This is a genomic window from Nonomuraea sp. NPDC050383 (assembly GCF_044459125.1).
Lineage (GTDB): Bacteria > Actinomycetota > Actinomycetes > Streptosporangiales > Streptosporangiaceae > Nonomuraea.
On record NZ_JBITIP010000003.1, the window covers coordinates 165909 to 391329 of the forward strand.

Below are 225421 nucleotides of genomic sequence, written 5' to 3' on the forward strand. Positions count from 1 at the left end.
GAGCCGGGTCGCGACCTGCGGCGCGGCGCGACGCTCGCGGCCGTGATCGGCGGCACGGGGCTGGCGTTCTACCTCGCCGTGTACGCCGCCGGGGTCAACCTCACGGTGGTCGCCGGGGCCCTGCCCGACGAGTGGTGGCGGGTGCCGGTGCTGGTGCTCGCCGCCGCGCAGAACGGCGTGCTGGAGGAGGTGCTGGTCGCCGGCTACCTGCTGCACCGGCTGGCGCAGGCCGGCCACGGCCCCTGGCGGTCGCTGGTGATCTCGTCGCTGCTGCGCGGCTCGTACCACCTGTACCAGGGGTTCGGCGGGTTCGTCGGCAACGTGGTGATGGGGCTGGTGTTCGGCCGCCTCTACCAGCGGTGGGGCCGGGCGATGCCGCTGGTCGTGGCGCACACGCTGATCGACACCGTGGCCTTCGTCGGGTACGCGCTGCTGCACGGCAAGGTGAGCTGGCTGCCCTGACCCCGCCTGTCATCCCGCGCCCGGACGCGGGATCACAGGCGGGTCGATGCTGCGTCAGAGGCCGTAGCGGCTCTTCAGGTGCCGCCACCAGTCGCGCAGCATCCACGCGTCGAACTCGGTGATCGAGGTGGCGCTGCCCGCGTTCATGATGAAGCAGCACTGCCCCGTGGGCGTCCAGTCGTAGAAGTCGTCCAGGCCGAACGAGTGCCCCATCTCGTGCAGCAGGATGTGGATGTTGTCGGCGTTGAGGTTGCTCATGAAGTACTCGCTGCCGATGCGCTGACCCCAGTCGCCGCCCGCGCCGCCGCCGAAACCGGCGGTGAGCCACAGCGACATGTCGTAGTGGTGCGACGCGCCGCCCGGGCAGTTGGGGTAACTGCCGCTCTGGTTGAAGAACCGGCCGCACGGCTCGGCGCACTGCGGCGCGTTCTCGCGGATGTTGTTGACGTAGACGTCCACCGAGTTGTCGCTCCACTGCAGCTGCGCCCGGTCACGTACCGCCCAGCCGACGACCTTCACCGGCACCGTGCCGTACGGCCAGCCGTTGTGCCCGGCCATCACGTCCATCCACTTCTTGAACTGACGGGCCAGCGCGGCATGGATCTGGTCCCGCTGCGCGGCCGTCACCGTGGCCGTGGAGTCCCAGCGGACGCAGTAGTTGATGGAGCCCTTGTTGGCCATCACCTGGTCCCAGCCGTAGTTACGGAAGCCGTACAGGTCGTTGTACGTGCTCTCCTGGTGCTGCCAGACCTCGTTGAGCGGCGTGACCAGGTTGGCCGGCGGGTTCCAGGCGCTGGGGGTGCCGCCGCCCGACGGGTCGTTGGCGTATGCCTTGACCTCCAGCAGCCCGACGGAGCCCTGGCCGCTCTGCAGCACCACGCGCAGCCGGGTGGTGCTGACCTGGCCGAAGGTGACCTTGTTGTAGGCGTCCGTCCGGACGGGGTAGCCGCTCGCGTTCGGGACGTCGGCGTAGGCGCCGCCGGTCCAGTACTGGAGCTTCCAGGAGGCGGGGACGCGCACGCCGCCGCCGTCGTCGAAGAAGTAGATCTCGGCCGCCCGGAGGGTCTGCGACCCGCTCCAGGTCAGCTCGGCCCACTGGGAGCCGGTGTTGGGCCAGGTGCCCCAGCGGCGGTTGACCGTGTCGTTGGAGCGGGGCGGGTCGATGCCGTCGTTGAGCGCGGCCACGCTCTCCCAGGACGAGGTGTACGACGCGCTCGGGGTGGCGGACGTGGCGAGGTTCGTCTCCGCGTACGCGGCCTCGACCGGTAGGAGGAAGGCACTCACCAGCAGGAGCGGTAAGAGGGCCAGGCGTTTCATCGCGCCTCCAGGGTGGGGGGTTGGGTGTCGCCGGATGTGGGGCCGCCCGGCACGCGCCGCCGTGCGGGGCGGCCCGTGCCGGGCGGGGTGTCACGTGGCCATGTCAGCCGCGGGCATGGCTCACGGTCCGAACGCCTTGACCTCAAGGAGGCCGACCGAGCTGGAGCCGTTGCCGGTGAGCAGCACCCGCAGCCTGGTGGTGCCCGTGGCGGTGAACGTGACGGTGTTGTAGGCGTTCTTGGTCAGCGTGTACGCGCTCGCGCCGGGCACGTCCGCGTACGCGCTGCCGTTCCAGTACTGCAGCTTCCACGACGCCGGCATGTCGATGCCGTCGTCGTCGTCGAAGAAGTACACCTGCGCCTTGTTCAGGGTCTTCGCCGACGACCACGTCAGGTCCACCCACTGCTGCCCGGTCTCCGGCCAGCAGCCCCAGCGGGGGTTGACGGTGTCGTTGGAGGAGGGCGGGTCCACGCCGTCGTTCACGGCGTTGACGTTCTCCCACGACGAGGTGTACGAGGCCGTCGGGGTCGCCGAGGCGGCCAGGTTGCCCGCGGGCGGCTCCTGTGTGCCGCCCCGATTGAACACCTTGATCTCGGTCAGGCCCGTCTTCGCGCCGGAGGCGTTGGTGGCGAGCACCCGCACCCGCTGGGCGTTGACCGCGCCGAACTTCACCACGTTGTAGTTGGCCTGCGGCGTCGCCGGGCTCTTGGCCTGGCTCGGCACGCTGACCCACGCGCTGCCGTTGTAGTACTGGATGTCGTACGCCGACGGCGCCCGGTAGGTGGTGCTGGCGGGGCGGCTGTCCTTGAAGTACAGGCGCACCTCGTTGAAGGTACGGGCCGCGCCGAAGTTCAGCTCGTACCAGTCCTGGCTGTTGGGCGAGCCGCCCGCGCCCCAGAACGGCTCGTTGATCGGGTAGCCGTCGACGGCGCCCGCGACCGTGCTGCCCGAGCCCGTGTAGGAGGCGCTCGCGGTGGCGCCGGTGGCCAGGTTGGTCAGGTCGGCCGTCAGGTCCACACCCGCCTTGGCCAGCATGTCCACCATGCGGGCGCCGGTCTGCGTCACCTGCGTGGGCGACTGCAGACCAGCCACCGCCACGTGGTAGGCGACGGTGCCGCTGGTGGTCACGTCACCGGTGGCCGGGTCCCAGGTGAAGGGCACCAGCGAGTTGACCGTCGCGGCGCGGTTGCCGTTGACGTAGATCGAGTAGCCCTCCGGCACGCCCGGGTAGCGCACGACGCCGTCGGACGGGTCGTCCCAGACGATGGTCAGGTCGGCGTTGCGGTAGCGCAGGTTGTTGACGGTGAAGTGGGACCAGCCGATGTTGATGGGCGAGAGCTCCACCTTGGCGTCGTTGCGCGGCCGCAGGCCGGCCACGTCCTCGATCACGGTCCAGTTGCTGCTGCCGAGGATGTTGTGGTGGATCCACGACCGGTACGTGATCGCGGAGCCGTTCCAGTCGGCCCAGAACTCGTTGGCGTCCGGCCACTGGGTGTTGCCGTTGACGTACTGCGCCCAGGCGTTCCAGTAGAGCAGCTTCTTGTAGTCGTTGGCCGTCATCCACGAGTTGGGATAGTTGCGCAGCACCGACGAGTACAGCCTGAACTGCACGGTCGAGTTGATGGTGGAGAAGTTGTTCGACCCCGGCTGGCCGGCGTCGGCCGCGGCCTTCTTGTCCACCTGGTTCGCCGTGTAGAAGGGGAAGATCGGGTACTGGGCCGGGTCGTCGTACAGGCGCAGCGCCTGCTTGTACGTGGCGGTGTTGGGGATCGCGCCGACCGCGAACGGGTAGTAGTTGTTGATCTCCTTCCACGGCACCCATTCGTTGGTCGACTTCAGCCGGTGCTCGAAGAGCTGCCGGTTCGGGTTCCACAGCACGTTGACGATGGCGTTCTGGATCTGCGTGGCCAGGGTCCGCATCTCGGTGGCCTTGGCGGTGTTGCCGATCGCCTCGTACGCCTGGGCCGCGGCCAGCGCGCCGCTGTACTGGTAGGCCGACTCGGCCCGGTCCATGTTGCCGCTCTTCCAGTGGAAGGAGACGGCGTCGGCGTCGTTGCCGGTCAGGGCGCCCCAGTCGTACTCGATGAGCTTGTTGTTGTCGTGGTCGTAGTAGGCGAGCTGTCCCTTGACGTCGCCTTCGGCGTAGCGCGCCAGGTTGGCCGCGATGGCGGGCTGGCCGCCGTGGATCTGGTAGCTGCGCCACGCCGCCTCGGCGATGTACTGGGTGTAGCTGTTGGACCAGTTCTCGGGGTCGCCCGGGTTGTCGACGAAGCGGCCGTTCTTCGACACCTGGCCGACGCTGAGCCAGTCGCCGTAGGAGTACTTCGGGTCGCGCAGGTACTTGAGGTCGTCGATGTGCATCGGCTGGGTGAGCGCGATCGCGTTGTTGTAGCCGAGCACGCCCTCGGTCGAGGTGGGGAACTGGAACGTCTGCCCCGGAATGTCGGCGTCGAGGTTGTTGAAGCGCATCAGCCACCAGCGGTAGTAGATGTTCTTCTTGATGGCCGGCTCCGGCACGTCGATGTAGGGCACGTTCTGCGCCCACCACCGGCTGTAGGCCCGCACGTGGGTGGCGAAGGCCGTGGCGTTCGAGTAACCGGCGTACGCGTCGTACTCGGTGCGCGACTCGGGGATCTCGTTGGTGACGAAGCCCATGACCAGCTTGGCGGTCACGGTGGCGCCGGCCGCGACGGTCACGGATCGGTTCAGGCCGCCGCTGGAGACGGTGAACCCGTCACCGGTGAGCCTGGGGTAGATCGTGGTCAGGTTGTTCTTGGCGTTGACCTGCCCGGTCAGCTCGCTGCCGCTGCCGGACGTGGCGTACGGCGAGGTGGCCCGGAGTTGGAGGGTGGCCGAGCCGGAGCCGTTGTTCGTGATCGACAGGTTGGTCACGGCGACGTTGTTCTCGGTGATGAACTTCGTCTGGTTGACCGTGATCGAGCCGCTGGTGTGGACGCTCTTCCAGTGGCTCGGCGCCTGCCAGCGGGAGTTGACCTGCTCGGTGAAGGTGCCCGGGGTGATGGCGACGGTGTAGGCGTTGTTGTCGCTGATGCTCTCCCAGTACGCGACCTGGCCGGCGAAGCCGAGCGTGCCCGGCGTGTGGGTCTTCATGAACAGGGCCCGGCCGCGCGACATCAGCCAGGTGCCGGCCGGGTCGTTGCCGGGCCGGGCGAGCAGCCGGTCCATCCAGAAGTCGGTGCCGGAGCTCTCGGCGTCGTAGATGGACTGCATCATGTTGCCCGGCGTGTACGAGACCGGCGCCGCCGGTACGGCCGGGCCGCTGAAGGTGGGGAACCCGATGGTCTGCGCCGCCCGGGCCGGGGCCCCGGCCACGAGCACGCCCGCGACGAGCAGCAGGGCGGTCAGGCCCCGCCGTACGACGCGCCTCATCACAGAGCCGTTCATCACAGGGCCATCCATTCCAGGACGCCGGTCGAGTAGCCGGACTTCGAGGTGATGCTCAGCCGCAGCCGCGTCGTCGAGACGGCGGGGAAGGACGTCACGTTGTAGGTGTTGGCGGCCGTCCCGCAGGCCGACTGTCCCGGTACGTCCACGTACGCGGTGCCGTTCCAGTACTGCACCTTGCAGGAGGCGGGCAGGTCGATGCCGAGGTCGTCGTCGAACCAGTAGGTCGCGATCTTGCTGATCGACTGGGCGCTGTTCCAGCGGTACTCCAGCCACTCGGTGCCCTGGTGGTCCCAGTTGCCGTAGGCGCCGTGGCTGTGGTCGGCCGAGCCGGTGGGCACGTACCCGTCGTTGACGGCGCCGAGGGTCTCCCACGAGGAGACGTACGAGGTGGACGGCGTCGCGCTCAGGGCCAGGTTGGTGCCGGTCGGCGGGCCGCCGGGACCGCCGCCGGGCCCGGTCGTCTGGACGACCTTCTGCATGGTGCCGTCGGCGTTCCAGTAGAGCTTGTCGAGCGTCACCGAGCGGCGGAAGTTGCCGCCGCCCGGGCTGCTCGCGTTGTGGTAGACCATGTACCACTGGCCCTTGAACTCGATGATCGCCGGGTGGTTCGTGGTCGAGGTGACCTGGTCGAGCACCACCCCGCGATGGGTCCACGGGCCGAGCGGGCTGCTCGCGGTGGCGTAGCGGATGCAGGCGTAGCCGGAGGCGGCGCAGCCGGAGTCGTTGGCCGCGTAGGCGAGGTAGTAGGTGCCGTTGCGCTTGAACATCCAGGGCGCCTCCCAGAAGTTCGAGACGCCCTGCGGGGTGATGACCGAGCCGTCCAGATTGATCATGTCGGGCTTGAGCTTGGCGGCGCGCAGGCCGTAGTAGGAGCCCCAGTAGATGTAGGACTGGCCGTCGTCGTCGGTGAAGACGGTGGGGTCGATGTTGAGCGGCGAGGAGTTGGGGGTGCTGTCGCTGATCAGCGGGCCGCCCTTGGCGTCGTGGAACGGGCCGAGGGGGCTGTCGCCGACGGCGACGCCGATGTCCATCCAGCCGGCGCCGTTGCCGTTGACGGGGGCGTACCAGTAGTACTTGCCGCCCTTCGGCTCGACCTCGCCGGCCCACGCGTCGGCGCCGGCCCAGGGGAAGTCCGAAAGTTTCAGCTTGGCGCCCTGGTCGGTCCAGGTGGTCGCGTCCCCGGAGGTGAACACGTGCCAGTCGCGCATGACGAAGTTCGTGCCGCCCGTGGGGGCCTCGTCGTGGCCGGTGTAGAGGTACATGGTGTCGCCGACCACCAGGGCGGCCGGGTCTGCGGTGTAGATGGAGGTGGTGATGGGTGCGGCGGCGGGGGCGGGTGCCGCGGATGCGACGACCAGCCCCAGCGCGGCCACCGCGCCGAGGATCGTGGTTCGCAGGCGTCTCATGCAGGGCTCCTGGGGGGTAGAACCTAGCCTTTGCTTGGTTAGCGCTAACATTTCTGAGCGATGCATAGGGGATCTTGTCGCGATACAGGTGATCAACGCGCTGGGGCGCGGCGCCCTGAGTGTTTGCGATATCAAAAGCGCCGTCAAGACCCAAAATGATCGCCCAGCTCACAGCGCGAGAACCGGGTAGTGCGGTCGAACCGCGGGCGGGAGCACCAGCGGCGCCCGCGTCGGCGGAAAGAGGCACTCAACCGCGGTTGGGGTCAAGCGGCACGTCAGAGCAGGCGTCTCTGCACGACGTCGGCGATGACCGCGTTCACGACCTTTCCCACCGCCTCGGGGTCCGGCGGACCCTGTTCCCGGTCGGCGAACAGCATGTGCGCGCTCCCGACCAGGCAGAGCGCGAGCGCGTCCACGTCGGCGTCCGCGGCGATGCGCCCCATCTCGCACTCGTCTCCCAGGTAGGCGCCGATCACACCGGCGGCCTGCGTCAGCACCGGGACACCGGGCACGGGCCGGACCTGGCGCAACCGGGCGCGCAGTTCGTCCCGGAAGATGATGAGACTGACGACCGACACGGTGACCGGGTCGAACAGCCGGATCAGCGCCGCAGTGAGGTGGGCGGCGACGGTGCCGGTCCCGGCCGAGCCGCGCAGGTCCGCGGCCAGGCCGTCGAGCCGGGCGATGCGTTCCTGCACCAGCTCGACCAGGAAGTCGTCGAAGTCCTCGAAGTGCCGATGGAGGACGCCTTTGGCGACGCCCGCCTCCTCCGTGACGGCTCGGCTGGTCAGCCCGTTCGCCCCGTCCCGGAACAGGACGCGCTCGGCGGCGGCGAACAACTGCTGCCGCACGTCTCGGAGGGCCACTCCCGTCGGCATCGCCCGTTCTCCCCTACATCCGACCTTGGCTCTACGCGAAACGCTATCCGGTTGTCGAGTGGGCAGTCGCCCACTATGGTGGGCGCATGCCCACTATGCCGCAGGAGCCCTCCCTGCCTTCGAAGCAGTCATCCCATCAGGCCAGGCAGATGGCCGAATCGTTCGGGACCGACACCGAACGCTACGACCGGGCCCGGCCCCCCTATCCCGACGCCCTCGTGCGACGGATCATCGCCGCCAGTCCCGGTCCCGACATCGCCGACGTCGGCTGCGGCACCGGCATCGAAGCCCGCCAGTTCCAGGCGGCCGGCTGCAAGGTGCTGGGCATCGAGCCGGACGCGCGGATGGCCGAGTTCGCCCGCCGGACCGGGGTCGAGGTCGAGGTCGCGACGTTCGAGGACTGGGATGCCGCCGGGCGCACGTTCGACGCGGTCGTCGCCGGGCAGTCCTGGCACTGGGTGGACCCGCTCGCGGGCGTGGCCAAGGCGGCTCAGGTGCTGCGCCCCGGCGGCCTGCTGGCGGTGTTCGCCCACGCGTACGACCCTCCGGCCCCGATCGCGGAGGCGTTCGCCGCCGTACTGCGGCAGGTGGTGCCCGACTCGCCGTTCAGCGCAGGCCCGCCGAGACCGGGCCAGGAGATCTACCGGCAGATGTTCGCCACGTTCGCCGACGGCATCCGGCAGGCCGCCGCGTTCGGCGAGCCGGAGCAGTGGCGATTCGACTGGGAGCGGCACTACACACGCCACGAATGGCTCGACCTGCTGCCCACCACCGGCGGACTCACCCGGCTCCCACCGGACAAGCTGGCCGAGGTGCTGGAGGCCGTCGGAGCCGCCGTGGACGCGGCCGGAGGCGGCTTCACCATGCAGTACACGACGATGGCGGTCACCGCGTCCCGGAACGCCTGAGCCTCCCCGCCGTCGATGGGCGCGGACCTGGAAGAGTGCGCAGAGCGGTGGCGGATGACAGGAGGCTCCCGGCAAGACCTCGTCGTCCGACGAGAGAAACTCCGGCGCGGCCGCGAACCAACGAACGTGCGGTGGCATCCAACAGGAGCACGGCGTCGGAAGGGACTCATGTGATCATCTGGTTGGGCGACACCTCGGGGGCAGGCGACCGCATGACGCAGGACGCCTCGCGGCCGTGAGCGTCTCCCAGGCATGGTGACCCGCAAACGCGCCGCGCGCTCCACGCGGCGCATCGACGTGACCCGCCTTCCCGAGGACGTCGTGGCGCTCATCGACGCCCTCGAGCCTGGCGAGGACCTGGTCCTCACGCGTGACGGGGCGTCGATCGCGACGATCTCCAGCACCATCGACGTGGTCCAGGGCGCCATCGTCGATCGCGACGCGCCGGACGAGGCCGACGACGAGGCACCGATCGACTACGAGAGTGTGACAGTCGTGGCCACCGCGATGGAGCTGTCCACCGCGGCTCGGGTCGCGCTCTCCACCCAGCTCGGGGCCGACTACGTGGTGCTCGACATGCACGCGGCTCCCGCGACGACCGATGTGCTGCTGATACCTCCAGGCAGCCCGCAGTTGATCGCAGCGCTCCGATCGATGTTCCCGAAAGCTCGCGTCATCGTCACCGAGATCGAGGACCACGAACTCGGAGTTCAGTACTACGGCCCGGTCCGACGGCTGCTCAACGCCGGCGCTGATGGTTATCTACCACCGGCGACCCTCCCGCTCCTGGCCAGGCAGCTCGACTACACCCTGAATCAGGGGCGGGAGATCGCCGGCGGGGCCGCGACACCACTGCAGATCGCACCGACCGTGGAGCCGTCGGATCCAGCCGACGAATGACCCCGCGCCTCTTCGGTCTCATGGGGAGGTGCGCGCCGTTCCGCACTCCCGGTTCGGACGGCATGCTCAGGCGCGGGACCCGGAGTCGATCCTGTCGAGGACGGTGTGGTCGAGGCTGTGCCGGGCGCCGTCGCGGAAGGCGGCGGTGAAGTCCCGGTCCCCGAGCGCCCGGCGGGCCTGGTCCGCGCAGCGCTCGTGCCAGACGGCGTGGTACCAGAGCCGGGTCGGCGAGGAGTCCACCGCCTGCCACAGCGCGTGCGCGGCACCCAGCACCCAGGCGGCTCGCGCGTGGTCGCCGCCCGCCCCGGCGATCCACGCCAGCACCTCCAGGCACTGGGTCAGGCACCACCGGTCGTTGATGCGCGCCGTGAACGCGGCGGACTCCCGCACCAGCGACTCGGCGCGATCCTGGTCGCCCAGGCTCCAGGCGGCGATGCCCAGGGAGAGCTGGGCGTAGCCGCGGGACACGGCCGCCCGCCGCTCCTCGCACAGCGCCAGCAGCTCCTCCCCGTGCGCGGCGGCCCGTGCCGAGTCGTGGACCGAGCCGTAGGTGGCCGCGAAGTAGAGGTCGAGCGCCACTCCGGCCACGTCGTCCACGGCGCGGTGCAGGACGAGCGACTCCTCCAGCAGCTCCAGCCCGCGCCGTACGTCTCCGGCGACGTACGCGGCGAGCCCCGAGATGCGGATGACGTACGGCAGGAGCCGCTCGTCCCCGGTGCTCAGCGCGAACGCGTGGCTCTCCTCCAGCCGGGGCATGGCCCCGGCCACGTCGCCCTGGCGGAGGGCCAGCATGCTGTCGACCCACAGCGCCGTGGCGCGGGAGTGGCTGGGGGCGGACGCGAGGTCCAGGCCGCGCTCCAGCCAGTACCGCCCCTCGGTCAGCGAGCCCGTGGGCAGGCTGAACGACCACATCGTCGAGGCCGTCTCCAGGCCCACGACGGCCGTGTCCGGCTCGCCCAGGCACAGCTCCAGGGCGGCGCGCACGTTGGGCTGCTCGCGCTGGAGCAGCAGGTAGCGGTCGAGCTGCTCGGGGACGAGCTCGTCGACCCGGTGGCCGCTCACCAGGTCGCGGTAGTGGTCGATGTAGCGCAGCCGCAGCGCCCGCCTCTCTTCCGGCTGGAGCCACTCGCCACCGTAGCCCCGGATGCACTCCAGCATCCGGTACCGCGTCCCACCCTCGGCGTACTCGCTGACCAGGACGGACTTGTCCACCAGCCCCGCGATCAGGTCGAACACCTCGGCGCAGGCGATGCCGTCGCCCGCGCAGACCGCCTCGGCGGTGTCCAGGTCGACGCTGCCGGGGAACATCGACAGCCGGGCCCAGAGCCGCTGCTCCGGCGGCGAGCACAGCCGGTAGCTCCAGTCCATGGTCGCGCGGAGCGTGCGGTGGCGCGGGAGCGTGACGGCGCTCCCCGCGACGGGGACCTCCAGGAAGTCGTCCAGCTCCCGCATCAGCCCGTCGAGCCGCAGCGTGCGCAGCCGCACGGCGGCCAGCTCGATGGCCAGCGGGATGCCTTCGAGGCGCTGGGCGAGCCGCGCCACGGTGGCCGCGTTACGCGCGTCCACGGCGAACCCCGGCTGCACGCTGGCGGCACGGTCCGTGAAGAGCCGCACCGAGTCGTGGCGGGCGATCTCCCGGGCCGGGCTGCCGGGGTCGGGCACGGGCAGCGACGGCACCGCGAGGACCTGCTCGCCGTACACGCCGAGGATCTGCCGGCTGGTCACCAGCACCCGCATGCGGGGCGCGCCGCGCAGGATCCGGTCCACCAGGCGGGCGCAGTCGGGCAGCAGGTGCTCGCAGTTGTCGAGGATGAGCAGCATGCGCTTGTCCGACAGGTAGTCCACCAGCAGCGCCGTGGGGTCGGGCCCCTGGTCGCGCAGCCCCAGGGCGGCGGCGACGGTCGGCCCCAGCAGGTCGCCGGTCTCCAGGGTGCCGAGCTCGACCACCAGGACGCCGTCCTTGTACGCGGCGCGCAGGCTCTCGCAGATCCGCCGCGCCAGCCGGGTCTTGCCCACCCCGCCCGTGCCGGTCAGCGTCAGGAGCCGGGCCCTGACCAGGATCCTGCGCGCGGCGGCCAGCTCGCTCCTGCGGCCGACGAAGCTCGACACCTCCTTGACGGGGCCTGGCCGGGCATGGTCGCCGTCCGTGAACGGTCTCATGACGCACCTCCTGACCACGGCTCGTCCACGGGCAGGTCCTGCCGGCCGATCCAGGCCGCGATCTGCACGCGCGAGCTGAAGCCGAGCTTGCTGAGGATCTTCTCGACGTGTCCCTCGGCCGTACGCTGGGCGATCACCAGGGAGGCCGCTATCGCCTTGTTGCTCATGCCCCGGGCGACGAGCCGGGCGATCTCCATCTCGCGCCTGGTCAGCGGCGAGGATTCGCGCGGGCGCTCGCCGGTGCTCCTGTCGGCCCGCAGCGCGTACGCGATCACCTGGGCGGGGGTCATCGTGGCTCCCTTGCGGAAGGCCGTCTCGAACCTGCGGTCGCCGATGGCCGCCCGCGCCGCCTGCTCGCACGCGTCGTGGTAGTCGGACAGGTGACCGAACAGCGGCCCGCCGAACGCCCGCCGCATCTCCTCCAGCGCGCCGAGCAGCGTCGCGGCCCGCCGCCCGTCGCCCTCTCCGGCCGCCATCCAGGCCAGGGCCTCGGCGCACAGCGCGATGCCCAGAGGGTCCTTGAACGGCTCCTTGAGCCTGATGGCCTCGCGCTCCATCTCCACCGCGCGCCGCGTGTCGCCCTGCTTCCACACCTCTATCCCGTACGTCCACAGGGTGTAGGAGCGGAACCAGCGCTCCCGGCGCGTCTCGCACAGGCGCAGGCACTCCTCGAAGCTGTCCACCGCCTCGTCGGCGCGGCCCAGCAGCGACCGGGCCGTCCCGAGGTAGATGAGCGAGTTGGCCACGAGCATCTGGTCACCGGTGGCCCGGCCGCATTCCAGCGCCTCACCGAGCAGGTCCAGCGCCTCGGGCAGCTCGCTCTGGAGGACCGCCGCGAGTCCCCCGACGTAGGCGGCGGCTCCCGTGATCCCGTCGTCGCCGAGCTCGCGGTTCAGCTCGCGGCATTCGGCCAGCAGGCCGACAGCCACGCCGAAGTCGCTCTGCAGCACCGCGAGCCGCGCGTCGAGGCACAGCGCCCGTGCGCGCGCCCGCACCGGGGCGGCGTCGACGGCGAGCAGCCGGTCGAGCCAGCCGCGCCCCTCGCGCGGCGAGTCGGCGGCGATCCAGTAGTAGCGCAGCGCGGCGGCCAGGGTCATGCCCGCCTCGGCCTCCCCCGGCGTGGACACGCAGTAGTCCAGCGCGGAGCGGACGTTGTCGTGCTCCAGGCGCATGAGCCGGTACCAGGTCACCTGGTCGGGGCCGAACCACGCCTGGTGCATCCGCGTCGCGAGGTCGTGGTACCAGACGCGGTGCCGGCGTCGCAGCTCCCCCTCCTCGCCGGACTCGCGCAGCCGGTCGCGGCCGTACTGGCGGATCGTCTCCATCAGCCGGAAGCGCACCATGGAGCCGTGCTCCTCGCGCAGCAGGATGGACTTCTCCACCAGGCCGATGACCACGTCGACGATCTCCTCGGCGGCGATGCCGTCACCGGCGCAGACGTACTCCGCGGCCTCCAGATCCAGGCTGCCGGAGAAGACCGACAGGCGCGCCCACAGCAGCCTCTCCTGCTCGGTGCACAGGGCGTGGCTCCAGTCGATGAGCGCCCTCAGCGTCTGCTGCCGCGGCAGCCGCGCCCGCGAGCCCGTCGTGAGCAGCCCGAAGCGGTCCTCCAGCCGGGAGAGGAGCTGCTCGGCGGAGATGACGCGCAGCCGCACGGCCGCCAGCTCGATGGCCAGCGGGATTCCGTCCAGGCCCCGGCAGATGCGGGTGACGGTCTCCCGGTTCGCGTCGGTGATCTCGAAGTCGGGCACGACGGCCCGGGCGCGCTCGGCGAACAGCCGCATCGCGTCGGACCGCTCGGGCGGCTCCCCGCCGGGCCGCTGCCCGTTCATCCCGGGCACCGGCAGCGCCGGGACCACCATGGTCTGCTCGCCGGGGGCGCCGAGCGCCTGCCTGCTGGTGGCGAGGATGCGCAGGCCGGGCGCGGCGCGTACGAGTGTGGCGGCGAGCACCGCGCACTCGTGCAGCAGGTGCTCGCAGTTGTCCAGGACCATGAGGATCTGACGGTCGCGCAGATGGTCGGCCAGGACGTCCATCGGCTCCCGGGAGGAGTGGTCCACGATCCGCAGGTTCTCGATCACCGCCTGGACCAGCACCTCGGAGCTCTCCAGCGCGGCCAGCTCGACCAGGCACACACCGTCGCGGAACGCGCGCCGCACCTCGGCGGCGACCCGCAGGGCCAGCCGGCTCTTGCCGACCCCGCCCACGCCGGCGAGGGTCACCAGCCTGGAGCCGGCCAGCAGACGCTTGACCTCGGCGATGTCCTGCCGGCGGCCCACGAAGCTGGTCAACTCGGCCGGCAACCCGCCGGCGGTCCAGCCGTCCGTTCCCCGTGACGTCATGACTGCTCCACAATCCGGCGGCGGGGTCCCCTTCCTCGTCACCGGCCGACAGAACTCAGCGTACGCCCATCCCCCTACCCCATCCGGCGAGATCGTCGCAGGTCAGAGCCGTCGCGAGAATCGGGTTCGCGTGTGGATCTTGCATGTGGGCGAGGCGTTGGTACCGTCATGGTCAGGAGCGGTCAGGAGCGGTCAGGATCACCGGTCACCCGGGGGGACACATGACGGACACCTCGATGATGCCGCTGCACATGCGTCGGGACGGGTTCGACCCCATCCCCGAGCTGGGCGCGCTGCGCGACGACGAGGGCGTCAGGCGGGTCACCACGCCGTTCGGCGTCGAGGCGTGGCTGGTCACCCGCCACGCCGACGTGCGCGCGGTCCTGGGCGACGCCGAGCGCTTCCCGCTGTCCCAGCTCGGCCTGGCCCGGCTGCCCGGCGCGCCGCCGGTCAGCGACGAGGAGCTGGCCGTCCTGCGGGCGGGCAACCTGCTCGCCCACGACCCTCCGGAGCACACGCGGCTGCGGCGGCTCCTGACGCCCGAGTTCACGCTCCGCCGGATGCGCCGCCTGGAGCCACGCGTGACGAGCATCGTCGAGGAGCATCTGGACGCGATGGAGAAGGCCGGACCGCCGGCCGACCTGGTGCAGGCGTTCGCGCTGCCGATCCCGTCACTGGTGATCTGCGAGCTGCTGGGCGTCCCCTACGCCGACCGGGAGGGCTTCCAGCACCGCACCAGCCGGATGCTGGACGTGTCGGTGCCCATCGAGAAGCGCATCGAGCTCCAGCTGGAGTCACGCGCCTACATGTCCGAGCTGGTCGCGCGGATCATGGCCGACCCCGGCGAGGAGCTGCTGGGCATGCTGGTGCGCGAGCACGGCGGCGAGGTGACGGCGGCCGAGCTGACCGGCATCGGCAGCCTGCTGCTGTTCGCCGGCCATGAGACGACCTCCAACATGCTCTCCCTCGGCACGCTGGCGCTGCTGCGCCACCCGGACCAGCTCCGCATGCTGCGCGAGGACCCCGAGCGGGCCGACGCCGCGGTGGAGGAGCTGCTGCGCTGGCTCAGCATCGTCCACTCCGGCACCAGCAAGGTGGCGGCCGTGGACACCGAGATCGCCGGCCACGCGATCCGGGCCGGGGAGATGGTGATCTGCGCGCTGCCGACCGCCAACCGCGATCCGGAGCTGCTGCCCGACCCGGACGCGCTGGACATCACGCGCGGGGCGCCCGGCCACGTGGCCTTCGGCCACGGCGTCCACCACTGCCTGGGCGCGCCGCTGGCCCGCATGGAGATGCGGATCGCGTTCCCGGCGCTGCTGCGCCGGTTCCCCGGCCTGCGCCTGGCCGAGCCGGGGCCCGCCTTCCGCTCCTTCCACGTCGTGTACGGGCTGACCTCGCTGCCCGTCGCCTGGTGACACGGGCGCACGGGGGCGCTACGGCTCGGTGACCTCGGCGACGTCCACCCGGTGGTGCTGGTCGCGCAGCCGCTGGATCGCCTCGGCGGGGGCGCGGGAGTCGACCACGATGACGTCGAACGCCTCCAGCGGGGCCACCCGGTGCAGGGCCACCCGGTCGAGCTTGGTGTGGTCCACCGCGAGGACGCAGCGCGTGCCGGAGGCCAGCATGGCCCGCTTGACCAGCACGATCTCCTGCTCCTGGTGGAAGGCGTGCCGGTCGGACACGGCCGAGGTGGAGACCACGACCGTGTCGGTGTTCATCGCCTCGACCGCGTCGACGCAGGCCACCCCGAGGAACGAGTCGTGCGTCGGGTAGTACTCGCCGCCGAGCGCCATCAGCCGGATGCCGGGCACGGGCGCCAGCAGCCGGATGGCCTCCAGGAAGTTGGTCACCACGGTGAGCGGGGTGACCTCGCTCAGGTGCCGGGCGACGGCCAGCGCGGTCGTGGAGTCGTCGAACATGACGGAGCTGCCCGGCTCGATCAGTCCCACGACATGCCTGGCGATCGCCTCCTTCTCCGCGGTCTGGGCGGTCTTGCGGTAGGCGATGTTGCTCTCGAACACGCTGGTCGCCTGGGCGCTGGCCCCGCCACGGAACTTGCGCACCATGCCCTGGGTCTCCAGCACGTCCAGGTCACGGTGGACGGTCATCACGCTCACCTCGAAGGTCTCGGCGAGCTCCGCCATCGAGACCGAGCCCTGGCGCATGACATGCTCGGCCATCGCCTGGCGTCTGCTGGCCCCGCTGGCCGCGCGTGGACGCGACTTCACCTGCTGCGCTCCCATGCCTCGATGCCCATGTCTGTTTGTTACGGCGACTCAATCTCTCACACCCTTGACACCTCGGGGAGTGCCTCATAGTCTCCACGCAACATCACAAGTTCACACGTTTTAGCGTTAGATTTAACGCCACCCCCCGATGCCGCCCGTAACCGCAGCGCATCAACGACCCTCCCAATTAAAACGTTCGCATGCCACCCCACCCCCCGCCGCGTGGGAGTTGTACGGAGGAGACCCCATGACCGACCTACGCGAAGCCCGCATGAGCCGCGCCCAGTTCTTCCGCATGATGGGCGGGCTCGCAGCGGCCGCCGCGGCCACCGCCTGCTCCACCAAGCCGGAGGCCACCACCGCGCAGGGCGGCCGGCCCGCCGCCACCCAGCTCAGGTTCGTCGGCGTCGCCGACCAGAAGGCGCCCATGGACGAGCTGGTCGCCGCCTACAAGCAGGCCAAGCCCAGCGTCTCCCTGTCCACCTCCTTCGCGCCGACCGACCAGGTGCAGACCTCGGTCCGTACGCAGCTCGGCGCCGGCAACGCCCCCGACCTGCACGTCGTCTACCCGGGCAACGGCAGCGCCATGTCGATGAGCCAGATCGCCAAGGCCGGCCTGCTCGCCGACCTGTCCGACCAGGCGTGGACCCAGACCATCCCGACCGGGTTCAAGCCGGCTTTCCAGATGGACGGCAAGACCTACATGTACTCGGCCGGCTCCTCGGTCATCGGCGCCGTCTACAACAAGAAGGCGTTCGCGAAGGCCGGCATCGAGGCGCCGCCCACCACGTGGACCGAGTTCCTCTCCGTGTGCGACAAGCTGAAGAAGGCCGGGATCACCCCGATCGCGCTCGGCGCCCAGACGCCGTGGGTCACCCAGCTCATCACGTACGCGCTGGTGCCCTCCACCGTGTACGCCAAGGACCCCACCTTCGACGACAAGCAGCTCGCCGGGCAGGCCAGCTTCGCCCAGTCGGGCTGGCGCGACGCCATGGAGATGTACCTGGAGCTGCAGAAGCGCGGCTTCTTCAACGACAACCCCAACGGCACCACGTTCGAGCAGCAGACCTCGATGGTGGCCACCGGCAAGGCGGCCATGGCCATCCAGGTCTCCGCCGTGCTGCCCGACTTCCGCAAGGCCGCCGCCTCGCCCGACGACCTGTCGATGTTCCCCGTGCCGGGCGCCGACTCCGCCGACCAGGTGTGGATCCCCGCCGGCGTGGTGGTCGGCCTGGGCGCCGCCGCCAAGGGCAAGAACGCGGCCGAGGCCAAGGCGTTCATCGACTTCCTCGGCAAGCAGGAGAGCATCAACCGCTGGGCCAAGGCCATCTCCGCCATCCCGCTCACCCAGGACGCCAGCTCCACCATCGACCCGGCCGTGCAGTCGTTCCTGCCGTTCACCAAGGACCGCGCGGTGCCGTTCATGGACCAGCGCTGGCCGAACGCCGAGGTGCAGCCCGTGCACTTCGCGGTCGTCCAGGAGCTGCTGGCCGGCAAGACGAAGATCGACGACGCCCTCAAGAAGATGGACGAGGCGTACGCCAAGTGACCACGGACGTCGCCCGGAGCCTCCCCTCCACGGCCCGCCGGCCGTGGGGGAGGTTCAGCTCGCTCACCCCTTCGTGGATCTTCGCCCTGCCGGCCCTGCTCGTGTACGCCGCCGTCGTGCTGTACCCGAGCCTGGCCGGCATGTTCTACGCCTTCACCGACTGGAGCGGCATCGGCGAGGAGAAGTCCTTCGTCGGGCTGGCCAACCTGACGGCCATGTTCCACGACGACCAGGCCATGGGCTCGATCGGCAACACGCTGCTGCTGACCGTGACCATCGTCGCGGTGCAGAACGGCGTGGGGCTGCTCCTCGCGCTCGGCGTGCACGTCAAGCTGAAGAGCCGTGCCGTCCTGCGGGTGGTGTTCTTCGCCCCCGTCGTGGTCAGCCCGGTCATGGTGGCCTTCCTGTGGAAGTACATCTACAACCCGGATCCGACGGCGGGCCTCAACGGCCTGCTCGGCACCCACATCGACTGGCTCGGCAACCCGTCGCTGGCGCTGTGGTCCATCGCCGGCACCGTGGTGTGGCAGTACGCCGGCTACTCGATGGTCATCTTCCTGGCGGGGCTGGAGGGGATCCCGCCGGAGCTGCACGAGGCGGCGATGATCGACGGCGCGGGGACGTGGCAGCGCTTCCGCTACGTCACCTGGCCGCTGCTGGCGCCGTCGCTGACCATCAACCTGATGCTGTCGACGATCGGCGGGCTCAAGCTGTTCGACCAGGTCTTCGCGGCCACGAACGGCGGCCCCGGCTACGCCACCGAGACGCTCTCGACGGTCCTGTACAAGCAGGCGTTCGTCTTCGGCAAGTTCGGCTACAGCACGGCGATCGCGCTGGTGCTGGCGCTGTTCGTGGCGGCCGTGTCGATGGTGCAGCTCTACTATCTCCGCAACCGTGAGGTGGCCCAGTGAAGCGGACGTTCCTCCTGGAGATCGTCATGGTCGCGGTGGCCGTGGCGTTCCTCTTCCCGGTGTACGCGCTGATCACGCTGTCGCTGAAGGACCCGGCGCAGATCTCGCACACCCCGCTGTCGCTGCCCTCGCCGCCCACGCTGGACAACTTCGGCAAGGCGTGGACCGCCGCCGCGCTCGGCCCGTCGCTGGTCAACAGCACGGTGATCACCGTGGTCAGCCTCGTCGCGCTGGTGGCGCTCGGCTCGTTCGCGGCCTACTACCTGGCCCGCGCCAAGAGCCGGATGGGCTACGGCTTGTACGTGCTGTTCCTGCTCGGCATCGTGCTGCCGTTCCAGCTCGGCATGATCCCGCTCTACCAGCTCGTGACCGACCTCGGGCTGATCGGCTCCCACACCGGGATGATCATCTTCTACACGGGGATCCAGCTCCCGTTCACCGTGTTCCTCTACACGGGCTTCATCCGGGCTCTGCCGCGCGACTACGCCCACGCCGCCCAGATCGACGGCGCATCCCACTTCACCGCCTTCACCAAGGTGGTCTTCCCGCTGCTGCGGCCCATCACGGGCACAGTGCTGATCCTCAACGCCGTGTTCATCTGGAACGACTTCTTCACCCCGCTGCTGTACCTGGGCGGGTCGGGATTCGAGACGATCCCGGTGAGCGTCTTCGCCTTCGTCGGCCAGTACGTCTCCGACCACGGCCTGGTCTTCGCCGGCCTGGTGCTCGGGGCGCTGCCGATCGTCGTCGCGTTCCTGCTGCTCCAGCGGTACGTCATCAAGGGCTTCGCCAGCGGCCTCAAGGGATGAGCGGACCCGCCCCCGGGCGGGCCCGCCCCGGCTTCCCACCGGCGGTGACCAGCGCATAACCTGAAGTGAAGGCCCGGGTGATACCCGGTGGCCCGGGCCGGCGGGGCATGCATGATGCTGGCGATGAACGAGTCCAGGCGGCAGCAGTACGTCAGGCTGCCCGCCGAGGTGACCAGCTTCGTAGGGCGTCGGCACGAGGTGGCCGAGGTCAAGCGACTCCTGTCCACGTCACGGACCGTCACGCTCACCGGGGTGGGCGGCGTCGGCAAGACCCGGCTCGCCCTGCGGGTCGGGCTCGACGTGGCCCGCGACTTCCGCGGCGGCGTGTGGTTCGTGGAGCTGGGCTCCCTGGAGAACCCCGACCTGCTGGCGCAGGTCGTGGTCGAGGCGCTGGAGATCCGCCGCCAGAGCGCCGATCCCCCGCTGCGGATTCTCGCCGACCACCTGCGCGACAAGCACGCGCTGATCATCCTGGACAACTGCGAGCACCTGGTCCGCGCGTGCGCCGTCCTCGCCGAGGAGCTGCTGCGCGCCGCGCCCCGGCTGCACATCCTGGCCACCAGCCGCGAGGCGATGGGCTTCGCGGGTGAGCGGATCATGCCGGTCCCGACGCTGTCCGTGCCGGACGCCGACGGGTCGGAGCTGTCCATCGAGTCGCTGGCGCGCTCCGACGCCGTGCGCCTGTTCACCGAGCGGGCCATGGCCGTCCTGCCGTCGTTCGCCCTCACCGAGGACAACCGCGACGTCGTCCTGCAGATCTGCCACCGGCTCGACGGCCTGCCGCTCGGCATCGAGCTGGCCGCCGTCCGGCTGCGCGCCCTGTCGGTGCGGCAGCTCCTCGACCGGCTGGACGACCGGTTCCGGCTGCTCACCGCCGGGTCGCCGGCCGAGGCGCCGCGCCACCAGACGCTGCGCGCCCTCATCGACTGGAGCTACGCGCTGTGCTCGGAGAAGGAGCGGCTGCTGTGGGCGCGCGCGTCGGTCTTCGCGGGCGGCCTCGACCTGGAGGGCGCCGAGGCGGTCTGCTCCGGCGCCGGCATCGACCGCGAGGAGGTGCTGGACCTCGTGTGCGGGCTGGTCGCCAAGTCGATCCTGATCAGGGAGGAGAACGGCTCGCGGGTCCGCTACCGGCTGCTGGAGATCATCCGCCAGTACGGCCTCGAACGGCTCGCCGCCCAGGGAGAGGACGCCGAGCTGCAGCGGCGGCACCGCGCCTACTACCGGGAGCTCGCCGCCCAGGCACGGGCGGAGCTGTTCGGGCCGTCGCAGGTCTCGTGGTTCACCCGGCTGCGCCACGAGCACGCCAACCTGCACGCCGCGCTCCAAGGCTGCCTCGACAACGCCGAGGAGGCCGGGGCCTGCCTGGAGATGGCCGCCGACCTCCTCTACCACTGGATCACCGGCTACTACCTGGGCGAGGGCCGCCGCTGGCTGGACCGCGCGCTCGCCGCCGGCGCCGGGAGCCCCGAGACGCGGGCGCGGGCGCTGTGGGCCGGAAGCTGGCTGGCCATCATCCAGGCCGACGTCCCGGCCGCCGCGGCGCTGCTGAAGGAGAGCCAGACGCTGGGCGAGCGGCTGGAGCTGGAGGGCGTGCTCGCCTACGTCTCGCTGTACTCCGGGATGATCGCCATGTACGAGGGCGACACGGACACGGCCATCGAGCTCTACGAGCAGGCCCTGGCCCGGCACCGCGCCACGGGTGACCCGGTGGGCACCACGCTGGCCCTCATCCGGCTCTCCCTGGCGCACTCCTTCCGCGGCGACTCCGCGCGTGCCATCGCGATGGGCGACGAGTGCCTCGCCCTGGCCGACGCGCACGGGGAGGGCTGGCACAAGGCGTACATGATGATGGCGCTCGGCGTGGACGTGTGGCGGCAGGGCGACCCGCGGCGGGCCTTCGAGCTGGAGACGCAGAGCCTGACCTTCAACCGCGCGGTCGGCGACCCGCTCGGCGCCGGGGTGAACCTGGAGGTGCTGGCCTGGATCGCCGCCACCGAGCAGAACCACGAGCGGGCGGCGCGGCTGCTGGGCGCCCTACGGGCGGTGTGGGAGGCGATCGGCGCGCCGCTGTCCGGCTACGGGCACCTGGCCCGCTACCACGACGACTGCGAGCGCCTCGCCCGGGAGGCGCTCGGCCGGTCCGCCTTCGAGGCGGCCTTCGAGGAGGGCGCCCGGCTGTCGTACGACGACGCGCTCGACTACGCGCTCCAGAGGGACGAACGCGTCGGCGAGCCCACCGGCGGCGGCGAGCGCCCCGCCTCCAAGGGAGGGTCCGCACCCCTCACCCGGAGGGAGATGGAGATCGCCCGGCTCGTCACCCGGGGCCTGTCCAACAAGGAGATCGCCTCGGCTTTGGTGATCTCGCAGCGCACCGCGGAAAGTCACATCGAGCACATCATGAGCAAGCTCGGTTTCCGCTCGCGGGCCCAGGTGGCGGTCTGGATGAACGAGCACGACGGCGGTTCGGGCTGAGGCGTCCCCCACGGCGCTCATCCGCGGGGCGGCGCGCCCGGTCAGTACGGCAGGCGGCGTCCGGATGGAGTCCGCAGGTCGGGGCCGGGGTCTCCGGTGCTCGGCTTCTTGGACTTGCGGATCTGGATCCTGCGCACGGGATACCTGTTCCTTTCGCGCTCCGCCGCCTGAGGCGGCCGTTCCACGCGCCGCCTCAGGCGGCCGTTCCACAGCACACGGGGCCCGTGGAGATGCTCCGGCCGTCCGGCAGCAGCTCCCCCGTGTCCTCGAAGATCACCACGCCGTTGCAGAGGAGGCCCCATCCCTGCTCGGGATGGAAGGCGACCAGGCGGGCCGCGTCGTGACTCGGGTCGTCCGCCGGTGGACACGGCGGCTGATGCTGGCACATGGCTCGTACCTCTCTCCTTCGGTTGAGCCCATGTCTAAGCACTCAGCTTGCCCGGCGAACGGCAACAGAGCCACGGGATAAATCCCTATTTCGGTACCTAGACGCCAGTACCTACGTAGTCAGGTCAGGAAACGGTCGAGCGGGAGGCACCGCGCGGTCAGGCGGGCGGAGCCTCGCGGACGACGCGCACCTCCCCCGCGGGGACCGTGAGCGCGCCGTCCACCGGCAGGCCACCGGGGAGCATGACGCCGGTGGCCGGCACCGTCGCGCCGGCCTCCGTGTGGTTGATGGCGAACAGGTACGACCGGCCGTCCGGGTGCGCCCGCCGTACGAGCTCGACACCCGGATGGGACGTGGTGCCGACCCCGGCGTCCGCGCAGACCTCGGCCACCACGCGGCCCAGCAGGTCGCCGTCGGGCAGCGTGGTCAGGTAGTGGGCCGTGCCGTCGCCCCACGCGTTGCGGGTCCAGGCGGGCTCCCCGCTGGTGTGGACGTCGAGGACCTTCGCGGTGGTGGCGTGCGCGAGCTCGCTCCACACCGTGCCGGCGCCTCCGCCCGCGAGCGTCACCGACTCGCCGGCGGCGAGCGGGAAGAACTCCTCGACCGTCACCCCGAGCAGGTCGCGGAACGCCCCCGGGTAGCCGCCCAGCCGCACCCGGTCGTGCTCGTCCACGATCCCGCTGTACGGGCCGACGAGGACGGTGCCGCCGGCCGCCACGAACCGCTCGATGTTCGCCGCGCCCCGGTCGCTGATCAGGTAGAGGGCGGGCACGACGAGCAGTTTGTACGCGGACAGGTCGCCCTCCGGGTGGGCGACGTCGCAGGTGACGCCGGCCTTCCAGAGCGCGCCGTACCACTGGCGGATCACCTCGACCGGGTCGTGGTCGGCGGTCGGCTGGGCCGGGTGGTCCTCCGCCCAGACGCTGGCGTAGTCGAGCAGGACGGCGGCGTCGGCGGTGACCGTGCTGCCTTCCACCTCGGCCAGGTCCTTGAGCAGCGCGCCGAGGGCGGTCACCTCGCGCCAGATCTTCGTGTCGGTGCCCGTGTGCGGGACCATCCCCGAGTGCCACTTCTCGGCGCCGGCCCGGGAGGCCCGCCACTGGAAGAACATGATCGCGTCCGCTCCCCTGGCGAGGTGCTGGACGGAGTTGCGCAGCATCTCGCCGGGCCGCTTGGCGCGGTTGTATCCCTGCCAGTTGACGCCGCTGGTGGAGTGCTCCATGAGCAGCCACGGGCGGCCGCCGCTCAGCGAGCGGGCGAAGTCGGCGGAGAACGCGAGGTGGATGTGGGGGTCCTCGCCGATGAGGTAGTGGTCCGTGGCGACGGGGTCCACCTCGGGGGCGAACGACCAGTAGTCCATCTCCCAGTGCATCCCGGCCATGAGGTTGGTGGTGGCGGGGACGCCGGGGGTGATGCCGGCGAGCAGGTCGCGCTCGGCCCGGAAGAGGTCGAGCAGCGCGTCGGAGCTGAACCGGCGGAAGTCGAGCTGCTGGCCCGGGTTGGTGAACGTGGGGGTCGCCCGGGGCGGCAGGATCTGCTCCCAGTCGCTGTAGCGCTGCGACCAGAAGGCGGTGCCCCAGGCGTCGTTGAGCGCGTCGAGGGTGCCGTAGCGCCCGCGCAGCCAGACGCGGAAGGCGGCGGCGGAGGCGTCGCAGTGGCAGCGGGCGTTGTGGCAGCCGTACTCGTTGTGGATGTGCCACATGGCCAGCGCCGGGTGGTCGCGGTAGCGCCGGGCCACCTGCTCGGCGATGCGCAGCGCCCGCTCCTTGTAGATCGGCGAGCTGGGGCAGAAGCCCTGCCTGCTGCCGTGGTACAGCCTGCGGCCGTCGGCGTCGACGGGCAGCGCCTCGGGATAGGTGTGGCCGAACCACGGGGGCGGGGCGGCCGTCGGGGTGGCCAGGCACGCCTGCACGCCGTTGGCGTGGAGCAGGTCCATGACCTTGTCGAGCAGGCCGAAGTCGAACCTGCCCTCCTCCGGCTCCAGGAACGCCCACGAGAAGATGCCGACGCTGACCCGGTTCACCCCGGCCTCGCGCATGAGGGCGACGTCCTCGGCCCAGGTCTCCTCGGGCCACTGCTCGGGGTTCCAGTCGCCGCCGTAGATGATCACAGGGGGGCTCCTCGCGGGGACGGCGTTCGGGGACGCGTGGCCGCGCCAGGGTGTATTAAAACGTTCTTCTTCGTCCGGGACAAGGGCGGTCCGCGCGTTGACATCGCCTCAATTGACCGATCGTTCCAGTAAGGGCTAGGGTTCGAGCATGGCCAGGAGCAAGGAGTTCGATCCCAGCGCGGCGCTCGACGCGGCACTGGAGCTGTTCTGGGAGCGGGGCTACGAGGGCACCTCGATGGCCGACCTGGTCGAGCGGCTGGGCATCGGCCGGGCCAGCCTGTACGCGACGTTCGGCGGCAAGCACGAGCTCTACATGAAGGCGCTCCAGCGCTACCTGGACGCGCAGAGCCCGTCGCCCGTCGAGCTGCTGTCCCAGCCCGGCCCGGCACTGCCGGCCGTCCGGCAGCTGGTCGAGATGTACGCCCGGCAGTCCTCCAGCGACGAGGGCAAACGCGGCTGCATGATCGTCAACGCGGCGGCCGAGCTGATGCCGCGCGACGAGGAGGTGTCCCGGTTCGTCGACCGCAACTGGGAGGGCCTGGAGACGGCCCTGACCTCGGCGCTCATCCGGGCCAGGGCGCAGGGCGAGCTCGCCCCGGACCGGGACCCGCGGGCGCTGGCCAGGTTCCTCATGGTGCTGCTGCAGGGGATGCGTGTCATGGGCAAGGCGTCGGCCGATCCGGCGCGGATGCGCGACGCGGCGGCCCACGCCCTCAGTCTGCTCTGAAGCCTCCCCTCTGGAAGACGAGGAAGACCTTGCCATGCCTTCTATCTGGAACGAACGGTCTAGTTCGGTTGGTCCGGCGTTCATCGTGCTCGCCGGCTCTCAAGTCGTCCTCATCGCGTCGATCACGCTCCTCGTCGTCCCGCTCCCGTCCATCCAGCGTGAGCTCGGCCTGGATCCGGCCGACCTGGCGCTGCTCAACTCGGCCTACGGGCTGTCGTTCAGCGGCCTGCTCCTGCTCGGGGGAAGGCTTGGCGACCTGTACGGGCACCGCCGCGCCTTCCTGACCGGCGTGGCCGTGTTCGGGGTCGCCTCGGCCGCGGCCGCGCTGGCGCCCGGGCACCTCGTCCTGCTCCTGGCGCGGTTCGCCCAGGGCGTGGGGGCCGCGATCACGGCTCCGGCGGCCATGGCGCTGGTCCGGCAGGTGGTGCCGGAGGAGCGCCGGCCACGGGCGATGGCCGTGTGGGGGACGCTGTCGGTGACCGGCGCGACGGCGGGCAGCCTGCTGTCCGGTGTGATCGCCGCCCTGGCGTCATGGCGATGGGCCTTCGCCATCCCGATCGCGGCCTCGGCCGCCGTCGTGGCCGCCGCCCGGCTGCTCCCGGACCGGGCCGCCGGCGAGACCTCCGGCCGGGCGCCGCGGCTCGACGTGCCCGGAGCGGTCCTGGCGACCGCGGGCATGGTGACGCTGAGCTTCGGACTGCTGTACGCCGCGCCGATCGTGGCGGGCGCCGGCGGGCTGCTGCTGGCGGCGTTCGCCGCCGTGGAGCTCCGCGCGGCCGAACCGCTGCTCCCCCTGGGCTTCCTGGCCTCGCCCCGCCGGTCCGCGGCGCTGGTCGCCGTCCTCGTCACGGCCGCCGCCAGCGCGACCACCACGTTCTTCCTGACGCTCTGGCTCCAGCAGGTACGCGGCCTGACACCGCTGCAGACCAGCGCCGCGTTCGCCCCGTACCTGCTGGTGCTCGCCATGGGGCCGGTGTCGGGACGGCTCATCGGGCGCCTCGGCGCCCGCGCGGTGACCGTGTGCGGGCTCGGACTCGGGGCGCTCTCCATGGGGCTGCTCAGCCTGATCGAGCCGGGCACCCCGTACGCCGGAGTGGTGCTCGCCGGGCTGCTGCTCTTCCCGGTCGCCTCCGGGCTGGCGCTGTCGGGGGCGACCGTGACGGCGCTCGACGGCGTGCCCGCCCGCCAGGACGGGCTCGGGGCCGGGCTGGTCAACACCGCGATGGAGGTGGGGCCGACCGTCGGGCTGGCGGCGCTGGCGGCCCTCGCCGCGGCACGCACCGGCCCGCATCGGGATCCGGCCGCCGTCACCCACGGATACGGCTTCGCGCTGGCCGCCACCGCACTGCTCTTCATCCTGACCGCGGCGCTGACCGGCTTCGCCGGCCGCAGCCCGCGCGACGAGAACACCCACAACCGAGAGGATCGTCATGAGGTTCGCAGATAAGGTCGCGCTCGTCACCGGCGGCGGCTCCGGCATCGGCCGGGCCACCGCGCTCGCCTTCGCCCGCGAGGGAGCACGCGTCGTGGTCGCCGGCCGGAGCAGGGAGCCGCTGGAGCAGACCGTGAAGCTGGCCGAGGAGGCCGGCGGCCGGGCCGCCGCGATCACGGCCGACGTGACCCGCGCCGCGGACGTGCAGCGGCTGGTGGCCGGGGCCGTCGCGACGTACGGGTCGCTGGACGTCGCCGTCAACAACGCCGGGGTCTTCACGGCGGGGCAGGCAGCCGAGATCGACGAGGACGACTGGGCCTTCACCTTCGCGGTCAACACCACGGGCGTCATGCTGTCCATGAAGTACGAGATCGCCCACATGCTCACGGCCGGCGGCGGGGTCATCGTCAACATCGCCTCGCAGATCGGCGCCCACCAGCGCATCCCCGGCCTGGGGGCGTACGGGGCGAGCAAGGCGGCCGTGGCCGCGCTGACGCGCACGGCGGCCCTGGAGTACATCCGGCAGGGAATCCGGATCAACGTCGTCAGCCCGGGAGCGCACGACACGACGATGTCGATGCGCCCGGGTGAGACGGAGGCGGACCGCGCGGAGCGGATGCGCGACTCGCTCCCCGCCGGACGGGTCGGCACCCTGGAGGAGGCGGCGGGCGCGATCCTCTGGATCGCCTCGCCGGAGGCCGGCTTCGCGGTCGGCCACGACCTGGTGGTGGACGGCGGCGCCGCCCTCTGACGCGGCCGTGAGGGCGGGTTTGGCCGGTGGAGCTGCGGACAGGTGCCGCGGATGATCGAAGGATTCCGTGACGACGAGGTGCGGCTCGACGGCGAGGTGTCCGTCTTCTTCCGGCACGCGGGCCAGGGACCGCCCGTGGTGCTGCTGCACGGCCATCCCCGCACCTCCGCCACGTGGCACCGCGTCGCCCCTCGCCTGGTCGGGGCGGGGTTCACGGTCGTCTGCCCCGACCTGCGCGGCTACGGCCGCTCCCTCGGCCCCGCCCCCACGCCCGGCCATGCCGGCCACTCCAAGCGCGCCATGGCCGGCGACGTGGCCGCCCTGATGCGGCACCTGGGCCACGAACGGTTCGCGGTGGCGGGGCACGACCGGGGCGGCTGCGTCGCCTTCCGGCTCGCCCTCGACCACCCCGCGGCGGTCACGCGCGTGGCGCTGCTCGACTGCGTACCGATCACCGAGCACCTGTCCCGCATGACGGCGAGGTTCGCCGCCCTCTACTGGCACTGGTTCTTCTTCGCCCAGCCCGGCATCCCCGAACGCGTCATCAACGTCGACCCCGACGCCTGGTACGACGGCGACCCCGATGCCATGGGACACGCCAACCACGCGGAGTTCCGCCGGGCCACCCGCGACCCCCGCGTCGTGCGGGGCATGCTGGAGGACTACCGCGCCGGCCTGACCGTCGACCGGCGTCACGAGGAGGCCGACCGGGCCGCCGGCGCCCGGCTGCGCTGCCCCGCCCTGGTCCTGTGGTCCGTCCGCGACGACCTGGAGGACCTCTACGGCGACCCGCTCGCCCTGTGGCGTGGCTGGGCGGGCGACCTGCGCGGCCACGGCGTCGACTCCGGCCACCACATGGCCGAGGAGGCCCCCGCCGAGCTGGCCGCCGCCCTCACCGCGTTTCTCAAGGGCTGAGCCCGGGGGCTCCTGGGACGGGAGAGGCCAAGGTGACGATCTTGATTAAGGCGGATAAATCGTCATATAGAGCATTAATGCATCCGCTGCGCGGGTGTGTCGGTTAGCGGGGCCTAGCCGCGGAGATGGCGTTCTTGATAAACATTTCCGCGCACCCGCGGGCGCTTTCCTGAACCGGCCATCCATTAAGGGCGATAGTGAGCGAACCGATCCAGCCGTCCCTCCTGGGAACGCACTCTGTTCGCCCCCCGTCAATGCTCTCCCGGCGGGAGAACCCGGTTGCTGGCCGATGATTTCTTCCTCATCGTGTGGGACACGACGGGCACCGGCAAGCCGCGCCTCTACCTCCAGGGGCTGACATTGGGCCTGGCCGGAGCCCTGCTCGGGGAGCTGGTGCTGGAGAACCGGGTCACGGTGCGCGGCGCGCGGCTCCAGCTTCTCGACCGCCTGCCGCTCCGCGAACGCGTCGCCGACGGCATCCTCGCCGATATCGCGAATTCGCCCCAGCACACCGATGTGCGTACCTGGCTGGCGTACCTCGCGCAGCGTTCCCTCCCCGACGTGACCGGCCGGCTGCTGGGTATCGGGCTGCTGGAATGCGTGACTCCTAAAGTGTTGAAACACAAACAGAATCGGTATTTCGCCACGGAGTTCGGGCCGGCCGTCTGGCCGTCCACCCGGCTGCGCCTCTCACTGGTCCGCCGCCGGCCGCTGAATCCGTACGACATGCTGCTGGCCGCACTCGTGGACGCCTGCGGCATGACCGACACCGTCGTCGAGGACACCGGCCACCGGCCCGAAGCGCACCGCCACATGGCCGCCGTCCTCGCGGCCATGCCGCAGCCCCTGAGCGACCTCAGCCGCCACGTCAGCGCGGCCGTCGGCGACGCCGTCCTCACCTACCGCACCTGACCCCCCGCTGAACCCCCCAGAGAGGTATCGGATGCCCGTCGCCCCCTCGACCACCCGCCCGGACCCCATCGCCGGCGCCCTGGCCGCCGACCGGCTCGGCGCCCCGTCCGTCGTGTACTTCGTGCTGTCGGCCGCCGCTCCGCTGACCGTGGTCGCCGGCGTGGTCACCACCGCCTACGCCGTCACCGGCATCACCGGCCTGCCCGTCGCCTTCCTCGCCGTGGGCGCCGTGCTCGCCGTCTTCGCCGTCGGGTACGTCGCCATGGCCCGGCACATGGCCAACGCCGGAGCCTTCTACACCTACATCAGCCGGGGCCTCGGCCGTCCGGCCGGCATCGCCGCGGCCTGGGTCGCGCTGATCGCGTACAACGCGCTCCAGGTGGGCCTGTACGGGGCGTTCGGCGCGGCGGCCACCCCCCTCGTCGAGCGGTGGACGGGCGTCTCACCGCCCTGGTGGGTGCTGTCGCTGGTGGCGTGGGCGCTGGTCGCGGTCCTCGGGGTGATGCGGATCGACATCAACGGCCGGCTGCTCGCCGTCCTGCTCACCGCCGAGATCGCGGTGATCCTGCTGTTCGACGTGGCCGACCTCGCCGGGCCGGCCCCGGCCGGGCTCTCGCTGGAGACCCTGTCGCCGGGCGCGCTGTTCGTGCCCGGGGTGGGCGCGCTGCTGATCACGGCCACGCTGGGCTTCGTCGGGTTCGAGTCGGCCGTGGTCTTCTCCGAGGAGAGCCGCGATCCCCGCCGGACGGTGCCGACCGCCACGTACACCTCGGTCGCCGTCATCGCCGGCATCTACGCCCTGTCCGCCTGGGCGATGACGGTCGCCACCGGCCCTTCGGCCATCGTCGCGGTCGCCCGCCGCGACGGCGCGGAGACGATCTTCACCATCGCCGCGACACACCTCGGCGCCACCGTGGTGGACCTCGCCCGGGTGCTCTTCGTCACCAGCCTGTTCGCGGCGATGATCTCCTTCCACAACACCACGGCCCGTTACTTCTTCGCCCTCGGCCGCGAGCGCGTGCTGCCCGCCGTGTTCGGCCGCACCCGGCCGCGCACCGGGGCGCCCAAGGCCGGCTCGATCGCGCAGAGCACGCTGGGCTTCCTCGTGATCGTCGGGTACGCGGCACTGGGCCTGGACCCGCTGGTCCAGCTCTTCTTCTACGGCGGCTCCTTCGGCGGCTTCGGGGTGCTCCTCCTGGTCTTCGCCACCTCCGTCGCCGTCATCGCCTTCTTCTCCCGGCAGCCGAGCGGCGAGGACGTCTGGCGCCGGCTGGTCGCGCCCGTCCCGGCCGCCGCGGCGCTGGCCGTCATGGTGTACCTGGCGGTCACCAACTTCTCGACGGTCCTCGGCGTGCCGGACGGCGACCCGCTGGCCTGGATCCTGCCCGGCGTGTACGCGGGCGCGGCCGTGGTGGGCCTGCTGTGGGCCCTGGTGCTGCGCAGCGGACAGCCGGCCGTCTACTCCCGGGTCGGGCTGGGAGCCAAGGCCGCGACCCTCCACGACATCGCCCGCTGATCCGCGAGGAGACCCCTGCCATGCCCGCACGACCCTGGTCCCGCGTCATCCGCCGCGCCGGCGCCGCCGACGTGCCGCGCGTCGCGGAGCTGATCGCGACGGCGTTCGCCCCTCTCGACGCCGTGGCGTACCTCGTGCCCGAGCCCGCCGGCCGGCACGAGATCATGACCGCCGACTTCCTGATCCTCGTCGAGCACGCCGCCCGGCACGGCCGGATCGACGTGATCGACGACGCGCCGGCCGCCGCCGTCTGGTTCCCGCGCACGGGCCCGGTGCCCGAGCCGCCCGGGTACGAGCGCCGGCTGGCGGAGGCCACCGGGCCGTGGCTGCCCCGGTTCCGGCTGCTGGACTCGCTGTTCGACAAGCACCACCCGGACGAGCCGCACCACCACCTGGCGTTCCTGGCGGTCCATCCGTCACGGCAGGGCCAGGGGCTCGGCACCGCCCTGCTGCGCCACCACCACGCCGAGCTCGGCGGGCTGCCCGCGTACCTGGAGGCGAGCAGCCCGCGCAGCCGCGCCCTCTACCTGCGGCACGGGTACCGGCCACGCGAGCCGTTCGCGCTGCCGGACGGCTCGACGTTCTGGCCGATGTGGCGCCCCGGCGACCCGCCGGCGGCGGCCTGACGGACGCGCGGGGAACGCGAGCCGTCACACGGGGGACACCTCGTGCGCCCGGTTTAATGCCGCCGCAATGCCACGGATCGTGGCCGCGTAACAGCCGGTGGTGAGACTGGCGGCCATGAGCGATGCACCGAAGGCGATCCACCCGCGTCCCGAACCCGGCCGCCGGCACCACGCGCGCTCCTGGCGGCGGGAGGCCGTCGAGGTCGCCGTGCTGTTCCTGGCGGTCGGCCTGGCCCACCTGCTCGCCACGCTCCTGGGGCACACCGACCCTGGGCCGGTCGTGCTGGTCGGGCTCGGCGCCGCGCTGGTCCTCGGCTCGGCCATCCACAGAAGACTCCACGGCGGCCCGCCCTCCGGAGGCGGGCGCCCGGGGACCGGCGGAAGGGGCGGAGGGCGGCCCGGCGGCGGAGGGCGGCCTGTCACACCGCCTCCGGGCGGCGCCGGGACGACCATGACGCTGTGGCGGGTCCGGATGCGCGTGGTCGAGCGGCCCGGCCGCCTCGCGGAGGTCGCGGGCGCGTTCGGCCGCCTGGGCTGCAACATCCTTTCCCTGCACATCGCCCCCACGGGCAGCAGCGCCATCACGCCGGCGGGCTGCGACGCCCTGGACGAGTTCGTCGTCGAGGCGCCCACGGGCCTGGAGCCGGACGCCGTGCGGGCCGCGCTGTCGGGGGCCGGCGGCCTGGACGTGCTGGTCGTGCCCGCCCAGGTCAAGGACCTGACCGACCCGGGCATCCAGGGCCTGCTGCTGGCCCGCCGCGTCCACGACGACCCCGAGCAGCTCCCCCAGGCGATGGGCGAGCTGCTGCGCGCGCCCGACGTCGAGTGGCGCCGTCCGGGTGAGACCGTGGACGAGGACGGCGAGCTGAACAGCACGATGGTGATCTCCGTCCACCCGGAGCGCGCCCTGCTGCTGCGGCGTCCCGGCCTGCCGTTCACGCCGACGGAGGCGGCCCGCGCCGCCGCGCTGGCCGCCGCCGCCCGCGACGCCCGCTACAGCCGCGCATGAGGCGCCGAGCCGGCTGAAAGTTTCATCGCGCGTTGCCGGGCTCCGGGCGCCGTGTTTCAATGCCTGCACACGGGTGCTGCCGGGCGGGGCGGGTCGTGGACGGATTCCCCTTTCGCTCGAACAAGGGACTCCTCCATGAGACCGATCCGGTCGGCGGCCCTGGTGGCCGCGATGGCCGTGGCCCTGGTGACGAGCCTGCTGGTGGCGTTGTCGCCGCAGCAGGCACAGGCCCACGGCGTCACGATGTTCCCCGGCGCGCGCACGTTCCTGTGCTGGCAGGACGGCCTGCGCGACAACGGGCAGATCATCCCCTACAACCCGGCCTGCGCGGCGGCGGTCGCGCAGAGCGGCTCGACCCCGCTCTACAACTGGTTCGCGGTGCTGCGCTCCGACGGCGCCGGCCGCACGACGGGGTTCATCCCCGACGGCCAGCTCTGCAGCGGCGGCACGGGCGGCCCGTACGACTTCACCGCCTACAACGCGGTCCGCTCCGACTGGCCCGTCACCCACCTGACCTCGGGCGCGACCATCCAGATCCGGCACAGCAACTGGGCGGCGCACCCCGGCTCGTTCGTCTACTACATCACCAAGAACGGCTGGAACCCCGACGGACCGCTCAAGTGGTCCGACTTGGAGTCGTTCGGCAGCGCCGCCAACCCGCCGCAGTCCGGCGGGACGGGCGCGCTCAACTACTACTACTGGAACGTCCAGCTCCCGTCGGGCAAGAGCGGCCGGCACATCCTGTACATCCACTGGATCCGCTCCGACAGCCAGGAGAACTTCTACAGCTGCTCCGACGTGGTCTTCGACGGCGGCAACGGCGAGGTCACCGGCGTCGGCCCGAACGGCCAGTCGCCCGGCACGACCCCGACCGTCACCCCCACGGCCACCCCGACCGTGACCCCGACCTCCTCCGGAAGTTGCTCCGCCACCTGGCGCACCATCGCCACGCCGGGCTGGGCGGGCCACTTCCAGGGCGAGGTGACCGTGCGCAACCCGGGCTCCACGCCGCTGAACGGCTGGACGGTCCGGTGGGCGTACAGCGGAGGCCAGGGCTTCGACGGATCACCGTGGAACGGCGTGCTCTCCTCGCAGCCGCCCAACGTGACGGTCAAGAACGCGCCCCACAACGCGCAGCTCGCGGCGAACGCCAGCACCACGTTCGGGTTCAACGCGACCGGCACCGCCCCCGACCCGGCTCCCGCGCTGACGTGCACGAGCCCCTAGGCGACGACCGGCCCGGGGCGGGGACCGTGACCCTGTCCCGGCGGAAGGGGGTCGTGGCGGCGATCGCCGCGGCCCTCCTCCTGCTGGCCGGGGTGGCCGTGGTTCTGGGCGTGCAGCAGGCTGACCGGCACGACCTGGAGCGGCGGCTCGCTGCCCGGGTGACGGCCCTGCTCGAACAGGCGACACCCGCCGAGCACCACGAGCACGGCCACGACTTCGGTGAGAACGCCGGTCGGGTGGTGTGCGCGGTGGAGCCGTTCGGCTTCGACCCGCCGGCCGCCCGGACGGTGGCCGAGGTGCGGTGGGTCTACGCCCGGCACATGTGCGCGATCACCGGTGCGGGCACGAACTGGGCCATGTCGGTCCGCGCCTCGGGCCCGATCGCGGTACGGCTGGGTGACGCGCCATGGGTCAGGGTCCCCGAGCCGGGCCCGGGCTATCCGGACCGGGTCAGGGAGATCATCCCTGAGCGCTGGCACGAGGAGGCGTTCGAGGAGTTCGCGGACGAGGGGGTGATCGACGCGGCGCGCGACCGGTTCGAGCGGGAGACCGCTCGCTGACCACGGGCCGGCTGATCACGGGCTCGCTGACCACGGGCTCGCTGACCACGGGGCGGGTCATGACGTGGAGAACGCGGCCGGCGGAGAGGGGGGAAGTCTCAAGGCCGGCCGCGTCCCTGCCATCCGGGCGGGATGGTGTCATGGAACGGTCACACGGTTCAACGGGACGGCCTCACCTCCTGGCTTCGACGGGAGCGCGGTATGGGCGCCGGGTACGGAGCCGATATGGGAGCGCTCCCAAGCAGGATTGTGGGAGCCGGCGGCCAGATGTCAACGAAAAGCGGCCACGAACGGCGAGACTTCCCGCCCCACCTGGATCTGTCCGTGAAACTTTCACGGAGGTCGGCGAAGCTCCCGGAATGGGTCATGACGCGCGTGACGCGCGCCGCCCGGGGTAGGCGGCGGCGTAGTCGAGAGGAGACCGTCATGCCCGACAGCTCGCGCCGGCCGGAGACGATGGAGGAGACGGACGTCATCGATCTGCTGCTGGCCCAGCACGCCATGATCAGGGACATGTTCGACGAGGTCGAGGCGGCGGGCCCGCAGAAGCGGGGCGAGGCCTTCACCCGCCTGGTGCGCCTCCTCGCCGTGCACGAGACGGCCGAGGAGGAGATCGTCCACCCGTACGCCCGCAAGGTCATCGACGGGGGCGAGGGCGTCGTGGACGAGCGGCTGGCCGAGGAGCGCGAGGCCAAGGAGCTGCTCCAGCAGATGGACAAGGACGGGCCCGACGCCCCCGACTTCCTGGAGAGGCTCGCGGTGCTGCGCGCCGCCGTCACCGCGCACGCCCGCAGCGAGGAGCGCTACGAGTTCGCCAAGCTGCGGGCCGAGACCAGCCCCGCCGAGCGCCGCGCGATGTCCGCCGGGGTCAAGGCCGCCGAGGCGATGGCGCCCACCCATCCGCATCCGGGCGTCGAGTCGGTCACCAAGAACATCCTGGTCGGGACGCCCACCGCGATGATGGACCGCATCCGCGACGTCATCCGGCAGGCGAAGAAATGACCTTCCCGCCCGGTACGCGCGCCCCGGCCCGCGGTGCGGCTCCCGGGGCGAGCGGGGCCGAGACCGGGCCCGTGGTGCTCGGGGCCGGCGCCGTCCCCGACCGGGGCACGGCGGCACTGGCCCGGGCGCACGGGCTGTTCAACGTGGTGGGCGGGCTCTGGCCGCTGCTGCACATGCCGAGCTTCGAGCGGGTCTTCGGCCCGAAGACCGACCGCTGGCTGGTCCGTACGGTGGCCGGGCTGCTGGTCGGCGTCGGCTGGACCCAGCTCCGGGGCGCCTCGACCGTGGCGGGGGCCGAGCAGGCGCGCCGCGTCGGCCGGGCCACGGCTGCCACGCTGCTGGCCGTCGACCTGGTGTACGTGCCGAAGGGCCGCATCTCGCCCACGTACCTGCTGGACGCGGCCGCGGAGGGCTTCTGGCTCCTCGCCTGGCTGCGCCGCCCGCGGCCACGCGTCGATCGGAGGTGAGGCGGGCGCGCCGTCCGAGCGGCGACGGTAGGGCTGTCCCTACCCCGGACCGGCCTGCGGGCGGCATCGTTCCGGGCCGTCCGCGTCCGTAGCGTTCTCCTCATGACGACCCTCCGGCATCGCATCGCCTCCGACACCCGCTACACGCTCCTGGGCCTGCCGACCGCTCTCGCCTCGTTCGCCCTGGTCGTGACCGGTGTCGCGGCCGGGCTGGGTAGCGCGGTCGCCGTGGTCGGCCTGCTCGTGCTCGCCGCCACCGCCCTCCTGGCGCGCAACGTCGCCGACAGCGAGCGCGCCGCCCTCGCCGACGTCCTGCGCCGGCCCGTCACCCGTCCCGTGTACGCCCGGCCGCCGGTGGGGGCCGGGTGGTGGCGGCGGACGCTGAACCCGTTGACGAGCGCCCAGACCTGGATGGACCTGCTGTACGGCATCCTGGCGCTGCCGTTCGCCATCGTCTCCTTTGTCGTCACCACCGTCTGGTGGGCGGTGGCGATCGCCGGTCTGACGTTCCCGCTCTACGGGTGGATCATCGCGGGGATCCCCGGCGTCGACGGCGGGCTGCCGCAGCTGCTCGGCCTGGGCAGCGGCACGACGACGTTCGTGCTGTTCAACACCGCTGTGGGCGCGCTGTTCGCGCTGACGCTCGCGCCCGCGGTGCGGGGGGCCGCGCTGTTCAGGGCGGTGCCCGCGCAGATCCTGCTGGGCCGCCCCGTCGCGGACGGCCCGTACGAGGCGGCCGCGTACGGGCCCTCGCACCCGGCCTTCCGCGCCACCGCCCACCTGTGAAACCGAGCGGCCGCGAACCGGGGCAAGGCAGAACGAAAGGGGCCGGCCGCCACAGAATCCCTCCCGGTCAGCGGCGGCCGGCCCCCTCCCCCCTCCATGTCAAAGCTTGACGGTTACCGCGCTGACCAGGAAGGATGCGGCGTTCCGAGGAACGGTTTTCCCCGGTGAAAGCTCCGCATAGATGCCATAATCCCGGTGATGCAAGCACCGGACGCGAGCCCGAGAGGGCAGCTGGGCGACTTCCTGAGCACGCGGCGATCTCTGATCACCGCGGCGGACGTGGGCCTGCCGGAGACCGGCCACCCGCGACGCGTGCCGGGTCTGCGCCGGGAAGAGGTGGCCCAGCTCGCCGGCATCAGCATCGACTACTACACGCGCCTGGAGCAGGGCCGCGTGCGCACCGCCTCCCGCCCGGTGCTGCACGCCATCGGCCGCGCCCTGCTGCTCAACGACGACCAGCAGCGCCATCTCATCCAGCTCGCGCACCCCGACGACGCCGTCGAGCGGCGCGGCGGCCCGACGGCCCGGGTGAGCCCCCAGGTGGAGCGCCTGCTCGCCAACCTCGCCGACACCCCGGCCCTGGTCATGGGCCGCTACTTCGACATCCTCGCCTGGAACCGGCTGGCCGCCGCGCTGCTCGGCGACCTGGCCGCCATGGAGCCCCGGCACCGCAACTACGTGCGGATGACGTTCCTCGACCCCCACGTCCGGGCGATGCTCGTCGACTGGCGTGAACGCGCCCAGGAGGCCGTGTCCGCGCTGCGGCTGGCGGCGGGGGTGGCCTGCGACGCGCCCCGGCTGCGGGAGCTGGTGGGCGAGCTGTCCCTGCGCGACCAGGACTTCCGCACCTGGTGGACCCAGCACCTGGTGACCACGCGCACCTCGGGGAGCAGCCGGCTGGACCACCCGGTGGCCGGCCGGTTCAGCGTGGACTGGCAGGTCCTCACCTGCGCGGACGACGGCGCCCAGGCGATCGTGCTCATGAGCGCCCCCGCCGGCGGCCCCGACCACGCCGCCATCAGGACGCTCGACGCCTGGGCCGAGCGACAGGGCCTCGCCCACGGCGCCACCTCCCTCCCATCGGCCTGAGAGCCCCGCGCACCACCCGCGGCCGTCGGGGCGCCCTCTTGACCAGCGCGAGGGAATAGCCGCTCACAGACAGGGGCAAATCCCCGGCATTCCGCTCTTTATCAGAGGTGTTGCCATGGTTTCCGCGCGTCGGCTGATCAGCCGGATGATCTACGGTTCCCGCTACGATCGCGTGCCCCTGCCCCAGCGTGCCTACGTCCGTCCCGGCGAACGCCTGGTGCGCGAGGCCCGATGGCAGTGGCGGCTGCGGCGCGCCCCGGTGGTGCCGCTCGCGGACTACGCGGCGGCCATGCCGCTCGGCGACATCGAGGAGTTCGTCACCTGCACGATGTGCGGGGAGTCGCGCCAGCAGCCGCTGTTCGAGCCGGCCAACGGCGACGGATGGAGCTACCACGTGGTCCGCTGCCCCTCGTGCGGCTTCCTCTACCGCAACCCGAACATCCGCCCCGAGCACCTGGGCGACCTGTACGCCACCGGCTACAGCGGCTTCCTGAGCGGCGCGTACGCGGCCAACCGGCAGCGCCGCTACCGGCTGACCATGGACGCGTTCGCCCCGGTGTTCAGCGACGGGCGCGGCCGGCGGCTGCTCGACTTCGGCTGCGGCGCCGGGCTGTTCCTCGAACTGGCCGAGCAGCGCGGCTTCGAGGCGTACGGCGTGGACCTGTCGCCCGACTCGGTGGAGCAGGCGAACGCGCGGCTGACCCGGGCGCGGGCGTACTTCGGTGCGCCGCGGGACGTGCCGGAGGTCGCGGAGGGCGGCTTCGACGTGATCACACTCTGGTCGGTGCTCGCGCACCTGCCGAGGCCGTTGTCGGACTTCACGGAGTTCAGGCGGCTGCTGGCGCCGGGGGGCGTGCTGCTCGTGCTTACGGTCAACGCCCGGTCGCTGCTGCTGAAGACGCACGGCCCGGCGTGGAGCGGCTTCACCAAGAACCATCTGATGTTCTACGCGCCCGAGACGCTGCGGACGCTGCTGAGCCGTACCGGCTTCGGGGGCGTGTCCTACGCGCCGCACTACGGCGACCCGGTCGAGGCGGGCACCGACCGGCTGACGGCGCCGCAGCGGCGGCGGTTGCGGCGCACGATCCTGACCTCCTACGCCGGCAACATGATGCGCGCGCTGGCCTTCGCCGACGAGGAGGCGATCAACCGCTGGGGCGGCGACCGGCGGATCCACCGGCTGACAGGGAGCACGGCGACGCGGCCGGTCCCGGCCGTCGACTGACCGTTTCACCGGGAGAGATCCGCGTACGGCCGGGACCCCCGGCCCGGCCGGGGGTCCCGAACGGCGGACGGCGCGTCAGGTGCGGCGCCAGCGCGACTCGCCGAAGCAGTAGCCCGCGAACAGCAGCAGCCCGACGGCCACCACCATCAGCAGCCACGGCCCCACCGGCGTGTCGGCGAAGGCCCGCAGGGTGGCGTCGATGCCGCCGGCCTTGTCGGGGTCGTAGGTGATGGCCGCCTGCACCACGAAGACGCCTGCGAGGGCGGCGATGGCGCCGCGCGCCAGGTAGCCGGCGGTGCCGAGCCGGTCCATCGCCTTGCGGGCCGTGGGTGACATGCGGCTCTGGTCCAGCTCCTTGCGGAACTTCTTCTTCCATCCCTGGTACATCCAGTAGACGCCGAGCCCGATGATGCCGAGCCCGATCAGCCCCACGATGAACTGCCCGCCCGGCAGGTCGAGCAGCTTGCCGGTCACGTCCTGCGACTTCTTGTCGTCCGACGAGGACCGCCCGGCCAGCAGCAGGGTCAGCAGGGAGCCGACGATCAGCACGTACACGGCGGTGCGGAACGCCGCCTCGACGCGGTCCTTCGCCTTGAGCCCGCCGAACAGCGCCTCCGACGCCTGCCACAGGGCCAGTCCGGCGAAGCCGACGACCATCACCCACAGCAGCACCGCGCCGAACGGCAGGCTCGCGATCGTGGTCATCGCGCCGCCCTTGTCGGCCTGCTTGCCTCCATGGCCGAGGGCGATCTGCACCGCCAGCACTCCGATCAGGGCGTACAGGATGCCGCGGCAGGCCAGGCCGATCCTGGCGAGCCGGTCGAGCATCGGATGGTCGGCCGCCCGCCGCGCCATCGCCTGAGCCTGACGCCCGGCGTTCTCCACAGTGGTCACCGGATCCTCCTCACATCGCCCGAAGACGACCTTCCGAGTGCCCTGGAACGCGGCGTCCAAGCCTGTGGAGAACATGTGGCCAGGTCAGCGGGGTGTGAGAACCCAGCGCCAGGAGCCCGCGCCCTCGCTCTTGCCGGTGGCGGCGAGCTGCGTGGTCCTGTCGCCGTCCACGCTGACGAGCACGAGCCCGTTGTCGAACTCGTCGTCGCACTTCCCGGCGCAGCCCAGCGCGATCACGTTGTCGTCATCGGCCCAGGCGAGAAGCTGGAGCACCTTCTGCCGGCCGGCGACCTGTCCCGTTCGCGCGTCCGTGATCTCCGTGGGCAGCCCGGACTGCCGGGGACCGATGACCAGCTTGCCGTTGGGGGACAGGGCGGTGCGGCCGGTGTAGGGGATGTACCGGTCGGCGGGCGGGTCGTGGCGCTCGCCGTCCGGGGTGTAGAAGAGGCGGTCCGGCATGGTGTCGGTGGGTGCCCAGACCAGGGAGCCGTCCACGCTCCAGCCCATGTCCTGCCGGGAGTTGCCGTTCCCCGGGGCGGTGCCCTCCCCCTTCGGGGGCGAGGTGAACGCCGGCAGCTCGTGATACTCCTTCTCGCCCGTGGTCACATCGACGACGTAGTAGCCCGTACGGGTGCCGATCTTCGTGTTGGCGTCGTACGTGATCATGTTGTTCTTCATGGGCGGCTGCTCGTCGGGATAGCCGGAGTACGTCGTGACGAGCAGCCTGGTGCCGTCCGGCGACCAGACGACCGAGCCGGCGTCGTGGTCCAGGGCGATGACCGAGCGGACCTCGCGCGTCGCCATGTCCACGATCGCGATCCGCCTGCCCAGCAGGTCGCCCTGGATCGCGGCGGCGGTCTGGAGCCCCGGGGCGACGTCCACCCAGGCCCAGTCGGTCTTCTCGTAGCCGTCGTTCCTCGGGTCGTACAGCCACCACGTCCGCCTGAAGCGCTCCAGCTTCTCGGACACCTTCTCCGTGGCGGTGGTCCAGTAGGCGGAGACCGCGACGTTACCGGCCGCGATGAGCGTGCGCGGCGGCCGGCCCTCGGTGTACGTCCGCACGTCCGTGGGCGCGGGCGACGGCCGGGCGGGGAGCGTGACGCCCGTCGCCGGCCGTACCGTGGCCTGCCGGTGGTCCACGCCCAGCCCGGACACGGTGACGGCGACGGCGACCGCCAGCCCCGCGGCCAGGATGCCCACGCCGGCCGGGAGTACCCATCGCCGGCGCCGGCCTCCGAGCGCCCGGTCGGCCAGGTCGTGCGGCACCCGGGCCTCGCCGGCCCAGTCCTCCAGGGTGTCGCGCAGCAGTCGGGTCATCGGACGGCCTCCAGTTCCTCGGCGAGCTCGGGGGCGATCTCGCGCAGCCGGGCGAGGGATCGGTGGGCGGTGCTGCGGACCGTGCCGACGGAGCAGCCGAGCTCCCGGGCGACCTGGTGGTCGGGCAGGTCCTCGAAGTAGCGGAGCACGAGCACGGTGCGTTGCCGCGCGGTCAGCCGGGCCAGCGCGCCGCGCAGCACCATGCGCAGCTCGCTCTGGTGGGTGCGGTCCTCGCCGGGCAGCTCGGGCGGCACGGCCTGGACGACCTCGCCGCGGCGGGCCGTCGTGCGCCACCAGCTGATGTGCTGGCGGTACATGATCTGCCTGACGTACGCCTCGGGCGCCTCGACCCGCCGCCACCGGGACGCCAGCTTCGCCAGCGCGCTCTGCACCAGGTCCTCGGCCGCGTACTGGTCACCGCCGGTGATCAGGTAGCCGAGGCGCATGAGCGCGGGCGAGCGGGCGGAAACGAACTCGCGGAAACCTCGCTCGTCTGCGGGGTCCACGGTCACCTCCAAGAGATGTGGATGTCACCCTCTCAGACGCCACGTCCCCCGCCCCGCTATGCGTGGGACCCCTCGCTTGCACGCGAAGGGCGGCCGCCCTCCCGGCGACCGCCCTCCGGCCCATCGTGGGGAGGCCCGCTATCGGTTCGTGGTGCGCGCAGCGAGGCGGGACGCCCCCGCGGTGTCGCCGCGCTCCGGGATCGAGCTCAGGTTGAAGGCGTACCTGATGGTCGAGTCGGCGATCGCGTCGGCGTTGACGTCGAGCGCGGTCGCGTCGATGTTGGCCGTGCTGTCGCACGCCTGGTGGTAGCAGGCGTCGTAGGCGACCCCGGCCGTGCCGCCGAACACGGCGGCCTCCTCGGCCGTCTTGATGTCCTCGGCCCCCGTGAAGATCCCGCCGGACGGGATACCCGCCGCGATGAACGGCCCGTAGTCGGAGCGGCCGTCGAAGTCGGTGCCCACGTGACCGAGGCTCCGGGCGTCGTAGAAGGCTTCGAGCTGCTGCTCGATCTGCGCCGAGCCGGGCGGGCCCGCCGGCGAGCCCTCGGCGTCGGAGTCGTCGCCGTCGTACAGCTTGTAGGCGTAGTTGGGCGAGGCGACCATGTCGAAGTTCAGGTACAGCCGGATCCGGTCGCGCTGCTCGTCCGTCAGTCCCTCCACGTACTGCTCGGAGCCGAGCAGGCCGATCTCCTCGGCCGCCCAGAACCCGAAGCGCACCTTGTTGCGGACCGGGTAGTGGGCCATCCGCAGGGCGGTCTCCAGGATGGCCGCGCTGCCGGAGCCGTTGTCGTTGATGCCCGGCCCGGCCGTCACGCTGTCGAGGTGGGCGCCGGCCATGACGACGTTCCGCGGGTCGCCGAGGCGCGTCTCCGCGATCACGTTGTGGTCGGTGCCGAGCTTGAGCGTGGCGTCCACCTTGAGGTGGACGGTCGCGCCGGGAGCGGCGGCCAGCGCCTGGCCGACCGCGAAGTCGGCGAAGACCATGGGCACGCCGGCCCGCCACTCGCCGATGTCCAGCGGGAACGCGTCGGTGCGGCCCGGCTGGCCCTCGTTGAAGACGATGATGCCGGACGCCCCGGCGGACCCGGCATTGCGGATCTTGGTGGCGAACGCGCATGTGCCGCGCTGGATGAGCGCGATCCGGCCGGCCACGAACCCGTCGAAGTCGGAGGTCTCGCAGCCGCTGGTGGAGGTGGGCGCGGGCGTCGGCGGCAGCGTCAGGTCCACCCCCTGGACCTGCGCGGTGACCTCACCGGCGGGTGACGGCTGGAAGGTGAAGAAGTCCTCGTCCGGGGTGTACGTCTGCGGGTCGGGAGCGGTCAGCTCCAGGGTCGGCGGGCCGTTCTGGGTCCAGCTCTCGACGAAGTGGACGGGGTCGAGCGTGACCCGGTAGCCGGCCTTGCGCAGCTTGCCCGCCACGTAGTCGCGGGAGGCGGCGTAGCCGGGCGTGCCCGCGGCCCGGGTGCCGCCGTTGGCGTCGGCGATGGCCTGGAGCGCGTCCAGGTGCTTGCGCACGTTCGCCCCCGTGACCTGCCTGGTCAGCAGTCCGGCGAAGGAGTCGTCCAGCCCCTTGGCCTGCGCCGGGCCGGTCGCGACCACGGGCAGGGCGAGGGCCGCGACGACGGCGGTGACTCTTTTGATGATGGATACGCGCATATGGCTCCCCCACAGCGAGATGAATGACCGGATTCACGAACGAGGTAGGGCCGTAACCGGCCGTCCCGTGTGGCTTCCGGCTCGTTCGCCGACATGAGCGCGCCCATCGCGGGCAGGGACCCGATGTCCGCCGCCCGCCGGCCCGCGGCCAGGGGTGGTCCATCCGATCGCAGGAGGAGCCATGTCGCAGCCCGACGAGCGGCCGCTCGCCGACCGGCGGGAGAATCCCGAGGTGTACGACGACGCGGACTTCGCCGAGGAGTTCGACCCGTCCCCCACCGACCCGGCCAACCAGCCGGAGCAGGACCCGCACCGCAAGGTCTACGGCGGGTCCGAAGGCTACGACCGGCCCACCGAGGCCTGAGCCTCGCCGGACGCCGAGGTCCCATGGGCTTTCCCCTCGCTCCCGCGAACACGCACCGAATCGACCGGTGAGATCATCAGAACGGGAAAGGCGAGGAAAGTCCACTCGCACACGCGCGCCATGAGGAGCTGCTGAACCACGGCTGGACCATGGGTTGGATCACGGGTCTCGGGAGAAGGGCCGGTCCCGGCCGGGCCCCGCCGCCCAGCCGGAACCGGCACACCTGGTGACTCCGGTCGTGACTCAGTGGCCCTGGTGCCCGGCGTGCTGACGGGGCTTGGCCTCCACCCACTCCCTGGCCGTGTCGGCGCGGTCGCGCAGCGCCGTCAGCAGCGTGGCGAGGTTGGCGTGGTCCATGTAGGCGGTCTCCTGGATGGCCGTGGAGTGCGCGGCCAGCTGGTCGGCCAGTGCGCGGATCTCGCTCAGGGACTCCAGGACGTCACGGCTTTCCCGTGGGTTCAGATCGCACATGACTCGAACGTAGGGGCGCCGTCGCGCACCGTACATACACGTGATCGCGCCAAAGACCTACCCGTAAGGACAGGGCCCGTAAGGACAGGGCCCGTCAGGACCGGGCGAGTCAGGCGAGGGCGCGGTAGTGGGTGGTGAGCACCCCGTCGTCGTCGAGCACGTGGAAGGCCAGCGACACGGGGGCGTCGTAGTCGACGCAGGTCGCCATGGCGTCCGCGCCCTCCTCCCACGGCAGCACGAGGGCGGAGACGACGCCCGGCGCGGCCCGCAGGGGGCGCCCCGCGAAGGTCGAGGCGACCGCCATGTGGCAGTGCCCGCACAGCACGGCCGCGACCCTGGGATGCCGGGACACCAGGGCGGCCAGCCGGTCCGGCTCGGCCAGGCCCATGGTGTCGGCCACGGCGTGGCGCAGCGGGATCGGCTGGTGGTGGAAGGCGACGAACACCGGCGCGTCGGCCTCGTCGAGCACTCCTTCGAGCCAGTCGAGCGTCTCTCCGGCCAGCAGGCCGCCGTCCTCGCCGGGGATGGTCGAGTCGCACAGCGCGTAGACGGCCCCCGCGGTCCGGTGCACCTGGTTCACGGGGCCGGTCGTGGGCGGCTCGCCGAGCAGCACCCGGCGGAACTCGGCCCGGTCGTCGTGGTTGCCCGGGCAGAGGAACGTGGGGTGACGCAGGTCCAGCAGCTTGCGCGCCTCCTCGTACTCCTCCGCCCGCCCGTGGTCGGCGATGTCGCCGGTGACCAGCACCGCGTCCAGCTCGTACGGCAGGCGGTCCACGAACTCGGCGACCTTGCGGGTGCGCTCGGCGGCACGCGGCGTCCCGTCGAGGTGGGTGTCACTGAGATGCGCGATCACGATCATGACCGGTTTCCTTTCACAGGGATCCACAGGACGCTACCGGCAGGCCGTGACCGTCCTGTAGATCCAGTCACGGCCCGAACCCGAAAGCCAGTTCCGCGTCTACGGACGCTCACCCGGGCGATCCACGATGCCGGACACCAGCTCGGCCCAGGCGTCCGACTGCCCGGCGGAGCGGATCAGGTCTCCGCCCGCCCGCTCGTCCCGCAGCCACAGCATCCGGTCGCCCAGGTACCGGTACGTGCCGGGCTGCAGGATCAGGTACTGCCGGGCGGCCCAGTGCGGGTCGTCCCGGAAGACGCCCAGCCCCCTGCGCCCGGCGCCGTCCAGGACGTCCGCCTGCACCCCGACGCCGGGGATCAGGGCCAGCGCCCGGTACATCGCGGCCTCCAGCCTCGGCGGCATGAACGCCTGCTGCTGCAGGTAGAGCGACAGCACCCGGAACGCCCGCGCGTCCGGGTCCTCCTGCCCCGCCTCCTCCGTGGGCAGCCGCTGCCAGTGCTCGTCGCCCCGGACCCGGGCCAGCAGCTCGGCCGGGTCGGTCGGGAGCGCGCGCAGCTTGCGGTGGTACTCCTGCGGCGTCAGGTCGTCGTCGCCGGGGTCGGGCTCCTGGTTCTCGACGCGCAGCCGTCCCCAGGGGTCGAAGCCCGCCGTCTGGGTCCCGTCGTAACGGGTCCAGCTCTCCATGACCGTGCCCTTGCCGGGCGCCTCGTCGTGGCCGGTGGACATGGTCCTGCGGTACTGCCACTGGTCGGGCCGCGGCAACGAGCCGGTGGAGCGGGTGGAGCGGGTCGAGGCGACGAGCGCCGCCTGTTCGAGCACCACCGACGGGCTCTCGTACCTGGGCGGCTCCGCCGGGCGGGAGGGTCCCTGGCGTTGCACGACGACGACGGCCACGGCCGCCACCATGCACGCGACCGCGACGGCCAGCATGGGCCGCACCCTCGGCACGGACCGTGATCGCAAGCCCAGCCGTGACCGGAAGGCCCGTGGCCGGAAGGCCCGGCGGGACGCGGACTCCGGCTCGCCGCGCGCCTCCGCGAGCAGGCGGGCGCGGGCGGGCGCGAGACGTCCCGCGTCTCCCGCCGGGGCGTCGGAGCGCAGCTCGCGCAGTGTGTCCAGGTCATCCACGGTCCAGCTCCTCCTCGATGGCGGTGGGGTCGCCGCCGAGCGCGGCCCGCGTCCTCTTCCTGGCCCGGTGCAGCCGCGAGCGCACCGTCCCCACGGGGACGCCGAGCGCGGCGGCGGTCTCGTCGTAGCTGAGGTCGGCCCAGGCGACCAGCAGCAGCACGTCCCGCTCGGCCGCCGGCAGCGCCGCGAGCGCCCCCGCCAGCTCGCGCTGCGCGGCCGAGGCCGTGACCCGGGCCTCCACCCGGTCGGCGTACGACTCGGCGACCTCGTCCACGCCCGACCGGGCCAGCGCCCGGTAGAACCTGACCTCGCTACGGCGGTGCTTGCCGATGAGGTTGGCCGCGATGCCGTACAGCCAGGGCCGGGCGTCCAGGCGGGTCAGGTCGTAGCGGGCGCGCTGCCGGAAGGCGTCCAGGAACGTGTCGGCGACGATGTCGTCGGCCAGGGCGTCGCCCAACCGGCGCAGGACATAGCGGTGCAACTCCGGCGCGTGGCGGTCGAACAGCGCCGCGAACGCCTCCGGATCGTCGCGGGAGCGCCGGACGAGCTCCGCGTCGTCGAGATGGTCGGCCATCTGGCGGCTCTCCGTGTCGGGGGTCAAACGTGGCTCCGCTCGGTTCAAGCCTCTCCTGAGCAAGGTGAGGCCCTTGCAAGGTGAGGGTCGTCATCCCTACTCACCCGAACCGCCCCGCCGGGTTCTCCCCATGCCTTCCGCCACCGCCGTCATGCCGTTGACTAGGGGCGTTGCCAGGGAATTGCCAGGAACGCTGGGTAGCCTTCAACGGCATGACATGGCAGCGAAGGCTCAACGAGGCGCTCAGGAGGTATGCCGGCGTCCGGTTCGAACGCGTCAGTGCCGCACTACCGGACGGCCCGTCGGACGGCCCGTCCGACGGTGCGGCGGAGACGTCCCCGGAGACTCCCCGGCCCCCCGCGGACCCCGCGCACGACCGGTTGCTGACGGCGCCCGTGTTCATCCTGTCCCCCGTCAGGTCGGGCTCCACCCTGCTGCGCGCGATGCTCGACGCGCACCCCCTGCTGCACGCACCGCACGAGCTGCACGTGCGGCGGCTGAGCGTCGGCTACGGCACCTCGCTGGCGCGCAGGGCGATGGAGGAGCTCGGCCACAACCAGGCCGACCTGGAGCACCTGCTGTGGGACCGGGTGCTGCACCGGGAGCTGGCCCGCAGCGGCAAGCGCTACATCGTGGACAAGACTCCCGCCAACGCCTTCGCCTACCAGCGGATCGCCACCTGCTGGCCGGACGCGCGCTTCGTCTTCCTGCTGCGTCACCCCGCCTCCATCGCCTCCTCCTGGTACGAGGCGGGCGCCGGGAAACGCACCCCGGAGGAGGCCGCGGCCGACGCGCTGCGCTACATGAAGGCGGTCCGCCGGGCCCGCAAGGGACTCACCGGCCTGACCGTCCGTTACGAGGACCTGACCGCCGACCCGGAGCGGGAGACCAGGGCGATCTGTGCGTTCCTGGACGTGCCGTGGGCGCCCGAGATGCTCTCGTACGGCACGCCCGGCGTGATCCGCAAGGGCCTGGGCGACTGGCAGGACAAGATCCGCTCGGGCACCGTCCAGCCGGGCCGCAACCTGCCCGCCCCCGAGGACGTCCCCGAGCCGTTGAGACCCATGTGCCGCGACTGGGGATACCTGTGAAGATCCGCTACGTGCTGCTGCACGCCTACGGGGTGGGCGGGACCATCCGGACGGTGTTCAACCAGGCCGGCGCGATGGCCGCCCTCGGTCACGAGGTGGAGATCGTCAGCGTGGTGCGCCGCCGCGACAACCCCCAGTTCGCCCTCGACCCCCGGGTCCGGCTGGTCCCGCTGGTGGACCAGCGGGCGGAGGTGCCGGCCGACTCGCTGGGCCGCAAGGTGTGGCGGCGGCTGCGCGGCAAGCTGGTGCCGCGCGGCGAGTTCGCCGCCGAGTACTTCACGGAGCGGGTGGAGAAGGCGGTCATCGACCACGTCTCCGGGCTCGACGACGGCATCCTCGTCACCACGCGTCCCGCGTTGAACCTCATCGCCGCCCGCCGCGCGTCCAAGGGCGTCGTCCTCGTGGCGCAGGACCACATGAACCTCCGCGCCTACCCGGAGCCGGTGCGCGCCGACATCGCCCGTTACTACGACCGTTTCGACGCCGTGGTGGTGCTGACCCGGAGCAACCAGCTCGCCTACCGGGAGCAGCTGCCGCGCACGCCGATCGTGCGCATCCCCAACGCGGTCCACCCGGCGCGCCGGACGTCGGCGCAGGAGCACCCTGTCGTGGTCGCGGCCGGCCGGCTGGTCCGGCAGAAGGGGTTCGACCTGCTCATCCCCGCGTTCGGGCAGGCGGCGCGACGGCACCCGGAGTGGCGGCTGCGGATCTTCGGCTCCGGGCCGAAGAAGGAGCGGCTCGCGCAGCTCATCGAGAGCGAGGGCCTGTCCGGGCGGGTCAGGCTCATGGGCCGCACCAGCCGGATGGACGAGGAGCTGGCCGACGCCTCGATCTACGCGCTGTCCTCCCGCTTCGAGGGGCTGCCGATGGTGATGATCGAGGCCATGGGGCACGCGCTGCCGGTCGCGGCGTTCGACTGCCCGACCGGTCCGGGCGACGTGGTCACGCCCGGCGTGGACGGGCTGCTCGTGCCGCCGGAGGACACCGGCGCGCTGGCCGCGGCGCTCGACCGCCTCATGGGCGACCGTGAGCTGCGGCTGCGGATCGGCGAGCGCGCGGCCCGCACCGCCCGCGGCTACGCGCCCGAGGCGGTCATGCCGCTGTGGGAGGACCTGTTCAGCGAGCTGATGGCGCACGAGCCCATCAACGACACCTACTGGACCCGCTGACCCGGCTCGCCGGGCATCACTCGGCCGGCTCCCCCGGTATCACGCGGTCGATGACGAAGCCGCTGACGGGCAGCGCCGGCGCGCGCCAGCGCGGGATGCTCAGGTCCTGCTCCGGCACGACGCCGTACGACATGCGGCGGGTGAGCGCGGTCACCGCCACCTTCATCAGGTCGATGGTGATCCACTCGCCGGGGCAGCGGTGGCCGCCGTACGGGTCGCCCCCGCCCTGCGGCACGAAGTCGAAGGCGCCGCCGTCCCACTCGGCGAACCGCTCGGGATGGAACTCCTCCGGCCGATCCCACAGCCGCGGGTCGTGGTCGATGCCGTGCAGGTCGAGCAGGACGCGCCGGCCCTTCGGGAAGCGGTGGCCGCGCCACTCGAACGGCTCGGCCACCTTCGCGGCGACCATCGGGAAGAACGGGTAGAACCTGCGCACCTCCTGGACGAAGTGCTCCAGGTAGGCGTCGTCGCCGGACCGCAGCCGTTCCCGGCAGTCCGGGTTGGCGTGCAGAGCCAGGGCGGCGAACGTGACGAACCGGCCGACGGCCACGATCGGCCGCAGCAGGTTCAGCACCTCCACGGCGGCGACACGCGGGTCGAGCAGCGCGCCGTCCGGGTCGCGGTGCAGCGCGACCGTCTCCAGCGCGGTGCCCGCGAACGGCTCGGACCGCTCGCGCACCCGCTTGACCAGCTCGGCGATGGCCTTCTCGGCCCTGATCCGGGCCGTGCGGCCCCGCAGGTAACGGGGGCCGGCGGCGGCGGGCGCGTCGATCATGGCGAGGAGCCGCGCGGTCGCGTGCGGGATGCTCCGGCGGTCGAGCCGGACACCCGTCCACGCGCACGCCACCTCGCACAACAGCTCGCTGACCTCGTCGAACAGCGTGACGCTCGGCCTGCGCGCCCAATGCTCGATCCGCTCGCCCCAGGCCGCCTCGGCCAGCCCGCGCAGCCGCTCCCGGGCCTCCGGCGTCATGAGCGACATGAACATCGCCTTGCGCGAGCGGTGCGCCCCGCCGTCCAGCGACTGCACCCCGCCCCGGCCGAACAGCGTCAGCAGCAGCCGCCGCGGCGCCGCACCGTGCCGGACGAAGCGCCGCTCGTCGTAGAAGACCTTCGCCGCCTCGGCTCCGGTCATGCATGTGGTCGGCCGCAGCAGCAGCCGCGTGTCGAAGACGTCGGTGCCGAGCTCCCCGGCCCGCTCGGCGATGAACGTGTACGGGTTGAGCCGCAGTGCCGGGGTGTCGTCCACACCCAGGACAGGCGACGCCGACACCTCGGCGCCTGTCCGGGGGCACCGCGTCGGCGGCTCCTGCTCGCGCGAAGGCGACTCCAGAGTGCTCATGGCCAGGCAACTATCCCGGGCCCGGCTCCGGAAACCTCCCTCGTCAGCCCTTGGCGGCGGGCAGGTCGGGGCGCTCGCCGGTCCAGCCGAGGTTCCGGTACGCGGTTCTCTGCCGGAGCACGGTCGGATCGCCGTCCGCAGGGGCGTCAGGCGTCCAGTCCCTCCCCAGGGGGAGGCCGGTCCTCGTGTCCACCACCAGCCGCTCCTCACCTGCCCCCAAGCGGTAGACGACCGCCTGGCCCCTGCGCCCGAGCACATCGGTGACCTCCCCCTCGGCCCGCAGCCCCGGCATGGACGCGAGCAGCCGGTAGGCCGACGCGCGCACCTCGGGCGACGTCGCCACCCGGGCGCACACGATCCGCACGACGGCGTCGCGCAGCCGATCGTCCGACTCGGTGGGCGAGGCCGTCCGCTCGCGGATGCCCGCCTCCAGGTACTCACGCAGCTTCGCCGGTCCGGCGGGGATCGCCGCCAGATCCTCCCAGGTCATGAGGCCTTTCAGCAGGTCGCCGCCCGACCCCTTCCACTTGCCGCGCAGCTCGGAGACGTGCGGTTGTCCGGGAGCCGCCTCGACCGCCTCACCGGTCGTGGCGCGCCACGAGCCGGGTGATCCCGCCGCGCGCCAGGCGGCCTCGTCGGCCGGGGTGACCGGCCTGGCGCCGAGATACCGCCTGACCTTCCAGCTCTTGTCGCCCGGGCGCCGCGCCAGCCACTGGTCCTCCTCAAGGCCCAGTTCGAAGACGTAGCCCCTCGTCTTGTCGGACAGCTGCCACCGGGTCACCGTCGTCGTCCGCCAGTAGGCGCCCGCGGCGGGCGCCCCGGCCACCGCGTCGGCGGCGGCGAGCAGCACCTCGCGCGCATCCGCCGTACCCGCCGGGGACGCGACCGGCGTGCCCCTCGCCGTGCTCGCGGCCGAGGGGGGCGTGCCCGGACGGGCCCCGATGACCGGACCGCCGGGTGCGGCCACGGTCGCCGCCACCAGGATCGTCGCCGCCACGGCGAGCCCCGCCCCCGCGGCGGCCAGCCGTCCTCCGACGCGTCCGCCCGTACGGGACCGGCGGCCGGCGGTGCGTCCCGGGGCCCTCGGAACGAGCCCGCCGTGGACGATCCGCGGCTCGGCGGGCCCCCTGTCCTGCGCCCCGGCGGCGGAGGCGTCCGTCCCGGCGTCGGCGTCGCCGGAATCGCGCGCCAGCGCGGCGAGCAGGCGCGTCCGCCCCTCCAAGACGGTGTCGAGCGACGGCTCGGGCGTGCCGAGCAGCGCGCGCACCGCGTCGAGATCGTCCCGGTCGTCCGGCAGGCCGGGGAACGGGTGGCCGTTCAGATCAGGCATCGGTTTCTCCGATCGCGGGGGCGGCACCGCCGAGGGCCGCGCGCAGTCTCTTGCGCACCCGGTTCAGCCTGGAGCCGACGGTGCCGGGCGGGATGTCCAGGGTTTGCGCGACCTCCTCGTAGCTGAGGTCCGCGAGTGCGACGAGGAGCAGCACGTCCCGGTCGCGGTCGGGCAGCCGCCCCAGCTCCGCCGCGAGCCGCCCCCGCGAGCCCGCCGCGAGGAGGCGCGCGGCCACCCGGTCCTCGTGTCCGCCGTCCGCACCGCCCTCGGCCGGCACCCGCTGCAACGCCTCCAGCCTGCGCATCTCCCTCCTGCGGTGCTCGGCCACGAGGTTGGTGGCGATCCCGAAGAGCCAGGCGCGCACGACACCGCGCCCCGGGTCGTACGAGCGGCGCTTGCCGTAGGCCACGAGGAAGGTCTCCGCGGCGAGATCGTCGGCGACCTGCGGGCCGACCCGCCCGGCGACGTACCGGTAGACATCGCCGAAGTAGCGGTCGTAGAGCACCGCGAAGGCGTCGGGGCGCCGCCGCGACTGCTCGATGAGCGCGGCGTCGTCGATCCTCACGGGCACTCCGGAGGGAGCGGTCATCCGGCTGGTGTCCCTTCATCGGGGTTACACCGGTACTCCGTCGAAACGGCGATCCGTCTTCACGCCCGATCTTTTGGGGAGCGTGACTCCTTGGGAGGTTTGTTATCGATAGGGCGGAAGTAGCGCAGGTTGACAAGTAAACTTCGTGCGTCCTCGAAAGAGAAAACGGTGACGCGAGTACATGACGGCAACGTTGACCGACCCCGATGTCGAGACCACGCGGCTCGAAGCTCTGCGCCGCTGCCAGATTCTCGACACGCAGCCTGAGGGGGCGTTCGACCGTGTCGTCGCGCTCGCGGCCCGCGTCCTGGACACACCGATCGCCTCGGTGACGTTCGTGGACACGGACCGCGTCTGGGTCAAGGCCCAGACCGGCCTGCCGGACGGTCTCCACGAGCTGGGGCGCGATCCCGGCCTGTGCGCGTCGGCGATCCTGCGCTCGGACCCGTACGTGGTGAGCGACACTCTCGACGACCCGCTCGCGGGCGACCACCCGCTGGTACGGGGCGAGCCGGGCGTGCGGTTCTACGCCGCCGCGCCGATCGTGACGACCGACGGCCACCGCCTGGGTACCGTCAACGTGATGGACGTCAAGCCGCGTGAGGTCACCGAGGCCGCACTGAGCTCCCTGGCCGACCTGGCCGCCCTGGTGGCGAGCCAGCTGGAGACGCGCCTGTCCGCCCGCTCCGCGGTCACGCTCGAACGCCGGCTGCGCCAGCAGGCCGAGGCGGAGCGCGGGCGGCTGGAGCTGCTGACCTCCACGCTGCGCAAGGTGCTGCTTCCGCCCTCCCCTCCGAAGGTGCCGGGGCTGGACATCGCCACGCACTACCACGTGGCCTCCGCCGACCAGGTGGGCGGCGACTTCTTCGACGTCTTCCGCCTGGACGAGGACAACTGGGCGTTCTTCCTCGGCGACGTGTGCGGCAAGGGCGCCGACGCCGCCGTGGTCACCGCCCTGGCCCGACATACCCTGCGCGCCGCCGCCGTCTACGCGGGCGACCCGGAGGCGGTGCTGGCCAACCTCAACATGGTGCTGATGGACGAGTTCCTGGGCGCGGACCCGTGCTACTGCACGGTCCTGTACGGGGTGCTCACTCCCACCGGCGAGGGCGTGACCGTCAACGTCGCGGGGGGCGGCCATCCTCCGGCGCTGGTCGTCCGCGCCGACGGCTCCGTGGAGGCCCTGCACACCCACGGCGGCATGCTCGTCGGGCTGCTGCCGGAGGCCCGCTTCGCCGTGGCCGGCACCACCCTCGGCCCCGGCGACGGCCTGCTCCTCTACACCGATGGCCTCACCGAGGCCCGCACACCGGCGGGGCACATGTACGGTGAGGACCGCCTGCGAAACCTGGCCGCGACCCTGGCCGGACAGCCCGCCCAGGCCGTGGTGACGCGGCTGGAGGAGACCCTGTCCGCGTTCGGGCCCGGCCTGACCGACGACACGGCCATCCTGTCCATGACCGTTCCTCCGAGCGTGAAAAGGCACTCACGGTGACCACACCCGTTCAGTTGACGCAGATCTCGGCCGACCCCACCACGGGCACGTGCGTCCTGGCTCTGGTCGGTGAGCTCGACTACATCAGCGCGGCTCAGCTACGGGCCGACATGGAGAGCACCCTCCGGCCCGAGGACCGCCACCTCGTGCTCGACCTGAGCGGGCTGGACTTCTGCGACTCGACCGGCATCCGCCTCTTCCTGGTCTTCCGCAAGCTCACCCTGGAGCGCGGCGGGTCGATCGCGCTGGCCGGCCTGACCAGCCGGCTGGAACGCGTCTTCCACATGACCGGGCTGTCGCAGGCCTTCCACCTCTATCCCGACGCCGACCAGGCCAAGGCCGCCATCACGGCCGGCGCCTGACCCGCTCCGGCCGGGAGGCCGGAGCGCGGGCATCTGGGAGCGGGCGGAGGGGATATCGTTCACTCATGGTGACCTCCCTCGGACGGCCCTCCGGTCGGCGGATTCCCTGATGTCCCGGCTCGACCTCGCCTGCGAGCACCTTCCCGGCGCCACCGTCATCTCCGTGGGCGGTGAGATCGACTCCACCAACGCCGCCCGCCTGGAGTCGTTCATCGCCGCCTCGCGCCGGGGGCCCGGCGAGCATCTCGTGTTCGACCTGGCCGAGGTGCGCTTCATGGACAGCGCGGGCCTGCGCACCCTGCTCAACGCCTACCTGTACGCGGAGGACCACGGCGGCGGCGTCCGCCTGGCGGCGTTGCAGTCCATGCCGGCCCGGCTGATCGCGATCACCCGCGTCGGCGACCATCTGCCCGTCCACGCGACGGTCGAGGACGCGCTGACCGCCGTCCTCACCCCGCCGGAGCCCCCGTACCGCCCGGTCAGCGGGGACGGCACGAGCACCGGCGCGGCCTGAGCCGTCCGCCTCCCCGGCTAGGGGCGTCCGCCGACCCCGGTCGTGGTCTCCTTGAGCCGCCCGGCCGGTCCCTCGTCCGGCGCCAGGGGCGCGGTGTCCATCCCGGCGCCCTCGTGCATGCCCTCGACGACCTCCCGCACCGCCTCGGCCGACGAGCGCGCGGGCGTCCAGCTGAGCACCTCCCGCGCCCGGGTCACGTCCATGAGCGGGATCTGCAGCAGCATCTCGAACAGTCCCGGCGCGGCCGGCAGCAGCCGCAGGTGCCAGCCCGCCGCCATCGCCGTCCGGGCCAGCCACGGCGCGACCGTCATCGTCCGGGTGCCGAGCAGCCGGGCCAGGTCCTGCGGGTCGAGCACCGGCTCGGCGGCCAGGTTGAACGGGCCGCTGACCTCCCGGGTGACGGCCAGCCGGTACGCCTGCGCGGCGTCGTCCGCGTGCAGGGCCTGCAGCCGCAGCCCCGGCATGTCGGGCACGAACGGGATCAGCCCCGGCCGTACCAGCCGACGCGGCACGAACGGCCCGCCGAACAGGCGGCGCTGCTCCGTGGCGGACTCCCGCTTGAAGATGAAGCCGGGCCGCATCCGCACCACGCGGATGTCGGGATGGTCGTGCTCGAAGACGTCCAGCACCCGCTCGACGTACGCCTTCTCCCGCCCGTACGCGGCGCCCGGCCAGCCGTGCGTGGGCCAGCTCTCGTCCACCGGCCGGTCCTTGGGCCCCGGCGAGTAGGCGCCCACCGAGGAGGCGTACACCAGGGCGGGGACCCCAGCCTCGGCCACGGCGCGGAAGATCCGCATGCTGCCCAGCACGTTGGCCCGCCACGTCACGGTGGCGTCCCTGGTCGGCTGGAACAGCCACTCCAGGTGGACGACCGCGTCGGCGCCCTCGAAGACCGGCGCCAGGTCGTCGGTCACCACGTCGGCCCGCCGCCACTCGACACCCTCGGGACGCCACCCGGGCGCCCTGCGGGCCACGCCCACGATCGACCTCACCCGGTCGTCGGCCCGCAGCGCCTCCACCACGCTGGTGCCCACATTGCCGGTCGCCCCTACAACCACCACTCTCATGCCGCTCCGGCTGCCCCCCGGCCAGGGGCCGAAACCCTACGGCTGGAGCAGCACCTTGATGGCGCCGTCCTGCTTCTTCTGGAAGATCTCGTAGGCGTGCGGCGCCTGGTCCAGCGGCAGCCGGTGGGTGGCCAGGTCCATCACGCCGAGGGGGTCGGCGTCGTCGGTGACCAGCGGCATCAGGTCGTCGATCCAGCGCCTGACGTGGGCCTGCCCCATGCGCAGCGTGACGCCCTTGTCGAACAGGCGGAGCATGGGCAGCGGATCGGCCATGCCGCCGTAGACGCCGATGATCGAGATGACCCCGCAGCGCCGCACGGAGTCGATGGCCTGGTTGAGCGCGGCCAGGCGGTCGACGCCCGCCTGCGTCATGAGCGGCGCGGCCACCTTGTCCGGCAGGAGACCGGTGAGCGTCTGCGCCAGCTTGGCGCCGGGCGAGCCGTGCGCCTCCATGCCGACGGCGTCGATGACGGAGTCGGTGCCGCGCCCGGCCGTCAGCCCGCGCACCGCGTCGGGCACGTCGTCCGCATGGCGCGAGTCGATCACCTCGACGCCGTGGCGGCGCGCCATCTCCAGCCGCTCCGGCACCCCGTCCACCGCGATCACCCGGTAGCCCCGGTGGCGCGCGATGCGGGCGCACATCTGCCCGATCGGCCCGAGGCCGAAGACGGTGACGCTGCCGCCCTCGGGCACCTCCGCGTACTCCACGGCCTGCCAGGCGGTGGGCAGCACGTCCGACAGGTAGACGAACCGCTCGTCGGCGGGGCCCTCCGGCACCTTGATCGGGCCGAAGTGGGCCTGCGGCACCCGGAGGTACTCCGCCTGCCCGCCGGGCACCTGCCCGTACAGCTTGGTGTAGCCGAACAGCGCGGCGCCCATGCCGTGCTCGCGTACCTGGGTCGTCTCGCACTGGGCGTACAGCTTCAGGCCGCACATCTGGCAGCGGCCGCAGGAGATGTTGAACGGCACGACCACGCGGTCGCCCGGCCTGATGTGCTCGACGTCGGCGCCCACCTCCTCGACCACGCCCATCGGCTCGTGCCCGAGGATGTCGCCCTGGGTCATGAACGGCCCGAGGACCTCGTACAGGTGCAGGTCGGAACCGCAGATGGCGGTGGTGGTGATCTTGATCACCGCGTCGGTCGGCTCCTTGATCGCCGGATCGGCGACCTCCTCGACCCGCACGTCCCGCTTGCCGTGCCAGGTGACGGCCTTCATGGCTGCTCCTCCCGCCGGTGTCGTGCTCGTGGCGGCCGGCGCCGCCGGACCGGCCCGGCGGCCGGGCGGCTGCGCGCCGGCGACGATGCCGACCGGCGCCTCATACCCTCACCACCGGCGCCAAACGGCTCCGGCCGGACGCGGCCCGTGCTCCGGCCGGAAGCCGCCGTGCGACGGCCCCGGGGTCAGGAGCCGTCGACCTCGCGCAGCATGGCCATGTGGCTCTCCAGGGACGGGAGCGTGGTCTTGGCCAGCGAGACGATCTCGGGGGCGGAGCCCTTCTTGATCTCCCGCTTGGTGGCGGTGATGGCCTGCTTGTGCGCCTGGGCCGTCGCCTTGAGGAAGCGGCTGTCGAACCGGGCGCGCGCGGCCTCCTCCAGCGCGGCGGCCTTCTTCTGCTGGGCGGTGGACAGCTCGGCGGGCAGGTGGACGCCGTGCCTCTCGGCGGCGTGCACGAGCTGGTCGTCCAGGCTGTCGTAGTCCTTGACGAACGTGCCGCCGAGCGACTTGACCACCTCCGTCGAGCCCTTGTCCTGGGCCAGCCTGGCCGCGTGGATCTCGGCCAGACCGCCCATGTGGATCTTCCGCATCCAGGCCCGGTCCTGGCCGGAGGCCTGCGCGGCCGGAGCTGACGCGGACGACGACGCCTCGCTGGAGGCAGCGGAATCGGTGGCGCCGCCACCGCAACCGGCGGATGCGGTTACGGCCACAGCGGCGAGGAGCAGGCTCAGATGTGAGCGGCGCATGGACATGGAATCCCCACTTGTTTGGAAACGCACTGCGTGTAATTACAAGTAGACACCTTTCAGATGCGCTCCGTAGTCATGCGCGCAGCGTGTCGCCCGAGTTCTCCCAGCTCAGAGCGCTCTGACGGGTTCACGGCCGAGTTGCGGCCCACCTGGAGCCGCAGGAGTCCCTTTACACACTCCGTGTTCGATGAATAACTACATGTAGTGTGGCCTTGGCGGAAGGGGCCTTCAGTAATGACAGTCGGCTTCACTCACAACCTTGTCGGACCACGCGTTGACCAGCGCTTGACCGGCTTCCTCGAAGCCTGGCGGGCACCGGTGTCCGACCCCGACGTGGTCGCGGCGTACGAGCTGCTGACCGACTTCATCCTCAGCGGCGGCAAGAGGGTGCGACCCCAGCTGTGCTACTGGGGCTGGCGCGGGGCCGGCGGCGACGACTGCGACGAGATCATCAGCGCCGCGGCGGCGCTGGAGCTGTGCCACGCCGGCCTGCTCATCCACGACGACATCATGGACGGCAGCGAGCTGCGCCGCGGCCACGCGACCGTCCACCGGCGCCTGTCCCAGCTCCACTCCGGTCCCGGCGCCGAGACCTTCGGCCAGGCGGGCGGCATCCTGCTCGGCACGCTCAGCCTGGCCTGGGCCGACGCGCTGCTGTCGTCGTGCGGGGTGGAGCCCGGCCGGCTGCGCGTGGCCCACCACCTGTTCGACGCCATGCGCAGCGAGGTCATCAGCGGCCAGTACCTCGACATCCTGGCCCAGCTGCGCTCGGGCGCCACCGTCCCCGAGACCCTCACCGTGATCCGCTACAAGACGGCCAAGTACACCGTGGAGCGCCCGATGCAGATCGGCGGCGCGCTCGCGGGCGCGCCGCCCGAGCTGCTGGAGTCCTACTCCCGCTTCGGCCTGCCGCTCGGCGAGGCGTTCCAGCTCCGCGACGACGTGCTCGGCACGTTCGGCTCCTCCGCGGAGACGGGCAAGTCGGCGCTCGACGACCTGCGCGACGGCAAGCACACCGTGCTGTTCGCGCACGCCGTGCAGCGGGCCACGCCGGCCCAGCGCGCCTACCTGCGCACCTGGCACGGCCACCCTGAGCTGACCGAGGAGCAGGCCGACGAGCTGCGGCAGATCATCATCTCCACCGGCGCGCTCGCCGAGGTCGAGGACATGATCGTCGAGCGGGTCCGGGAGGCCGACGCCGAGCTGCGGGCCGCCCCCATGACCAGCGAGGCGCGCGAGGCCCTGGCCGTCCTGGCCGGGCAGCTCGCGCACCGCGACCGGTAGCGTCCGGCGGCCCCACGGGGCCGCCTCGCCCGGATCTGGAACGTTCCATCCCCCCGAAGCCGGTTCTCCGGCGTCGTCACCCATGAAGATTGGTGGTGCAGTATGACCGAATCACCCGAGTCGGCCGCTCCCAACGGGCAGAACCAGCAGCTCAGCCTCAGCACCGAGGCCGCCCGTAATCTGGCGACGACCACCAAGACCGTCCCCCAGATGCAGGAGATCACCTCCCGCTGGCTGCTGAAGCTGCTCCCCTGGGTGCAGACCTCCGGCGGCGTCTTCCGGGTGAACCGCCGGCTCACCTACACCTTGGGCGACGGGCGCATCACCTTCACGACGACGGGCGCCGAGGTGCGGGTCATCCCGGCCGAGCTCACAGAGCTGGCGCCGCTGCGCGGCTTCGGCGACATGGAGGTGCTGGAGGCGCTGGCCGCCCGGTTCAGCCAGCGCGAGTACGAAACCGGCCAGGCGATCGTCACCGAGGGCAGCCCCGTCGACCAGCTCGTGCTGATCGCCCACGGCCGGGTCACCAAGAGCGGCCACGGCGCCTACGGCGACGAGCAGGCCCTCGGCGTGCTGGCCGACGGCGACCACCTCGGCGAGCAGCTGCTGACCGAGGCGGGCCGCTTCCCCTTCACCGCCAAGGCCGCCACCACCTGCACCGTGCTCGTCCTCTCCCAGCACGACTTCCAGCAGATCTACGACCAGTCGCCCGAGCTGCGCGAGCACCTCGCGGCCATCCGCGACGTCGAGAGCCGCTCCCGCAACGACTACGGCGAGGCCGCGATCGACATGTCGTCCGGCCACACCGGCGAGCCGACGCTGCCCGGCACGTTCGTCGACTACGACCTCGCCCCGCGCGAGTACGAGCTGAGCGTGGCCCAGACCATCCTGCGCGTCCACACCCGCGTCTCCGACCTGTACAACCAGCCGATGAGCCAGCTCGACCAGCAGCTGCGGCTCACCATCGAGGCGCTGCGCGAGCGCCAGGAGCACGAGCTGGTCAACAACCGCAGCTTCGGCCTGCTGCACAACGCCGACTTCTCCCAGCGCATCCGCACCCGCGCCGGCGCGCCCACCCCCGACGACCTCGACGAGCTGCTCGCCAAGGTGTGGAAGGAGCCGGCCTTCTTCCTCGCCCATCCGCAGGCCATCGCCGCGTTCGGCAGGGAGTGCTCCAAGCGCGGCCTGTACCCGCAGGCCGCCGAGGTCGGCGGGCACCGGGTGCCGGCCTGGCGCGGCGTTCCCATCTTCCCGTGCAACAAGATCCCGGTGACCGACACCCGCACCACCTCGATCATGCTCATGCGCACCGGCCAGGAGAGCCAGGGGGTCGTGGGCCTGCACCAGACCGGCATCCCGGACGAGTACCAGCCGGGCCTGTCGGTCCGCTTCATGAACATCAACGAGAAGGCCGTCATCTCCTACCTCGTCACCGCCTACTACTCCGCCGCCGTCCTGGTGCCCGACTCGCTCGCCGTCCTGGAGGACGTCGAGCTCGGGCACGAGCACTAGCAGGTCATCGGTCGGGTCAGCAGTCAGATCATCAGTCAGGTCATCAGGCAGGTCGAGGGATGGATGGTGCCGGTTTGACGGAGCAGCAGCGGGAAGCAGAGCGCCAGAGCCTCGACACCCAGGCGGCGCGGCTGCTGGCCACGACGACCAAGACACCGCCGCAGACCCGCGAGATCACACCTCGCTGGCTGACGCGGGTCCTGCCCTGGGTGGAGGTGGCCGGCGCCGTCTACCGGGTCAACCGCCGGCTCACCTACCCCGTGGGCGGCGGCCGGGTGGGCTTCACCCACGAGGGGGCGCGGGTCAGGGTGATCCCGCCGAGCCTGGCCGAGCTGCCGCCGCTGAGCGGGCTCGGCGACGCCTCCGTCCTGGAGAGGCTCGCCGGCCTGTTCGAGCAGCGCGAGTACGCGCCGGGCGAGGCGATCGCGCGGGCCGGCGAGCCCGCCGGCGGCCTGGTGCTGCTCGCGTCCGGCAAGGCCGCCCGGCTCCAGCCCGGCCCGTACGGCGACGACCTCGTCCGGGCGACGCTGTCGGCCGGCGACCACGCCGGGTTCGAGCGGTCCGGGCCCGACGCCCGCTGGCCGTACACGCTGGCGGCCCGCACGCCGTGCACGGTGCTGTACCTGCCGTGGGAGGCGTTCGAGGCGCTGGCCGCCCGGTCGCCGTCGCTGCGGGAGCGGCTCGACCGGCACCGCGCCGACCTGGCCAGGCCGCACAACAAGCACGGCGAGGCCGCCATCGCCGTGGCGGCCGGCCATCGGGGTGAGCCGGTCCTGCCGGGCACGTTCGCCGACTACGACCCCGGCCCGCGCGAGTACGAGCTGAGCGTCTCCCAGGCCGTGCTCCGGGTCCACACCCGGGTCGCCGACCTGTACAGCGAGCCGATGGACCAGACGGAGCAGCAGCTCCGGCTGACCATCGAGACGGTCCTGGAGGCGCAGGAGCGCGCGCTGGTCAACGACCCGGGCTTCGGGCTGCTGCACAACGTGGACCCCCGCCAGCGGATCCCCACGCGCGGCGGCCCGCCCACCCCCGACGACCTCGACGAGCTGCTCAGCCGCCGCAAGAAGACGCGTTACCTCCTCGCCCACCCCCGGGCGATCGCCGCGTTCGGCCGGCAGTGCAACCACCTCGGCGTCCACCCCGAGCCGGTCACCGTCGAGGGGCGGACGCTGCCGGCCTGGCGCGGGGTGCCGATCCTGCCCTGCGACAAGCTGCCCGTCAGCCAGGCGGGCACGACCGCGATCCTCGCCTTCCGCACCGGGGAGGACGACCAGGGCGTGGTGGGGCTGCGGCAGACCGGCCTGCCGGGCGAGCGCCTGCCCGGGCTGAGCGTGCGGTGCACCGGCATCGACGACCGGGCCATCGCCTCCTACCTGGTCAGCGCCCATTACTCGGCCGCCGTCCTGGTGCCCGACGCGCTCGGCATGCTCACCGACGTCGAGGTTCACGAGCAGAGGTCCACGAGCCAGAACGGAGTGACCCCATGACCGACCAGCCGTTCGAGCTGCCGGACTTCTACCTGCCGTATCCCGCCCGGCTCAACCCGCACCTGGAGGAGGCCCGTCACCACTCCCGGCAGTGGGCGCGCTCCATGGGCATGCTGGAGGGCTCCGGCGTCTGGGAGCAGCGCGACCTCGACGCCCACGACTACGCCCTGCTGTGCGCCTACACCCATCCTGACTGCGACGGGCCCGAGCTCAGCCTGATCACCAACTGGTACGTGTGGGTGTTCTTCTTCGACGACCACTTCCTGGAGCTGTTCAAGCGCACCGGCGACCGCCGGGCCGGCAAGGAGCACCTCGACCGGCTGGCCGCGTTCATGCCGCTGGACCTCTCCGGCGGCCTGCCCGAGCCGGCCAACCCGGTGGAGGCCGGCCTGGCCGACCTGTGGGCCCGCACGGTGCCCAGCCGCTCGCCGCAGTGGCGCGAGCGGTTCGCCGAGAGCACCCGCAACCTGCTGAACGAGTCGCTCTGGGAGCTGTCCAACATCAACATCGGGCGGGTGCCCAACCCGGTCGAGTACATCGAGATGCGCCGCAAGGTCGGCGGCGCACCCTGGTCGGCCGGCCTGGTCGAGCACGCGGTGGGGGCCGAGGTCCCGGCGGTCGTCGCGGCCTCCCGGCCCATGAGGGTGCTGCGCGACGCGTTCTCCGACGGCGTCCACCTGCGCAACGACCTGTTCTCCTACCAGCGGGAGGTCGAGGAGGAGGGCGAGCTGAGCAACGGCGTGCTGGTGCTGGAGACGTTCCTCGGCTGCACCACCCAGGAGGCCGCCGACGCGGTCAACGACCTGCTCACCTCGCGGCTCCAGCAGTTCGAGCACACGGTCGCCACCGAGCTGGGCCCGATGTTCGTGGAGCACGGCCTCGACCCGTTGTCCTGCGCCGGCGTGCTCGCGTACGTCAAGGGGCTGCAGGACTGGCAGTCGGGCGGCCACGAGTGGCACATGCGCTCCAGCCGCTACATGAACCAGCGCGCCTCCCGCGGCGCCGGGCTCGGCATGCGCTCGGCCGTCGACATCCTCGGCGCCAAACGGTTCCGCTCGCACGCGCATGTCCCCCACCGGCGGGTCGGGCCGTCGGTGATCCCCGAGCTCGCCATGCCGTTCGAGCCCCGCCTGTCGCCCCACCTCGGCTCCGCCCGCGTCAACGTCGTCACCTGGGCCCGCGAGATGGGCATCCTCGAAGCGCAGCCGGGCGTGGTCGGCTCGGCCGTGTGGGACGCGGACAAGCTGGTCGACTACGACCTGCCGCTGTGCGCGGCGGGCATCCACCCCGACGCCTCACCCGAGCAGCTCGACCTGTCGTCGGCCTGGCTGGCCTGGGGCACCTACGGCGACGACTACTTCCCCGTCGTGTTCGGCCGCACCCGCAACCTGCCCGCCGCCAAGGTGTGCGTCGAGCGGCTGTCGGCGTTCATGCCGCTCGACGGGCCGCCGCTCACGGAGCCGGTGAACGCTCTCGAACGCAGCCTGGCCGACCTGTGGGCCCGCACGGCCGGGCCGATGCGGCCGCCGGCGCGCCGCAGGTTCCGCGGGGCCATCGAGGACATGGTCCAGAGCTGGCTGTGGGAGCTGGCCAACCAGATCGCCAACCGGGTGCCCGACCCCGTCGACTACGTGGAGATGCGGCGGATGACGTTCGGCTCGGAGCTCACGATGAGCCTGTGCCGCCTGGCCCACGGCGACCGGGTGCCGCCGGAGATCTACGCGAGCGGGCCGATGCGGTCGCTGGAGAACTCCGCCATGGACTACGCGGCGCTGCTCAACGACGTGTTCTCGTACCAGAAGGAGATCGAGTTCGAGGGCGAGACGCACAACGTCGTCCTGGTCACGCAGACCTTCTTCGGCTGCGGCTACCCCGAGGCGCTCGGCATCGCCGCCGACCTCGTCAATTCCCGGATGCGGCAGTTCCAGCACGTCGCCGAGCACGAGCTGCCGGTGCTGTACGACGACGCCGAGCTGGGCGAGGAGGCGCGTGAGGTGCTGCGCGGGTACGTGAGGGACCTGGAGAACTGGATGTCGGGCATCCTCGTGTGGCACCGCGACTGCCGCCGCTACGACGAGGGCTCCCTGCGCCGCCACCACCAGCCGCCCCGGTGGCGGCTGGCCGGGCCCACGGGCCTCGGCACCTCGGCCGCGATGATGTGGGGCTCGGCGGTCTAGTGCGCTCAGGGCGCGGTCTGCGGAGTCGCGCTGTCCGGCTCGGGGTTCAGCTCGTAGAACCAGCCGATCAGGCGCAACAGCCGCTGCTGGTACGGCGTGACGTTGCGCAGGCGCACCCAGCGCTGCGAGGCGGGCAGCGCCGGCATGAGCAGCGCCCGCAGGCCCGCCAGGTCGATGAAGGTGATGCGGCTGGTGTCGACGGTCACGTGCCCGCCGGCGACGCGGCAGCCGGCCAGCACCCGGGACAGCGCCTCGCAGTTGCTCACGTCGATCTCGCCCACGACGGCGAGCAGAGGGTCCGCTGTCCCGAGCGGGAAGCCGAGATGGTGGGGCGCGTTCCGCGGATCCCGTGCGGGTCCTCGCAGGGAGATCCGGACGAGCCGGTCCGCGTACAGCAACCGCTCGCTCATGTCCGTGTCACCGCTCATCGGCCGCGCACCCCCATCTCCTTGAGCGTGGGGGTCGTGTCCGGCCCCTGCGCACAGGGGGACGGACCGGCGTCGCGTCTCCGCCGATCCGGAACCAGATTACACGAAATGTCTTTCGTTAAGTGATATCCATGCTAAAGAGGCGGTATGCCTGTGGGGTATGAGCGGACCCGGAGCTCTGCGGGTCCGTCCTCTGCTGTCTACCCGTTCCACGGCGCCTGAAGTGTGCCCGTCTCACGGCGGCGACCTGTGCCTGTCTCACGGCGAGCGGCGAGTGGCCTGTGCCGTTTCACGGCGATGTCCGCCGGCTGGGGCGTGGGCTCCCTGTACCAGGTCGCCATCTCCCGCCCACGCCTGCCGGCGGATCACGCCATTTCTCTGAGGACCGACTCTTCTGAGGACGGCTTCATGACGGCCTCCTCAGCGAGTCAGGCAGGCCCGACCCTGTCGGTCGTCGTCGCCGTCGCCCTGCTGGCTCGCGAATCCCGGCTCCTACGACCGCCGGTCGTCAACGGCTTCGTACTCGTGACCGCGCACCTACCGGCCCGGGTTCACCTGGGAGTGCACTGTCCCACCGGCACCCGTCGCCTCGATCCCGGTGAGCACCGCCGCCATCCGGCCGGCGCTCCCCGCCTTCGAGTCTCTTCGCGTACGAGCCACTCGGGGTGGCCCCACACGGGCGCCGACCGGCCCAGGCCGTCTGAGAACGCGGGCCCCCGATCATGCGAGCACGAAGCACATACATCCGGCCGGGGGGGACGGGCCTTACCGTGCCCAGCCGTGCTTACCCGTGCTTACCCCTCGTTCCCCGTGGTTCAGCAGGGGGCGAGCACGGAGGTGGACGACGCCTGGTGGTTGTTCAGCACGCCGACGTTGACCTTGTGCAGCTGGCCGACGTTCAGAACGTTGATGTTCTTGACCGAGTCGTTGGCCACGTCGTTCAGCAGGACGAGGTCGTTGGCCGCGGCCCACTGGCTGGCGACCTGGGTGCCGGTGTTCGCCACGCCGGCCGGCACGTAGCTGGTCGAGCTGGTGGCGGTGGAGCTCGTGGCCGTGGAGCTCGTGGTGTGGTTGGTGGTGCACTGCGTCGTGCAGCTGGTGCACTGCGTGGTGGTGGTCGTGACGACCTTCGTGGCGCAGGGAAGCGCGATGACCGGCTTGGGGGCGCAGTCGGTCGCGACGGTCGGCTTGGGGGTGCAGTACGCGCTGGTGCCGCTGTCCGCGTAGGCGCTCACGGTTGAGAGGCCGAAGACGGCACCGGCGAGGGCTGCACCGACGAGAATGCGACGCATCATTTCGAGTTCTCCTTCGTGGGAATCAGCGCGGAAGGGGATGCGCTTCATCTGAATCGCTCTCTCACAGGACTGGAAGAGGCCGGATAACGATCCCGCGCCATGGCGGTTCACCGCAACTCGAATTCGCTAAGCCCAAGTCAAATGCAACCCTCAATTGCTTGGCGCTTGATTATGCGTCGCCCGGATATGGGCCGATATTCGGGGTTCGACGGATTGCTATGAGGCGTTATTGGCGGGCTTATCTTGATATGCCCCAACCGATTTGTCCTGACGCCCAGGCCGGCGCGATCCGCCTCTCGGGGTACTGGTGCGGCGCCGGCCCTGCGCTCAGTCCTCAGCGACCTCGACCAGTCACCTTGGTCACCTCGGCCGGCCGCCCCCATCTCGGCGGCACCCGCCGGCCGTTTCGGGCCGGCTCGCGAGGAGGCGGTGGGCAAGGGGTGGCCCGGGAAGCGTCACGGCGCGTGGCATGAGGATGCGGGCCGCCACGTAGAGCCGGAAGGCATGCAACGCGACGGCGCGAAACGGAACGCAGCGCTGCAGGAAGCGGCGCCCCAGGAAGCGGCGCTCCAGGACACAGCCGAGCGGACCGGGATGACGCCGAGCGGACCGGGACGACGCCGGGCCCGAGGGCGGCCGGAAGCAAGGGGCGCCAAGACTCGGGAGAAGCGGAGTTTCCCCGGAAGACGCGCATCCGGGGGCGCACAGACGTATGGCGCACAGACCCGAGGAGCCCAGGCGAGGAGGCGCAGACCAGAGACGCGCAGACCGAAGGGCACGGCCGAAGGCGCAGAAGGACGGACGAACCAGCCCTGCAGCAAGCCGCCCATGAGGCGGAGGGGTCGGAGCCCTGAAGTGGAAAGGACCGGTGCGGTGAGGGACCGGTGCAGGGAGGAGCCCGGTGCAGGGAGGAGCCCGGTGCGGGCAGGAGCCCGGTGCGGGGAGAAGCCCGGTGCGGGGAGAAGCCCGGTGCGGGGAGAAGCCCGGTGCGGGGAGGGTGGTCGGCGGGGGGAATGCGGATGGGGGGTAGGTGTGGCGTAGCAGGCGGCGGCGGCCCGGGGCGTGCCGCTTGGAAGCGTACGTCCCGGGCCGTCGGCACATCAGGCCCAGCCGGCGCGTCAGGCGCGGCGGGCTCGACCGGACTGACCGGCTCGACCGGCCTGGCTGGTTCGGCGGGCCGGGTGGATCCCGTGTATCGGTTGGATCGTGTGGTCCCGTGGGGAGCCACGGGCGTTGTCGAGGGCGCTGGGTCGCGCGGGGATGGCGGCCGCCGGCCGACCGGCGCGGAGCCGGAGGACTGGCGAGGGAACCGCGGGCCGGCGCCTCGCGACAGTGCGTCAGCCGTTGTTGAGGACCGCGACGTCGACCTGGTCGAGCTGGCCGATGTTGAGGACGTTCACGTCCTTGACGGAGTCGTTGAGCACGCCGTTCAGCACGGTGGCGTTGTTCAGGGCGCTCCACTGGCTCAGCCAGCTCTGGCCGCTGTTGTACGGGTTGGAGTCGGCCGAGGCGGCGGCGGCGGAGAAACCGAGCGCGATGCCCGCGATGGCAGCACCGGCGAGAATACGACGGATCATGTTTGTTTCCTCCATTGATCGGCGCGGAAATCACCAGCGCCATAGTCGTTTGTGCAGGGCGGTGAAGGTGCCGTCAATAACGATCCCGGCACCGGGCGGGTGCCGCAACCCAAGAACGCCTCCTGGCGGTCAAGGAGCCGCCTCGTTTTCTTGGCACACACGCTTTCCACGGCACGCGCGAATCACCGGCATATACAGAATGGCGCGGCTCCGGGACATCGTTGTTTAAGCACGATCATCCAAAACTTGAGCGCACCATTCGCTCAGGAGGACAACTCGTCGAGAACGGCGGGCAGGTGGCGCATTGTCCGCAGGCAGTCCCGCGTGTCCGCTTCGCCCAGTCGAGCCGCCAGGCGCTCGGCGAAGCGCCGGTGTCCCCGGGGTGATCCGCGCGATCGCGTCGCGGCCGGCCGGGGTGGGCTGGAGGAGCTTGGCGCCGCGGTGGGCCGGGTCGGCCCGGTATTCGGCGAGGCCCTTCTCCACCAGCAGGTCCGCGATCCGCTGCACTCCCCTGCCGGGTCATGCCCAGCACACGGGCGGCGCCGGCCACGGGCAGCGGCTCGGGCAGGACAACATCCTGTCAATCCGTATGCGTGCGAGGATATGTGCATGGCACAGATCGTCGGCGGGGGACGTCCGGTCAACGACGCGGAGCGGCGTGTGATCGCCTATCTGCGCGACCAGGGCCCGGCCGACTGGCTGCTGCTCCACAACGTCGAGGTGCCCCGCGGCGAGGACGTGTTCGAGGTGGACCTGCTGGTCCTGACCGGCCACTCCCTGGTGGTCGTCGACGTCAAGGGCACCCGTGGCCGCATCCAGGTGTCGGGCCCGCGGTGGTTCCCGCCGCGCCGGGAGGCGTACGGCTCGCCGGTGACGAAGCTGAGGGGCACCGCGCGAGCGCTCAAGGGCCTGCTGGTCTCCCGCGCCACCCAGCTCGAACGTGTCTACGTCGACAGCCTCGTGGTGCTCACCTCGCCCGACGCCGAGCTGGTCGATCCCACCGGGCGCGACGCGGCCCACGTCACCGACCTGGACGGCCTGGTGCCGATGCTGGCCGACGCGTCGCGGGTCAAGCGCGGGTGCAGCCCCGACGCCCGGCCTTACCTGAGCGCGATCCTCGACGCGCTCCACCAGACCGTACGGCGGAGCACCGCGCCCCCCAGGTACGGCAACTGGGAGGTCGAGGAGCAGCTCGGCGGCGACACCAGGGTCACCGAGTACCGCGCGTTCAACGCGACGTTGCCCGGCAGCGAGACCGTGCTGCTGCGCGTCTACCAGGCCGATCCCCTCGCCGACGAGGCCGCGCGGGCCGCCGAGCGGCAGCGCATCGCCAACGCCTACCAGTCGCTGGCCCGGATCCCGCCCCACCCCTGCGTGGTCCGCTCGCGCGACTTCTTCGCCATCGACGACGAGAGCCGGTTCGTGCTGGTGCTCGACGACGTCCACGGCGAGGCGCTGCACCTGAGCCCGGGCCGGGGCGCCGGGTCGCCGTTCGTGATCCAGGACCTGCTGAGCGGCCTGGCGCACGCGCACGCCCACGGCGTCATCCACCGCGCGCTGAGCCCCGCGTGCGTGCTCGTCACCGACGACGGTCACGCCGTGCTGACCGGTTTCGACTACTCCAAGCCCGGCCCGCGCAACTTCACGGTGGCGCACGAGCTGACCAACGTGCTCGACGGCCACTACGTGGCGCCCGAGTGCCAGGACCAGCCCGACCGCATGACGGCCGCCTCCGACGTCTACGCGGCCGGCGTGATCGCCTACCAGCTCCTCACGGGCGGGCTGCCGGCGGGCCCCGACGCCCTGGGCCCGGAGGTGCCGGACGTGGTGCGGCGGATGCTCGACCACTCGCCGGCCAAGCGCCCCTCGGCGGCCGAGGCGCTCGACGCCCTCCGCGGGATCCCGCAGCGATCCCGCCTCAGACGACTGGTCCGCCGCATCGTTCCCGGTTCATGACGATCACCTAGGAGCCGGCCGCCCCGGACGCGCCGAAACGGCCGAGTTCAGTCAGGCGCGCGGCGGCGGAAGCGCGGGACGGCTAGACGGGCAGCCGGCGGCGCAGGTCGCTGGCGTGCTTGAGGTAGTCGAGCGCCAGCCCCGTACGGCCGGCCGTGCGGTGCAGCTCGCCCAGGAGCTGCGTGGTCGACGCCTCGCCACTGCGGTCCCCCAGCTCCTGGAAGACCCCGAGGGAGCGTTCGAGGCCGGCGGAGGCGGGGGCGAGCTCGCCGCGGCGCACCTGGAGCCGGGCCAGGCTCTGCAGCGCGTACGCCCCGCAGTGCCGGTCGCCGAGCGACTCGAAGATGTCCAGCGCGTGGTGGTGGAAGGACACGGCCTCGTGCAGCTGCCCCATCTGCAGGCACACGCAACCCTCGCGGTGGGAGTCGCCCAGCTCCTGGGCCAGCCGCATGGCCTGGTTCAGCGACTCGGACGCCTGGGTCAGGTCGCCGGACTTGAGGCAGACCCGGCCGATGGCCTGCCGGGCGAGCGCCTCGCCCTGGGGGTCGCCGGCGGCCAGGAACATGGCCAGGGCGCGCTTGAAGTGGCCGAGCGACTGCGCCGGCAGGCCGCGGAACTGGCTGACCGCGCCGAGCCCGCAGATCGTGGTGGCCTCGGCCCGCACGTCGCCGACCTCGTGGAAGAGCTGCCGGGAGCGGACGAACCCGTCGACGGCCTCCTCGTAGCGGTCCTGGTAGAGGGCGACCTGGGCGAGCCCGCGCAGCATGGCGGCCTCGCCGTACGTGTCGCCGTTGGCGCGGGCGGCCTCCAGGGCGACGCCGTGGGTGCGTTGCCAGGTGTCGAGCCGGCAGTGCAGGTCCAGGTACGGGACCATGGCGGCGGCCAGGCCCCACGCCGACTCGGCGAGCCCGGCCTCGGCGGCCACGCCGACGGCGGCGACGAGCGAGTCGTGCTCGGCCTCGAACCAGCCCAGCGGGTTGGACGTCAGCCGGTTCAGGGTCTGCTCGGGCAGGCGCCAGCGCGGGGTCCGGGGCGCGATGAGGCTGAAGACGGTGGTGGGCAGCCGGGCCATGGCGTGCTCGGTGGTCGCGGTCCAGGCGGCGAGCACGCGGGCCAGGGCGTCGCGGTCGGGGGTCCGTTCGAGGGCGTGGCGGCGGATGAGGTCGGGCACGCGGTAGCGCGGCTGGCCGACGGGGTCGGTGCCGACGAGCTCCAGCAGGTTCACGTCGACGAGGAGATCGGTCACATCGTCGGCGCGATGCCGGTCGAGCGCCGCGTCGACCACCCAGCCGGGCTGCGCGAGGGCGCCGAGCCGGCCGAAGGTGCCGAGCGTGCGCGCGGCCTCGTCGGGCAGGTCGCGGTAGCTGCGGTCGAGGCGGACGCGGACCTCCTGCAGCTCGTTGAGCCGGTCGTCCTCCAGCCGTTGCCGCAGCACGGCGAGGGACCAGCCGGGCCGGCCGGCGAGCCTGGCGCCGGCGCTGCGCACGGCCAGGGGCAGCCGGCCGCACGCCTCGACGATGGCGCGGGCGTCCTCCTGCTCGCGGGCCACCCTGTCGCCGCCGACGATCCGGGCGAGGAGCTCGAACGCCTCGTCGGCCGGCAGCTCGCCGAGGTCCACGTGCCGGGTGCCGGGCAGCTCGGTGATGCGTCGCCTGCTGGTGACGATGACCGTGGAGTCGTTGCCCGGCAGCAGCGGCCGTACCTGTGAGGCGTCGAGGGCGTCGTCCAGCAGGACGAGCATGGGCCGATCGGCGAGCAGCGAGCGGAAGAGCGCGGAGCGCTCGTGCAGCGTGGGCGGGGGCGTGTCGGTGCCGAGCGCCCGCAGCGCCTCGGCGAGGAGGTCGGCCGGCTCCCGGCCGTCGAGGGCGAGGTAGAGCTGTCCTGCGGGGAAACCCTCGCGCAGGGTGTGCGCGGCGTGCACGGCCAGCGCGGTCTTGCCCGCTCCGGGCGGCCCGGAGACCACGGCGACCTGGAACGGCTCGGCCAGCGCGGCGAGGGCGTCGGCCCGGCCCGTGAAGTCGGGGACGTCGGGCGGGAGCTGGCGGGGCGCGGCGGGCGGCGGCTCGTCGGCGAGGATCGACTCGTACGCGGACCGCAGACCGGTGCCGGGCTCGACGCCGAGCTCGTCGACGAGGAGCTGCCGCACCGTGGCGTAGGCGCGCAGCGCCTCGGCCTTCCTGCCGCCCCGGTGCAGGGCGAGCAGTAATCGCCCCCACAAATCCTCCCGGTACGGGTGCTCGGCGAGCAGGCCGCGCAGCTCGGTGACCGCGCCGGTGTGGTCGCCCTGGTCCATCCTCCGGCTGATCAGCTCTTCGGCGGCGCGCAGGCGCAGCTCGTGGAGGGGGTCGAGGCGGCGGTCCCAGAGCGGGCTGCCCGGCAGGTCGGCGAGCGGGGCGCCGCGCCACAGGGACAGCGCCTCCTCGTAGCGGGCCTGGCCCACCAGCTCCTCGAACACCAGGAGGTCCAGCGCGTCGTCCGGCACGTCGATGGCGTAGCCGGAGCCGTTGCCCCGCAGGCATCCGCCGGCCTCGCCCAAGTCGGTCCGGAGAGAGCTGACGTAGGTGCGCAGGTTGGCCTGCGCGGAGCGGGGCGGGCGCTCCGGCCAGAGCACCTCGACCAGCTGGTCGGCGCCGACGACCCCGCCCGCTTCCAGCAACAACGTGGCCAGCAGCAGGCGTGGCTTCTTGCCGGAGATCCGGACCGGCAGACCCGATGTCCGGAGCTCCAGCGGTCCTAGCACATGGAAAGTGACCGTCATGACCGCATCTGCTCCTTATGGAGGCGTGACAGCTCTTTGTACCGGGTCTGGACGTTTCTTGTGCGCCATATGCCGACGCTTGTCTCAGAGATCCCAGCAGAAAGGATCACCCGATGAAGCCTGACGGAGCGCTGATCACGTGTTTCTCGCGCTCAGTCAGCGTGGGACGGCACCGGGTTTCCAACCGCCGTTCCCGTGCGGCCGGAGCCGGATGGGTGACTCCAGCGACTTTGCGTACCCGGCGACGGCCGCCCCCAGTGCGTCAAGTGGGGCGGCAAGGCCGGAAGCACGACTTACAACAGTCCCTCTGAGCATTGCGGATGATGAAAACTACAACTTTTGTGATCGCCGGGCTCATCGCCCTGTCCGGCCAGCAGGTGGCCTACGCCGCCACCGCGACCAACTCCGCGACCGCCTCCGTCGCGGCCACTCCCCTCGGCGATGCCTTCACCAAGGCCGCCGGCACCTACGAGATACCCCGTGACCTGCTGGTCGCCCTGGGCTACGCCGAGACCCACCTCGACGGCCACGACGGCGAGCCGAGCGCCAGTGGCGGCTACGGCGTGATGCACCTGGTCAGCAACCCCCAGACCAAGGCTCTGGAGGAGGCGGCCAAGCTCACCTCCATCCCCGTCGCCAAGCTGAAGACCGACGACGCGTCCAACGTCCTGGGCGGCGCCGCCGTGCTGCGCGCCAAGGCCGACGCACTCGGGCTGGACGCCACCGCCCGCAAGGACCCCGCCAAGTGGTACGGCGCGGTGGCCGCGTACGGCAACCTGGCCGATGACACCACGGCGCGCATCTACGCCGACGCCGTCTACGAGGCCCTCGCCTCCGGCATCGACGCGGCGGGCGTGCAGACCGAGGCCGCCCAGGTGACGCCGGAGCGCGGGAAGTACGCCGACGACGCGCCCCGCACGCTCGCCTCGGCCACCGACTACCCCGGCGCGGTGTGGAAGGCGGCCAGCACCTCCAACTACGCGGTCTCCAACCGGCCGACCAGCAACAAGATCGACCGCATCATCATCCACGTGACGCAGGGCTCCTACGCCGGCTCCATCTCGTGGTTCCAGAACCCGGCGGCCAAGGTGTCGGCCCACTACGTGGTGCGCTCGTCCGACGGCCAGGTCACGCAGATGGTGCGGGAGAAGAACCGCGCGTGGCACGCGGGCAACAGCAGCTACAACCAGCGCTCCATCGGCATCGAGCACGAGGGCTACATCAGCGACGCGTCCTGGTTCACCGACCAGATGTACCGGGGCTCGGCCGCGCTGACCCGCAACATCGCCGACCGGTACGGCATCCCCAAGGACCGCACCCACATCATCGGCCACGTCCAGGTGCCCGGCTCCGACCACACCGACCCGGGCTCGCACTGGAACTGGACCAAGTACATGAGCTACGTGACCGGCGGCACCGGCGGCGGCGGGACCACCAACCCGCACACCGCCGAGGAGGTCTGCGGCACCGGCTACAAGGTCATCGACTCGCAGGCCCTGGGCACCAACGGCACGGTCTACCTGCTCTACAGCACCTCTGCCGGCAAGAACTGCGTGGCCACGATCAAGAAGACCTCGATCGGCAAGGCCAGCGCGACCAGCGCCTTCCTGGAGGTGCAGGGCTCCGCGCGGAAGACCGACACGGGCCAGTTCACCTACTACGCGGGTCCGGTCGCGGCCGCCGCGGCGGACAAGTGCGTCAAGTGGGGCGGCTCGGTAGGCACCTCCACGTACACGAGCTCGTTCGAGCACTGCGCCTGATCCAAGCCATTTCCTTCCCCCCTCCCGGCGGCCCGGCGTCCTCTTGGACACCGGGCCGCCGCCCTTCGTCCCCCCTCAGCGGTACGGGTCAGAGCGGCTGGAGGGCGTCGATGATGTCGATGACGTACACGGTCCGGCCGCCGTCCGGCCCGCCGGGTCCGGGCTCGGGCACGGCCATGCGGGCGCCCACGTGCCCGCCCACGAGCCCGGCCAGCCAGGCGGCAGGCGCCGACCCGGGCGCGAGCGTGACGGCGCTCGGCCCGCCGCGCCGGAAGGACGAGTCGACGATCCGGCGCCCGGGCACCCGCATCGCCAGGTACTGCACCACCAGCCTCGCCCCCTCGCGGATCTCCGGGCCGGAGCCGTCGATGAGCGTGCTGGCCCTGTCCAGCGGCAGGCCGGCGGGCACGGTCGGCAGCGGCCGGCCCACCCGGCGCGCGTCCGGCGGGTAGCCGCCGAGGACGTCGAAGACCACGACCACCACCGCCTCCGGATCGACGCCGTCGAGCGGCACGCCCGGCCCGGCGGCCTCGGCCGCGGGGCTGACGAGCACGACGCGGCTGCCGGCCGGCCGGTCCATGAGCGCCTCATGCCAGGCTCGGGGGACCGTGCGGCCGTCGAAGACGACCGAGACGGGCTGCCGGGCCTCGTACGTGCCGGCCTGTCTGCTGCCGTCCGACCACAGGCGTACGGACACGTCCGCGAGCACGACGTCGCCAGGGGCCGTGCGGCGGCCCTGCCCGGCGGAGAGCACGGCCACGCGCGGCAGGCGCCCCGGCGCGCCGTCCGGGATGGCGACGGCCGGCTCGGCCCCGAACGCGCCGGTCACCACCGGCAGCCCGCTGTCGGCGACTCCGCACGACGTGGCGAGCACGAGAACGGCCGGCCAGAACAGGCGCACGATCCCCTCCTGAATGCCGGACATCACCGGAGGCGCGAGGAGTCTCCGGAGTTGGCCGATCCGGCGCGCCGGATCCGCCTGCATCCTTGCCGGGATCGGCCCAAGCGAAGCCGATCGGAGGTCAAAGAGGCGGCACACTGGGTGCGTGAGCAAGCCGAACCTGTCCCGCCGGGTCGCCGAGGCGGCCGGGATCGCCCTGACCAACCGGAAGTACGTGACGTTCGTGGACGTGGTCACCGGACTGCGGTGGCTGCACTCGCGGCACGTCGACACCTGGCGGCAGGGCCGGGCCGCCACGCTGGCCGAGCTGGCGGCGGTCGACGACGACCGGCTGCTCGCCGCCGCCGCGCTGCTGCGCGACTGGGCCGAGGGGCAGGGGCTGCGCCCGGTGGAGGCGTCGTACGTGTCCGGCAGCCGTGACCGGCGCGAGCTGCGGTTCACGGCCGGCGACCATCCGCAGGAGGCGTTCCGCGTCCACTGGGTGTCGCCGGAGCTGAGCGAGGCCCGGGTGCGGCGGCTCGCCGAGCGCCAGAGCAAGGCGCCCGACCTGACGGTCGTCGTGCCGCAGCAGCCGTGGACGTGCGCCTCGTGCGGCGACACCGGGCCGTACCTGATCATGGAGGACGACCGGCCGCACTGCCTGACGTGCGCGGACATGGATCATCTGGTGTTCCTGCCGTCGGGTGACGCGGCGCTCAGCCGGCGGGCCAAGCAGGAGAGCGGCCTGGCGGCCGTGGTCGTCGAGTACAACCGCCGGCGCAAGGTCTACCAGCGCAGGGGCCTGCTGGTGGAGGAGCGGGCGCTGACGCTGGCCGAGGAGCGCTGCCTGGCCGACGAGGAGGCCCGGCTGCGCCGCCGCGAGCGCGACAGGGAGCGCCGGGCCGAGCAGGACGACGACTTCCGGGCCCGGATGGCGGCCGAGATCCGGACCCTGTTCCCGGGCTGCCCCGCCGAGCGGGCCGAGGAGATCGCCGCGCACGCCGCCCTGCGCGGCAGCGGGCGGGTGGGCCGCACGGCGGCGGCCAGGGCACTCGACGCGAACGCGATCACGCTCGCCGTGGTCGCGTCGATCCGCCACCTCGACACCGACTACGACAAGCTGCTGATGGCGGGCGTCCCCCGGACCGAGGCACGCGACCGGATCCGCGACGCCATCGACGCCAGGCTGGCCGACTTCAGGAGGAGGACGACATGAACGACCCGGCTGCGTGGTCCCGGGTGCGCGACGAGCTGCGGGACTTCGCGCTCGGCCTGCCCGAGACCCGCGAGGACCACCCGTGGGGCGAGACCGTCGTCAAGGTCGGCAAGAAGGTCTTCCTCTTCCTCGGCCTGGACGAGGCGACGGAGAAGTGGGCGCCGACCTTCGGGGTGAAGCTGCTGTCGGAGGCGCACGGCCATGCGCTGACCGTCGAGGGCGCCAGGCCCAGCGGCTACGGGCTGGGCAAGGCCGGCTGGGTGACGGTCCCGTTCATGGCCGAGCTGCCGGAGACCGAGGTCCTCCTCGACTGGGTCGAGGAGAGCTACCGGGCCATCGCCACCAAGCGGGCGATCAAGGCCCTGGACGAGCGGGCATAGCGGCGAGGCCGGTCCCGTCCGGGACCGGCCTGGTGCGCGGGTGCGGGTCCTACTTGGCGAAGGCGGCCAGCGCGACGCCCAGCCCGCGCTCGTTCTGGCCCTGCGCCTTGGCGTCGGTGGAGTTGACCGAGTAGACCAGGGTGCGGCTCAGGTCGCGGGTGGCGCCCACGCCGGTGGAGGAGCCGTAGCGCGCGCCGGTCTTGCCGAAGGCCACGACGCCGCCCGGCAGCTCGATCCGCGACAGGCCGGAGGTGTAGACGGCGGGCTTGTCCGTGCCGTACAGCTTGACGTCGGGGACCGTGAACATCGGCTCCAGCTGCGCCGCCGGCACGACCTTGCCGGAGAACAGGGCCTTGACGAACTTCTCCAGGTCGGCGGTCGTGGAGATGAGGTCGCCCGAGGCCCAGGTGGAGGTGACGCTCATGTCGGTCATGTCCACCAGGTACGTGTCGCCGTACGCGAAGGAGTCGGGGAAGCCCTTGGGCACCGTCTGGTAGCCGTGGTTGTGCCGGCCCTTGATCTTGACCGAGTCGCCGGGCAGGTAGCTGTCGCGCATGCCGACCGGGCGCAGGATTCTCGTGGTGACCTCGTGCTCGTACGAGCGGCCCGTGACCTTCTCGATGAGCATGCCGGCGACGAACGTGTTGGTGTTCAGGTAGTGCTGCCGGGTGCCGGGAGCGAACTCGATCGGGTTCTCCACGGCCTTGGCGACGTACTCCTCCGGGTTCCACTGCTGGAAGCGGGTCTTGTAGACCCACGCCAGGTCGCCCGGCACCTTCGGCGACGGCAGCCCGCTGGTGTGGTTGAGGAGCTCGGCGACGCTGATCGCCGGGTAGCCCGCCGGGAGGAGGCCGGGCAGGTACTCCTGGACGGTGCCGTCGAGCGAGAGCTTCCCCTCGGCGACGAGCTGGAGCACGACCGCCGTGGTGAAGATCTTCGTGACGCTCCCGGCGCGGAACCGCGCGCCCTCGCGGGCGGGCCGCTTGGTACGCAGGTCCGTCACGCCGGTGACGCCCTTCCAGGAGCCCCGGGAGCCGCTGACGCGGACCTCGGCGGCGGTGGCGTCGGCCGCGGGAAGGCCGGCGATGCTCGCCTTGAGCGCCGCTTCGTTGATCGGCGGCAGCCCCGCGGCCGTGGCCGTCGCGGTCACCGCGGTGGGGGCGGCGGCGAGTGCGGCCGGGCCGGCGGCGACGGTCGTGAGGGCGGCGGCGGCGAGTGCGGCGGCGGCGAGGCGGGTGCGGTTCATGAGGGCGTATCTCCAGGTCGGAAGGGGTTCTCCTTGATGGCTCCATCCTGTCGATCACGCGCTCCCATCGGATCGCCGAGACCGGCGATCTTCCGGCTCCCTCTCACGAGGGAACCGGCCTCGCCCCCTCGGGCGAGCGATCCCCCGTCAGCCCGTGGGCGGGATGGTGGCGATGACCCGGTTGACCCCGTCCTCGTACCGCAGGGCGTACCAGGTCTGCACCGGGCTGTGCGTCACCGGATCGAGCCGGAACGTGCCCCGCGGGCTGTCCACCTCCCGCACCCGGCCGAGCGCCCGCGTCAGGTCGCCGCTCTCCGCCCCGCCCTCCGACACCGCCAGGTCGATCAGCCGCATGGCGTCCCAGCCCTGCACGGCCACCGTCGAGGGGTCACGCCGGGTCGCCGCCCGCCACCTGGCCACGAACGCGGTGTTGGCCGGGTTGGCCAGCGCCGGTGAGTAGAGGCCCACGCTGGTCGTCCCCTCGCCGTCGGCGCCGACGGCCGCCATCACGTCCTCGTCGGTGAGCTGCTGGCAGGCCAGCAGCTCCACCTTCCGGTCGTAGCCGAGCTGCTTGTACGTCCTGGCGAAGGAGACGGCCTCGGCCCCGGCGTAGAAGGCGTACAGCAGCTGGGCGTCCGCCGGGATCCGCCCCAGGTACGGCCCGAGGTCGGTGGCGCCGCCGAACGGCGTGAGCACGCGCTTGAGCGGCTCGGCCCCGTAGCCCTCGGCGAAGCCGTCGAGGGTCTGGACGCCCCCGGAGTAGTCGGACGCCATCGCCACCACCCGCACCCGGCCGTGGCTGCGGGCCGCGTACCTGCCGGCCGCCTGGCCCTGCTCCCGGTTGGTGAACGACACCCGGAACACCCCCGGGCCGCCCAGCTCGTCCGCGCCCGCGTTGGCGATCACCACCGGGGTGCCCGCCACCTCGCGCACCACCTCGACCGCCACCGGGGAGGCGACCAGGCCGGTCACCACGCTCACGCCCTCGCCCGACACCAGCCGCCGGGCCTGCTGCCGCCCCTGGTCGGGGCTGCCCGAGTCGTCGGCGACCAGCAGCCGCGCCGGCCGGCCGCCCAGCATGCCGTCATGGGCGTCCAGGTAGAGGCGCATGGCGGTCTCCATGTCCTTGCCCAGCTTCGCGTACACACCGGTCCGGGAGACGATCGCGCCCACCTTGACCACGGGGTCGTGCCGCACCTGCATGGCCGGCGAGGCGCCGCACCCGGCCAGCAGCAGCACCACCGCCGCCGCGGCGGCCGCTCTCACGCGGCGAACACGGCGCACACGGACCCCAGGCCCTCGATCGACGCCTCGAACACATCGCCGGGCGCCACCGGGACCACCGGCCCCAGCGCGCCGGTCAGCACGACGTCGCCGGCGCGCAGCGGCCGGTCGGTGCGGCCCAGCGCCCCGGCGACCCAGGCGGCCGCGTTGAGCGGGTGGCCCAGGCAGTCCGCGCCCGAGCCGGCCGACACCTGCGTGCCCGCCCGGGTCATCGTCATCGCCGCCGTCCGCAGGTCGAGCCCGGACAGCGGCACGGGGGCGCCGCCCAGCACGAACGCGCCACCGGAGGCGTTGTCCGCGATCGTGTCGACCGGCGTGATGTCCCAGCCGGCCACGCGCGAGTCGGCGATCTCGATCGCGGGCAGCGCGAAGTCCACCGCCCGGATCACCTCCGCCACCGTGAACGGCCCGCCCACCAGGTCATGGCCCAGCACCAGGGCGACCTCGGCCTCCGCCATCGGCTGGAGGAACCGCTCCACCGGCACCGGCACTCCCTCGGGGAGGGCCATGTCGGCGAACAGGGCGCCGTGGGAGCACTCGCGAGCGCCGAACCGCTCCCGCATGAGCGCGTTGGTCAGCCCCGCCTTCCGTCCGACGAGCCGCCGGCCCTCCCCCAGCGCCCGCCGGGTGCCGATCTCCTGGACGGCGTAGGCGTCGTCCACCGTGCCGATGAGATCCCTGACCGGCGGGCACGGCTTGCCCGAGCGGGCGGCCTCGGCCAGCCGCCCGGCCGCCTGCGCCCGGATGTCCACCGCGTCCGACCAGGGGTCCGCCGCCGGCCAGGGGTCCACCGCGTCCGACCGGGTGTCCACCGCGTCCGACCATTCGTCCTGCATGCCGCACCGTCCTGTCCGCGTCGACTGCCATCTGCCAGCTTCGCACCGCCGGCGGCCGCGCGGCAGCGGTCATCTCACGCGGCTCTCGTCCGTGATGCGCCATCCTGGGGAGCATGGACAAGCGCATCGACCAGGTGACCGCCCACGACGGCTCGTTCGACGTCCACGTCTGGCTGCCCGAGGGCGGCAGCGGGCCGGGGATCCTCCTGGTCCAGGAGATCTACGGCGTCGGACCGTACATCGCCAAGGTCGCCGAGGAGCTCGCCGGGCGCGGCTACGTGGTGGCGGCGCCCGACCTGTTCTGGCGCCTGCGGCCCGGCTGGGTCGGCGAGCACACCCCGGAGGGGACCGCGGCGTCGATCGAGCTGGCCGCCGGCTTCGACCTGCCGCAGGGCGTCGCCGACTGCGCGCTGACACTCGTCCACCTGCGCGGGCTGCCCGAGGTGACGGGCGGGCTCGGGGCGCTCGGGTTCTGCCTGGGCGGGTCGGTGGACTTCATGCTCGCCACGCAGACGGAGCTCGACGCCGTCCTGTCCTTCTACGGCTCCGCCGTGCCGGAGGCGACCGGGCTGATGGAGCGGATCTCCTCACCGCTGCTGCTGGTCTTCGGCGGCAGCGACCCGTACATCCCGCGTGAGCAGGTGGCGAAGGTCGAGGAGGCGGCGCAGGGGCGGCCGAACGTGCGGGTGTACGTGGACGAGGAGGCGGGACACGCCTTCCACAACAGCGAGTCGCCGATGTTCCACCACCCGGAGGCGGCGGAGCGCGCGTGGCGCATCGCCCTCGACTTCCTCGGCACCCATCTGCCCGTCTCCTGACGCCGTGCCGGGGCTGTCCTGGAGGACAGGTTCTCGTACCCCCGGTCCGGCCCTCATGATGGGCTGGTGGGGCGGACTTGGGAGCTGTGGGGAAATATCATCATCGCTGGGGTTCTGGCGCTTCCGCTGGCAGCGGCCCTGACGTACCTCCTGGGCCGGCGCCGCGCCCGCGCCGGCCACCCCGCGCCCGCCCGCACCGCCCTCGCCGACGTCGGCATCCTGACCGGCACGCTTCCCTGGCTGTGGATGATCCTCACCCCGGCCACCGGTCAGGAAGGAGTCAGTCTCGTCCCGTTCACCGACCTCGTCACTCTCGCCGGCGCGCCGCCGGGCGCGGTGTTGACGCAGGTCGGAGGCAACCTGCTGGTCTTCGCCGCGCTGGGCGCGCTGCTGCCCGTGCGCGGGCCGCGCTTCGCCTCCACGGCGGGGGTGGCCGCCGCCGGGGCCGCCGCCTCGGTCACGGTCGAGGCCCTCCAGTACGTCCTGCGGCTCGGCCGCTACTCGTCGATCGACGACGTTCTCCTCAACACCACGGGCGCCGTGCTGGCCGCGCTGGTTACTCGCCGCTGGTGGGCCACCCGGATAACGACGCGCACGGTTCCCCGATAAAGGGCGGCGGAAACCGGTTTCGGCTCGCCACATGGGCACGATCCGCTCAAAAGAAGCACGCGACCAACCTGCGTATCTGTGCGATCGTGGACAAGACGGGGCAAGTTCTCTGGAGACGCCAAACCCGGTTGGTGACAGAGGGTGGTATCAAACGTGACTGAATCCCCGGTACCCCACGATCTCCCCATCTACCGCCGCATCGCCGACGGCCTCCGCTCCCGGATCCTCGCCGGCGAACTGAGAGACGGGGACCGGCTACCGGGCGAGAACGCGCTGATGGCCGACTACTCGATCGCCCGTGCCACCGCGAGGCAGGCGCTGGCCGTCCTCATCAACGAAGGTCTGGCCGTCCCCAAACGAGGGTCGGGGGTCTATGTGCGCCTGTTCAAGCCGATACGCAGGCACGGCTCACGCCGCCTGGCGCGTGACCAGTGGGGTGAGGGGCACTCCATCTGGGACGCCGACGTGCGCGGCCGGCCGTTCACCGTGGACGAGGTGGAGGTGCTCAACGAGGAGGCGCCCGAGGACGTGGCCGAGGTGCTGGACAGCCGCCAGGCGTGGATCAGGCGGCGGCGCTACTCGGTCGACGGGCGGCCGGTGCAGCTCGCCACCTCGTACTTCCCCGCGCGGGCGGTCGAGGGCAGCGCCATCACGCTGGCCGACACCGGGGCGGGGGGCGTCTACGCCAGGCTGCGCGACCTCGGGCTCGCGCCGGCGCACTTCACCGAGGAGATCCGGGCCCGCATGCCCGCGCCGAGGGAGAGCGAGCTGCTGGGCCTGCCGGCCGGCACACCCGTGATCGTGATCGCCCGCACGGCGTACACGTCGAGCGGCGTGCCGGTCGAGTACAACGAGATGGTCCTGGACTCCGCCGCCTACGTACTCCAGTACGACTTCGACGCCTAGGGCGAACCAGGTTGTCGAGCGATAGGTTCACCTGTCCTTTGCGATCATTTACTTCTCTAGAGAACACGCGCACCCTTCAAGGAGATGGAACCTCGCAGGAGGCCCCGGAGGGATGACGCGCATGTCCTTTGACCGGCACCTCGCCGACATCGCCCGGGAGTTCTCCCAGTGGACCATCTGGCGGAGCGACGCGGGCCGCTGGTGGGCGACACGCCACCAGCCACTCAGCGACGCGCAGCGCGACGCCGGATGCGCGATGACCATCGACGCGGACGACCCGGACGACCTGCGCGAGCGGATCCGGGAGCAGGAGATCAGGGCCGGTGACCCGCAGGGCGCGGCCGGGGACCCGGGGCGGCGCGCCGGGCCCGCGACCTTCTGACGCGCGCCCCGGCCGCACACCGGCCGGGGGCGCACGCTAGCACCCGGTGCCGGGTCCAGCGTCTCGGCGGCCCCGGCACCGGGCCACCAACGGGGCCATGTGCGCGGAAGCCTCCGACCCGATCGGGGGCGGAGGCTTCCGCTCTTCATGGCCGCGACCTCAGGGCCGCGCACGGCTTACCGGCCTCTGACTTACCGGCCTCTGACTTACTGGCGCAGGTCGGACAAACGGCCCAGGTTCACGTCGGTGTCGTCGGAGACCCGGGGCGCGTTCGGCGTTCCCGGTCGCGGCTCGTCATCCTGCACGATGACGCGGACGTCGTCCTGGTCCACGGGCTCCCGCGGGGCGCCGAGCAGCGGACCGACCGCCTCCGGCTCCTGCTGGGCCGGCACGTGCTCGACCGGCGCCTGCCCGACCGGTGCGTGCTCGACCGGTGCGTGCTCGACCGGCGCGGACTCGACCGGCGCGGACTCGACCGCCGTCGACTCGACCGGCGCGGGCTCGCGCGACTCCTCCGGTGCCGGGACCGGCTCGCGCGCCGGGCCCGCCTGCTCCAGAACCAGCGCTCCGGCCGCGCTCTCGGTCCGCATCAGGTCCCCCAGCACCGAGCCGATCTCGCTGAGCCGGCGCACGACCTCGGAGTGCGTGTTGGTGAGGTACTCGACGCGCCGGCCCGCGTGCTCGTCCAGCGCGGCCACGCGCCGGTTGGCGTCCGCGAGCGTCGACTCGGCCTCGCCGCGGGCGGCGGCCAGGGTCCGGTCGGCCTCGGCGCTCGCCGACTCCAGCAGCCGGGCCGCCTCCTGCTCGGCGCCCGTGACCAGCCGCTCGGCCTCGGCCCGCGCGGACCGCAGGGTCTCGTCGGCCTCCGTGCGGGCGGTGGTGAGCTGCTCCTCGGCGTCGGAGCCGGCCTGCGCCAGCATGCCCTCGGCCGCCGCCGTGGCGTCGGTCACCCGCCGCTCGGCCTCGGCCTGGGCGGAGGTCAGGATCTCGTCGGCGGTCGCGCGGGCCGACGACACGAGCCGCTCGGCCTCCTCCGCGGCCTGCTCACGCAGCTGGGTGGACTCGGCCTCGGCGTCGGCCCGCTTGGCGGCGGCCTCCTCCTCGCCCAGCTTGAGGATCTGCGCGAGCCGGGGGCTGAGGTCCTCGTAGCTCTGCGGCGCCTCGACCATGCGCCGCCTGGCCTCGGCCAGCTCGACACGGCCCTGCTCGGCCTGCTCGATCGCCCTGGCCAGCCGTTCCTCGAGATCCCGTATCTGGTTGCGGGTGCGCGTCATGTAGTCGTGGACCTGACGGCGGTTGTAGCCGCGCATCACGACCTCGAAGGTGTCCTCTTGCATCAGATCGGGAATGCTCTCGTGCTGGTTTGTCATGGGGGTTACCTAAAGGTTTGCGTGAGCCGGGGGAAAACTGCGGGTTGTGAGGGTCTGGCAGCGAGACGTCAGGAAACGACTCTCCTGCCATCTGCCCACGTCCGCAAGCGGAACGCCTGACGTGGAGCGGGAATTACGATGGGCCGGGTGTACATCGCAGCGCTGGACGGCGGGGCCGTCCCCGACATTCACCCCGAGGCGTACATAGCGCCTGGTGCCGTCGTCGTCGGACAGGTGCGCGTCGGACGCGCGTCCAGCATCTGGTACGGCTCGGTCCTGCGCGGGGACGACGAGCGGATCGAGATCGCCGAGGAGTGCAACGTCCAGGACCTGTGCTGCCTGCACGCCGACGCGGGCCAGCCGGCCATCCTGGAGCCGCGCGTGAGCCTGGGCCACAAGGCCATGGTCCACGGCGCCCACGTGGAGAGCGGCGCGCTCGTCGGCATCGGCGCGATCGTGCTCGGCGGCGCCCGCATCGGCGCCGGCACTCTGGTCGCGGCCGGGGCCGTGATCGGCCCGGGCAAGCGCATCCCGGCCGGCGTGCTCGTCGCGGGAGTGCCGGGCCGCGTGGTCCGCGAGCTCACCGACGACGACCGTGCCTCCTTCGCCCGCACGCCCGACAACTACATGGCCAAGGCGGTCAGGCACCGGCAGGCGTCAACGTCTTGATCAGCGCCGCGTCCGACACCGACGCGGTGTTGAGCGGGTCGGCGTACTCCGGCAGCTCGGGGCGCAGGAAGTGGACGAAGTCGACGGTCAGCTTCAGGTCGGGCAGGCCCTGGATCTGTTTGGCGTTGCCCTTCGCCGCGTCCTTCTTGAGCGCCGCGTAGCTGTCCCAGTCGGTGTACGCGGTGAGGCCCCACTGGAGCACCTCGGGCAGCTCCGACGGCCAGCGCCGGGCGACCTTCCAGGCACCGCCCTCCTCCCGGTACAACGCCGCGGCGAGTCGGCCGGCCCGGGCCAGGACGAGATCGACCCAGCCCGCCTTGACGGGGACCTCCATCGGCTTGGATCCGCCGTTCAGCGTGTACTTCGCCTCGACCTGGCCGCTCTTCTCGGCGGTGCCCGTGGTCACCGACACCCAGGTCGGCTTGTCGTACGTGCCGGGCACCCGGGCCATCAGCCCGCCGAGCGAGAACTTCCGCTTCGGCTTGGCGCCCTTCTTGCCCTCGACCTTGACCCGGGCGTACATGACGATGTCGCCGGCCAGTTCCTGGTACACGAACGGGCCGCGGAAGCCGTCGAACCAGGTCGAGGTCTTGGGCTCCAGGTAAAGCGAGCCCTTGGCCGTGGTGTTCACGTCGAGCTTGGCGATGCGGTCGACGTCCTTCTCGGTGTCGCTCAGCTTGACCCAGGCGGCCAGGTCGGCAGCCGCGGCGAACTCGGTGGACGCACCGCCCACCTCGCCTCCGGGCTCGGGCGGGGCGGCCCTGGCCACGTCGAGCACGCCGGGGCCGGTCGGGGAGGGCTGCGCCGCGGTGGTCGACCCGCATCCCGCGAGCCCCATCGCCACCATCGCTATCACAGTCCTCTTCAACCTCATAGGGGGACATTCTGCCGTGTATGGGCGGTCGATGATCCACGGACGGCAAGTACGATGGCCGCCGTGCGCCCCTGGGATGCGTTCGCCGCCACGGAAGCGGACGTCCGCGCGATGGTCGCGGACCCCCGCTGGCAGGACCTTCCCGTACCCGTGCGCGCGGAGGCGATCGCCTCGCGGACGCTGGTGACGCCCGACGGCGACCGGTGGCTGTTCGGGGCGCACGCGCGCTGGCACCTGCACGACCCGGCCGACGGCCGCTGGCACCCGGCTCCGCCGCCGCGGGGAGCGCGGGTGCGGCCGGCCGGGCACGCCGCCGCGGTGCTGCCGGCCCGGGTTATCCCCCGCGGGCCGGACTTCGCCGCCGAGCCGGGCTCCACGCAGGCCTTCGTCGGACCGGACGTGCCCGACCATCTCACGGAGCAGGTCCGGGTGCTCGTACGGGCGGCCGGGCGCCGGTCGGAGAAGGACTTCCCGCTGACGGCGTTCGACGAGATCCTCGCCGGTGACGTGCCGAGCACGGTCGCGGCCGTCTGGGGCACGGTGATGTGGTGCGCGTACGCGCCGGCCTTCGACGGCAACGAGCGGCTGCTGACCATCTTCGGCGAGTACCTGCGCCGGCCCCTGCCCGGCGACGAGTGGGTGCGCTGGCTGCCGGCGCCGCCGCTGCTGCACCTGGTCCGGCTCGTGGCCGAGCGGCTGCGGGCGGGCCGCTCGCGCGAGGCGCTCCGGCTGACGGCGATCATGGCCGACACGGCGCAGATCCTGCTGTCCGACACGCGCTTCCGGCCACGCGCTCTGGCACTGCTCACGATGGTGGAGCCGGCGCTGTCACGGCCCGGCCTCGACGACCGCGCCGCGCTGCGCTCCGACGAGTCGGTACGGCTGGCGTGGCTCGACCGCTGCCCGGCCCGGCTGGCGCGGGCGATCCTGCCGGAGACGGACCCGGAGGCGCACTTCGCGCACACGGTGTACGACCTGATGGAGGCGCTGTCCTTCACCCGCGACCCGGCCCGTGCGGCCGCCACGCTGCTGGCCGACCTGTCCGACTCCCGGGGACTGCTGCCGGGGCGGCTGGACCATCGGCTGCGGCATGCGTACGAGGAGCTGGCCGGCGCGGGGCTCACGGGCACGTCGGCGGCGGAGACGACGCATCCGGACGGCTTCGCGGTCCTGGGCCCCTCCCAGCCGCTCCCGGGCCCTCCCGGCGCCCTGGGCACCCCCACGGGCGCCTGGGCCCCGCCGCACCCGCCGGACACCACGGGAGCATGGTCCCCGGGCGGCCCCGGCGGGAGGCGGGACGGACCGGACGAAGCCGGGGAGCCCACCGGCGCCTGGACCCCCGCCGACGAAACCGGCGCGTGGACGCCGGGCGGGCCGGCGAGCACCGGCTCGGGCCGCTTCAGCCGGTCCGGCCGCCTCAGCCGTACCGGCGGCAAGGACACGCCCGGACCCGGCGCACAGGACTCGCACAGGACCGGTGGGCAGGACCCGCACAGATCAGGCGCGCAGGACCCGCGCAGAACCGGTGGGCAGGACGCGCGCCGGACCGGCGACACGGGAGCGGGCGATCGGAGCGGCCCCATGACGAACGGCGGAGAGGGGACGCGCTCCGGGCGGCTGGCGGCGGCGGTGGCGAGGCGGGTGCTGTCACGGATGCCGCGTCAGCGCGTCACGTCGGGCTTCGAGATCGAGCCGCCCGACCGGGCCACCGCGGCGGGCGTGCTGGGGGCGGCCTACGCGGCGGGGCTGGCATGGCAGGCCGTGTCGGGGGCAAGAGTGCCGGAGCGCGGGTTCGCCGGACAGGCCGCGCTGGTGCGCAGGATCGTCCACGAACGCGATGATCTTCCCTCCTAAACCCACTAATACCGTTATTTCTCTCTTACCTCGCCTATATCGTTCTAAGACGCCAAGCACCAGCCATTCGCTGAATTGTGATCTCTGATTGGGGAAATGACCCTCGTGGGGCCCCGGCGGCGCGCAAAGGAATGACTCCGATGGGCCATGTCGCCCGAAGGGCCCCGGCCGTAACCTCGTAGAGGGTGTGGGCTGCGGAAGGAAGGACGACGCGGTGGGGCACGACGACCTGGACTCTCGGGTCCACGACCGTGTCGCGTTGGACGAGATTGCGCTCTACGCCGAGGTACTCACCGCTGTTGCCATCAGCGAGCGGCGGCTGACCTTGGATGAGCTCGACGACGCGCTCGGATTGCGGACTTCAGCGAGTCATTGACGAACGATCACCATGACATGGTCCCGGACTCCTGAGGGGTCCGGGACGGTGATGCGGAGGGTGGCTCACCTCCCACGACATGACTAGTCAGTCGCGCCGGCCACCCTCCTACGAACGGACGAGTCGTGCGATCGCCGCCGACGCCTCCTTGACCTTCGCCTCTGCCTCGGGGCCGCCGCTGTTGATGGCGTCGGCCACACAGTGAGCGAGGTGGTCCTCCAGCAGACCCAGCGCCACCGCCTGGAGCGCCCGGGTCGCCGCCGAGACCTGCGTGAGCACGTCGATGCAGTACGCGTCGTCGTCGACCATCCGCTGCAGGCCCCTGATCTGTCCCTCGATGCGCCTGAGCCGCGTCAGATATGCCTGCTTGTCACCGGTGTAGCCGTGCATGGTCACCACGATATCCGTATCCCTGTCGCTCATCTGAGGTCCGCGATCAACTTCTCCCACTGCACGGCCACCTCGGCGGCCGAGTGGCGCAGGGCGGTGTCGAGCGCCCCGGCGGCCAGCGACCGGCGCCTGCGTTCCTCGTCGATGAGGGCGAGCAGCGCGGCCGCGAACATCTCCAGCCCGGCGTCGCCGTCGTCCGCCGGCACCAGCACCCCGTTGTAGCCGGTCGCCACGAACTCCATCGGCCCCCGCGAGCCCTCGAAGGCCACCACGGGCACCCCGCAGCCCATGGCCTCCAGCACGGTCATCCCGAGGTCGCCGTTGCGGGAGGTGTTGGCCACGATCGACGCCTTGGCGAACTCCCCCGCGAGGTCGGGGGTGACGCCCATGAAGTAGACGTGGTTGTGCAGGTCGAGGTCGCGCACCAGCGCGCGTAGCCGCCGCTCCTCGGGGCCGCCGCCGTACAGCCGCAGCCGCCAGTCGGGCCGCTTGTCCGCCACGGTGGCGAACGCCCTGATCAGCCGGTCGTACCCCTTGACCGGGACCCACCGCCCGCCGGCGGCGACGATGCGGTTGTCCATGCGCGAGCGCGGCCACGGGCCGGTCGGCAGCGCGTCGGGCACGGTGTGGACGGCGGGAGACCCTTCGAGCAGCCGGGTCCACTCCTCACCGGCCGTGTCGGTGGCGGTGGCGACCGCGTGCAGCCGGGGGTAGAACCGCTTGACCGGTCCGGGAACGGCCGGCCTGCCCCACTCGCGGGCGATCTTGAGCAGCTCGCGCGGGGCGTGCCGGGCGGCCTGGACGCCGAGCGCCGGCCGCGTCGTGATCAGCACGTCGGACTTGAGGCTGCGCAGCAGCCGCCAGAGCGCGACCTCCGCGCGCACCTGCCCGCGCGGCAGGAGACGCCTGCCGCCCGGCCTGGCGTCGATCACCGAGCGCATGACCACGTCCGGCCCGACGGGGAAGAACGGCCGGTCCTTGTGCCGCCTGACGCTGATCACCTCGACGTCGTGGCGTTCGGACAGCGCGGTGGCGAGGTTGAGGGTGGAGCGCACGTCGCCGCGCATGCCGTACGCGGAGGAGACCAGCAGGGTGATCCTCATCCGCCCACCTCGATCCGCAGCTCGTCGTCGGCGGTGTAGCGGGGGCGGATGGGGACCCCGTCGATCCGGGCCGAGGGGTAGTGCAGGCGGCGGCGTTTGCCGTCGACGTCGTCGAGCCGCGAGCCGAGCTTCAGCGGCGTGGCCACGCCCTCCACCTCCAGCGAGGGCTCCCAGGTGCCGGCCCCGTCGGGATCGGCCGCGAGCACGTCCACCAGGGAGAACGCGGCGTGGAAGCGCACGCCCTGCACGGTCGCCGAGGTGCGCCGCATCTGATCGCCGGACTGCCTGCGCTGAAGGGCGAGCCTGGCCTCGTGGCGGGCGTCGTCGTCCTCCAGCCCGGTGAAGGCCAGCAGGCCCATCACCTCGAAGCGGCCCTCCCTGAACCAGATCGAGCGCACCTCCGCGATCGGCTCGGCGTCGGCGATCTTCAGCGCGAGGTAACCGTTGCGCGTCCGGTAGGAGCGGTAGGCGAGGGTCCGTTTGCACAGCGCGTACGTGTCGAGATGGTCCAGCGAGAAGCCCGGGTCGACGCTGCGCAGCCGCACGCGCTTGCCGTCGCGCCGCAGGTAGGCGTCCCAGCGCCCGGCCGTCAGCATGAGCGGGGCCAGCGAGACCGCCAGGGTGGCCTCCCCGGCGCGCGCCCCCGGCGTGCCGAGCAGGACCTCACGTTCGACCCCCGTCGTCCGGTGCCTGAGGACGAGCTCCGTCCCGTCGCTCAGGGACTCCTCCATGGCCAGGCGGAGGGAGAGCACATCGGCGAGCGTGACTTCCGCGTCTGTGACCACGACGCGCATCGCGAGCCCCCTCCCCGTCGAATGAAGCCATGCGACGTTGAGGTTACCGTGATTTTCCCGTTATGTGGATGGCGGATTTCTTCCGGGGGTGTCCCCTGACATGCGGAACTCCTCCACATTACCTGTGGAGGAGTCCGACTTTCCGGTGTCAGGTAGGGGTTTTCACGGATTTGATCAGGAGCTGGGCGACGTCCACGACTTCCAGCGACTCCTTGGCCTCTCCGTTGTTCTTCTTCTCGTTGATCGCGTCACCGAGCATCACCATGCAGAACGGGCACGCGGTGGAGACGGTGTCGGGATTCGTGGTCAGCGCCTCGTCCACGCGCTCGGTGTTGATGCGCTTGCCGATGCGCTCCTCCATCCACATACGCGCGCCGCCGGCGCCGCAGCAGAAGCCGCGGTCCTTGTGGCGGTGCATCTCCTGGGTCTGCACGCCGGGCACCTTGGACATGATGTCGCGGGGCTGGGAGTAGACCTTGTTGTGGCGGCCGAGGAAGCACGGGTCGTGGTAGGTGATCTTCTCCTCGATCGGGGTGATCGGGGTCAGCTTGCCCTCGTCCACGAGCTTGGCCAGCAGCTGCGTGTGGTGCACGACCTCGTACGTGCCGCCGAGCTGCGGGTACTCGTTGGCCAGGGTGTTGAAGCAGTGCGGGCAGGTGGCGACGATCTTCTTGACGCCGGCCTCGTTGAGCGTCTCGATGTTCTGCTGGGCCAGCATGTTGAACAGGTACTCCATGCCGAGGCGCCGGGCCGGGTCGCCGCTGCACGCCTCCATGGGGCCGAGCACGGCGAACTTGACGCCCGCGATGTGCAGCAGCTCCGCGACCGCCTTGGTGGTCTTCTTGGCCCGGTCCTCCAGGGCTCCGGCGCAGCCCACCCAGAACAGGTACTCGGCGTCCTCGGGCATCTTCTCGTCGACGACCTCGACCTCGAAGTCCAGCTCCCCGATCCAGTCGGCCCGCTTCATCTCGGACATGCCCCAGGGGTTGCCCTTGTTCTCCAGGTTCTTCACCATCACGCCCGCCTCGGACGGGAACGACGACTCCACCATCACCTGGTAGCGGCGCATGTCGAGGATGTGGTCGATGTGCTCGATGTCCACCGGGCACTGCTCGACGCAGGCGCCGCAGTTGGTGCACGACCACAGCACGTCGGGGTGGATGACGCCGTCCTCGCCGACCAGCGGCTTCTCCAGCAGCGCGAGCACGTCGGTGTCGGCGTGCTCGGTGGAGGCCCCGGCCAGCAGGTACGGGGCCACCTTGAAGGCGTGGTCACGCTGGTCCAGGATGAGCATCTTCGGCGACAGCGGCTTGTCGGTGTTCCACGCCGGGCACTGCGACTGGCAGCGCCCGCACTCGGTGCAGGAGTAGAAGTCGAGGAAGCCCTTCCAGGTGGTGTCGCCGATCTTGCCGCGGCCCAGCCGTTCGGGGTCGAGGTCCTCGTCCTCGAAGTCCACCGGCTTGCCGTCCACGCGCAGCTCCGGCGCGCCGCCCAGGCCGTCGGGGCGGCGGGAGAACAGCACGTTGAGCGGCGCGGTGAAGATGTGCAGGTGCTTGGAGTTGACCACGATCACCAGGAACACCAGCATGAAGCCGATGTGCAGGAGCAGCGCGATCTCCTCCAGCAGCGCGCTGTCCGGCAGCACGTTCCCCAGGCCCAGCGAGACGAACGCGCCCGAGGAGTAGGGGAAGTTGCCGTTGGCCGCCGATGCGCCGCGGGCCAGGAACAGCGTCCAGATGATGTTGAAGATCATGAACAGGACGAGCCACGCCCCGCTCAGGTGCGAGCCGGAGAAGCGCGAGCCGCGTCCCAGTGCCTTGGGCGAGTTCTTGATCCGGATGACGGCGAACGCCACCAGGCCCAGGAGACACGCCACCGCGATGAAGTCCTGCAGGAACCCGAGCACCGCCCACTGGCCGATGAGCGGGATGTGGAAGTCGGGGCGGCCGGTGATCGCGCCCTGCACGATCGCGCCGTACGCCTCGATGTAGACGGTCAGCAGGATGAAGAACGCCCACATCACGAAGAAGTGCGCGACGCCGGACGGCGTCCACTTCAGCAGCTTCTTCTGGCCGAACACCTCGACGAGCTGCGCCTTGACCTCCTCGCCCGCGTGCGCCTTGGCGTACTCGAGGCGTTCGGGGGCGGGCGGACCCACGGTGGCGAGCTTGTAGAGGAACAGCGCCCGACGGCCCGCCACGGCCACCGCCAGGACGGTCATGACGAGTCCGATGATGGCTACCCAGAGCACGGGTCCTCCCACAGACGACGTTGGCTGCCAGCGTACGAGCGCCGGTCGAGCACGCGACGACCAGGCTGTCCCCAGAATCCTACCCATCGGTAACATTTCTGGGGTAACGCGACCCACCCTACGGCCACGGGCCGTTACAGAACAATGCTCTACGCTGTGAAGTAACGCTGGATCGTCGGCGCCAGCAGCTCCACCAGCTCCTCCGGGTCGGCCCCGGCCATCGGCTCCAGCTTGAGCACGTACCGGGCCATCAGCACGCCGAACATCTGCGCGAACGCCGCCTCGATCCGCAGGTGCGGAACCCCCAGCGTGTCGGCCACCCTGAACAGCAGCGCGTTCGTGACGAACTCCCGGAACATCGTCACGGCGTGCTCGTGCGTCATCGCCGAGCGGATGATGGCGATCAGCGGCTCCCGGGTCTCCGGCGTGGCGGTCACCGTGAGGATCAACCGGACCAGCCGCTCCCCGATCTCCTCGCGCGGGCCTTCGAGCAGCGACGGCAGCACCTGCTCGGGTGTCAGCGGCAGCCGCATCGCCGCCGCGAACATGCCCTCCTTGGTGTCGAAGTAGTGGTGCACGAGCGCGGGATCGACCTCCGCCTCGCGGGCGATGCCGCGCACGGTCGCCTTGTCGAACCCCTTCTCGGCGAACACCCGCCGGGCCGCCGTCAGGATCTCGCCCCGGGTGTCGGCCGAGCCCGGTCTGCGGCCGGGGCCCTTCCTGACCGTCATGCCGAGGCCGCGAGGTGGAGGCGGGCGAACGCCAGTGCCTCGGCGAGGTCGTCGATCCGCTCCGTGCGGCTGGACGCCTTGCGCGTGTTGATCTCCAGCACCACCAGCCCGGTGTAGCCGTTGCCGGCCAGCCGCTCCAAAATCGGCGCGCACGGCTGGCTGCCGCGCCCCGGCACCAGGTGCTCGTCCTTGTTCGTCACGCCCAGGCCGTCGGCCAGGTGCAGGTGCGCCAGGCGGTCACCGAGCTTGGTGGCCATCTCCATCGCGTCGGAGCCCGACACGGCCGTGTGCGACAGGTCCAGCGTGACGTGCGGGAAGTCGTAGTCGATCGGGTTCCAGTCCGGGGAGTACGGGACGACGTCGTTGTTCCTGGCGCGCAGCGGGAACATGTTCTCCACCGCGAAGACCACGTCAGTCTCGTCGCGCATGCGGGCCAGCCCGGTCTCGAAGTCGCGGGCGTACTCGCGCTGCCAGCGAAACGGCGGATGCACCACGACCGCCGACGCGCCGAGCCGCTCGGCCGCCTGCCGGGCCCTGACCAGCTTGGCCCACGGGTCGCGCCCCCACACGCGCTGCGTGACCAGCAGGCACGGGGCGTGGATGGCCAGCACGGGCACGTGATAGTGGTCCGACAGCCGCTCGATCACGTCGATGTCCTGGCTCACGGGGTCGGCGCCGACCATGATCTCGACGCCGTCGTAGCCCAGGCGCGCGGCGAGCTCGAACGCGTCAGGAGTGCGTTCCGGATATACCGAGGCGGTGGACAATGCGATCTTCGCATTGGGCACGCGGATGACATCAGCCACGTTGCCAGCCTAAGCCGGTGACGGGATTCTGGCGCGCGCCCCCTACGGTTGGGTCATGCCCCGGATCGCAAAAGGAGCCATTCCCAGCCCCAACATCTGGAACACCCCGCAGCTGTACGAGCTGGAGAACCGCGCCGTGGACCCCGACGGCGCGGCCGAGACGGCCATGCGGGCGATCCGGCCGTGGGACGGCGCGACCGTGCTCGACATCGGCTGCGGCACCGGCTACCACCTGCCCGGCCTGTCGGCCGCGGCGGCCCGGGTGATCGGGGTCGAGCCGCACGGCGACCTGGTGACGCTGGCCCGCCGCCGCTGCGCCGGGCTGCCCGGCGTGGAGGTGCACGCCGCCACCGCGCAGGACCTGCCGCTGCCGGACATGTCGGTGGACGTGGCCATCGCGCGGTGGGCGTACTTCTTCGGCCCGGGCTGCGAGCCGGGGCTGCGCGAGCTCTCCCGGGTGGTGCGGCGCGGCGGCGCGGCCTTCGTCATCGACCTCGACGCGGGCCGCGGGGCGTTCGGCCGCTGGTTCTCGCGCACGGTTCCGGCGTACTCGGCGCGGGAGGTGGAGGCGTTCTGGACGCGGCACGGCTGGCAGCGGCAGGAACTCGACCTGCGCATGGTGTTCGAGCGGCGGGCGGACCTGGAAGCGGTGCTGCGCATCGAGTTCGCCCCGGCCGTGGCCGAGCAGGCGATCGCGGAGACGCCCGGCGTGGAGCTGGCCTACCCCAACGTGCTGCGCTGGCGCCTGTTCTGACCCCTGACCTCGACCCCTCGACCTCGACCCCTTGACCTTGACACCGGCGTCAACGTTTACCGTGTCATCATGCGCATCGGAGAGCTGGCCGGACGTACCGGTGCGAGCACCCGCTCGCTCCGCTACTACGAGCAGAACGGGCTGATCACCTCCCGGCGGAGCGTCAACGGCTACCGCGAGTACGCCGAGGACGACGTCCGCCTGGTGTCGGAGATCCGCACGCTGCTGTCGGTCGGCTTCACGCTGGAGGACACCCGGCCGTTCGTCGACTGTCTGCGCGCCGGCCACGCCACAGGCGGCTCCTGCCAGGAGTCCGCCGAGGTCTACCGACGCAAGCTGGCCCAGATCGACGACGACATCCGCACCCTGCTCGCCCGCCGCGCCGAGGTCGCGGCCCAGCTCGGCGAGTCCTGCTCCGGCTGCATCACCCGAGGAGAGAAATGATCACCCTGACCACCGAGAACTTCGACGAGCAGGTACTGAGCAGCGACAAGCCCGTCCTGGTCGACTTCTGGGCCGAGTGGTGCGGGCCGTGCCGCATGGTCGCGCCGGTGCTGGAGCAGATCGAGGCCGAGTACGGCCTGACCATCGGCAAGCTCAACACCGACGAGAACCCCGACATCATGAACCGGTACGGCGTGCTCAGCCTGCCCACGCTGCTGCTGTTCGAGAACGGCGAGCCGGTGCGGCAGGTCATCGGCGCCCGCCCCAAGCGCATGCTGGTCAACGACCTCGGCCTGGCGTGACGGTCCGCCTGCCCGCGAATGTCGGTGGGGGCCGCTAGCCTGCTCCGCATGGCCAAGACTGCCCCCAAGCCCGGATACCGCTGCGCCGAATGCGGCTGGCGCACCACCAAGTGGGTGGGCCGGTGCGGCGAGTGCCAGGCGTGGGGCACGGTCGACGAGGAGGGCGCCCGCGCCGGCGTCCACGTCGTCCAGGCCGGCGCCACCACCGGCCCCGCGATGCCGATCGGCCACGTCAAGGCCGAGGTGGCGGCCGCCCGCACCACCGGGGTGAGCGAGCTCGACCGGGTGCTCGGCGGCGGCCTGGTGCCCGGCGCGGTGATCCTGCTGGCCGGCGAGCCGGGCATCGGCAAGTCCACGCTGCTGCTGGAGGCCGCCGCCCGGATGGCCGAGCGCGACACTGTCCTCTACGTCACCGGCGAGGAGTCGGCCGCGCAGGTCCGCCTGCGCGGCGACCGCATCGGCGCCATCCGCGACCAGCTCTACCTCGCCGCCGAGACCGAGCTGTCGGCCCTGGTGGCCCACGTCGAGAAGGTCCAGCCCAGGCTGCTCGTGGTCGACTCGGTGCAGACCGTCGGCTCCGCCCAGACCACGGGCGTGCCCGGCGGGGTCACCCAGGTCCGCGAGGTCGCCGCCAACCTCGTGCGCCTGGCCAAGGAGCGCAACATGGCGACCGTCCTCGTGGGCCACGTCACCAAGGACGGCTCCATCGCCGGCCCCCGCACCCTGGAGCACCTGGTCGACGTCGTCCTCAACTTCGAGGGCGACCGCCACTCCAGGCTGCGCATGGTCCGCGCGATCAAGAACCGGTTCGGCCCGACCGACGAGGTCGGCTGCTTCGACCTGCACGAGCGCGGCATCGAGGGCATCACCGACCCCAGCGGGCTGTTCGTCTCCCGGCGCAGCAGGCCCGTGCCGGGCACCTGCGTGACCGTGACCGTCGAGGGCACCCGCCCGCTACCGGCCGAGGTGCAGGCCCTGGTCGCCCGCACCGAGGCGCAGCAGCCCCGGCGCACCTCCTCCGGCCTCGACACCTACCGCGTGCAGATGGTCCTCGCCGTGCTGGAGCGCCGCCTCAACGCCAAGCTCGGCGGCTGCGACGTGTTCACCGCCACCGTGGGCGGCATCAAGCTGGCCGACCCGGCCGTCGATCTGTCCGTGATGCTCGCCGTGGCCAGCGCCGCCGGCGACAAGCCGCTCCCGGCGGGGCTCGTCGCCCTGGGCGAGGTGGGTCTCGCGGGCGAGCTGCGGCCGGTCAAGGACGTGCGGCGGCGGCTCAGCGAGGCCGCCAGGCTGGGCTTCCGCCGGGGCCTGGTGCCCGCCGGCTCCCTCGAAGAAGGCGGCCGGAAGCGCGACGGGCAGCGCTCTCTCGTGCCCGTCGGGCCGGTCACGTTCGCCCCCGGATTCGAGGTGGTGGAGGCGGAGAACGTCTGGGACGCTCTCACACACGTCACATAGCGCCGCTAAGCTGGACTTGACTATTTCGACACGGGGGTCTGGTGCCAAACGACAGGAGTCTGGACGACCGCCGTCGCGAAGCCCTGGCCGCGGTGGCCCCGGGCACACCGCTGCGCGACGGCTTGGAGCGGATCCTGCGCGGGCAGACCGGCGGGTTGATCGTGCTCGGCTACAACCGCGAGGTCGATCAGCTCTGCAGCGGCGGCTTCGAGCTCGACGTCGAGTTCTCCGCCACCCGCCTGCGCGAGCTGGCCAAGATGGACGGCGCGATCGTGGTGAGCGGCGACCAGAAGATCGTGCGCGCCGCGGTCCACCTCGTCCCCGACCCGGCCATCCCCACCGACGAGTCCGGCACCCGCCACCGCACCGCCCAGCGCGTGGCCCGGCAGACCGGCCTGCCGATCATCGCGATCAGCAAGTCGATGCGGATCATCGCCCTCTACCTCGACGGCATCCGCTACGTCCTGGAGGAGTCGGCGGCGATCCTGTCCAAGGCCAATCAGGCCCTGGCCACCCTGGAGCGCTACAAGCACCGCCTCGACGAGGTGTCCGGCACGCTGTCGGCCCTGGAGATCGAGGACCTGGTGACCGTTCGCGACGTGGCCGCCGTCGCCCAGCGGCTGGAGATGGTCCGGCGCATCTCCGACGAGATCAAGGGCTACGTGGTCGAGCTGGGCACCGACGGCCGGCTGCTGTCGCTCCAGCTCGACGAGCTGGTGGCCGGCGTCGACTCCGAGCGGGAGCTGGTCGTGCGCGACTACCTCCCGGCCCCGTCGGGGCGGCGCACCCGGCACCTGTCGGAGGCCATGCACGACCTCGACGAGCTGTCCGGCAGCGCGCTGCTCGACCTGCCGGCGGTGTCCCGCATCCTCGGCCACGACGGCGGCGAGACGCTCGACACGCCGGTCAGCCCGCGCGGCTTCCGCCTGCTGGCCAAGGTCCCCCGGCTGCCGGCCACGGTGGTCGACCGCCTGGTCAACCACTTCGGCGGGCTGCAGAAGCTGCTCGCGGCCAGCATCGACGACCTGCAGGCCGTCGGAGGCGTCGGCGAGTCACGGGCCCGCAGCGTCCGCGAGGGCCTGTCCCGCCTGGCCGAGTCGTCCATCCTCGAACGCTACGTCTGACACGCCCGTCCCCCCTCCAGCGATCGCCCACCCACCTGCGAGATCCCGCTTTCGCGACCCTGCCTCCGAGATCCCGCCTTCCAGACGCGCCTTCGCGACCCACCTTGGAGATCCCACCTTCGCGACCCCCACCTTGGAGATCCCGCCTTCGCGGCCCCGCCTTCGGTCACCTGAGGTGGAAGACCCCCTTGGGGCTTCGCAGCTTCCCCATGCGCGCCACCGCCACGTACGTGCCCGGCAAGGCCGCGGCCGGCGTGGTCCGGCAGTCCTCGCTGGAGCGGCGCCGGTCCCAGTCGAGGGTGCGGACGTACGGGATGCCGCGCTCCAGCTCCCGCACCTCGGCGGCGGGCCCGCTCACGCAGTCGGCCGTGGACCAGATGCGGTCCTCGCCCGAGGTGATGCGGATCTCCAGGGCGCGCGGCCCCACGTCGGCGCGGCACATGGCGGGGCCGGTGTTGACCAGCGTGACCAGGAAGTTGGGCCACGCGCTACCGGTGTAGACGTCCTGCTTGCCCTGCAGGCTCAGCACCAGGTCGCCCTCGGCGCACAGCTGTCCCGGCCGGTCCGGCTTGTTCGCCCCCGCCCCCGCCGCCGCTGACGCCGACGGGGTGGTCATGCCGGGACTCGGCTGGGGCGTCGGGGTTGCCGTGCCGAGCGCGAGGGTGCGCAATCCGGCCAGCAGGGGGTCGACTGAAGGCGAGGCGCTCGCGGAGGACTCGGCGCTGGAAGTGCGCTGCGGCCCGCTGGAGCCGCTGGAGCACGCCCATGCCACCACGGCGACGACCACCAGCACCGCGATGAGCACGCTCATCCGCCGCCGCCAGTAGACGTCACCGCCACCGTCGCCGCCGTCGCCACGCATCGTTTCCGGGTCCATGCACACAGCATGGTAATGGTACGGCTACGAAGCGTGACGACACGCCGATGGGTTCAGTCTCGGCATACGCTGGGGCGCGTGGTTGAGCCGAACCTCCTGCACGTACCCATTCTGGAATGGTACGAGTCCAACGCCCGGGATCTCCCGTGGCGCGCCGCCGACGCCACCCCCTGGGGCGTGCTCGTCAGCGAGATCATGCTCCAGCAGACCCCGGTCGTACGCGTGCTGCCGATCTGGCACGAGTGGATGGAGCGCTGGCCCACCCCTGAGGCCCTGGCCGCCGAGCCACCGGGCGAGGCCGTGCGCCACTGGGGCAGGCTGGGCTATCCGCGCCGTGCGCTGCGGCTGCACGCCTGCGCCCGCGCCATCACCGAGGAGCACGGCGGCGAGGTGCCGTCCGACCACGCCACGCTGCTGTCACTGCCGGGCATCGGCGAGTACACCGCCGCCGCGGTCGCCAGCTTCGCGTACGGGGGCCGCCACGCGGTCCTGGACACCAACGTACGCCGCGTGTTCGCCCGGGCCGTGCGGGGCGAGGAGTACCCTCCGGTGGCCACGTCGGCGGCCGAGCGGCGGCTGGCCGAAGCGCTCCTGCCCGAACTGGGGGCGGCCCGGTGGGGGGTGGCGGTCATGGAGCTGGGGGCGCTGGTGTGCACGGCCCGCGGCCCCCGCTGCGCCGACTGTCCGATCACACAGGTCTGCGCCTGGCGGCTGACCGGCAAGCCGCCGCACGCGGGGCCGGCCCGCAAGGGGCAGACGTACGCGGGCACGGACCGGCAGTGCCGGGGCCGCCTGCTCGCGGTGCTGCGCGCGGCGCACGGCCCGGTGCCGAAGGAGGCGCTGGACGTGGTGTGGGACGACGCGGTGCAGCGCGAACGCGCCCTGGACGGCCTCATCGCCGACGGCCTGGCCGAGCACCTCGACGACGGCACCTACCGCCTCCCCCACACCTGACCTCCCCGTCCCACCGGTGGATCGGGCGTCCCAGGCGGCCAGGCGCAGGAGCCCAGGCGTACGGGAAGGCCCGGCGCCCAGGCGTACGGAACGGGCCGGGCTCAGGCGGACGGAACGGGCCCGGACTCAGACGTACGGAAAGGGGCCGGGGCTCACGCGTACGGAAAGGGGCCGGGGCTCACGCGTACGGAACGGGCCGGGGCTCACGCGTACGGAACGGGCCGGGGCTCACGCGTACGGAACGGGCCGGGGCTCACGCGTACGGAACGGGCCGGGGCTCAGGCGATCCACGGGGGGACGCCGAAGTCGGCGCCGTCGGCTGTGATGGCGCGGGCGCCGGCCTCCGCCGTGACGATCGCGGCATAGCCCTCGGCGGCGCCGGCCAGGACCCGCCGACGCGTGTGCGGAGGCATCACCACCGTGTCCCCGGCCTCCACGGTGAACGTCTCCTCCCCCAGCTCCACCGTCGCCGCCCCGGACAGCCACGTCCACACCTGCTCGACGTCGAAGTCGTGCACCGGTCCCTCGGCGCCCGGCTTGGCGTCCACGCGCCAGATCGACCGCGTGGCGTCGCCCTGCGTGGGCGAGGCCAGCGTGGTCATCACGCCGCCCGGCGTCTCGGATCGGCGGGCCTGCGCGTCACGAATGACAGCCATCGGTCACTCCACTAAGATAGACAATGTCGTTGTCCATATAGTTAACCAGGTTGTCTATCGTGTCAAGTGATGTCCCGGGCTTCGAGCTTCCCCTGCGCCTCCTGCTGGGCTTCAGGGTGCTCATCGACGAGCTGCACGCCGAGCTGGCCAGGCAGGGGCATCCGCATGCCCGGCCCCTGCACGGGTTCGTCCTGCAGGCCATCGGCGCCGGCGGCACCACCGCCGTGGAGCTCGGCCGTCTCCTCGGCGTCTCCAAGCAGGCCGCGGGCAAGACCGTCGAGACGCTCGAACGCGTCGGCTACGTGGAGCGCACCGTGGACCCGGACGACACCCGGCGCAAGATCATCCGCCTCACGCCGTACGGGATGGACGTCCTCGCCCGCTCGGCGCGCATCTTCGCCGACCTGCGGGCGCGATGGGCCGCGGAGCTGGGAGAGGAGCGCCTGCGGGCGCTGGAGGCGGACCTGCGGAAGGTCACGCCGCCCGACATGTTCCGCCTGGACATGCCGGGCTGGTTCGGCTCCCTCTGACGTCCTCGCGCTGACGTCCTCGCGCTGACGTCCTCGCGGCGAGCCGCGACGTCAGGCGGCGAGCTGGAGGCCCAGGCCCGTGAGGTTCGTGCGGGCCCAGTCGAGCTCCTGCGCCAGCATCGACACCAGCGCGCCGGGGCCCTTGGCGCGGCCGGGGACCGCGAGGTTGTGGGTCTCCACCTCGATGTGGGCGCTGCCGCTGACCGCGCCCGACAGCATGGCCGTAAGCGTGTCGTGCAGGACCGCGCCCGTGCTGGGCGTCTCACCCGTGTGGTTGTGCACGTGCCCGAGCTTGACCACCGGCGCCCCGGCGGCGGCCAGGCCGCGCAGCGCCGCCCCGGCCTCCTCGGAGCCGCAGGCCAGGTGGCAGGCGTCGAGGCAGACCCCCAGGTGCTCGGAGTCGATGCCGCACACCCGCTCCAGCGCCTGCTCGGTGGTCTCCAGGACGCAGCCCGGCCACGGCTCGAAGCCGACGCGGATGGTCTTGCCGGTGACGCTGTAGATGCCGCGCAGCTCGCGGGCCAGCCGCTCGAGGCGGCGCGTGGCGATGGAGTGCAGGTCGGCCGGCCAGTCGCGCCGCCAGCCGATCGGGATGGTGGAGATGCTGCCGAACCGGACGTCCTCCGGCAGCAGGAAGGCGAGGATCTTGGCCAGCGCCATCGTGTAGCGGTAGCGCTCGGGCTTGGCCCAGTCAGGGCCGGGGACCTCCTGGTTGCGGCCGCCCGTTCCGTTCAGGCTCACGACCTCCAGGCCGCGCTCCTCCAGGGAGCGGCGCAGCCGGACGAGCTCGATGCGGTCGGCCGTGAGGTGGTCGGCCACGCTCGGCGACAGCCACAGACCGATGCCCATCCGCTCGACGCCCAACCGCTTGCGCACCGGCACCGCGTAGCGGGTCAGGTGGGCGATCAGGTTCTCCAGGTCCTCGGCGGGGTGGACGCCCGCGTTGTAGGCGAGGTGCACGAGCGTTCCGTCGTCGTGACGCAGGCGCATCGGTTTCCTCCACGGCTTGGCATTGATCGTTGGCATCACCCGGTCAGGGGGCGCGCGGACCCTGCCGAGCATGCCTGCTCCGGATGACGCGCGCGTCCGCCCTGGGTTGACTGCCTCGTACTCCCCAGGGAGCAGTCCCACCCTAGGTAAACGATCTTGCGGCTTACTTGGGGGGGACTTGGTGCTGCTCTACACACAGTAGTACTACTCGGCGTCGCGGGCACACTTTCGGGCCAACAATTCCGCAACGAGCCATGAAACAGCCGCGCCGCAGCTCCGGACGCCGCGCCTGACCGGCGGGACAGGGCCCGCAGAGCCGGCCGCCGCACGAGACTCCGCCAGAGACACCGCCAGAGACACCGCCAGAGACGGCCGGAGAAGCAGACAGCCGGAAAGGGGGCAGCCGGAAAGGGGGCAGCCGGCCGGGAGACGGCCGGGAAAAAGGAGAAGCCCCCGTGTGAGCGAGTCACACGGGGGCTTCGGTGCGCCCCTGGGGGCGTCAGTTCTGGATCGAACCGGCGATCGCGGCGGCCGAGTCCGGAACGTGGGCCGGCGCGTTCTCACCCACGAAGGTGAACTTCGCGTTGTCGCCCTCGCCCTCGATGGCCACCTTGATGACCTGCCCCGGACGGAGCTCGCCGTACAGGATCTTCTCCGACAGCGAGTCCTCCAGCTCGCGCTGGATGGTGCGCCGCAGCGGACGGGCGCCCATGACCGGGTCGTAACCGCGGTCGGCCAGCAGCTGCTTGGCCTCGGGCGAGACCTCGAGCCCCATGTCGCGGTCCTTCAGCCGGGCCTCGACCTGCGCGAGCATCAGATCCACGATCTGGATGATCTCGAGCGGCGTCAGCTGGTGGAAGACCACGATGTCGTCGACACGGTTGAGGAACTCGGGCCGGAAGTGCTGCTTGAGCTCCTCCTGGACCTTGCCCTTCATCCGCTCGTAGTTGGACTCGGTGTCGTTGGACTTGGCGAACCCGACCCCGATGCCCTTGGAGATGTCCCGGGTGCCGAGGTTGGTGGTCATGATGATGACCGTGTTCTTGAAGTCCACCACGCGGCCCTGGGCGTCGGTCAGGCGACCGTCCTCCAGGATCTGCAGCAGCGAGTTGAAGATGTCGGGGTGGGCCTTCTCGATCTCGTCGAACAGGACCACGGAGAACGGCTTGCGCCGCACCTTCTCGGTGAGCTGGCCGCCCTCCTCGTACCCGACGTAGCCGGGAGGCGAGCCGAACAGCCGCGAGACGGTGTGCTTCTCCATGAACTCCGACATGTCCAAGCTGATCAGCGCGTCCTCGTCGCCGAACAGGAACTCCGCCAGAGCCTTGGACAGCTCGGTCTTACCGACACCGGACGGGCCGGCGAAGATGAACGAGCCGCCGGGACGCCGCGGGTCCTTCAGACCGGCGCGGGTACGCCGGATGGACCGCGACAGGCCCTTGATGGCGTCGTCCTGGCCGATGATCCGCTTGTGGAGCTCGTCCTCCATGCGGAGCAGGCGCTGCGACTCCTCCTCGGTCAGCTTGAAGACCGGGATGCCGGTGGCCGTGGCGAGGACCTCGGCGATGAGCTCCTCGGTGACCTCGGCGACGACGTCCATGTCGCCGGCCTTCCACTCCTTCTCGCGCCGCTCACGCTTGAGCTGGAGCTGCTTCTCCTGGTCACGGAGGGCAGCCGCCTTCTCGAAGTCCTGCGCGTCGATCGCGGACTCCTTGTCGCGGCGGACATTGGCGATCTTCTCGTCGTACTCGCGCAGGTCCGGCGGAGCGGTCATCCGGCGGATGCGCATCCGCGAGCCGGCCTCGTCGATGAGGTCGATCGCCTTGTCGGGAAGGTAGCGGTCGCTGATGTAGCGGTCGGCCAGCTGCGCGGCGGCCACCAGCGCGCCATCGGTGATGGACACCCGGTGGTGCGCCTCGTAGCGGTCGCGCAGACCCTTGAGGATCTCGATCGTGTGGCTGAGCGAGGGCTCGGCCACCTGGATCGGCTGGAAGCGCCGCTCCAGCGCCGCGTCCTTCTCGAGGTACTTGCGGTACTCGTCGAGGGTCGTGGCACCGATGGTCTGCAGCTCACCGCGGGCCAGCATCGGCTTGAGGATGCTGGCGGCGTCGATCGCGCCCTCGGCGGCGCCCGCACCCACGAGCGTGTGCAGCTCGTCGATGAACAGGATGATGTCGCCGCGCGTGCGGATCTCCTTGAGCACCTTCTTCAGGCGCTCCTCGAAGTCACCGCGGTAGCGCGAGCCGGCGACCAGAGCGCCGAGGTCAAGCGTGTAGAGCTGCTTGTCCTTCAGCGTCTCGGGCACCTCGCCCCTGACGATCTTCTGCGACAGGCCCTCGACGACGGCGGTCTTGCCGACGCCGGGCTCGCCGATGAGAACGGGGTTGTTCTTGGTCCTCCGGGAGAGGACCTGCATGACCCGCTCGATCTCCTTCTCACGGCCGATGACCGGATCCAGCTTGCCCTCGCGGGCGGCCTGGGTCAGGTTGCGGCCGAACTGGTCGAGCACCAGGGAGGTCGACGGGGCCGACTCCTGCGGGCCGCCCGCGGCGGCCGGCTCCTTGCCCTGGTAGCCGTGGAGCAACTGGATGACCTGCTGCCTGACACGGTTGAGATCGGCTCCAAGCTTGACCAGCACCTGAGCCGCCACACCTTCACCCTCGCGGATGAGCCCGAGCAGGATGTGCTCGGTGCCGATGTAGTTGTGGCCCAGCTGCAGAGCCTCACGGAGCGACAGCTCAAGAACCTTCTTGGCCCGCGGGGTGAACGGAATGTGCCCCGACGGAGCCGACTGGCCCTGGCCGATGATCTCCTCGACCTGCTGGCGCACTCCTTCAAGGCTGATGCCCAGGCTCTCCAGAGCCTTGGCGGCTACGCCTTCTCCTTCGTGGATCAAACCAAGAAGAATGTGCTCAGTGCCGATGTAGTTGTGGTTGAGCATCCTGGCTTCTTCTTGCGCCAGGACGACAACCCGCCTCGCTCGGTCGGTGAACCTCTCGAACATCTCGTCGCTCCTCACAGAGCGGTCAGTCAGGCCGGTTTAGTCCGGTCCCGTCATCCCGCATGCTAGCCCTGGCTCGGCGAACCGTGCCCACTGCCGCTGACACGCTCTATAGCAGAGACGTTCCCCGAGAGCAGGGCGTTCACCCTCTATCCAACTACCGTTCGGGGGTGACATGTTCCCGATACGCCGCAAGCGAACGATGTTTAGGGGACTCGGGGAAGCGACTCCAATTCGCCGCTCCTGCAGGGGATGGATCCGCGCGGACGGTCGTCCGATCACCTTGTCATCGGACGCCGCCGGACGCCGTGTGGTAACCGGCCCGGGAGTGGCCGTCGCCCGCACATGACGTCAGCCGTGTCCGAAACCCCTGCGTCAACATCCTACGTGCCGCGTCAAAGGGCCGCCAATCGTTCATGAACAGGCCCGCCGGCGGTGAAATCCATGGTCTGGTCAGCCCGGTTACCGAGGGCCGGAAGACCGCCCGCCGGGCCTGTCACCAGGCGGCCGGGCGGGCGGGCGGGATTTGCGCGGGAGGACGGCCCGGGCGGATGGGACGGGCCACGGCGAAGAAACAGCGTCCGGAGAGCGCCCGGGCAAAAGGGCTTACGCCGGCGGCATTCGGCGACGGGAAGGAGAACGGGGGTCAGGCCCCAAATACCGGCTCACCCGGCGATACCAAGATCCATAAGGGCGCGGGACGTCCAGTATTTGAGAAGCACAGAAATGATCATGCGCTTATGGCGTTCGCCGGGGTCCTGGGCGAGCGCCATAAGCGCATGGTCCGCGGTCGCTCAGTGGGCCCGCTCGTACTGCTCGACGACGGTGGAGGCGATACGGCCACGCTCACTGACCGGCAGGCCATGAGCCTTCGCCCACTGACGGATCTCCGAGCTCTTCTCGCGGCTCATCGCCCGCTGGCCGCCGCGCCCGCGCCGCCGCGTCGACACGGCGCCTGACCGGCGAGCGTGCTGAACGAAAGGCGAGAGGGCGTCCCGGAGCTTCTTGGCGTTCAGGTCGCTGAGGTCAATCTCATAGGAGGAGCCGTCAATGGCGAAGCTGACCGTCTCATTGGCCTCGCCCCCATCGAGGTCATCGATGAGAATCTCCTGGATCTGCTTGGCCATCTACGCAATCCTTTCCCGGAGCATTGTTTCATTCGCTGGCCCAAACATATACCCGGAAAGGCGCTAAGACAATTCAGAGGTGCGGAGATTCGGCTGACTAGCCGCTCAGTGTGGATCAGTTGCCGTTCTCGGCCTCATCCGGCCGGTTTGACCTGCGCCCGGCCGCCTCCGACCGCACCAACTTCACGACGCCAAAGATGAAGGCGCCGCCGACCACCACCGGGGGGATGAGCGCCGACAATACGTCTGTAACGGCTTGCATTCGTCCTCGCCTCCACAGCGGACGGGGGTTTCAGGGAGCTCCCTTTATGCACCACGGGCGCGGGGAGCATGAGCGGGCCTCATGCCGCTCCAGGTCTCAGGCATCCGCTCACGACCATAGCGGTACGCGAGCGCTCCACGCCTGACAGGGCCACCGACATCGGGCCGCCCTGGTTGCCCCATAGCCTAATGCCAGTCTCTCCAGGCTCCTTACCGGATCAAGGGAAAATTTTGCTGAATGGCATCGCCGCAGGTACGAACCCTCAACGAAGATCTTTGACGACGAACGTTCCGGCCAGCCGGTCATGCGGCCCACGCTGCAGTGGCTTGTCGATCAAGATGATCATCCCCACGGCGAACACGTAGATTCCGCCCAGCAGATTGACCAGCGGAATACCCATCAGCATGACCGGGCCGGGATACACCAGGGCGCGTTTCAGCAGTGCGGCCCGCGGAAGGTCGCGCGGCGTCACCCGAATCTTCATGATCGCCTTGCCGAACGTCCGGCCGGCGCCGGAAAGAGCCACCCACTCATAGGCGGTATATCCCAGCCCGGCCAGGAACCAGGCCGCCACCCCGGGCAGGCGGCCGGCCGTCGCCTCGGACACGCCGACAGTCCGGAAGGCGGCCCATAGGACGATGAACAGAATGTAATAGAAGACCCCGAACACGAGGCCCTCAATGAGGCGCGTGGCAAGCCGTTCCCACCATTCAGCGGGCGTCCCGCCCGGCCGCGCACCCGCCATAACCCACCTCGGCGCCGAACTCGTGGCCTCATATTGCCACGGCCCGGTCCCTCACGTACCCGGGTACAAAACAGAGGCCGGCACGGAGCCGGCCTCTGCTGGGGTTCGCGATTACTTGATCTTGACCACCACGGTGCCGGCCACCTTGTCGGCGAACGTCTGCTGCAGCGGCTTGTCCCAGAGTTGCGACGCGCCGTTCACGGCCACCAGAAGCCAGCCGATGAACGACGAGAGCGGGATGGGGAAGGCGGCGAGAATATAGCCGCCCCATGTCACGCCGGCCCGCTTGAGCGCGACGTCGGTGGGCAGGCCGCCCTGCGGCACGGGGCCGCCGACAGGAGCGATCTTGATGCCCATGACCATCTTGCCGAGGGTCTGGCCCCTCATCTTGGTCATGAGGAATTCGTAGCCGACGTACAGGGCGGTCAGGATGAGGCCGACCAGGATGCCGACCGCCGTTCCGCTGAGCAGGCCGGACGAACTGCCGGTGGACCAGTCGTAGCTGACCGCGAGGAGCGCCACGAGGATGCCCGAGACGATCAGGCCCACCACGAAGAAGATCACCCAGTCGATGAGCCGGGCCACCAGCCGCTGCCACCACTCGGCGAGCGGCGCCGGGGCGCCCGGAGGCTGCACGCCCACCGGCTGGCCGTAGGGCTGGCCGTATCCCGGCTGACCGTAGCCGGGCTGGCCGTACTGCTGCCCCGGGCCGTAGCCCTGCTGCGGCTGCCCGTACCCGGGCTCACCGTAACCGGGCTGGCCGTAGCCCTGCTGACCGTAGCCCTGCTGGGGCTGGCCGTAGCCGGGCTGCGACTGCCCCTGGGGCCCGTAGCCCTGCTGCGGCTGGCCGTAGCCGGGCTGCGAGGGCGGCTGCTGCCCGTACTGCTGCTGGCCTGGCTGGCCGTAGCCCTGCTGCTGGTAGCCCTGCTGCGGCGGGGGCGCGTAGCCGGGCTGGCCGTACTGCTGACCCGAGGGCGGCTGCTGGCCGTACTGCTGCTGCCCGTAGTCGGGTTGGGAGGGCTGCTGCTGGCCGTACTGCGGCTGGCCGGGCTGCCCATAGCCCTGCTGCGGCTGGCCGTAGCCCTGCTGGGGCTGGCCGTAGCCGGGCTGCGACTGACCCTGGGGCCCGTAGCCCTGCTGCGGCTGCCCGTAGCCCGGCTGGGACTGGCCCTGCTGCCCGTAGCCCGGCTGCCCGTACTGCGGCTGGCCGGGCTGACCGGGCTGGCCGTAGCCCTGCTGGGGCTGGCCGTAGCCGGGCTGACCGTAGTCCTCGGCGCGGTAACCCACCACCGTCGCGTCGGGGTCGGCCTCACCGTGGGGACGGTTCGGAGTGTGTTGTCCGTACTCGGGATTCCCGGCAGCGTTCTCGCCGGATTCGTCCTGTGGATACGGCGGCTGTCCGGTGCTCACCGTGTCACCTCGCTTCGAGAGTGCATGTAGCACATGTCAGGACACATGCCTGTGCTGCCCAACGTATCGACATAGGTATCAACAATCACCTTTCTCAGCGGTCAAGGTCGGCGTCACCGGATGTCAGATGGAGCAGCATGCGGGTGTTGCCCAGGGTGTTAGGCTTGACGTGCTCAAGGTCGAGGAACTCCGCCACACCCTCGTCGTACGAGGCCAGCAGCTCGGCGTAGACCTCCGGGGAGACCGGGGTGCCCTGGATCGGGCGGAACCCGTGGCGGGCGAAGAAGTCCACCTCGAACGTCAGGCAGAACACCCGGCTGAGCCCGAGATCCACCGCCGTGCGGGTCAGCGCGGCGACGATCCGGTGGCCGATGCCCAGCCCGCGGAAGGCGGGGTCCACGGCGACGGTCCGGATCTCGGCCAGATCCTCCCAGAGCACATGGAGGGCGCCACAGCCGACGACCTGGCCGCCGCGCTCGGCGACCCAGAACTCCTGCACGTCCTCGTACAGGGTGACCGTGGCCTTCTCCAGAAGGCGAGGACCGGCACCGGCGTAGGTGTCGACCAGGCGCCTGATCGTCCTGACATCCGACGTGCGGGCGCGGCGCACCACGATCTCGGTGTCAGGCACGGTGACTTCGGCGACCTGTTCCATGGGCATCCAGAGTACAGATCCCATTACGGCTCGTACCAAAATCCGCTCCGCCTACGGCATCCGACATGTCACTACCGTGCGCTCCCTTCGGGCAACGTACTGCTCAAGGCATGGCAAAGTAGACATAAAGTCGGACCGGCATCGGGTGACGCATCGTCCACTCGTGACCCTTCGGTAGCGATACCTCTACAGAGTTGGCAGTTCTGGTTGAGCACGAACCCGAGGTGCACTAATGTCCAGCGACGATGTCACCCGCGCGACCCCCGCGCGGAGACGCGCCCAATCCCCGCAGGGGAGCCGGGGACCCGCCGGTGGCGAGCTCTCAGTGCCACCACATGGGGTGAATCCGAGCATCACGCTCGGTAGGGCTGCTCCGGCCCGAACCCGTCAGCTAACCCGGTAGGCGTCGAAGAGAGGAGCTGGTCGGTGAAGCGCACGCGCCGCCGCGGAAGGACGAGAGCGGGCCTGGATGCCCGCCCTCCGAAACAGGCGCTCCTGCGCCGTTTCGCCGTCCTGAGCGCCGCCGTCGTGGCGCTGGCGTTCGCGTTCCCGCCCGGGTCCGCCGCCGCCGACCCCGAGCCCTCCCTGAAGGAGCTGTCCAAGCGGGTCGAGGCGATGCACACCCAGATCGAGACCCTCAGCGAGCAGTACAACGGCTCGCGGGAGAAGCTCAAGACCGCCCGCAAGACCGCCGAGCAGGCCAGGAAGGTCCTGGCGACCAGCCAGGCCGACCTCGACGCCAAGCGCGCCAAGACGAGGCTGCTGGCCCAGCAGGAGTACATGACCGGCGGCTTCAGCCGCGCCATCGCCCTGATGGACGACGGCGACCCCGGCGCGTTCCTCAACCGGGCCGCCACCACCTACGCGCTGGCCCAGGAGGCCGGCGACGAGGTCAACCAGGTCGTCAAGGCCATGGAGACGGCCAAGCGGGCCCAGTCCGAGGCGAAGGCCCACATCGACGAGGTGGAGAAGCTCGTCACCGACCTCGACACGAAGCGCGACAAGATCGTGAAGCTGGTCGCCAAGGTGGAGAGCAACCTGTTCAGGCGGGCGATCGGCGAGGCGGGCCGCCCGGGCACGCCGGCCGTCCGCGTCGCCCTGCCGATCTCGGGCGCCGGCAAGGCCGCCGAGGCGGCCAGGTGGGCGCTCACACAGCAGCTCAAGCCGTACGTCTGGGGGGCCGAGGGGCCGAGCTCGTACGACTGCTCCGGTCTCGTCATGGCCGCCTACCAGCGGGTCGGCATCTCGCTGCCGCACTACACCGGCAGCCAGTGGACCGCCGGCCGGCACATCTCCAGGGAGGAGCTGCGCCCCGGCGACCTGGTCTTCTTCTACGGCGACCTGCACCACGTCGGCATCTACATCGGCGGCAACATGATGGTCCACGCGCCACGCACGGGTGACGTCGTCAGGGTGGCGTCGCTGGCCAACCGGCCGTTCGTGGGCGCCGTCCGCGTCGCCGACTGAACCCTCGACGGGCCGCTCAGATGAGCTGGCGGCGGGCGGCCCAGGCGACTGCCTCGATGGCCGTGGCGACCCCGATGCGGTCGCAGATGCCGCGCAGCCGACGGCGCACGGTGCGCCCGCTGATGTCGAGGCGCCTGCCCACCCGATCGACGGTGACTCCCCTGGCAAGCTCCGCCAGCAAGGCTAGATCGGCGTGGCTAAGCTCAACCTGATCGGTGAGCACATCCATCGGGAGCCCTCCCCCCAACAGCAGTCTCGGAGTCGTCGTCGGCCCGTGCAAAGCTGTTCGCTCCGCAGACGTTAAACGCATACGGGAAAGGCCGTCAAGCGCGATATCCGTGGCACTTGACGGCCGTCATTGACTTGATCCGTCGTATGTGGGGGACTCGGCGAGTGTCGGCACTTCGGGGCACGCTGCGCGATCACAGCGGCCCTTACAGGCCCTCACCGGGAATCCTGACGCGGGCGCCCACCGGCGCATTTGGTCCGGCACGATCCCGCAATTGCGCATGACCCGTTCTCAGGGCCCTTCGCCGTGCCGCCGGTGCGGCGGCACGGCCGGGGCTCAGTGGGCCGGCTTGACGAGCGGGAAGAGGATCGTCTCGCGGATGTTCTTGCCGGTGAACGCCATGATCATCCGGTCGATGCCGGCGCCCATGCCGCCGGTGGGCGGCATCGCGTACTCCAGGGCCTGCAGGAAGTCCTCGTCGAGCTGCATGGCCTCCGGGTCGCCGCCCGCCGCCAGCAGCGACTGCTCGACCAGGCGGCGGCGCTGCTCGACCGGATCGATGAGCTCGGAGTAGGCGGTGCCCAGCTCCGTGCCGAACCCGATGAGGTCCCACTTCTCCGTCAGCAGCGGGTTGTCGCGGTGCTGACGGGTCAGCGGCGAGGTCTCCAGCGGGTAGTCCATGACGAACGTCGGCTGGATGAGCGTGTGCTCCACGAGCGCCTCGAACAGCTCCTGGACCAGCTTGCCGGGACCCCACTTGGGGTCGTGGTGGACGTCGTGCTTGTCCGCCAGGTCGCGCAGGCGCTCGATCGGCGTCTCGGTGGTGATCTCCTCGCCCACCGCCTCCGACACGGCGCCGTACAGCGTGACGCGCGGCCACTCGGGGATGCCCAGGTCCACCTCGACGCCGTCGTGCACGACCACCGAGGTGCCCAGCGCCGCGACCACGGCCTTCTGGTACATCCGCTGGGTCAGGTCGGCCATGTCGTTGTAGTCGAGGTAGGTGCCGTACGCCTCGAGCATGGTGAACTCGGGGTTGTGCGTGGAGTCCGCGCCCTCGTTGCGGAAGTTGCGGTTGATCTCGAAGACCTTCTCGATGCCGCCGACGACGAGCCGCTTGAGGTAGAGCTCGATCGCGATGCGAAGGTAGAGCTCCATGCTGTAGGCGTTGATGTGGGTCTTGAACGGCCGGGCCGTCGCGCCGCCGTGGATCGGCTGGAGCATGGGCGTCTCGACCTCGAGGTAGCCCTCCTCGTGCCAGAAGTCGCGCACCGCGCGCACGGTGGCGCTGCGGATGCGGGCCATCTCCCGCGCCTCGTCGTTGACGATGAGGTCGACGTAGCGCTGGCGGACCCGCGCCTCCGGGTCGGTGAGGCCGATGTGCTTCTCCGGGAGCGGGCGCAGGCACTTGGAGGTGATCTGCCAGCTCTCGGCCATGATCGACAGCTCGCCACGCCGGGAGGTGATGACCTCGCCGATCACGCCCACGTGGTCGCCCAGGTCGACGTCGCGCTTCCAGGCTGCCAGGGACTCCTCGCCCACCCGGTCGAGGGAGATCATGACCTGCAGGTCGCCGGTGCCGTCGCGGAGCGTGGCGAAGCAGAGTTTCCCACCGATCCGGTTGAGCATGACGCGGCCCGCGACCGCGACCTGCTCACCGGTCGCGGTGTCGGGCTCCAGGCCCTCGTGTGTCGCTCTGACCTCGGCGTTGGTCGCCGTGCGCGGGAAGCTCACCGGGTAGGGGTCGACGCCTTCGCTGCGAAGGCGGTCGAGCTTCTCCCTCCGGATGCGCATCTGCTCGGGAAGTTCGTCGCTCACAGCATCAAAGAGTAGGGGATATGGCGAACTGCAAGGGCTCGTCGGTTCGTTGCAGGGTCGTCGCAACGCCCCCGCAAGACCTCCGCGTTACCCATGACCCAAGAGCTCAGGGGGGTTCGGCAGGGAGCCGGCCCAGGGAGAGAGCTCAAGGAGAGATCATGATCAAGCAGATCGCGACCGGTGTCCTGGCCGCCGCTGCGACCACCGCCCTGGCGCTGTCGCTGCCGACGGCCGCCGGTGCCACCACCGCGACCGCGTCCTCCGCGTCCTCGGCGGCCCACTACGACAGCGACTCCTGGGGCCCGGTGTTCTCGCGCCAGCACCTCGCCAAGGCCGACGGCCGGATCAGCGTCGACTGGGACGACGAGCAGGAGTCCAACTCCGTCGACGTCCGGGGCCGGCTGTTCGACCTGGACGACCGTGACTACGACGAGGGCGGCAAGTGCGCGTACGTGAAGTTCGAGGCGAGCGACTTCGACCACGAGTGGTCCCAGGTCTACAGCAAGAAGTACTGCGGCTTCCCCGGCTACAAGAGGTTCCACTTCGAGACCGAGGACGCCACCAGCGTGCGGGTGAAGGTCTGCCAGACCGGCCAGCACGGCTCGTACCCGACGAAGTGCGGTCCCTGGGAGTACATCTACACCGCCGAGAGCGAGTAGCCGTCGCCCGCCACCGTCCCGAGCGGCCCCCTTCCCGAGCGGGGGCCGCTCGTCCGTGTTCGGGGGGCGTCAGCTCGTGTTGCGGTTGTAGATGAGCCGCAGGCCGATGAGCGTCAGCCAGGGCTCGTGCACGTCGATGGAGCGGGACTCGCTGACCACGAGCGCCGCGTGCCCGCCGGTGGCGACCACGGTCACGTCGTCGGGATCGTCGGCCAGCTCGGCGACCATCCGCTCGACGATGCCGTCCACCTGGCCGGCGAAGCCGTAGATGATGCCGGCCTGCAGGGCCTCGACGGTGTTCTTGGCGATGACCGACCGGGGGCGGACCAGCTCGACCTTGTGGAGCTGGGCGCCGGCCGCCGCGAGCGCGTCCACGGAGATCTCGATGCCGGGGGCGGTGACGGCTCCCACGTACTCGCCCTTGGCCGACACCGCGTCGAACGAGGTCGCGGTGCCGAAGTCGACGATGATGCACGGGCCGCCGTACTGGTCGATGGCCGCGAGCGCGTTGACGATGCGGTCGCTGCCGACCTCCTTGGGGTTGTCCATGCGCACCGGCACGCCCGTGCGCACTCCGGGCTCCACGATCACCGCGGTCACGTCGCCGTAGTAGCGGCGGCACATCTCGCGCATCTCGTTGAGCACGCTCGGGACCGTGGAGCAGATCGCGATGCCGCTCACGTCGGCGCCCTTCAGCAGGGGCGACTGGGCGAGCAGCCCCTGCAGGACGACCGCGATCTCGTCGGCGGTGCGGCGCGCGTCGGTGGCGAGCCGCCAGTGCTCGATGACCTCATCGCCCTCGAACAGACCGAGCACCGTGTGCGTGTTGCCGACGTCGATCGTGAGCAGCATCCGTTTACCCCCGTAGGTCCAGTGCGATGTCCAGGGCCGGCGCCGAATGGGTGAGCGCTCCCACCGCAAGGTAGTCGACGCCAGTTTCGGCCACAGGACGCGCCGAATCCAACGTCAGGCCGCCGCTCGCCTCCAGCTTCACCAGATCGTTCCTTCTCGCCGTGTTTTCCGCACTCGTCCGATTTTGGGCCATGCTCGTACGATTTTGAACCATTTGTACGGCAATGGCGATCTCTTCGACAGTGAAGTTGTCCAGCAGGATCTCCTCGGCCCCCTCCTGCAGCACGGGGCCGAGCTGGTCCAGGCGGTCCACCTCCACCTCGATCGGCAGGTCCGGGTACCTCTCGCGGACCGCACGGAACGCCTCGGCGACCCCGCCCGCGGCCACCACGTGGTTGTCCTTGATCAGGGCGGCGTCCGAGAGGGACATCCGGTGGTTGACGCCGCCGCCGCAGCGCACCGCGTACTTCTCCAGCGCGCGCAGGCCCGGCAGCGTCTTGCGGCTGTCACGCACGCGCGCCTTGGTGCCGCTGACCGCCTCCACCCACCTCGCGGTGAGCGTGGCGATCCCGGACAGGTGGGTGAGCAGGTTCAGCGCGGTGCGCTCCGCCGTCAGCAGGCCCCTCGTCGAGCCCTCCACGGTCATCAGCACGTCGCCCGCGCGCACCCGCTCGCCGTCCTTGGCCCGCCGCTCCGCGTGGGTGGCGCCCAGCCGTACGAACACGGCCTCGGCGGCGGCCAGACCCGCCACGACGCCGTCGGCGCGGGCCACCACGTCGGCCACGGCGCGGGCCTCCGCCGGGATCGTCGCCAGGCTCGTCACGTCGCCGGCCTCCTGGAGGTCCTCGGCCAGCGCCCGGTCGATCAGCGCGTCCACCTCGGCGGGGTCGAGCCCGGCGGCGCCCAGCTCCTGCGCCAGGCGCGGCGGCAGCCCGTCGGCGTGCGGGGTGTAGGTCATCCTCAGGCCCTCCTCGGTCAGGGTCACGTCCAGGTGGCCCAGCCATTCGTCGTCGTCCCGCTCGGGGAAGTCCTCACGCCAGTGGGACCCGCGCGTCTCCAGCCGGGCCGCGGCGGCGGCGGTGAGCACGGTGGCGACCGTGAGCAGGTTCGTCGCCTCCCACGACTCGGTGCAGGGAGCCACCTGGACCGGGGTCCAGCGGGCGTCGCGCAGCGCCCGCGCCGTGGCGGCCAGCGCCTCGCGCTCGCGCAGCACACCGGAGCCACGGCTCATGTGGGCCTGGATCCGCGCCCGCACCCGCGGGTCCACCAGCCCGCCCCGGTCGGCGCCGCTTCCCTCTGCCGGGTCGGCGGCGGTCCGGCGGGCGCGGGAGGCGGCGTGGACGTCCTCGGCGATGCGCTCGGCGAAGACCAGGCCCTCCAGCAGCGAGTTGGAGGCCAGCCGGTTCGCGCCGTGCACGCCCGTGCAGGCCACCTCGCCGCACGCGTACAGACCCTCGATGGACGTACGGCCTGACAGGTCCGTACGGACGCCGCCGCTGGCGTAGTGCGCCGCCGGGGCGACGGGGATCAGCTCGGTGGCCGGGTCGATCCCGTGCTCACGGCAGAGCGCGTCGATGGTGGGGAAGCGCGTGGCCCACTTGTCCGCGCCGAAGTGCCGGCCGTCCAGGTACACGTGGTCGCGGCCCGTCTCGCGCATCGTCCGCGTGATGGCCTTGGCGACGACGTCGCGCGGCGCCAGGTCGGCCAGCTCGTGGACGCCCCGCATGAACGCGTTGCCCTCGTGGTCGACCAGGAACGCCCCCTCCCCGCGCACCGCCTCGGAGATCAGCGGCTGCTGGCCCGTCGAGCCCTCGCCGAGCCAGAGCACCGTCGGGTGGAACTGGACGAACTCCAGGTCGCGGAGCACGGCCCCGGCCCGGAGCGCGAGCGCCACGCCGTCGCCCGTGGAGACGGCGGGGTTCGTCGTGGCCGCGTACACCTGGCCCATGCCGCCGGTGGCCAGCACCACGGCCCGGGCCCGCACGGCGCCCACCCCGTCGCGGGCGCCCTCACCCATGACGTGCAACGTCAACCCGGCGGCGCGCCCCCGCGCGTCCTTGATCAGGTCCAGCACCAGGGCGTGCTCGATGATCTCGATCGAGGCGGCGCGGACCGCCTCGGCCAGGGCCCGCTGCACCTCGGCGCCGGTGGCGTCGCCGCCCGCGTGGACGATGCGGTCGCGCCGGTGGCCGCCCTCGCGGGTGAGCTGGAGCTCGCCGTCCGGGGTGCGGTCGAACCGCGCGCCGCGCCCCATCAGGCGCCGCAGCGCGCCGGGGCCCTCGGTCACGAGCGTCCGGACGGCCCGCGCGTCGCACAGGCCGACGCCGGCCAGCAGGGTGTCGCTCAGGTGCTCCTCGGGGGTGTCGGCGGGATCGAGCACGGCCGCGATGCCACCCTGCGCCCACCGGGTGGAGCCGGAGGACAGGACGTCCTTGGTGACGACGAGGACCTTGGCGGCGGGGTCGAGCTCGGTGTGGCGCAGGGCCACGGTGAGGCCGGCGACGCCGGAGCCGACGACGACCACGTCCGCCTCGACCTCCCAACCGGGAGCCGGAGCCGTCAACCGCAGGGGAATCGGCGGGGTACTCATGGGGTCTCCTCGTTCGAGGTGCTTTCGTCAGAATGACGATAACCCCTCCCCGTCGATGCGCCGCCCACGGGGGTACCCCTTCCGGGGGCGGCGGTCAGGGCCGCCGGTTCGCCCGTACCCGGTCCTCCAGCCCGGCCAGCTGGCCGGGCTGGGCCTCGCCGCGTCCGGCGGCGTCGGCCATGGCGGCGCGGAAGTGGCGTTGCAGCTCGGGCGCGGCGTCGGCCTGCTCGGCGAGGAGGCAGGCCGCCCGCGCGGCGTCCTCGCCCACCTGCGAGATCAGCGGCCAGCCCTGGCTGCTGACCACGGACATGAGCCACACCGTGTTGTCCTCGTCCACGGCGGCGCACCGGTCGGCCCAGCCGGGGTCGGACACGTGGCGGGGGTCACGCGCCTCCCGGTCGACGCGCGTCCGGCGGAGAAGTTCGTCCCGTAGCTCGTCGTCGGTCATCCCATGACGCTACGAGTCGGTGATCTGATCCTCAAGGGGGTCGAGCGTGAGAATCACGTTGTCGATCAGGCGGGTGTTCCCGACCTTGGCGGCCACGGCGAGCACGGCCTCGCCGCTGTACGACTCGTCCACGGGGGTGAACGTGGCCGGGTCCACCAGGACGACATAGTCCAGCGCGAGCTCGGAGGCGGCGGCGTCGAGCACGGCCCGCGCGGCCGCGAGCACCTTCGACGGCGCGGTCTCGGCGGCGCCCGCCCGCAGCGCCCGGGACAGGGCCAGCGCCGAGCCCCGCTCGACGGCCGACAGGTAGCGGTTGCGGCTGGACAGAGCCAGGCCGTCGGGCTCGCGGACCGTCGGCGCGCCCACGATCTCGACCGGCACGTCGAGGTCGCGCACCATCCGCCGGATGAGGGCGAGCTGCTGGGCGTCCTTCTGCCCGAAGACGGCGAGGTCGGGCTGGACGAGGTTGAACAGCTTGAGCACGACGGTGAGCATGCCGTCGAAGTGACCGGGCCGGCTGGCGCCCTCGACGACCTCGCCCATGGCCCCCGACGAGACCCCGACCTGGCGCTCGGGGTCGTACATGGACTCGACGGACGGCGCGAACACCACGGCGGCGCCCTCGGCCCGGCACACCTCCAGGTCCGCATCGAATGTACGGGGATAACGCGAAAAATCCTCGTTAGGGCCGAATTGGAGCGGATTGACGAAGATGCTGACCACGACTCGGTCCGCCCTCGCCCTGGCCTCCCGGATGAGCGAGCGGTGCCCCGCGTGCAGCGCGCCCATGGTCGGCACCAGGGCCACGCTCTCCCCGCCGTCCCAGTCGCTCCGGGCCTTGACCAGGTCGAGGCGGTCCTTGGCGACGATCAGGTCCATATGTTCCCTCCGAGCGCGTCGAGCAGGCGCTCGGCCTCCTCGGGCTTCAGCAGTCCGGCGGCGAGTGCGCGGTCGGCGGTGAGCCTGGCCAGCGCGACGTAGGCGTCGGCGGCCTCGGGCGCCGCCAGGATGAGCGCGTCGACGTGCCGACGCACGGTGCCCGCGTCGCCGCGGACGACCGGCCCGGTCAGGCCGGAGATGCCGAGCCGGAGCACGTTGTCGAGGGCCGCTCCGAGCAGCGGCCCGAGCATCCTGCCGGGGTGGTCGACGCCGATGCGCCCGAGCAGCTCCGACGACTCGGCGATGAGCGTGACCATGTGGTTGGCGGCTCCGGCCAGGGCCGCGTGGTAGAGGGGCCGGTCGGCGTCGGCGATCCAGACGGGCTCGCCGCCCATCTCGATGACCAGCGCCTCCGCGATGGGCCGGAGCGTGTCGGGCGCGGTCACGCCGAACGAGCAGCCGGTGATGCGGCTGAGGTCGTCGTCGCGGCCGGTGAAGGTCATCACGGGATGCAGCGCGAGCGGCAGCGCGCCGGCCCGGGAGGCCGGCTCCAGCACGGACAGCCCGTACGCGCCGCTGGTGTGGACGAGCAGCTTGCCGCGCAGGTCGACGCCCGCCTGGGCGAGGCCGGCCACGAGGTCGGGCAGCGTGTCGTCGGGCACCGTGAGCAGGATCAGCTCGCCGGCGGCGACGACCTCGTCGGGCGGCGACGGGCTGAGCCCCAGCCGCTCGGCGGCCCAGCGCTGCGAGGTGTCGGAGACCCCGCTGGCGGCGACGATCCGGTGTCCGGCGTGCGCGAGCGCGGCGCCGAGCGCGGAGCCCACCTTTCCTGCCCCCAGCACGCCCACGGCCAGCCGTGCCGGGCGATCGCCTGCGTTCATGCGTTCCCACCCCTGTCGACCTGATGGCCTGCCGCCCAGCGTAACGGCCGTGCGGGACTGCCTACGTGATCGGGGTTTTGCCGCATGTTGAGTTAGCGACAAATGGGACAAGGGAAGCAAAAGGAGGCGTACTTCCTGTCGGAAGAGATGAGGAGAGGGTCCACCCGCACGGTCACGGGCGCCGGATCACCGACCGGACCCGGCACCCGCGCCGGTGTGCGAGCCCCTTGGAGGTGCGCGCTCCTGGCCGCCCATCCGCCGACTGGCCGGCCGGGGAACTGGAGCTCGGGCAGGCCGCCATTGGCCGCCCGAGCTCCGCGTCACCCGGCGCCGCCACGCGCTTCCGACCCCTCCTCCGTGCCGGCCGCGCCCGGCGGCACGCCGTGCCCCGCCGCGAACGTGTCGCGGATTTGTACGGCTGCCCTGGCGACGGGCAAAGGTTAGCGCAAGGCGGTGACAAACGGTAGCGTGACGATGACCGTCCGTGCCACGGCTGGATCATGAGATAGTCCAGTCATGTGGCTCACCTGGCGTGCGGCGACGGAGCGCGCGCTCTACGGCGAGGACGGCTTCTACCTCCGCGAGCGCCCTTCGGGTCACTTCCGCACCTCGGTCAGCGCCACCCCCGCCTTCGCCGACGCGGTTCTCGCGCTGCTGACGGAGACCGACGCCGGGCTGGGCCACCCGCCCGTCCTCGACCTCGTCGACATCGGGGCCGGCGAGGGCCTGCTGGTGCGGCACGTGCTGGAAGCGGCGGACCCGTCGCTGCGCCGGCGGCTGCGGGTCACGGCCGTCGACCTCTCCCCCAGGCCCTACGGCCTGCCACTCACTGTCACCTGGACCTCCGCCCTGCCGGACGTCATCACGGGCGTGGCGATCGCCAACGAGTGGCTCGACAACATCCCGGTGGACGTGGCCGAGCGGACCTCGGAGGGGACGCGGCTGGTCATGGTGGACACCCGTACCGGCGAGGAGCGGCTTGGCGGCCCCGTGAGCCCCGAGGACGAGGCGTGGCTGGCACGCTGGTGGCCGCTGCCGTGCGTGGGGTGGCGGGCCGAGATCGGCCACCCGCGTGACGCCGCCTGGGCGGCGGTCGTCGGGCGCCTCGCCGGGGGTCTGGCGGTGGCCGTTGATTATGCACACCCTGTGGATAACCGTCCGCCCCGGGGGACGCTGACCGGCTACCGCGACGGCGCCGCCGTGGCCCCCATCCCCGACGGCACATGCGACATCACCGCGCACGTCGCGCTCGACGCGTGCGCCGAGGCCGGCCTGCGGGCCGGTGCGATATCCACAACCTTGTCCACACAACGCGCCGCGTTGCGGGCATTGGGGATCACTGGGACACGTCCGCCGATGGACCTGGCGCGGCGCGATCCGCGTGCCTACCTCCGGGCGCTGGCGCGCGCCTCGGAGGAGGCCGAGCTGATCGATCCCGGAGGGCTCGGTGGCTTCGGCTGGCTCGCCCAGCGCCGCTGACCGGGTCGTCCGCACGTGCCCGGGAGGGGAAGGCTCAGGCGGCGCGGAGGTCCAGGGAGCGCAGCCCCCGGATGACGTACCCGGGCTTCCAGGACGGCTCGCTGACCAGCTCCAGCTCGGTCGTGCGGTCCAGCAGCGCGCCGAACGACTCCACCATCTCGATGCGGGCCAGCGGAGCCCCCAGGCAGAAGTGGATGCCCGCGCCGAACGAGATGTGCGGGTTGTCGGCCCGTCCCAGGTCCAGCCGGTCCGGGTCGTCGAACACGTCAGGGTCCCGGTTGGCCGAGCCGAACAGCAGCGCCACCTCCGACCCGCGCGGGATGCGCGTGCCATGGACCTTGATGTCCTCCAGCACCCAGCGCTCGAAGAGCTGGAGCGGCGTGTCGTAGCGCAGCAGCTCCTCGACCGCCGTGGGCAGCAGGGACCGGTCCGCGCGCAGCCGGGCGAGCTGGTCCGGGTGCCGGAACAGCGACCACCAGCCGTTGCCCGTGCCGTTCACGGTGGCCTCGTGGCCGGCGTTGAGCAGGAGCACGCAGGTGCCGGCCAGCTCGTCCTCGGTCAGCTCGTCGATGCCGGCCAGCGCGCTGATCAGGTCGTCGCCGGGGTCGGCGGCGCGCTCGCGGGCCAGCGCCTTGAGGTAGCCCTCGAACTCCTCGGCCGCGCGCACCGCCGCGTGCTGCGCCTCCGGCGTGGGGTTGAGCTCGTACATGCCGCACATGTCGGCCGACCAGGGGCGCAGCAGGTGACGGTCCGACTCGGGGATGCCCAGCATCTCCGCGATGACCGTCACCGGCAGCGGCTCGGCGACCTCGGCGATGAGGTCGCCGCCGCCCTTCTCCACGAACGCGTCCACCAGGCTCCCGGCGACCGCCCGCACGCGGGGCCGCAGCGACTCCACCATGCGCGGCGTGAACGCCTTGGACACGAGCCGCCGCAGCCGGGTGTGCAGCGGCGGCTCGACTTCGAGCATGCCGTTCCGGCTGACCCTCCAGAACGGCTCCTGGAAGTCCGGCTCGGGCGTCCTGCCGAACTCCTCGTGCGTCGCCACGTGAAGGTAGGTCCGGCCCAGGCGACGGTCTCTGAGCAGGGCGTTCACGTCGGCGTGCCGGGAGATCAGCCACTGGTCGGTGGGCTCGTAGTAGGTCACCGGGTCCGTACGGCGCAGCTCGTCGTAGACGCCGTACGGGTGGGCGACGAAATCCGGATTCCGGGGGTCAAAGCGCACTACTGCATCTTAGGAGGCTCCTCCGAGGTCGCGAGCTGCTTGGAGTGGCGGCCGCGCATCCTGATGTTCAGGAGCTCCACGATGACGGAGAAGGCCATGGCGAAGTAGATGTAGCCCTTCGGGATGTGCTGACCGAGCCCCTCGGCGACGAGGACCACCCCGATCAGCACGAGGAACGCCAGGGCCAGCATCTTGATGCTCGGGTGCAGGTCCACGAACCTGCTGATCGGTCCCGAGGCGAACAGCATCACCAGCACCGCCACGATGACGGCCGCGATCATGACGCCCAGCTCGTCCACCATGCCGACGGCGGTGATGACCGAGTCCAGCGAGAACACCACGTCGAGCACCATGATCTGCAGGATGACCGAGACGAACGAGGTGGCCACGCGCTTCTTGCCGTCCTCCTCCTTCAGCTCCATGCTGTGCCCGATCTCGGTGACGCTCTTGGCGAGCAGGAACAGCCCGCCCAGCAGCAGGATCAGGTCGCGCCCGGATATCTCCTGGCCGAAGACCTCGAACAGCGGAGCCGTCAGCCGAACCACCCACGACAGCGCCAGCAGCAGGAGCAGCCGGCTGACCAGGGCCGCCCCGAGACCGAGCACGCGGGCCCTGTCACGCTGCTCGGGCGGCAGCTTGCCGGCCAGGATGGAGATGAAGATGATGTTGTCGATGCCTAGGACGATCTCCAGAGCGACAAGGGTGAAGAACCCTATCCAGATCTGAGGGTCGGTCACCCAATCCAGCATCTGCTTACCTCCACATTTCGGTCGGGGACGGCCGGTTTCCCAGGTCCAACGAGTCGGGTGCCGAGGAAGTTCGCGAGGTTGCGATTCATCGGGGACTGTCGGTTATAGTTCGGACGTAGGTCATGAGTGCCAGCACGAAGCCCCGGCTAGCTGGCCGGCAACCCTCGCGTCCGCGGCGGGGTGCCCCGGGTGAAGACCTGGTCCGTCACGAGGTGTGGCGGGCAAGCGCGGGCTCCGAGGTTGCTCCAGGGGTCCGATGGCCCTGCAGGAGGTTCGCCTTGTCCACGTTGAGCATCTTCGGCTCCGCCCCCGCCCAGTCCGCCGCCGGCGCGTCCGCCGGTACGTCGCATCCGCGTGGCCACCGGCCGATCCCGGCCGTGCTCGGCGCCGATCTGGAGGTGCCGGTCAGGGGCGGGCGGCTCGTGGGGTACGCCAACCTGGACTACGCCGCCAGTGCTCCCTGTCTGGAGCCGGTCAGCGCCGCGGTCACCGCCGCGCTCCCGGCCTACTCCAGCGTCCACCGCGGCGCCGGCTACGCCTCCCAGCTCACCACCGCCCGGTACGAGCAGGCGCGCCACACGGTCCGCGCCTTCGCCGGCGCCCGTCCCGACGACGCGGTCATCTTCACGCGCAACACCACGGACGCCACGAACCTGCTGGCCGGCTGCCTGCCCGCCGGCACCACGACTGTCGTGTTCGACACCGAGCACCACGCCTCGCTGCTGCCGTGGAAGAGGGTCGTGCGGCTCGCCGCGCCCGCGTTCCCCGGTGAGGCCGTCCGCGCGGCCGACGAGGCGCTGGCCGCCGTGGACGGACCCAAGCTGCTCGTGGTGACCGCCGCGTCGAACGTCACCGGCGAGCTGTGGCCGATCGCGGCGCTGGCGCACATCGCGCACCGCCACGGGGCGCGCATCCTCGTGGACGCCGCCCAGCTCGTGCCGCACCGTCGGCTCAACCTGACGGCGCTCGACCTCGACTACGTGGCCTTCTCGGGCCACAAGCTGTACGCGCCGTTCGGGGCCGGGGTGCTGATCGGGCGCCGCGACTGGCTGGCCGCGGGCGAGCCGTACCTGAAGGGCGGCGGAGCCGTGCGGTCCGTCGCGCCGGGCGAGGACGGGATCACCGAGTGGCACGACGACCCCGAGCCGCGCCACGAGGCCGGCACACCGAACGTGCTGGGCGCCATCGCGCTGGCCGCCGCCTGCGACGCGCTCACCGCCACGGGCTGGACGGCGCTGGTGCGCGAGGAGGAGCGGCTGATCGCGCGGCTGCGCACCGGACTCGCCTCCATCGAGGGCGTACGGGAGCTGTCGCTGTGGGGGCCGGACCACCCGCGTGTGGGCATCGTGTCGTTCACCGTGGACGGGCTCACGGCGCGCGAGGTCGCCGAGGCCCTGTCGGGTGACTACGGCATCGGGGTGCGCGACGGCAAGTTCTGCGCGCACCCGTTCGTCCGGCACCTGCTGGGAGAGACCGATGGCGGCTGCGAGGACGGCACGGCGTCGGCGGTGCGGGCCTCGATCGGCATCGGGACGACCGAGGAGCACGTGGACCGCCTCGTCGGCGCCCTGCGCGACCTCGCCGCCCGCCGCCCCGCCTGACCGTCACCGGTTGGGTGGCTTGCGGTGCTCGTCGTTGAAGAGCGCGTCCAGGTCGCTCATGTCCTGGTCGCTGAGGTTGCCGGGCCGGTGTGAGCCGTCGTCCGGAAGGTGCTGCCGGGGCGCCGTCGTGTCCTCCGCGGGCGTGCTCCTGGGCATGGGCTGCGTCGGCGGCGCGGGCTGGGATTCGGCAGGCGGGGCAGGCGCCGCCCTGGTGGGTTCGGCAGGCGCCGCCCTGGTGGGTGCGGCAGGCGCGGCTCCTGCGGACGCGCCGGCCGTCTCCTGCGCGGCGTGACGGTGCTCGGCCTTGCGCCGGTACCAGTGGGTGAGCACCTGGTCGACGCTCGCCCGCCCGCCTCCCAGCACGAGCAGCAGCAGGCACACCGACCCCAGTGCCCCGACGAGCTCCCAGCCCCCGCTGGAGCTCAGGATCCCATGCCCGCGGTGGACGAACACGAAGGCGCCGCCGAGCACGACGAGCAGCGCCACCGCCGCCGGCCGCACCAGCAGGCCGATGATCAGCAGGATGCCCCCCACGGTCTCCACGGTGGCCGTGAACGCGGCGGCGAGCTGCGGCAGCGGCACTCCGCTCTGGCCCATCATCTTCGACACGGCCCCCAGACCACCCTGCCACTTCTGCAATCCGTGAGCCACGAAGATCACGCCGATCACGATCCGCACAATGAGCGCGGCCAGATCGAACATCACTCTCTTCATGGTGATTCTCCCCCCATTTGCTGCTATATCTCCCCGCCGTCCGGTTTGGCGATGCGCGTCCATACCGTTCCTTGACCGACCCCGACCGGACGGGGCCGTCCACCCCGCGCTGGATCACCACGGCGACCGGTGGCAGCATGGGCCCTATGACGGAACGCGTGGTCGGCATCGGCGCGGGCGCGAAGGAGCTGGCGACCGAGGACATGATCCTCAACATCGGCCCGCAGCACCCGTCGACCCATGGCGTCCTGCGGCTGCGCCTCACCCTGGACGGCGAGCGCATCGCCACGGCCGAGCCGATCATCGGCTACATGCACCGGGGCGCCGAGAAGCTGTTCGAGGTCCGCGACTTCCGGCAGATCATCATGCTGGCCAACCGGCACGACTGGCTGTCCGGCTTCGCCAACGAGCTGGGCGTGGTCATCGCGGCCGAGCGCCTGCTCGGCATGGAGCCGCCCGTCCGCGCCGTCTGGGCCCGCACGCTGCTGGCCGAGCTCAACCGGGTGCTCAGCCACCTGATGTTCCTCGGCTCCTATCCGCTGGAGCTCGGCGCGATCACCCCCGTCTTCTACGCCTTCAACGAGCGCGAACGCATCCAGGGCGTCATGGAGGAGATCTCCGGCGGCCGCATGCACTACATGTTCAACCGGGTCGGCGGCCTCAAGGAGGATCTCCCGTACGGATGGCTCGACCGGGTGTCGGAGGCGGTGGCCGAGACCCGGCGCCGCGTCCCCGACATCGAGGACCTCATCCTCGGCAACGAGATCTTCCTGGCCCGCACCAAGGGCGTGGGCGTGCTCGGACGCGAGCAGATCATGCAGTACGGCGTCAGCGGCCCCATCGCCCGCGCCTCCGGCGTGGACTTCGACCTGCGGCGCGACCAGCCGTACCTCGCCTACCCCGAGCTGCCCGTGAAGGTCGTCACGCGTGGCGCGGGCGACTGCCACTCCCGCTTCGAGGTGCTGCTGGAGCAGCTCAAGGTCTCCCTCGACCTGGCCGACGCCTGCGTGGAGCGGCTCCGCTCGCTGCCGCCCGGCCCCATCAACCAGCGCCTGCCCAAGGTGCTGAAGGTCCCCGAGGGCCACACGTACGCCTGGACGGAGAATCCCCTGGGCATCAACGGCTACTACCTCGTCTCCAAGGGCGACAAGACGCCGTGGCGGCTCAAGCTCCGCTCCGCCTCGTACAACAACATCCAGGTGCTGCGCGAGATGCTGCCCGGCCAGCTCGTGGCCGACATGGTGGCCATCCTCGGCTCGATGTTCTTCGTCGTGGGCGACATCGACAAGTGACCACCCCCGAATCCCCGGCTCCCCCGGCCGCCCCCCGCGACAAGTACGTCGACTTCCTGCGCGCGCTCAGTCTCATCGTCGTCGTTCTGTGGCACTGGGCGTTCACGATCCTGCAGTGGGAGCCCGGCGGGCCGGAGCCCACCAGCCCGCTCGGGTTCACCTCGGGGCTGTGGATCCTGACCTGGCTGCTCCAGGTGCTGCCGCTGTTCTTCTACATCGGCGGGCACGTCCACCTGCTGTCCTGGAACCGGGCCAGGCAGCGCGGCGTCGGCATCGGGGCGTTCGTGTGGCGGCGTATCCGCGCGCTGGCCGTCCCGGCGCTGGTCCTGTCGGGCGTGTGGACGGTCGCCGGCGCCGTCGTGACGTGGGCGTTCGGCGTCGACTGGATGTGGCGGGTCGTGCTGCTCGTGCTCAGCCCGCTGTGGTTCCTCGGCGTCTACCTGGTGCTCATCGCGCTGCTGCCGGTGGCGCTGTGGTTGCACCGGCGCTACGACGTGCTGGCGCTGATCTGGCTCGGCGGCGCCGCGCTGATCGTCGACGTGGTCCGCTTCCGGTACGGCGTGGAGTGGGCGGGCTGGCTCAACATGATCGTGGTCTGGGGGCTCGCCCACCAGGCCGGGTTCTTCTACGACCGGATCGTCATCCTGCCCCGCCGCTACGACGTGGGCGTGCTGTGGACCGGGCTGTTCGCCCTGTTCGGACTGGTCTACTCCGGCATCTACCCCGGGTCCATGGTCGGCGTGCCGGGCGACAAGTGGTCGAACATGGCGCCGCCCACGTTCGTCATCGTCGCCCTGCTGATCTTCCAGATCGGGCTGGTCGAGGTGCTGCGGCCGTCGATGGAGCGGGTGCTGGAGCGGCCGGGCTGGCGGCACGTCAACGCCACGATCAACCGCTTCGCGCTGCCGCTGTTCCTCTTCCACACCACTGGGATGGCGATCGCGCTGGGGGTGTCGTGGTGGCTGTTCGGGACGCTGGGCGCCAAGGTGCCGCCGGACCTCAAGTGGTGGCTGGAACGCCCCATCGCCATCCTGGGACCGCTGGTCTGCACCCTCCCGGTCCTCTTCCTCTACAACCGCCGTCCCCGCGCCGAACAATTGCAGGACAAAAGTTCAACACGGCGGCATTCTTGAGGCATGGCCAACATCGGCTTTCGGGCCACCCCTGAGGACGAACGCATCATCAAGGCCGCCATGGAAGAGGGCGAGCGGACCAGCGACGTGATCCGTCGCGCCCTCCGCCTCCTGGAGCGGGAGGTCTGGCTCCAGCGGGCACGCGCCGACGCGGAACGACTCGCCGGCGAGGATCTGTCCGTCGAAGAGGACGCCTGGTGATCCGCGGCGCGATCTACCGTGTCGATCTGGGTGACGCCAAGAGAGGCCATGAGCAGCGAGGGCGGCGCTTCGGCCTCGTGCTCAGCCCGGCCGGGATGTCATGGACCGTCGCCACCGTCATCCCGGCCTCCACCAGCGCGCAGCCTTCGGTCTTCAGGCCGGAAGTGGAGTTCGGCGGACGCCGGACCCGCCTCCTCGTGGACCAGATCCGCACGATCGACACCTCGTTCGTCCACGGCGAGCCGGTCTACTACCTGGGCAGGAACGAGATGGGCGAAGTGGAGCACGCCCTCGGGCTCTACCTCGGGCTCTGATCCTCCGGGCCGTCCGGGATGCGGCAGGAGTGCTCCAGGAACAGGGCCGCGCCGATCAGCGCGACGAACGCCAGGAACGAACCCGTCGCGATGAAGAACTCCGTGCGCGGCGTCTCCCGCGTCAGGAGCTGGACCGTGTGCAGCGCGAACCCGGCGAACACCCCGCCGAACACCGCGCCGGCGTAGGACGACGCCTTGGCCAGGGCGACCAGCCGCGCCACCGCCAGAGGCTCGACCGGCTTGGTGCCCGGCTTGTGGTCGATGCGGGCCTTGGTCATCCACGCGCTGTACGCCTCGCCGAGGGCCAGCAGCAGCACGGTGGGGATCGCGGTCCACGGCACGATGGGCAGCTCGGCATAGAACTGCCTGACCACCATCCAGGTGAGCAGGGCGACGACGACGACGAGACCGACGAGCACGCCGGGACGGGTCGGCCTCAATCGGGCCTCTGCAGCTTGAGCTCGTCGCGCAACCGCACGCCCCCCTGGTCGACGCCCGGGAGCAGGTCGGCCACCGCGCCGTGACCGGGCAGCACCGCCTCAGGGTCGGCCCGCCACCACGGCACCAGCACGAACGCCCGCTCGTGCGCCCGCGGATGCGGCAGCGTCAGGTCGGGCTCGTCGGAGACCGTCTCGCCCACCACGACGAGATCGATGTCCAGTGTGCGGGGGCCCCACCGCTCCAGCCGCTCCCGCCCGAAGGCGTTCTCGACGCTCTGCGCCCGCTCCAGCAGCGCGCGCGGCGGCAGCGACGTCTCGGCGATCACGATCGCGTTGAGGTAGGGGCGCTGGCCCGGCGGACCGCCCACCGGATCGGTCTCGTACACCGGTGACGCCGCGACGAACTCCAGCCCCGGAGCGTCGAACAGCGTGTCGACGGCCCCCTGCAACGTGTCGAAGCGCCGGCCGAGGTTGCTGCCGAGGGAGAGGACACATCTCATGGGCGACTCCGCTCGATCGTCACGATCACATCGTCGAAGGGCGCGGGGATCGGCGCGGCCGGCTTGTGCACGCTCACCTCGACCGAGCGCACCCGGTCATCGGCCAGGCATACGTCGGCCAGGCGCTGCGCCAGCGTCTCGATCAGTTGCACCGGCTCGCCCTCCACGACCTTGACCAGCGCCTGGGCCAGCTCGCCGTAGTGGACCGTGAGGGTGAGGTCGTCGGCCGCCGCGGCGGGCCGGGTGTCCAGGAACAGCGTCGCGTCGACCACGAACTCCTGCCCCAGCTCCCGCTCGGCGGGCAGCACCCCGTGCCGCCCCCGGGCGCGCAGGCCCTTCAGCGCGATCCGGTCAGCGCTCAAGCTCGCCGTCCTCCTCCTCGTCGTCATCACCCTGGAGCACCGGCGAGCCGTGGTGCATCCACAGCCGCCAGCCCTGAGAGGTACGGACATAGACGTTGCTCGCCACAACCTTGCCCGCGGCGAAGCTCGACTCACCTTCGTCGCCCGCCGTGAGGATGTTCTCCACGCACGTGAGGACCGCCACGTCACCCAGCACGGTCGTGCTCACGTCGGTCAGCACGAACTGGATGTAGGTGGTGTTGGCCATGATGAGCGCCCAGGAGCGCAGCACCTCGGACCGCCCCGTCAGCAGCGACCAACCCGGGTGGACGCAGCTGACCTGCTCGTCCGCGGAGTCCTCGGCCCAGATCTCCGTCATCCGGTCGAGGTCGGCGTCCTCGATCGCGGTGTAGAAGTCCTGGTTGACGGTCTCGATGGCGGCAGTGTCGACGCTCATGTATCGGCTCCGGCTCTCTCCCATGCGGCTGCCACGCGGACGGCGTCGGCGTTGGGCGCCACCTTGTGAACCCTGACGCACCAGGCGCCGGCGCGTGCGGCCAGCGCCGTCACGGCCACCGTGGCGTCGTCACTACGGCTGAACGGGCGCGGGGCGCCGTCGTCACCGGCGAGCAGCCGCCCCAGGAACCTCTTGCGCGAGGCGCCGATGAGCAGCGGAAAGCCCAGCTCTGCCAGGCGCGGCATGCCGGCCAGCACCGCCCAGTTGTGGGCGGCGTTCTTCGCGAAGCCGAGGCCGGGGTCGAGCACGACCTGCTCCTCCGACACGCCCTCGGCCAGCACCAGGTCCACCCGCTTGGCGAGCTCCTCGCGCACCTCGGTCACCACGTCGGAGTAGACGGCCCTGCTCTGCATGTCGGCGCTGTGGCCGCGCCAGTGCATCACCACGTAGGGGACGCCGGTGTCGGCCACCACGCGCGGCATCTCGGGGTCGGCCAGACCGCCGCTCACGTCGTTGACGAGGCGCGCCCCGGCCTCCACGGCCGCCCTGGCGACCTCGGCCCGCATCGTGTCGACGCTGACGGCCACGCCCCGGGCGCTGAGCTCCCTGATGACCGGCACCACCCGCGCCAGCTCCTCCTCCAGGGACACCCGCGCCGCGCCGGGCCGGGTCGACTCACCGCCCACGTCGACGATGTCGGCCCCCTCCTCGACCAGCTCCAGCCCGTGCCGGATGGCCACCTCCTCGTCGAACCACAGACCGCCGTCGGAGAAGGAGTCGGGCGTCACGTTGACCACGCCCATGACGAGGCACCGCTCCTCTGCTGCCAGTCCTGGCACGCTTGTCGGCCCGCTTGTCATGGCCCAAGCCTAGGCGCTTGCCCAGACCTGTTGATGTCATGGGTACCCCATTGTGGATAACGAATCCCACCCAGGCCCACTTGCCGCCGGTCCTCTCGTTTTTGGCCCCTTTTTACGCCCCTCCCGGCAAGCCCCCACGGCCACGACACACCTCTCGGGCACCCGGCGGAAGTGACGAGAACGTCTGTCTCGCCGGGCCGGACATGCCACCGGTCGAGGGCTTGCGGGAGGTGGTGCCGGGCGGCCGGAGATAGCCGTGGGCGGCCTCGGCTGGAGGAGTCATCTTCGGGGTCGGGTGAGGCGGCCCAGGTCACCAAGAGGGGCCTGAGGGCACCGGGCGGCCGTGAGGGAACCGGGCCGCCGTAAGGGAGCCGGGCGGCCGTGAGGGAGGCCGTGGCCGGCGTCGCGCGCGTAGCGGCGGCCGGCCACGTGCGGGCTCAGCGGGCGTCTCCCTGGAGGCCCTCAGCCACGTACGGCGACTGGGGCCCAGATGGCTTTGCCGTAACAGAGACTGACTCGTCCTCGCCGCGTCAGAGGCGGCCGAGGATGAGCGCCATCGCCTCCGCGCGGGTCTTGTCGCTGGTGCGGAAGTCGCCGCGGACCGCCGAGGTGACGGTCTTGGCGCCCGGCTTGCGCACCCCCCGCATCGTCATGCACAGGTGCTCGCACTCCACCACCACGATCACCCCGCGCGGCTCCAGCACCCGCATCAGCGCGTCCGCGATCTGCGACGTCATCCGCTCCTGCACCTGCGGGCGCCGGGCGAACACGTCGACCAGGCGCGCCAGCTTGGACAGGCCCGTCACCTGCCCGCGGTCGTTCGGGATGTAGCCCACGTGAGCGAAGCCGTGGAACGGCACCAGGTGGTGCTCGCAGGTGGAGTAGACCTCGATGTCCTTGACCAGCACCATCTCGTCGTGGTCGACGTCGAAGACCTTGTTCAGCACGTCCTCGGGCGTCTGGCCCAGGCCCGAGAACTGCTCGGCGTAGGCCCGGGCGACCCGGGCCGGGGTGTCGAGCAGGCCGTCACGGTCCGGGTCCTCGCCGATGGCGTAGAGGATCTCGCGGACGGCCTTCTCGATCCGGCCCAGGTCTACGTCGTGCGACTTCACGCACCGTCTCCCGAGGGCAGCGCGTCCTGGTGGCCCGGGGTGAGCGAGCCGTTGGCCGACTGCTCCTTCGGGGTCAGGATGGGCGGGCGGTCGGACGGGAGCCGCTTGCCGTAACCGGCGTAGGAGGGGCGGTGCGCCCTGACCACGACCGGCGCGAAGATCTGGAGCACCTGGTCGCGGGAGAGCGTCTCCTTCTCCATCAGCTCCAGCACGAGGTTGTCGAGCACGTCGCGGTACTCGACCAGGATGTCCCACGCCTGGTCGTGCGCCGTCTCGATCATGCGGCGGACCTCCTCGTCGATCGTCGAAGCGATCTTCTCGGAGTAGTCGCGCTCGTGGCCCATCTCGCGGCCCAGGAACACCTCGGCCTGCCCGGTGCCGAACTTGCGGGCGCCGAGCTGCTCGCTCATGCCGTACTCGGTCACCATGCGCCGGGCGACGGCCGTGGCCTTCTCGATGTCGTTGGAGGCGCCGGTGGTGGGCTCGTGGAACACGAGCTCCTCCGCCGCGCGGCCGCCGAGCAGCATCGCGAGCTGGTCCATCATCTCGGAGCGGGTGGCGAGGAACTTGTCCTCCATGGGCAGCGTCATCGTGTAACCGAGCGCGCGGCCCCGGGACAAGATCGTGATCTTGTGGACCGGGTCGGAGTTCGGCAGCGCGTGCGCCACCAGCGCGTGACCGCCCTCGTGGTAGGCGATCATCTTCTTTTCCTTGTCGGACATGACCCGGGTCTTGCGCTCGGGCCCTGCCATGACGCGGTCGATCGCCTCTTCGAGGACCTCCATCGTGATCAGCTTCTGGTCGGCGCGTGCGGTGAGCAGCGCGGCCTCGTTGATCACGTTGGCCAGGTCGGCGCCGGTGAAGCCCGGCGTGCGGCGCGCGATGACGTCGAGGTCGACGTCCGGCGCGAACGGCTTGCCGCGGCCGTGGACCCGCAGGATGCCCTTGCGGCCCTCCAGGTCGGGCCGGTCGACGGTGACCTGGCGGTCGAAGCGGCCCGGGCGCAGCAGCGCCGGGTCGAGGATGTCGGGCCGGTTCGTCGCGGCGATGAGGATCACGCCGCCCTTGACGTCGAAGCCGTCCATCTCGACGAGCAGCTGGTTGAGGGTCTGCTCGCGCTCGTCGTGACCGCCGCCCAGGCCGGCGCCGCGGTGGCGGCCGACGGCGTCGATCTCGTCGATGAAGATGATTGACGGGGCGTTGGCCTTGGCCTGCTCGAACAGGTCACGGACCCGCGAGGCGCCGACGCCGACGAACATCTCGACGAAGTCGGAGCCGGAGATCGAGTAGAACGGCACCCCGGCCTCGCCCGCGACCGCGCGGGCCAGCAGGGTCTTGCCGGTGCCGGGCGGGCCGTACAGCAGCACGCCCTTGGGGATCTTGGCGCCGATCGCCTGGAACTTGGCCGGGGCCTGCAGGAACTCCTTGATCTCCTGGAGCTCCTCGATGGCCTCGTCGGCTCCCGCGACGTCGGCGAAGGTGGTCTTCGGGGTGTCCTTGGTGATCAGCTTGGCCTTGGACTTGCCGAAGCTCATCACCCGCGAGCCGCCGCCCTGCATCTGGTTCATGACGAACAGGAAGATGAGGACGATGATGACGAGCGGCAGGAAGCTCACCAGGATGCTGACGAGGAAGTTCTCCTGCGGCACCTCGGTGGTGTAGCTCTTGGTCTTGCCGGCCTGAACCTGGGCCTGCAGCTCCTCGGTCAGTTTGGGGCCGTAGCCGCCCACCCAGTCAGACTGGATCGTCTTGGTCGGGGTGTCGCCCGGCCGGACCGTGATCGGGCTGAAGAGCGTCAGCTCGATCCGCTGGTCTTTATCGACAATCTTCGCGTTACTAACATTTCCGGCGCGAATCTGCTGAAGGACCGTGGACGTGTCGGCCTGCTTGAAGTTTCCGCCGCCGCTCCAGAGCTGGGTGACGAGCAGGAGTAGCACGACGATGCCCAGGATCCACAGCAGTGGCCCACGTGTAAATCGCTTGAGATCCATCCGATGCGGAACCCCTTGCGGGCCCGTCCCTTCCTGACCATGGCCTTGAACCCCGGAACAGGTCCCGGGGCCGCGGCATCCGACACCGCGAGATTCTTCCGACTACCCGAAGAGGACACGCGGTCACCCTTCAGGAGTCAGAAGGTACACCGGCACAGCGCGCGGAGGGACCGCCCGCTACACCGGTCTTGCCCTACCAACGTACGTCAGGTCGGGTGGTGTTCCCGGCGGCTCATCGGATTGCTACTCGTAAACATGGGGAGCGAGCGTCCCGATGAAGGGCAGATTGCGGTAACGCTCCGCGTAGTCGAGGCCATATCCGATGACGAACTCGTTGGGAATGTCGAAACCCACGTACTTCACGTCGATCGGCACCTTGACCGCGTCGGGCTTGCGCAGCGCGGCGCAGATCTCCAGCGACGCGGGATCGCGCGACTTCAGGTTCTCCAGCAGCCAGTGAAGGGTCAGGCCGGAGTCGATGATGTCCTCGACGATCAGCACGTGGCGGCCCATGATGTCGGTGTCCAGGTCCTTCAGCACCCGTACGACACCCGATGACCTGGTGCCCGCGCCGTAGGACGACACCGCCATCCAGTCCATCTGCACGGGCACGTGCAACGCCCTGGCCAGGTCGGCCATCACCATGACGGCGCCCTTGAGCACCCCCACGAGCAGCACGTCCTTGCCCGCGTAGTCCTGGTCGATCCGCTCGGCGAGCTCTTTGATCTTCGCCTGGAGCTCGTCCTCCGGAATGAGGACTTTCTCCAGGTCCTGGCCCATGTCGGCAGCGTCCACCTGTGGTTCCTTACGGGATGGGACTGATGGCGAGTATCAGGGTGCCATACCGCCTCACCGCGGCCCGACCCCCGGGCAGGTCCACCGGCTTCTGCCCGCGCCAGTGCGTGACCAGGCGTTCCACGGCGCGTACGTGCGTCGCCGACAGCGCTCCAGCGGGCGTCCCGGCGGCGACCGCAGCGCGGCGCAGCACCCGCCCGCGCACCGCCCCCGGGAGGGCTTCCAGCGCCGGGACGGACAGGGTCACAGATCCGCCGATATCGCTAAGAGCGCAATCCTGATAAGCCTTCCCGGCCCACAGATCGAGGGCGTCGGCGTCCTCCCGGGCCAGCGCGGCGGTCCGGGCGAGCGCCTCGGCCACCCCCGGCCCGAGCTCCGACTCCAGCAACGGCAGGACCCGGGCGCGCACCCGCACCCGGGTGAAGCGGGGGTCGGCGTTGTGGGGATCGTCCCACGGGCTGAGCCCGAGCGCGCGGCACGCGGCGACCGTCGTCGCGCGGGGGATCTCCAGGAACGGCCTGAGGTAACGGCCGCTGCGCGGAGCCATTCCCGAGATCGACCGCAGCCCGCTCCCCCTGGCCAGCCCGAGCAGCACGGTCTCGGCCTGGTCGTCACGGGTGTGCCCCAGGAGCACGGCCTGCGCGCCGAGCCGGTCGGCGGCCCCGGCCAGGGCCCGGTAGCGCGCGTCCCTGGCGGCGGCCTCCGGCCCGCCCTCGGTCCCCACCTCGACGGTGAGGACCTCGGCCACGCCCAGCCCCAGCGACCCGGCGAGGGCGGCGACCTCCCCGGCCCGCTCGGCCGAGCCCGCCTGCAGCCCGTGGTCCACCGTGAGCAGCCCGGCCTCCAGACCGGCGCGGGGCGCGACGAAGCCGAGCGCGGCGGCCAGCGCCAGCGAGTCGGCGCCGCCGCTGCACGCCACGAGCACCGGCCCGTCCGGCGGCAGGCCGGCCAGGGCCTCCCGCACGGCCCGCCGGACGTCGGCCACGGCCGGATGCGGACCCACCGCAGACGGCTCGGTCAGGCCGGGAGCGCCGGAGCGCCGATGACGCGGCGGATCCAGGCGTCCGGGTCGGAGATCTCCTGCGTCGTCGGCAGCGTCTCGGGAGAGGTCCAGATCCGGTTGAACCCGTCCATGCCCACCTTGCCGACCACCGTGCGCACGAACGCCGAGCCCTCGGCGTACTGCTTCATCTTGAGCTCGATGCCGAGCAGGCGGCGGATCGTCCGGTCGAGCTTGGAGCCGCCCTCGCGCCGCTGGGCGAACTTGGCCCGGATGTCGGCCACCGACGGCACCACGGAGGGGCCCACGGCGTCCATCACATAGTCGCCGTGCCCCTCCACCAGCGTCATCACGGCCGTCAGCCGGTCGAGGATCTCCTTCTGGGCGGGCGTCTGGATGACGTCGATGAGGTTGCCCTCGCCGCCCCGCACCACGTCGGCCACGGTGTCGGCCGCACTGCGCAGCCGTTCGAGGACCGTGGTGAGATCGAGGTCGGAGGCGAGCAGGAACTCGGTCATCTGCGAGCGGATGTACTCGCGCAGCCAGGGCACGCCGGTGAACTGCACCCGGTGCGTCTCCTCGTGCAGGCACACCCACAGGCGGAAGTCGTGCGGGTCGACGTTCATCTCCCGCTCGGCGTGAACGATGTTGGGCGCCACCAGCGTCAGGCGGCCCGCCGGCTCCCGGCCCGACGGGTCCGGCGGCAGGAACAGCTCGTACTGGCCCAGCACCCGCGAGGCGAGGAAGGCCAGCACGGCGCCCACCTCGACGCCGGTGATGCGGGAGCCCACGGCGGCGACGATGGGTGGCGGCGGATTGGCGCCGCCGCCGATCCGCTGGGTGAGCGGCTCCAGCACGACGCGGAAGCCCTCGACGTTGGCCCTGATCCAGCCGGGCCGGTCCACGACGGTCGCCGTCTGCGGCGCGGCGTCGGCGTGGATCTTGGTGAACTCCCGCACGTGGCCCTCGGCCTCCCGCGAGAGAGTACGGAGCTCGGTGACGGCCTGCCTGGCCTCCTCACGGGTCACTTGGGGACCGGGGCGCACCAGGCGCGTGCCGGTCGAGACGGCCAGATCCCAGTCGATCACCTGCATACCGTCCACCGTACGTGGTCCTCTCCCAACCCGCGAAGAAGCGCCGGTGTCCGGACTGAGGAGCGACCATTTCGGCGTCAGGAACGGGAGACGATGGCGGCGAGGCGGTCGAGGACCGGCTCGGCGTTGAGGGGGACGCGGTCGGCCATGAAGGCGAACGTGACGAGCCGGCCGTCCTTGGTGGTCGCCATCCCCGCCAGCGTGTTGACGTTGTTGAGCGTGCCCGTCTTGGCGCGGACCAGCCCGACCTGGCCCCGGCTGTCGGCCTCGGTGAAGCGCCGGCCGTTGCCGAGCGTGCCGGAGAAGCCGGCGACCGGCATGCCGGAGGCGATCGCGCGCAGCTCCGGGTGGGTGGCGCCGCTCGCCGTGGCGATGACGCGGGCCAGCGCGTCGGCGCTGATGCGGTTGAACGGCGACAGGCCGCTGCCGTCGCGGATCTGGACCCCGTTCGAAAGGCCGAGCCGCTTGAGCACCTGCAGGGTCGCGGCGGCGCCGCCCTCGAAGGAGGCGGGCTGCCCCTCCTTGATCGCCACCTGGCGGGCCAGCGCCTCGGCCAGGTCGTCGTCGCTGAAGGTCAGGGTGTGCTCGACCAGGGCGTAGAGGGGCGGCGACTCGACGCGGGCCAGCTCGGCCGCGCCGGCGGCGGCCTTGGCCGGGCGTACGGACCGCGCCACGCCGATGCCCTGGCGGCCGAGGAGCCGGGCGAACGCGGCGGCGGCGTAGCGCGGCGGGTCGGAGACGCGCGGCGTGGACTGGCTGGGGGTGCGGCGGCCCTCGTCCATCGCCAGCGCGGACACGGGCGCGACCTCGCCGTCGGGGATGTAGTTCGGCTTCCAGCAGGAGCAGACGCCCGAGCCGGTGTAGAGCGACGCGTCGTACGAGAGCGTGACCTTGGTGACGCCCTTGGCCTTGAGCGCGGCGGCGGTGCGCGCGGCGAGCGTGGCCAGCGACGCCTGCCTGGGGTAGGAGCCCGGCCTGGCCGAGGGGCCCGCCAGCGTGGGGTCGCCGCCGCCGACCAGCACGACCGCGCCGGGCGACACGCCCTGCACGACCCGCGTGGCCAGGCGGGCGTCGGGACCGAGCGAGGCGAGCGCGGCGGTGCTGGTGACCAGCTTCGTGGTGGAGGCGGGGGTGATGCCCGTGTCCGCTCCGGCGGCGAAGATGCGCTCCCCGGTGGCCGCGTCCAGGACGACGGCGCCCACCCGGGCCCCCAGCTGTTTGTCCCCCAGCGCGTCGGTGAGCTGGCGGGTCAAAGTACTCTTAGTCGGGAGAGGTCCGTCTCCGGCCCTCGCCGGCAGCCCGGGCAGTACCGGGCCCGCGGTGACCACGGGGGCGGCGGGAGACCCCTCAGGAGACGCCGTCGGCTCGTCCGGTGACGACTGCCTCGTCAGGGCGTCCAGGTTCAGGTCGCTCGTCACGGCGTAGACGCCGATGACGATCGTCAGGACCTGGAGCAGGGCGAGCGTGGTCAGCATCACCCACCGCTCGTGCCGCGCCACGTCCCTGACCTCTCTCCTGGTGTTCGCCTACGAGACATTAACGCCCACCCGGGGGTGCCGGGGGGTATGAGCGGAGGAACCGCGGTGGAGTTCGACGTTGTCGTTGAGATTCCCAAGGGACAACGGAACAAGTATGAAGTGGACCACGAGACCGGGAAGATCAGGCTTGACCGGCTCCTGTTCACCTCCACGCAGTACCCCGCCGACTACGGCTTCATCGAGCACACGCTCGGCGAGGACGGCGACCCGCTCGACGCGCTGGTGCTGCTGCAGGAGCCGACGTTCCCGGGCTGCTACATCACCTGCCGCGCCGTCGGCATGTTCCGGATGACCGACGAGAAGGGCGGTGACGACAAGGTCCTCTGCGTCCCGTCCACCGACCCGCGCATGGAGCACATCCGCGACATCCATCACGTGCCCGAGTTCGACCGGCTGGAGATCCAGCACTTCTTCGAGGTCTACAAGGACCTGGAGCCCGGCAAGTCGGTCGAGGGCGCCAACTGGGTCGGCCGGATGGAGGCCGAGGTCGAGATCAAGCGCTCCTTCGAGCGGGCGCGCGAAGAGGGCCACGCTCACTGATTCCTCAGGCCGGCCTGGTGGCGCCCACCAGGTCCGGCCGCCACATCGAGGCGACCCGCACCACGTCGCCGGTCTGCGGGGCGTGGACCATCATGCCGTCGCCCACGTAGATGCCCACGTGGTGGATGGTGCCGGGATCTTCGCTCTCGTAGCCGAAGAACAGCAGGTCGCCGCGGTGGAGCTGGTCGAGCGGTACGTGCGGTCCGGAGGTCCACTGGGTGCCCGTCCAGTGGTCCAGCTGCACTCCCACCTGCTCCCAGGCCCGCATGGTCAGGCCGGAGCAGTCGTAGGTCGACGGCCCCGCGGCCGCCCAGACGTACGGCTTGCCGAGCTGGGTGAGCGCCCAGTTGGCGGCCAGGTCGCCGCCGGCCGAGCCCTTGGCGACCAGGCCGCCGCTGAGCCCGGCGAGCCGGGCCTGGCGGGCTGCCTCGCGCTCCCTGGCCAGCCGGTCTGCCCTGCTCCGGGCCGCGTCGACCCGGCGCTCCAGCCCGTGGAGCTCCCGGCGCAGGCTTCTGGTCTCCTCACGCTGCCGGGCCACGGCCCGGTCGGCCGCGATCTTGGCCTGCTCGGCGCGCCGTGACGCCGCCTGCTGCTCGGCGTAGGCGTCGGCGGCCTGGGCACGCATGATGCCGGCGACCGCCTGGGCGTCGCGCATCCGGTCGAGCACGAGGGCGCGCTCGCCGCTGATCTCCTCCAGCACGCTGGCCCGGTGCAGGTAGCCGTCGTAGTCGCCGGTGTCGCTCATCAGGAGGAGCAGGGGCCTGCTCAGGTCGAAGCCGCCGTAGCTCTCGGCGGCGAGCACGGCGACGGCCCGCCGCCCCGACTCGACCTCCGCGTCGGCCGAGGCGAGTCGCGCCCGTGCCTCGTCGTACGCCTGGTTCGCCTGGCGCATCCGGACCATCTCGCCGTTGTACGCCTCCACCAGCCGCTCGACGCTCGCGGTCAGCTCGTCGAGGCGTGAGCGGGCGTGGACGAGGGCGGCGCTGGCGACACCGAGCTCCTTGCTGCGCTGCCGTACGACCCGGCGGGCGCGGTGGACCTGCCGCGTGGACGGCGGGCGCGCGGCGGCGACGGGCGCGCCGGAATGAGCGGAGAGGCGGGCCGGCGCGGAGAGCGCGGCGGCTGGGCCGGCCGGTGGGCACAGGGCGACGACCAGGCAGGCGGCGAGGCCCGCCCTGACGGAGCGCATGGTTTTCCCCTCCTCTTTGGTGGCATTACGCACCACCTTTCCCAGAGGTTACTCTGCGCACACACGTAACTCACGGAGCGTGTTCAGCCGAGGCGGAACAGGCGCTGCATCCAGGGGCGGACGCCGAGCGGCGGCGGGGGCGCGCCGCGCGGGTAGGTGAAGACGGGCGTCTGGGTGCCGTAGCGGGCGCGCAGGGCGGCGGCCTGGCACCAGTCCGCGCCGACCCGGGCCGCCGCCCAGGCCGCGGTGATCGCCGGGCGTGTCTCGGGGTGCCGGTCGTAGGTCTGGTAGAGCGTCATGGTGGCGTCGGCGGCCTGGAAGCCGTCACTGGGGTACGCGGCTCCGGCCAGGTACGGGGCGGTGATCCGGCCGCCGTGGAGGCTGCCGAGCGCCCACGTCCAGTTGGCCAGCACCAGGGCGAGCACCGGGTCGGGCACGTCGGCGGCGGCCGCGTACATGCGCTCCTGGCGCGGGCCGGTCAGCCTGCGGGAGGCCCAGAACCAGTCGAGCTCGTCCTGCGGCTGGTCGGCGGCCAGCCAGGACAGGACGGCCAGGCCGCGCGCGGTGCGCAGGCGGCAGAGCTCCAGGACGTCGCGGAGCATGCGCGGCCCCCGGTCGAGCCAGGTGGGCCAGGCCGTCCGGTGGCTCCTGGTCACCAGGTCGGCCAGCTCCGGACGGACGGGCAGCGGGCAGACCCTGCAGCCGAGGTGCGGGTCCTCGCGGAGCTGGTAGGCCTGCACGAACGTTCTCAGGGGGCGGCCGTGAGGGACGGCGTGGGGGGCTGCTCGGCGGTCGGGGCCGGAGTGGGGGCGGGGGGCGGGGTGGGAGCGGGCACCGGGGTGGGGGCCGGCTTCCCGGTGGGCTTCCCGGTGGGCTTCCCGGTGGGATGCCCCTGGGGACAGGGGGTGGCGCCGGGGCCGTGGCTCTGGTGCTCTCTGGGCCCTCCGTCGCTCGGGTCGCCGGGGGTGCCCGGAGTGCCTGGGTTGCTTGGGGTGCCGGTATTACCCGGATTCGCCGGGGTGCCCGGGACGCCGGGCGGCGTGACGGGGCCGCCGGGGGTGCCGGGGGTGCCGGGCGGGCGGACCGGGGACGACGGGGGCGTCGCGGGCGCGTGGGTGGCGGCGGTGGTGCCCGGCAGGGAGCCCTGGGTGGGGACGGCGCCCGCGGTCGACGGCGGCGCGACCGGCGTGACCGAGTGGAACATCCCGTACGGGAACGTCGCCCGCGAGTCCACGATCGGCTCGACGATGGGCTCGACGTCGACCGCGGGCTCGCCCGGCGCGGGGCCCCACGGCAGCCGGGCGCCGGGCGGCTCGGCCGTCGCGGGCAGGGCGACGGGCGTGCCGCCGCCCTGCCGATGCAGGTCGCCGTCGAACTGGTGGAAGACGGCCGCTATCGCCACCATGGACGCGACCGCCGCCAGCGTGCCAGCCACCGCCTGAGGCCACCGGCGAGGCCGCCTGTCACCGGGTACGGGAAACCCGTCGGGGCCGAGTGCCCCCGATCGCCTCGCGACGTAACGCCGGTACGGCAGCAGCTCGGGGTCGGCGAAGCAGCTCAGCACCCTGACCCGGAGCGCGTCGGGCAGCGGCACCGGCGGCACCAGGTCGAAGACCTTGGCCTCCGACACCGGGCGGGTGCGGTGCGGCGCGCAGGTCTCGCACCGGGGCAGGTGCCGGACGAGCTGGTCGCGCATCTCGGGCGTCAGCTCACCGGCGAACCCGGTCAGGATCTGGGCCCGCCGGGCGCAGTCGTAGGGTCCCTTGCGGGCCAGGACCTCCGCCGTGATCGCGTCCCGCAGCCGCTCGCGGGCCTGCGCGTGAGCGGCCTCGACCTGGCGCGGGCGCACGCCGAGCACCGCGGCCACCTCGGGCAGCGTCAGGCCGTGCCGGGCCGTCAGCTCCAGCACCGCCCGGTCGGCGAGGGGCAGGTCGCGGACCGCATTGGCCGCCATGACGCGCAGGTCGGCGTCGGCGGGGTCGCCGGGCGAGCCGGGCGCGAAGAGCTCCTCGACCGGCGGACCGGCGACGGGAACGAGCGCCTCGGGCCATGCCTCAGGGCCCGTCCAAGGGCCCGTCGCAGACCCCGTCACAGGTCCCGTGGCGGGGTCGCCGGCGGCGGGCCGGTGGGCGGCCAGCCGCCGGCGCAGGCACTCGGCGTGGGCCAGCGCGTAGAGCCACGTCCGCAGCCGCCCCGGATCGGAAAGGGAGCCGGCGTGCGCCGCGGCCGAGATCAGGGTGTCGCGGAGCGCCACCTGCGCGCTGTCGGAGTGCGGAAGAAGGGACCAGCAGTATCTGTAGATGCCCTCGGCGTACGCGTCGTAGAGCGCGGCGAGGGCATCCGGGTCTCCGGCGCGGAGCGCTTCGACCAGGACGCGGTCATTCATATGACCGAATGTAATGGATTAGTAACTTGTAGTTCTACCCTTTCGGCGCGTACGGCGTCGCTCGTTCACCTTGGTTGTCAGAACGGCACCGGAATTGCCCTGCCAGAAGTATTCATTAGCCTTTTTAGAGTAAATTTCGTATTACCCGCCTGCCGCGTCCTGGGGGGAGACGGACGCGGCGGCGATCACTCCTTGTGCTCGGTATCGACCGTGCTGCCCCGGTCCACGGCGAACGGCGGCATGGACGGCTTGATCGTGTGCAGCGGCACCGCGCCGCCCAGTGCCAGCTCCTCGTACGGCCGCGCCGTCGAGCCCCACGTGCGGGCCGTCACCTCGGCCTCGGTCACCGTGCTCTTGTCGGGCAGCCCCTCCACGGTCAGCACGAAGCGCGGCGAGCGGCCCGGCTTGACGTCGTCGACGAACGTGCTGCCTCCCCCGAGCAGCTTGCCGTCCCGGCCGCGCAGCAGCGCGTTGACCACCAGGCTGCCCGCCGGGAGCCGGTACGGGTTGCCCACGTAACCGGTGATCACCACCGAGCCGTCCTTCTGCGGCAGGGTCTGGATCCGCGTCACCGGGAACGGCCGGAAGGCCGACGGGACGCGGGCGGCGATCCGCCACTGGGCGGGCCGGTACTCGATGGACACCTTCGCCGGCTTGTGCTCGGCGTTGGCGTGGCCGGTGAAGGCCAGGTCACCGTTGGGCGGCACGGCGTCGAGCGGCTGGTCCATCCTGACCACCTCATGCCCGGCGGCGTCCCGGCCGACGATCGTGGCGACCACGTGCTCGCCGAAGTGCCACGGGTTGTCGTTGGCGAGGACTCCCGCCCAGTTGACGACGTACCCGTCGGACGACTTCGAGACGTGCGACACCTGCTCCTTGAGCGTGAGCGGCTTGAGCTTGGGTTCTGAGGAGACCTCTGTCGAACACCCGGCGAGGCAGATCGCCCCGAGTGCGAGAAGGCTGACGGTTCGGCTACGCGGGATCACTTTGCCGTGATAGCCGCTTCATGGGTACGGCTGGCAGGGGACACGCGCCTGCCGTACCAACTCTTTAACGCGCCCGCACGACCCTGGTCTCGTCCCATACCGGGTGTGGCGACTCGTAGACGGTGCCGTCGGAGCCGAAGACCAGGAAACGGTCGAAGTCGGCGGCGAACCAGCGGTCGTGGGTGACCGCGAGGACCGTGCCGTCGAAGGCGTCGAGCCCCGCCTGGAGCGCCTCGGCACTGGCCAGGTCGAGGTTGTCGGTCGGCTCGTCGAGCAGCAGCAGCGTGGCGCCGGACAGCTCCAGCAGCAGGATCTGCAGCCGCGCCTGCTGGCCGCCGGAGAGCGTGTCGAAGCGCTGCTCGGCGACCATCCCGGCCAGCTCGTAGCGGGCCAGCGCCTTCATGGCCTGACTCTTGTCCTTGGCGTGCTCGGTCATGACGATCTCGACCGGCGAGCGGCCGAGCAGGTCGGGCCGGGCATGGGTCTGGGCGAAGTGGCCGGGTACGACACGGGCGCCGAGCCGGCCCGTGCCGGCGTGCCGTACCGGCTCGCCCGCGAGCAGCCGCAGGAAGTGGGACTTGCCCGAGCCGTTGGAGCCGAGGACCGCGACGCGCTCGCCGTACCAGACCTCCAGGTCGAACGGCCGCATCAGGCCGGTCAGCTCCAGCCCCTCGCAGATCACCGCCCGCTTGCCGGTGCGGCCGCCCTTGAGCCGCATGCTGATGTTCTGCTCGGCGGGCGGCACCTCGGGCGGCCCGGCCTCCACGAACCTGCGCAGCCGCGTCTGGGCCGCGTGGTAGGGGGCGGCCATGCCGTCGTTGTAGCGTGCCTTGTTCTTCAGCATGTTGACCAGGGCCTTGAGCTTGGCGTGCTCCTCGTCCCAGCGCCTGCGCAGCTCGTCGAGGCGCTCGTTGCGGGCCTTGCGCGCCTCGCCGTAGGTGGCGAAGCCGCCGCCGTGGATCCAGATGTTGCCGGCCTCGACGGTGACGATGCGGTCGGCGGCGTTGGCGAGGAGCTGGCGGTCGTGGCTGACCAGGAGGACCGTCTTGGGGGTCTCCCTGAGCTGCCGCTCCAGCCACTCCTTGCCGGGCACGTCGAGGTAGTTGTCGGGCTCGTCCAGCAGGAGCGTCTGGTCGGGGCCCCGCAGCAGCGCCTCCAGGACGAGCCGCTTCTGCTCGCCGCCCGACAGGGTCGACACGTCGCGGTACTTCACGTCGTCGTACGGGACGCCGAGCGCGGCGACGGTGCAGGTGTCCCAGAGGACCTCGATGTCGTAGCCGCCCGCGTCGGTGTAGTCGGTGATGGCCTGCGCGTAGCGGATCTGCGTCTTCTCGTCGTCGCGCTCCATCATGACCAGCTCGGCCGCCTCCAGCCGCTCGGCGGCCTGGCGCACCGCCGGCGGCGCGACGCTGAGCAGCAGGTCGTGGACGGTGCTGCCGTCCCTCACGCTGCCCACGAACTGGCGCATCACGCCGAGCCCGCCGGAGCTCGTCACGCCGCCCTCGACGGGCTGGAGGTCTCCGGCGACGATCCGCAGCAGGGTGGTCTTGCCGGCGCCGTTGGGGCCGACGAGCGCGGCCTTGACACCCTCGCCGACGCGGAAGGACACGTCGTTGAGCAGCGGCCGCCCGTCCGGCAGGACGTACGTCAGATGCCCGATCTCCACGTGGCCCACTGCGATTCCCTTCCTAGGTCCTCGCGCAGGGTACCCGCCGGCCGGCCTCCCGGACACTTCGATTTCCGCCGCCACGGCCTCGCCCGTTCGCCCCGAGCCGGACCACACAGCCGTCTCGGTGACCGGACGAGGTCAGACCCCTCCCAGGTCCCGGAGCGGCGCGGCCCTCTCCCCACCTGCGATCTGACGGGCCACGCGGCCCGCGTGCTCCAGGATGCGCGCGTTGACGAGGTCGGGCACGTCGAACGCGACCGAGTGCCCGCTGCCGGGCACCAGCTCCACCTCGGCGGACGGGACGAGCCGGGCCAGCCGCCGGGCCTCAGCGGCCGAGTCCTGCATGGTGCTGTGCGCGCCGAACACGAACCGGCTGGGCACGGTGACGGCGGCCAGCTCCTCGTCCGTCAGGGGCACCATCGGGGGCAGCCCCTGCTCGTACAGGTACGCGCCTGAGATGGCGACCATGAGCAGCTCGTCCGCCCGGTTGATCGAGTCGGTGTGGATCAGGCGGGCCAGGGGTCGCCTGATCCACGGCGGCGCGTGGAGGCCGAGCCCGCAGGCGAAGCCCCAGGCGTAGTGGCGCAGGCCGGCCACCCTGAAGGCGGCCGGGTCGAGCAGCGTCGTCCCGGCCACCCGCTCGGGCATGCGGATGGCCGCGTGCAGCGCCTGCCAGCCGCCGTAGGAGAAGCCCACGAGGTACGCGGCGGGCGCACCGATGCCGTCGAGGACCTCGGCGAGCCAGCCGGTCAGGTCGCCGGGGCCGTCGAAGGGCCGGGTCTGGACGCTGCGCCCGGCCGCTCCGACCGGGTCCACGAGGTAGACGGGATGGGCGGCGCCGACCGGGCCGCTGGTGTGGATCCAGCCCAGCGAGTTGCCGCCGTGGCCGGGCAGGAAGACCACCGGCAGGCCGTCCGCCACGCCGGTGCGGTAGAGGCGGGTGGTGCCGTAGGCGGTGGGGACGTCGAGCTGCTCCAGCGGCGCCGGCCAGTCGCGGATGGCCGCGTCGTAGCCGGCGAAGTAGCGCTCCTCCGCCTTCTCGTTGCGGAACCGGCCGATCCGGGGGCGATCTGCCATCGTTCACTCCATTCGACGGTCTTTGTTGATACATGTGTATCATGAAAAAATGCCGAAGCGAGTAGACCACGAGGAGCGCCGGAGCCAGATCGCCGCGGCGGTGGTCCGGATCGCCGCGTCGCGCGGCCTGGAGGCGGCCAGCATGCGGGAGGTGGCGGCCGAGGCCGGCGTCTCGCTGCGGCTGGTGCAGTACTACTTCCACACCAAGGAGGAGCTGCTGCGCGGCGTGCTCACCCATCTGGGCGGGCTGATCGCGCAGCGGGTGACCCGGGCCGTGGCGGCGCTCGGCGAGCCGATGACACCGCGCACGTTCCTGTACGGCGCGCTGACGGCGCTCATCCCCACCGACGACGAGAGCCGGCGGATCGTGCTGGCTTACCAGGCCCACTACACGCTCACGCTGACCCGGCCGGAGCTCGCCCCCGACGGCCTGACGTACGCGAACGCGCTGCGCGACCTGGTGGCCCGCCAGATCCGGGAGGCCCAGGAGGCCGGCCAGGTCGCCGGGAGCGCGGATCCGAAGGTCGCGGCGGCCATCGCGCTCGCCCTGGTGACGGGGCTGCAGTCCAGCGTGCTGGCCGGGCAGTACGACGGGCAGGAGGCCGTGGGCCTGCTGACGGCCCACCTGAACCGCCTCTTCACGCCGTGAGAATCTTCACGCCGTGAGAAGAGGAGTCAGGCCTTCGCGGGAGGGCAGATGGCGCCGGCTGCCACCTCGACGGCGGCGGCGACCAGCAGGGGGACGGCCGGATGCACGCCCAGCAGCAGCGTGCCCAGGACGGCGCCGGCGAAGGTCGCGGCGACCGTGGCGAAGCGCCGGCCCGCGGTCTCCAGCGACGACAGCATGAACAGCCCCGCCAGCGACCGGGTCACCACGGTCGTCGGCAGGTCGTGGGCCGCCACCCGCAGCACCGTGGCGTTGCGCGAGCCCATCGCCAGGGCCAGGGGGACGATGACGGCGAAGCGCTGCGGATCCTGCCCCAGGCGGTCGCCCAGGAGCAGCGCGAGCAGCGCCGCCACCAGGATGAGCACACCCTCGCCGGCGAGCGCGAACGCCAGCCACCGCCGCCCACGCCACCTGAGCAGCACGCCGTGCATCCAGTGCCCGCCGCCGGCGCCGGCCGCGAACGCCGCGAGGGCCGCGAGCGGCCCCGCCGCCTGGATGGAGCCGCCCGCCAGGCCGAACCCGGCGAACAGCACGTTGCCCGTCATCACCGCGGTGAACACGTGACCGAGCCCGAGGAAGCTCACCGCCTCGACCACGCCCGTGACCCCTGTCAGCAGGACCAGGATCACGGTCAGCCGCTCGGGCCGCCTCCCCGTCGCGAAGGGCATGTCCCCTTCATACGCGAAGGGCATGTCCGCTTCATATCCGCCGCACCGGTCACGGACGAAGCCGCCGCACCGGTCCCGGGACGCACGCGAGCAGGAGGAAGAGTGCCGCGACCAGGTACGGCCAGCGGCTCAGGTCGAGCAGGCAGGTCGCCGGGAACCCGTAGCCGGTGATCGGCTGGACGAGGAACGTCAGCCCCGCCACGGTGACGAGGGTCAGCACCCGGGCTCCACGCGCGCCGAGACCCGCGGCGGCGACCGCGGTGACGGCGAGCAGGCAGACGTTCACGCCGAAGGTGCCCATGGCCAGCATCTTGAAGAAGGACAGGTCGTCGATCGCCGTCGTCGCGTGGACGTACTCGCCGCACCGGGTGGCCGGGTCGGCGAGCGCGAGGCGCATCCGGAGCACCGGCCACAGCGCGACGACGAGCGCGACCGTCCACCCGGCAGCGGCTCTGCGACGATCCGCCGCACCGGTCCCGGGCCGGGCGACGGCGAGGAGGAGCGCCGCGGCCGCGAGGGCCGCTAGTTCGATCCCCCGGTTCGGATGGGAGGGGGTCCACGGGTAGCGCAGCGGGATCACCACGTCGGCCGCGATGACGAGCAGCGTGAGCGGGAGCCCGAGCCGGCGGGTCCACGCGGGCGCCCACAGCACCAGCAGGGCCAGCGCCACCGGCAACAGCATGTCCGCCCAGACCATGACCTCCCCCGCGACCGCGGCGGCGACGCTCGTCACCACCGGCCGGTACGCGAACCAGCCGAACGGTTCGCGGGGCAGGGCGAGGACGAGGGTCGGCACGGCGGCCAGGACGACCGCGCCAAGACGGGAGCCGAGGCGTAATCGGCGAGCCGTGGCTGGGGTCATCGGGGGGTCGTTCCTCCGGCTGGACGGGCCGCACAGCGTGAAGATGCGACAGTAGCGGATCTTCACCATGGGTCTGGACAGCAAGTGATCTAATGACTAGAACTGTAGGGAAATCCCCCTAAGGACGTGCCATGACGCGATTCCGCACTGCCCTTGTCCCCCTGGCCGCCACGATCCTCGGCCTCACCGCACTGCCCTCCCAGGCCACGGCCGCACCGCCGAAACCGGTGCCGACGGTCTCCGCCGAGCGGTCCGCCGCCCCGCTCGGCGCCGCCGCCGCGTGCGCGCCGTCCGTCAAGGGCGCCTCGATCGACGCCCGGCTGACGAGCCTGTTCACCGCGTACGGCAACGACAACAGCCGGCTCGACGACTGGACCGGCGCCGACGGCACCTACTCGCTGCGCCTGCCCAGCGGGCGCGAGCTGTGGATCTTCTCCGACACGTTCCTCGGCACGATCAACTCCGACGGCTCCCGGCCGCCGGTCGTCGAGGAGGGCGGCACCACCGTCTTCCTCAACAACAGCTTCGCCGTCGAGAACGGCGGCCGGCTGTCCACGATCCACGCCGGCACCCCCGACAAGCCCGTCGCGGTGATGCCGCCACGCGACGACAAGCACTGGTACTGGGCCGGTGACGCCACCCTGGCCGGGGGCGTCGTCGAGGTGACCTACCAGGAGTACGAGCGCTACGGCACCGGCGCGTGGGACTGGCGCTGGCACCGCAACGTGGTCGCCAGGTTCGCCCCCGGCCGGCTGGACCGGCCGCTCAGCGTCCACGACCTGCCCTCCGGGCACGGGGTCGCGTGGGCCTCGGCCACCCTCAAGGACGGCGGCTACACCTACGTCTACGGGGTGGAGGACCTCGGCTCGCCCAAGTACATGCACGTCGCCCGGGTCAAGGGGCAGAGCCTGCTCGGCGCCTGGGAGTACCTGAAGGCCGACGGCAGCTGGTCGGCAGACGAGAGCGACTCGGCCCGCGTCATGAGCGGCGTGGCCAACGAGTACAGCGTCACCAAGGTCGGCGACGGCTACGTGCTCATCACCCACGACACGACCGAGGCGCTGAGCGCGAACATCGTGGCCTACTCCTCGTGCTCGCCGGTCGGGCCGTTCACCGGCAAGCAGCACGTCTACACGACCCCCGAGACCGGCGGGAACATCTTCACCTACAACGCCCACGCCCACCCCGAGGTCTCGGGTAAGGGACTGGTCGTGTCCTACAACGTCAACAGCTTCGTGAACACCGACCATTACCGCGACTCGTCGATCTACCGGCCCCGCTTCATCGACGTGAGCTTCGGATGAGACGCAACTGGGCGGCGCGCCTGCGGTCCGTCACCCTCGACGGGCTGCGGGCGGTCGTGCTGGAGAACGAGCGGCTCCGCGTGACCGTGGTGCCCGGCAAGGGCGGTGACGTGGTGGAGTTCCTGCACAAGCCCACCGACACCGACTTCGTCTGGCTCTCGCCGCAGGGCCTGCGCGACCCGGCCCACCACCTCCAGGGTGCCGCCGACGACGTCGCCCAGTTCGTCGACCACTACGAGGGCGGATGGCAGGAGGTCTTCCCCAACGGCGGCGCGCCCTGCGAGTACCGGGGGGCGCGGCTGGCCCAGCACGGCGAGGTGGCCGGCCTGCCCTGGGACTGCGAGATCACGGCCGACTCCGAGGAGGAGGTCGCGGTGCGGCTGAGCGTGCGGACCCGGCGCCTGCCGTACCTGGTGGAGAAGACGTTCCGGCTGCGGGCCGGGACGGCCGCGCTGGAGACCGAGGGGCGCGTGACCAACGAGTCCGACGTGGAGCTGCACGCGATGTGGGGACAGCACATCGTGTACGGCCGGCCGTTCCTGCGGCCGGGCGCGCGGATCCGGCTGCCGGACGGCGTCACCGTGATCCCGCACGACAGCGCCATCAACCCCCTCGGACGCCGGGTCAAGCCGGGAGGGCCGTGGACGTGGCCGGTCGTGCCGGCCGACGGCGGCGGCGAGACCGACCTGAGCGTGGTGCCGGAGCGCGGGGCGCCCAGCGACATCGTGTACCTGACGGGGTTCGCCGAAGGATGGTACGAGATCGCCGGCGAGGTGGGGCTGCGCGTCGAGTGGGACGCGGAGGTTCTGCCGTACCTGTGGATGTGGCAGGAGGTCGGCGCGTCGGCCGGCTACCCCTGGTGGGGACGCGCCTACACCGTCGGGCTGGAGCCGTTCGCCGGCATGCCGACCGACGGGCTGGAGCGGGCCGTGGCCAACGGCACGGCGCTCACCCTGGGACCACGTGAGACGAGAACGCTGACGATGCGGGTGGAGGTCCTCGCGTGAGCGAGTTCAACGGGAAGGTGGCCCTGGTCACCGGCGGCTCGATGGGAATCGGGCGCGCGGTGGTGGACCGGCTGGCCGACGGCGGCGCGTCCGTGGTGTTCTGCGGCGCGGACAAGGACGCGGCACTCGACACCGAGCACGTGACGGGCGTCGTCGCCGACGTGCGCCGGGCCGGCGACATGCGTGACCTGGTGGACCTGGCGGTCGCCAGGTACGGCGGGCTGGACATCGTGGTGACGTGCGCGGGCGTGCAGAGGTACGGCACGGTCGAGGACACCCCGGAGGACGTCTGGGACGAGGTCCTGGACATCAACCTCAAGGGCGTCTACCTCACCTGCAAGGCGGCCGTCCCCCGGCTGCGGGCGCGCGGCGGCGGGTCGATCGTGGTGATGTCGTCGGTGCAGGCGTTCGCCTCGCAGGCGCAGGTGGCCGCCTACACCGCGAGCAAGGCCGCCCTGAACGGCCTGACCAGGGCGATGGCGCTCGATCACGCGGCCGACGGCATCCGGGCGAACGTGGTGTGCCCCGGCTCGGTGGACACGCCGATGCTGCGCTGGGCGGCCGACCTGTGGCGGGGACCGCTGTCGCAGGAGGAGCAGGTGGCCCAGTGGGGCCGCGCCCACCCTCTCGGCCGGGTGGCGCGGGCTGAGGAGGTGGCCGAGCTGGTGGCGTTCCTGGCGAGCCCCCGTTCGTCGTTCATCACCGGCGCGGAGCACCGGGTGGACGGCGGCCTGCTGGCGCGGAACCCGGCCGCCCTTCCTGACTGACCACGCCCGCGCGCCGCCGCCCCGGCGGCGCGGGCGTCAGCGTTCTAAGACCGCGCCGGCCGGGCCGGCGGCGAGGGCCAGGCGGGCGCGCAGGTCGTCGCGGAGGGCCGCGAACCGGGCGGGCTCGGCCGCGATGACGGCGCGCTGCGCCGCGGCGTCGGCGGCGTACCAGGCGCTCACCAGCCCCGAGGACCACTTGCAGGCCGTGTCGGCCGTCGCGGTCCGCCGCTCCGGCGCCGTGACGGCGTCGGAGCGCAGGTCCCAGCGGGGGTCGGCGATGGCCGCCTCCGGTGACGGGTAGGGATGGCCGGCGCGCTCCATGCAGGCCCTCCAGCGGGCGGCGGCCTCGATGACGGCGGGGTGCCGGGCGGCCTGCTCGACCGTCCGCGCGTCCTGGAGCGCCAGCCACTGCCAGTCCGCGGGTCCGGCGTCCGCCGTGGCGGGGTTCGCCGGTGCGGGCCCGGACAGCAGGGCCGTGGCGCGCTCGGCGCAGCCCGGGTGGCCCGGGGCACCGTCGAGGTCGCGGCGGGCGGAGCGGCTCAGGCCGGAGTCCCAGGCCGTGCCGGACGGCCCGGAGGGGGGCAGGTGGTAGCCGCGGCGGCGGGCCCGGCCGGGGTCCGCGACGCCGTACCGGCGGCTGTTGCCCGGGTCCGCGGCGGCGACGGCGGCGGCGTCCGGGCGGGGCGGTGAGACGGCGTGACCACGGCGGTGCATGCAGCGGGCGAGGAGCGCGGCACGGGTGCGCGCCATCAGGGCTCGCTGGCCCGGCGTGGGGCGGTAGGCGTCGAACGGCAGCACGAGGTCGGCGACCCGGGTCACCGGGTGCGCCGGCCCGTCAGCGCCCGCGACCGGCCCATCCCTGACCGGCTCATCCGTGACCGGCCGATCCACCACGGGCACACCGGGTGGCGGCGGTGGGGCGGCGGCGCAGGCCACGGTCGTGCAGGCCACGGCGCTCAGGAGCGCGCCGAGGGCCGCCGGGGCGCGGGAGGGTCCGCGGCGGCCGGTCTCCGGAGGCCCGATCCGGAAACCGGCCCCGCCCCATCCGGTCACACGCACCAGATGCTGAGGGAGCTCGCGGTGTTGTTGCCGACCTCGCTGCCGCCCAGGAAGGGGTCGGCGCGGCCGTCCGCGAACGTGCTGTGGGCGCCGGTGTAGAAGGGGTTCTGCCAGAGGACGACGTCGCAGCCGGCGTGGTTCTTGACGGAGCTGCTGTCGTCGTCCACCCGCCGCCCGCTCTCCAGCCCCTTCCTGCCCTCGGACCACAGATCGTCACCGAGGTACGGCTCGTCGGCGGCGAAGTCGCGCCACAGGTCGCGCGGGTAGGCCCCGTCGTAGTTGTAGCCGTAGTACGCGTACAGGCACACCACCCCCTTGCCGCAGCCTCCGTCCGGGCCCGCCAGCGCGGACGCCGCCGGCAGCGCGAGGGTGAACGTCGTGGCCGCGGCCAGGGCACCGGCCACGCGAGTGATCGTCCCCACAGCTGTCTCCCCGAGGACCTCGAAGGTGAGTCTCCTTGATCGGTAACTTATCGTGACCTGTAGCACACGGCCCGCTATGACATGCCGGATCGTGCAAGGGAGACAGCCGTGGGAGCGAGAGGCTAGAGGGGGACCTCCAGGGAGACGTCCGGGTCGGCGAAGCGGTCGTTGGGCACCTGGGCGTACCAGCCGGGCCGGCCCGGGTCCCGGTCGTAGGGGTAGCCGCCCAGCTCGCGGTAGAGCTCGGCGTAGCGCTGCACCTTCTCCCGGTCCAGCCGCACGCCGAGCCCCGGCCCGGTGGGCACCGCGATGGCGCCGTCCGCGTAGGGCAGCGGGCCGCCCTCGATGACGTCGTCGCGGAGCTGGTGGTAGTGGGCGTCGGCCGCGTACGTGAGGTTGGGCAGCACCGCGCCGAGGTGCAGCATGGTGGCGAGCTGGACGCCCAGCTCCCCGGAGGAGTGGACGGCGATGCCGAGCTGGAACGTCTCGCACACCCCGGCCGCCTTCACGCACGGCCGGATGCCGCCCCAGAAGGTGGTGTCGAGCAGGACCACGTCGGCGGCGCGGCGCAGCACGTTGGAGGCGAGCTGCTCGAAGTTGACGACGACGGTGTTCGTGGCGAGCGGCACCCGGACCTGCTCGCGCACGGCCCGCAGCCCCTCCAGGCCCCAGACGGGGTCCTCCAGGTAGTCGTTGTTCAGCCCCTCGATGGCCCGGCCGAAGCGCAGCCCCTCGGCCAGCGACAGCACCGCGTTGGGGTCGTAGCGCAGCCGGTCGCCGGGGAAGGCGTCGGCCAGCGCCCGGTAGCACTCCAGCTCGTGGTCCGGCGGGAACACGCCGCCCTTGAGCTTGTGGACGGTGAACCCGTGCGCCTCCTTCAGGTCCCGCGCGTGCGCGACGAGCTGGCCGGGCGTGCGAATCTCGGGGTGTCCCTCGGCCGCGTACCGGAAGAACAGGTACGACGCGAACGGCACGGCGTCGCGGATGCGGCCGCCCAGCAGCTCGCTGACCGGCACGCCGAGCCGCTGCCCGACGAGGTCGAGGCAGGCGAACTCGATGGCGGCGAGGAGCTGGGTGCGGTTGTTGTAGAGCGACGCCGTCGGATTAGCGATCTTGAAGCGGAGCGCTTCGAGCTGGAACGGGTCGTGACCCTTCAGGTACGGCAGGAGCGCCCGGAAGGCCGCCTCGGCGCTCTCGCCTCCCCCGCCCATCTCGCCCAGCCCGACGAGCCCGTCGTCGGCCTCGACCTCGACGAGCGTCCGGACGAACCGCCCCCAGTGGGCGCCGTTGCTGTGCCGCAGCGGCGCCTCCAGCGGTACGGCGACCGTGGTGGCCCGGATGTCAACGATCTTCACGCGCACGTCCCCCAGACCGCGGCCACCCCGCACGCGGGCAGCCGTACCTTGACCGATTCGCCCGCCACCTCGGCGGGTTCGCGCCCGCGCTCCAGCCCGGCGCTGACCCGTGCGGAGCGCAGCCCGGGCAGGGTGAGCGTGACCTCGACCGGCTCGGCGGCCAGCGACTGGAGCCGGACGACCCGCTCGGCCCCCGCCTGCCCGATCGAGGTGACCAGCACGTCGGGATGGTCCACCGACGCGTACGACCGGACGCTGTCGCCCGACGGGCCGGTGACCAGCACGCCCGCGAACGGCTCGGTCAGCCCGGAGGCCGCGAGCGCGCCCAGCCGCCTGCCCTCGGCGCCCGCCTCGGACATGACCGCGTAGCGGAACGTGGTCTCGCCCTGCTGCTGCGCCGGGAAGTTGGTGTCCCAGATGTTGTTGAGCGCCCAGGAGTACACCGTGCCGTCCTCCTGCTCCAGCGTCGGCGGGAACGGCGCGTACGGCATGTGGATGGTGCCGAGCTGCACCAGCGGCGCCTCCAGCGTGGCCCAGGCGACGGTCAGCTCGGGGTCGTCGAAGGCGATCCAGTGCCGGATGGGCAGCATGTACGCGGCCGAGCCGGGCACCTGGGGCACGTCCGGCCCGCCGACGCCGCCGGTCAGCTCCCAGGCGGTCGCCTTGCCGGCGGCGAACGGGAAGGCCAGGAAGACCGCCTCCTTCGCCGGGGTGCCCTGCTTGGCGAGCTGGTAGGTCAGGTCCAGCCGGGGGACGCCGCGGTGCAGCTCGATCGTGGTGCGCAGCCAGTCCACGCCCTTGCCCTGGAGCTCCACGACCAGCCGCTCGGTCACGGCGGTGCGCTGGGCCTTGACGACGGTGGCGTTCCGGCCGATGGCACGGTCGCCGAGCAGGGTGCGGTCGTGCGCGCCCACGTGCCCGGACAGGTGGTTGAAGTGCGGGGCGGTGGCGTAGCGGTCGTAGACGTACTGGCCGAACCCGGCAGCCGCGTCCCGGTTGACCAGCTCCCGGCCGGCGACCTTGTCGAAGATCGAGCCGATGTAGCCCTCGCGGACGTCGTACGTCACCCGGTAGAACTCGTTCTCGATGACCCCGCCCAGGTCAGGCTCGACCGGCTCGGCCGCCTGGCTCTCGCTCCTGACCACGTCGATCCGGGCGTAGCCGTGGCCGGGGACGTCGGGCACCACCGCATGCAGGTGCCGCCCGATCGGCCGGGTGGGCCAGTCGTCGGGGTGGACGTACTCCTCGTGGTGGGCGAGCGTCTCGCCGGTCCGGGCGTCCACCAGCGCGATCGGCACGTCGGCCGCGACCACGTCGCGCGGCAGGAACGCCCGGACGAGGTCGGTGCGGGCCCGCGTCGCCGGGTTGAACACCGCGAACGACGCCAGGGTGCCGTCCGGGAGGTCGCCCTCGCCGGACAGGGCCGCGCCGAAGCGGCGGACGGCGGCGTGCAGCAGGTCGGCCGCGTCGTCCTGGGCGTCGTAGGCGCCCGACGACTTGCGGGTCCACTGCAGGCCGCCGGAGTCGCCCGCCTCCTCGGCGTCCTCCCACGGGTTCGCGGCGCCCCAGGTGTGCTCGTTGAACAGCGCCACCTTGTCGTACGCCTCGTCGATGCTCGCGGTGGCGTCCGCCCCGGCGAGCGTGTGCAGGGTCTCGGCGGCGCGCAGCGCCGACTGCGCCCGCCGCACGTAGCCGAGCGGGCGCGCGCCCGAGCCGAGCCCGTCGGCCCACCAGTCGGTCCAGTCGCCCTCGTGGACGGCCAGCCGGTCGAGGTAGCGCTCCTCGACGTGCTCGAAGAAGTCGCTGTTGACCGCCGAGCGCAGGCGCGGGTACGCCCAGTTCTCGTTCCAGGTCCGGGCAATCGCGGCGGGCACGATCGACGGGCCGGCATTGTCGGCGTGCGCGCCCTGCACGCGCAGGTGCAGCACGTCCAGCTCGTACGGCTCCCGGGGCGCGTCCGGCCCCTGCCAGCCGAACGTGCCCGGCCCGTACGGGTACCCGCGCGAGGCCAGCGCGGCCAGGTAGCGCGGCAGCAGGTCGTCGGCCAGCTCGTAGGAGTCGGTCAGCCCGACCGTGTTGCCCTCCATGTAGGCCATGCCGTGGGGGGTGTCGGTGAACCAGACCAGCAGCTCGTTGCCGCTGGGCGCCCGCCACCGGAACGGCCGGGTCAGCTTGTCGCCGCCGTGCAGGTACGGCACGGACCGCCCGGCCCAGTTGTGGGCCGCGGCGAGGTAGCGCACCCCCGCCGCGTCGAGCGCGTCGACCAGGCCGACGACGGCGCCGGGGACGTCGGTGTGCATGGCCGAGCGCGTGGCGAAGCCGTACCGGTCGTGCAGCTCGGAGGTGAAGCGGAGCTGCCGGTAGAGCTCCTCGGTCGAGCACGCCTCGGTGTGGAGCTGGAACGGCAGGGCGGTCACCTCGATGATCCCCTCGCGGGCCAGCGCGGCGAACGCCTCGACCTGCTCGGCGGGCCGGGCGGCGAGCCACTTCAGCGCCGGCATCGACGACTCGACCGTCCAGCGGAACTTCGCGTCGTCGGGCCAGGAGGCGGTCTCGCCGGCCAGGCGGACCGCCGCGTCGAGGTATTCGAGGTGGTGGCGGAGCACCGTGCCCTGCGGGTCGGTGTAGCCGATGTCCAGGTGGGAGTGGTGGACGACGAACACGCTCCACTTGCGCTGCGGCGTCACGGTGATCAGCGCGGACCCGACGAGCCCCTCGTCGTCGCGTGACTCCAGCGTGAACGTGCGCGGCGCGGACACCTCGGGCACGAGCAGCGTGACGTCGGAGCCGGTGGCGCTGTCGGCCCCGACCAGCACGTGCGTCAGCGGCCGCGTGCTCGACACCCGGACCGCCTGGCGGCCGTCGTGCGTGAACAGCGGCAGGACCGCGACCCGCACCTCCAGCCCCCGCAGCTCGATGACGGGGGTCGAGGTGTCGTTGCGCAGCGCCTGCCTGATCCCGTCGTAGTCCGGGGAGCCCAGGCTCCGCTGCAGCAACCGGCTGGTCAATTCAGACACTCCCTAGGGACAGGCCTCGGGCGAAGAGGCGCTGGGTGGCGAGGAACAGCACGACCGTCGGCAGCGAGCACATGAGGCCCGCGGCCAGCCCCACGGGCACGGGGGTGCCCGCGTAGACGTCCGTCATCAGGCCGGCGAGCGCGGTCATCACGGGCCGCACGCTCTCGGTCGTGGACAGGGTCAGACCGAAGATCAGGTCGTTCCAGATGAAGGTGAACTCGAGGATGAACACGGCGGCGAGCGCGCTGGTCGAGATCGGCAGGTAGACGCGCCAGAAGATGCGGAAGGTGGACGCGCCGTCCATCCGGGCGGCCTCGAAGATCGAGAACGCCACGCCGCTGTAGTAGTTGCGCAGCACGAACGCGGCCAGGGGGACGTTGATGGCCGTGTAGATGAGGATCATGCCGGCCCGGCTGTCGTACAGGCCGGCGTCGCTGTAGCCGACGAAGAGCGGCACCAGCAGCATCTGCGACGGGAACACCGTCCCGCCGAAGATGAGCAGGAACCACCAGAACCCGTGACGCAGCCGGAGCACCACGATGGTGTACCCGGCCAGCGCCCCGATGACGACGCCGAGCAGCGGCGACACCACGCTGTAGAGCGCGGTGCTGGCCAGGCTCGCGCCCAGGTCCGCCTTGTCGAGCGCGGCCGCGAAGTTGGCGAACAGCGCGAAGTCGCCCGGCGGCGCCCAGGCCGTCGCCGGGTCGTACGACGCGGCCGGGCGGGAGGCGTTGACCAGCAGCAGGTACGTGGGGCCCAGCCAGATCAGCCCCAGCACGATGAGCACCGCCCGCCGGATCATCGGACCTGCCTTTTCAGGTAGAGGTACGAGGCCAGGCCGGTGACGACGGTCAGCATGACCGCCACCGCGGAGCCGTAGCCGTAGTCGCTGGCCACGAACGTCTCCTTGTACATGGTCACCGCGAGCGTCTCGGAGTTGCGCCCCGGCCCGCCCTGGGTCATCACCCAGACGATGTCGAACGTCTTCAGGCTGGCCACCAACGCCAGCCCCACGACCACGGCGGTCAGCGGGCGCATCAGCGGCCAGGTGATGTGCCGGAACAGCCGCCATCCCGACGCTCCGTCGAGCCGGGCCGCCTCGATCGGCTCCTTGGGGATCGACTGGAGGCCCACCACGAACAGCAGCGTGTTGACACCGAGCTGCTGCCAGGTCCACACCAGCAGCATGGCCAGCGTGTTGGCCGGCGCCTGCTGCAGGAACGCCGTGTCCACGCCGAGCAGCAGGTTGGCGACGCCGCCGTGGGACAGGATCGGGCTCCACACCAGGGCGAGCCCGGCGCCGCTGAGCGCGTACGGGAGCATGAACGGCACCCGGTACCACGCGCCGCCCCTGATGTCGTGGGACAGGACGGCCACCAGCAGGCCGAGGCCGACCGGCAGCACCATCGTGCCGAGCACCCACAGCAGCGTGTTGCGCAGCGAGGTCAGCAGCGCGGGGTCGTCGAAGAGCTTGGCGAAGTTGGCCGCGCCGACCCACTCGGGCGGCGCCAGGCCGTCGTAGCGGGTGAGGCTCAGGTACGCGGTCCACACGAACGGGGCGTAGAGCAGCCCCGCGACCAGCAGGGCCGCGGGCGCCACGTACCCGTGCCGGAACCGCCCGAGAATGGGAGCACGGGTGGTCACTGGTGGGTGCTCCAGTACTCGTCGGCCTCCTTCTGGATCGTCTCCAGCACCTCCTTGTACGTGCCGGGCTCGGTGACGAACTTGCCGAAGCCGTCGAGGGCGGCGGTCAGGACGGGCGGCGGCGTGGCCTCGAAGTAGCGGTTGACCAGGCGGTACTTGCCGCTGCCCGCGTCCTTGGTGATCTGCCCGAGCGCCTCGTCGTCGATCACGACCTTGGGGTTGGCGCTCACGTCGCCGCGGCTGCCGGCCCACTTCTGCTGGGCCTCGGGGGTGGTCCACCACCTGAGGTACTTCGTGCTGGCGTCGGGGTCGGCGGCCTTGGCCAGCGAGCAGAGCGGGCCGCTCTCGAAGATCACGGAGGTCTTGGGGAGGGAGGGGTTGACGTTGGGGATCACGAAGAAGCCGTAGTCGGTGCCCGCCTTCATGCTCCGCTGGGTCATGCTGGTGTTGAACCAGGTGCCGAACGAGATCATCGCGGCCTTGCCGTTCTTCATCACGTCGCCCGGGTCCGTCTTGTCACCGGGGTTCACGAAGTATCCGGCGTCGATGAGCTGCTTCCACTTCTCCATCACCTGGACCACACCGGGGTCGGTGTACTTGGCCTTGCCGGTGGACAGGCGGTCGTACAGGTCGGGGTCGCTGCCGGCCATGAGCTGCTCGAACCAGACGAAGGAGAACAGCACGCTGGTGTGGTAGAAGGGCGTGACGCCGGCCTTCTTCAGCGTGGCGGCGGCACCGACCAGCTCGTCCCACGTGGTCGGCGGCTTGAGGCCGTGCTGGTCGAAGAGCTTCTTGTTGTAGAACATCCCCCAGTAGGCGACGTTCATCGGCACGCAGTACTGCTTGCCGTCGATCGTGTAGTACGGCGCGAGGTCCTGCGACAGGTCGCCGGCCTTGATCGCCTCCTGCCAGACGGCCGTGGTGTCGGCCACCTGCTTCTGCTTGACGATCTCCTCCAGCATCCCCCCGGTCTGCCAGGTGAACAGGTCCGGCTTGACGTTGGTGCGGAACGACGCCTTGATGAACGCCTGGTACTGCGCCGAGTCGGTGTAGCCCGTCGGCTTCATGCCCAGGCCGATCTTCTGCTTCGACAGCGCGCCCATCTCGTCGAAGTACTTGCTCCAGGCGCCCTTGTCGTTGTACAGCGTCAGCTCGGTCTTCTTCTGCTGGGTCCCGGCGCCGGTGCCGCCACAGGCGGCGAGGAAGAGGGCGGCTACGCCGAGCGTGGCCATGCGTGACCGGATCATGCCCCGGCCTCCTTGTTTCACTTGGGGGGGTGGTGCAACCTCTGCTCAACTACGGTCTTGACGTCGACGAGGTGGGCCCGCATGCGCTCCTCGGCCGCCGCGGCGTCGCCGGCGACGATGGCCTCCAGGATCGCCCGGTGCTCCTCGTAGTCCCGGCGGCGGTCGTCGAAGATCTGCAGGATCGCCCGCTGCTCGGCCCCGTGGACCGTGAGCAGCGAGTCGACGATCTCGTGCAGCACGCCGTTGCCGGCCAGCCGCGCGGTCGCCCGGTGGAAGGTCATGTTGGTCTCGTGCAGCTCGGCGTCCTCACCGCGCAGATGCCGGGCGGCCTCGTCCAGCACGCGCTCCAGCACGGCCAGCTGGCCGCCGCGACCGCTCGCCGCCCGCCGGGCCGCCATGGCGGCCAGCGGCGGCTCGATGACGACGCGGGCGCCGAGCAGCTCCACGAGCTGCTCGCCGTCCAGCTCGCGCATGTTGGGGTTGGGCAGGACGACCCGCTCGATGTCGGCTCCGACGTAGATGCCGGAGCCGTGCCGCATCTCGACGGCCCCGGTGGCCTCAAGCCTGCGAAGCGCCTCACGCAGTGTCGGGGTGGTGACGGCGAAGCGCTGGGACAGCTCCCTGGTCGAGGGCAGCCGGTCGCCCGGCCGGAGCCCGCCGGTGTGGATGAGCTCCAGCATGCGCTCGGTCAGAGCGTCGGACAGGGTCGGCCGCACAACCTCGGACATATCAAGTGATCTAATCACTTAACGGCACTGGAGTCTATGAGGATTTTCGCTTCGTACCCACGCCGTGACTTCGCGAACCGGGTCAGCGGCGGAGCAGGTCCCTCATCTGGGCGATCTGGGCCCGGCGGGACTCGCGCACCCGCTCGGCCCAGCGCTTGACCTCGGGGTCCGCCCCACCGGCCACTTCCACCCCGGCCATCCGGACCGCGTCGTCCTGGTGGGCGATGAGCAGGGTGAGGAAGTCCCGCTCGAACGCGCGTGACCCCTCCAGCGCCGCGATCTGCCGGCGGTCGGTCGCGGGCAGCCCGCCGTGATGGTCGTGCGCCCCGGAGGGTGCGGCGAGCGGCTGCTCCCAGGCGTGCAGCCAGCGCAGCATCATCTCGACCTCGTCCTGCTGCGTGGCCGCGACGGCCGACGCCAGCGTGCGCAGCTCCGGCGTCCGGCCGCGGGCGGCGCCCAGCCTGGCGATCTCGATGCCCTGCCGGTGATGCGGGATCATCATCTGCGTGAACATCACATCCTGGGCGTTCACCGGATCACCGGCGGGCGGCGCGCTCCCGCACCCCGCGGGGCCCAGCACGGCGAGCGCGGCGAGCAGCGGGGCGAGCGCCCAGGCCAGGCTCCTCATCTGTGCGCTCCCTGGGAACGGGAAATAAATAAGTAAAGCTTCCTAAGAGTTGACCATCGCCGTCAGCCGGTGACAAGCCCCGTTCGAGGCACGCGCGCAATGCCCCGTCCGAGGCACGCGCAATGCGGAAGAGAATCAGCCGCGTTCCCTCCTAACCTCGGCGCCATGAACCACGACCTGACGCCGTTCCGCATCGACGTCCCCCAGTCCGCCCTCGACGAGCTCGCGCGCCGGCTCGACGCGGCCCGCTGGCCCGACGAGCTCCCGGACGCCGGCTGGGACTACGGCGTCGCCCCCGGCCACCTGCGGGAGCTGGCCGGGTACTGGCGTGACGGGTACGACTGGCGGAGGCAGGAGCGGCGGCTGAACGAGCTGCCGCAGTACACCACCGAGATCGACGGGCAGAACGTCCACTTCGCCCATGTACGCTCCCCCGACCCGGACGCCGTGCCGCTGCTCGTCACCCACGGCTGGCCGAGCACCGTCGCCGACTTCCTGGACATCGTCCGCCCGCTGACCGAGCCCGGCGAGGGCGGCGCGCCCGCCTTCCACCTGGTGCTGCCCTCCCTGCCCGGCTTCGGCTTCTCCGGCCCCACCCGCGAGCGCGGCTGGGACGTCACCCGGATCGCCCGCGCCTGGGCCGAGCTGATGCGCCGGCTCGGCCATGACCGCTACATCGTGCAGGGCGGCGACTTCGGGTCGCTGATCTCCCCCGAGGTGGCCAGGGTCGCGCCCGAGCACGTCATGGGCGTCCACCTCAACGCCATGGTGACCGCCTCCACGCCCGCCCCTGGAACGTCCGGACTCACCCAGGAGGAGCTGGCCAAGGCCCGGGTCACCGCCGAGAAGTGGCGCGAGCGGTCCGGGTACGCCACCATCCAGTCGACCCGGCCGCAGACCCTCGCCTACGCCCTCACCGACTCGCCTCTCGGCCTGCTCGCCTGGAACCTCGAATGGTTCGTCGACTACGACCCCGCCCGCGCCGTGCAGACCCCGGTCGACCGCGACGCGATCCTGACGAACGTCACCACGTTCTGGCTGACCCGCACCGCCGGGTCCTCGATGCGCCTCTACAAGGAGGCCGGCGCGGCCTTCGGCGGCGGCCCGCGCCCGGAGGCGCCGACCGCCGTCGCGCTCTTCCCCGGCGACAGCACCATCCGCACGCTCGCCGAGCGGCAGTACGCGATCGTCAGGTGGACCGAGTACGACCGGGGCGGTCACTTCGCCTCCCTGCAGGCGCCGGACCTCCTGGTCGATGACGTCCGGGCCTTCGCACGGGCCCTTCAGTAACCGACGGCCGTCAGCGCGCGGTGGTGCCGGGGGTTCTCGACCTCGTCGACCAGCGCCACCGCCAGATCGGCGTACGCGAACAGCCGCTCACCCGCGTCGGGGAGCACCGCCGAGCCGCCGATCCGGTACTGCCCGGTGCGCGGGGCGTCGGGGTCCAGCATGGTGGGCGGCGGGGCGAGCACCACCCAGTCGAGGGCGGCGTCCGCATCGCGCAGCGCCTCCACCGCGGCGAGGTGGCCGAGCGAGAACGCCCGGTGCTCCGCCGGGAAGCCGGGCACGTCATGGACCAGCACGCCGGGGGCGCTCTCCAGCGTGGTGCCGATGCCGACCAGCACCACCCGCTTCACTCCGGCCCGGGTCAGGCCGTCGATCAGCGCGGCTGTCGCGGCCGGGAGGAACTCCACCGACGGCACGTCGAGGCGTATCGCGGCGTTCACGGCCGCGTCGTGGCCCGCCGCCAGCCGCGCGACATCCTCCGCACGGGTGACGTCGCCGGCGACCACCGTCACACCGTCACCGCCGAGGTCGGGGTGGCGGGCCGGGTCGCGGACCACCGCGGTGACCCGATGGCCCCGACCGGCCGCCTCGGCCACCGTGGCCCGCCCCGCGCGGCCACCCGCGCCGAACACGACGATCTCGCTCATGGCACTCTCCGTTCGCACAGGCCGATGGGGTCATCGGCACTGTGCGGACGTTAACGGCCGCCCCCTTGGTTCCCGCAACGATAGTTACGTACGCTCGGCAAAGTGACCGACGCCCTCGATCCGGACATGTTCGCCCAGTGCGCGAACGTCACGCCGCTGATCCAGATCGGCGACAAGTGGACCGGTAAGATCATCCGATGCCTGGAGGACGGCCCCCGCCGCTTCTCCGAGCTGCAGGTGCCGCTGCGCGGCATCACGCCCAAGGTGCTGACCGCGACACTGCGGGCGATGGAGCGCGACGGGCTCGTCACGCGCACCGCGTACGCCGAGATCCCGCCCCGCGTCGAGTACGAGCTGACCCCGTTCGGCCGTACCGTGCTGGAGCCGATGGCGGCGATGTGCTCCTGGGCACAGGAGCACATGGCGACGCTCCTCGACGCCCGCGATCGCCATCTGGCCTGACCGAGCGTCCTCACAGCCTGGCAAGGTAGGCGTTCGTTAACGTTCCGCTTACTCTGCGTCGCCGTCAGGTTTGTCCGGATTTTGTGACACTCCCCTCCCTCGCGGGCCCAGGAAAGAACCACCAAACGGCCCTTCGCCGCAGCTCACGGCGCCTCCCGGCGCAGAGAGATCATGTCGCGACTTTGTGTAGTGACCTGACTGTTATGCCGACGTTTTGCTAAGTGCGAGGTTTGCGTGGATATTCTGCGGCTTGCGTGTCGTCCCCACATCTAGTGGTCCCAGTGGCGCACGACAGCTTTTCGTTGCGGGGGCCCTCCGGCTCGGACTTCGACCCCCGTGCACGGCGTACGGAGGGAAATGGGCAAGTTCCTGCTCCGCCGGCTGGCAACCAATCTGATCTTGATTGCCCTGGCGGCCAGTCTGGCGTACATGCTCGCTGCCACGACCATGAACCCTCGTGGCGCGTACGAGGGCCGCCAGCCGCCGGTCGCCGAGGAGGTCGTCGACGCGACCCTCGACGCCTACAACCTCAACGACAAGACCCCGGTCTTCGAGCGGTACCTGACCTGGGCCGGAGGCGTCGTGACCGGCGACTTCGGCAAGACCTGGAACGGCGGCTCGGTCAACGAGGAGATGGGCCGCCGGATCATGGTGAGCCTGCGGCTGCTGCTCATCGGCACGCTGCTCGGGTTCGCGCTGGGGGTCGGGGTGGGGGCCTACTCCGCCGTGCGGCAGTACAGATTCAGCGACCGGGCCATCGGCGTCAGCTCGTTCGTGGTCATGGCGATCCCGGTGTTCCTGCTGGCCACGCTGCTGGCGATCGCCACGTACAGCCTGAACCGCGGGCTCGGCTTCACGCTGATCGAGTACACCGGCGAGTACAACCCGCGGCTGGCGGGCCTGGACCTGTTCCTCAACCGGCTGAACCACCTGATCCTGCCGACCATCTCGCTCACGCTCGGCTCGGTCGCCTTCTACAGCCGCATCCAGCGCAACATGATGCTCGACGTGCTGAACCAGGACTTCGTCCGCACGGCCATGGCCAAGGGGCTGAGGCGCAGGACGGCGCTGTTCAAGCACGCGCTGCGGACCGCGCTGATCCCGTCGGCCACGTACTTCGCGTTCGCGTTCGGCACCATGCTCACCGGGGCGATCTTCACCGAGAAGATCTTCTCCTGGCACGGCATGGGCGCCTGGCTGATCGACGCGATCAACCAGAACGACGTCAACTCCGTCGCCGCGGTGAGCCTGTTCACCGCGGTCTGCGTGCTGTTCGCCGCGTTCCTGTCGGACCTGCTGGTGGCGGCCCTCGATCCTCGGGTGCGGGTGAGCTAGGTGCGTTCCAAGGTCGTACTCCGGCGGCTCCTGCGCAATCGGCAGGCCCGCTATGGCGGCATCGCCCTGATCCTGCTCATCGCGCTGGCCTACCTCGGCCCCTACGTCGGCGCCTACGACTGGACGGACAAGGACTTCCTGGCCTTCATGTCCGGGCCCTCGTCCGACCACTGGTGGGGCACCACCTCGATCGGCCAGGACATGTACGCGGTGACGCTGCGCGGCATGCAGAAGTCGATCGTCATCGGCCTGCTGGTGGCGCTGTTCGCCACGGGCCTGGCCGCGCTGGTCGGCGCCTTCGCCGGATATTTCGGTGGCTGGCTGGACAAGGTGCTGATGTGGGGCGTGGACCTGCTCCTCGTCCTGCCCAGCTTCCTCATCATCGCCATCATCTCCCCCCGGCTCCGGGGCGCCTCGTGGCTCTGGTTCGTGGTGCTGCTGGCGGCGTTCGCCTGGATGATCACCTCCAGGGTCGTGCGCAGCATGACGCTCTCCCTGCGCGAGCGGGAGTACGTCCAGGCCGCGCTCTACATGGGCATCCCCCGCTGGAAGATCATCCTGCGGCACATCGTGCCCAACCTGTCGTCCCTGCTGATCATCGACGCCACGCTCAACGTCAGCGGCGCCGTCATCGGTGAGGCCGCCCTGTCGTTCTTCGGCTTCGGCATCCAGCCGCCCGACGTGTCGCTCGGCACCCTCATCGCCGAGGGCGCCCGCAACGCCACCGGCTACCCCTGGCTGTTCGCCTTCCCCGCCGGCCTGCTGGTGCTCCTGGTGCTCAGCATCAACCTGATCGGCGACGGACTGCGCGACGCGCTCGATCCCGGGAGCAACTCATGAGCATCTTGGAGGTCCGCGACCTCACCGTCACCTTCCCCGGCGAGATCCAGGCCGTCCGCGGCGTCAGCTACGACGTCGCCCGCGGCGAGGTGCTCGGCATCGTCGGCGAGTCCGGCTCCGGCAAGTCCGTGACCTCGCTGGCCGTCATGGGCCTGCTGCCGCAGAACGCCGTCGTCAGCGGCTCGGTCAAGCTGCACGGCCAGGAGCTGCTCGGCATGGGCGAGGGCGAGCTGACCCGGGTCCGCGGCAAGGCCATCAGCATGATCTTCCAGGACCCGCTCTCGGCGTTCACCCCCGTCTACACGATCGGCGACCAGATCGCCGAGGCCGTCCGGGTCCACCAGAAGCTGGGCAAGGACAAGGCCGCCAAGCGCGCCGTCGAGCTGCTCGACCTGGTCGGCATCCCGCATCCGGCCGTGCGGGCCAAGGCGTTCCCGCACGAGTTCTCCGGCGGCATGCGGCAGCGCGCGATGATCGCCATGGCCATCGCCAACGACCCCGACCTGCTCATCTGCGACGAGCCCACCACGGCCCTCGACGTCACGATCCAGGCGCAGGTCCTGGAGGTGCTCAAGACCGCCCAGGCCGAGACGGGCGCCGGCATCGTGATGATCACCCACGACCTGGGCGTCATCGCGGGCATGGCCGACCGGGTGCTCGTCATGTACGCGGGCCGGCCCGTCGAGCAGGGCGTCGTGGACGACATCTACTACCGGCCGCGCATGCCGTACACGATGGGCCTGCTCGCGTCGATCCCCCGTGTCGACGGCGAGCAGGACACGCTCGTCCCGATCGAGGGCAACCCGCCCTCGCCGGCGGCGCTGCCGCCCGGCTGCCCGTTCGCGCCGCGCTGCCCCATGCACATCGACGCGTGCGACGACGAGGAGCCGCCGCTCACCGCGATCGGCGGCGGGCGGCACGTGGCCTGCATCCGCTCGCGCGAGATCGAGCACAAGGGCATGACCGGCGCCGACGTCTTCCCCGTGCCGGTCATCCCGCCGAGCGACGTGGCGCGGGTGCCGCGCGAGCAGCGGGCGACCGTGCTGGAGCTCGACGACCTCATCCGGCACTACCCGCTGATGAAGGGCGCGGTGTTCAAGCGCCGTGTCGGCACCGTCCACGCCGTGGACGGCATCAGCTTCGACATCGCCGAGGGCGAGACGCTGGCCCTGGTCGGCGAGTCGGGCTGCGGCAAGACGACCACCCTGCAGCAGATCATGCAGCTGGCGGCCCCGCAGCGCGGCCGGGTCGTCGTCCTGGGCAAGGACAGCTCGACGCTGGACAAGTCCGCGCGCAAGGCGCTCCGCGGCGACCTCCAGATCGTCTTCCAGGACCCGATGGCCGCGCTCGACCCGCGCATGCCGGTCGGCGACATCATCGCCGAGCCGCTGCGCGCCCACGGGCGCAAGAACGTGTCCCAGCGCGTCGCGGAGCTGCTGGAGCTCGTCGGGCTGGCGCCCGACCACGCCCAGCGCTACCCGCAGCAGTTCTCCGGCGGTCAGCGGCAGCGCATCGGCATCGCCCGCGCCCTCGCGCTGGAGCCCAAGCTCATCGTGCTGGACGAGCCGGTCTCCGCGCTCGACGTCTCCATCCAGGCCGGCGTCATCAACCTGCTGGAGGAGCTGAAGAACCGGCTCGGGCTGTCGTACCTGTTCGTGGCGCACGACCTGGCCGTGGTGCGGCACCTCGCCGACCGGGTCGCGGTCATGTACCTGGGACGGATCGCCGAGATCGGCGCCGTCGAGAACGTCTACGACCGGCCCGCCCACCCCTACACGCAGGCGCTGCTCTCGGCGATCCCGCTGCCCGACCCCGAGTTGGAGCGCAGCCGCAAGCGGATCCTGCTCGAAGGCGACCTGCCCAGCCCGGCCGATCCCCCGTCGGGATGCCGGTTCCGCACCCGCTGCCCGAAGTTCGCCCGCCTGAGCGAGGCGGAGCAGCGGCGGTGTGTGGACGAGGAGCCCTCGGTTGCCCGGCTCGCGAGCGCCAAGGATCACGGCGCCGCCTGCCATTTCGCGGAGGAGATCGAGGTCATCACGGCCTCGGAACACCAGGAGGAACAGTGAAGGTTGGATACCGGGCGGCAGCGGGACTTGCGCTCCTCGCCATGGCCGTCGCGGCCTGCGGCGGCGGCAGCGGCGGCGACGCCAAGAAGCCGAACGCCGAGCAGTCGCAGCAAGCTCAGAAGCAGATGTCCGAAACTCCGGCCATCAGCATCAACCCGGTCCCCTACGAGCAGGTCAAGGACGGCGGCACCCTGACCCTCGCGGTCGGGCAGTGGCCGACCCAGTGGAACGGCAACCACGTCGACGGCAACCAGGCCGACACCGCGGACATGCTCGACCCGATCATGCCGCAGCTGATGGTGTCCGACTCCGAGGCGAACTTCAAGCCGAACCCGGACTACCTGACCGACGCGAAGATGGACACGTCCTCCGGCAAGCAGGTCGTCACCTGGACCTTCAACGACAAGGCCACGTGGTCCGACGGCACCCCGATGGGGTGGAAGGACGTCGAGGCCATGTGGAAGGCCAACAACGGCAAGAACAAGAAGTACAAGCCGACCTCCACCGACGGCTGGGACCGGATCGAGTCGGTCACCAAGGGCTCCTCGGACAAGGTCGCCGTCATGACCTTCGCCAAGGAGTACCCGGACTGGCAGGGCCTGCTCTCCCGCTCGCCGAACCTCTACCCCGCCTCGGCTAACGAGACGCCGGAGGCCGAGGAGAAGAACTACCTGCAGAAGATCCCGGTCACCGCCGGGCCCTTCAAGGTGGAGAAGATCGACGAGGGCACCAAGACCCTCACCCTCGTCCGTGACGACAAGTGGTGGGGCAAGAAGGCCAAGCTCGACAAGATCATCTTCCGTACCATCGAGACGCCCGCCGCGCAGGTGAACGCCTTCGCCAACGGCGAGCTCGACGGCGTGGAGATCCCGCCGGGCAGCCCCGCCGACCTCAAGCGGGCCAAGGAAGTCCCGAACGTGGACATCCGCAAGGCGCTCAGCCCGAACTGGCGGCACATCACGGTCAACAACCAGAGCCCGTTCCTGAAGGACAAGTCGGTCCGCCAGGCCGTCGAGTACGCGATCAACCGTGACGTGATCACCCAGTCCGACCTCAAGGACATGGACTGGCCGCTGCAGACGCTCGGCAACCACGTCTTCATGAACAACCACAAGGGTTACGTCGACAACTCCGGCGACCTCGGCAAGTACAACGTGGACAAGGCCAAGCAGCTGCTCGACGCGGCCGGCTGGAAGCAGGAGGGCGAGTACCGCAAGAAGGACGGCAAGGAGTTCGCGCTGAGCTTCACCGTCCCCGCGGGCCTGCCGTACGCCAAGACGGAGGGCGAGCTCACCCAGGCCATGCTCAAGGAGGCCGGGATCAAGCTGACGATCCGCCCGGTCCCCGATGACAAGTTCTTCACCGACTACATCATCAAGGGCGACTTCGACCTGGTTCCGTTCTCGTGGATCGGCACGCCGCTGCCGCTCGGCTCGCTGCCGCAGATCTACAAGACCGGCTCCGAGAGCAACTTCCCGAAGGGCAGTGACCCGGCCCTCGACGCCGCCATCGACGCCGCGGTGAGCGAGATGGACCCGGCCAAGGCCATCGAGAAGGCCAACGCCGCCGACAAGCTGATCTGGGACATGGTGCACACGATCCCGCTGTACCAGCGCCCCGACATCCAGGCGACCAAGAAGACCCTGGCGAACTGGGGCGCCAAGGGCTACCAGTCGCTGGACTACTCGATCGTCGGCTTCACCGGCTGATCCCGGTCCTTCGACCGGATCACGACGACCCCCGGCCCGCTTCGGCGGCCGGGGGTCGTCGCGTTGATCCCGGTTTCTCGCGTTCCCGGACTGCTACCCGCCTCGCCGGTGGTTGCCGGCCCGCAGCACCAGCATGAGCCCGGCCGTGTAGGCGAGGGCGTACACCAGGGGGAGCCAGGCCCCGGCCGCCGCGGCGGCGAGGCTGACGGCGGCCACCAGGGCGAGCAGCGTCGCGGCCACGACCAGGTCCCGCGCGGCCGTGGCCGCCACCGCGAGCCCGCCGAGTATCCCCACGGCGGCGAGCAGGTCGGCGACCAGCCAGGCGTCCAGCAGCCCCGCCTCCGCGACCAGGCGCAGCAGGGGCGCGGGGAGCGACGGCGTCCAGATCCAGGTAGGGCCCCCGCCGGCCAGGTTCACGGCCGACGGGGTCGCGACGAGCAGCAGCAGGACGCCCGTGGGAGACCTCAACGGAGGTTGGCCAGGCGGTAGCCGTCGCCGTTCCTCCACAGCAGCCAGTCGCCCGCCGCCAGCATGACGTCCGGGCTCTTGGAGCGCCGGCCGGTGACCGGGTCGAGCAGGAACGAGTAGGCCCCGGTGTTGTACGTGACGAGCCGGTTGCCCGCCGTCATCCACGGTGAGACACCCTTCTCCGGCGTCGGAACTCCGGGCAGCTCTGACACCGGCCCCCAGGAGTCACGCGGCACCCACCGCAGCGTGTCGCCGGCCACCCAGGCGAACCACTTCCCGGACGCCGCCGCGTACCACTCCTGGTCCGGCTCGGCCATGCTCTGCGCGCGGACGCCCTCCGGCAGCGGATGCTCGGCCGCCACCCTCCCCGTCTCGACGTCGACAATGCGCAGCACCTTGTCGTTCGCCGCCTCGGCGGTGAACAGGTAGGGGTAGGAGAACGCCACAGCCTCTCCGCTGGGCGGGTTCCCGTCCCTGACGACCGTGCCCACCCCCGCGCAGCCCTTGGCCACCCAGGGCTGCCGCATGACGTCGCTGCCGACGATCACGCCGCCGTCCACCCAGACCTGCGCGCGGGGGTCCGTGCCCTGCGGGCTGATCGTGCGCGTGGTCCCGTCCGCCGTGCGGCACCGCTGATCGGCCGCCGAGCCCTTCAGCTCCGTCCAGGTACGGAAGCCCGTGGCCGTCCCCAGCCCCGACCGCGCCGCGAAGCCGAGCTCCCTGGGCGTGCCGCCGCTCGCGCCCACCTCCGCCACCTGCCCGTCGGGCGTCGAGCCGAGGACCGTCCCGTCGCTGCCCAGCGCCGCGGGCACGAACCGCTCGCCCCGCTCAGTACGGCCCCCGACGTCCACGACGCTGGTCACGTTCATGAGCTCATGCAGGGCCCTTTCGAGGAGGACGCCGGCAGGGGCGGTGAGGTTCACCTGGTCCGGAGTCGGCGTCATGGTCACCGGCGGCTCGGAGGAGGCGGTCCGGCCACTGATCGACGCCGGGGTCGATGCGGGGGACGGGCTCAGCTTCGCCGTCGCCGTGGCGTCACCGTTCCCGCCGCGTACGGCCAGGGGCACGGCGACCAGCACGGCCGTCGCCCCGGCCGCGGCGGCCAGCACCAGCGCCCGCCTGTTCCTGCGGCGCGTGGCCACGGCCCGATGGATCCGATCGGCCAGGCCGGGCGGCGGATCGTCCGCGGACGGCTCGCTGAGCAGCGCGGCGAGGCGGCGCTCCAGGTCATCCATGCTCTACCTCCTCGGTCTTGACGGCCTCACGCAGCCTGGCGAGCCCCCGCGACGCCTGGCTCTTGACGGTCCCGCGGCTGCAGCCGAGCAACCGGGCGATCTCCTCGTCACCACGGGCCTCGACGTAACGCAGCACCAGCACGGCTCGCATGCGCGGAGGTAACGCGGCGACCCTGGAGCGCAGGCCGTCGTCGTCAAGGAGGCGCTGCAGCTCCAGGTCCTCCGCCATGGCCTCGGGCGGAGCCGCCATGCTCACCTCGCGCTTCGGCCGCCGCCAGCGATTGGCCATGATGCGGACCATGGCCGTGCGGACGTACCCTTCCGGGTCGTCCTTGCGCCTGATCGCGTGCCACCGGAGACCGGTACGGGTGAGCGCCTCCTGCACCAGGTCCTCGGCGTCGTGCCTGTTCTGGGTCAGGACCATGGCGTAGCGGTAGAGCGCCGGCAGCCGCTGCGCCGCGAAACTCTCAAACGTCGGGTCGTCCACTCGTACCTCCAGCCTCCAAGGACACGGCAGCCCGCCGAATGGTTGAGTGACCCGCGGAAAATACCGCGGCCCCGCGTCACCCCGGCGCCTACTCGGGGCCCGACCCTGCCCTTGGCCAAGACGACTCGTGACAGGAGACGGCTCCGCCGCGGTACTCCTCCGGGATCACGCCCGGATCGTGCTGGACGCCGCCCGCCGCCTGTCCGACACCGGGACCGCCCGCCGGCACCGAACAAAGGTGGACAAATGTGGACGCGGCCTGCGCTTATGCCCGATCATGGGGCAATGTCGCTCCGCATGCACGAGGCCGATCTGTTCGAGAGCTCAAGGGGCCGTTTGGAGGCGATCGCCTACCGGCTGCTGGGATCGGCCGGTGATGCGGAGGACGCGGTGCAGGACACGTACCTGCGCTGGCATGCGGCGGACCGGGAACGGATCGAGACGCCCGAAGCGTGGCTGACGAAGGTGCTCACCAATCTCTGCCTCAACCAGCTCACCTCGGCGCGGGCCAGGCGGGAGACCTACGTGGGGCAGTGGCTCCCTGAGCCGGTGCTGGACGGCGATCGGATGCTCGGCCCCGCCGACACTTTCGAGCAGCGTGAGTCGGTCTCCATGGCGATGCTCACCCTGATGGAGCGACTGTCCCCCAATGAGCGCGTGGTGTATGTGCTGCGCGAGGCGTTCGGGTACGGGCACCGCGAGATCAGCGAGATTCTGGACATCACCGAGTCGAACTGCCAGCAGATCTACCGGCGCGCCAGGCAGCATCTGGCGGTCGAACGATCCCGCACGGAGATCGATGCGGGCACCGCCCGGAGGATCGTCGAGGAGTTTCTCGCCGCGGCCCTCAGCGGCGACACCAAGCCACTGATCCGGCTGCTCACCGACGACGCGGTCAGCATGGCCGACGGCGGCGGCAAGGTTCATGCCCGCAGGACCCCGGTCCTCGGGGCGATGGACATCGCGAAGTACCTGCGTGCTCTGTTCCAGCCGAGCGATGCCAAGCGCGCCCTGGTCAGTGGCAGTCCCGCCTTCTACGCCGTCGTCGTCAACGGCGGTCCTGCCGTGCTGGTCGAGGTCGACGAGCAGGTCATCGGGGTGCTCTGCCTCGATGCGACCCCCGACGGCCTCGCCTCGGTCCACATCCAGGTCAATCCCGACAAGCTTCAGCGCATCGCGCGCCAGTGGGCGGCCGCTGGATCCCATCGCGCGCAGGTGGCGCGTTGGTGACCCAGATCACACTCATTACCTGTCAGGGATCGCGCGTCTGTCCGGTTCAGGAGGTGCAAGCAACCAGATAGGAGCAAGCCATGAAGCACCGCATCGTCGTCCTGGGGGCCGGGTACGCCGGAGCCAACGCCGCCGGCCGCCTCGCCAAGCGGCTGCACCGCGACGACGTCGAGATCACCCTGGTCAACGGCGACTCCGAGTTCGTCGAACGGGTGCGCATGCACCAGCTCGCGAGCGGGCAGGATCTGCGGCCTCGCCCCCTGCGCGACCTCTGCGCGGGCACCGGCGTACAGCTCCGGATCGCGCGGGTCACCGCCGTCGATGTGGAAGGCAAGACCGTCGACCTCGGCGGTGAGACCCTCGCCTATGACACCCTCGTGTACGCCCTGGGCAGCGCCGCCGCCGAACACGGCGTCCCTGGTGTCGCGGAGCACGCCCACAACGTGGCCGGCAAGCAGGCCGCTCTCCGACTGCGGGCGCGCCTGAGCGAGGCGAAGCCCGGTGAGACCGTGCTGATCGTGGGCGGCGGCCTGACCGGCATCGAGGCAGCCACCGAGATCGCCGAAGCCCACCCGGACCTTGAGGTCGCGATCGCCGCCCGCGGCCGCGTCGGCGGCTGGCTCAGCGACAAGGCCCAGCACCACTTGCGCGGCGCCTTGGACCGCCTCGGCATCACGGTCCACGACCATGCCGACATCACGCGCGTCGAAGCGGACGGCGTTGTCACCGGTGCGGACCGAAAGATCCGGGCCCAGGTGACCGTGTGGACCGCGGGTTTCAGCGTGCACCCGATCGCGGCCGCCACCACCCTTGAGGTGTCCGACACAGGCCGGATCGTCGTCGACGCCGGCATGCGGTCGGTCTCGCACCCCGATGTGTACGCCGTCGGCGACGCCGCGCTCGCCGAAGGAGCAGGTGGCAAGCCGCTGCGGATGTCCTGCGCCTCGGCGAACCCGATGGCGTGGCTGGCAGCCGACGTCATCGCCGCGCGCCTGACCGGTCGCAAGGTTCCCGAGACCACGATCGGCTACTCCGTGCAGTGCATCAGCCTCGGACGCCGCGATGGAATCATCCAGCGCGTGACCCCCGACGACCAGATCACGTCCACTGTCTTCACGGGCCGGACCGCCGCCCGCATCAAGGAGATGATCTGCGCCAGCGCGGCCTGGAGCATCTACCACCCGACCATGATGATGCCGAGCCGCCGCCGCCACCTCGCGGTCACCGGCGCAGTGGAGACCCGACCCCTCCCCCGGTCATGACGAAGAGCGTTGCCGGGCGAGCGTGGTTGCCCGCTCGCCCGGCCGCTGCAACTCCTCGAACTCGGTGCACAGGATGTGGACAAGTGGCTGGCGCATGATCAGGTCATACCCCAACCGGTCCGTGAAGCGTGAGATGACCCGTGACCCGGTGCAGTGGCACATGGCGGACCTCTGCTCAGTCCCGCGCGGCAAGGAAGGCCGCCCGTTCGAGGCGCTCACGCCGGTCTCAACGGTCACCCACACCCGTGCGATTCTCCGTCGCGCCTTCCGCGACGTCGTACCCGTCCACGAATACATCAGCAGCTCGCCCGTGGAGAAGGCCGAGCGCCCACGGGCGAACATCGACACACCCGGAACGATCTGGACGGCTGCCCAGCTCCGTACGTTCCTCGCGCCAGCCCGTTCACACCGCCTCCACGCCTTCTTCCACCTGGCCGCCTACACCGGCGCCCGTACTCCGCGAGCATCAGAAGGCGCAGGAAGCCGACGAGACCCGCGTCGGCGACTCCTGGAAGGGCAATGACGACACGGTGTTTCACGACGGCGCGGGGCGGCCCGAATGCCGCTCCAAAGTATGCGGCCCGGCGTAAGCCAGCCCTCTTCAGCATGAACTTCCCCATGCCGTCATCGTCACATGGAGCCTGTGCTGTGTGAAAACCTGACATCATCGATGCTGGAGCTTCATAGCCCGGCCTCCCGGGCCGGCCTGGATCACTGGTGTGCGAGGTGATCAGCCCCTCAGCCCGCCACCGACCTCAGACTCAGGCATATGCGCATTCTGCGGCACTCGCAGATCTCGGTGACCATGAACGTCTACACGCAGATCGCCGGCCCGGAGGTACGCCGGGACCCTCTGACCACATCGGTCCAGCCGGCGGCTGTCGCTCGACGGTCGGTCTGCGGGACGCCGGGCTCTCTCACCGTGTCCGCGCCGCGCTCATCACCTCACAGGGGGATGTGCCGGTGACGGAGAGCAGCTTCGACGATCTGCTCCGGGGTGGCGTCTCGCAGCTCTTCCGGAGGCCAGAAGATCAGGTCGCTGATCTCCCGATGCGGCACGTTGGCTTCGAGCAGCGTCAGGTAGTAGTCGCTCTCAGGGTCGGTCTCCACGATCCTGCGCACGACTTCTGCCAGTTCTACCCGGGTGATGTCTGCGACCTTCGCCGGAGGTGGTCGGGCGGCGTTCCTGGCAATGTCCTCCAGACGTTCCGACTCCCAGTAAGCGGCGAAATCGCGAGGCTCGTAGCTGTGGCCGGTCCGCTCATTGAACGCCGCCACTGCCTGGCGCGCCTCCGGCATCCTGCCTTCCTCCATGAGTTGCGCGATCCGGTCGATCTCGACGCCGAGTTGCTCCACGAGCTCCCGGGGCACCGGCGGGGGAAGCAGTTCCGGTCGTAGATCCATGCCAGACATTGTCCCCGTGAGATCCCATCGGACCACGACCACACAAGCCGGACAGGATCCCAACGGCTGAAGTCGATGGCAGTCCCAGTCTCGGCGCGACGATCTCTACCTCAGCCACTGACGTAGAGATAGCCATTGTCATCCCAGACGCTGACCTACGCGGACAGGGCCGCCGCCTCCCGTATCGCAGTGACGGCCGCCGTCGGGACGTAGTTCTCGGGCACGCCGTCGACCAGGATGAGGTCGGTCTCGATGTGCCGCGAGCGCAGCGGCGCGATCTCCCGGTACGCGGGAGAGTCCCACCATGCCCGTGCCTCGGCGATCCCTGGGAAGCCGAGCATCACGACATGTCCGGGCCAGTTGCCCTCCTTCACCTCGTGTTGGGTGGCGTGGACGAGGTAGCGACCGCCGTACGGCTCGAACGTGCTGGGGAGCCGTTCGATGTACTCGGCGATCTCCGGGTGCGGGGCTGCCTCCTGCAGGTGTGCGATGACGTAGGCCGGCATGGTGTCCTCCCGGTGGGGTCGAGTTCGGTGCGCTCACGATCCTGACACGCTCTTGGTAGGCAGGGCGATTACCTGACAGGTAGGCGATCTGCCTTCGCAGGCCGACTTGGCCCAAAATGGCTGCCAGACATGGCGAGGAGCGTCGATGACGCTCGGGCCTTCTTCGAGGATCTGCGGGCCGTGGAAAAGCCTCTGTACGCGGCCTACGTCCTCATGCTCGTCCTGGGCCTGCGCCGTGGGGAAGTCCCCGGGCCAACCCGGGACGCCATGTTCGCCAACCCCAAGAGCGGCAACCAGGGACGCGTCGCCCGGGACGGCGCCCTCGAAGCCTGGGATACGCATCCCGGCGGAGGCCGTGTCTCCCCGGACGACCCCGCCAAGGAGATCCTCGCCACCTACCTCTACCACTTCCGCGCCGTGGCCTACTGCTGTCCCGGCGCGGACTTGCGCCTGGCCGACGCCCGGCCAATCCTTGGCTCACCCGACATGTGGATGCGACTGCCCGAGCGCGACTACTGGGCCTGACGCACGGACCGTCCGCCCCAAGAGACCGGGCAGCCGTCTACACCCAGATCGCCGGCGCAGAGACCCGCAAGGCCCTCGACCAGCTCAACGCCAGCCTCGACGGTGAGAACCCGTAGCTGTACTTCGCTGCTGTACGCCCACACAAAAGGCCCTCTCGGACGAACCGGGAGGGCCTTTGACCTGGGAGCCGCCTTGGGGATTCGAACCCCAGACCCCTTCATTACGAGTGAAGTGCTCTGGCCGACTGAGCTAAGGCGGCGTGCCGTGCAGCGTGAAGAAGTCTACAGGAGCCCGAGGGGTATTCGCTCCCGCCCAGCCCGCGATCTTCCGCCGTTCCCCCGCCCGCTACGGGCACGTGGTGCCGTCCTTCGGAGGCGCGCCGGTGATCAGGTAGCGGTCCACGACCGTGTCCACGCACGTGTCCCCGCTGAAGTAGGCCGTGTGCCCGTCCCCTTCGTACGTGAGCAGGACCCCCGACTGCAGCTCGCCGGCCAGGGACCGGGCCCAGGCGTAAGGGGTGGCCGGGTCGCGTTCGGTGCCGACGACCAGGATCGGCGGTGCGCCCTTGGCCACGAGCGGGTGGTTCTGGAAGGTGGGGCGGGCCGGCCAGTACGCGCAGGGCAGGGAGCTCCAGGCGATGTACGGGCCGAAGCGGGGCGCCGTCCGGGCCAGGCCGGCGGCGGCCTTCGCGTAGGAGGCGACGTCCTTCGGGTACGCGCCGTCGATGCAGTTGACGGCCATGTTGGCCTCGGTCTGGTTCGAGTAACCGTCGGGTCCCCTGCCGAGGAGCAGGTCGGCGTTCTGGAGCAGCATCGTGCCGTCGCCCTTCATCGCCTGGGTGAGCGTCTCGGTCAGCGTGGGCCAGCTACCGCGGTTGTAGAGCGGCGTCAGCGCGCCCAGCAGGGCCAGCGTCTCGGTGACCTCACGGTCACCTCCGGGCAGGGGCCGCCTGTCCGTACGGCGGAGCAGCGCCGTGAGCTCGTCGAGGGCGCCGTCGGCGTCACGGCTCCGGAACGGGCAGTCGCCGCGGGAGAGGCAGTCGTCCACGTACGCCCGGAACGCGACCTCGAACCCGGCCGCCTGGTCGGTGTTGAACCGGAACCTCGACAGGGCCGGATCCACCGCTCCGTCCAGGACCAGTGCCCGCACCCGCCCCGGGAACAGGTCCGCGTACACCGCCCCCAGGAACGTGCCGTAGGACTTGCCGAGGTATGTCAGCTTCTCGTCGCCCAGCGCCTCGCGCAGCGCCTCCATGTCGCGGGCCGCGTCCACCGTGCCCACATGCTGGAGCAGCTTGCCCGCCCCGGCCCGGCAACCCTCGGCGAACTCCCGCGACCCGCGCTCCAGGGCCGCCTCCTCCGCCGCGTCGTCCGGGGTGGCGTCCAGCGCCAGGAACGCGTCGAGGCGGTCGTCGTCCAGGCACTCGATCGGCGCGGACGCCCCCACGCCGCGCGGGTCGAACCCGACGATGTCGAATCTCGCCCGTACGTCGGCGCTCACCACGGACTGCGCCGCCCTGGCGTAGTCCACCCCGGATCCCCCGGGTCCGCCCGGGTTGAGCACCAGCGACCCGATACGGTCTCCGGTGGCGGGCAGCCGGATGACGCTGATCTGGATCCGCTCACCGGCCGGGTCAGCGTGGTCGAGCGGCACCGCGAGCTTCGCGCACTGGAACCCGTCACCGCAGCCTGACCAGGCCAGGCCACCGTTTCCCGGCCCCGGCCGCTCCTCCCGGGTGCAGCCGGTGGCCAGGAGCGCGACCGCGGCGAGGACGGCCAGGGCACGGGACCACATGGGTGGGGATCTTACGCCCGACATGACCGTCGTCGCGCTGCGCCCGGGCCTGCCCTTCCCTCCTGCCTGAGGTCCGTGTGTGTACCGAGCACGGCCCTGGCGTGGTCACGGTTCCTGAGCGGGCGTGCCCGGCTCCGGGCTGTACATCTTCTCGTGCTGCTGGCGGGGGGAGCAGACCGAGGCCGACGGACAGGCGCAGCGGCGGCCCCCGTCGTCGAGGCGGACCGTCACCGTGTCGGACGGGACGTTGTGCCCCACCACGCTTCCCTCGCCCTGCGGAGTGCTGACCCGGCTGCCGACCCGGGGCATCCGCTGCCGGGTCTCCATGTACAGCGGGTGCTCGTACTTCAGGCAGCACATGAGCCGGCCGCACGCCCCCGCGATGCGCAACGGGTTGACCGGGAGGTCCTGGTCCTTGGCCATGCGCACCGACACCGGCTCGAAGTCCTTGAGGAACGTGGCACAGCACAGGTCGCGACCGCAGGGGCCGATCCCGCCCTGCAGACGCGCCTCGTCGCGCGGGCCGATCTGCCGCAGCTCCACCCTGGCCCGCAGGTTGCGGGCCAGGTCACGGACGAGCGCGCGGAAGTCGACCCGGTGCGGGGCCGAGAAGTAGACCGTGAAGACGTTGTCCTCGTCGAGGTAGTCGACGCCCACGACCTTCATCGGCAGCGCGTGCCGCTTGATCAGCCGTTTGGCCACGCTGCGCGTCTCGGCCCGGCGGCGTTTGTTGGTCTCGTCGCGGGTGAGCTGCTCCTCCCCCGCGATGCCCGCGCACACCGGCAATCCGTCGATGTCCTCGCTCACGTACTGCGGCGCCCACACGCACTCGGCCACCTCGGGACCCGCGTCGGTGGGCACCAGCACCTTGTCGCCCACCTTGGGCGTGTGCCCACCCGGATCGAGGTAGTAGAGCCTCCCGTAGCGTGTGAAGCTCACGGCCATGATCATGCCCATGGGCTGCAGCTCGCCTCCTGACGGCCTCGGGGGTCTTACGGCCTTCGGTTGCCACACTACGTGCGCGGGCCCGCTCGTGGTGAGGGTGTCAGCCGCAGGTGTTCGTGAGCGTTCGCGAAATACCGTGGTCCGTCATGAGCATGAACTGGGCGAGGGAGCATTTCTGGTCGACCACCTGTGCGACACCCGGCCGTGTCCGCAGGGTGGCGGCCACCTTGGCGGAATCGGTCCCGGTCGTCAGGCGGACGCGGAACGACATGGGCATGTCCGAGACCTCCGTGGCGGCGAGAAGGGCCTTGTTTTGGGTGTACGCCTTCTTGAATTTCTCGTATGCCTGCAGCTGATCCTCGAAGATGACCTTCTGGACCCCCGGCATCGCCCTGATCTCGCGCGCCAGCTTGTTCGTGTCCTCGGCGGTGATGCCCTTGCCGTGCTTCGAGGTCTTCCGGCTCGCCTCATAGCTCTTACAGGAGGGCAGGTTGGATGAGCCAACGCAGAGGAACACCGAGATGTCCACCGGCTTGTTGCGCAAGGCCGCGGCGGCGTCCGTCATGGTCCGATCGGAGACCAGCGCCACGCCGGGCAGCTTCTCGGCCGCAGCGGACACCGGCTGCGGCTTCGAACCCGATTCGAGCATGATCCGGTAGGACTCCGGCACGTCGTCCGCCTTCACCTTGGCGACGATGTCCGGTCGGTCGGCGAACGCCTTGCGGAAGCGCTCATAGGCGCTCCTGCGGTCCTCGAAGAAGACACTCGCGACCCCGGGAAGCCGGCTCAGCGACTCGGCCAGGGCCTTCGTCTGCTGCTCGGTGGCGGCCCGCCCCTGGCATACCTTCTTGTCCAACTCCAGCCCCGTGCACAGGAACACCGACACGTCGGCCTGGTCAGGAGTCTGCGCCCGGGCGGACGCCACGCTCGCCTCCTCCCCGGCACCCGAGAGCGTGAAGCCCGCGACGGTCGCCGCCCCCGCGACCACGACCGCCGCCGCCGCGGCGGCCAGCCGCACGTCCACCCGGAACCGCCGCCGATCCGGCACCACCAGCGGCCGCAGCGCGCCGGTGTCGACCTTGGCCCCCGCCTCGGTGAGTGCCTCACGCAGGCGGTCTTCCACAGGGCTGTTCATGATGCCTCCTCAAGAGCTCGGCCGAGAGCCGCCAGCCCTCGCGCGATCGTGGACCTCGCCGTACCGCCGCTGATCCCCATGGTCTCGGCGATCTCCTGGTCGGTGAGGTCGAGGTAGTAGCGCAACGTCAGCGCCTCGCGCTGCCTGGGCGGCAGCGTGGTCAGGGCCACCAGCACCTGGCGGCGCTCCTCGCCGACCAGGGCGGCGCTCTCCGCCGACCAGACCGGCGGTTCGTACGGCACGGCACGCCGGAACACCGTGGCGCGTCTGCGCAGCACCGACCGGCACCCGTTGAGCACCGCCGATCTGACGTAGACCAGCGCCTTGTCGGGGTCGCGCAGCCGGGATCGCCCCGCGTGGGTGCGGGCGAAGGCGTCCTGGACGACGTCTTCGGCGGTCGCCTGGTCACCGACCATGATCAGCGCCAGCCGTACGAGGCCCACGTGATGCTCGGCGAAGATCGCCGCGACATCGACGCGGTCCCGGGTCCGGGCCTCCCGTTGGGAGAGCAGTTCGACTTCCACATCACAGAGACGCATGGGGGGCTCGTTTGCTGCTCGGGCCTCCGATCCGGTTGCCGCGCACGGTGATCGGGGTGCCGGCATGTTCGCGCCGGGCGATCCCTCGTACGGGGCGCTGAGGGTGCTCTTCACGTGGGCGCGAGGGGCATCGAACACCGAAGAAGACGGCCGGCTATGCGCTCGTCACGGCGCGCAGCCCGTGAGCCTTCACCACCGGCCGTGACAGACAGCAACCCACGACGGCGGGTGGGGCAACTTGGCTGTGCCGTAAAAGCCTCGGAGCGGTGCGGCGTTCCGCTGCCCCACCACGTGCGCGGGCCCGCTCGTGGTGATGAGATGAGGTGTTCAGCCGCAGATGCCTTCTCGCTCCATCCCGTGGTCCGTCAAGAGTCTGGTGCCGGCGGCGAAGCACCTCATGTCCATCGCCTGGGCGACACCCGGCCGCTTCTCCAGAGTGGCGGCCACCTTGGAGGAGTCGGTATCGGATTTGAGCTGGATCCGGAACGACTCAGGCATGTCACTCGCGCTCGTGGCGGCCAGAAGAGCCTTGTTGTCGGCGAATTCCTTCCGGAAGCTGGCGTACGCCTCGGCTTGGTCCTCGAAGTCGACCTTCTTGACCTCGGGCATCGCCTTGATCTCACGCCCGAGCTTCTTCCTGTCATCGGCGGTGATGCCCTTGCCGCGCTTCAAGGTCTTGCTTCTCTCGTATTTCTTGCACGAGGGCTCCGGGGACGAGGCCCCGCAGAGGAACACCGTGACGTCGTCCGCTCCCTTGAAGCGGGCCGGGTTGTAGCCGTCGGTCATGGTCCGATCGGAAACCAGAGCCACGCCCGGCATCCTCTTCGCCGCTGCCACCACCTTCTCCAGTTTCGTACCGGGGAGCACCGTTACCTGGTACGACTCCGGTACGTCCGCCGCCCGCACCTTGGAGACGATGTCCGACTGGCCGGCGAACGCCGTGCGGAAGCGCTTAAAGGCGGTTCTGCGGTCCTCGAAGGTCACCTTGGCGACTCCGGGCACCTCGCGCAAGGACGCGGCCAGAGCCTTCTTCTGCTCCTCGGTGGCGGTCCGCCGGTGACAGAGCTCGTGGTCCTTCTCCCGTCCCGTGCAGAGAAACACCAACACATCGGCCCGTACGGGAACCCGTGTCCGAGCAGTCGCCACAGCCGCTCTTTCGTCGGCGTGGGAGGCCGTGACGTCCCACACGGTCCCCGCCCCGGCGACCACGACCGCCGCCGCGACCACTGCCAGCCTCATGGCCACGCGCATCCACCGGCCGTCCGGCACCACGAGCGGCCTCAGCGCACCGGCCTCCGACTCGGCTCCACCTTCGAGGAACGCCTCGCGCGGGCGGTCTTCCACAGGGCTGTTCACCACGCCTCCTCAAGAGTTCGGCCGAGAGCCGCCACCCGTCCCGCGATCGTGAGCCTCGCTGTGCCGGCAGAACCGCCGGCTTGAGCCCACGTGGACGCCAACCGAAGAAGACGGCCGGCTGTGCGCTCGTCACGGCGCTCGGCCCGTGAGCCTTCACGACCGGCCGTGACAGACGGCGACCCACGACGGCGGGTGGGGCAACTTGGCCTTGCCGTAGAAGATAGTGATCTTACGCCCCGCGGAGGGACAGCATCATCGCCTCGATGGCGATCTGCGGGTTGACGGCGGCCTCCAGCCGCTCCCGGCAGCGCATGATCGCGTCGATGCGCCGCAGCGTCTCCTCCGGTGTCGACTCCCGCGCCGTGCGGTCCAGGTCGAAGCGGATGTCGTCGTTGGCCAGCTCCACCGCCGCCCCGAACTGCATGGCCAGCACGTCACGGTAGAACGACACCAGCTCCAGCAGCGCGGCGTCCAGCGAGTCGCGTTTGATGCGCGTGGCCCGCGACTTCTGCCGGTCCTCCAGCTCCTTCAGCGCGCCCGCGCCGCCCCGCACCAGGCCCCGGTTGAGCCCCTTGCCCGTGGACCCCTCGCCGTACAGGCGCCGCAGGTCGGTCGTCTCCGCCTCGTTGAGCGTCGCCGTGGCCGCTGCGGCCTCCTCCTCCGCGGTCTTGACCAGGCGCTCGGCTGCCGACACGCACTCCCCCACGCCCGTGAGCGACCGGGGGATGCCGAGCACGGCCTCGCGCCGCCTGCGGACGTTCTCGTCCAGGGCGAGGGCGCGGGCCCGGCTGATGTGGCCCTGGGCGGCGCGGGCGGCGAACCGGGCCGTCTCCCACGGCACGCTGTCGCGCGTCGCCAGCACGTGCGCGACCGCCTCGGTGCCGGGAGTCGTCAGCGTGACCAGGCGGCAGCGCGACCGGATGGTGATCATCATGTCGTCGGGGGCCGGGGCGCACAGCAGCCACACCGTACGCGGCGGCGGCTCCTCGATGGCCTTGAGCAGGGCGTTCGCGGCGGACTCGGTGGCCCGGTCGGCGTCGTCGAACAGGATCACCCGCCACCTGCCCTGCGTGGGCGCGCCAGCGGCCCGCAGGATCAGCTCCCGCGTCTGCTTCACGCTGTAGGACAACCCGGCGGGGCGCACGGACTCCAGGTCGGGGTGGGAGCCGATCAGCACCTGGTGGCACTGGTCGCAGTGGCCGCAGCCGCCGTCGGGGCACAGCAGCGCCGCCGCGAACGCGCGCGCCGCGTCCTCCCGGCCCGCGCCGGGCGGGCCGGTGAACAGCCACGCGTGCGTCATGCCCGCGCCCCGCCCGCCGCCGACCGCCTCGCCCGCCGCCGCGGCGGCCCGCGAGAGCACGGCCACGGCCTGGTCCTGCCCGACGAGGTCGGCGAAGACGCCGGTGGAAACTGTCACGGACAAAGGCTAGTCGCGGATGGCCGGCATCGTGCCCGTCACGTCCTCGGCCTCATGGGGCACCGGGTCGGGCAGGATCTCGTGGACCCGATCCTGGATGGCGCGGGTGATCTGCTCGGGCGGAAGCGTGCCGTCCACCACGAAGTAGCGCCCGGGGTCGGCGGCGGCCAGCGCCCGGAACTCCTTGCGGACCCGCTCGTGGAAGTCCAGCGGCTCGGACTCGATGCGGTCGGCCGCGCCGCCCAGCCGGGTCAGCCCGACGGAGGGCGGCGTGTCGATGAGCACGGTCAGGTGCGGCACCAGCGCGCCGGTGGCCCAGGCGTTGACCTTGGCCACGTCCTGCCGGTCGAGCGAGCGGCCGGCGCCCTGGTAGGCCAGCGACGAGTCGACGTAGCGGTCGCAGACCACGATCGCGCCCCGCTGCAGGGCCGGCCGGATGACCTTCTCGACGTGCTCGGCCCGGTCCGCCGCGTACAACAGCGCCTCGGCGCGCGGCGACAGGCCACGCTCGGCCGCGTCGAGCAGGATCGCCCGCAACCGCATGCCGACCTTGGTGGAGCCCGGCTCGCGCGTCTGCACGACGTCGTAGCCCTGGTCGCGCAGCCAGATCGCGATCATGCGCGACTGGGTGGTCTTGCCCGAGCCCTCGCCGCCCTCGAACGCGACGAACAGCCCGGGCATGTCCTCGGCCCCCTCGGAGCGGAACCGCTCGCCCCGAACCGCGGCGATCAGGTCCTCCGACAGCGGCACGCCCTTGCGGTCGTCCATGTGGCGCAGCGCCAGGATGCCCACGGCCACGGCCAGCGCCCCGCCGAGCAGCAGCACCAGGTTGGACCCGTCGAACCGGTAGGACAGCTCCCCCGCGTCGAGGCGGTGCTCGCCGAACAGGGCCGCCAGCGGGTTGGCCGCGGCCACCACGAGCAGCAGCGTCACCCGCGCCGTGGACTGCAGGAACGAGAACGTGCGGCCGCGCAGCGCGTCCTCGACCTCCAGGCCGATCAGCGTGTAGCCGATGATCCAGGCGATGCCCGCGCACGCCCCCAGCGCCACGGTCAGCATGACCACGATCGCGAGGTTGTGGACCAGCGCGATCGCGACCAGCACCAGGCCCGCCACGGTGATGGCCAGTCCGAACAGCCGCCGCCTGGACAGCCCGCTCAGCAGCCGCAGCCCGAAGAACATGCCGAGCGCCATGCCGACGAAGACGGCCCCGAAGACGACGCCGTAGGCCGCGTCGCCGCCGCCGAGCGCCACCACGTAGATCTTCGCGACGCCCACGACCGCGCCGCCCGCCGCGAACGCGCCGAGCATGCCGATGATCAGCCCGCGCACCAGCCGGTCGCCGCCGACGAACCGCCAGCCCTCGACGACCTGCTTGAGCACCGACGGGGTGGAGATCGCGCCGTCGCGCCGCGGGATGTCGCGCAGCGTGAAGATCAGGAACGCCGACACCAGGTATGCCAGGGCGTTGAGGACGAGGGCCACGCTCGTCGGGTCCACTCCGGACAGCGGCGGCACGAGGCTGCGCAGCATGTCGCCCGCCACCGACAGCGCCGCGAACAGCAGGGCCGCGACGGGCGCGCTGCCGTAGGTGACCAGGAGGTTGAGCCGGTTGGCCGCCTCCAGCTGGTCCTTGGGCACCAGGTTGGGGACCGTGGCCTCCTTGGCCGGCACCCAGAACAGGTTGACGCACTCCACGAGCAGGGTCGCGACGATGATCCACTGGTAGCTGCCGATCAGCGGGATCGACAGCACCACGGCGAAGCGCGCCAGGTCGGAGACGAACATCGTCAGCCGCCGGTCGAACCGGTCGGCGAAGGCCCCGGCGAGCGGGCCGAGCAGGACGGCCGGCAGCATCTTGGCGATGAACACACCGCCGATGGCCAGCGACTGGATGCGGTAGTCGTCGCCCCGGGTGAGATTGCCGGCCAGGGCGGTGAGGGCCAGGATGTTGAGCCAGTCGCCCAGGCTGCACACCGACATGGCCGTCCACAGCCGGCGGAACGGTGCGTTTGCCAGCACGGTGGCGGGTCGGCGTCGGCCAGGGGCGGTCATGATGTCAGCGTATCCAGGTGCTCGCCGGGACGGGGAAGGCGTGAGACGGGCCGGGTAGGCCCGGTGGCTCGCCGCTGAGAGTATTACGTCGGCAGGGCGGCGCGCAGGTTTCGGACCGCGAACGGGCCCCCGAAACAGCCATTGTGGTCCCCCGTCCCGCTGCTCTCCGATGGTTTACGGCCTACGACCCTGACCCCGGCTCGCCCCGGGCCTCTCGTACGAGGGGCAGCCAGGCCGAGCGCACGGCGTCGGGCAGGGGCAGCTCGTCCCAGAGCTCGACGAGCAGCACCCCGTCGACGTGCGCCAGCAGGTCCTCCGGACCGCCTGCCCCGAGCAGCGCGGCGTACGCCTCCCGGCGCTGCCCGCGGTCGGCGAGATCGTACGCGCGCCCCAGCACGGTCACCCTGGCCAGCGCCCGTGACGGCGGTAACCGCGGCAACCGGCTCGGCACGTGGAACGGCCTGCCGTCGGCGGCGACGCCCCGGGTGAACTCGACCTTGGGCTCCAGCGCCAGCCGGAACCCGGCGGCGTCGAGAATCCGCCCGGCCGTCTCCAGCGTCGGCGACTTGCGGCCGTGCTCGTACGCCGACAGCGTCGTCCGTGACGTGCCGCTGGCGCTGGCCAGCGCCGCCTGCTTCATGCTCGCGGCGTGTCTGGCCTGCTTGAACAGCCAGCCGCCGCGCTGCGCCCAGAACGTGACGTCGGGAACGCCGCCCCGCTCGAACACGCTCCCGGCCGGTGTGGACGTCATCGCCACCTCCTGGGTATCCCGACGGATACTACGCCAGGACGGCTCCGGTGACCAGGGGATCGCGGAAAGTCACGATCGCAGCTCCAGCAGCGTGATCTCTGGAGGCGCTCCCACCCGTACCGGCGGCCCCCAGAACCCGGCGCCCCGCGTCACGTACACCTGCACCCCGTCCACCGTCGCGAGCCCCGAGACGACCGGCTGCTGCAGGGGCACGACCAGGTTGAACGGCGCGATCTGGCCGCCGTGCGTGTGCCCCGAGAGCTGCAGGTCCACGCCGTGCCGGGCGGCCTCGGTGACCTGGACGGGCTGGTGGGCGAGCAGGACCGTGGACCGGCTCGTGTCGCGCCCGCCGAGCGCCTTGGCGAAGTCGGGGCCGTCGTCCATGGTCGCGCCGTTGATGTCGTTGACCCCGGCGAGGTCGAGCACGCCGCCCTGGTGGCGGATCTCCACCCGCTCGTTGCGGAGGGACCGCACGCCCAGGTGGTCCAGCTCCTCGATCCACTCGGCCGGGCCCTTGGAGGTGTAGTACTCGTGGTTGCCCGTCACGAAGAAGGCCCCGTACCTGGACTCCAGATCGCGCAGGGGCCTCGCCAGTGGCCCCAGCTCGGCCACCGTGCCGTCCACCAGGTCGCCGACGATCGCGACCACGTCGGGACGCAGGGAGTTGATCATCCGGACGATCCGCTCGGTGTGGCCCCGGCCCGTGAGCGGCCCCAGGTGGATGTCGCTGACCACGGCGAACCGCAGGCCGCTCAGCCGCGAGTCGAGGTGGGGCAGCGTGACCCTGACCGGCTCGATGACGGGGTCACCCAGCGCGCTGCTCACGCCGTACCCGACCGTGCCCAGCGCGCCCACGCCCGCGACGGCGGCGGTCGCCCGCCCGAGGAACAGCCGCCGGCTCATGTCGGTCGCCTGCGCGGACCCGCCGGCCGGTACGGCGTCAGAGCCGGCCTCGGCGACCAGGGCGGTGTCGACGACCGGGGCGGTGTCAGAGCCGGCCTCGGCGACCGGGGCGGCGTCAGGAGCTGAGCCGGGAACGGACGCGCCGGCCGGGACCGTCTCCGGTACCCGCGCCCCGGCGTCCGCCCGCTTCCCGCCGCGCCGCATGAGCGCCCACGCGACCGCGCGCGGCACCTCCAGCACGACCAGGAACACCAGCAGGTAGAACATGACCGCCAGCCACAGGTACCCCGGCCAGGCCAGCCAGTGCCCCACCCCCAGCCGCGTGCCCGCGAACGTCACCACCACCAGGACGCCGAGCCCGGCCAGCACCCAGGTCAGCACCCGGCGCAGCCGCCCACGCCGGGTGGTGGAGCGCACCAGCCGATGCCACAGGTACACATGCACGGCGGCGACCGCCACGACCATCATGAAGACGAAGCCCAAGACCACGTCGTCATGCTACGAGCAGCGCCGCCCCGGGGCGGCGTCCGGCCTGAGAGCCCTCTCAGCGAGGAGCGGACTCTCAGGGCTTGGCCGCGGACTTCTTGGCCGCCGTGGTCTTGGCCGTCGTGCTCTTGGACGCTGTGCTCTTGGCCGTCGTGCTCTTGGACGCTGTGGTCTTGGACGCTGTCGTCTTGGACGTGGCGCTCTTGGCCGTCGTGCTCTTCGCCGCCGCGGGCTTCTTCGCGGCGGGCTTGCGGGCCGTCGTCTTCTTCGGCGCCGGGGCCCGCTCACGCCGCTCGGCCAGCAGCTCGGCGGCCCGGTCGATCGTGATGTCCTCGACCGTGTCGCCCTTGCGCAGCGACGCGTTGGTCTCGCCGTCGGTCACGTAAGGACCGAACCGGCCCTCCTTGACCACCACGGGCTTCTTGGAGTTGGGGTCGTCGCCCAGCTCCCGCAGCGGCGCCGCGGCGGCCGCCCGGCCCCTGCCGCGCTGCTTGGGCTGCGCGAACAGCTCCTTGGCCTGCTCGATCGTGACCGTCAGCAGGTCGTCCTCGGACGCCAGCGACCGCGAGTCGGTGCCCTTCTTCAGGTACGGGCCGAACTTGCCGTTGAACGCGACGACCTCCTCGCCCTCCAGCTCGCCGACCACCCGGGGGATCGACAGCAGCCTGAGCGCGTCCTCCAACGTCACCGTGTCGAGCGACATGGTCTTGAACAGGGAGCTCGTGCGCGGCTTGGCCGCGTCGGCCTTCTTGGTGCGCCGCTTCGGCGCGCCCTCCTCCTCCTGCGGAGCGGGCAGCACCTCCGTGACGTACGGCCCGAACCGCCCGTCCTTGGCCACGATCAGGTGCCCGGTCACCGGGTCCTGCCCCAGCTCCCGGTCGCCTGTCGGCCGCGAGAACAGCTCCTCGGCCTTCTCGGCGGTCAGCTCGTCGGGGGTCATGTCCTCGGGCACGTTGACGCGGGCGCCGTCGCGGTCGAGGTACGGGCCGTAGCGGCCGACCCGGATGACGATGTCGGTGCCCCGGATCGGGAAGGAGCTGATCTCCTTGGCGTCGATGTCGCCGAGGTCGGTGACCATCTCCTTCAGGCCCGCGTCGCCCTCGTGGCCGTAGTAGAAGCGCCGCAGCTCCGGCACCCGCTCGGCCCGGTCGTTGGCGATGTCGTCGAGGACCTTCTCCATCTCGGCGGTGAAGTCGTAGTCGACGAGGTTGCCGAAATGCTGCTCCAGCAGGTTGACCACGGCGAACGCCAGGAACGACGGCACCAGCGCCGTCCCCTTCTTGAACACGTAGCCGCGGTCGAGGATCGTGCCGATGATCGAGGCGTACGTGGACGGCCGCCCGATCTCGCGGTCCTCCAGCTCCTTGACCAGCGACGCCTCGGTGTAACGGGCCGGCGGCTTGGTGGAGTGGCCGGCGACGTCCAGCCGCGACAGGCCCAGCGCGTCGCCCTCGGCCAGGTTGGGCAGCCGCTTCTCGGAGTCGTCGCGGTCGGTCGACGGATCGTCGGCCCCCTCCACGTACGCCTTCAGGAAGCCGTAGAACGTGATCGTCCGGCCGGAGGCGCTGAACTCGACGTTCTCGCCCGACGACGAACGGCCGCCGACCTTCACCGAGATCGACTCGCCCACCGCGTCCTTCATCTGGGACGACACGGTGCGCTGCCAGATCAGCTCGTACAGCCGGAACATGTCGCCCGACAGCCCGGTCTCGCCCGGCGTGCGGAACTCCTCGCCCGAGGGCCGGATCGCCTCGTGCGCCTCCTGCGCGCTCTTGACCTTGCTGGTGTAGACGCGCGGCTTGTCGGGCACGTACGCCGAGCCGTACAGCTTGATCGCCTGCGAGCGCGCCGCGGCGATCGCCGTCTCCGACAGCGTGATGCTGTCGGTACGCATGTACGTGATGAAGCCCTGCTCGTACAGCCGCTGGGCGACCTGCATCGTGTACTTGGCGGAGAAGCCCAGCTTCCGGCTGGCCTCCTGCTGCAGAGTGGTCGTCCGGAACGGCGCGTACGGCTTGCGGGTGTACGGCCGGCGCTCGACGGAACGGACCGCGAACGAGGCGCCCTGAAGCCGGGCCGCCAGCTCACCGGCGGCGGCCTCCGACAGGTGCAGCACCTCGGACGACTTGAGGGTGCCCGTGCTGGCGAAGTCGCGGCCCTGCGCCACCCGCCTGCCGTCGACCCCAGTCAGCGTCGCGGTGAAGTCACGCGGACGCTCCTCGGGCTTGTTGCTGTCGAACAGCGCCTGCAGGTCCCAGTAGTGGGCGGGCGTGAACGCCAGCCGCTCCCGCTCGCGCTCCACGACCAGCCGCGTCGCGACCGACTGCACGCGCCCGGCGGACAGGCGGGGCTTGACCTTCTTCCACAGGACCGGGCTGACCTCGTAGCCGTAGAGGCGGTCGAGGATGCGGCGGGTCTCCTGGGCGTCGACGAGGCGCAGGTTGAGGTCGCGGGGGTTGGAGACCGCGTCTCGGATCGCCTGCGGGGTGATCTCGTGGAACACCATGCGGTGGACCGGCACCTCGGGCTTCAGGACCTCACGCAGGTGCCAGGCGATGGCCTCGCCCTCGCGGTCCTCGTCAGTGGCGAGGAAGAGCTCGTCGGCGTCACGCAGCAGCTGCTTCAGCTTGTTGACCTGCGCCCGCTTGTCGGGGTTCACGACGTACAGCGGCTCAAACCCATGATCGACGTTCACACCCAGGCGTGCCCACGGCTCCCCCTTCAACTTCTCGGGGATGTCGACGGCCTTCTCCGGCAGGTCGCGGATGTGGCCGATGCTGGACTCGACGATGTAGCCGCGCCCGAGGTACCCGGCGATCGTCTTCGCCTTGGCGGGCGACTCGACGATCACCAGGCGTGTTCCGCCGGCGCTGCCGTTGTTGGCTGGCACGCTGCTTCCTACCTCGCTGTTCGCTTGCAATTCCCCCTGCCGGGAGCCGGCACAGATCTGAAAGGTAACCCGACTCGCGGAATTTTCCTTCCCCCGGGGCTACCCACTAGCTTTCGGGTCCACCCACAAGCACGCAGAATAAGGCCCAACGAGCGGCACCGCGCCCTGACTCACCCTGGAGACTAATCGTTGTGCTCGACTACTCCTACATGGATATCTTCATTCCGCGCGATCTCTCCCGCGAAGCCGCACGTCAGCTGCTGACCGAGCACGCGGAGTACGGCCAGTGGGAGCTCTCGCGGGTGCGCCTGCACCCCGACGGGAGCAGGCAGGTGCGGCTGCGTCGCAAGGTCATGCGGGTCCGCAGCACTCTGTGACTTTTCTCAACGTACGCCCACCTCCTGGTACGCGCCCGTCCGGACGCGCACATGGCTTTGCCCGTCCCGGGCCGCGCCCCCGAGACGGGCAAAGCGTCTGTGGACCCGCCCGCCTCCTGGATGCGGAGACGGGCGGGGTTTTCGGTCCGGCCGCCCATGGCGTGGGGGCCTGACCGTACCTCTTCTTCTTCTGTGTTTCGGCTGCCGATCCGGATGCCCTTACCGTGGAGTGAGAGCCCCGGGACGTGTGGTGAGATCGGCCACGTATCCCAGGTCGAGGCCCGCGCGGGGACCGCCCACCTCCGGCACTTCAGGCCGGGCGCTCACTTCCCGCCGAAGGGGAGCGGCGGGTCGTTTGTGCCCGGCCGAAGCTGGAGCGGCGGAGCGCTCACTTCCGGCTAGGCGGAAGCAGCGGGGCGCTTACTTCCGGCCGAGGCGGAAGCGGCGGGTGGCCGCGAACAGCGTCGCCGAGGCGGCGCACATCCCGCCCATCAGCAGCGCGACAAGGGCGCCGAAGCTCATCCCCGTGACCCCGGCGGGCCGCGCGGCGCTCATCAGGCCGATGTCGCCGACGGGGAGGGAGCGCGCGGCCGAGGTGGCGGCGCCACCGACCGGCGTGGCCGCGACCAGCGAGGTCGCCGGGGCGACCGCGGACAGCGGGCCGGACGCGGCGGAGGCGTTGGACGCGACCTCCTTGGCGTGCTTGGCGCGCTTGACCGGCTTGGCGGGCTTGGCGGGCTTGACCGGCTGCACGGCGGGCCGGGCCGGGCGGTCGGGCAGGCCCGGCAGCGACGGCAGGACCGGCAGGCCCAGCGAGTCGGACATGTCACCCACGACCGGGAGGTTGCCGGCGCCCTGCATCTGACGCGTCACGTCCGCGGCGCCCTGAAGGCCGCCGACGGCGGGGAGGGCGGGCAGCATCCCGCCGCCCTGTGCGCCGGGAGCCGCGTACGGGTGACGGACAGAGCCGGGGTGGCCGGGGTGGCCGCCGTGGCCGTCGTCGGCCGGCTTGCCGACGTGCGCCCCGCCGAGGCACCCGGCGGCCGCGTCGCCCAGGACGGCGACCGCGTTGCCGCACACGTTGATCGGAGCGGTGATCGGCGCGACCACCTGGTTGCCGGCCAGCACGCCCGAACGCCCGGAAGTGGTGTTGCCACCCGCGCCGGAGCCCTGCTGCGGCGAGACGCTGGCGCCGCCCTTGCAGTGCGCCTCGGCGAGGCCGAGGGCCGCGACGGCGTTGCCGCAGGCGTTGATGGGAGCGGTGATCGGCGCGACCACCTGGTTGCCGCTGAGCACGCCCGAACGCCCGGAGGTGCGGTTGCCGCCCGCGCCCCGGCCGCCGTCGTTCTTCACCGACGCGCCGCCCTTGCACCCGGCGAAGGCCCCGCCGAGCACGGCGACCGCGTTGCCGCACACGTTGATCGGAGCGGTGATCGGCGCGACCACCTGGTTGCCGCTCAGCACGCCCGAACGCCCCGAGGTGGTGTTGCCACCGGCGCCCGTCCCGCGGCCGGTGTTCTCCACGGACGCGCCGCCCTTGCACCCGGCGGGCGCGTTGCCCACGGCGTTGCCGCAGGCGGTGATGGGCAGGCTGATCGGGGCGATGACCTGGTTGCCGCTGCCGGCGCCGAACCGCCCGTCGGTGTCGTTGCCGGAGGAGCCCGATCCGCCGTGCCCGCCGTGACCGCGGCCGTAACCGCCGCCGGGGTGCCCGCCCGGCCGCCCGGTCGTGACCGACGAGCCGCCCTTGCAGCCCGCGAACGCCTCACCCACCACCGCGACGGCGTTGCCGCAGACGTTGATCGGGGCGCTGACGGGCGCCAGGACCTGGTTGCCGCCGAGCACGGAGTTGCGGCCGGAGGTGGTGTTGCGGCCGGTGCCGGTGCCGCGGCCGGTGTTCTTGACCGAAGCGCCGCCCTTGCATCCGGCGGTCGCCTCGCCCACCACCGCGACGGCGTTGCCGCAGACGTTGATCGGCGCGGTGATGGGCGCCGTCACCTGGTTGCCGCCGAGGATGCTGTGGTCGCCGGAGTTACGGTTGCCGCCGGGGCCGCCGCGCCCGTTGTTCTTGACCGTGGCGCCGCCCTTGCAGCCGGCGTCGGACCTGCCGAACAGGGAGACGGCGTTGCCGCAGGCGTTGACCGGGGCGGTGATCGGCGCGTTGATCTGGTTGCCGCCGAGGATGCTGGAGTTTCCGGACGTCTTGCCGGGGATGCTGGAGCGGCCGGTGTTCTCCACCGACGCGCCGCCCTGGGAGCCGGCGTGGGACTCGCCGACCGCGGCGACGGAGTTGCCGCTGATGTCGATCGGCAGGGTGACGGGCAGGTTGACCTGGTTGCCGCCGCCGATGGAGTGGTCGCCGGAGGTGTCGGCCAGGGCGGTGCCGCTGCCGAACGACATGACCGCGACCGCGAGCAGAGCCGCGGGTGTGGAAGCCTTCGCCCACGTACGCATGATGAATGCTCCTATGACTTCTGGGGGGAATGAATTGCGCCTGACGGTTCGCGGCCGGCGAGGCCGTACGGGAGCGTGACGCGTCGCCGTACAGCGGGACCTCGCGACCGCGAACCAGTGATGACTGACGTGTCGCCCGCCGGCGGAGGGGCTCATGCCCCACCGATTCGTGAGAGCGGGCTTACTGCGCCGCCGGCCTGTCGCCGGCGGGCCCGGCCCGTCGTGGACGGGAACCGCGGCTCCCGTCCCTCGCCGACCCGTCGCGCACGCGAACCACGACTCCCGCCTCTCGCCGGCCCGTCGCGTGAGCGGCCGTCCGGCCTCTTCGGCCGGCCTCGCGCCTTCGTGACGGGTGCGGGCCGTGCGGCCCGGTGGCGAGTGGGGCCAGATGGGCCCCGGGCGGGTGCGGGCCATGGCCGCGCTCCGCCGCCGGCCCGTGAGGACCGGCATCAACGGCGGGGATCAGTCAGGTGAGAAAGAAGGGTCGTCCGCCGCTGTGCGGACGACGGGGGGAAGCACGCGCGCCACGACGGCGCGTCCAGCCTCGGGCCGCGGGTCGAGGAATGACCTCGCGACGTCCCCCATGCCTGGCCCGAACGGGCCGCCACCGCCGCCCGGCACCAGTCCGTCGGTGCCCAGGATCTTGCTCGCGGTGGAGGAAGGCGGCAGGCCGGGGTCGGACTGGCTGGTCAGCCCGTCGACCGTGCGCCCTGCCATCGCCTCGGCGTTGTCCGCCGCCGAGACTGCGCCGTCATCCGTGGGGAAACCATCCGTGAAGGACCCGGTGACGGCGTCGGGGGTGACGGAGTGGGAGCCACTGATTCCCGTGGCTGCTTCTGGCAGCGCCTCTGTCCTTGCCACTGTCGCGGCCGTCGTGGTCGCGCCGGTGGCGGTGGAGTCCGCCGTCCCGGTGCTCGCGGCGGCCGGAGCGGCGGAGAGAAGCGTCCCGAACAGGACGGCGAGCAACCAGCCGGCGGCGATCACGCCACCTGCGACTGCCGCTCGCGCGACCACCCGGCGGGCACCGGCCGCGAACCGCGCCATCCGGTGCGCCCGCTCGGTGATCGCCTCGCCTGCCGGAACGGACACGGGCACAGGCACGCGGAGCACGACCCGGGCCATCGCCCTCAGTCGTCGCACCGGCGTGCGTGTCACGTGACCTCCCCATATCCGGAACCGACCTCACGTCGTGAGGCCGGTCCCTGGACTCACCCCTCAACGATGCGTAACCGTAGCAGCACCCAAGGTGATCGCAAGCTGTTTTCACCGGAGACCCATAAATCAGTCAAGCTTCGGGCCCTGGGACCATCGCGCTCCCCCTGATGACCCGCGGTTCCCTCCCATGAACGGCGCCCGGCACGGAGACGGAGGCGGGGCGGAGGCTGGGGCGAGACGGAGCGGAGGGTGGCGCGGAAGCTGGGGCGGAGGCGGCCGGCCGGGGCGAGGCCGGTAGCTCCGGCAGGAAGGCGGGTCGGCAGCGGGACGGCTCCACAGGGAGGCGGACCCTCGCTACGCCTCTGAGCGACGGACGGCTCGCACATGTACGCGACCAGGACCTGAACGTGTACGCGACCAAGGAAGCCCGCCGCGACAGACTGTCCGGAACCGCGTCACCCGGGCCGGCGCAGGCCGTCGGACGCCGCGCCATCCGCTCTCGGGGATTCGCGGTATCACGCACCCCTCAGAGTTTGCTAACCTTACTGAGCCGACGCGGGATGACGGTCTCACGTGCAGGCACCAAGTCCGGGTGGCGGAATAGGCAGACGCGCTAGCTTGAGGTGCTAGTGCCCTTTGCGGGGCATGGGGGTTCAAGTCCCCCCTCGGACACAGACTGGTACCCCATATGGTCCTGGTCGCTGGAGACGGCGACCAGGACTTTGTGTTGTGAGGGGTGGTAGACCAGCTCCAGGCCGAGGCTGGCGTAGATCTTGGCTTTCCGGGTTGGGTCCGCTCTCCCCAGGACCTCCACGAGGCTCCCCAGACTGCGCAGGGACACGGCCAGGCTGTCGCCGGTCCAAGAGACGGGACCGGGCGACGGGGAGCCGGGTGAGCCCGTGTTGCAGCTCAGTCTTTCGACCTTGTTCCTCACCCATCCAGCTTGCGATGAGCACCGGTCGGCGCCCTCGTCGTGTCTTGCCGAGATCGTATGGCTTGAGGTGGAGGCGGATGTTCTTGTAGGTCGCCAAGGTGGAGGGTTCGAGCCTGAGCCCGGCCACCCACTCGTCGAGGTACGCACCCAGGGTCTGCTTACTCGGCTGGACGAACTTGCCCTTGTCCACCTTGCCGAGGGCGTCGCGCAGGGCCTTCTGCGCGTCCTTCTGGGTGAGCCACGGCTGGTTGTTCTCATCGCGGCGGCGCAGGACGGGCTTACGGCTTGCGTCAGGCAGCGCGGCCGTGAAAGCAGGGTCGTCTTGCCGGCGCGCCCGCCGGCAACCGCAAGGGGCCGAGGCCGGTGTCCCGTCGATCTCCTACCTGTCGATGGTAGCCGCGGGTCAGGAGGGCCTACCCGGCAGCGGACGGCCCGGCGGACGTGGCATTCGTACCGGAGGTGGCACCCGTACCGGACGTGGCATTCGTACCGGAGGTGGCCTGAGTAGTGGAGGTGGCCGAGGTCGCGGGTTCGCGGGAGAAGCGGGCGCGGATCCAGCCGATGACGGAGGGCCCGCCCGCGAAGCACCACAGCGCGATCACCGGGTCGCAGATGGCGCAGCCGAACGAGGAGTGCTCGGCGAAGGGAAGGATCGGGGCGCCCTTGAGGTGGTGGATGACGTCCCACACGGTGTGCAGCAGCCAGCCGACGCCGATCCAGGCATAGCTGGTCAGCCCCCGGTAGGCGACGTACGTCATGACGATCGGCAGCACGAACTCCGCGTAACCGAGCCCGCCGCCGCTGAGGTAGGCGGCGCCCGCGCCGGCCACGATCACGGCGTTGACCGTGCGCCGGTGCGGCTCGGGGATCAGGGAGATGAGGGTGACGGCGATCAGGCCGATCAGGATCGGCATGAGGATGGACATGAGAGGCGGCGTACCGTTCTGCGAAACGTGAAGGGAAGGAGAGGGGGCGGCGCCAGACTAGGACGACCGCCCCCGCCGCCCCATGGGCTGAATCGACAATTTCCCACGGGTTCCCGCCACCGGCCCTCTCGTAGGCGTCGGCTCTCACCTTCGGCACCGCCCGGCCGGCCACGAAGGCCCGGGCGGGGCGTCCGGGCCGTCCCCCTCGACAACGCGGCTTCGACTGGGGGCCGGCGGTCCCGACGCGCTGCTTCCGGCGGGGCGTCTGGGCGGTTCCCGACGTACAGCTTCGGGCGGGGCAGTGGCCGCTACGGTGTCCGTCATGCACACGATCGCCGTCTTGGCCCAGGACCACGTGGTGCCGGCCGACCTGGCCACGCCGGTCGAGGTGTTCGGGCGGGCCGCCCTCGCCGACGGGCGCCGCCCGTACCGGGTCCGGGTGTGCGCGCGGACGCCGCAGGTGACCAGCGAGGCGTTCACGATCGTCGCCCCGTACGGGCTGGAGGCGCTGCGCGAGGCCGACACCGTCATCGTGCCGGGCCGCTCGGAAGCGGCCGCGCCGCCCGACCCGGAGGTGCTCGCGGCCCTGCGCGCGGCGGCGGCCGGCGGCACCAGGATCGCCTCCATCTGCGTGGGCGCCTTCACCCTCGCCGCGGCCGGCCTGCTGGACGGGCTGAGCGCCACCACCCACTGGACGGCGGCGCGGTGGCTGGCCGAGGCGTACCCGCTGATCGACGTGCGGCCGGACGTGCTGTACGTCGACAACGGCCAGATCCTCACCTCGGCCGGGGCGGCGGCGGGGCTGGACCTGTGCCTGCATCTCATCCGCCGCGACTTCGGCTCAGCCGTGGCCGCCGACTCCGCCCGGCTGTCGGTGGTGCCGCTGGAACGGGAGGGCGGGCAGGCGCAGTTCGTCTCGCACGCCCTGCCGCCGGTGCCCCGGGGCTCGCTGCTGGAGCCGGTGCTGGCGTGGATCGAGGAGCACCTCGCCCAGGAGATCACGCTGGCGGATCTGGCCGCGCGCAGTGGGCTGAGCGAGCGTACGTTCAGCCGCCGCTTCCGCGAGCAGACCGGCACCACGCCGCTGCAGTGGCTGCTGCGGGCCCGGGTGCGCCGGGCGCAGTTCCTGCTGGAGAGCACCGACCACAGCGTGGAACGGGTCGCGGCGCAGTCCGGGTTCAGCTCGGCCACCGCCTTCCGCGAGCGCTTCAAGCGTGTCGTCGGGGTTGCGCCGCAGTCCTACCGCGCCTCTTTCAGATCCGCCGGTCCTCGTGCGGGCGGCGCCCGGAACTGAGGGAGGAGCAGACCGACACGTGGTGACCGTCGAGGCGCATGGCCGGCTGCTTGACGGCCGTACGAGCATGACCCGATACAAGGGCGCATGTGGCGCTCGACTGCGGGTAGTGAGTCCCGGGACTTCGCCCCGCTACCGGCGAGGAGCACCAATGGCCACCCGTGAACAGCATCGGCCGGAGATCGTCGTCGGACTCGTGGCGACCCCGCCGGACTATCCGGCGCAGGTGGTTGCGCGGCTCACCGCCGATCTGCCCGACCTGCTCACCGAGCGGGTGGACCCGGACGTGCGGTGGACCGTCCGGGAAGGCTGGGGCGACGTGGCTCCCCGCCGCGATGGCGGCGTTGAGGCACTACTCGACGATCTTGCCCACCGGCGTGCCCACGCCCGGTGGGACGTCGCGATCTGCCTGACCGACCTGCCGCTGCACATCGAGCGGGTGCCGCTGGTCGCGCAGACGTCCGCCCGGCGCCGAGTCGCGATGGTGTCCTTGCCCTCGCTGGGGCTGCGCCAGTTGCGAGCGGTCCGCGCAGCCGTTCCGGATCTCGTGGGCCGGCTACTCACTGACGCTTCCGAGGAGCGGGTACCGCCGGCCGGCGGGGCACCGGCTGAGCTGGTCGGCCGGATTGCCGCCATCCACCGGATGGTCGGCGAGGTTGATGCCGGGGAACTGGGCTACGTCGCCTCGCGGCTGATCGGCCGGGTTCGGCTGCTGACCGGAATGGTCCGGGCCAACCGCCCGGGGCGCGCCCTGCTGGGCCTGTCCAAATTGCTGGTCGGCGCCTTTGGTACGGCCGCGTTCGCGCTCACCACCAACACCATCTGGCAGATGGGCGATGCGCTCGGCGGACTCCGCCTCGCCGTGATCATGCTTCTCGGGCTGACCGCGTTGGTGGTCTGGCTGATCGTTGCGCACGACCTGTGGGAGAAACCGGACCGGGAGACACCGGCTGAGCTGGCCCGGCTGTTCAACCTGGGCACGATTCTCACCCTCACCCTGGCCGCAGCGGTGTCCTATCTGGTGCTGTTCGCCGGAACGATACTCGCCGCGGCGCTGCTGATCGACACATCCGTGCTGGAACAGATCTTGCAGCGGCCGGTCGATTTCACCGACTACCTGATCCTGGCCTGGATCATCAGCTCGCTGGCCACCGTCGGCGGCGCGATCGGCTCCGGGCTGGAGGACGAGGACACGGTGCGGGCCGCCGCTTACGGCTACCATCCCGAACCCGGCGGCTGGCAGGACGAGAAGGACGCGTAGTCCCCGCCCCGAGGCCGGCGCCCGGCCGGACCAGAGCGCTCGGCGACCTACCGTTGGATGCCGCTGTGGATGACCCTCAGGCGCTCGGCACGCGTCCTGGCTCAGGCGTCGGCGGGCGCGGTTGGGTCAGCCACTTGTGATCCCATTGGTCACACAGACCGCGGTATAACGCGAGTTGCGCCCGGTGGCGGAGGCGTTCGGCTGCAGGAGCGGCGAAACGCTACAAGTCGCCGAGCGCGCCGCGGTACGGAAACCGGTCGAGGTGGCCGCCGGCGAGGCACCAGCAACACGCCGAATCTCGTCATAGCAGCAGGTCGAAGACGCGGATGGTGCGTGTCCACTCCTCGCTCGCCGGGTTCTTGCGAGCAGGCTCCATGACTCGGCATCGCGCCGTCTTCCGCACGGCGAGTCTTCGCCCACTGCCAGGCGAGGCGTTGGACGACACGACGGCCGCCACGAGCGCGACCGTGGCCACGGCACCCAACGTCGTGTACCGGATCCACTTGCTCGGCGAAGGAAAGCGGCGACGCCGCGATGGACTACGTCGTCAGGACCGCGTCATGCGCTCCTGGCAAGGGGCTTGACCGGCACCTCAGCTGAATGGGTCCGTTCCCGCACTCACGAACAGCGATCAGGTCACCCGCACCCACACGAGCGATCGCGAATCATTGCCCAGCTATTCAGTGTTGCTAGATAGCGGTAGTCAGTGTTACTTTGTACCAGTAGTCAGCGACACCGAGTAGCTCTTCGGCGAAGACCCGTGAGTTCGTCGAGACGTTCATGGCCGGCTACCCCCTCGGCCAGTACAGGACCCGCGAGCGCGACCGATTCACCGGCGCCATCGCGCGCGCCGCCGGCGAAGACACCGGACGACAAGACAGGACGGACTTATGACGACACAGCACGCCCCGGCCATCCAGGTGCATGGTCTGGAGAAGTCGTACAAGGATCTGCGGGTGCTGCGCGGCGTGGACTTCACCGTGACCCGGGGCAGCATCTTCGCCCTCCTCGGCTCCAACGGAGCGGGCAAGACCACGGCCGTGAAGATCCTGTCCACGCTGCTCAAGGCCGACGCGGGCACGGCCAGGGTCAACGGCTTCGACGTCGCCACGCAGCCGGCGAACGTGCGGGAGTCGATCAGCCTGACGGGGCAGTTCGCGGCCGTCGATGAGATCCTCAGCGGGCGGGAGAACCTGGTGCTGGTCGCCCGGCTGCGGCATCTCAGGAACCCGGGCAAGATCGCCGATGACCTGCTGGAGCGTTTCTCGCTGACCGAGGCGGGTGCGCGGAAGGTGGGGACGTATTCGGGTGGCATGCGCCGCCGCCTCGACATCGCGATGAGTCTCATCGGGAACCCGCCGGTCGTCTTCCTCGACGAGCCGACGACCGGGCTCGACCCCCAGGCGCGTATCGAGGTGTGGCAGGCCGTCAAGGAGCTCGCCGCCCAGGGTACGACGGTGCTGCTCACCACGCAGTACCTGGACGAGGCCGAGCAACTCGCCGACCGGATCGCGATCCTGCACGAGGGCCGAATCATCGTGAACGGCACCCTGGCCGAGCTCAAGCAGCTGCTGCCGCCCGCCAAGGTCGAATACGTCGAGAAGCAGCCGACCCTCGAGGACGTCTTCCTCACCCTCGTCGGCGCCGACAGCAAGCACCGCAACGCCGCTACGAACGCGTAAGGAACCACGATGAGCAAGCACTTCTTCGGCGACACCGCCGTCCTGCTGGGACGGTCCCTGCGCCACATCACGCGCAGCCCCGACACCATCATCACGACCGCGATCATGCCGATCGCCATGATGCTGATGTTCGTGTACGTGTTCGGCGGCGCGATCAACACCGGGTCGGTGTCGTACGTGAACTATCAGCTGCCCGGCATCCTGCTCATCACAGTCGCCTCGGGCATCGCCTACACGGCGTACCGGCTGTTCATGGACATGAAGGGCGGCATCTTCGAGCGATTCCAGTCCATGCCGACCGCGCGGTCGTCGGTGCTGTGGGCGCACGTGCTGACCTCGCTGGTGGCCAATCTGATCTCGCTCGTGGTCGTCGTGCTCGTCGCCCTGCTCATGGGATTCCGCTCGGGGGCGGGAGTGCTGGCGTGGCTCTCGGTCTCCGGCATCCTGATCCTGTTCACCCTGGCCCTGACGTGGATCGCCGTCATCCCCGGTCTCACCGCCAAGACCATGGAAGGCGCGAGCGCATTCTCCTACCCGCTCATCTTCCTGCCCTTTCTCAGCTCGGCGTTCGTCCCCACCGAGACCATGCCCGGCCCGCTGCGCGTCTTCGCCGAGCACCAGCCGGTGACCTCTGTCGTCAACGCCATCCGTGCCCTGTTCGCCCAGCAGCCGGTGGGCACCGACATCTGGATCGCCCTGGCCTGGTGCGTCGGCATCCTCATCGTCGCGTACGGCTTCGCCATGAACACCTACCGTCGCAAGATCTCCTAGGCCGCACCGGCGCGGGCCGTCTTGATCCCGGTCGGCGTGGCGGCCCTCCTCACGACGTGCCCTTCGAGCTCCACACAACACGCCTTATTGCGAGAGAAGGAAAGCTGATGACCGACTCCCCCCACATCCTCCCGACGATGCCGACCGCGCGTCAGTCCGGCTGTCCGTTCGACCCGCCCAAGGAGCTGATCGAGGCCCGCGAGCAGAGCCCGATCAGCCGCTTCCCCTTCCCCGACGGGCACCAGGGCTGGCTGGTCACCGGCTACGACCTGGTCCGGTCGGTCCTGGCCGATCCGCGGTTCAGCTCGCGCAGGGAGCTCATGAGCCACCATCCGACCATCGACTACGGCGGCATCGAGGTTCCGCCGGCGCCGCCCGGCGAGTTCCTCCTCATGGACGAGCCCCAGCACAGCCGCTATCGCAAGCCGCTGGTGGGCAAGTTCACCGTCCGGCGGATGCGGCTGCTCACCGAGCGCGTCGAGCAGATCACCGCCGACCACCTGGACGCCATGGAGAAGGCCGGGCCGACGGTGGACCTGGTGACCGCGTTCGCCAAGCCCATCCCCGCCATCGTGATCTGCGAGCTGCTGGGGGTGCCGGACGAGGACCGGGGCTTCTTCCAGGACAACATCGACAAGTTCCTCGGCGGGGAGGTCGGCGACGAGGAGCTGATGGCGGCCTACACCGCGACCCAGCAGTACCTCGCCGAGCTGGTGGTGGCCAAGCGCGCCCACCCCACCGACGACGTGCTCAGCGACCTGCTCGACAGCGACCTGACCGACGAGGAGCTGCAGGGGATGGCCCTGATCCTGCTGTCGGCCGGGTTCGACACCACCGCGAACATGCTGGCGCTGGGCACCTTCGCCCTGCTGCAGAACCCGGAGCAGCTGGCCGCGCTGCGCGCCGACCCCGCGCTCACCGACATGGCCGTGGAAGAGCTGCTGCGGTACCTGACCGTCGCCAAGCAGTTCCACCGGGTCGCGCTGGAGGACGTCGAGCTGGGCGGCCACACCATCACGGCCGGCACCACTGTCATCCTGTCCCTCCACACCGCCAACCGCGACCCTGAACGCTTCTCCAACCCCCACGTCCTCGACCTCCGGCGGCAGGACGGCGGCCACCTGGCCTTCAGCCACGGCATCCACCAGTGCCTGGGCCAGCAACTGGCCCGCGTCGAGCTGCGCGTCGCGTTCCCCGCACTGCTCAACCGCTTCCCCACGCTGCGCCTGGCCGTACCGGCCGAAGAGGTCGCCCTGCGCCCGGAGACCGCGGACATCTACGGGGTCAAGAGCCTCCCGGTCACCTGGGACGTGTGACCACGAACCCATGACAGGCGAGCCGGCGTACGGGCCACCCGCCACCGTCGTGGCTGCTGGCCTGCGGCCCCCATACTCGGTACTACGAAGTACCAGGAGAACCGAAGAGGACCCACGATGCACGACCTGACGGAGATGCTGAAGGGCACGCTTGAGGGCTGCGTGCTCGAGATCATCGGCAGCGAGGAGACCTACGGGTACGCCATCACGCGCCGGCTGAACGAACTCGGCTTCGCCGACGTCGTCGAAGGGACGGTTTACACCATCCTGCTGCGGCTGGAGAAGAACGGGCTCGTCCAGGTGACGAAACGACCGTCCGGACTGGGTCCGCCGCGCAAGTTCTATGCGCTCAACGACGCCGGGCGCAAAGAACTCGCGACGTTCTGGGCGAAATGGGAGTACATCACATCACGGATCGACAGGCTCAAGGAGGGCGGCAGATGAACTTCTGGGAGACCATAACCGGCAGCGATCTCACCAGGGAATGGAAGGCGTTCGAAGCCCGGGCCCAGGCATTGCCGGCCGACTACCGGGCGGCGTGGGAAGAGATCAAGGGTCATCTTTCTCTCTACTCGGACTTCACCGGCCGCAACCTGATGCCGATTCTCGACGGTGCTCTGGGGCTGCTCGAAGAGACAGCGTCCGAGGGGCAGAGCATTCACGAGGTGCTGGGTGACGACATCCAGGGTTTCTGCGCGGCGCTGGCCGGCGGAGAAGGGGCTCGGAGCTATCGCGACCGGTGGCGCGAGCAGCTGAACAGGAACGTCGCGAGGAAATTGGGCCGGCTAGGAGGCTGACGTGGGCATCCAGGACATCATCGAGGGCAAGAAGCAGTGGCGGGCGCACATGGCGCGGGTCAAGGCGCTCCCGCCCGACTACCAGATCGTCTACAAGGAGATCCAGAGGTACTTCTTCAAGGTCGGACCGATCGACTTGCATGACGGGACCCTGCTCTCCGGGATCGTCGACTTCTTCGAGGAGGGCGTCGCGGCCGGCAAGGGGGTCCTGGAGCTCATCGGCACCGACGTCGCCGCCTTCTGCGACGACCTGGTGAAGGACTCGCCCACCTACGCGGACATCTATCAGGAGTCCGTCAAGGGGCAACCCGGCACGGCCGAGACGTAATACCCGGAACATCGAACCCCTGACCGTCGAAAGCCTTTCCGGCATTACCGCGGCAAGCCGTGCGGTGCTGTGGATGCCAGTCGTGCCGCCGGTGGTAGTGGCGCGTGCTGAGGGCAGGCTTCGAACGCCTGGATCACCAACCCGGCGAAGCGCCGGGAGGCCGCGACCTGGGTGGTGGCCGATGTGGCGTGGATCCCCTTGTTGGCCATGAGTATGAGAATCAGGTCGTCCAGGACGAAGTCGGACCGCAGGCGTCCCGCTTCCTTGGCTCGCTGGGCCAGCTCGGCGACTGCTCGCACCGTGTACTCACGGCCCGCGGCGACATCGGTCACCCCCGGGAAGGTCGACAGGAAGGCCTCGGTGAAGCCCCGATCGCGGGCGTGCAGCTCACAGATCTTCTCGATCACCAGGCACAGGCCGCGCCACGGATCAGGGTCCGCGCACCCCTCGTCGACAATGGCGCGGCAGGCGTGCAGCTGGTCCGCGAAGGCATCGGCGACCAGCAGCTGCTTGGTCGGGAAGTGACGGTACAAGGTGGCGGGTCCCACCCCGGCGCGCCGCGCGATCTCCCGCATCGGCACGTCCAGGCCGCCGGCGGAGAACAGCGCCCGGGCCGCGTCGAGGATGCGTTCGCGATTGTCCAGCGCGTCGGAACGACGGGTGTGAGGCAAATGGTCGGCCACCACTCTCACTTTACCTAAACGGACGGGGGCGTCCGTTACCGTCCCAGGACGTAGGAGCTCGCCCAGCCCCTTCCCGCCAGGCGGCGATCGGTGGCGGATGTGGAGCAGGATCGCGCGTGAGCGGTCCGAGAACGTGGAGACGACATTGAAGGCAATCGCGATCCGGACGTACGGAGGTCCTGAAGGTCTGGCCGTTGTCGACCTGCCGGTTCCCGTACCCGCTGCCGGGCAGGTGCTGATCGCCACCGAGGCGGTGGGCGTCGGGGGCGTCGACACCGTGATCCGGAGCGGGGCTCTGGCCGCCTACGGTTTCAAGGAGGGCCACGTCCCCGGTGGCGAGGTGGCGGGCACCGTGACCGCCGTCGGTGACGGCGTCGACGCGTCGTGGATCGGCCGGCGGGTGTGGGGCTTCACCGGCACCGGCGGAGGCTACGCCGAACAGGCCGTCGCGCCGGTCGAGGAGATCCTTGCCCTGCCCGGTGGCCTGTCCGCCGTCGACGCGGTGACGCTCGGCAGTTCCGGTGCGGTGGCCCACTTCGGGCTGCGCCACGCCCGTTTCGCTCCCGGGGAGACGGTCTTGGTGCGTGGCGCGGCCGGCAGCATCGGGATCATGACGGTACAGCTCGCCGCTCGTGGTGGTGCCGCCGCGGTGGCGGTCACGACATCGTCGGCCGAGCGCGGCGAGCGGCTGCGCCGTCTCGGCGCGACCCACGTGCTGGACCGCTCCGGCGACGGAGGGGAGGGGGCTCCCGCGGGCTATGACGTCATCATCGACGTTGTGGCCGGTGAGCACATGCCGTCGTTCCTCGACCGGCTCAACCCGAACGGCCGCATGGTGGCCGTGGGCGCTGTCGCGGGTCAGCCGCCCGCGGACTTCGGCATGAAGATCATGGCGGCGTTCCAGAAGTCGATGTCCTTCGCCACGTTCAGCGCGGCCACCGTCAGCCCGGCCGATCGGGGTGCCGTGCGCGGCGAGCAGTTCGCCGCAGCCGGTCGCGGCGAGATCGAGACGGTGGTGCACGAGCTGCTGCCGCTGGACGGAGCCGTGCTGGCGCACCAGAAGATGGACGCGGGTGAGGTCTTCGGCAGGATCGTGCTGGCACCGTAGCCCCCGCGGCCCGGAAGCGGGGCGACCCGAGGACATCTCGCCGACGCCACGCGCGATCGGAGGTCGTCAGCGATCGTCAAGGGTGCCCGCGCCTGGAAACGAAGATGCAGAAGGGGTGTCCAGCCAGGTCGGCGTACACACGCAGGGGCTCCTCGGCGTCGTCGATACGGTCCAGCAGGAGCCGGCCGCCGAGGCGCAGGACGCGTTCATGTTGTGCCCGCAGCTCCTCGACCGATGTCACGGTCAGGTCCAGGTGCAACTGCTGCGGCACCCGGCCCTGTGGCCATGTCGCTTCCGGCAGCTCGTCGACCTGCTGGAAGGCCAGCTGGGGAGCGCCGTCCGGGGTCCTCAGCACCAGCCAGTCGCGGCCCCGCTCGTCATCGCCCGTCGGTTCCGGCGGCTCATCGCCGGGCCGGTAGACCAGGCCCAGCAGGGACCGGTAGAACTCCGCCAGGGCCCTGGCATCGGTGCAGTCGAGCACCACCTGACACAGCCTGAGCCCGCTGTCCTGATCGGCCACTCGAACCCCGCTCCCTGTGGTCATTCCGGCCTCCGCCGTCCTGCCCTCTGCACGCGGCGCCAGGGGTTAAACGTGCGGAGCGGGTTCGCAGTGGTCGTCGATCCGTTCGCTTTCCGGTCCGTCCGCCGGCCCGCCTCTAGGCGGTGATCTGGACACGCCGTAGTGCGTCGGCCAGCCGCTCCGCATCCGGTTCGCCGTCGGCGAGCCAGGCGACGTAGCCGTCGGGGCGGACCAGGACGGCGGCCCTGCCGTAGCGCTCCGCCCAGCGGTTCTCGACGTCCGTCAGCTCGGCATCGGTCGCCCGGGGGCCGACCTGGTGGGCACGTACGCCGTCCACCTTCTGCGCGGCGCGCGCCCATGCCTCGCCGCCGGGCCCGCACAGCAACGTGAAGGCGTCATGGAACAGGTCGTGGACGCCGATGCGCCGCCCGTCACGGTCGAGCCAGAGGTGCGGGGCGCGGACACCGGGCCGGGCCTTCGGCTCGACCTCGTCGCCGAACACCGGGCCGGGTCCGGGGCCGATCATGGCGGCGGAGGTGTAGCGCTGGCCGAGGATGCAGATCACCGGGTCGACCGGGTCCTCCTCGGGGGTGGGGCCGAAGCGGGCGGCCTGGCTGCGCACGGTCAGGTCGGCGAGCTCCAGGGCGACGGGGCGGCGCTCGGCCTCGTAGGTGTCGAGCAGCGCGTCGGAGGCCCGCCCTTCGAGCACGGCGGCCAGCTTCCAGGCCAGGTTGTGCGCGTCCTGGACCGCCGAGTTGGCGCCCATCGCCTGGGCGGGCGGCCACACGTGGGCGGCGTCGCCGACCAGGAAGACGCGGCCGGAGCGGAAGCGGTCGGCGACGCCGACGGCCTCCGTCCATGACGCCTTGCTCACCACCTCCACGGGCACGTCGCGGCCGATGAGCCGCTTCGCGGCGGCGAGGCAGCGCTCGTCGGTGAAGTCGGCGGGCGATTCGGTGCGCGGGTCGTACGCGAGGGACAGGCCCCAGTGATCGCGGAGAGCGTGCGTGGTGAAGGCTCCCATGGCGCCGGCGCCGGGGTCGCCGATGATCCAGAACAGGGCGCGCCTGGTGAGGATGCCCGACAGGTCGGCGCGGATGACGAACGTGACATAGTGCCGCAGCTCGCGCAGGCCGGGGCGGGCGATGCCGAGTTGCTCCCTGATGCCGCTGTGGTAGCCGTCGGCGGCTATGACGTACTGCGCCCGGACCGTGTGCGGCTCGCCGGTGGCCAGGTCGCGCAGTTCGGCGGTGACGCCGCCGGCGTCGGCCGTGATCGACTCGCAGCGGGTGCCGAACCGCAGCTCGGCGCCCTTGCTCCGGGCGGCCTCGATCAGGATCGGCTCGACCGTGCTCTGGTCGGCCAGGCAGAACTCGCCCGCGGTGAGCTCGGGCAGCGCGCGGGGGAATTCCTCGTCGAAGATCCACTGCCAGTCGTCCGCCAGGCTCGCGCACCTGGCGACGCCGGCGTCGCCGTCGAAGGGGCGGCCCGCGTCCTTGATGAGCTGGTCCAGGCCCAGCGGGCGGTAGATCTCCAGCGTGCGGGTGTTGATGCCTCTGGCGCGGCCGAAGAGCGAGACACCGCTGTGGCGGTCGGCGAGCAGGCAGGGAACGCCCTGGTGGGCGAGGAAAAGCGCGGAGGCGAGGCCGGCGTACCCGCCGCCGACGATCAGTACGGGGGTTTCTCTCATGATGTTTATAGTTACAGCGACACTAGTTACGAGTCAACTAGTAACGCTGGGGATATTATCGGGCCATGGCTCTTGACCGCGGTTCTCCGCTCGCCCTCACAGTGCTCGCCCTGCTGCGCCAACAGCCGCTGCACCCGTACGGCATCCAGCGCCTGCTCAAGCAGTGGGGCAAGGACGTGGTGGTGAACGTGGGCCAGCGGGCGAGCCTCTACCGCACGATCGACCGGCTGCAGGAGGGCGGCCTGATCCAGGTCCGCGAGACCGGCCGCGACCAGCAGTACCCGGAGCGCACGGTCTACGAGATCACCGACGAGGGCGGCCGGACGCTGTACCGCTGGCTCGACGAGATGCTGAGCGCCCCAAGACAGGAGTTCCCGCAGTTCCCGGCGGCATTGGCCACCGCGCTCCTGCTCGCGCCCGACGACCTGGCCGAGGCGCTGGAGCGGCGCGAGCGGGCGGTCGCGAAGACGCTGGCCGGGCTGGAGGAGATGCTGACGGCCGAGGACGACCTGCCGCGGATCGCGGTGCTGGAGATCGAGTACCTGCGCGAGGTGACGGCGGCCGAGGCCCGGTGGCTGCGCGGGGTCGTCGAGGACCTGCGTGCCGGGCGGATCACCTGGTCACGGGAGTCTCTGGAGAAGGCGGCGGCGCGACGGGAGTGACCTTCCCGGCGGCGACACCCGCTTCGTCGCCGGCGGCCCCGGCCCGGCCCCTCGGTACAGCGGTGGACTCTCCCACCGCGGGAGAGTCCACCATGTTGGCGTGCGCCCGAGCAGGCACGCGATGCCCGGACCATCACCCTGACGACCCGGCTGATCATCCCCGTTGAGGAGAGCATGGCATGACGAAGGTGAGAGATGTCGATGCCCGCGGTACGCAGCACTGCGAGACGACGGCTCTGGGGGTGCTGCTGCGGCACCAAGGAGTCGATCTGTCCGAGCCCATGCTCTTCGGCCTGGGCTCCGGTCTGTCCTTCGTCTACTGGGACAGCAAGGGCATGGACTTCCCCTTCCTCGGCGGACGGGTCAAGCCTTTCGACCTCACCAGAAACCTGGCCACCAGGCTCGGGCTGGAGCTCGTGGTCCGGGAGACCGCCTCCCCTCGCAGGGCATGGGAGAACGTGGCGGCCCCCATCGACGCCGGCCACCCCGTCGGGCTGCAGCTCGACAGCTACCACCTGGACTACTTCGGGTCGAAGGTGCACTTCGGCGGTCATGTCGTCGCCATGTACGGCTACGACGACCACGACGCCTACCTGGTGGACACCGACCAGCAAGGCGGAGCGGTGTCCACCAGCCTGACCAGCCTCGCCCAGGCCAGGGCCGCGCGCGGCCCGATGACGGCCAAGCACCGGTCCTTCACCCTCACCGCTCCGACGAGCCTGCCTTCCCCGCGGGACCAGGTCATTCCCGCCATCACCGCCTGCGCCGACGCCTTCCTCGACCCGCCCATCGCCAACCTGGGTCACCGTGGGATCGACAAGGCCGGCAAGCTCGTACGCACATGGCTCCAGCGGGCCGGCGACCCGCAGCGGGATCTGCCGCAGGCCGCCCTCCTGATGGAGAAGGCCGGCACCGGCGGCGCCCTGTTCCGTAACCTCTACCGAGACTTCCTCGGCGAGTGCGTCCAACTCCTCGACAGCAGCCACCTGCGCACCGGCCACGGGCTGTACACCGAGGCGGCAACCCTGTGGACGGAAGCCGCGGCACTGATCGCGAAAGCCGGTGAAGCGGGCGATGCGCAGTACCTCGTACAGGCAGGCGACGTCCTGGGCGATATCGCACGCACAGAGCGCGCGGCGATGCAGGCGCTGAGCTGCCTGGGGAGATGACCTGACAGCCTCCTTCCGCAGCGCCCGCTCGGGAAGGGTCAGGCGATGGGGCCGAGGTAGGTTCCGCCGGAGACGTCGATGGTCTGGCCGGTCACCCAGCGGCCCTGCGGCCCGGCCAGGAAGGCGACGACGTCGGCGACGTCCTCCGGCTCGCCGAGCCGTCCGAGTGCGGTGATCGCCTCCAGTCCGGCGACCACCTCGGGGATGGAGGTGTAACCCGCGGTCATGTCGGTGCGCACCGCGCCGGGCGCGACCGTGTTCACGGTGATGCCGCGCCGGCCCAGCTCGTTGGCCAGCGAGGGGGCCATCGACTCCAGCGCGGCCTTGGTGATCGTGTAGCCGATCTGCGTGGATACCGCGAAGCGGCTGGCGGTCGAGCCCATGTTGACGATGCGGCCGCCGTCGTTCAGCAGCGGCAGGGCCCGCTGGATCACGAAGAACGGCGTGGTGACGTTGATCGCCAGCAGCAGGTCCAGCTCTTGCGGCGTGACCCGCGCGATCGGGTTGCCGGAGCCGATGCCCGCGTTGTTGACCACGATGTCCAGGCCGCGCCCCGCCAGCCCCGCGGTCAGGCCCTCGAAGAGCCGGTCCACCTCGCCGTCCTCGCCGAAGCGGGCCCGGACGGCGAACGCGCGGCCTCCTGCCTCCTCGATACGGGCCACGGTCTGCTCGGCCGCCTCCTCGTTGCCGCCGTAGTGGACGGCGACCTCGGCGCCCTCGGCGGCCAGCCGCAGCGCCACCGCCCGGCCGATGCCCCGCGAACCACCCGTGACCAGCGCCGTCTTGCCTGCCAGGAAACCCATGTCAGCTCCTCAGTTGCGGGGCCGGTCCTCGGTGCGGACCCGGCCATGGGTCAACCGTGGCGTGGGCGGCTCACCGCACGCTCACCAGCCGCTCACCGGCCACGCTGACCAGCCACGCTCACCAGCCGCTCACCGGCCACACCGCCGGGGCCGCCTGTGCGGCGGCTGCCCGGCTGTGGCGCCGGTACTCGGAGGGTGTCAGTCCGACCAGCGTCCGGAAGCGGCGGGCGAAGTACGTCGGGTCGTCCCAGCCGACGGCGGCGCCGACCCGGGCGGCCGGCAGGGTCGAGTGCGTCAGTAACGTGGCGGCGCGCTCGGCCCGCAGCCGAGCCAGGAAGCCCAGCGGCGTCAACCCGACGTACCGTCCGAACAGCCGGCCCAGATAGGCGGGATCCAGGTTGACCGCCCGGGCGAGATCGTCCAGCCGCCACGGCCGGGCCGGATCGGCCTCCAGGCGGGCGACGGTGGCGGCGACGGCGGGGTGGACGACGGGCTCGGCCGTCTTCCGTCCGGGGTCCCGGCCGTCGGCCAGGATGCCGAGCACGGTGACCAGCCGGCCCAGCACGCGGCCCGGCCGGCTCTCGGCGCCGGCGAGGTCCCGTTCGAGCAGGCTGATCTCCGTGATGGTCTCCTCGGCGGCGGCCGGATCGACGGTCGTGACCGCGACGCCGTGCGTGCCGGATGCCACCGGATCGGTCCACAGCATCCGGCGCAGCATCGGGATGTCGTACAGGGCCGCCAGCTCGGCTCGTAGCGCCTGGGCGGACAGGCAGCAGTTGGCGACGGTCAGGTCGCTGCAGTCCCGGAAGCCGTGCCAGGCGCCGGGGCGGAGCACGATGACCTGCCCGCGCCGCAGCGGGTGCTCGCCCTGGCTGGTCACGTGCCGGCCGTGACCGCTGCCGATCACCGCGATCTCGAGGAAGTCGTGCGCGTGCGACTCGATGTCGAGATCCACCTGGTGAACGCCTCCCAGGACCGGGCTCCCGGCGAACAGCGCGTGCTCGTGCAGCGTGGCAGGCATGTCGGGATCGTACGACTGCTCGCCGGGATCGGCCTAGCCCATGGCGGCACCCAACGGCGACGCTTGCGGTAGCCCAACGGCAGGACCATGGAGGTCATCGATGGACACGACCACGATCGAGCAGTCCGGCAGCGACGTCGACGCCGACGGCCGGGTGTCGGACGAGCTTGTGACGGCATACCGCGAATCCGGTTTCGTACGAGTACGAGGCGTCCTCGACCCGGGCGAGGTGGAGCGCTTCCGGGCGAGCGCCGAGGCGTTCCTGGAGGCGCATCGCGCGGAGAGTCTGGAGAAGCAGGGCGTCTTCAGCCAGCTGGTCAACGTCTGGCGGCGCGACCGCACGCTGCGGGAGCTCACGTTCCACCCGCGGCTCGGCCGGATCGCCGAGCAGCTCGCCGGGTTCTCGCTGCGGCTCTGGCACGACCAGATGCTGGTCAAGGAGCCGCACAACAACGCCGCGACCGAGTTCCACCAGGATCGGCCGTACTGGCCTCATGCGGGTGACCGGCTCCCGCTGTCGGCATGGATCGCGCTGGTCGACGTTCCGCCGGAGCGCGGCTGCATGACCTTCCTGCCGGGCACCCAGGATCGCACCGGCCTGCGCCCGCAGGACCTCCACCACGAGGAGGACCTGTTCACGATGGACCCGTCGCTGCGCTGGATCCCCTGCGTCACCGTGCCGCTCCGCGCCGGCGACTGCACCTTCCACAGCGGCTACACCGGCCACATGGCGCTGCCCAACCGCACCGACCAGGCCCGGCTCGCGCACGTCACCATCTACATGGACGAGGCGACCCGCTACAGCGGGGGCGAGCACATCGTGACCGACCCTCTCGGGCTCGCCGCGGGCGACCCGTTGGACGGCGGCACCTTCCCTCGTCCCTGGGCCTGAACCGGCCCGGAGGTGACCGCGCGCGCCGGCCGCGCAGGGTCGCCGCCGACGGCTCGATCACGCGGTGCGGACGGCCTCCTCCAGGAAGGCGCGGACCTCCTCGGCCTCCGGAACGCCGAGCTCCCCGTAAAGGCCGAGAGCGAGCCGGCCGTGCTCGCGAGCCTGCTCCGCGTGCCCGAGCGCGAGGTGGGCGCGCGCCAGCCCGTCGTGAGCGCGCGCTTGCTCCGGCCGGTTGCGGGTCCGGTCGGCGAGCGCGAGCGCGGCCGTGTGCTCCTCGACCGCCCGGGCCGGGTCGCCCGCCGCCTCGGCCAGCCCGTTGAGCGCGGCCGCCTCGTCGGCGGTGTTGCCGAGCCTGCGGTAGAGGGCCGCGGCCTGCTCGTGGCGGGTGCGTGCCTGGGCGAGCTCGCCCTGATGCCGGAGGACGACGCCGAGGTGGTTGAGGGTCACCGCCGCCCCGGCCGGGTTGGCGACCTTGCGGTGGAGCGCCAGCGCGAGGTCGAGATGGCGCCGGGCCTCCTCCGGACGGCCGGCGCGGTCCAGGACGAGGGCGAGGATGCCGAGCACGTGGGCCTCGCCCCAGGTGTCGGCGCCGATCCGAGTGAGGTCGAGCGCCTGCTTGAGGTACTGCTGCGCCTGCGCGTCCTGCCGCCGGCGCAGGGCCACGTTGCCCAGCGTGAGCAGGGCCCTGGCCTGTTCGTACGCGTCCTCGCAGGCGTCGAGCGCCTGGCGGGCGTGCTCCTCCGCGCGCTCGTACTCGCCGAGCCGCCAGTACGTCCACGCCAGGTCGGTGAGCGCTCGCGCCTCGAACTCGCGGCGGCCCAGCTTGCGGCTGCGCTGGAGCACCAGGGTGTGGAGGGTGATCGCGTCGTCGTGGTGCGCCTGCCGGTCGAGGTAGGGGCGCATCGCCAGGGCGAGCATGCCCAGGCAGATCTCGGGTCCGTGGACGGCGGTCGCGATGATGTTGGAGCGCTCGGCGTCGAGCCAGGCGATCGCCTCCGCGGCGTCGCGGATGGGGGCGATCGGGGAGTCCGGCTGGGGGATGCCCTCCCGCTGGCTGAGGCTGTCCGGGAACAGCCGGTCCACCGCCGCGCGGGAGCGGTGCAGGTAGTAGGTGAGCAGCCGCAGGACGGCGCCGTCGTCCTCGGCGATCGAGCGGGCGTGCTCGCGGAGCAGGTCGTGGAAGGTGTATCGGCCCGGTTCGAGCTGCAGGAGCATGTGGGCGTCGAGGAGGGCTTCGAGCAACTCCTCCGCCTCCTCCTCCGAGATCCCGGCCAGCGCGGCCGCGCCGTACGGGTCGATGTCGCGCCCCGGCACCAGCCCGAGCAGGCGGAACATGCGCTGCTCGGCCTCGTGGAGCTGCTCGTAGGAGAGGATGAAGGCCGCCGACACGCCGTCCAGGAGCCGGCGATGGTCCCGCAGCCGGTCCGCCAGGTAGGACACGGTCCAGCGCGGGCGGTGCTGGAGGCGGGCGGCCGAGATGCGGATGGCCAGCGGCAGGTGCCCGCACAGCCGCAGCACCTCGCGTACGGCGTCCGGCTCGTGGTGAGCGCGTTCGCCCACGATGCGCTCGAACAGCTCGACGGCGTCCTCCTCACCCAGCACGTCGACCGACAGGGCGTGGGCGCCGTCCAGGTCAACGAGCCGCCGCCTGCTGGTGACCAGGACGAGGGTGTCGGAGTGTCCCGGCAGCAGGGGACGTACGTGCTCGGCGTCGAAGGCGTTGTCCAGGACGGCCAGCACGCGGCGATCGGCCAGCTCGGCGCGCCAGAGGGCGCTCCGCTCGACCAGCGTGACCGGGATGCGGTCGGCGGGCACCCCGAGCTGGCGGAGGAGGGCCTCCAGCGCGGCGGCGGCGTCGACCGGCTCCCGGCCCGCGGTGTGGGCCTGCAGGTCGATGAACAGCCGGCCGTCCGGATAGCGGGCGGCCAGCCGGTGGGCCACGTGGACGGCGAGCGTGGTCTTGCCGATCCCGGCCATGCCGTCGATCGTGACGACCGCCGGCCCGCGGTAGTCGCCCACGAGCCGCGCCAGCTCGGCGGACCTTCCGGAGAAATCGGGAATGTCGTAGGGCAGGAAGGTGGAGCGACGCGGCGGCCCGGAGCCGACCGGCGGCGCGCCGGCCGGCCGCAGGGCCGGATCGTCCGCCAGGACCGCCCGCTCCAGCTCGATGAAGGCGCGCCCGGGGTCCAGCCCCTGCTCGTCCGCGAGAGCCGTCCGGTAGGCACGCGCCGCGGCCAGGGCGTCGGCCTGCCGTCCCGCCCGGTGCAGGGCCATGACGAGGTGGCCGTTGAGCTTCTCGCGGAGCGGCTCGGCGGTCACCTGGGCGGCGAGCTCGTCGAGCAGGTCGCCGTGCCGCCCGGCGGCCAGCTCGTCCTCCACCAGGCGCTCGTACGCCGACAGCCGCCGGTCGTTCCAGAGCTCGCGGACGCCGGTGACGTAATGCGCGTGCACGTCCTCCAGCGCCTCGCCGCTCCACAGGTCCAGGGCCGCGCGCAGCTCGCCGGCGGCCACCAGGTCGGTGAACTTCTGCGCGTCCACCTGCCCGGGCTCCGGTTGCGCGACGTAGCCGCCGGCACGTGTCTCCAGAAGGTGTACGGCTCCCGCGGCACGCAGCACCTTGCGGATCGCGGTGATCGAGGCGTGGATCTGCGACCGGGCGGTGTCGGGCCGGTCGTAGCCCCACATCGCGTCGATCAGCCGCTCGATGCTGATCACCCGGCCGGCGTTGAGCAGGAGGTAGGCCAGCACAGCCCGGTGACGTGGGGCGATGCCCGTCAGCGGCGCGCCGTCCACGATCATCTGGACGGGGCCGAGAAGGGTGAAGCGCAGCATCGTCCCCCCATCACCTTCGCATCGTGCGCGCATAGCGAATGTATCAATCCGGGCAGCCACTCTGGTCTCACACGAACCGAGCACGAACCCGCACGAACCCGCACTGACAAAGCCACGGAGGAACACGATGGAAGCCCGGATGAAGAACCCCGCCACGGTCATCCCCGCCGCGATGAAGCCGATCATGGAGTTGATGAAGGCCGCCCAGTCGCAGGGTCTGCCCCAGGAGCTCATGGAGATGATCCACCTGCGGGTCAGCCAGATCAACGGCTGCAGCTTCTGCGTGGACGCCGGCTGAAGAACCTGCGCAAGCTCGGCGCGAGCGACGATCGCATCGGGCTGGTCGCCGCCTGGCGCGAGGCTCCGTACTACACCGACGCCGAGCGGGCCGCGCTGGCGCTGGCCGAGGCCTCGACCCGGCTGGCGGACCACACCGACGCCGTCTCCGACGAGGTCTGGAACAACGCCGCCGACCACTTCGACGAGCAGCAGCTCGCCTCGATCCTGCTGATGACCGCCGTCACCAACCTCTTCAACCGCCTGAACGCCCCGATCCGGCAGGTCGCCGGCAGCTGGTGACCCCCACCCCCCTACATCCAGAAGGAGACACCGACATGTCCGTCGTCCGCTCGCACCGCTACTCCGTCGCCGAGGCCGACCTGGAGGAGTTCCTGGCCCGCCGCAGCTCGCTGATCGCGACCGTCCGGGAGGGCCACCCCGGGCTCACCCACACCGTGCTGATCCGCCTTGAGGACGGCAGCTACACCGACACCTGGCACTGGGAGACCGGCGCGCAGATGGGCGCCGCGCTCGCCGCCATCCCCACCTTCCCGGAGGCGCCGCTGACCATGGCGCTCACCAAGGACGGCACCGCCCTGAACGGCCAGGTCGTCGACGAGCGCTGAGACCCGATGCGACGGCGAACCGGGCACGATCGTCCCGTGACGGTCGTGCCCGTGACGGAGGCGACGACATATGCCGGCGGCGCGAGTCCAAGGGGCTAGCCGACCAGCTTGGCGACGACGCGGACGAGGGTCTCCCGGGTACTCCCAGGGCTTTCCGCCATGATGAGCCGGGCGAGCTGCGGAGTGGCGTACCACCATCCGGCCAGCGCGATCACCGCGTAGAGCAGCTCCCTGGGCGCGAACTCCGCGCTCAGAGCGCCCCTCTTCTGGGCCGCGGCCAGCGCTGCCAGCTTGGCGGCGTAGTGGGCACCGCGCTGCTCCCCCGCCGCGACCGGGCCGTCGCCACAGTGCAGGCCCTCCCAGTGCAGCAGGCGGATGAGCTGCGGATGCTCGCGGTGGTAGTCGTACACCCGGCCGGCGTACTCCGGCAGGTCGGCCGCCAGCCGGTCGTCCATCGGCACCGCCTCGGCCAGCCGCTCCAGCGCCGAGGTCAGCACGGCGGCGAACAACTGCTCCTTGTTGCCGAAGTACTGGTAGATGCGCTCCTTGTTGACGCCCGCGGTGCTCGCCACCCGGTCGAGCCTGGCGCCCGCGGGGCCGTGCTCGGCGAACTCCTGCACCGCCGCGTCCAGCAGGAGCTGCCGCGTCCGTTCCGTGTTCCACGCCATGGCCGTCAGCATAGCCAGAATTCCAACTCGACAGTTGGAGATCCGTCTGCCAGACTCCAACTATCCAGTTGGAAACTGCTCTGGAAAGGGATCGACCATGCTCTCCGCCCCCTCCGTCCACCGGCGCGCACTGCTCACCTGGCTGTCCGTCTACTCGATGATCATGCTGGTCCAGCTGCTGATCGGCTCGGCCCTGGCCTCGCTCCCGCTGCCCCTGCGCACTCTGGTGCTCACCGCGATCGTGGTCCCCGTGGTGGTGTACGCCCTCGTGCCCACCCTGCTGCGCGCCCACGAGCTCCTCCGCCGCCGTCAGCGGGCCCGCGCGCCGGAGCGGCTCCGGGATCTTTGAGCCACAGGTCATGGGACGTTGCCGAACCCGTCATTGATGCGGGATCGGCCCATTCGCACAGTTGATGTGCCCCATCGGCACACCTTGAAGGACGTGACACATGCGAAAGATCCTCAACACCGCCCACCTCTACATGATCATCGGCCTGGTCAGCGGCTTCTACTACCGCGAGCTCACCAAGCTGAACGACTTCACCGGCGACACGCAGCTCAGCGTCGTCCACACGCATGCGTTCGCGCTCGGCATGCTGGTGTTCCTCATCGTCCTGATACTGGAGAAGCAGTTCGCGCTGACCTCCAGCCGGCTGTTCGGCTGGTTCTTCTGGATCTACAACGCCGGTCTGGTGCTGAGCATGGCCATGATGACCCTCCACGGGACCTTGACGGTGCTGGGACGTCCCAGCGGCGAGGCCATCGCGCTGATCGCCGGGCTGGGTCACATCCTGCTCACCGTGGGTCTGGTCCTGCTGTTCGTCACCCTGGGCAAGCTCCTGCCGGCCAAGGCCCGGCCGGACGCCGAGCCGGCTCTCCCGGACGGCCGGGCAGGCGCGACGTCGGCTCCGGGCCTCCGATGAGGCCCTCCACGACGTGCGGTCCCTCTACCGGACCACCCGGTACGTCAGGTGGGTGACGAGGCGGGTGCCCGAGGGGGCGCCGAGGGGTTCGAGGGTGAGGTCGCCGACGTCGCGGAGCAGCCGCTCGCCTCCGCCGAGGATCACGGGCGCGACGTGCAGGCGCAGCTCGTCGATGAGCCCCGCCGCCAGGAACTGGTTCACCGTCGCGGCGCCGCCCGCGACGGCGACGTCACGGTCGCCGGCGGCCTCGCGCGCCTGGGCCAGCGCCGCCTCGATCCCGCCGGTGACGAAGGTGAACGTGGTGCCGCCCTTCATCGTCACCCGCTCGCGCGGGTGGTGGGTGAGGACGAAGACCGGCGCGTGGTAGGGCGGCTCGTCGCCCCACCAGCCGTTCCAGTCCAGGTCCCAGGCGCCGCGGCCGGGGCCGAACATGTTGCGGCCCATGATGAACGCGCCGGCCGCGGTGATGCCCTCGATCTCCGCGGCGTGCCGCTCGGGCTCGTCGAACATCCACTGGTGCAGGCACTCGCCCGCCCCCTCGCCGAGCGGGTTCTCCATGCTCTGGTGCGGTCCGGCCACGAAGCCGTCGAGGGACATCGCCATGTCGCACGTGACCTTGGTCATCTCGCTGCCTCCTGCGTCTGTGGCGCCCGTCCGGCGCCGCCTTCATGGGAAGGTCGGAGCCGTCCGCCCGTTCTTCACATCCGACCGGCATCCTTTTCGGCGGACGCGCCTGCCTGAGGCTCGGAGGCGGCGTGAGACGCCCGGCGGATGTGGCACGATCGAGTCAGCACCGCCAGGCGAGCACGCCGCGGTGGAGGCGCGGGAAACGAAGGACATGAACCGGGCACCAGGCATGGTGGATGTGGCACGCGAGGCCGGCGTGTCCCACGTCACCGTATCCCGCGTCCTCAACGACCACCCCTCGGTCCGGCCGGAGACCCGCGCCCGGGTCGAGGCCGCCATCGAGAAGCTCGGCTACCGCCGCAACAGCGTCGCCCGCGCGCTCAAGAGCCGCCGCTCCTCGACGATCGGCGTGGTCCTCGCCGGGGCCGAGTTGTTCGAGCTGCCCAGGATCCTGCGCGGCGTGCAGACCGCGGCGCAGCTGGCCGGGTACTGGGTCAACCTGGCCAGCTGGCAGGGCGGCAGCACCATGGACCTGGCCGAGACGCTGCAACGGCTCACCGACCAGTCGGTGGAGGCCATCGCCGTCATCGCGGACCGGCCCCTGGTGGCGGACGCGCTGGCCGACATCGTCACCGGCGTGCCGATGACGGTGGTCATGTCCGGCAACGTGCCCAACCCGGAGCTCGGCTTCGTCGAGCTCGACCAGGAGCTGGGCGCGCGGCTGGCCGTGCGGCACCTGCTGGAGCAGGGGCATCGCCATGTCGTCCACCTGACCGGGGCGTTGCGCACCTTCGACGCGCGGGCCCGCGTGGACGGCTGGCGGGCCGCGCTGGAGGGCACGCCGGGGGCCGGCGGAGAGCTGCTCGAAGGCGACTTCACCGGAAACAGCGGCTATCGGCTCGCCCATTACCTCGTCACCCGTCCGGAGCACGAGCTTCCGACGGCGATCTTCGCCGGCAACGACCAGATGGCCATGGGCGTGCTGGCGGCCTTCGCCGAGCTCGGCGTCAAGGTGCCGGCGGACGTCTCGCTCGTCGGGTTCGACGACACCGCCGGGGCCGCCTACCTGGTGCCCGCGCTGACCACGGTCCGTCAGGACTTCGTCGGTCTCGGACAGCGCTCGATCGAGCAGCTGCTGCGGATGATGCGCGGCGAGCCGGCCATGAGCGAGCGGATCGCTCCCGAGCTGGTGGTCCGGCGCAGCACCGCGCCGCCCCGGCCCCAGCGCTAGCCGCTCTGCCCCGCCGGCTCCGTCACGCGGGGCCGTCGGAGCCGGCGGGCCGGTAGTCGAACCAGTGGACGTGCGCCCGGCCGTGACCGGCCTGTCCGTTGCCGGTGGCGTAGAGCCCCAGGAAGACCCCCACGAACCCGCCCGCGCGCTCGGTGCTGAAGAAGGGCCGCTCGACACCGGCCAAGTCGATCCACTGGCCGGCGCCGGGCTCCTTGAGACGGAAGGTGTAGCCGGCCTCGTCTCCGTCGACGGCCAGCACCGCCTCGCCTGCCGACACCGGCACCGAGGCCAGGCGGGTGCTGGTGCCCGCGTCCCGGACCGTCAGCACCGCCTGCGCTCTTCCCCCGGCGTCCACGGTGAGGGCGAGCGTGGCGTAGCGGTCCTGGCTCTGGAAGACGGCCACACCGGCTTCCTCCGCCGGACGGGTGGCGGTGAAGCTGATCCCGGTCCGCGCGTGGAAGCGGACGTGCTGCTGGCGCCGGCCGACGAAGGCCGGTACGCCGGTGGAGCTGAGCGGCTCAGCAGCGACGTCCAGGTCCAGCCCTTGCCCACCGGCCGAGGGTCTGACGCGGTCGCCGACCGGGCCGCGGAGGCTGTTCCACTCCAGGCCCAGCACCGGCTCGTCGAAGGTCACCCGGCCCGCCACCCCGGCGTCGTCCCCCTCCGGCCCGCCGGAGGCGATCGACGGCAACCGCTCCGACAGCCGGACCCCGCCCGACTCCGGGGCGAAGACGGGCCCGTGGGGGCCCCACGCGACGGGCACGAGGAACACCTCCCGGCCCAGCGTGTGGGTGCCCTCGATCGGCCGGACGCCGAGCGTCACCGCCCACGTCTCACCGTCGGGGGTGTCCACCAGGTCCGCGTGGCCGACGTTGTGGATGGGCTCGTCCGGGCCGCGATGCCGGTGCGTCAGCAGCGGGCTGCGCGGATCGGTGACGTAGGGACCGGTGACGACGCCGGAGCGCGCCGCGGTGACGCTGTGATTGCCTTCGGTGCCCCCTTCGGCGGCGATCAGGTAGTACACGCCGTCGCGTTTGTACAGGTGCGGCGCCTCCACCCACGCCCCGCGTACGGCGCCGTGCCAGAGCACGTGGGTGGGCCCGACGAGTTCGAGGGTCCGCAGGTCGAGCTCGCGCATCCACAGCTCGCCGGGGCCGCCGCCGTTCGGCTGGGCGGCGTCCCGGCAGGCGGTGAACCAGCAGCGGCCGTCGTCGTCGAAGAACAGCGACGGGTCGATGCCTTCGGCCTCCAGCGGGACGGGGTCCGACCACGGCCCGGCGGGGTCGTCTGCGGTGACGACGAAAGTGAGGCTCCCCCGCCGTCCTCTCGCCACGGTGGAGACCACGTAGAACGTGCCGTCGTGGTGTCGGATGGTCGGCGCCCAGACGCCGTCGGAGACGTCCAGCCCCTCCAGGGAGGGGCGGCCCGGCCGGTTCAGCACGTGCGTGAGCTGACGCCAACGGACCAGGTCACGGCTGTGGAAGAGGGGAATGCCCGGATAGTAGGCGAACGAAGAGGTGACCAGGTAGAAGTCCTCGCCGGCTCGGCAGATCGACGGGTCCGGATAGCAGCCGGTCAGGACCGGGTTGCGGAAGGTGAGCACGGGGGTGAGCTCCGAAGCGATGTCGGCTCTGTTACGAGCAGGGGCTTGACAGGATGACAACGTTAACATCAGGTTAGATCCCAACGCACGAACCCGGCATCCCGCCGTGATGCACCACCTGTCCGAGGAGACCGTCATGACCCCACCGACCCTCCCGCCGCCCCGTCGCCGCCGCCGCGGGATGATGCCGGCCGCCGCCCTGACGGTCGCCCTGGCGGCGTCGCTGACCGCCTGCTCGTCCGGCGACACCTCCTCCTCGGGCACCTCGGGCACCGCGGCCGCCGACGGACCGGTCACGCTGCAGGTCTGGACCTGGAACCTCAAGGGCAACGATCCGCGCGCCACGGCGATCACCGACAAGTACCACCGGGAACACCCGAACGTCACGATCAAGCTGTCGGAGGTCGGCGGGACCGCCGACACCGCCTCCAAGCTGCTGGCCGCCGACCAGGCCGGCGACACCCCCGACGTGGTGCAGGTGGAGTACCGGGGCCTGCCCGCCCTGGTGGTGGCCGGAGCCGTCAAGGACATCACCGCCGACGTGGCCGGCGCCAAGTCCGGCATCGAGCCCAACATCTGGGCCCTGACCACCTTCAACAACCAGGTCTACGGCGTTCCCCAGGACATCGGGCCGATGATGTTCACCTACCGCAAGGACCTGTTCGCCAAGTACGGCGCCAAGGTGCCCACCACCTGGGCCGAGTATGCCAAGGCCGCCGAGCAGATCCACAAGAAGGACCCCAAGGTCTACATCGCCAGCTTCGCGGCCAACCAGATCGAGTTCTTCGCCGCCCAGGCAGCACAGGCCGGCGCCCGGTGGTGGAGCAACGACGGCGACGCCTGGAAGGTCGGCATCGACGGCGAGGCGTCGCTGAAGACGGCCGACTTCTGGGAGGACCTGGTGAAGCGCGACCTGGTCAAGGTCGAGCCCCTGCTCACCCCCGAATGGAACGCGCAGGTCAACGACGGCAGGATTCTGAGCTGGGCCGCCGCCGCGTGGGCGCCCAACGTGATCCACTCGGTGGCGCCGGACACCTCCGGCAAGTGGGAGTCCGCGCCGCTGCCGCAGTGGACGCCCGGCGACCCGGCCGTCCCGTTCCTGGGCGGCTCCACGTATCTGGTGCCGGCCAAGTCCAAGCACGCCAAGGAGGCCGCGGCCTTCGCCGCCTGGCTCGGCGCGTCCGACGAGGGCTCCAAGCTGACGCTCGGCCTCGACATCTTCCCCGGCGGCAACGCGGGACGCCAGGCGACGCTGACCCACGAGCCGCCGCGGCTGATGCCGCAGCAGAAGGACTTCTACCAGGTCGCCGACCAGGTGATCAAGAACACGACCATCCCGGTGACCTGGGGACCCAACGTCAACGTGGCGCAGACCGCCTTCGGCGACGCCCTGAACACCGCCGCGCTCAACAAGACCTCCTTCCGCGAGGTGTACAAGGCCACGCAGCAGGCCGTCGTCGCTGACCTGCAGAAGTCTGGCTATACCGTGACCAAGTAGCCGTTCGCGGGCCCGGCGACCGGCCGGGCCCGCAGCGTCGGCCTCTCGACCCACCCTGGACGCCTCATGCCCGCCACCTCCACCTCGGCCGCCCCGGCCGCCACTGGCTCCACGGCCCCCGCACCGACCGGACGGCGCACGCGCATCCGCGCCGTCGCCACCCCATGGCTGTTCGCCACGCCGGCGATCGTGCTCTTCACCCTGTTCCTGATCGTCCCGATCGGTTACGCGATCTACCTGAGCTTCCGCGGCTTCCGCGTCGAAGGCGGCGGCGCGTTCGGGCGGCGCGTGCAGACCTTCGTCGGCTTCGACAACTACCTCGCCGCGCTCGGCGACCCGGGGTACGTCGCCGGGCTCGGCCGGGTCCTGCTCTACGGCGTCATCGCCATCCCCAGCGTGCTGGGCCTGGCCCTGCTGTTCGCACTGCTGCTCGACACCCCCCGGGTGCGGGCGCGCGGCTTCACCCGAACCGCGATCTTCCTGCCGTACGCGGTGCCCGGTGTGATCGCCAGCCTCCTGTGGGGCTTCCTCTACCTGCCCAGCACCAGCCCGCTCACCTACCTCGCCGAGCGGCTGCACGCCGGGCCGCTGGACTTCTTCGGCTTCCCCGCCCTGTACTTCTCGCTGGCCAACATCGCGCTGTGGTCCGGCGTCGGCTTCAACATGATCATCATCTTCACGTCGCTGCGGGCCATCCCCACCTCCATCTACGAGGCGGCCCGGATCGACGGAGCCAGTGAGCTGCAGATCGCCTGGCGCATCAAGATCCCGCTGGTGGCCCCCGCCCTCGTGCTCACCGGCCTGTTCTCCGTGATCGGCACCCTGCAGCTGTACAGCGAACCCGCCACGCTGCGCCCGATGACGACCACCATCTCCTCCACCTGGGTGCCGCTGATGAAGATCTACCAGGAGGCGTTCATGAACGACAATCTCGGCGGGGCCGCCGCCGCCTCCGTCGTGCTCGCCCTGGGCATCCTCGTCCTCTCGCTGCTCCTGCTGCGCTTCTTCCAGCGCAGGACCTTCGGGGACAACGCATGAGCGCCGCCCTGCAGACCTCGCCCCGCACCGGCGACCGCCAGTTCGACCACCGCCACCGCCCCGCCGCCCGCAGGAGGCCGCGGCTGCCGCTGATCGTCCTGCTGCTCGGCGCGCTGTACTGCCTGACTCCCGTGCTCTGGGTGGTCACCGCCGCATCCAAGACCCCGCGCGAGCTGTTCACCACCTTCTCCTTCGCGCCCGGCAGCGGATTCGCCGACAACCTCGCCAACCTCAGCGAGTACGGCGACGGCCAGTTCTGGCAGTGGGGGCTCAACTCTCTGCTGTACGCCGGCGTGGGCGCGATCCTGTCGACGCTGGTGTCGGCCATGGCGGGTTACGCCCTGGCCAAGTTCCGCTTCCGCGGCCGCGAGGTGCTGTTCTCCGTGATCCTGGCCGGCGTGCTGGTGCCCGGCATCGTCCTGGCCGTCCCGCAGTACCTGCTGCTGGCCGGTGTGGGCCTGGCCGGAACCTACTGGTCGGTGCTCCTGCCGGTCATCATCAACCCGTTCGGCATCTTCCTGTGCCGGGTCTTCGCCAATGCCGCGGTCCCGCAGAGCACGCTGGAGGCGGCACGCCTGGACGGGGCCGGCGAGGTCCGCATCTTCGGCCACATCGTGCTGCCCATGATGACGCAGGGGCTGGTGACGGTGTTCCTGTTGCAGTTCGTCGGCATCTGGAACAACTTCCTGCTGCCGTTCATCATGCTGTCGGACCAGGACAAATACCCGATCACTCTCGGCCTGTACACGTTCCTGGGCAAGGGCGCGGGCGACGGCGACCTGTACTCGCTGGTCATCATGGGCTCGGCCGTGTCGGTCGTCCCGCTGATCGTTCTCGTCCTGGTCCTGCAGCGCTTCTGGCGCGCCGACCTGCTGGCCGGCGGGCTCAAGGGGTAGGCCCTCCCCCTCTCCCCGCGCGTTACGGCAGGCTGGGCACGGCCGGCTGGGCGTCGGTCCAGCCGGCCTGGAGCACGGTCTCGGTGCTGGTCTTGTCCGGGAACGGCTTGCCGTCGATCAGAGTCGTGTGAGCCTTCGACAGCAGCAGCATCGTGCCGGTGTCGACGATCAGGTCGGTTCTGAGCCCCATGGTCTTGCCCTTCTCGACGGTGTCCGGGTAGCCGTACGAGAGGGCCGCACCGGCTCTGCCCATGCCGTCCGTCGCCTTGCCGCGGGACTTGACGCCGGGCGTCGTCAGCAGGGCCTGGTAGGCCGCGGCGCGCACCTCCTTGGGCGCCGGAATCAGGTAGAGCAGCTCGGGCAGCGCCTCGGTGACGGACATGTCCACGTTCATCTCCCGTGCGGCTCGTGCGGCCTCGGCGAGCCAGGACTTCAACCTGTTCGGGTCCGCGGGCAGTCGCTGGACCTCGTCGTACGTCAGCTTCTGCCCGGCCAGGTTGAAGGTGTTGTCTCCCCGTTCGGGGCTCACGTGGCCCTTGCCCGGTTGGGTGGACAGCGACACGGTCTGGCCGTCTGCCGCGCGGGCCCACTTGGCCGGCGAGCCGTCGCGGCGCCACGCCTTCCGGTCCGCCGCGCTCTGCGGATACGTCCCCAGCGTCCTGGACCCCACCCAGGATCTGCCGTCGGGAGCCGTCCACCGCTCGAGGAGCCCCTGCTCCACCACCGAGTAGCGGTTCCCTGCGCTGCCCAGTTGGCGCTGATGCGTCTCCTTCCACAGCACCTTCCTGTGCCAGTAAGCCCCTCCAGGGGGAGCCGACGTGGCGGCCGTGAGTCGCATCTCCGGTGCCCTGGCGGGGCCGGGCAGGCCCACCAGGGCGGCGGCGCCCAGCGCGGCCAGGCCGGCACTGAGGGCGATCAGCCGACGGACCGGTGCGGTCGCGAACTTCATGCGTTCCTCCAGAGATCAGAAGTGACGAACCTCAATACGCCTGGGCCCGCTCGGAGGTTGCCCGAGGCGGAGGGCAACGGTCAGGGCCGCCGAGGCGTATTAGGAGGCGTGAAACGGGACAGACAGCCGTGAGCGGCGAGGAGCACAGTTTCGGCGAGTTCGTGGCCGCGAGAGCCACGAGCCTGCTGCGAGTGGCCTATCTCGCCTGCGGGAACGAGGCAGAGGCAGAGGATCTCCTCCAGACGGCGCTGGAGCGCACCTACAAGAACTGGGACCGGGTACGGGCCGACAGCCCCGAGCCCTAC

At 71.4% G+C, this 225421-nt stretch carries 210 protein-coding genes, 2 tRNA genes and 2 riboswitches (2 of these 214 only partly in view); of the genes, 96 read left to right on the plus strand and 116 right to left on the minus strand.

Annotation, left to right across the window (positions count from 1 at the left end; all coding sequences use genetic code 11):
• Positions 1-462, plus strand: the 3' portion of a protein-coding gene (locus tag ACIBG4_RS09065) for a CPBP family intramembrane glutamic endopeptidase (protein WP_397201366.1). The gene continues 321 nt to the left of window position 1, outside the view; 462 of the gene's 783 nt are visible here — the last part of the coding sequence; its start codon lies off the left edge, out of view; its stop codon occupies positions 460-462.
• Between the two features lie 54 nt (positions 463-516).
• Here ACIBG4_RS09065 and ACIBG4_RS09070 read toward each other — a convergent pair whose 3' ends face one another.
• The 4 genes from ACIBG4_RS09070 to ACIBG4_RS09085 all read right to left on the minus strand — a co-directional run bounded on the left by ACIBG4_RS09070 (position 517) and on the right by ACIBG4_RS09085 (position 7471).
• Positions 517-1779 (minus strand): hypothetical protein, encoded by a 1263-nt coding sequence (locus ACIBG4_RS09070; RefSeq protein ID WP_397201367.1) that lies wholly within the window; start codon positions 1777-1779, stop codon positions 517-519.
• A 120-nt stretch (positions 1780-1899) separates the two neighbouring features.
• A complete protein-coding gene (locus ACIBG4_RS09075) occupies positions 1900-5184 on the minus strand; it encodes a discoidin domain-containing protein (protein WP_397201368.1) in 3285 nt (1094 codons plus the stop codon).
• Positions 5184-6593: a glycoside hydrolase family 43 protein gene (locus ACIBG4_RS09080; RefSeq protein WP_355437451.1), complete on the minus strand. Its 1410-nt coding sequence runs from the start codon at positions 6591-6593 to the stop codon at positions 5184-5186. Before ACIBG4_RS09080 ends, ACIBG4_RS09075 begins: the two co-directional genes overlap by 1 nt.
• Positions 6594-6868: 275 nt before the next feature.
• A complete protein-coding gene (locus tag ACIBG4_RS09085) occupies positions 6869-7471 on the minus strand; it encodes a TetR/AcrR family transcriptional regulator (RefSeq protein ID WP_397201369.1) in 603 nt (200 codons plus the stop codon).
• An 86-nt stretch (positions 7472-7557) separates the two neighbouring features.
• Between ACIBG4_RS09085 and ACIBG4_RS09090 the strand changes: the two genes are divergently transcribed.
• Both ACIBG4_RS09090 and ACIBG4_RS09095 read left to right on the plus strand, forming a co-directional pair.
• Positions 7558-8379 (plus strand): class I SAM-dependent methyltransferase, encoded by an 822-nt coding sequence (locus ACIBG4_RS09090; protein WP_397201370.1) that lies wholly within the window; start codon positions 7558-7560, stop codon positions 8377-8379.
• Positions 8380-8700: 321 nt separating this feature from the next.
• The gene (locus ACIBG4_RS09095; RefSeq protein WP_397201371.1) at positions 8701-9279 is read left to right on the plus strand and encodes a hypothetical protein; all 579 of its coding nucleotides are present in this window, start codon (positions 8701-8703) and stop codon (positions 9277-9279) included.
• Positions 9280-9345: 66 nt separating this feature from the next.
• Here ACIBG4_RS09095 and ACIBG4_RS09100 read toward each other — a convergent pair whose 3' ends face one another.
• Positions 9346-11439 (minus strand): ATP-binding protein, encoded by a 2094-nt coding sequence (locus ACIBG4_RS09100; RefSeq protein WP_397201372.1) that lies wholly within the window; start codon positions 11437-11439, stop codon positions 9346-9348.
• Complete coding sequence (locus tag ACIBG4_RS09105) at positions 11436-13781, minus strand: ATP-binding protein (RefSeq protein ID WP_397201373.1); 2346 nt, start codon at positions 13779-13781, stop codon at positions 11436-11438. The genes ACIBG4_RS09100 and ACIBG4_RS09105 overlap by 4 nt, the downstream gene beginning before the upstream one ends.
• Positions 13782-14002: 221 nt before the next feature.
• On the opposite strand from ACIBG4_RS09105, the gene ACIBG4_RS09110 reads away from it, so the two are divergent.
• Positions 14003-15199 carry a cytochrome P450 gene (locus tag ACIBG4_RS09110; RefSeq protein WP_397201374.1) on the plus strand — a complete coding sequence of 399 codons (1197 nt, stop codon included), beginning with the start codon at positions 14003-14005 and terminating at the stop codon, positions 15197-15199.
• Positions 15200-15217: 18 nt separating this feature from the next.
• On the opposite strand, the gene ACIBG4_RS09115 is transcribed toward ACIBG4_RS09110, so the two are convergent.
• A complete protein-coding gene (locus ACIBG4_RS09115) occupies positions 15218-15964 on the minus strand; it encodes a DeoR/GlpR family DNA-binding transcription regulator (protein WP_310708142.1) in 747 nt (248 codons plus the stop codon).
• Between the two features lie 295 nt (positions 15965-16259).
• On the opposite strand from ACIBG4_RS09115, the gene ACIBG4_RS09120 reads away from it, so the two are divergent.
• The 4 genes from ACIBG4_RS09120 to ACIBG4_RS09135 all read left to right on the plus strand — a co-directional run bounded on the left by ACIBG4_RS09120 (position 16260) and on the right by ACIBG4_RS09135 (position 21753).
• A complete protein-coding gene (locus ACIBG4_RS09120) occupies positions 16260-17561 on the plus strand; it encodes an extracellular solute-binding protein (RefSeq protein ID WP_397201375.1) in 1302 nt (433 codons plus the stop codon).
• Positions 17558-18472 carry a sugar ABC transporter permease gene (locus ACIBG4_RS09125; protein WP_310708140.1) on the plus strand — a complete coding sequence of 305 codons (915 nt, stop codon included), beginning with the start codon at positions 17558-17560 and terminating at the stop codon, positions 18470-18472. Before ACIBG4_RS09120 ends, ACIBG4_RS09125 begins: the two co-directional genes overlap by 4 nt.
• A complete protein-coding gene (locus tag ACIBG4_RS09130) occupies positions 18469-19281 on the plus strand; it encodes a carbohydrate ABC transporter permease (protein ID WP_310708139.1) in 813 nt (270 codons plus the stop codon). Before ACIBG4_RS09125 ends, ACIBG4_RS09130 begins: the two co-directional genes overlap by 4 nt.
• A gap of 123 nt (positions 19282-19404) precedes the next feature.
• On the plus strand, positions 19405-21753 hold the full coding sequence (locus ACIBG4_RS09135) for a LuxR C-terminal-related transcriptional regulator (protein ID WP_397201376.1): 2349 nt from the start codon (positions 19405-19407) through the stop codon (positions 21751-21753).
• 193 nt (positions 21754-21946) lie between these two features.
• Here ACIBG4_RS09135 and ACIBG4_RS09140 read toward each other — a convergent pair whose 3' ends face one another.
• Together ACIBG4_RS09140 and ACIBG4_RS09145 are read right to left on the minus strand one after the other, a co-directional pair.
• On the minus strand, positions 21947-22141 hold the full coding sequence (locus tag ACIBG4_RS09140) for a DUF5999 family protein (protein WP_310708137.1): 195 nt from the start codon (positions 22139-22141) through the stop codon (positions 21947-21949).
• 157 nt (positions 22142-22298) lie between these two features.
• On the minus strand, positions 22299-24251 hold the full coding sequence (locus tag ACIBG4_RS09145) for a beta-galactosidase (RefSeq protein ID WP_397201377.1): 1953 nt from the start codon (positions 24249-24251) through the stop codon (positions 22299-22301).
• A 148-nt stretch (positions 24252-24399) separates the two neighbouring features.
• Between ACIBG4_RS09145 and ACIBG4_RS09150 the strand changes: the two genes are divergently transcribed.
• The 15 genes from ACIBG4_RS09150 (at position 24400) to ACIBG4_RS09220 (ending at position 38495) form a co-directional block, all read left to right on the plus strand.
• Positions 24400-24978 carry a TetR/AcrR family transcriptional regulator gene (locus ACIBG4_RS09150; RefSeq protein WP_397201378.1) on the plus strand — a complete coding sequence of 193 codons (579 nt, stop codon included), beginning with the start codon at positions 24400-24402 and terminating at the stop codon, positions 24976-24978.
• An 85-nt stretch (positions 24979-25063) separates the two neighbouring features.
• The gene (locus ACIBG4_RS09155; RefSeq protein ID WP_397201379.1) at positions 25064-26425 is read left to right on the plus strand and encodes an MFS transporter; all 1362 of its coding nucleotides are present in this window, start codon (positions 25064-25066) and stop codon (positions 26423-26425) included.
• Positions 26409-27161: an SDR family NAD(P)-dependent oxidoreductase gene (locus ACIBG4_RS09160; protein ID WP_397201380.1), complete on the plus strand. Its 753-nt coding sequence runs from the start codon at positions 26409-26411 to the stop codon at positions 27159-27161. The genes ACIBG4_RS09155 and ACIBG4_RS09160 overlap by 17 nt, the downstream gene beginning before the upstream one ends.
• Before the next feature lie 51 nt (positions 27162-27212).
• Positions 27213-28076: an alpha/beta fold hydrolase gene (locus ACIBG4_RS09165; RefSeq protein ID WP_397201381.1), complete on the plus strand. Its 864-nt coding sequence runs from the start codon at positions 27213-27215 to the stop codon at positions 28074-28076.
• A gap of 279 nt (positions 28077-28355) precedes the next feature.
• Positions 28356-28988: a GPP34 family phosphoprotein gene (locus tag ACIBG4_RS09170; RefSeq protein WP_397201382.1), complete on the plus strand. Its 633-nt coding sequence runs from the start codon at positions 28356-28358 to the stop codon at positions 28986-28988.
• Between the two features lie 31 nt (positions 28989-29019).
• Positions 29020-30504, plus strand: a complete 1485-nt coding sequence (locus ACIBG4_RS09175) for an APC family permease (RefSeq protein ID WP_397201383.1) — start codon at positions 29020-29022, stop codon at positions 30502-30504.
• Positions 30505-30524: 20 nt separating this feature from the next.
• A complete protein-coding gene (locus ACIBG4_RS09180) occupies positions 30525-31130 on the plus strand; it encodes a GNAT family N-acetyltransferase (protein ID WP_397201384.1) in 606 nt (201 codons plus the stop codon).
• 115 nt (positions 31131-31245) lie between these two features.
• Positions 31246-32139: an ACT domain-containing protein gene (locus ACIBG4_RS09185; protein WP_397201385.1), complete on the plus strand. Its 894-nt coding sequence runs from the start codon at positions 31246-31248 to the stop codon at positions 32137-32139.
• 135 nt (positions 32140-32274) lie between these two features.
• Positions 32275-33366 carry a lytic polysaccharide monooxygenase gene (locus ACIBG4_RS09190; protein ID WP_397201386.1) on the plus strand — a complete coding sequence of 364 codons (1092 nt, stop codon included), beginning with the start codon at positions 32275-32277 and terminating at the stop codon, positions 33364-33366.
• Positions 33351-33926: a hypothetical protein gene (locus tag ACIBG4_RS09195; protein WP_310708125.1), complete on the plus strand. Its 576-nt coding sequence runs from the start codon at positions 33351-33353 to the stop codon at positions 33924-33926. The genes ACIBG4_RS09190 and ACIBG4_RS09195 overlap by 16 nt, the downstream gene beginning before the upstream one ends.
• Positions 33927-34352: 426 nt before the next feature.
• A complete protein-coding gene (locus tag ACIBG4_RS09200; RefSeq protein ID WP_397201387.1) occupies positions 34353-34928 on the plus strand; it encodes a hemerythrin domain-containing protein in 576 nt (191 codons plus the stop codon).
• The gene (locus ACIBG4_RS09205) at positions 34925-35395 is read left to right on the plus strand and encodes a hypothetical protein (protein WP_397201388.1); all 471 of its coding nucleotides are present in this window, start codon (positions 34925-34927) and stop codon (positions 35393-35395) included. The genes ACIBG4_RS09200 and ACIBG4_RS09205 overlap by 4 nt, the downstream gene beginning before the upstream one ends.
• Before the next feature lie 102 nt (positions 35396-35497).
• Positions 35498-36181: a sensor domain-containing protein gene (locus tag ACIBG4_RS09210; RefSeq protein ID WP_397201389.1), complete on the plus strand. Its 684-nt coding sequence runs from the start codon at positions 35498-35500 to the stop codon at positions 36179-36181.
• Between the two features lie 198 nt (positions 36182-36379).
• Complete coding sequence (locus tag ACIBG4_RS09215; protein WP_397201390.1) at positions 36380-37270, plus strand: helix-turn-helix transcriptional regulator; 891 nt, start codon at positions 36380-36382, stop codon at positions 37268-37270.
• Positions 37271-37385: 115 nt separating this feature from the next.
• Positions 37386-38495: a class I SAM-dependent methyltransferase gene (locus tag ACIBG4_RS09220; protein WP_397201391.1), complete on the plus strand. Its 1110-nt coding sequence runs from the start codon at positions 37386-37388 to the stop codon at positions 38493-38495.
• Between the two features lie 75 nt (positions 38496-38570).
• Here ACIBG4_RS09220 and ACIBG4_RS09225 read toward each other — a convergent pair whose 3' ends face one another.
• The 4 genes from ACIBG4_RS09225 to ACIBG4_RS09240 all read right to left on the minus strand — a co-directional run bounded on the left by ACIBG4_RS09225 (position 38571) and on the right by ACIBG4_RS09240 (position 42868).
• Positions 38571-39389: a DUF1206 domain-containing protein gene (locus tag ACIBG4_RS09225; protein WP_397201392.1), complete on the minus strand. Its 819-nt coding sequence runs from the start codon at positions 39387-39389 to the stop codon at positions 38571-38573.
• Positions 39390-39473: 84 nt separating this feature from the next.
• A complete protein-coding gene (locus ACIBG4_RS09230; protein ID WP_397201393.1) occupies positions 39474-40706 on the minus strand; it encodes a hypothetical protein in 1233 nt (410 codons plus the stop codon).
• Positions 40703-41212, minus strand: a complete 510-nt coding sequence (locus tag ACIBG4_RS09235) for a SigE family RNA polymerase sigma factor (protein ID WP_310708116.1) — start codon at positions 41210-41212, stop codon at positions 40703-40705. The genes ACIBG4_RS09230 and ACIBG4_RS09235 overlap by 4 nt, the downstream gene beginning before the upstream one ends.
• Positions 41213-41350: 138 nt before the next feature.
• Positions 41351-42868: a M28 family peptidase gene (locus ACIBG4_RS09240; protein ID WP_397201394.1), complete on the minus strand. Its 1518-nt coding sequence runs from the start codon at positions 42866-42868 to the stop codon at positions 41351-41353.
• A 181-nt stretch (positions 42869-43049) separates the two neighbouring features.
• Between ACIBG4_RS09240 and ACIBG4_RS09245 the strand changes: the two genes are divergently transcribed.
• Positions 43050-43232, plus strand: coding sequence for a hypothetical protein (locus ACIBG4_RS09245; protein WP_310708114.1), 183 nt, complete (start codon positions 43050-43052; stop codon positions 43230-43232).
• Positions 43233-43475: 243 nt separating this feature from the next.
• On the opposite strand, the gene ACIBG4_RS09250 is transcribed toward ACIBG4_RS09245, so the two are convergent.
• From ACIBG4_RS09250 to ACIBG4_RS09265, 4 genes are all read right to left on the minus strand, one after another.
• A complete protein-coding gene (locus tag ACIBG4_RS09250) occupies positions 43476-43703 on the minus strand; it encodes a hypothetical protein (protein WP_310708113.1) in 228 nt (75 codons plus the stop codon).
• 109 nt (positions 43704-43812) lie between these two features.
• The gene (locus tag ACIBG4_RS09255; RefSeq protein ID WP_397201395.1) at positions 43813-44562 is read right to left on the minus strand and encodes a metallophosphoesterase; all 750 of its coding nucleotides are present in this window, start codon (positions 44560-44562) and stop codon (positions 43813-43815) included.
• Between the two features lie 99 nt (positions 44563-44661).
• Positions 44662-45690, minus strand: a complete 1029-nt coding sequence (locus ACIBG4_RS09260) for a CU044_5270 family protein (RefSeq protein WP_397201396.1) — start codon at positions 45688-45690, stop codon at positions 44662-44664.
• Positions 45683-46264 carry an RNA polymerase sigma factor gene (locus ACIBG4_RS09265; RefSeq protein WP_310708168.1) on the minus strand — a complete coding sequence of 194 codons (582 nt, stop codon included), beginning with the start codon at positions 46262-46264 and terminating at the stop codon, positions 45683-45685. The genes ACIBG4_RS09260 and ACIBG4_RS09265 overlap by 8 nt, the downstream gene beginning before the upstream one ends.
• A 212-nt stretch (positions 46265-46476) precedes the next feature.
• Between ACIBG4_RS09265 and ACIBG4_RS09270 the strand changes: the two genes are divergently transcribed.
• Positions 46477-47355: a sulfotransferase family protein gene (locus ACIBG4_RS09270; RefSeq protein WP_397201397.1), complete on the plus strand. Its 879-nt coding sequence runs from the start codon at positions 46477-46479 to the stop codon at positions 47353-47355.
• Entirely contained in the window at positions 47352-48524 is a 1173-nt protein-coding gene (locus tag ACIBG4_RS09275) for a glycosyltransferase family 4 protein (protein WP_397201398.1), read from the plus strand. Before ACIBG4_RS09270 ends, ACIBG4_RS09275 begins: the two co-directional genes overlap by 4 nt.
• Positions 48525-48540: 16 nt before the next feature.
• Here the strand turns inward: ACIBG4_RS09275 and ACIBG4_RS09280 are convergent, their stop codons facing one another.
• Genes ACIBG4_RS09280 through ACIBG4_RS09290 form a run of 3 tightly spaced genes read right to left on the minus strand, consistent with a single transcriptional unit; the run spans position 48541 to position 51761 of the window.
• Positions 48541-49866 carry a cytochrome P450 gene (locus ACIBG4_RS09280; protein WP_397201399.1) on the minus strand — a complete coding sequence of 442 codons (1326 nt, stop codon included), beginning with the start codon at positions 49864-49866 and terminating at the stop codon, positions 48541-48543.
• A gap of 43 nt (positions 49867-49909) precedes the next feature.
• Complete coding sequence (locus ACIBG4_RS09285) at positions 49910-51196, minus strand: CU044_5270 family protein (RefSeq protein WP_397201400.1); 1287 nt, start codon at positions 51194-51196, stop codon at positions 49910-49912.
• Positions 51189-51761 carry an RNA polymerase sigma factor gene (locus tag ACIBG4_RS09290; RefSeq protein ID WP_397201401.1) on the minus strand — a complete coding sequence of 191 codons (573 nt, stop codon included), beginning with the start codon at positions 51759-51761 and terminating at the stop codon, positions 51189-51191. The genes ACIBG4_RS09285 and ACIBG4_RS09290 overlap by 8 nt, the downstream gene beginning before the upstream one ends.
• Positions 51762-51966: 205 nt before the next feature.
• On the opposite strand from ACIBG4_RS09290, the gene ACIBG4_RS09295 reads away from it, so the two are divergent.
• The 3 genes from ACIBG4_RS09295 to ACIBG4_RS09305 all read left to right on the plus strand — a co-directional run bounded on the left by ACIBG4_RS09295 (position 51967) and on the right by ACIBG4_RS09305 (position 54156).
• Positions 51967-53280 carry a PP2C family protein-serine/threonine phosphatase gene (locus tag ACIBG4_RS09295; RefSeq protein ID WP_397201402.1) on the plus strand — a complete coding sequence of 438 codons (1314 nt, stop codon included), beginning with the start codon at positions 51967-51969 and terminating at the stop codon, positions 53278-53280.
• Positions 53277-53642, plus strand: a complete 366-nt coding sequence (locus tag ACIBG4_RS09300) for an STAS domain-containing protein (RefSeq protein WP_310708104.1) — start codon at positions 53277-53279, stop codon at positions 53640-53642. Before ACIBG4_RS09295 ends, ACIBG4_RS09300 begins: the two co-directional genes overlap by 4 nt.
• Before the next feature lie 109 nt (positions 53643-53751).
• Positions 53752-54156 carry an STAS domain-containing protein gene (locus ACIBG4_RS09305; protein WP_310708103.1) on the plus strand — a complete coding sequence of 135 codons (405 nt, stop codon included), beginning with the start codon at positions 53752-53754 and terminating at the stop codon, positions 54154-54156.
• Positions 54157-54173: 17 nt separating this feature from the next.
• Here the strand turns inward: ACIBG4_RS09305 and ACIBG4_RS09310 are convergent, their stop codons facing one another.
• The 3 genes from ACIBG4_RS09310 to ACIBG4_RS09320 form a co-directional block, all read right to left on the minus strand.
• The gene (locus ACIBG4_RS09310) at positions 54174-55223 is read right to left on the minus strand and encodes an NAD-dependent epimerase/dehydratase family protein (protein WP_397201403.1); all 1050 of its coding nucleotides are present in this window, start codon (positions 55221-55223) and stop codon (positions 54174-54176) included.
• Positions 55224-55259: 36 nt separating this feature from the next.
• Positions 55260-56441, minus strand: a complete 1182-nt coding sequence (locus tag ACIBG4_RS09315; protein ID WP_397201404.1) for a zinc-dependent alcohol dehydrogenase — start codon at positions 56439-56441, stop codon at positions 55260-55262.
• 185 nt (positions 56442-56626) lie between these two features.
• Positions 56627-57193 (minus strand): DUF4142 domain-containing protein, encoded by a 567-nt coding sequence (locus tag ACIBG4_RS09320; RefSeq protein ID WP_355437540.1) that lies wholly within the window; start codon positions 57191-57193, stop codon positions 56627-56629.
• A gap of 282 nt (positions 57194-57475) precedes the next feature.
• On the opposite strand from ACIBG4_RS09320, the gene ACIBG4_RS09325 reads away from it, so the two are divergent.
• The 4 genes from ACIBG4_RS09325 to ACIBG4_RS09340 all read left to right on the plus strand — a co-directional run bounded on the left by ACIBG4_RS09325 (position 57476) and on the right by ACIBG4_RS09340 (position 63653).
• Positions 57476-58474 (plus strand): polyprenyl synthetase family protein, encoded by a 999-nt coding sequence (locus ACIBG4_RS09325; protein ID WP_397201405.1) that lies wholly within the window; start codon positions 57476-57478, stop codon positions 58472-58474.
• Positions 58475-58576: 102 nt separating this feature from the next.
• Positions 58577-59986, plus strand: a complete 1410-nt coding sequence (locus ACIBG4_RS09330; RefSeq protein WP_397201406.1) for a family 2B encapsulin nanocompartment shell protein — start codon at positions 58577-58579, stop codon at positions 59984-59986.
• Between the two features lie 74 nt (positions 59987-60060).
• Positions 60061-61476: a family 2B encapsulin nanocompartment shell protein gene (locus tag ACIBG4_RS09335; RefSeq protein WP_397201407.1), complete on the plus strand. Its 1416-nt coding sequence runs from the start codon at positions 60061-60063 to the stop codon at positions 61474-61476.
• Positions 61473-63653 (plus strand): germacradienol/geosmin synthase, encoded by a 2181-nt coding sequence (locus ACIBG4_RS09340; protein WP_397201408.1) that lies wholly within the window; start codon positions 61473-61475, stop codon positions 63651-63653. The genes ACIBG4_RS09335 and ACIBG4_RS09340 overlap by 4 nt, the downstream gene beginning before the upstream one ends.
• Before the next feature lie 5 nt (positions 63654-63658).
• Here the strand turns inward: ACIBG4_RS09340 and ACIBG4_RS09345 are convergent, their stop codons facing one another.
• The 3 genes from ACIBG4_RS09345 to ACIBG4_RS09355 form a co-directional block, all read right to left on the minus strand.
• Entirely contained in the window at positions 63659-64081 is a 423-nt protein-coding gene (locus ACIBG4_RS09345) for an STAS domain-containing protein (RefSeq protein ID WP_397201409.1), read from the minus strand.
• Between the two features lie 815 nt (positions 64082-64896).
• Positions 64897-65376 carry a hypothetical protein gene (locus tag ACIBG4_RS09350; RefSeq protein ID WP_397201410.1) on the minus strand — a complete coding sequence of 160 codons (480 nt, stop codon included), beginning with the start codon at positions 65374-65376 and terminating at the stop codon, positions 64897-64899.
• Between the two features lie 1337 nt (positions 65377-66713).
• Positions 66714-66953 (minus strand): hypothetical protein, encoded by a 240-nt coding sequence (locus tag ACIBG4_RS09355; RefSeq protein ID WP_310708093.1) that lies wholly within the window; start codon positions 66951-66953, stop codon positions 66714-66716.
• A gap of 609 nt (positions 66954-67562) precedes the next feature.
• On the opposite strand from ACIBG4_RS09355, the gene ACIBG4_RS09360 reads away from it, so the two are divergent.
• Positions 67563-68909 carry an NERD domain-containing protein gene (locus ACIBG4_RS09360; RefSeq protein ID WP_397201411.1) on the plus strand — a complete coding sequence of 449 codons (1347 nt, stop codon included), beginning with the start codon at positions 67563-67565 and terminating at the stop codon, positions 68907-68909.
• Positions 68910-68991: 82 nt separating this feature from the next.
• Here the strand turns inward: ACIBG4_RS09360 and ACIBG4_RS09365 are convergent, their stop codons facing one another.
• The gene (locus ACIBG4_RS09365) at positions 68992-71667 is read right to left on the minus strand and encodes a BTAD domain-containing putative transcriptional regulator (RefSeq protein WP_397201412.1); all 2676 of its coding nucleotides are present in this window, start codon (positions 71665-71667) and stop codon (positions 68992-68994) included.
• Between the two features lie 320 nt (positions 71668-71987).
• Between ACIBG4_RS09365 and ACIBG4_RS09370 the strand changes: the two genes are divergently transcribed.
• On the plus strand, positions 71988-73427 hold the full coding sequence (locus ACIBG4_RS09370) for an N-acetylmuramoyl-L-alanine amidase (RefSeq protein WP_397201413.1): 1440 nt from the start codon (positions 71988-71990) through the stop codon (positions 73425-73427).
• A gap of 88 nt (positions 73428-73515) precedes the next feature.
• On the opposite strand, the gene ACIBG4_RS09375 is transcribed toward ACIBG4_RS09370, so the two are convergent.
• Positions 73516-74328 carry a hypothetical protein gene (locus ACIBG4_RS09375; RefSeq protein WP_397201414.1) on the minus strand — a complete coding sequence of 271 codons (813 nt, stop codon included), beginning with the start codon at positions 74326-74328 and terminating at the stop codon, positions 73516-73518.
• Between the two features lie 145 nt (positions 74329-74473).
• Between ACIBG4_RS09375 and ACIBG4_RS09380 the strand changes: the two genes are divergently transcribed.
• Complete coding sequence (locus ACIBG4_RS09380; RefSeq protein WP_397201415.1) at positions 74474-75523, plus strand: DUF2293 domain-containing protein; 1050 nt, start codon at positions 74474-74476, stop codon at positions 75521-75523.
• Positions 75520-75903 carry an MmcQ/YjbR family DNA-binding protein gene (locus tag ACIBG4_RS09385; protein WP_310708087.1) on the plus strand — a complete coding sequence of 128 codons (384 nt, stop codon included), beginning with the start codon at positions 75520-75522 and terminating at the stop codon, positions 75901-75903. The genes ACIBG4_RS09380 and ACIBG4_RS09385 overlap by 4 nt, the downstream gene beginning before the upstream one ends.
• A gap of 49 nt (positions 75904-75952) precedes the next feature.
• On the opposite strand, the gene ACIBG4_RS09390 is transcribed toward ACIBG4_RS09385, so the two are convergent.
• The 3 genes from ACIBG4_RS09390 to ACIBG4_RS09400 all read right to left on the minus strand — a co-directional run bounded on the left by ACIBG4_RS09390 (position 75953) and on the right by ACIBG4_RS09400 (position 79269).
• Entirely contained in the window at positions 75953-77149 is a 1197-nt protein-coding gene (locus tag ACIBG4_RS09390) for a serine hydrolase domain-containing protein (RefSeq protein ID WP_397201416.1), read from the minus strand.
• 147 nt (positions 77150-77296) lie between these two features.
• Complete coding sequence (locus ACIBG4_RS09395) at positions 77297-78415, minus strand: ABC transporter substrate-binding protein (RefSeq protein WP_397201417.1); 1119 nt, start codon at positions 78413-78415, stop codon at positions 77297-77299.
• The gene (locus ACIBG4_RS09400; protein WP_397201418.1) at positions 78412-79269 is read right to left on the minus strand and encodes a 2-keto-4-pentenoate hydratase; all 858 of its coding nucleotides are present in this window, start codon (positions 79267-79269) and stop codon (positions 78412-78414) included. Before ACIBG4_RS09400 ends, ACIBG4_RS09395 begins: the two co-directional genes overlap by 4 nt.
• 113 nt (positions 79270-79382) lie before the next feature.
• Between ACIBG4_RS09400 and ACIBG4_RS09405 the strand changes: the two genes are divergently transcribed.
• The 4 genes from ACIBG4_RS09405 (at position 79383) to ACIBG4_RS09420 (ending at position 81984) form a co-directional block, all read left to right on the plus strand.
• Positions 79383-80087: a dienelactone hydrolase family protein gene (locus ACIBG4_RS09405; protein ID WP_397201419.1), complete on the plus strand. Its 705-nt coding sequence runs from the start codon at positions 79383-79385 to the stop codon at positions 80085-80087.
• A gap of 66 nt (positions 80088-80153) precedes the next feature.
• Positions 80154-80696 carry a VanZ family protein gene (locus ACIBG4_RS09410; protein ID WP_397201420.1) on the plus strand — a complete coding sequence of 181 codons (543 nt, stop codon included), beginning with the start codon at positions 80154-80156 and terminating at the stop codon, positions 80694-80696.
• Positions 80697-80849: 153 nt separating this feature from the next.
• Entirely contained in the window at positions 80850-81602 is a 753-nt protein-coding gene (locus ACIBG4_RS09415; RefSeq protein WP_397201421.1) for a GntR family transcriptional regulator, read from the plus strand.
• 121 nt (positions 81603-81723) lie between these two features.
• Positions 81724-81984: a hypothetical protein gene (locus ACIBG4_RS09420; protein ID WP_397201422.1), complete on the plus strand. Its 261-nt coding sequence runs from the start codon at positions 81724-81726 to the stop codon at positions 81982-81984.
• Between the two features lie 206 nt (positions 81985-82190).
• On the opposite strand, the gene ACIBG4_RS09425 is transcribed toward ACIBG4_RS09420, so the two are convergent.
• Entirely contained in the window at positions 82191-83354 is a 1164-nt protein-coding gene (locus ACIBG4_RS09425; protein WP_397201423.1) for a hypothetical protein, read from the minus strand.
• A 147-nt stretch (positions 83355-83501) separates the two neighbouring features.
• Between ACIBG4_RS09425 and ACIBG4_RS09430 the strand changes: the two genes are divergently transcribed.
• Entirely contained in the window at positions 83502-84023 is a 522-nt protein-coding gene (locus ACIBG4_RS09430; RefSeq protein WP_397201424.1) for a gamma carbonic anhydrase family protein, read from the plus strand.
• Here ACIBG4_RS09430 and ACIBG4_RS09435 read toward each other — a convergent pair.
• Complete coding sequence (locus ACIBG4_RS09435) at positions 83995-84897, minus strand: hypothetical protein (RefSeq protein ID WP_397201425.1); 903 nt, start codon at positions 84895-84897, stop codon at positions 83995-83997. The two genes, ACIBG4_RS09430 and ACIBG4_RS09435, sit on opposite strands and share 29 nt — an antisense overlap.
• A 63-nt stretch (positions 84898-84960) precedes the next feature.
• Between ACIBG4_RS09435 and ACIBG4_RS09440 the strand changes: the two genes are divergently transcribed.
• Entirely contained in the window at positions 84961-86751 is a 1791-nt protein-coding gene (locus tag ACIBG4_RS09440) for a hypothetical protein (RefSeq protein ID WP_397201426.1), read from the plus strand.
• 214 nt (positions 86752-86965) lie between these two features.
• A complete protein-coding gene (locus ACIBG4_RS09445) occupies positions 86966-87127 on the plus strand; it encodes a hypothetical protein (protein WP_181019825.1) in 162 nt (53 codons plus the stop codon).
• Positions 87128-87235: 108 nt separating this feature from the next.
• Here ACIBG4_RS09445 and ACIBG4_RS09450 read toward each other — a convergent pair whose 3' ends face one another.
• The 6 genes from ACIBG4_RS09450 to ACIBG4_RS09475 all read right to left on the minus strand — a co-directional run bounded on the left by ACIBG4_RS09450 (position 87236) and on the right by ACIBG4_RS09475 (position 93202).
• Complete coding sequence (locus tag ACIBG4_RS09450) at positions 87236-87517, minus strand: metal-sensitive transcriptional regulator (protein WP_310708167.1); 282 nt, start codon at positions 87515-87517, stop codon at positions 87236-87238.
• Positions 87518-87546: 29 nt separating this feature from the next.
• Positions 87547-88620: a glycosyltransferase gene (locus ACIBG4_RS09455; RefSeq protein WP_397201427.1), complete on the minus strand. Its 1074-nt coding sequence runs from the start codon at positions 88618-88620 to the stop codon at positions 87547-87549.
• On the minus strand, positions 88617-89414 hold the full coding sequence (locus ACIBG4_RS09460) for a hypothetical protein (protein ID WP_397201428.1): 798 nt from the start codon (positions 89412-89414) through the stop codon (positions 88617-88619). Before ACIBG4_RS09460 ends, ACIBG4_RS09455 begins: the two co-directional genes overlap by 4 nt.
• 148 nt (positions 89415-89562) lie before the next feature.
• Positions 89563-91665, minus strand: coding sequence for a (Fe-S)-binding protein (locus ACIBG4_RS09465; protein WP_397201429.1), 2103 nt, complete (start codon positions 91663-91665; stop codon positions 89563-89565).
• A gap of 149 nt (positions 91666-91814) precedes the next feature.
• Entirely contained in the window at positions 91815-92396 is a 582-nt protein-coding gene (locus ACIBG4_RS09470) for a TetR family transcriptional regulator (RefSeq protein ID WP_397201430.1), read from the minus strand.
• Positions 92393-93202: a sugar phosphate isomerase/epimerase gene (locus ACIBG4_RS09475; RefSeq protein ID WP_310708071.1), complete on the minus strand. Its 810-nt coding sequence runs from the start codon at positions 93200-93202 to the stop codon at positions 92393-92395. Before ACIBG4_RS09475 ends, ACIBG4_RS09470 begins: the two co-directional genes overlap by 4 nt.
• A 55-nt stretch (positions 93203-93257) precedes the next feature.
• Between ACIBG4_RS09475 and ACIBG4_RS09480 the strand changes: the two genes are divergently transcribed.
• From ACIBG4_RS09480 to disA, 5 genes are all read left to right on the plus strand, one after another.
• Positions 93258-93956 (plus strand): class I SAM-dependent methyltransferase, encoded by a 699-nt coding sequence (locus tag ACIBG4_RS09480; RefSeq protein WP_355437596.1) that lies wholly within the window; start codon positions 93258-93260, stop codon positions 93954-93956.
• 69 nt (positions 93957-94025) lie between these two features.
• Positions 94026-94400: a MerR family transcriptional regulator gene (locus tag ACIBG4_RS09485; protein WP_310708069.1), complete on the plus strand. Its 375-nt coding sequence runs from the start codon at positions 94026-94028 to the stop codon at positions 94398-94400.
• Positions 94397-94702: a thioredoxin gene (gene trxA / locus ACIBG4_RS09490; RefSeq protein ID WP_310708068.1), complete on the plus strand. Its 306-nt coding sequence runs from the start codon at positions 94397-94399 to the stop codon at positions 94700-94702. Before ACIBG4_RS09485 ends, trxA begins: the two co-directional genes overlap by 4 nt.
• Positions 94703-94750: 48 nt before the next feature.
• Positions 94751-96157, plus strand: coding sequence for a DNA repair protein RadA (gene radA / locus ACIBG4_RS09495; RefSeq protein WP_397201431.1), 1407 nt, complete (start codon positions 94751-94753; stop codon positions 96155-96157).
• A 41-nt stretch (positions 96158-96198) separates the two neighbouring features.
• Positions 96199-97281, plus strand: coding sequence for a DNA integrity scanning diadenylate cyclase DisA (disA, locus tag ACIBG4_RS09500; protein WP_310708066.1), 1083 nt, complete (start codon positions 96199-96201; stop codon positions 97279-97281).
• A 166-nt stretch (positions 97282-97447) separates the two neighbouring features.
• On the opposite strand, the gene ACIBG4_RS09505 is transcribed toward disA, so the two are convergent.
• Positions 97448-98158, minus strand: coding sequence for a hypothetical protein (locus ACIBG4_RS09505; RefSeq protein ID WP_310708065.1), 711 nt, complete (start codon positions 98156-98158; stop codon positions 97448-97450).
• 78 nt (positions 98159-98236) lie between these two features.
• Between ACIBG4_RS09505 and ACIBG4_RS09510 the strand changes: the two genes are divergently transcribed.
• Positions 98237-99112: an A/G-specific adenine glycosylase gene (locus ACIBG4_RS09510; protein ID WP_397201432.1), complete on the plus strand. Its 876-nt coding sequence runs from the start codon at positions 98237-98239 to the stop codon at positions 99110-99112.
• Positions 99113-99390: 278 nt separating this feature from the next.
• On the opposite strand, the gene ACIBG4_RS09515 is transcribed toward ACIBG4_RS09510, so the two are convergent.
• The gene (locus tag ACIBG4_RS09515) at positions 99391-99768 is read right to left on the minus strand and encodes a cupin domain-containing protein (protein WP_397201433.1); all 378 of its coding nucleotides are present in this window, start codon (positions 99766-99768) and stop codon (positions 99391-99393) included.
• A gap of 59 nt (positions 99769-99827) precedes the next feature.
• Here ACIBG4_RS09515 and ACIBG4_RS09520 point away from each other — a divergent pair, with 59 nt between their 5' ends.
• A complete protein-coding gene (locus ACIBG4_RS09520) occupies positions 99828-100298 on the plus strand; it encodes a MarR family winged helix-turn-helix transcriptional regulator (RefSeq protein ID WP_397201434.1) in 471 nt (156 codons plus the stop codon).
• A gap of 51 nt (positions 100299-100349) precedes the next feature.
• Here the strand turns inward: ACIBG4_RS09520 and ACIBG4_RS09525 are convergent, their stop codons facing one another.
• From ACIBG4_RS09525 to ACIBG4_RS09550, 6 genes are all read right to left on the minus strand, one after another.
• Complete coding sequence (locus tag ACIBG4_RS09525) at positions 100350-101288, minus strand: TIM barrel protein (RefSeq protein WP_397201435.1); 939 nt, start codon at positions 101286-101288, stop codon at positions 100350-100352.
• A gap of 499 nt (positions 101289-101787) precedes the next feature.
• Complete coding sequence (locus ACIBG4_RS09530; RefSeq protein WP_355437609.1) at positions 101788-104292, minus strand: ATP-dependent Clp protease ATP-binding subunit; 2505 nt, start codon at positions 104290-104292, stop codon at positions 101788-101790.
• A gap of 791 nt (positions 104293-105083) precedes the next feature.
• Positions 105084-105416: an Lsr2 family protein gene (locus ACIBG4_RS09535; RefSeq protein WP_310708059.1), complete on the minus strand. Its 333-nt coding sequence runs from the start codon at positions 105414-105416 to the stop codon at positions 105084-105086.
• A 524-nt stretch (positions 105417-105940) separates the two neighbouring features.
• Positions 105941-106423 carry an RDD family protein gene (locus ACIBG4_RS09540; RefSeq protein WP_397201436.1) on the minus strand — a complete coding sequence of 161 codons (483 nt, stop codon included), beginning with the start codon at positions 106421-106423 and terminating at the stop codon, positions 105941-105943.
• 111 nt (positions 106424-106534) lie between these two features.
• Entirely contained in the window at positions 106535-107833 is a 1299-nt protein-coding gene (locus ACIBG4_RS09545; RefSeq protein ID WP_397201437.1) for an RDD family protein, read from the minus strand.
• 94 nt (positions 107834-107927) lie between these two features.
• Positions 107928-108488: an amino-acid N-acetyltransferase gene (locus ACIBG4_RS09550; RefSeq protein ID WP_355437615.1), complete on the minus strand. Its 561-nt coding sequence runs from the start codon at positions 108486-108488 to the stop codon at positions 107928-107930.
• Between the two features lie 266 nt (positions 108489-108754).
• A riboswitch (cyclic di-AMP (ydaO/yuaA leader) is annotated at positions 108755-108909 on the plus strand.
• 5 nt (positions 108910-108914) lie between these two features.
• Between ACIBG4_RS09550 and ACIBG4_RS09555 the strand changes: the two genes are divergently transcribed.
• Positions 108915-109955: an NlpC/P60 family protein gene (locus ACIBG4_RS09555; protein ID WP_397201438.1), complete on the plus strand. Its 1041-nt coding sequence runs from the start codon at positions 108915-108917 to the stop codon at positions 109953-109955.
• A 16-nt stretch (positions 109956-109971) separates the two neighbouring features.
• Here ACIBG4_RS09555 and ACIBG4_RS09560 read toward each other — a convergent pair whose 3' ends face one another.
• Together ACIBG4_RS09560 and lysX are read right to left on the minus strand one after the other, a co-directional pair.
• Positions 109972-110184 carry a LuxR C-terminal-related transcriptional regulator gene (locus tag ACIBG4_RS09560; protein WP_310708054.1) on the minus strand — a complete coding sequence of 71 codons (213 nt, stop codon included), beginning with the start codon at positions 110182-110184 and terminating at the stop codon, positions 109972-109974.
• A 336-nt stretch (positions 110185-110520) separates the two neighbouring features.
• A complete protein-coding gene (gene lysX, locus ACIBG4_RS09565) occupies positions 110521-112002 on the minus strand; it encodes a bifunctional lysylphosphatidylglycerol synthetase/lysine--tRNA ligase LysX (RefSeq protein ID WP_397201439.1) in 1482 nt (493 codons plus the stop codon).
• A gap of 158 nt (positions 112003-112160) precedes the next feature.
• Between lysX and ACIBG4_RS09570 the strand changes: the two genes are divergently transcribed.
• Positions 112161-112661: a hypothetical protein gene (locus ACIBG4_RS09570; RefSeq protein ID WP_355437622.1), complete on the plus strand. Its 501-nt coding sequence runs from the start codon at positions 112161-112163 to the stop codon at positions 112659-112661.
• A gap of 69 nt (positions 112662-112730) precedes the next feature.
• On the opposite strand, the gene ACIBG4_RS09575 is transcribed toward ACIBG4_RS09570, so the two are convergent.
• The 5 genes from ACIBG4_RS09575 to ACIBG4_RS09595 all read right to left on the minus strand — a co-directional run bounded on the left by ACIBG4_RS09575 (position 112731) and on the right by ACIBG4_RS09595 (position 118311).
• Positions 112731-113513 (minus strand): type III pantothenate kinase, encoded by a 783-nt coding sequence (locus tag ACIBG4_RS09575; RefSeq protein ID WP_310708050.1) that lies wholly within the window; start codon positions 113511-113513, stop codon positions 112731-112733.
• Between the two features lie 4 nt (positions 113514-113517).
• A complete protein-coding gene (locus ACIBG4_RS09580) occupies positions 113518-116103 on the minus strand; it encodes an L-aspartate oxidase (RefSeq protein ID WP_397201441.1) in 2586 nt (861 codons plus the stop codon).
• Positions 116104-116197: 94 nt separating this feature from the next.
• Positions 116198-116551: a hypothetical protein gene (locus ACIBG4_RS09585; RefSeq protein WP_397201442.1), complete on the minus strand. Its 354-nt coding sequence runs from the start codon at positions 116549-116551 to the stop codon at positions 116198-116200.
• A 9-nt stretch (positions 116552-116560) separates the two neighbouring features.
• Entirely contained in the window at positions 116561-117430 is an 870-nt protein-coding gene (gene panC / locus ACIBG4_RS09590) for a pantoate--beta-alanine ligase (protein ID WP_397201443.1), read from the minus strand.
• On the minus strand, positions 117421-118311 hold the full coding sequence (locus ACIBG4_RS09595; RefSeq protein WP_397201444.1) for a Rossmann-like and DUF2520 domain-containing protein: 891 nt from the start codon (positions 118309-118311) through the stop codon (positions 117421-117423). Before ACIBG4_RS09595 ends, panC begins: the two co-directional genes overlap by 10 nt.
• Before the next feature lie 516 nt (positions 118312-118827).
• On the opposite strand from ACIBG4_RS09595, the gene ACIBG4_RS09600 reads away from it, so the two are divergent.
• Positions 118828-119790, plus strand: coding sequence for an SAM-dependent methyltransferase (locus tag ACIBG4_RS09600; protein WP_397201445.1), 963 nt, complete (start codon positions 118828-118830; stop codon positions 119788-119790).
• A 34-nt stretch (positions 119791-119824) separates the two neighbouring features.
• Here the strand turns inward: ACIBG4_RS09600 and ACIBG4_RS09605 are convergent, their stop codons facing one another.
• On the minus strand, positions 119825-121015 hold the full coding sequence (locus ACIBG4_RS09605; protein ID WP_397201446.1) for a cytochrome P450: 1191 nt from the start codon (positions 121013-121015) through the stop codon (positions 119825-119827).
• Positions 121015-121752, minus strand: coding sequence for a TerC family protein (locus tag ACIBG4_RS09610; protein WP_310708043.1), 738 nt, complete (start codon positions 121750-121752; stop codon positions 121015-121017). Before ACIBG4_RS09610 ends, ACIBG4_RS09605 begins: the two co-directional genes overlap by 1 nt.
• A 130-nt stretch (positions 121753-121882) precedes the next feature.
• Positions 121883-121998: riboswitch (SAM riboswitch) on the plus strand.
• Between the two features lie 44 nt (positions 121999-122042).
• On the opposite strand from ACIBG4_RS09610, the gene ACIBG4_RS09615 reads away from it, so the two are divergent.
• A complete protein-coding gene (locus ACIBG4_RS09615) occupies positions 122043-123365 on the plus strand; it encodes an aminotransferase class V-fold PLP-dependent enzyme (protein ID WP_397201447.1) in 1323 nt (440 codons plus the stop codon).
• 3 nt (positions 123366-123368) lie between these two features.
• Here the strand turns inward: ACIBG4_RS09615 and ACIBG4_RS09620 are convergent, their stop codons facing one another.
• Positions 123369-124079, minus strand: coding sequence for a DoxX family protein (locus ACIBG4_RS09620; RefSeq protein ID WP_397201448.1), 711 nt, complete (start codon positions 124077-124079; stop codon positions 123369-123371).
• Between the two features lie 146 nt (positions 124080-124225).
• Between ACIBG4_RS09620 and ACIBG4_RS09625 the strand changes: the two genes are divergently transcribed.
• From ACIBG4_RS09625 to ACIBG4_RS09640, 4 genes are read left to right on the plus strand one after another with little or no spacing between them, the layout of a single operon-like run.
• Complete coding sequence (locus ACIBG4_RS09625; RefSeq protein WP_397201449.1) at positions 124226-125371, plus strand: NADH-quinone oxidoreductase subunit D; 1146 nt, start codon at positions 124226-124228, stop codon at positions 125369-125371.
• Positions 125368-126504, plus strand: a complete 1137-nt coding sequence (locus tag ACIBG4_RS09630; RefSeq protein ID WP_397201450.1) for an acyltransferase — start codon at positions 125368-125370, stop codon at positions 126502-126504. The genes ACIBG4_RS09625 and ACIBG4_RS09630 overlap by 4 nt, the downstream gene beginning before the upstream one ends.
• Before the next feature lie 3 nt (positions 126505-126507).
• Complete coding sequence (locus tag ACIBG4_RS09635; RefSeq protein WP_397201451.1) at positions 126508-126705, plus strand: hypothetical protein; 198 nt, start codon at positions 126508-126510, stop codon at positions 126703-126705.
• Positions 126702-127019: a type II toxin-antitoxin system PemK/MazF family toxin gene (locus ACIBG4_RS09640; protein WP_397201452.1), complete on the plus strand. Its 318-nt coding sequence runs from the start codon at positions 126702-126704 to the stop codon at positions 127017-127019. The genes ACIBG4_RS09635 and ACIBG4_RS09640 overlap by 4 nt, the downstream gene beginning before the upstream one ends.
• On the opposite strand, the gene ACIBG4_RS09645 is transcribed toward ACIBG4_RS09640, so the two are convergent.
• From ACIBG4_RS09645 to dacB, 11 genes are all read right to left on the minus strand, one after another.
• Complete coding sequence (locus ACIBG4_RS09645; RefSeq protein ID WP_397201453.1) at positions 127004-127459, minus strand: DUF3180 domain-containing protein; 456 nt, start codon at positions 127457-127459, stop codon at positions 127004-127006. The two genes, ACIBG4_RS09640 and ACIBG4_RS09645, sit on opposite strands and share 16 nt — an antisense overlap.
• Complete coding sequence (gene folK, locus ACIBG4_RS09650; RefSeq protein WP_397201454.1) at positions 127456-127959, minus strand: 2-amino-4-hydroxy-6-hydroxymethyldihydropteridine diphosphokinase; 504 nt, start codon at positions 127957-127959, stop codon at positions 127456-127458. The genes ACIBG4_RS09645 and folK overlap by 4 nt, the downstream gene beginning before the upstream one ends.
• Positions 127956-128321, minus strand: a complete 366-nt coding sequence (gene folB / locus ACIBG4_RS09655; RefSeq protein ID WP_355445689.1) for a dihydroneopterin aldolase — start codon at positions 128319-128321, stop codon at positions 127956-127958. Before folB ends, folK begins: the two co-directional genes overlap by 4 nt.
• Positions 128311-128757 carry a nuclear transport factor 2 family protein gene (locus tag ACIBG4_RS09660; protein WP_355445692.1) on the minus strand — a complete coding sequence of 149 codons (447 nt, stop codon included), beginning with the start codon at positions 128755-128757 and terminating at the stop codon, positions 128311-128313. Before ACIBG4_RS09660 ends, folB begins: the two co-directional genes overlap by 11 nt.
• Positions 128754-129560, minus strand: a complete 807-nt coding sequence (gene folP / locus ACIBG4_RS09665) for a dihydropteroate synthase (RefSeq protein ID WP_397201717.1) — start codon at positions 129558-129560, stop codon at positions 128754-128756. Before folP ends, ACIBG4_RS09660 begins: the two co-directional genes overlap by 4 nt.
• A 587-nt stretch (positions 129561-130147) precedes the next feature.
• The gene (gene folE / locus ACIBG4_RS09670) at positions 130148-130729 is read right to left on the minus strand and encodes a GTP cyclohydrolase I FolE (RefSeq protein WP_397201455.1); all 582 of its coding nucleotides are present in this window, start codon (positions 130727-130729) and stop codon (positions 130148-130150) included.
• Positions 130726-132720, minus strand: a complete 1995-nt coding sequence (gene ftsH / locus ACIBG4_RS09675) for an ATP-dependent zinc metalloprotease FtsH (protein ID WP_310708031.1) — start codon at positions 132718-132720, stop codon at positions 130726-130728. Before ftsH ends, folE begins: the two co-directional genes overlap by 4 nt.
• Positions 132721-132963: 243 nt before the next feature.
• Positions 132964-133515, minus strand: coding sequence for a hypoxanthine phosphoribosyltransferase (hpt, locus tag ACIBG4_RS09680; protein WP_310708030.1), 552 nt, complete (start codon positions 133513-133515; stop codon positions 132964-132966).
• A 10-nt stretch (positions 133516-133525) separates the two neighbouring features.
• On the minus strand, positions 133526-134518 hold the full coding sequence (tilS, locus tag ACIBG4_RS09685; RefSeq protein ID WP_397201456.1) for a tRNA lysidine(34) synthetase TilS: 993 nt from the start codon (positions 134516-134518) through the stop codon (positions 133526-133528).
• Between the two features lie 14 nt (positions 134519-134532).
• On the minus strand, positions 134533-135609 hold the full coding sequence (locus ACIBG4_RS09690; protein WP_310708028.1) for a zinc-dependent metalloprotease: 1077 nt from the start codon (positions 135607-135609) through the stop codon (positions 134533-134535).
• Positions 135610-135686: 77 nt separating this feature from the next.
• Positions 135687-137108, minus strand: a complete 1422-nt coding sequence (dacB, locus tag ACIBG4_RS09695; RefSeq protein WP_397201457.1) for a D-alanyl-D-alanine carboxypeptidase/D-alanyl-D-alanine-endopeptidase — start codon at positions 137106-137108, stop codon at positions 135687-135689.
• 84 nt (positions 137109-137192) lie between these two features.
• Here dacB and ACIBG4_RS09700 point away from each other — a divergent pair, with 84 nt between their 5' ends.
• Positions 137193-137687, plus strand: a complete 495-nt coding sequence (locus ACIBG4_RS09700) for an inorganic diphosphatase (protein WP_310708026.1) — start codon at positions 137193-137195, stop codon at positions 137685-137687.
• Positions 137688-137691: 4 nt separating this feature from the next.
• Here ACIBG4_RS09700 and ACIBG4_RS09705 read toward each other — a convergent pair whose 3' ends face one another.
• The 6 genes from ACIBG4_RS09705 to ACIBG4_RS09730 all read right to left on the minus strand — a co-directional run bounded on the left by ACIBG4_RS09705 (position 137692) and on the right by ACIBG4_RS09730 (position 144994).
• The gene (locus ACIBG4_RS09705; protein WP_397201458.1) at positions 137692-138876 is read right to left on the minus strand and encodes an NlpC/P60 family protein; all 1185 of its coding nucleotides are present in this window, start codon (positions 138874-138876) and stop codon (positions 137692-137694) included.
• 83 nt (positions 138877-138959) lie between these two features.
• Positions 138960-139616: a hypothetical protein gene (locus ACIBG4_RS09710; RefSeq protein ID WP_310708024.1), complete on the minus strand. Its 657-nt coding sequence runs from the start codon at positions 139614-139616 to the stop codon at positions 138960-138962.
• Between the two features lie 8 nt (positions 139617-139624).
• On the minus strand, positions 139625-141262 hold the full coding sequence (locus ACIBG4_RS09715; protein ID WP_397201459.1) for a sigma factor-like helix-turn-helix DNA-binding protein: 1638 nt from the start codon (positions 141260-141262) through the stop codon (positions 139625-139627).
• 185 nt (positions 141263-141447) lie between these two features.
• Complete coding sequence (locus ACIBG4_RS09720) at positions 141448-142248, minus strand: hypothetical protein (protein ID WP_397201460.1); 801 nt, start codon at positions 142246-142248, stop codon at positions 141448-141450.
• 64 nt (positions 142249-142312) lie between these two features.
• The gene (locus tag ACIBG4_RS09725; protein ID WP_397201461.1) at positions 142313-143923 is read right to left on the minus strand and encodes an ABC-F family ATP-binding cassette domain-containing protein; all 1611 of its coding nucleotides are present in this window, start codon (positions 143921-143923) and stop codon (positions 142313-142315) included.
• Positions 143924-144055: 132 nt separating this feature from the next.
• On the minus strand, positions 144056-144994 hold the full coding sequence (locus ACIBG4_RS09730; RefSeq protein ID WP_397201462.1) for an alpha/beta fold hydrolase: 939 nt from the start codon (positions 144992-144994) through the stop codon (positions 144056-144058).
• A gap of 49 nt (positions 144995-145043) precedes the next feature.
• On the opposite strand from ACIBG4_RS09730, the gene ACIBG4_RS09735 reads away from it, so the two are divergent.
• On the plus strand, positions 145044-145643 hold the full coding sequence (locus tag ACIBG4_RS09735; protein WP_310708019.1) for a TetR/AcrR family transcriptional regulator: 600 nt from the start codon (positions 145044-145046) through the stop codon (positions 145641-145643).
• 26 nt (positions 145644-145669) lie between these two features.
• Here the strand turns inward: ACIBG4_RS09735 and ACIBG4_RS09740 are convergent, their stop codons facing one another.
• Positions 145670-146329 carry a DUF1275 family protein gene (locus ACIBG4_RS09740; protein ID WP_397201463.1) on the minus strand — a complete coding sequence of 220 codons (660 nt, stop codon included), beginning with the start codon at positions 146327-146329 and terminating at the stop codon, positions 145670-145672.
• A gap of 49 nt (positions 146330-146378) precedes the next feature.
• Positions 146379-147191, minus strand: coding sequence for a hypothetical protein (locus ACIBG4_RS09745; protein WP_397201464.1), 813 nt, complete (start codon positions 147189-147191; stop codon positions 146379-146381).
• A 131-nt stretch (positions 147192-147322) separates the two neighbouring features.
• Here ACIBG4_RS09745 and ACIBG4_RS09750 point away from each other — a divergent pair, with 131 nt between their 5' ends.
• The 3 genes from ACIBG4_RS09750 to ACIBG4_RS09760 are packed head-to-tail and all read left to right on the plus strand — an operon-like array spanning position 147323 to position 150269.
• Positions 147323-148495, plus strand: coding sequence for a DUF4185 domain-containing protein (locus ACIBG4_RS09750; protein ID WP_397201465.1), 1173 nt, complete (start codon positions 147323-147325; stop codon positions 148493-148495).
• Positions 148492-149502: a DUF4432 family protein gene (locus tag ACIBG4_RS09755; RefSeq protein WP_310708015.1), complete on the plus strand. Its 1011-nt coding sequence runs from the start codon at positions 148492-148494 to the stop codon at positions 149500-149502. The genes ACIBG4_RS09750 and ACIBG4_RS09755 overlap by 4 nt, the downstream gene beginning before the upstream one ends.
• Positions 149499-150269, plus strand: a complete 771-nt coding sequence (locus ACIBG4_RS09760) for an SDR family oxidoreductase (RefSeq protein ID WP_310708014.1) — start codon at positions 149499-149501, stop codon at positions 150267-150269. Before ACIBG4_RS09755 ends, ACIBG4_RS09760 begins: the two co-directional genes overlap by 4 nt.
• Positions 150270-150305: 36 nt before the next feature.
• On the opposite strand, the gene ACIBG4_RS09765 is transcribed toward ACIBG4_RS09760, so the two are convergent.
• The 9 genes from ACIBG4_RS09765 to ACIBG4_RS09805 all read right to left on the minus strand — a co-directional run bounded on the left by ACIBG4_RS09765 (position 150306) and on the right by ACIBG4_RS09805 (position 160369).
• Positions 150306-151322 (minus strand): hypothetical protein, encoded by a 1017-nt coding sequence (locus tag ACIBG4_RS09765; protein WP_397201466.1) that lies wholly within the window; start codon positions 151320-151322, stop codon positions 150306-150308.
• Positions 151319-151750 (minus strand): hypothetical protein, encoded by a 432-nt coding sequence (locus tag ACIBG4_RS09770; RefSeq protein WP_397201467.1) that lies wholly within the window; start codon positions 151748-151750, stop codon positions 151319-151321. Before ACIBG4_RS09770 ends, ACIBG4_RS09765 begins: the two co-directional genes overlap by 4 nt.
• A 122-nt stretch (positions 151751-151872) precedes the next feature.
• Complete coding sequence (locus ACIBG4_RS09775) at positions 151873-153105, minus strand: enolase C-terminal domain-like protein (RefSeq protein ID WP_397201468.1); 1233 nt, start codon at positions 153103-153105, stop codon at positions 151873-151875.
• The gene (locus ACIBG4_RS09780) at positions 153102-156113 is read right to left on the minus strand and encodes a hypothetical protein (RefSeq protein WP_397201469.1); all 3012 of its coding nucleotides are present in this window, start codon (positions 156111-156113) and stop codon (positions 153102-153104) included. The genes ACIBG4_RS09775 and ACIBG4_RS09780 overlap by 4 nt, the downstream gene beginning before the upstream one ends.
• A 1-nt stretch (position 156114) precedes the next feature.
• On the minus strand, positions 156115-156924 hold the full coding sequence (locus tag ACIBG4_RS09785; RefSeq protein ID WP_310708009.1) for a carbohydrate ABC transporter permease: 810 nt from the start codon (positions 156922-156924) through the stop codon (positions 156115-156117).
• Positions 156921-157766 (minus strand): sugar ABC transporter permease, encoded by an 846-nt coding sequence (locus ACIBG4_RS09790; RefSeq protein WP_310708008.1) that lies wholly within the window; start codon positions 157764-157766, stop codon positions 156921-156923. The genes ACIBG4_RS09785 and ACIBG4_RS09790 overlap by 4 nt, the downstream gene beginning before the upstream one ends.
• Entirely contained in the window at positions 157763-159013 is a 1251-nt protein-coding gene (locus ACIBG4_RS09795; RefSeq protein WP_397201470.1) for an ABC transporter substrate-binding protein, read from the minus strand. The genes ACIBG4_RS09790 and ACIBG4_RS09795 overlap by 4 nt, the downstream gene beginning before the upstream one ends.
• A gap of 17 nt (positions 159014-159030) precedes the next feature.
• The gene (locus ACIBG4_RS09800) at positions 159031-159741 is read right to left on the minus strand and encodes a FadR/GntR family transcriptional regulator (protein WP_397201471.1); all 711 of its coding nucleotides are present in this window, start codon (positions 159739-159741) and stop codon (positions 159031-159033) included.
• Positions 159742-159823: 82 nt separating this feature from the next.
• Positions 159824-160369: a DUF305 domain-containing protein gene (locus tag ACIBG4_RS09805; protein WP_397201472.1), complete on the minus strand. Its 546-nt coding sequence runs from the start codon at positions 160367-160369 to the stop codon at positions 159824-159826.
• A 165-nt stretch (positions 160370-160534) separates the two neighbouring features.
• On the opposite strand from ACIBG4_RS09805, the gene ACIBG4_RS09810 reads away from it, so the two are divergent.
• A complete protein-coding gene (locus tag ACIBG4_RS09810) occupies positions 160535-161659 on the plus strand; it encodes an epoxide hydrolase family protein (RefSeq protein WP_397201473.1) in 1125 nt (374 codons plus the stop codon).
• On the opposite strand, the gene ACIBG4_RS09815 is transcribed toward ACIBG4_RS09810, so the two are convergent.
• On the minus strand, positions 161653-162303 hold the full coding sequence (locus tag ACIBG4_RS09815; protein WP_397201474.1) for an NAD(P)-dependent oxidoreductase: 651 nt from the start codon (positions 162301-162303) through the stop codon (positions 161653-161655). The two genes, ACIBG4_RS09810 and ACIBG4_RS09815, sit on opposite strands and share 7 nt — an antisense overlap.
• A 102-nt stretch (positions 162304-162405) precedes the next feature.
• Between ACIBG4_RS09815 and ACIBG4_RS09820 the strand changes: the two genes are divergently transcribed.
• The 5 genes from ACIBG4_RS09820 to ACIBG4_RS09840 all read left to right on the plus strand — a co-directional run bounded on the left by ACIBG4_RS09820 (position 162406) and on the right by ACIBG4_RS09840 (position 168715).
• A complete protein-coding gene (locus tag ACIBG4_RS09820) occupies positions 162406-162765 on the plus strand; it encodes a winged helix-turn-helix transcriptional regulator (RefSeq protein ID WP_397201475.1) in 360 nt (119 codons plus the stop codon).
• A gap of 357 nt (positions 162766-163122) precedes the next feature.
• Positions 163123-164100 carry an ABC transporter permease gene (locus ACIBG4_RS09825; protein WP_397201476.1) on the plus strand — a complete coding sequence of 326 codons (978 nt, stop codon included), beginning with the start codon at positions 163123-163125 and terminating at the stop codon, positions 164098-164100.
• Positions 164101-164940: an ABC transporter permease gene (locus ACIBG4_RS09830; RefSeq protein WP_355445765.1), complete on the plus strand. Its 840-nt coding sequence runs from the start codon at positions 164101-164103 to the stop codon at positions 164938-164940. It begins immediately after the preceding gene.
• Complete coding sequence (locus tag ACIBG4_RS09835; RefSeq protein ID WP_355445768.1) at positions 164937-167006, plus strand: ABC transporter ATP-binding protein; 2070 nt, start codon at positions 164937-164939, stop codon at positions 167004-167006. Before ACIBG4_RS09830 ends, ACIBG4_RS09835 begins: the two co-directional genes overlap by 4 nt.
• On the plus strand, positions 167003-168715 hold the full coding sequence (locus tag ACIBG4_RS09840; protein WP_397201477.1) for an ABC transporter family substrate-binding protein: 1713 nt from the start codon (positions 167003-167005) through the stop codon (positions 168713-168715). The genes ACIBG4_RS09835 and ACIBG4_RS09840 overlap by 4 nt, the downstream gene beginning before the upstream one ends.
• A 93-nt stretch (positions 168716-168808) precedes the next feature.
• Here the strand turns inward: ACIBG4_RS09840 and ACIBG4_RS09845 are convergent, their stop codons facing one another.
• The 3 genes from ACIBG4_RS09845 to ACIBG4_RS09855 are packed head-to-tail and all read right to left on the minus strand — an operon-like array spanning position 168809 to position 170905.
• Entirely contained in the window at positions 168809-169183 is a 375-nt protein-coding gene (locus ACIBG4_RS09845; protein ID WP_397201478.1) for a hypothetical protein, read from the minus strand.
• Positions 169180-170418 (minus strand): hypothetical protein, encoded by a 1239-nt coding sequence (locus tag ACIBG4_RS09850; protein WP_397201479.1) that lies wholly within the window; start codon positions 170416-170418, stop codon positions 169180-169182. Before ACIBG4_RS09850 ends, ACIBG4_RS09845 begins: the two co-directional genes overlap by 4 nt.
• A complete protein-coding gene (locus ACIBG4_RS09855) occupies positions 170411-170905 on the minus strand; it encodes a SigE family RNA polymerase sigma factor (protein WP_310707995.1) in 495 nt (164 codons plus the stop codon). The genes ACIBG4_RS09850 and ACIBG4_RS09855 overlap by 8 nt, the downstream gene beginning before the upstream one ends.
• Before the next feature lie 297 nt (positions 170906-171202).
• On the opposite strand from ACIBG4_RS09855, the gene ACIBG4_RS09860 reads away from it, so the two are divergent.
• Positions 171203-172135, plus strand: a complete 933-nt coding sequence (locus ACIBG4_RS09860) for an RNA polymerase sigma-70 factor (RefSeq protein ID WP_397201480.1) — start codon at positions 171203-171205, stop codon at positions 172133-172135.
• An 80-nt stretch (positions 172136-172215) separates the two neighbouring features.
• Complete coding sequence (locus ACIBG4_RS09865; protein WP_397201481.1) at positions 172216-173397, plus strand: NAD(P)/FAD-dependent oxidoreductase; 1182 nt, start codon at positions 172216-172218, stop codon at positions 173395-173397.
• 945 nt (positions 173398-174342) lie between these two features.
• Here ACIBG4_RS09865 and ACIBG4_RS09870 read toward each other — a convergent pair.
• Both ACIBG4_RS09870 and ACIBG4_RS09875 read right to left on the minus strand, forming a co-directional pair.
• On the minus strand, positions 174343-174801 hold the full coding sequence (locus ACIBG4_RS09870) for a hypothetical protein (RefSeq protein ID WP_397201483.1): 459 nt from the start codon (positions 174799-174801) through the stop codon (positions 174343-174345).
• Positions 174802-174956: 155 nt separating this feature from the next.
• Positions 174957-175307: a DUF1330 domain-containing protein gene (locus ACIBG4_RS09875; protein ID WP_397201484.1), complete on the minus strand. Its 351-nt coding sequence runs from the start codon at positions 175305-175307 to the stop codon at positions 174957-174959.
• Positions 175308-175487: 180 nt separating this feature from the next.
• On the opposite strand from ACIBG4_RS09875, the gene ACIBG4_RS09880 reads away from it, so the two are divergent.
• Entirely contained in the window at positions 175488-175832 is a 345-nt protein-coding gene (locus tag ACIBG4_RS09880) for a hypothetical protein (RefSeq protein WP_397201485.1), read from the plus strand.
• A gap of 185 nt (positions 175833-176017) precedes the next feature.
• Here the strand turns inward: ACIBG4_RS09880 and ACIBG4_RS09885 are convergent.
• The 11 genes from ACIBG4_RS09885 to topA form a co-directional block, all read right to left on the minus strand.
• Positions 176018-176091, minus strand: a tRNA-Thr gene (locus tag ACIBG4_RS09885).
• An 86-nt stretch (positions 176092-176177) separates the two neighbouring features.
• Positions 176178-177626 (minus strand): alpha/beta hydrolase, encoded by a 1449-nt coding sequence (locus tag ACIBG4_RS09890; protein WP_397201486.1) that lies wholly within the window; start codon positions 177624-177626, stop codon positions 176178-176180.
• Positions 177627-177731: 105 nt separating this feature from the next.
• Positions 177732-178571, minus strand: a complete 840-nt coding sequence (locus ACIBG4_RS09895; RefSeq protein WP_397201718.1) for a stage 0 sporulation family protein — start codon at positions 178569-178571, stop codon at positions 177732-177734.
• 100 nt (positions 178572-178671) lie between these two features.
• Positions 178672-179706, minus strand: coding sequence for a permease-like cell division protein FtsX (locus tag ACIBG4_RS09900; RefSeq protein WP_397201487.1), 1035 nt, complete (start codon positions 179704-179706; stop codon positions 178672-178674).
• Positions 179703-180245, minus strand: coding sequence for a SigE family RNA polymerase sigma factor (locus tag ACIBG4_RS09905; RefSeq protein ID WP_397201488.1), 543 nt, complete (start codon positions 180243-180245; stop codon positions 179703-179705). The genes ACIBG4_RS09900 and ACIBG4_RS09905 overlap by 4 nt, the downstream gene beginning before the upstream one ends.
• A 327-nt stretch (positions 180246-180572) precedes the next feature.
• The gene (locus ACIBG4_RS09910) at positions 180573-181601 is read right to left on the minus strand and encodes a permease-like cell division protein FtsX (protein WP_397201489.1); all 1029 of its coding nucleotides are present in this window, start codon (positions 181599-181601) and stop codon (positions 180573-180575) included.
• A 229-nt stretch (positions 181602-181830) separates the two neighbouring features.
• The gene (locus tag ACIBG4_RS09915) at positions 181831-183018 is read right to left on the minus strand and encodes a DNA polymerase III subunit delta' (protein ID WP_397201490.1); all 1188 of its coding nucleotides are present in this window, start codon (positions 183016-183018) and stop codon (positions 181831-181833) included.
• Positions 183019-183027: 9 nt separating this feature from the next.
• A complete protein-coding gene (gene tmk / locus ACIBG4_RS09920) occupies positions 183028-185073 on the minus strand; it encodes a dTMP kinase (RefSeq protein ID WP_397201491.1) in 2046 nt (681 codons plus the stop codon).
• 181 nt (positions 185074-185254) lie between these two features.
• Entirely contained in the window at positions 185255-185824 is a 570-nt protein-coding gene (locus ACIBG4_RS09925; protein ID WP_397201492.1) for a helix-turn-helix transcriptional regulator, read from the minus strand.
• Positions 185825-185893: 69 nt separating this feature from the next.
• Positions 185894-187216 carry a metallophosphoesterase gene (locus tag ACIBG4_RS09930; protein WP_397201493.1) on the minus strand — a complete coding sequence of 441 codons (1323 nt, stop codon included), beginning with the start codon at positions 187214-187216 and terminating at the stop codon, positions 185894-185896.
• Between the two features lie 73 nt (positions 187217-187289).
• On the minus strand, positions 187290-190103 hold the full coding sequence (gene topA / locus ACIBG4_RS09935; protein WP_397201494.1) for a type I DNA topoisomerase: 2814 nt from the start codon (positions 190101-190103) through the stop codon (positions 187290-187292).
• A gap of 209 nt (positions 190104-190312) precedes the next feature.
• Between topA and ACIBG4_RS09940 the strand changes: the two genes are divergently transcribed.
• Positions 190313-190480, plus strand: coding sequence for a DUF5703 family protein (locus ACIBG4_RS09940; protein WP_397201719.1), 168 nt, complete (start codon positions 190313-190315; stop codon positions 190478-190480).
• A 420-nt stretch (positions 190481-190900) separates the two neighbouring features.
• Here the strand turns inward: ACIBG4_RS09940 and ACIBG4_RS09945 are convergent, their stop codons facing one another.
• Positions 190901-192934: a chaplin family protein gene (locus ACIBG4_RS09945; RefSeq protein WP_397201495.1), complete on the minus strand. Its 2034-nt coding sequence runs from the start codon at positions 192932-192934 to the stop codon at positions 190901-190903.
• Positions 192935-193396: 462 nt separating this feature from the next.
• Entirely contained in the window at positions 193397-194056 is a 660-nt protein-coding gene (locus ACIBG4_RS09950; protein WP_397201496.1) for a hypothetical protein, read from the minus strand.
• 619 nt (positions 194057-194675) lie between these two features.
• On the opposite strand from ACIBG4_RS09950, the gene ACIBG4_RS09955 reads away from it, so the two are divergent.
• Positions 194676-194761, plus strand: a tRNA-Leu gene (locus ACIBG4_RS09955).
• A gap of 675 nt (positions 194762-195436) precedes the next feature.
• On the opposite strand, the gene ACIBG4_RS09960 is transcribed toward ACIBG4_RS09955, so the two are convergent.
• On the minus strand, positions 195437-195949 hold the full coding sequence (locus ACIBG4_RS09960) for a DUF6010 family protein (RefSeq protein ID WP_397201497.1): 513 nt from the start codon (positions 195947-195949) through the stop codon (positions 195437-195439).
• A 322-nt stretch (positions 195950-196271) separates the two neighbouring features.
• Here ACIBG4_RS09960 and ACIBG4_RS09965 point away from each other — a divergent pair, with 322 nt between their 5' ends.
• The 8 genes from ACIBG4_RS09965 (at position 196272) to ACIBG4_RS10000 (ending at position 203398) form a co-directional block, all read left to right on the plus strand.
• Positions 196272-197243, plus strand: coding sequence for a GlxA family transcriptional regulator (locus ACIBG4_RS09965; protein ID WP_397201498.1), 972 nt, complete (start codon positions 196272-196274; stop codon positions 197241-197243).
• Positions 197244-197394: 151 nt separating this feature from the next.
• On the plus strand, positions 197395-198504 hold the full coding sequence (locus ACIBG4_RS09970) for a hypothetical protein (RefSeq protein ID WP_397201499.1): 1110 nt from the start codon (positions 197395-197397) through the stop codon (positions 198502-198504).
• An 890-nt stretch (positions 198505-199394) separates the two neighbouring features.
• The gene (locus ACIBG4_RS09975; protein ID WP_397201500.1) at positions 199395-200186 is read left to right on the plus strand and encodes an ABC transporter ATP-binding protein; all 792 of its coding nucleotides are present in this window, start codon (positions 199395-199397) and stop codon (positions 200184-200186) included.
• 9 nt (positions 200187-200195) lie between these two features.
• Positions 200196-200957, plus strand: coding sequence for an ABC transporter permease (locus ACIBG4_RS09980; protein ID WP_397201501.1), 762 nt, complete (start codon positions 200196-200198; stop codon positions 200955-200957).
• A gap of 107 nt (positions 200958-201064) precedes the next feature.
• Positions 201065-202273 carry a cytochrome P450 gene (locus tag ACIBG4_RS09985; RefSeq protein ID WP_397201502.1) on the plus strand — a complete coding sequence of 403 codons (1209 nt, stop codon included), beginning with the start codon at positions 201065-201067 and terminating at the stop codon, positions 202271-202273.
• Positions 202274-202390: 117 nt separating this feature from the next.
• The gene (locus ACIBG4_RS09990; RefSeq protein ID WP_397201503.1) at positions 202391-202717 is read left to right on the plus strand and encodes a PadR family transcriptional regulator; all 327 of its coding nucleotides are present in this window, start codon (positions 202391-202393) and stop codon (positions 202715-202717) included.
• Positions 202714-203070, plus strand: a complete 357-nt coding sequence (locus tag ACIBG4_RS09995; RefSeq protein ID WP_310707959.1) for a DUF1048 domain-containing protein — start codon at positions 202714-202716, stop codon at positions 203068-203070. Before ACIBG4_RS09990 ends, ACIBG4_RS09995 begins: the two co-directional genes overlap by 4 nt.
• A gap of 1 nt (position 203071) precedes the next feature.
• Positions 203072-203398, plus strand: coding sequence for a DUF1048 domain-containing protein (locus tag ACIBG4_RS10000; protein WP_397201504.1), 327 nt, complete (start codon positions 203072-203074; stop codon positions 203396-203398).
• 44 nt (positions 203399-203442) lie between these two features.
• Here the strand turns inward: ACIBG4_RS10000 and ACIBG4_RS10005 are convergent, their stop codons facing one another.
• On the minus strand, positions 203443-204081 hold the full coding sequence (locus ACIBG4_RS10005) for a TetR/AcrR family transcriptional regulator (RefSeq protein WP_397201505.1): 639 nt from the start codon (positions 204079-204081) through the stop codon (positions 203443-203445).
• A 145-nt stretch (positions 204082-204226) separates the two neighbouring features.
• On the opposite strand from ACIBG4_RS10005, the gene ACIBG4_RS10010 reads away from it, so the two are divergent.
• Positions 204227-205189 carry a zinc-binding dehydrogenase gene (locus ACIBG4_RS10010; RefSeq protein WP_397201506.1) on the plus strand — a complete coding sequence of 321 codons (963 nt, stop codon included), beginning with the start codon at positions 204227-204229 and terminating at the stop codon, positions 205187-205189.
• 76 nt (positions 205190-205265) lie between these two features.
• Here the strand turns inward: ACIBG4_RS10010 and ACIBG4_RS10015 are convergent, their stop codons facing one another.
• Both ACIBG4_RS10015 and ACIBG4_RS10020 read right to left on the minus strand, forming a co-directional pair.
• Entirely contained in the window at positions 205266-205709 is a 444-nt protein-coding gene (locus ACIBG4_RS10015; protein WP_397201507.1) for a VOC family protein, read from the minus strand.
• Positions 205710-205845: 136 nt separating this feature from the next.
• On the minus strand, positions 205846-207399 hold the full coding sequence (locus ACIBG4_RS10020) for an FAD-dependent monooxygenase (RefSeq protein WP_397201508.1): 1554 nt from the start codon (positions 207397-207399) through the stop codon (positions 205846-205848).
• Positions 207400-207464: 65 nt separating this feature from the next.
• On the opposite strand from ACIBG4_RS10020, the gene ACIBG4_RS10025 reads away from it, so the two are divergent.
• Entirely contained in the window at positions 207465-208061 is a 597-nt protein-coding gene (locus ACIBG4_RS10025) for a PadR family transcriptional regulator (protein WP_310707953.1), read from the plus strand.
• A 179-nt stretch (positions 208062-208240) separates the two neighbouring features.
• Entirely contained in the window at positions 208241-209230 is a 990-nt protein-coding gene (locus tag ACIBG4_RS10030; protein ID WP_397201509.1) for a BtrH N-terminal domain-containing protein, read from the plus strand.
• A gap of 38 nt (positions 209231-209268) precedes the next feature.
• Here the strand turns inward: ACIBG4_RS10030 and ACIBG4_RS10035 are convergent, their stop codons facing one another.
• Together ACIBG4_RS10035 and ACIBG4_RS10040 are read right to left on the minus strand one after the other, a co-directional pair.
• Positions 209269-210033 carry an SDR family NAD(P)-dependent oxidoreductase gene (locus tag ACIBG4_RS10035; protein ID WP_397201510.1) on the minus strand — a complete coding sequence of 255 codons (765 nt, stop codon included), beginning with the start codon at positions 210031-210033 and terminating at the stop codon, positions 209269-209271.
• Positions 210034-210151: 118 nt separating this feature from the next.
• Positions 210152-211054: an AraC family transcriptional regulator gene (locus ACIBG4_RS10040; RefSeq protein WP_397201511.1), complete on the minus strand. Its 903-nt coding sequence runs from the start codon at positions 211052-211054 to the stop codon at positions 210152-210154.
• A gap of 100 nt (positions 211055-211154) precedes the next feature.
• Here ACIBG4_RS10040 and ACIBG4_RS10045 point away from each other — a divergent pair, with 100 nt between their 5' ends.
• A complete protein-coding gene (locus ACIBG4_RS10045; protein WP_397201512.1) occupies positions 211155-211946 on the plus strand; it encodes a phytanoyl-CoA dioxygenase family protein in 792 nt (263 codons plus the stop codon).
• A gap of 57 nt (positions 211947-212003) precedes the next feature.
• Here ACIBG4_RS10045 and ACIBG4_RS10050 read toward each other — a convergent pair whose 3' ends face one another.
• A complete protein-coding gene (locus tag ACIBG4_RS10050; protein WP_397201513.1) occupies positions 212004-214778 on the minus strand; it encodes a BTAD domain-containing putative transcriptional regulator in 2775 nt (924 codons plus the stop codon).
• Between the two features lie 193 nt (positions 214779-214971).
• On the opposite strand from ACIBG4_RS10050, the gene ACIBG4_RS10055 reads away from it, so the two are divergent.
• Entirely contained in the window at positions 214972-215076 is a 105-nt protein-coding gene (locus tag ACIBG4_RS10055; RefSeq protein ID WP_397201720.1) for a carboxymuconolactone decarboxylase family protein, read from the plus strand.
• Positions 215077-215146: 70 nt separating this feature from the next.
• Here ACIBG4_RS10055 and ACIBG4_RS10060 read toward each other — a convergent pair whose 3' ends face one another.
• A complete protein-coding gene (locus ACIBG4_RS10060) occupies positions 215147-215302 on the minus strand; it encodes a hypothetical protein (RefSeq protein WP_397201514.1) in 156 nt (51 codons plus the stop codon).
• A 90-nt stretch (positions 215303-215392) separates the two neighbouring features.
• Here ACIBG4_RS10060 and ACIBG4_RS10065 point away from each other — a divergent pair, with 90 nt between their 5' ends.
• Entirely contained in the window at positions 215393-215683 is a 291-nt protein-coding gene (locus ACIBG4_RS10065) for a hypothetical protein (protein ID WP_397201515.1), read from the plus strand.
• 95 nt (positions 215684-215778) lie between these two features.
• Here the strand turns inward: ACIBG4_RS10065 and ACIBG4_RS10070 are convergent, their stop codons facing one another.
• A complete protein-coding gene (locus tag ACIBG4_RS10070; protein ID WP_397201516.1) occupies positions 215779-216351 on the minus strand; it encodes a TetR family transcriptional regulator in 573 nt (190 codons plus the stop codon).
• A 97-nt stretch (positions 216352-216448) separates the two neighbouring features.
• Here ACIBG4_RS10070 and ACIBG4_RS10075 point away from each other — a divergent pair, with 97 nt between their 5' ends.
• Together ACIBG4_RS10075 and ACIBG4_RS10080 are read left to right on the plus strand one after the other, a co-directional pair.
• A complete protein-coding gene (locus ACIBG4_RS10075) occupies positions 216449-216700 on the plus strand; it encodes a hypothetical protein (RefSeq protein ID WP_397201517.1) in 252 nt (83 codons plus the stop codon).
• Positions 216701-216800: 100 nt separating this feature from the next.
• Positions 216801-217274: a DUF2871 domain-containing protein gene (locus tag ACIBG4_RS10080; protein WP_397201518.1), complete on the plus strand. Its 474-nt coding sequence runs from the start codon at positions 216801-216803 to the stop codon at positions 217272-217274.
• A gap of 24 nt (positions 217275-217298) precedes the next feature.
• On the opposite strand, the gene ACIBG4_RS10085 is transcribed toward ACIBG4_RS10080, so the two are convergent.
• The gene (locus tag ACIBG4_RS10085; RefSeq protein ID WP_397201519.1) at positions 217299-217898 is read right to left on the minus strand and encodes a dihydrofolate reductase family protein; all 600 of its coding nucleotides are present in this window, start codon (positions 217896-217898) and stop codon (positions 217299-217301) included.
• 214 nt (positions 217899-218112) lie between these two features.
• Here ACIBG4_RS10085 and ACIBG4_RS10090 point away from each other — a divergent pair, with 214 nt between their 5' ends.
• Positions 218113-219132 carry a LacI family DNA-binding transcriptional regulator gene (locus ACIBG4_RS10090; RefSeq protein ID WP_397201520.1) on the plus strand — a complete coding sequence of 340 codons (1020 nt, stop codon included), beginning with the start codon at positions 218113-218115 and terminating at the stop codon, positions 219130-219132.
• 22 nt (positions 219133-219154) lie between these two features.
• Here the strand turns inward: ACIBG4_RS10090 and ACIBG4_RS10095 are convergent, their stop codons facing one another.
• The gene (locus ACIBG4_RS10095; protein WP_397201521.1) at positions 219155-220735 is read right to left on the minus strand and encodes a glycoside hydrolase family 43 protein; all 1581 of its coding nucleotides are present in this window, start codon (positions 220733-220735) and stop codon (positions 219155-219157) included.
• A gap of 136 nt (positions 220736-220871) precedes the next feature.
• Here ACIBG4_RS10095 and ACIBG4_RS10100 point away from each other — a divergent pair, with 136 nt between their 5' ends.
• From ACIBG4_RS10100 to ACIBG4_RS10110, 3 genes are all read left to right on the plus strand, one after another.
• Positions 220872-222233, plus strand: a complete 1362-nt coding sequence (locus ACIBG4_RS10100; RefSeq protein ID WP_397201522.1) for an ABC transporter substrate-binding protein — start codon at positions 220872-220874, stop codon at positions 222231-222233.
• A gap of 66 nt (positions 222234-222299) precedes the next feature.
• A complete protein-coding gene (locus ACIBG4_RS10105) occupies positions 222300-223271 on the plus strand; it encodes a sugar ABC transporter permease (protein ID WP_310707938.1) in 972 nt (323 codons plus the stop codon).
• Entirely contained in the window at positions 223268-224167 is a 900-nt protein-coding gene (locus ACIBG4_RS10110; protein ID WP_310707937.1) for a carbohydrate ABC transporter permease, read from the plus strand. Before ACIBG4_RS10105 ends, ACIBG4_RS10110 begins: the two co-directional genes overlap by 4 nt.
• Before the next feature lie 22 nt (positions 224168-224189).
• Here ACIBG4_RS10110 and ACIBG4_RS10115 read toward each other — a convergent pair whose 3' ends face one another.
• Positions 224190-225116: a hypothetical protein gene (locus ACIBG4_RS10115; RefSeq protein ID WP_397201523.1), complete on the minus strand. Its 927-nt coding sequence runs from the start codon at positions 225114-225116 to the stop codon at positions 224190-224192.
• A gap of 128 nt (positions 225117-225244) precedes the next feature.
• Here ACIBG4_RS10115 and ACIBG4_RS10120 point away from each other — a divergent pair, with 128 nt between their 5' ends.
• A protein-coding gene (locus ACIBG4_RS10120) for a SigE family RNA polymerase sigma factor (RefSeq protein ID WP_397201524.1) crosses the window boundary here: on the plus strand, positions 225245-225421 show its start. 336 nt of this gene lie beyond the right edge of the window; 177 of the gene's 513 nt are visible here — the first part of the coding sequence; it begins with the start codon at positions 225245-225247; its stop codon lies beyond the right edge, outside the window.

What these genes read in the sequence shown, in the direction of transcription:
- ACIBG4_RS09120 (WP_397201375.1), top strand. Translation starts at nt 16,260, where the DNA reads ATGACCGACCTACGCGAAGCCCGCATGAGCCGCGCCCAGTTCTTCCGC.
- ACIBG4_RS10070 (WP_397201516.1), bottom strand. Translation starts at nt 216,351, where the DNA reads ATGGCGTGGAACACGGAACGGACGCGGCAGCTCCTGCTGGACGCGGCG.
- ACIBG4_RS09795 (WP_397201470.1), bottom strand. Translation starts at nt 159,013, where the DNA reads ATGATCCGGTCACGCATGGCCACGCTCGGCGTAGCCGCCCTCTTCCTC.
- ACIBG4_RS09185 (WP_397201385.1), top strand. Translation starts at nt 31,246, where the DNA reads ATGAGCGATGCACCGAAGGCGATCCACCCGCGTCCCGAACCCGGCCGC.
- ACIBG4_RS09960 (WP_397201497.1), bottom strand. Translation starts at nt 195,949, where the DNA reads ATGTCCATCCTCATGCCGATCCTGATCGGCCTGATCGCCGTCACCCTC.
- ACIBG4_RS09295 (WP_397201402.1), top strand. Translation starts at nt 51,967, where the DNA reads ATGACGGCAACGTTGACCGACCCCGATGTCGAGACCACGCGGCTCGAA.
- ACIBG4_RS09450 (WP_310708167.1), bottom strand. Translation starts at nt 87,517, where the DNA reads ATGCACGGCTACACCGGTGACAAGCAGGCATATCTGACGCGGCTCAGG.
- ACIBG4_RS09070 (WP_397201367.1), bottom strand. Translation starts at nt 1,779, where the DNA reads ATGAAACGCCTGGCCCTCTTACCGCTCCTGCTGGTGAGTGCCTTCCTC.
- ACIBG4_RS09865 (WP_397201481.1), top strand. Translation starts at nt 172,216, where the DNA reads ATGAAGCACCGCATCGTCGTCCTGGGGGCCGGGTACGCCGGAGCCAAC.
- ACIBG4_RS09075 (WP_397201368.1), bottom strand. Translation starts at nt 5,184, where the DNA reads ATGAACGGCTCTGTGATGAGGCGCGTCGTACGGCGGGGCCTGACCGCC.
- radA (WP_397201431.1), top strand. Translation starts at nt 94,751, where the DNA reads ATGGCCAAGACTGCCCCCAAGCCCGGATACCGCTGCGCCGAATGCGGC.
- ACIBG4_RS09745 (WP_397201464.1), bottom strand. Translation starts at nt 147,191, where the DNA reads ATGACCCCAGCCACGGCTCGCCGATTACGCCTCGGCTCCCGTCTTGGC.
- ACIBG4_RS10020 (WP_397201508.1), bottom strand. Translation starts at nt 207,399, where the DNA reads ATGAGAGAAACCCCCGTACTGATCGTCGGCGGCGGGTACGCCGGCCTC.
- ACIBG4_RS09245 (WP_310708114.1), top strand. Translation starts at nt 43,050, where the DNA reads ATGTCGCAGCCCGACGAGCGGCCGCTCGCCGACCGGCGGGAGAATCCC.
- ACIBG4_RS09315 (WP_397201404.1), bottom strand. Translation starts at nt 56,441, where the DNA reads ATGAAGGCCGTCACCTGGCACGGCAAGCGGGACGTGCGGGTCGAGGAG.
- ACIBG4_RS09250 (WP_310708113.1), bottom strand. Translation starts at nt 43,703, where the DNA reads ATGTGCGATCTGAACCCACGGGAAAGCCGTGACGTCCTGGAGTCCCTG.
- tmk (WP_397201491.1), bottom strand. Translation starts at nt 185,073, where the DNA reads ATGACCGCCCCTGGCCGACGCCGACCCGCCACCGTGCTGGCAAACGCA.
- panC (WP_397201443.1), bottom strand. Translation starts at nt 117,430, where the DNA reads ATGGACCTGATCGTCGCCAAGGACCGCCTCGACCTGGTCAAGGCCCGG.
- ftsH (WP_310708031.1), bottom strand. Translation starts at nt 132,720, where the DNA reads ATGGATCTCAAGCGATTTACACGTGGGCCACTGCTGTGGATCCTGGGC.
- ACIBG4_RS10050 (WP_397201513.1), bottom strand. Translation starts at nt 214,778, where the DNA reads ATGCTGCGCTTCACCCTTCTCGGCCCCGTCCAGATGATCGTGGACGGC.
- ACIBG4_RS09400 (WP_397201418.1), bottom strand. Translation starts at nt 79,269, where the DNA reads ATGCAGGACGAATGGTCGGACGCGGTGGACACCCGGTCGGACGCGGTG.
- ACIBG4_RS09900 (WP_397201487.1), bottom strand. Translation starts at nt 179,706, where the DNA reads ATGAACAGCCCTGTGGAAGACCGCCTGCGTGAGGCACTCACCGAGGCG.
- ACIBG4_RS09635 (WP_397201451.1), top strand. Translation starts at nt 126,508, where the DNA reads ATGGCCAACATCGGCTTTCGGGCCACCCCTGAGGACGAACGCATCATC.
- ACIBG4_RS09595 (WP_397201444.1), bottom strand. Translation starts at nt 118,311, where the DNA reads ATGAACGCAGGCGATCGCCCGGCACGGCTGGCCGTGGGCGTGCTGGGG.
- ACIBG4_RS09280 (WP_397201399.1), bottom strand. Translation starts at nt 49,866, where the DNA reads ATGAGCACTCTGGAGTCGCCTTCGCGCGAGCAGGAGCCGCCGACGCGG.
- ACIBG4_RS09265 (WP_310708168.1), bottom strand. Translation starts at nt 46,264, where the DNA reads ATGGCCGACCATCTCGACGACGCGGAGCTCGTCCGGCGCTCCCGCGAC.
- ACIBG4_RS09320 (WP_355437540.1), bottom strand. Translation starts at nt 57,193, where the DNA reads ATGTCCATGCGCCGCTCACATCTGAGCCTGCTCCTCGCCGCTGTGGCC.
- ACIBG4_RS09600 (WP_397201445.1), top strand. Translation starts at nt 118,828, where the DNA reads ATGTGGCTCACCTGGCGTGCGGCGACGGAGCGCGCGCTCTACGGCGAG.
- folK (WP_397201454.1), bottom strand. Translation starts at nt 127,959, where the DNA reads ATGAGATGTGTCCTCTCCCTCGGCAGCAACCTCGGCCGGCGCTTCGAC.
- ACIBG4_RS10035 (WP_397201510.1), bottom strand. Translation starts at nt 210,033, where the DNA reads ATGGGTTTCCTGGCAGGCAAGACGGCGCTGGTCACGGGTGGTTCGCGG.
- ACIBG4_RS09420 (WP_397201422.1), top strand. Translation starts at nt 81,724, where the DNA reads ATGTCCTTTGACCGGCACCTCGCCGACATCGCCCGGGAGTTCTCCCAG.
- ACIBG4_RS09525 (WP_397201435.1), bottom strand. Translation starts at nt 101,288, where the DNA reads ATGCGCCTGCGTCACGACGACGGAACGCTCGTGCACCTCGCCTACAAC.
- ACIBG4_RS09540 (WP_397201436.1), bottom strand. Translation starts at nt 106,423, where the DNA reads ATGGCGGGTGCGCGGCCGGGCGGGACGCCCGCTGAATGGTGGGAACGG.
- ACIBG4_RS09945 (WP_397201495.1), bottom strand. Translation starts at nt 192,934, where the DNA reads ATGCGTACGTGGGCGAAGGCTTCCACACCCGCGGCTCTGCTCGCGGTC.
- ACIBG4_RS09215 (WP_397201390.1), top strand. Translation starts at nt 36,380, where the DNA reads ATGCAAGCACCGGACGCGAGCCCGAGAGGGCAGCTGGGCGACTTCCTG.
- ACIBG4_RS10085 (WP_397201519.1), bottom strand. Translation starts at nt 217,898, where the DNA reads ATGACCAAGGTCACGTGCGACATGGCGATGTCCCTCGACGGCTTCGTG.
- ACIBG4_RS09825 (WP_397201476.1), top strand. Translation starts at nt 163,123, where the DNA reads ATGGGCAAGTTCCTGCTCCGCCGGCTGGCAACCAATCTGATCTTGATT.
- ACIBG4_RS09330 (WP_397201406.1), top strand. Translation starts at nt 58,577, where the DNA reads ATGACCGAATCACCCGAGTCGGCCGCTCCCAACGGGCAGAACCAGCAG.
- ACIBG4_RS09150 (WP_397201378.1), top strand. Translation starts at nt 24,400, where the DNA reads ATGGCCAGGAGCAAGGAGTTCGATCCCAGCGCGGCGCTCGACGCGGCA.
- ACIBG4_RS09390 (WP_397201416.1), bottom strand. Translation starts at nt 77,149, where the DNA reads ATGAACCGCACCCGCCTCGCCGCCGCCGCACTCGCCGCCGCCGCCCTC.
- ACIBG4_RS09535 (WP_310708059.1), bottom strand. Translation starts at nt 105,416, where the DNA reads ATGGCCAAGCAGATCCAGGAGATTCTCATCGATGACCTCGATGGGGGC.
- ACIBG4_RS09715 (WP_397201459.1), bottom strand. Translation starts at nt 141,262, where the DNA reads ATGAATGACCGCGTCCTGGTCGAAGCGCTCCGCGCCGGAGACCCGGAT.
- ACIBG4_RS09435 (WP_397201425.1), bottom strand. Translation starts at nt 84,897, where the DNA reads ATGAGGTTGAAGAGGACTGTGATAGCGATGGTGGCGATGGGGCTCGCG.
- ACIBG4_RS09965 (WP_397201498.1), top strand. Translation starts at nt 196,272, where the DNA reads ATGCACACGATCGCCGTCTTGGCCCAGGACCACGTGGTGCCGGCCGAC.
- ACIBG4_RS10040 (WP_397201511.1), bottom strand. Translation starts at nt 211,054, where the DNA reads ATGCCTGCCACGCTGCACGAGCACGCGCTGTTCGCCGGGAGCCCGGTC.
- ACIBG4_RS09200 (WP_397201387.1), top strand. Translation starts at nt 34,353, where the DNA reads ATGCCCGACAGCTCGCGCCGGCCGGAGACGATGGAGGAGACGGACGTC.
- ACIBG4_RS09805 (WP_397201472.1), bottom strand. Translation starts at nt 160,369, where the DNA reads ATGAGGAGCCTGGCCTGGGCGCTCGCCCCGCTGCTCGCCGCGCTCGCC.
- ACIBG4_RS10030 (WP_397201509.1), top strand. Translation starts at nt 208,241, where the DNA reads ATGACGAAGGTGAGAGATGTCGATGCCCGCGGTACGCAGCACTGCGAG.
- ACIBG4_RS09620 (WP_397201448.1), bottom strand. Translation starts at nt 124,079, where the DNA reads ATGAAGAGAGTGATGTTCGATCTGGCCGCGCTCATTGTGCGGATCGTG.
- ACIBG4_RS09575 (WP_310708050.1), bottom strand. Translation starts at nt 113,513, where the DNA reads ATGCTGCTCACGATCGACGTCGGCAACACGCACACGGTGCTCGGTCTG.
- ACIBG4_RS09210 (WP_397201389.1), top strand. Translation starts at nt 35,498, where the DNA reads ATGACGACCCTCCGGCATCGCATCGCCTCCGACACCCGCTACACGCTC.
- ACIBG4_RS09140 (WP_310708137.1), bottom strand. Translation starts at nt 22,141, where the DNA reads ATGTGCCAGCATCAGCCGCCGTGTCCACCGGCGGACGACCCGAGTCAC.
- ACIBG4_RS10045 (WP_397201512.1), top strand. Translation starts at nt 211,155, where the DNA reads ATGGACACGACCACGATCGAGCAGTCCGGCAGCGACGTCGACGCCGAC.
- ACIBG4_RS09230 (WP_397201393.1), bottom strand. Translation starts at nt 40,706, where the DNA reads ATGACCCGACTGCTGCGCGACACCCTGGAGGACTGGGCCGGCGAGGCC.
- ACIBG4_RS10090 (WP_397201520.1), top strand. Translation starts at nt 218,113, where the DNA reads ATGAACCGGGCACCAGGCATGGTGGATGTGGCACGCGAGGCCGGCGTG.
- ACIBG4_RS09135 (WP_397201376.1), top strand. Translation starts at nt 19,405, where the DNA reads ATGAACGAGTCCAGGCGGCAGCAGTACGTCAGGCTGCCCGCCGAGGTG.
- ACIBG4_RS09100 (WP_397201372.1), bottom strand. Translation starts at nt 11,439, where the DNA reads ATGAGACCGTTCACGGACGGCGACCATGCCCGGCCAGGCCCCGTCAAG.
- ACIBG4_RS09660 (WP_355445692.1), bottom strand. Translation starts at nt 128,757, where the DNA reads ATGAGCGTCGACACTGCCGCCATCGAGACCGTCAACCAGGACTTCTAC.
- ACIBG4_RS09750 (WP_397201465.1), top strand. Translation starts at nt 147,323, where the DNA reads ATGACGCGATTCCGCACTGCCCTTGTCCCCCTGGCCGCCACGATCCTC.
- ACIBG4_RS09755 (WP_310708015.1), top strand. Translation starts at nt 148,492, where the DNA reads ATGAGACGCAACTGGGCGGCGCGCCTGCGGTCCGTCACCCTCGACGGG.
- ACIBG4_RS10080 (WP_397201518.1), top strand. Translation starts at nt 216,801, where the DNA reads ATGCGAAAGATCCTCAACACCGCCCACCTCTACATGATCATCGGCCTG.
- ACIBG4_RS10100 (WP_397201522.1), top strand. Translation starts at nt 220,872, where the DNA reads ATGACCCCACCGACCCTCCCGCCGCCCCGTCGCCGCCGCCGCGGGATG.
- ACIBG4_RS09305 (WP_310708103.1), top strand. Translation starts at nt 53,752, where the DNA reads ATGTCCCGGCTCGACCTCGCCTGCGAGCACCTTCCCGGCGCCACCGTC.
- ACIBG4_RS09560 (WP_310708054.1), bottom strand. Translation starts at nt 110,184, where the DNA reads ATGGATGTGCTCACCGATCAGGTTGAGCTTAGCCACGCCGATCTAGCC.
- ACIBG4_RS09255 (WP_397201395.1), bottom strand. Translation starts at nt 44,562, where the DNA reads ATGATCGTGATCGCGCATCTCAGTGACACCCACCTCGACGGGACGCCG.
- ACIBG4_RS09470 (WP_397201430.1), bottom strand. Translation starts at nt 92,396, where the DNA reads ATGACGGTCAGGAAGGGCCCCGGCCGCAGACCGGGCTCGGCCGACACC.
- ACIBG4_RS10105 (WP_310707938.1), top strand. Translation starts at nt 222,300, where the DNA reads ATGCCCGCCACCTCCACCTCGGCCGCCCCGGCCGCCACTGGCTCCACG.
- ACIBG4_RS09090 (WP_397201370.1), top strand. Translation starts at nt 7,558, where the DNA reads ATGCCCACTATGCCGCAGGAGCCCTCCCTGCCTTCGAAGCAGTCATCC.
- ACIBG4_RS10115 (WP_397201523.1), bottom strand. Translation starts at nt 225,116, where the DNA reads ATGAAGTTCGCGACCGCACCGGTCCGTCGGCTGATCGCCCTCAGTGCC.
- ACIBG4_RS09455 (WP_397201427.1), bottom strand. Translation starts at nt 88,620, where the DNA reads ATGAGGATCACCCTGCTGGTCTCCTCCGCGTACGGCATGCGCGGCGAC.
- ACIBG4_RS09240 (WP_397201394.1), bottom strand. Translation starts at nt 42,868, where the DNA reads ATGCGCGTATCCATCATCAAAAGAGTCACCGCCGTCGTCGCGGCCCTC.
- ACIBG4_RS09570 (WP_355437622.1), top strand. Translation starts at nt 112,161, where the DNA reads ATGATCAAGCAGATCGCGACCGGTGTCCTGGCCGCCGCTGCGACCACC.
- ACIBG4_RS09785 (WP_310708009.1), bottom strand. Translation starts at nt 156,924, where the DNA reads ATGATCCGGCGGGCGGTGCTCATCGTGCTGGGGCTGATCTGGCTGGGC.
- ACIBG4_RS09350 (WP_397201410.1), bottom strand. Translation starts at nt 65,376, where the DNA reads ATGATGCGTCGCATTCTCGTCGGTGCAGCCCTCGCCGGTGCCGTCTTC.
- ACIBG4_RS09115 (WP_310708142.1), bottom strand. Translation starts at nt 15,964, where the DNA reads ATGGCCGAGCATGTCATGCGCCAGGGCTCGGTCTCGATGGCGGAGCTC.
- ACIBG4_RS09580 (WP_397201441.1), bottom strand. Translation starts at nt 116,103, where the DNA reads ATGAGTACCCCGCCGATTCCCCTGCGGTTGACGGCTCCGGCTCCCGGT.
- ACIBG4_RS09870 (WP_397201483.1), bottom strand. Translation starts at nt 174,801, where the DNA reads ATGGATCTACGACCGGAACTGCTTCCCCCGCCGGTGCCCCGGGAGCTC.
- ACIBG4_RS09975 (WP_397201500.1), top strand. Translation starts at nt 199,395, where the DNA reads ATGACGACACAGCACGCCCCGGCCATCCAGGTGCATGGTCTGGAGAAG.
- ACIBG4_RS09860 (WP_397201480.1), top strand. Translation starts at nt 171,203, where the DNA reads ATGCACGAGGCCGATCTGTTCGAGAGCTCAAGGGGCCGTTTGGAGGCG.
- ACIBG4_RS09530 (WP_355437609.1), bottom strand. Translation starts at nt 104,292, where the DNA reads ATGTTCGAGAGGTTCACCGACCGAGCGAGGCGGGTTGTCGTCCTGGCG.
- ACIBG4_RS09950 (WP_397201496.1), bottom strand. Translation starts at nt 194,056, where the DNA reads ATGGCCCGGGTCGTGCTCCGCGTGCCTGTGCCCGTGTCCGTTCCGGCA.
- ACIBG4_RS09505 (WP_310708065.1), bottom strand. Translation starts at nt 98,158, where the DNA reads ATGGACCCGGAAACGATGCGTGGCGACGGCGGCGACGGTGGCGGTGAC.
- ACIBG4_RS09370 (WP_397201413.1), top strand. Translation starts at nt 71,988, where the DNA reads ATGATGAAAACTACAACTTTTGTGATCGCCGGGCTCATCGCCCTGTCC.
- ACIBG4_RS09080 (WP_355437451.1), bottom strand. Translation starts at nt 6,593, where the DNA reads ATGAGACGCCTGCGAACCACGATCCTCGGCGCGGTGGCCGCGCTGGGG.
- ACIBG4_RS09690 (WP_310708028.1), bottom strand. Translation starts at nt 135,609, where the DNA reads ATGCAGGTGATCGACTGGGATCTGGCCGTCTCGACCGGCACGCGCCTG.
- ACIBG4_RS10065 (WP_397201515.1), top strand. Translation starts at nt 215,393, where the DNA reads ATGTCCGTCGTCCGCTCGCACCGCTACTCCGTCGCCGAGGCCGACCTG.
- ACIBG4_RS09740 (WP_397201463.1), bottom strand. Translation starts at nt 146,329, where the DNA reads ATGCCCTTCGCGACGGGGAGGCGGCCCGAGCGGCTGACCGTGATCCTG.
- ACIBG4_RS09815 (WP_397201474.1), bottom strand. Translation starts at nt 162,303, where the DNA reads ATGAGCGAGATCGTCGTGTTCGGCGCGGGTGGCCGCGCGGGGCGGGCC.
- ACIBG4_RS09970 (WP_397201499.1), top strand. Translation starts at nt 197,395, where the DNA reads ATGGCCACCCGTGAACAGCATCGGCCGGAGATCGTCGTCGGACTCGTG.
- folP (WP_397201717.1), bottom strand. Translation starts at nt 129,560, where the DNA reads ATGGGCGTGGTCAACGTGACGCCCGACTCCTTCTCCGACGGCGGTCTG.
- ACIBG4_RS09190 (WP_397201386.1), top strand. Translation starts at nt 32,275, where the DNA reads ATGAGACCGATCCGGTCGGCGGCCCTGGTGGCCGCGATGGCCGTGGCC.
- ACIBG4_RS09485 (WP_310708069.1), top strand. Translation starts at nt 94,026, where the DNA reads ATGCGCATCGGAGAGCTGGCCGGACGTACCGGTGCGAGCACCCGCTCG.
- ACIBG4_RS09110 (WP_397201374.1), top strand. Translation starts at nt 14,003, where the DNA reads ATGACGGACACCTCGATGATGCCGCTGCACATGCGTCGGGACGGGTTC.
- ACIBG4_RS09730 (WP_397201462.1), bottom strand. Translation starts at nt 144,994, where the DNA reads ATGGCAGATCGCCCCCGGATCGGCCGGTTCCGCAACGAGAAGGCGGAG.
- ACIBG4_RS09180 (WP_397201384.1), top strand. Translation starts at nt 30,525, where the DNA reads ATGCCCGCACGACCCTGGTCCCGCGTCATCCGCCGCGCCGGCGCCGCC.
- ACIBG4_RS09705 (WP_397201458.1), bottom strand. Translation starts at nt 138,876, where the DNA reads ATGCGCTCCGTCAGGGCGGGCCTCGCCGCCTGCCTGGTCGTCGCCCTG.
- ACIBG4_RS09585 (WP_397201442.1), bottom strand. Translation starts at nt 116,551, where the DNA reads ATGACCGACGACGAGCTACGGGACGAACTTCTCCGCCGGACGCGCGTC.
- ACIBG4_RS09355 (WP_310708093.1), bottom strand. Translation starts at nt 66,953, where the DNA reads ATGATCCGTCGTATTCTCGCCGGTGCTGCCATCGCGGGCATCGCGCTC.
- ACIBG4_RS09980 (WP_397201501.1), top strand. Translation starts at nt 200,196, where the DNA reads ATGAGCAAGCACTTCTTCGGCGACACCGCCGTCCTGCTGGGACGGTCC.
- ACIBG4_RS09985 (WP_397201502.1), top strand. Translation starts at nt 201,065, where the DNA reads ATGACCGACTCCCCCCACATCCTCCCGACGATGCCGACCGCGCGTCAG.
- ACIBG4_RS09405 (WP_397201419.1), top strand. Translation starts at nt 79,383, where the DNA reads ATGGACAAGCGCATCGACCAGGTGACCGCCCACGACGGCTCGTTCGAC.
- ACIBG4_RS10025 (WP_310707953.1), top strand. Translation starts at nt 207,465, where the DNA reads ATGGCTCTTGACCGCGGTTCTCCGCTCGCCCTCACAGTGCTCGCCCTG.
- ACIBG4_RS09905 (WP_397201488.1), bottom strand. Translation starts at nt 180,245, where the DNA reads ATGCGTCTCTGTGATGTGGAAGTCGAACTGCTCTCCCAACGGGAGGCC.
- ACIBG4_RS09385 (WP_310708087.1), top strand. Translation starts at nt 75,520, where the DNA reads ATGAACGACCCGGCTGCGTGGTCCCGGGTGCGCGACGAGCTGCGGGAC.
- ACIBG4_RS09345 (WP_397201409.1), bottom strand. Translation starts at nt 64,081, where the DNA reads ATGAGCGGTGACACGGACATGAGCGAGCGGTTGCTGTACGCGGACCGG.
- ACIBG4_RS09515 (WP_397201433.1), bottom strand. Translation starts at nt 99,768, where the DNA reads ATGGCTGTCATTCGTGACGCGCAGGCCCGCCGATCCGAGACGCCGGGC.
- ACIBG4_RS09285 (WP_397201400.1), bottom strand. Translation starts at nt 51,196, where the DNA reads ATGCCTGATCTGAACGGCCACCCGTTCCCCGGCCTGCCGGACGACCGG.
- ACIBG4_RS10110 (WP_310707937.1), top strand. Translation starts at nt 223,268, where the DNA reads ATGAGCGCCGCCCTGCAGACCTCGCCCCGCACCGGCGACCGCCAGTTC.
- ACIBG4_RS09990 (WP_397201503.1), top strand. Translation starts at nt 202,391, where the DNA reads ATGCACGACCTGACGGAGATGCTGAAGGGCACGCTTGAGGGCTGCGTG.
- ACIBG4_RS09875 (WP_397201484.1), bottom strand. Translation starts at nt 175,307, where the DNA reads ATGCCGGCCTACGTCATCGCACACCTGCAGGAGGCAGCCCCGCACCCG.
- ACIBG4_RS09085 (WP_397201369.1), bottom strand. Translation starts at nt 7,471, where the DNA reads ATGCCGACGGGAGTGGCCCTCCGAGACGTGCGGCAGCAGTTGTTCGCC.
- ACIBG4_RS09995 (WP_310707959.1), top strand. Translation starts at nt 202,714, where the DNA reads ATGAACTTCTGGGAGACCATAACCGGCAGCGATCTCACCAGGGAATGG.
- ACIBG4_RS09925 (WP_397201492.1), bottom strand. Translation starts at nt 185,824, where the DNA reads ATGACGTCCACACCGGCCGGGAGCGTGTTCGAGCGGGGCGGCGTTCCC.
- ACIBG4_RS09850 (WP_397201479.1), bottom strand. Translation starts at nt 170,418, where the DNA reads ATGGATGACCTGGAGCGCCGCCTCGCCGCGCTGCTCAGCGAGCCGTCC.
- ACIBG4_RS09105 (WP_397201373.1), bottom strand. Translation starts at nt 13,781, where the DNA reads ATGACGTCACGGGGAACGGACGGCTGGACCGCCGGCGGGTTGCCGGCC.
- ACIBG4_RS09175 (WP_397201383.1), top strand. Translation starts at nt 29,020, where the DNA reads ATGCCCGTCGCCCCCTCGACCACCCGCCCGGACCCCATCGCCGGCGCC.
- ACIBG4_RS09800 (WP_397201471.1), bottom strand. Translation starts at nt 159,741, where the DNA reads ATGTCCGAGGTTGTGCGGCCGACCCTGTCCGACGCTCTGACCGAGCGC.
- ACIBG4_RS09360 (WP_397201411.1), top strand. Translation starts at nt 67,563, where the DNA reads ATGGCACAGATCGTCGGCGGGGGACGTCCGGTCAACGACGCGGAGCGG.
- ACIBG4_RS09480 (WP_355437596.1), top strand. Translation starts at nt 93,258, where the DNA reads ATGCCCCGGATCGCAAAAGGAGCCATTCCCAGCCCCAACATCTGGAAC.
- ACIBG4_RS09625 (WP_397201449.1), top strand. Translation starts at nt 124,226, where the DNA reads ATGACGGAACGCGTGGTCGGCATCGGCGCGGGCGCGAAGGAGCTGGCG.
- ACIBG4_RS09425 (WP_397201423.1), bottom strand. Translation starts at nt 83,354, where the DNA reads ATGACAAACCAGCACGAGAGCATTCCCGATCTGATGCAAGAGGACACC.
- ACIBG4_RS09220 (WP_397201391.1), top strand. Translation starts at nt 37,386, where the DNA reads ATGGTTTCCGCGCGTCGGCTGATCAGCCGGATGATCTACGGTTCCCGC.
- ACIBG4_RS09205 (WP_397201388.1), top strand. Translation starts at nt 34,925, where the DNA reads ATGACCTTCCCGCCCGGTACGCGCGCCCCGGCCCGCGGTGCGGCTCCC.
- ACIBG4_RS09835 (WP_355445768.1), top strand. Translation starts at nt 164,937, where the DNA reads ATGAGCATCTTGGAGGTCCGCGACCTCACCGTCACCTTCCCCGGCGAG.
- ACIBG4_RS09810 (WP_397201473.1), top strand. Translation starts at nt 160,535, where the DNA reads ATGAACCACGACCTGACGCCGTTCCGCATCGACGTCCCCCAGTCCGCC.
- ACIBG4_RS09270 (WP_397201397.1), top strand. Translation starts at nt 46,477, where the DNA reads ATGACATGGCAGCGAAGGCTCAACGAGGCGCTCAGGAGGTATGCCGGC.
- ACIBG4_RS09550 (WP_355437615.1), bottom strand. Translation starts at nt 108,488, where the DNA reads ATGGAACAGGTCGCCGAAGTCACCGTGCCTGACACCGAGATCGTGGTG.
- ACIBG4_RS09340 (WP_397201408.1), top strand. Translation starts at nt 61,473, where the DNA reads ATGACCGACCAGCCGTTCGAGCTGCCGGACTTCTACCTGCCGTATCCC.
- ACIBG4_RS09940 (WP_397201719.1), top strand. Translation starts at nt 190,313, where the DNA reads ATGGATATCTTCATTCCGCGCGATCTCTCCCGCGAAGCCGCACGTCAG.
- ACIBG4_RS09895 (WP_397201718.1), bottom strand. Translation starts at nt 178,571, where the DNA reads ATGGCCGTGAGCTTCACACGCTACGGGAGGCTCTACTACCTCGATCCG.
- ACIBG4_RS09160 (WP_397201380.1), top strand. Translation starts at nt 26,409, where the DNA reads ATGAGGTTCGCAGATAAGGTCGCGCTCGTCACCGGCGGCGGCTCCGGC.
- ACIBG4_RS09365 (WP_397201412.1), bottom strand. Translation starts at nt 71,667, where the DNA reads ATGACGGTCACTTTCCATGTGCTAGGACCGCTGGAGCTCCGGACATCG.
- ACIBG4_RS09460 (WP_397201428.1), bottom strand. Translation starts at nt 89,414, where the DNA reads ATGCGCGTCGTGGTCACAGACGCGGAAGTCACGCTCGCCGATGTGCTC.
- ACIBG4_RS10055 (WP_397201720.1), top strand. Translation starts at nt 214,972, where the DNA reads ATGAAGGCCGCCCAGTCGCAGGGTCTGCCCCAGGAGCTCATGGAGATG.
- trxA (WP_310708068.1), top strand. Translation starts at nt 94,397, where the DNA reads ATGATCACCCTGACCACCGAGAACTTCGACGAGCAGGTACTGAGCAGC.
- ACIBG4_RS09890 (WP_397201486.1), bottom strand. Translation starts at nt 177,626, where the DNA reads ATGTGGTCCCGTGCCCTGGCCGTCCTCGCCGCGGTCGCGCTCCTGGCC.
- ACIBG4_RS09165 (WP_397201381.1), top strand. Translation starts at nt 27,213, where the DNA reads ATGATCGAAGGATTCCGTGACGACGAGGTGCGGCTCGACGGCGAGGTG.
- ACIBG4_RS10075 (WP_397201517.1), top strand. Translation starts at nt 216,449, where the DNA reads ATGCTCTCCGCCCCCTCCGTCCACCGGCGCGCACTGCTCACCTGGCTG.
- ACIBG4_RS09310 (WP_397201403.1), bottom strand. Translation starts at nt 55,223, where the DNA reads ATGAGAGTGGTGGTTGTAGGGGCGACCGGCAATGTGGGCACCAGCGTG.
- ACIBG4_RS09735 (WP_310708019.1), top strand. Translation starts at nt 145,044, where the DNA reads ATGCCGAAGCGAGTAGACCACGAGGAGCGCCGGAGCCAGATCGCCGCG.